The sequence below is a fragment of the Streptomyces sp. NPDC046925 genome (assembly GCF_040644915.1).
GTDB lineage: Bacteria > Actinomycetota > Actinomycetes > Streptomycetales > Streptomycetaceae > Streptomyces.
Genome location: NZ_JBEYWZ010000008.1, coordinates 1 through 230,686 on the forward strand (window position 1 = coordinate 1; position 230,686 = coordinate 230,686).

The following is a 230,686-nucleotide window of genomic DNA, read 5'->3' on the forward strand; positions in this document are numbered from 1 at the left end:
GGTTACATTCCGAACCCGGAAGCTAAGCCTCACAGCGCCGATGGTACTGCAGGGGGGACCCTGTGGGAGAGTAGGACGCCGCCGAACTATTATTACGGGAGACCCCCGCACCTTATGGTGTGGGGGTTTTCTGCGTTCTAGATCTTTGTGGTTTTTGTTGTATTCAGGCCCCTCTACGGGGCCTTTTTTATTTCCGTCAGAGGCGGCCGGCTGCCTTTAGGGACAAGTAGGCGTCTGCCAGGGTCGGGGCCAGGTCCGTGGGGGTTGCGTCTACGACTGTGACGCCATGGCGCATGAGTTGTTCCGCCGTGCGGTGGCGTTCCGTGTGGGCCTGGGCCGCGGCTGCGGCGTCGTACACGGCCTCTGCTGTGCCGCGCGACTTGGCCATCTGCTCTATGTGAGGGTCGGCCACCGATGCGAGGAGGACTGTGTGGCGCTGGGTGAGCCGGGAGAGTACGGGGAGCAGGCCTTCTTCGATGGGTGCTGCGTCGAGGCTGGTCAGCAGGACGATCAATGAGCTGCGGGTCGCGGTGCGAAGGGCCGTTGACGTCAGACCTCGGGCGTCCGTTTCGACGAGTTCCGGTTCGAGCGTGGCCAGGGCGTTGACGACAGAGGGGAGAACATCGCCCGCTGCTTTGCCCTGGATCAGGGCGCGTACGCGGCGGTCGTATGCCAGGAGGTCTACGCGGTCTCCCGCTCGGGAGGCCAGGGCCGCCAGGAGCAGGGCCGCGTCCATGGAGGCGTCGAGGCGCGGGGCGTCGCCGACGCGGCCGGCCGAGGTGCGGCCGGTGTCGAGGACGAGCAGGATGTGGCGGTCGCGTTCGGGGCGCCAGGTGCGGATCGCGACATTGGACTGGCGGGCGGTGGCGCGCCAGTCGATGGAGCGGGTGTCGTCGCCGGGGACGTAGTCGCGGAGGCTGTCGAATTCCGTGCCCTGACCTCGGGTCAGGACGCTGGTGCGGCCGTCGAGTTCGCGCAGGCGGGCCAGCTTGGAGGGGAGGTGCTTGCGGCTGGTGAAGGGCGGCAGGACCCGGAGTGTCCACGGGACCTTGTGGCTGCCCTGGCGGGTGAGGAGGCCCAGGGGGCCGTACGAGCGGATGGTGACGCGGTCCGCCCGGTGGTCGCCGCGGCGGGTCGGGCGCAGACGGGTCGTGAGGCGGCGGCGCTCGCCCGGAGGGATCGTCAGGCGGTGGCGGGATGCCTCGATCTCGGTGCCGGGCTGCCAGCTGCTCGGGGGCCAGGCGTCGCGGATCTGGGCGCGCAGGGGGCGGCCGGAGGGGTTGGTGACGGTCAGTTCGACGTCGGCGGTTTCGCCGAGGCGTACGGAGGTGGCGCCCGCGCGGGTCAGGCCGAGGCGGCGTACGGGAGCGGCGAGGGCGAAGTCGCAGGCGCAGGCCAGGGCCAGCGGGGCGTTCACGGCGAGGATGCCTGTCCAGCTGGGGTCCCAGATGCCTACGGGGAGGCTGCCGAGGGCCGCCAGGAGGGCTGCGCGGCCGGTGAGGGCCATCAGCGGGGGACCTGGACGTGGGCGAGGATCGCGTTGATGACGGAGTCGGCCGTCACGCCCTCCATCTCGGCCTCCGGGCGGAGTTGGACGCGGTGGCGGAGGGTGGGCAGGGCGAGGGCCTTCACGTCGTCGGGGATGACGTAGTCGCGGCCCGTCAGCCAGGCCCAGGCGCGGGCCGTGGAGAGCAGGGCGGTCGCGCCGCGGGGGGAGGCGCCCAGGGTGAGGGACGGGGACTCGCGTGTGGCGCGGCAGATGTCCACCACGTAGGCGGTGATCTCGGGGGAGACGGAGGTCTTGGCGACCGCGGCGCGGGCCGCTTCCAGGTCGGCGGGGCCTGCCACGGGGCGGATGCCGGCGGCGTGGAGGTCGCGGGGGTTGAAGCCTTCCGCGTGGCGGGTGAGGACGTTGATCTCGTCCTCGCGGGAGGGGAGGGGGACGGTCAGCTTGAGGAGGAAACGATCCAGCTGGGCTTCGGGGAGCGGGTACGTGCCTTCGTACTCGACCGGGTTCTGGGTGGCCGCGACGAGGAAGGGCTCCGGGAGCGGGCGCGGGGTGCCGTCGACCGTGACCTGGCGTTCCTCCATCGCTTCGAGGAGGGAGGACTGGGTCTTGGGCGGGGTGCGGTTGATCTCGTCGGCGAGCAGGAGGTTGGTGAAGACCGGGCCCGGCTGGAACGAGAACTCGGTGGTGCGGGCGTCGTAGATGAGGGAGCCGGTGACGTCGCTCGGCATCAGGTCCGGGGTGAACTGGACGCGTTTGGTGTCGAGTTCGAGCGATGCGGCCAGGGCGCGGACCAGCAGGGTCTTCGCCACTCCGGGGACGCCTTCGAGGAGGACGTGGCCGCGGCAGAGGAGGGCCACGACGAGGCCCGTCACCGCGGGGTCCTGGCCGACCACGGCCTTGGAGATCTCGGTGCGCAGGGACTCCAGGGAGGAGCGGGCGCTGCCGGAGCTCGCGGAGTTCTCGGCGTTGTCAGTGGTCGGGTCCATCATGAAGTACGTACCTCTTTTTCGAGGGCGTCGAGTTGGTCGGCGAGGGTGATGAGGGCTGCGTCGTTGCCCGGGGGCGGGCCGAAGAGGAGGGGGTGCAGGTCCTGGCCGGGGGCGTGGAGCCTGGCGGACAGGGCGGGGAGCAGGGTCTCGGGGGCGTGGGCCTGGCCGGGGGATACGCCGATGAGGGGGGCGATGCGGGTGCGGGTGGCCGAGCGGAGGGCGGCCGATGCGCGGTCGCGGGCGTTGGCCTTGCGGTAGAGGCGGGCTCGGCCTTCGACGGTTTCGGAGGCGCGGATGGCCACGGGGAGGCGTTCGGGGACCAGCGGGCCGAGGCGGCGGGCGCGCCACAGGGCGGCGAGTGCGGCGGCGATGGTGAGTTGCAGGGTGCCCCAGAGCCAGCCGTCGGGGATCAGGTCGAAGAAGTCGCGGTCGGCTTCGTCGGTGGCGGCGTCGTCGGAGAGGGAGGGGAGGTACCAGACCAGGTGCGGACGGGAGCCGAGGAGTTGCAGGGCCAGTGAGGCGTTGCCCTGCTTGTCCAGGCGGTCGTTGAAGAGGATGTCGGGGGCGCCCAGTACGACGGTGTCGCCGCCTCCCCTGGCTGCCGGGAGGTGCAGGAGGCTGGGCAGGCCGTCGCTGAGGTAGCAGGCTTCGGCGTCCGGGGCGATGGTGTCGTAGCGGAGGCCGCCCACGTCGGCTGAGCCCGCGCGCTCGGCGGCGGGGAGGGAGCAGCGGGGGGAGAGCGTCGAGTCGAGGCTGGGGGTGGCGTCCGCGGTGACCCCGGGGGCGAGGGTGCTGACCGAGGGGGTGCCGGGGGCAAGGAGGACGGTGCGGCCACGGGAGTCCGCGGTGGCCGTGCGCAGGCGCTTCTGCTGGCGCTCCGTGAGGCGGTCGGGGGCGGTCACGAGGAGCGTCGTGTCCGGGCCTGCCGCGGCTCGGGCCTCTTCGGAGGTGGTGACCACGCGGGTGGATACGCCACGGTCGGCGAGGAGTTCGGCGACGGCGCGACTGCCGTGGGGGTCGGCGGAACGCGGGTCGAGCCGCCCGTGCTGGCCACCGGAACGGACGGCCGCGATGGCGATCGCGGCTGCCAGGAGGACGACGAGGGCGAGGAGGATGCCGCGGGTTCGGGTCCAGAGGTGGCGAGGGGTGGGGGCGGAGGACGTCGAGGGAGCGGGGGTGGTTGCTTCGGGGAGGGTGGCGGTGGACGTGGCCGCGCTGGTTCCGGGGAGGGTGGCGGTGGTTGTGGTCCCGTCGGCTCCGGGGAGGGCGGTGCTGGGCGTGCTGGCTCCGGGGGCGGTGGCGCTCGGCGTGCTGGCTCCGGGGGCGGTGGCGCTCGGTGTGCTGGACGTGCTGTCCGCTGCGGGGGCAAGCGAGGGGGCGGATTCTGTGCCGGTGCCGGTGCTGGACTTGGGTCCGGCCTTGGGCTCTGCCTCTGCCTCGGATTGGGGGGCTGCTTCGGTTGCTGGGGTGGCCTTGTGGGGCGGCTCGTTTTCGCCTCTGTCCTGGGGGGCCGTCAATTGGGGGCTCCCTGGGGGGTGGTGCTCAGTGTTGGTTTGGTCTGGGTCAGGGCGTCGTCCAGGGTGGCCAGCTGGTGGTAGGTCTGGGAGGTGGCCGTGCGGCCGCCGTAGGTGATGGCGTCGAATGACCTTGCTGCCGTGTGGAGTTCGGCGGTGTGGGCCGGGAGGGTGCGGGAGGCTTCCGCCGCTGCTTCGTCCGCCGTGCGGCCGGGGCGGGGGTCCAGGAGGGCGCGTTCCTCCAGGGAGCGGACCACGGCGCGCATGCGCTCCTGGACGGCCTGGTTCCAGTGGCCCGCGGCGGCGTGGGCCTCGGCGGCGGCACGGTGTTCCGCGGCCGTGCGCGGGCGGTCGTCGAAGAGGGCCGGGGCCGACGCGGGGGCGCGGTGCGGGGTGCCGAGGCGCCACCACAGCAGCGCGACGAGGGCCAGCACGGCGACGACGATGACCAGGAGGCCGAGGCCGCCGCCCGGGGTTGCCCCCGAGGCGGCGGTGAACAGGTCGTCGACCCAGTCCCAGAAGCGGTTCAGGGCGCGCTGCAGGAGGCTGGGGTCGTTCTCGTGGTACGGCGGCTTGGACAGTTCGCGTTCGGCGGCCTCTCGTGCGGGGTCGCGCGGGATCGTCACCGGTGGGGTGTCGTCGCCGGTGCGTCGTACGAGTGGTGCGATTGCTCTTGAACCGTGCAGGACTGCCCCCGTCACCGCATCAGCTCCCGGGAGTTCCGGGGGCGCTTCCGGGGGCGTTGGAGCCGCCGGTGCCCTGGAGGCCCGCCGCGCGCGCCAGTTCGAGGTCGAGGGCTTCGCGCCGGATCCGCTGGTCGACGTACAGGAGCACGGTGACACCTGCGGTGATCGGGAACGTGAGCATCGAGCCGATGACCGAGCCGACGCCGCTGACGATCAGGAAGGTCCAGCCGAGGTCGCCGGTGCCGCTGTCGAGGAAGCCTGAGACGCCGTCGCCGCTCAGGGCGCCCGCGATGAGGGTGAAGGGGATGACGATGATCGACGCCACTACGTTGGCGATGACCGCGGCGAGCAGCTGGATGCCGAACACGCGCCACCAGGAGCCGCGGACCAGCTTCGCGGAGCGGGTCATCGACTTCTTCACGCCCTGCTTCTCCAGCATCAGGGCGGGCGAGGCGAGCGAGAAGCGGACGAGCAGCCAGATGGCGACGACCCCGGCGGCGAATCCGCCGAGCACGGCGAGGCTGATGCCCGCCTCGGACGACCCGGCCACCGCGACGAGTACGCCGGGCAGGGTGCCGGCGGCGACGATCGCGGCGCCGATGAGCGGGAGCAGCAGCGTCAGGCCGAACAGTCTCGGCAGCTGCGGCTTGGCGTCCTGCCAGGCCTCGGCCGTGGTGACCGGCTTGCCGAGCACCGCGCGGCTGGTGACCGTGGTGAGCAGGGCGGTGGCGACGATCGTGCCGAGCAGGGTGATCACCAGAATCACGCCGGAGCTCAGCAGGGTGTCGCCGAGGGCGCGGGTCAGTTCGCCGACGGTCGCGCTCGGATCGTCGAGGGCTTCCGTGCTCGCGCTGTCGTCGAGGACGAGCCCTTGGAGCAGGATGACGACGATCTCCGTGAACACGGCGACGGCCAGGGAGATGCCGAGCACCGTGCGCCAGTACGTACGCATCGTGGAGACCGCGCCGTCCAGGATCTCGCCGACGCCGAGCGGCCGCAGCGGGATGACGCCGGGCTTGGCGGCGGGCGGCGGGCCCTGCCACGCGCCCCAGCCGGGGTAGCCGCCGGGGCCGCCTGAGCCGGGACCTGAGCCGGGACCGGGGCCGCCGGGGCGTCCGCCCCAGCCGCCCCCCTGCGGAGGCGGCGGAGGCGGGGTCTGGCCGGCCGGTGGCGGGCTCGGGGCGGACCACTGGGCGGGCGGCGGCTGCTCCTTGGACCACTTCGAGGGCGGGCCTTCGGGCTTGGCCGCGGGCTCGGCGGGTTCGCCCTTGCCCGAGTCCTGTCCGTCGGAGGGGGCAGATCCGGGCGAAGCCCAGCCCGGAGTGTCGTTCATCGTCGCTCCTTCACGGTGCCCGTCCGCGGTCGCGGCGGCCGGTTGGCAGCCATCGTGCCACGGCACACCCTTGCGGTGACCGGGCAGCGTATGGGCTGGACACCTTCAATTGTCCGACAGGTACGGGGCAGACTGGGCGGATGGCTGATCAGTTTGCGCAATCAGGCGAGGACGTACGGCCCACCGAAACCCCGATGAGTTCAGCGCACGCGATGAAAGAGGCGACCTCGGCGATCCCCGCGATCCGCTGGGCCGAGCCGCCGGAGGGCCCCGTACTGGTCCTCCTCGACCAGACCAGACTGCCCGGCGAAGAGACGGAGCTGGTCTGCACGGACGCGCCCGCCCTGGTGCAGGCGATCCGCACGCTGGCGGTGCGCGGGGCGCCGCTGCTCGGCATCGCCGGTGCCTACGGAGTGGCGCTGGCCGCCGCCCGCGGCTTCGACGTGGAAGAGGCGGCGGTCGCGATCGCGGGGGCCAGGCCCACCGCGGTCAACCTCGGCCACGGCGTGCGCAGGGCCCTGGCGGCGTACCGCTCGGCGGTCGTGGGCGGGGCCGACCGGGAGGCGGCCGGGGCCGCGGCGCTCGCGGCCGCGCGTGCGCTGCACCGGGAGGACGCCGAGGCCAGCGCGCAGATGGCGGTGCACGGCCTCGCCCTGCTCGACGAGATGCTGCCGGGCGGCGGCCACCGCATCCTGACCCACTGCAACACCGGGGCGCTGGTCTCCGGAGGCGAGGGGACGGCGTTCGCGGTGGCCCTCGCCGCGCACCGGGCGGGGCGTCTTCGCAGGCTGTGGGTGGACGAGACGCGTCCCTTGCTGCAGGGTTCGAGGCTGACCGCGTATGAGGCGGCGCGGGCCGAAATGGCGTACACCTTGCTTACGGACAACGCGGCGGGATCGCTGTTCGCGGCGGGTGAGGTGGATGCCGTGCTGATCGGTGCCGACCGCATCGCGGCCGACGGTTCGGTGGCCAACAAGGTGGGGAGCTATCCGCTCGCGGTGCTCGCCCGCTACCACCACGTTCCGTTCATCGTGGTGGCGCCGGTCACGACCGTGGACCCGGACACCCCGGACGGAGCGTCCATCGAGGTGGAGCAGCGGGCGGGTCAGGAAGTGACGGAGGTCACGGCGCAGTATGTGCCGGTGGCCGGATTCGAAGCGGGAGGCGGGATCGCGGTGGCACCTCTGGGGACCCAGGCGTACAACCCCGCGTTCGATGTGACGCCGCCGGAACTGGTGACGGCCATCGTCACCGAGGAGGGTGTCGTGTCGCCCGTGACAGCAGGGGGCCTTGGCGAGCTGTGTGCCAGGTCACGCCAGGTATCGATGAGCTAATGGGATGATGTCAGGCATGAAGGGACGAGTCCTTGTCGTCGACGACGACACCGCACTGGCCGAGATGCTCGGGATTGTGCTGCGTGGTGAAGGTTTTGAGCCGTCGTTCGTAGCTGATGGCGACAAGGCGCTGGCCGCTTTCCGGGAGGCAAAGCCGGATCTTGTACTGCTTGATTTGATGCTGCCGGGCCGCGACGGCATCGAGGTGTGCCGCCTGATCAGGGCGGAGTCCGGGGTGCCGATCGTCATGCTCACGGCCAAGAGCGACACCGTGGACGTGGTGGTCGGTCTTGAGTCGGGTGCCGACGACTACATCGTGAAGCCCTTCAAGCCGAAGGAGCTCGTGGCCCGCATCAGGGCGCGGCTGCGGAGGTCCGAGGAGCCCGCGCCGGAGCAGCTCGCCATCGGTGACCTGGTCATCGACGTGGCGGGGCACTCCGTGAAGCGGGAGGGCCAGTCGATCGCGCTGACGCCCCTGGAGTTCGATCTCCTGGTGGCGCTGGCCCGCAAGCCATGGCAGGTGTTCACGCGTGAGGTGCTGCTCGAGCAGGTCTGGGGCTATCGCCACGCGGCCGACACCCGGCTGGTGAACGTGCATGTCCAGCGGTTGCGCTCGAAGGTCGAGAAGGACCCCGAGCGCCCGGAGATCGTGGTGACCGTCCGTGGTGTCGGCTACAAGGCCGGACCGAGCTGACATGTCCCGGGACAGTTCCCCCGTACCGCCCGGGGCTCCGGGTGGCCGCTCGGGGCGGACTGGCGGACCGGGACGGCGCGGCTCCACGTTCGGGCGGCTGCTCGACGGCGGTCTGCTGTTGCAGGGCGGGGTTCAGGGCAGCCCCGTCCTGCGGCTCTTCGCGCGCTGGGTGCGGCGGCCGCTGCTGCCCGCGCTGCGGCTGTGGCGGCGCAACATCCAGCTGAAGGTCGTCGCCACGACACTGCTCATGTCGCTCGGCGTGGTCCTGATGCTGGGTTTCGCCGTCCTGAGCTCCGTGAACAACGGCCTGCTCAAGGCCAAGGTGAAGGCTTCGCAGAGTCAGGCCGACGGTGGCTTCAGGGCCGCGCAGGACGAGGCGAACTCCGCCCGGCCGCGCTCCGGGCAGGAGAGCGGCAGCGGCACGTCGGACGGCGGGACGACGCCGCCGATCGCCGTATGGATGTCCGATCTGGTGGAGCAGCTCTCCAGCGGCGGGCAGAGCGCGTTCAACGTGGTGACGCTGAGTCCGTCGTCGACGCGCGACGCCAGTGTGCGCGGGCCGCGTGCCTCCGGGGGCGTGGACCCGATCCAGAGCGTGCCCGAGGCGCTGCGCGACAGCGTCGACAAGGGCACCAGGGCCTATCAGAGCAATACCCGCATCGTCTTCAACGACGGCCGTGAAGCCCAGCCCGGCCTCGTCATCGGCAAGCGTCTGAACGACCCGGACGGCAAGCCCTACCAGCTGTACTACCTCTTCCCGCTGACACAGGAGGAGGAGTCGCTCGGCGTCGTCAGGACGACCCTCGCCACCGCGGGCCTGTTCGTCGTGGTGCTGCTCGGCGCCATCGCCTGGCTGGTGGTGCGCCAGGTGGTCACGCCGGTACGGATGGCCGCGGGCATCGCCGAGCGGCTGTCCGCCGGGCGCCTTCAGGAACGTATGAAGGTCACCGGAGAGGACGACATCGCGCGGCTCGGCGAGGCCTTCAACAAGATGGCGCAGAACCTCCAGCTGAAGATCCAGCAGCTGGAGCAGCTCTCGCGGATGCAGCGGCGGTTCGTCTCGGACGTCTCGCACGAGCTGCGTACGCCGCTGACGACCGTACGGATGGCCGCCGATGTCATCCATGACGCGCGCGTGGACTTCGATCCGGTGACGGCGCGGTCCGCCGAGCTGCTCGCCGATCAGCTCGACCGGTTCGAGACGCTGCTCGCGGACCTCCTGGAGATCAGCAGGTTCGACGCGGGCGCGGCGGCTCTGGAGGCCGAGCCGATAGACCTGCGTGAGGTCGTACGACGGGTCGTGGGCGGCGCGGAACCGCTCGCGGAGCGCAAGGGGACGCACGTCCGGATCGTCGGGGACCAGCAGCCCGTGGTCGCCGAGGCCGATGCCCGCAGGGTGGAGCGCGTCCTGCGCAACCTCGTGGTCAACGCCGTGGAGCACGGCGAGGGCCGGGACGTCGTGGTGCGGCTCGCGGCGGCGGGCGGCGCGGTCGCGGTCGCGGTGCGGGACTACGGAGTGGGCCTCAAGCCCGGCGAGGCGACCCGCGTGTTCAGCCGCTTCTGGCGGGCCGACCCGGCACGCGCGCGTACCACCGGTGGTACGGGTCTGGGGCTCTCCATCGCCCTGGAGGACGCACGGCTGCACGGCGGCTGGCTGCAGGCGTGGGGTGAGCCGGGCGGCGGTTCGCAGTTCCGTCTGACGCTGCCGCGCACGGCGGACGAGCCGCTGCGGGGTTCGCCGATACCGCTGGAGCCCGACGATTCGCGGCGCCACCGCGGCCTCAACGACGCCGGTCTGCCGCTGGGCGGCACGAACAAGCTCGCCACGGTGCCCGCGCAGCAGTCGGCGGCGGAGCGGGTGCCGCCGCCGGTGCCCGCGAGGGCGCCGATCGCGCCGCGGCTCGCGCAGGCGTCGGCGACGGCTGACCCGACCGCGTTGCCGGGGAACGGGTCGCGGGTCGTGCCGCGGCGGCCGCTGGACGATGCTCTGCCGCGGGGCGAGGAGGCGGGGGAGTCCGGGTCCGGGCGCCCTCCGTCCGAGGGGCCTGCATCCGAGGCGCCCGCGTCCGAGGGGCCTTCGTCCTCGTCCGAGGTGGCCCTGAGAGCCGGTGAGCCGTCGACGGAAACCGATCCCGTCAGGGAAGCGGAAACGGATCCCGCCAGGGAAGGGGAGGCCTCTCGTGGGCGCTGACCACGATCGCCGCGCTCATGCTCAGGCTTCCGCGTACCGGCGCCACCGGCGTTCGCTGCGGGCCGGGCTGCTGTTCGGCTGCTGCGGGGTGCTGCTCGCGGGCTGCGCCTCGATGCCCGACAGCGGCAACCTCAAGGCCGTAGACGCCTCCCAGCGGCCGGACTCGCAGTCGCAGGTGCGGGTCTACGCGATGCCGCCTGCCGACGACGCGGGCCCCAATGAGATCGTCCAGGGCTTTCTTGAGGCGCTGACCAGCGACGATCCCGAGTTCGCGATGGCGCGCAAGTATCTGACCAAGGAAGCGTCCAAGACCTGGGACCCCAGTGTGCGGACGACGGTGCTCGAAAACGGACCCACTACGGAGTCGGGCAGTGTCGGGGACGACGGCGGCAGCGGCCGTTCGTTCCCGCTGACCGGGCGCAAGGTCGCCACGGTCGACAAGGAGCACGCGTACCAGCTCGACGACTCCTCCTACAACCAGGTCGTTCACCTCGCCCAGCGGGACGGGCCCAACGGCAAGGAGTGGCGGATCGACCGGGTGCCGCCGGGGGTCGTGCTCGGGCAGTCCGACTTCCAGCGGATCTACTGGTCCGTCAACAAGTACTACTTCGCGACGCGTTCGGCCGGCTCCTCCGACGGTGCGACCGGTGGCGGCCAGCAAGGGCTCGTCGCCGACCCCGTCTACATACGGCAGCGAATAGACCCCGTGACGGAGACCGTCAAGGCGCTGCTCGACGGTCCCACGACGTGGCTCAAGCAGGTCGTGGGCACCCGCTTCCCGACGGGCACCAAGCTCAAGGCGGGCACCAAGACGCTGGCGCCCGACGAACAGGGCAAGCTGACGGTGCCGCTGAACGCGAAGGCCGATACGGCGGACCAGGAGCGGTGCACCGAGATGGCCGCGCAGATGCTCTTCACGCTCCAGGACCTGACGTCGTCCGGCGTCGAGGAGGTGGAGTTGCAGCGCCGCAACGGTTCGCAGCTGTGTGTCCTGAGCAAGGAGCGGGCCGAGTCCGTCGCCTCGCGCCGCACCGCGGACCGCCCCGGCTACCAGTACTTCATCGACGACAAGCAGCGCCTGGTGCGGATGCCTGCCAGGCTGGGCGGCAAGCCCAGTACGGATCCCGTGCAGGGGAAACTGGGCAGCGGCGAGCAGCCGCTGCGCTCCGCGGCCGTCTCCCGTGACGAGGAGCGGGCTGCCGGGGTGTCGCTCGACGGGCGCTCGCTCTACATGGGGTCGCTGGTCTCCGAGGCGCCGCTCGGCAAGCCCGAGGTGCGCAGCAAGGCCAAGTCGGAGGAGGACGGTCTCTCCACGCCCAGTTGGGACGGCCGCGGCGACCTCTGGGTGGCCGACCGCGACCCGAAGCGGCCGCGGCTGCTCTGGCTGGACCAGGGTGCGGGAGAGCCGCTGCCGGTGGAGATCGCGAACCTCGACGGACGGATCGAGGCGGTGCGGGTGTCGGCCGACGGCGTGCGGATCGCGCTCCTCGTGAAGAAGGACGGCAAGACGTCCCTGAAGATCGGCCGCGTCGAGCGGACGGGCGCCAAGGGCGAGCAGCCGTCCATCTCGGTGGTCGAACTGCGCCCGGCCGCACCGCAGATGGAGGAGGTCACCGCCATGTCATGGGCGGGCGGCAGCCGCCTCGTGGTGGTCGGACGCGAGTCCGGCGGCGTGCAGCAGATGCGGTACGTCCAGTGCGACGGCTCGATGCCGGTGAGCGCGACGCTGCCCGGCCTCACCGGCGTGAAGGAGATCGCGGCCTCGGAGGACGAGCGGCAGCCGCTGGTGGCGCACTCGGACGACGGGATCGTGCGGCTGCCGACGGGTGCGCAGTGGCAGACGGTGGTCAAGGAGGGGTCGGCGCCGGTCTATCCGGGCTGACGGTTCTCTTCGGTCGTCCGGGCCGGCGCGCTCTCCCTCGGTTGACGCGCTCTCTCCTGGCCGGCGTGTCCTCTCCGGGCCGAGGTGCCCGCGTCAACGTGCTGCCCGCGCGGTGGAGTTGTCCACAGGGGGTTTTCCACAGGGGTGGCAGGGTCGCGCGCGTCTTGGCACAGTGGTGGGCATGCCGGGGTGGTGGCAGGACCTCACCGATCTGGTGCTGCCGGCCGAGTGCGGAGGCTGCGGCAGGCCTCGTACGGCGCTCTGCGCTCAGTGCGGCGACGCCCTGTGCGGTGTGGCGCCGCGCCGGGTGCGGCCCGATCCCCGGCCGGGCGGGCTGCCGGTGGTGCACGCGGCGGCTCCCTACGAGAACGCGGTGCGGGCGATGCTGCTCGCGCACAAGGAGCGGGGCGCTCTGGGGCTCGCGGGGCCGCTGGGCGCGGCGCTGGCCGGGGCGGTGCGTGCGGGGCTGCGGGAGGACGGGACTTCGGCGGGCGCACGCGGTGAAGGCGCGGGAGGTGTGGACGCTGCGGGAGGTGGTGACGCTGAGGTACTGCTCGTGCCCGTGCCGTCGGCGCGGCGGGCCGTGCGGGCGCGTGGGCACGATCCCGTACGGCGGATCGCGCTGGCCGCGGCGGGTGAGCTGCGGCGGGGCGGGACGCGGGCCAGGGTGCTCTGCGTGCTGCGCCAGCGGCGTGCCGTGGCCGATCAGTCGGGGCTCAACTCCCGGCAGCGGCAAGCGAATCTGCGGGGTGCGCTGGAGGTCACCGCGGGTGGCGGGCGGCTGCTTGCCGGTGGTGGCCGGGTCGTGATCGTGGACGACCTGATGACCACGGGCGCGTCCCTTGCCGAGGCGGCCCGCGCAATGCGTGGAGTGCACACGGAAAGCAAAGGGGGAGTCGCGGTGGTAACAGCCCGTGAAATTACGTGCGAGAACACGATCACTGCGGCTGTTGTCTCCTCCTCGCCACATTCTTTCGGAATAAACCGGAACTGACAGGGAACTTGCATCGTTGCAGGTAGTGAGAGGGTCAATACACCTGAATGGAGGTATGCAGCGGTAGAGGGTGACGCCATCCGTCCGAGCGAGATATCTTCAGTTGTGAGGAATGGTGGACGCCGTCCCTCGCATATCGGAATGCCGGTCGCCGGGTTTTTCTGCAAACAACCGGGCCGGTCGGGGTGGAGATCTTGTTCGCGGGGGAGGAGGAGGTGGAAGTCACCGAGTCCGAGGCTTCGGGAGTCACCGGAGCCTGGTGCAAAAGGGAGATGCTCCGCCGCCGAAGCGGGGCGATCCGGGAACGGAGTTCTGCGTGGACATCGTCGTCAAGGGCCGCAAGACCGAGGTGCCCGAGCGGTTCCGCAAGCACGTGGCCGAGAAGCTGAACCTGGAGAAGATCCAGAAGCTCGACGGCAAGGTGATCAGCCTCGACGTCGAGGTGTCCAAGGAAACCAACCCGCGTCAGGCGGACCGCTGCGACCGCGTGGAGATCACGCTCCGCGGGCGTGGACCCGTGATCCGCGCGGAGGCCTCGGCAGCCGATCCGTACGGCGCGCTCGACCTTGCCACGGCCAAGCTCGACGCACGGCTGCGCAAGCAGCACGAGAAGCGCCACAACCGGCGCGGCACCGGCAGGCTCAGCGCCGCCGAAGTTGCCGAGCGGGTGCCGGACGCGGCGACTCTCAACGGCGACGGCACCCTCGCACGTGACGAAGAGCCGGACGGCGTGCCCGTCAAGAGGATCGGCTCACTGGAGATCCAGGGCGAAGGCCCGCTCGTGGTCCGCGAGAAGACCCACGTGGCGGCCCCGATGTCACTGGACCAGGCGCTCTACGAGATGGAACTCGTCGGGCACGACTTCTACTTGTTCGTCGACTCGGAGTCGAAGGAACCGAGTGTCGTCTACCGGCGACACGCTTACGACTACGGCGTCATCCGCCTCAACACCGACCCGATGGTCGCGCGGCCCGAGTCGGGCGGCGGGGGCGGTGCGCTCGGCGGCTGACTCCGGTCGGCCGAGGGATGAGACGGTGCCCCTGGAGCGCGTGTGCGCCCCCAGGGGCACCATCGTGCGACCCCTGCGCGCAACGCGCGGCCGTCCGGGCATGAAATCATGGGCGGAGCCGGCCAACCGGTGTGCTGCTGCCCCGGGTTGGCGGCAGTCGACGCACAACGGGGCCATGGCCTTCAGGGGGAGGAACGATGGCGGACAGCTTCGGACCGATGCGGGATGAGGATGCCCACGACGGCATCGGCATCGGCACGGATGCGGGCGCGTCCCGCAAGGAGCCCATCCGGGTCCTTGTGGTGGACGACCACGCGCTCTTCCGCCGGGGCCTTGAGATCGTCCTCGCCGCCGAGGAGGACATCCAGGTGGTCGGCGAGGCGGGCGACGGCGCCGAGGCGGTGGACAAGGCCGCCGACCTGCTGCCGGACATCATCCTCATGGATGTGCGCATGCCCAAGCGCGGCGGCATCGAGGCGTGCACCTCCATCAAGGAGGTCGCGCCGAGCGCCAAGATCATCATGTTGACGATCAGCGACGAGGAAGCCGACCTCTACGACGCGATCAAGGCGGGCGCCACCGGATATCTCCTCAAGGAGATCTCCACGGACGAGGTGGCCACGGCGATTCGCGCGGTGGCCGACGGGCAGTCGCAGATCAGTCCGTCCATGGCGTCGAAACTGCTCACCGAGTTCAAGTCGATGATCCAGCGCACCGACGAGCGCAGGCTGGTGCCCGCGCCGCGGCTGACCGACCGCGAACTGGAAGTGCTCAAGCTGGTGGCCACGGGAATGAACAACCGCGACATCGCGAAGGAGTTGTTCATCTCCGAGAACACCGTGAAGAACCACGTGCGCAACATCCTGGAGAAGCTTCAGCTGCACTCCAGGATGGAGGCCGTCGTCTACGCGATGCGGGAGAAGATCCTCGAAATCAGGTGAGGCCCGGCCGCGCCCTCGGCCGGCGGGACGTCAGCCGAGGGCGCGGACCAGGTCGGCGGTCAGCTCGGGACGGTCCACCCGCTCCACCCTTACGGAATCGCAGCCGACCCAGGACGCCGCCTCCAGGAGCGCCTGCGCCACGGCGGGCACGGCCTTGGCGCCGTCGAGCGACACCTGCTTGGCGACCAGCGTGCTGCCCTCGCGGGCGGGGTCCACGCGGCCGACCAGGTGGCCCCCGGCGAGGACCGGCATCGCGAAATAGCCGTGGATCCGCTTGGGCTTGGGGACGTACGCCTCCAGGCGGTGGGTGAAGCCGAAGATCCGCTCCGTGCGGGCCCGCTCCCAGATCAGGGAGTCGAAGGGCGAGAGGAGCGTCGTGCGGTGGCGGCCGCGCGGGGCCGTCTCCAGGGCCGCGGGGTCGGCCCAGGCGGGCTTGTCCCAGCCCTGCACCGTCACAGGGACCAGGCCCGATTCCGCGACCACGGCGTCGAACTGCTCGCCCTTGAGGCGGTGATAGTCCGCGATGTCCGCGCGGGTGCCCACCCCGAGGGACTGCCCGGCCAGGCGGACCAGGCGGCGCAGGCACTCCGCGTCGTCCAGGTCGTCATGGAGCAGCGTGTCCGGGATCGCGCGCTCCGCGAGGTCGTACACCCGCTTCCAGCTGCGGCGCTCGGTGCAGACCACCTCGCCGTACATCAGAGCGCGCTCGACGGCGACCTTCGCGTCCGACCAGTCCCACCACTCGCCCTTGTTCTTCGCGCCGCCCAGCTCCGTGGCGGTGAGGGGGCCTTCGGTGGTGAGCTGCTTGATGACCGTGTCGTACGCCCCGTCGGGCAGGTCGTGGTGCCAGTGCGGGCGGGTGCGGTAGGCGCGGCGGCGGAAGGCGAAGTGCGGCCACTCCTCGATGGGCAGGATGCACGCGGCATGCGACCAGTACTCGAAGGCGTGCGGCCGGGCGGGGCCGCTGCCCGCCGACGCGCCGTCCCAGTACGCCGCCTCGACCCTGTCGCGGCCGACGGCGCCGAGACGGGCGTACGGAATGAGCTCGTGGGAGCGGGCGAGGACCGAGATCGTGTCGAGCTGGACCGCGCCGAGATGCCGCAGCACGCCCCGCACACCCGACCTGCGGTCCGGGGCGCCGATGAATCCCTGGGCGCGGAGCGCTATACGGCGGGCCTCGTCGGCGGAGAGGTCGATGGCGGGGCGCGGCAGGCTCGTCATGCCGGAAACCATAAAGGGCGGCACTGACAAAGCTCCCGGCCTGCGCCGATGGGCCCTGCCTCAGCCCTTGGCCGGGTCCATGGCCGATTTCCCGGCCGCTTCCCTTACTGCTTTCCTGGCCGGCAGATACGGCTGGGCCGAGGGCATGCCGAGGTCGCTCGGCAGCAGGGCGCCCACCCAGCAGTCACGGAGCGTGGTCTTGTTCAGGAGCGCGCCGCGCAGGGTGCCCTCGACGACGAAGCCCGTCTTCTCCGCCACCGCGCGCGAGCCCGTGTTGCCGACCTCGGCGCGCCACTCCAGGCGGGTGCAGCCCAGATCGGTGAAGGCCCACCGGGCCAGTTCCAGGACGATCTCCGTCATATAGCCGCTGCCGCGGTACTCCTTCGCGGTCCAGAAGCCGACCTCCCAGGCGCCCGAGCGCGGGTGGTGCAGGCTGGCGGCGGCGACCAGCGGCCCGCCGCCCCGCGGCCGTACGGCGAACGTGTACTCCGTGTCGTGGCGCCAGCCGTCCGGCACCATCCGCGTCACGAAGCCCGCCGCGTCCGAGTGCGCGTAGGGCGAGGGGACCGTGGTCCAGCGCTGGATGTCGGCGTCCTGGCACGCTTCGTACGTCTCGTCGGTGTCGGCGGGAGTGAAGGTGCGCAGGATCAGGCGTTCGGTGGTGAGGGTGACTGGCTCCATCCGGTGATTCTGCGGGGGCCGGGGACCAGGGGCCAGTGCTTTTCGCCGACCTTTGACCCGCATTTCGCCCAGCGCTGATCGGCACAACCCGGCACCTTCCAGGCCCCCCGTCCGTTGACGTATCGGCAGACCTCCCGGCGCGGCCCGCTCCTCGCTTACGATGGCCGTTGCCCTATGAGTAAACCGACCATGCCAGGCCCGACCGGCAAGGAGACCAACCCCCGTGTCCGTCCTCTCGAAGATCATGCGTGCAGGCGAAGGCAAGATCCTGCGCAAGCTGCACCGCATCGCGGACCAGGTCAACTCCATCGAAGAGGACTTCGTCAGCCTCTCCGACGCCGAGCTGCGCGCGCTGACCGAGGAGTACAAGGAGCGTTACGCCGAAGGCGAGACCCTTGACGACCTCCTCCCCGAAGCCTTTGCCACCGTGCGCGAGGCCGCCAAGCGCGTCCTCGGCCAGCGGCACTACGACGTCCAGATGATGGGCGGCGCCGCGCTGCACCTCGGATATGTGGCCGAGATGAAGACCGGTGAGGGCAAGACGCTCGTCGGCACCCTCCCCGCGTACCTCAACGCCCTGTCGGGCAAGGGCGTGCACCTCATCACGGTCAACGACTACCTGGCCGAGCGCGACTCCGAGATGATGGGCCGCGTCCACAAGTTCCTGGGTCTGTCCGTCGGCTGCATCATCGCCAACATGACGCCGGCCCAGCGCCGTGAGCAGTACGCGAGCGACATCACGTACGGCACGAACAACGAATTCGGCTTCGACTACCTCCGCGACAACATGGCGTGGTCGAAGGACGAACTGGTCCAGCGCGGCCACAACTTCGCGATCGTCGACGAGGTCGACTCGATCCTCGTGGACGAGGCCCGTACGCCGCTGATCATCTCCGGCCCCGCCGACCAGGCCACCAAGTGGTACGGCGACTTCGCCAAGTTGGTCACCCGCCTCACCAAGGGCGAGCCCGGCAACCAGCTCAAGGGCATCGAGGAGACCGGCGACTACGAGGTCGACGAGAAGAAGCGCACCGTCGCCATCCACGAGTCCGGCGTCGGCAAGGTCGAGGACTGGCTCGGCATCGACAACCTGTACGAGTCGGTGAACACCCCGCTCGTGGGTTATCTGAACAACGCCATCAAGGCCAAGGAGCTCTTCAAGAACGACAAGGACTACGTCGTCATCGACGGCGAAGTCATGATCGTCGACGAGCACACCGGCCGTATCCTCGCGGGCCGCCGCTACAACGAGGGCATGCACCAGGCGATCGAGGCGAAGGAAGGGGTGGACATCAAGGACGAGAACCAGACCCTGGCCACGATCACCCTTCAGAACTTCTTCCGCCTCTACAAGCGTCACGACCACCAGGGCAAGGAAACCCCCGGCCTCTGCGGCATGACCGGTACGGCCATGACCGAGGCCGCCGAGTTCCACCAGATCTACAAGCTGGGCGTCGTGCCGATCCCGACGAACCGGCCCATGGTCCGCGCCGACCAGTCGGACCTGATCTACCGCACCGAGGTCGCGAAGTTCGCCGCCGTCGTCGACGACATCGCCGAGAAGCACGAGCAGGGCCAGCCGATCCTGGTCGGCACGACCTCCGTGGAGAAGTCGGAGTACCTCTCCCAGCAGCTCTCCAAGCGCGGCGTCCAGCACGAAGTGCTCAACGCCAAGCAGCACGACCGTGAGGCGCCGATCATCGCCCAGGCCGGCCGCAAGGGCGCCGTCACCGTCGCCACGAACATGGCCGGACGAGGCACGGACATCAAGCTCGGCGGCAACCCCGACGACCTCGCCGAGGCGGAGCTGCGCCAGCGCGGCCTCGACCCCGTCGAGCACGTCGAGGAGTGGGCCGCCGCGCTGCCCGCCGCCATGGAGAAGGCCGAGCGTGCCGTGAAGGCGGAGTTCGAGGAGGTCAAGGACCTGGGCGGTCTTTACGTCCTCGGTACCGAGCGCCACGAGTCGCGCCGCATCGACAACCAGCTGCGCGGTCGTTCCGGCCGTCAGGGCGACCCCGGCGAGTCCCGCTTCTACCTCTCGCTCGGCGACGACCTCATGCGTCTCTTCAAGGCGCAGATGGTCGAGCGCGTGATGGCCATGGCGAACGTCCCGGACGACGTGCCGATCGAGAACAAGATGGTGACGCGCGCGATCGCGTCCGCCCAGTCGCAGGTCGAGCAGCAGAACTTCGAGACCCGTAAGAACGTCCTGAAGTACGACGAGGTCCTCAACCGCCAGCGCGAGGTCATCTACGGCGAGCGTCGCCGCGTCCTGGAGGGCGAGAACCTCCAGGAGCAGGTCACGCACTTCATGGACGACACGATCGAGGCGTACATCGCGGCGGAGACCGCCGAGGGCTTCGCCGAGGAGTGGGACCTGGACCGGCTGTGGGGCGCCTTCAAGCAGCTCTACCCGGTGAAGGTCACCGTCGAGGAGCTGGAGGAGGACGCGGGTGACCGCGCGGGTCTGACCGCCGAGTTCATCTCCGACTCCATCAAGGACGACATCCACCAGCAGTACGAGACGCGCGAGGAGCAGCTCGGCTCCGAGATCATGCGTGAGCTGGAGCGGCGCGTCGTCCTCTCGGTCCTCGACCGCAAGTGGCGTGAGCACCTCTACGAGATGGACTATCTCCAGGAGGGCATCGGCCTGCGGGCCATGGCGCAGAAGGACCCGCTGGTCGAGTACCAGCGCGAGGGCTTCGACATGTTCAACGCCATGATGGACGGCATCAAGGAAGAGTCCGTCGGCTACCTGTTCAACCTGGAGGTCCAGGTCGAGCAGCAGGTCGAGGAGGTTCCGGTGTCGGACACGGCTTCGCTGGAGAAGAAGGACGCCGTTCCCGCCGGTGGCGGCCGTCCCGAGATCCGCGCCAAGGGGCTCGACGCCCCGCAGCGGCCCGACCGTCTCCACTTCCAGGCGCCGAACGCCGAGGGCGGGGTCGACGAGGGTGACTTCGAGACCGAGGACGCGGGTGTGCGGTCCGAGTCCGACGGGATGACGCGGGCGGAGCGGCGCAAGGCCCAGAAGGGCGGGCGTCGCCGCAAGAAGTAGTCGCGGGACGTTTCAGCTGATCGCGTGGGGCCGGGCACCTGGAGGTGCCCGGCCCCACGCGTTGCCCTCCGGCGCTGTCAGGGTGCCGGGGTGCCCACCTCCACCGCCGTGCAGCGCCATCTCGCGTCCTCGCCCAAGTGCAGGCGGAAGGCCAGGGCCCTGAGGGACGGGCCGCCCGTGCAGATCCTCGCGAAGACTTCGAAGACCCCGGAGCGGGGTTCGTAGTGGCCGATGCGGTGGACGGTGGGGCGGCGGCCGTGCACGGCCAGAGGGGCGGATTCGGCGAGGCGGGTCAGGTCGTCGAAGGCGGTGTGGGCGATGTGCCGGGCCGCCCAGTGGACCGGCTTCTGGCCGCTGAGTACCAGGAGCAGGCGTTCGGTGAAGAGCTCCGTGGGGTGTGGTGGGGGCTGGGGCGGGGTCCTGAGGGGGCGTGCGGGGGTGCGGGCCGCCGGGGGGCCCGAGGGGCGGCGGGTGTCCGTGCGGGCCGGTGGGCGGGTGTCTGTGCGGCCCGGTGGCCGGGTGGTTGCCGGGCGGGGGCGGGGCCTGGTCATTACCTTGGTCATCGCCTTGTGCATGCCGTGTCGCCTCCGGCTTCGCTGTTCCGGCCCCTGTGGTACCGGCTGGTAACTTCCGTCGGAGATCTTGTACGGGGGCGGAGGCGGGGGTCGCAAGGGGCGCGGGCGATGGGGGCGGGGGCCGCGAGGATCACCTATCCGGGTGGCCGGGGGTGTGCGATTCCTGGGGGCGGCCGGGGTGTGCCGGGTGACGGGCGGGGGTGCGGGGTGACGCGGGGGGCGGGGGTGGGGCGCAGCTCGAAGGGGGACTCCCGCGCGTATTCTGGGGGCTGTTTGCTTGACCTTCTGGCTCTGGCTTTGGTTTCGGCTTCTGCTGTGGCTTCGGCTTCTGCTGTGCCTTCGGCCTTGGCTCCGGCTTCGGTCTCCGGTTCTCTGTCCTCCACCGTGAAAGCGGGTCGTCATGCGCGTCTACGTTCCCCTGACCCTGAGCCGCCTCGCCGAGGTGCACAAGGCGGGCGAGCTGGGTCCTGCGCCGCTGACCGCCTATGCCGTGACGCCCGCTCTGCGGGAGTGGGTGGCGTCTGATGACATCGAGGAGCTGGAGTACGCCGCTCTGGGGCAGGCCGCGGCTGCTTCGCTGCGGTTGATCGCCGGGGAGCCGGGGGCGGCTCCTCGGCGGATCGTGCTGGCCGCGGATGTGCCGGACGGGGCGCTTGAGCAGGGGGCGTCGGAGTCCGGCCTCGGGGAGGTACGGGTCGGTGGTGTGCTGGGGCTGAAGAAGGTGGCCGCCGTGCATGTGGACTCGGGGGATGCCGAGGGGGATGTTGCCTCTGCGGTGGCTGCTGGGGGGCCCGGGGATGGGGACGGGGTCGAGGATCATGAGCTGTTGTGGTTTGCCACGCAGGAGATTTCGGGGTTGATCGGCTGAGGGGGTTGCGGGGCGGTTTGGGTTGGGGCGGGGCTCTCCCTCCCGCCCGCCCGTTTGCCCCGTGTTTGATCCTGGGCGAACAGGCCTTCCCTCCCAGCCGCCCGATACCCCGCGGTGAAAAGGGTGGGGGGATCCGTTTGCGGGGTGGTGGCGGGCTTTCGGGTGCGGCTGCGCAGCGGCCGTAAAACCGGGAGTGGGGCGGCCGGGGGCGCGGGTACCGTCTTGACTATGGGGAAGCTGCTGCGCGGGGCGCATATCGTCTGGGACTGGAACGGGACTCTGCTGCATGACATTCATGCGGTGATCGACTCGACGAACGCGTCGTTCGCGGAGATCGGGCTCGACCCGATCACGCTCGAGCGGTATCGCGATCTGTACTGCGTTCCCGTCCCGCTGTTCTACGAGCGGCTGATGGGGCGGCTGCCCACGGACGCCGAGTGGCAGGTCATGGACGCCGTCTTCCACAAGCACTACTGGGCTCGTGCGGGGGCCTGCGGCCTTACCGACGGCGCCGCCGAACTGCTCGCGGCGCGGCGGGCCGCCGGGCATACGCAGTCGCTGCTCTCGCTCGCACCGCACGAGCACCTCGTGCCGATCGTGCGGCGGCACGGCATCGAGGAGCACTTCGTGCGCATCGACGGGCGTACGGACTCCTCGCACGCGGGCAAGGCCGAGCGGATGGTGCGGCATCTCGCGGCCCTGGAAGGGGTTGCCGCCGCCGAGCGGGTCGTGGTCATCGGTGACGCCGTCGACGATGCCGTGGCGGCGGCGCACGTGGGGGCGCGGGCCGTGCTGTACACCGGCGGCTCGCACAGCCGGGCCAGCCTGGAGGCGGTCGGCACGGAGGTCCCGGTGGTCGACAGCCTCACCGAGGCAGTGGAGGCGGCGGAGCGCCTGGCCGCCGCCTAGGTCACGCACCCCGATCGCTTTTCGGCCCCGCACTGCGGCTGCGCCTCACCCTCCCGGCCGCGCAGCTCGGGCGCCCCGAGGCCGCGTCGCGCAGGCGGCTCGCCCTCCGGGCCTGCGCCGCTGAGGCGACCGGCCCGCGCCGCGGCTGCGCCTCGCTTTTCGGGCTCGCGCTGCTCGGGCGCCTCGACCTCCGGCCCCGCGCTCGGGCGCCTCGACCTCCGACCCCGCGCTCAGGCGCCCCGACCTCCGACCCCGCGCTCAGGCGCCCCGACCTCCGGCCCCGCGCTCGGGCGCCCCTGGGCCCGCCGCTTAGGCGCCCCCAGGGCTCGAAGCTCAGGCGCCCCGCCCCGTCCCACCACCCTGGTGACCGGCGCCCGCCTCACCGCCCGGGTAACCGGCGCCCCGCCCACCGCCCAGGACACCGGCCCCCCACCCCACCCCCTAAGTAACCGGCGCCTTAGCCCGTAGCACCGTGAGGAATTCCCTCATCCAGCCCGAGTGGTCCGGCCAGGCGCGGGCCGAGACCAGTGTGCCGTCGACCACTACCTCCGCGTCCTGGAACGTTGCGCCCGACGTTTGCATGTCCAGTTCGAGGGCGGGATACGCCGTGACCCGGCGGCCGCTCAGGGCGCCGATTGCTGCCGTCAGGAGCGGGCCGTGGCAGATCTGGGCGATCGGCTTGTCCGCGTCGAAGAAGGATTTGAGGATCTTGCGGAGCTCGGGGTCGTTGCGCAGATACTCCGGGGCCCGGCCGCCCGGGATCACCAGAGCGGCGTACTGGCCGGGGTCGACTTCGGAGAAGGCGAGGTCCGCGGGCCAGGTGTAGCCGGGCTTCTCCGTGTACGTGTCGAACCCCTGCACGAAGTCGTGCACCACGAACTGCAGCGTCTTGCGTGCGGGGGCGGCGATGTGGACGTCGTACCCCTCCTCGCGCAGCCGCTGGTAGGGGTAGAGGACTTCGAGTGACTCCGCCGCGTCACCGGTCACTATCAGGATCTTCGCTGCCATCGGTGCTCGCTCCCCAATCGTGGGCGGACCGGTCGTGGCCGGACCGGCTCGGTCCGCCGCGCGCTGTCCGTCCTCCGTCGCGTACCGTCCGTCCTCCGTCGCGTGCTGTCCGTCCTCCCTCCCGCTCAACGTGCATCGGCCCGTCCGGTTTGCCAAGAGGGCCCACCGGTCCGGGGCGGGGGTCCGTCGTCGACAGATGGCGCGAAAGTCTCTGTGCAGAGTGTCAAAGTTCCACCCCTGGTTTTGTACACATACGGCTCATGACGATCCCCGGGTGGAGGGCGATAGCCTTGACCCGTGATCAGCGCGATATCCCGCGGGGGCGTGTACGCCCCCGCCCTGCGCCCGGGGAACACGGAGGACATCCGTGCCCGGGGCGTCGCTGACGCTTCTTCGCGGTGCGGTCGGCCAGACCATCCCGGCCATCGGTCAGCGAAACCGCTGAATATGGCGGATAACCGCCCGCTCATCTCTCACCGCGGCATAACGTCGACTTCGACCGGAGACCCCGCGTCGCGGCGTTACGTCGGATCATTTCCTTCTACGTCACGCAACGGCGCGCGACAGGAGTCAGAGGACAATGCAGAACAAGCTGGACGAAGCCAAAGCCGAGTTGCTCACCAGGGCGGCCCGGGTAGCTGAGAACAGCCCGGCCGGAGGCCGCCTACCGAGTGGCGCACCAGCCGGGTCGAAGGGCAAAAAGGCCACGACCGACCAGGACACGGCCCTTGCGTTCCTCCAGCGCTACTACCTGCACACCGCCCCGGAGGACCTTGCCGACCGCGACCCGGTCGACGTCTTCGGAGCAGCCTTCTCGCACTACCGCCTCGCAGAGAACCGCCCGCAGGGCACGGCCAACGTCCGCGTGCACACCCCGACGGTCGAGGAGAACGGCTGGACGTGCAGCCACTCCGTCGTCGAGGTCGTCACCGACGACATGCCTTTCCTGGTGGATTCGGTCACCAATGAGCTCACGCGGCAGGGCCGCGGCATCCACGTCGTCATCCACCCCCAGGTCGTCGTACGACGGGACGTGACCGGCAAGCTCCTCGAGGTCCTCACGGACCCCGGCACGGAGCGCCCGCACGACGCGGTCACCGAGTCCTGGATCCACGTCGAGATGGACCGCGAGACCGACCGGGCGGACCTGAAGCAGATCAGCGCCGATCTGCTGCGGATCCTCTCCGACGTCCGCGAGACCGTCGAGGACTGGGAGAAGATGCGCGACGCCGCGCTGCGCATCGCCGACGAGCTGCCCACCGAGCCGACCGCCGACGACCTGATCGACCAGGAGGTCGACGAGGCCCGCGAGCTGCTCCGCTGGCTCGCCGACAACCACTTCACCTTCCTGGGCTTCCGTGAGTACGACCTGACGGACGACGACTCGCTCGCCGCCGTGCCCGGCACCGGCCTCGGCATCCTGCGCGCCGACCCGCAGCACGACGGGGAGGAGGACCACCCGGTCAGCCCCTCCTTCAGCCGGCTGCCCGCGGACGCGCGCGCGAAGGCCCGCGAGCACAAGCTCCTTGTGCTGACCAAGGCCAACAGCCGCGCCACCGTGCACCGGCCCAGCTACCTCGACTACGTCGGCGTGAAGAAGTTCGACGCCGAGGGCAACGTCATCGGTGAGCGGCGCTTCCTCGGGCTCTTCTCGTCCGCCGCGTACACCGAATCCGTGCGCCGCGTGCCGGTCATCCGCCGCAAGGTCCAGGAGGTCCTCAAGGGCGCGGGCTTCTCGCCCAACAGCCACGACGGGCGTGATCTCCTCCAGATCCTGGAGACCTACCCGCGCGACGAGCTCTTCCAGACCCCGCCCGACGAGCTGCGCTCCATCGTCACGTCCGTCCTCTACCTCCAGGAGCGCCGCCGGCTGCGGCTCTACCTGCGCAAGGACGAATACGGCCGTTACTACTCCGCCCTCGTCTACCTGCCGCGTGACCGCTACACCACCGGCGTGCGCCTGCGGATCATCGACATCCTCAAGGAGGAGCTCGGCGGCACCAGCGTCGACTTCACCGCCTGGAACACCGAGTCGATCCTCTCCCGGCTGCACTTCGTGGTCCGTGTCGCGCCCGGCGGCGGTCTCGCGGAACTCACCGACGCCGACACCGACCGCATCGAGGCCAGGCTCGTCGAGGCCGCCCGCTCCTGGGCCGACGGCTTCGGCGAGGCGCTGACCGCCGAGTGCGGCGAGGAGCGCGCCGCCGAGCTGCTCCGCCACTACTCCGGCGCCTTCCCCGAGGGCTACAAGGCGGACCACTCGCCGCGCGCCGCCGTCGCCGACCTCCAGCACCTGGAGCAGCTGAAGCAGGGCAAGAAGGACTTCGCCCTCAGCCTGTACGAGCCGGTGGGCGCCGCCCCCGGCGAGCGCCGCTTCAAGATCTACCGCTCCGGCGGCCAGGTCTCCCTCTCCGCCGTCCTGCCGGTCCTCCAGCGCCTGGGCGTCGAGGTCACCGACGAGCGCCCCTACGAGCTGCGCTGCACGGACCGTACGAACGCGTGGATCTACGACTTCGGCCTGCGCCTGCCCAAGTCGCAGAACGGCAACGGCGACTACCTCGGCGACGACGGCCGCGAGCGCTTCCAGGAAGCCTTCGCCGCCGCCTGGACGGGCGAGGCCGAGGTCGACGGCTTCAACGCCCTCGTCCTGGGGGCCGGGCTCAGCTGGCGGCAGGCGATGGTCCTGCGCGCCTACGCCAAGTACCTGCGCCAGGCCGGCTCCACCTTCAGCCAGGACTACATGGAGGACACCCTCCGCAACAACGTCCACACCACCCGGCTTCTCGTCTCGCTCTTCGAGGCGCGGATGTCCCCGGACCGCCAGCGCGCCGGTACCGAGCTGACCGACGGGCTCCTCGAAGAGGTGGACGGCGCGCTCGACCAGGTCGCGTCGCTCGACGAGGACCGCATCCTGCGGGCCTTCCTCACCCTCATCAAGGCGACGCTGCGCACGAACTTCTTCCAGGAGGCCGTGGGCGGCAAGCCGCACAGCTACGTCTCCATGAAGTTCGACCCGCAGGCCATCCCCGACCTCCCCGCGCCGCGTCCGGCGTACGAGATCTGGGTGTACTCGCCGCGCGTCGAGGGCGTGCACCTGCGCTTCGGCAAGGTCGCCCGCGGTGGTCTGCGCTGGTCCGACCGGCGTGAGGACTTCCGTACGGAGATCCTCGGCCTGGTCAAGGCGCAGATGGTCAAGAACACCGTCATCGTGCCCGTGGGCGCCAAGGGCGGCTTCGTCGCCAAGCAGCTGCCCGACCCGTCCGTGGACCGCGACGCGTGGCTGGCCGAAGGCGTGGCCTGCTACAAGACGTTCATCTCGGCGCTGCTCGACATCACCGACAACCTGGTGGCGGGCGAGGTCGTGCCGCCCGCCGACGTCGTCCGGCACGACGAGGACGACACCTACCTCGTGGTCGCCGCCGACAAGGGCACCGCGACGTTCTCCGACATCGCCAACGAAGTCGCGCAGTCCTACAACTTCTGGCTCGGCGACGCCTTCGCCTCGGGCGGCTCCGCCGGTTACGACCACAAGGGCATGGGCATCACCGCCCGCGGCGCCTGGGAGTCCGTCAAGCGGCACTTCCGGGAGCTGGGCACCGACACGCAGTCCGAGGACTTCACGGTCGTCGGCGTCGGCGACATGTCCGGTGACGTGTTCGGCAACGGCATGCTCCTCTCCGAGCACATCCGCCTGGTGGCCGCCTTCGACCACCGGCACATCGTCATCGACCCGAATCCGGACGCCGAGACGTCGTACGCGGAGCGCCGCCGCCTCTTCGAGCTGCCGCGCAGCTCCTGGGCCGACTACAACAAGGACCTGCTCTCCGCGGGCGGCGGGATCTTCCCCCGCAGCGCCAAGGCGATCCAGCTCAACAACCACATCCGCGAGGCGCTCGGCATCGAGCGAAGCGTCGCCAAGATGACCCCGGCCGACCTGATGAAGGCGGTCCTCCAGGCGCCGGTCGACCTGCTGTGGAACGGCGGCATCGGCACGTACGTGAAGTCGTCGGCCGAGTCGAACAGCGACGTCGGCGACAAGGCGAACGATGCGATCCGCGTGAACGGCGCCGACCTGCGGGTCAAGGTCGTCGGCGAGGGCGGCAACCTCGGTCTGACCCAGCTGGGCCGCATCGAGTTCGCGCGCGACGGCGGTCGCATCAACACCGACGCCATCGACAACAGCGCGGGCGTGGACACCTCCGACCACGAGGTGAACATCAAGATCCTGCTCAACGCGGTCGTCGCGAACGGCGACATGACCGTCAAGCAGCGCAACAAGTTCCTCGCCGCGATGACGGACGAGGTCGGGACCCTGGTCCTGCGCAACAACTACGCGCAGAACACCGCCCTGGCGAACGCGGTCTTCCAGTCCCCGTCCCTCCTCCACGCCCACCAGCGCTTCATGCGCCGCCTGGTCCGCGACGGTCACCTGAACAGGGACCTGGAGTTCCTGCCCAGCGACCGGCAGATCCGGGAGCTCCTGAGTGCCGGGCGCGGGCTCAGCCAGCCCGAGCTCGCCGTGCTCCTCGCGTACACGAAGATCACGGCGGCCGACGAGCTGATCCAGACGACGCTGCCGGACGACGACTACCTCCGGCGCCTGCTGCACGCGTACTTCCCAAAGGCGCTGCGCGAGAAGTTCCCCGAGCAGGTCGACGGGCACGCGCTGCGCCGCGAGATCGTCACCACGGTGCTCGTCAACGACACGGTGAACACCGGCGGTTCGACCTTCCTGCACCGGCTGCGCGAAGAGACGGGCGCCTCTCTTGAGGAGATCGTGCGGGCGCAGCTCGCGGCCCGTGAGATCTTCGGCCTCGGCAAGGTCTGGGACGCGGTCGAGGCGCTCGACAACGTGGTGGCGGCCGACGTGCAGACGCGCATCCGGCTGCACTCGCGCCGCCTCGTCGAGCGCGGCACGCGCTGGCTGCTCAACAACCGGCCGCAGCCGCTCCAGCTCGCCGAGACCATCGACTTCTTCAGCGAGGGTGTCGCCGAGGTCTGGACCGAGCTGCCCAAGCTCCTGAGCGGCTCCGACCAGGAGTGGTACCAGGGCATCCGTGACGAGCTGACGGGCGCGGGCGTCCCCGACGAGCTCGCCCAGCGGGTCGCCGGGTTCTCCTCGGCCTTCCCCTCGCTCGACATCGTGGCGATCGCCGACCGCATGGACAAGGAGCCGATGGCCGTCGCCGAGGTCTACTACGACCTCGCCGACCGGCTGCGGATCACCCAGCTCATGGACCGCATCATCGAGCTGCCGCGGGCCGACCGCTGGCAGTCGATGGCGCGCGCGTCGATCCGCGAGGACCTGTACGCGGCGCACGCCGCCCTCACGGCCGACGTCCTTGCCGCCGGCGCCGGCGAGGACACTCCCGAGCAGCGCTTCAAGGCCTGGGAGGAGAAGAACGCGGCGATCCTGAGCCGGTCGCGGACGACCCTGGACGAGATCCAGAGCTCGGACGCGTTCGACCTGGCGAACCTCTCGGTCGCCATGCGGACGATGAGGACGCTGCTGCGGACCCACTCGTAATCCGTCGTACGTCGAAAGGGCGTCCCTGGCCAGCCGGCCCGGGGCGCCCTTTCGTGTCACCGGACTGGGCCAATCACACCCCCCTGAAGGGCGCTAATCGGGCAATAGCGATACTTAGTAGGATGAGCCGGTATGCGACTGGAGGGACACATGGGAGCGATAGGTGAGCGGGTGACGCCGCAGGAACGACCCGATGTGTCCGTAGTGGTGATCGTCTACAACGACGCCGAGCGGCTGCCGACCGCCGTACGGTCGGTGCTCGACCAGACGCTGCACGGCGTCGAGATCGTCATCGTCGACGACTGCAGCACCGACGACTCGTACGCCACGGCGCAGCGCCTGGCCGCCGAGCACCCCGAGCGGGTACGGGCCTACCGGCTGCCGGAGAACAGCGGCGCGGGCGGCGAGCCCCGCAACGTCGGCATCGGGCACACCGTCGGCCGCCATGTGATGTTCCTCGACAGCGACGACGTCCTGGAGCGCAACGCCTGCCGCAACCTCCTCGAAGCCGCCGAGCGCGACGGCTCCGACATCGTCTCCGGGCTCTGCGTACGGCTCTCGATGGACACCCGCAACAAGAAGCGCGACCAGTGGTATCCCTGGCTCTACGCGACGACCCGCACCCTGGAGTCCGTCACCGAGCTGCCCGACCTGTTCGTCTGGGACACCCTCTCCACGAACAAGCTCTACCGCCGCGACTTCCTCGTCGAGAACAACCTCCGCTTCCCCAAGGGGATGTTCTACGAGGACCTGATGTTCATAGCCGAGGCCTACCTCGCCGCCGAGCGGATCACGCTCATACCGAACCAGGTCTACTTCTGGCACGTCCACGAGCGCGCCGCCGCCAAATCGGTCACCAACCGGCGCCACGAGATGACCAACTTCCGCCACCGCCTGGAGATCCACCGCCGCATCGACGCGCTGCTCGCCGAGCGCGGCCTCGACGAACTGCGGCACTTCAAGGACATCAAGTTCCTCAAGCACGACCTCGTGCTCCACCTGCGCGACCTGCCCTTCCGCGACGACTCCTACCGCCAGGAGTTCGCGGGCCTCGCCCGCGACTATCTCGCGGGCCTCGGCCGCGCCGCGTACGACGAGGTGCTGCCCGTCCAGGCCATCTGCGCCTACCTCCTGGAGCAGGGCGACTGGGCGAACCTGCTGCCCGCCGTCGACACCCTCACCAACCGCGACAAGATCTCCTCGCCGCTCGCCGAGCGGGACGGCCGCGTGTACTGGTGCGCCGAGCACCTCGACGACCCGTTCGGCCGCCGCGTCCTCGACGTGACCGAGCTCGGCTATCACAGCAAGCGCTTCGACCAGATGTTCCTGCGCAACGTCCTCACGCGGTACGAGGAGTCGGCGGGGACCGTCCGCATGGCCGGCCGCATCGTCAACCCGCTCGGCATCGTGGGCCCGGACGCCGTGCTCACCGCCGAGCTCGAGTTCACCGCGCGCCGCCGCAGCCTGCAGTCCTTCCGCTTCCCGGTCTCCGCCGTGCGGTACGAGGGTGACGTCGTCACCTGGGAGGCCTCCGTCGACCTCGCGCGGCGGCTGCGTCCGCTCGGTGTCGTCGACGCGGTGTGGGACGTGCGCCTGCTCCTCACCGCCGACGGCGTGCGCACCAGGACGCGGCTCACCGCCTGCGATCCGGGGCTCGCCGAGGGCAGGCTTCCGGTCCGGCCGCGGCTGACCCGCCTGGTCGCCGACCACATGGAGCCCGAGGTCTCGCAGCGCGGGCACCTGGCCTTCCGGCTCGTCACGCGGGACTCGGCGAGCGGCCGCATCCAGGACCTGGTGACGCGCGGCACCCGGGGCGTGCCGGGGCGGCTCGCCAAGTCCGGCTTCCGCAGGGCGAAGAAGCTGCGCAAGGACCTCACCTCCGGGCAGAGCAAACTACGCGTGTACGACGAGGTGTTCAGCCGCCTGCCGGTGAAGAAGGGCACGGTCGTCTTCGAGAGCCACCTCGGCAAGCAGTACAGCGACAGCCCCCGCGCCATCTACGAGGAGATGCGGCGCCAGGGCCTGCACTTCGACGCCGTGTGGTCGTACGCCGGGAGCCCCGAGGGCTTCCCCGCGGACGCGACGCTGGTCCGGCGCTGGTCCCTGCCCTACCTCAGGGCGCTCGCGCAGGCGGAGTTCTGGGTCGACAACCAGAGCTACCCGCTCAAGCTCACCAAGCGGCCGGAGACGACGTACATCCAGACCTGGCACGGCTCGGCGCTCAAGCGCATGGGCTTCGACGAGCCCGCGTGGAAGCTGCGCAGCAAGCCGCGCCAGGACGAGCAGCAGCGGGTGCTCGACCGCTTCGACCGCTTCCTGATCCGCTCCGAGCACGACGTGCGCACCCTCGCGAAGGCCCTGCGCCTGAAGGAGAAGGTGCTGCTGCGGGTCGGTTACCCGCGCAATGACGCACTGGTCCAGTCGAAACAGTTGGAAGACGCGAGCGGTGTACGCGAACGCGGGCCGCTGGCAGCGGAACTCGGCATACCCGAGGACAAGCAGGTGCTCCTCTACGCACCGACCTTCCGGCGGCACGGCGGCCGGCACGGGCGCTTTGAACTGCCCTTCGACGTCGAGCGGTTCGCCGAGGAATTCGGCGACCGGTACGTGCTGCTCGTACGCTCGCACTATCTGAACCACGTGGTGCTCCCGCCGTCCGTGCGGGGGAGCGTCATCGACGTCTCCGCGCACCACGACGTCACCCCGCTCTATCAGCTCGCCGACGCGATGATCACCGACTACTCGTCCGTGATGTTCGACTACGCGCTCCTCGACCGGCCGATGCTGTTCTTCGCGTACGACTACGAGGAGTACGTCCACGAAGGGCGAGGCACCTACTTCGACCTGCGGGAACGGGCCCCCGGTCCGGTGGCCGACACCGAGGACGAGCTGTTCGAGGCGCTGAAGGCGCTGGACGAGCAGGTCCTGGAGTACGCGGAGGCGAGGGCGCGGTTCGTGGCGGAGTTCGGCGAGTACGACCGGGGCGATGCCGCCAAAAGCGTCGTCGAGCAGTTCTTCTCGCACTGGAGCGGCAAGTGAGTCAGACAGCGGATCAGACGGCGGATCAGGCAGCGAGCCGGACGGCACAGCGGACGCGGGACATCTACTTCGTCTCCAACAGCGTCAACGAGCTGGGCGGGATCACCAGTTGGTCCCATCAGATGGCCCGCCTCTTCGTCGAGCGCGGCCACCGCGTGCACGTCATCGGCATCACGGAGCCCGGCGAACCGCAGGACATCGGCACGGACCTGCCGTACCCCACCACGACGCTGTACGACGAGCATCCGCCGCGCGTCGGCCCGGCACGCGGCATCAAGGGGCGGCTCAACGTCGCCGAGCACCGGCTGCGCGCCCGGCGCGAGCAGGGCATGCACGAGCAGGCCGCCAAGCTGACCGCGCTGTTCGCGCAGGCAGGACCCGGAGCCGTCGTCATCGTCACGCAGGTGTGGGCGATGGAGTGGGTCGAACTCGCCGACACCACAGGCCTGTTGGTCATCGGCATGAGCCACGAGTCGTTCGCCTACTCGCGGGCCTCCTCGCGCGGCGCGCGGGTGCGCAAGCACTACAAGGACATCGACCGGATGCTCGCGCTGACCCGCGAGGACGCCGACCTGTGGATCAGGCAGGGCATGGACAACGCGTCCTTCATGCCGAACCCGTTGCCGTTCATGCCCGACGTGCCCTCGCGGCGCACCGAGAAGGTCGTCACCAGCATCGGCAGGCTGCACGACCAGAAGGGCATCGACATGCTCCTCGACACCTGGGCGGAGGTCGCGCCGCTGCACCCGGACTGGAAGCTGCGGATCTACGGCTCCGGCGAGGACGAGGAGCAGCTCAAGAAGCAGTGCACGGCCCTCGGCCTCGACGGCTCCGTGGAGTGGATGGGCCGGACCAGCGACGTGCCGGGAGCCCTGCGGGGCGGGTCGGTGTTCGTGCAGTCGTCACGGGGCGAGGGCTTCCCGCTCGCGCTGATGGAGGCGATGGCCACCGCGGTGCCGTGCGCCGCCTTCGACTGCGCGCCGGGCGTGCACGAGATCGTGCAGGACGGCGTCGACGGGCTGCTCGCGCGGCTCGGGAACACCGGTGAACTGGCGCGCAGGCTGGACACGCTGATGTCCGACAAGGAGCTGCGGGACCGGATGGGGGAGCTGGCCAGGGAGAACATCCGCCGCTACACGACCGAGGCGGTCGTGCGGCGGTGGGAGGAGCTGTTCCTGTTCCTGGAGCGGTGAGCTCGCTCTCCGGGCGGTGAGAGCTACTTCTTGCCGCCCGTGAACTGCTCGTACTCCTTCAGGACGTCCGCCGTCGGGCCGTCCATGCGCAGCTCGCCGTGTTCGAGCCAGAGCACGCGCTCGCAGGTGTCGCGGATCGACTTGTTGTTGTGGCTGACGAGGAAGACCGTGCCCGCGCGCTTGCGCAGCTCGCGGATGCGGGCCTCCGAGCGCTTCTGGAAGGAGCGGTCGCCGGTCGCCAGGGCCTCGTCGATGAGCAGGACGTCGTGGTCCTTGGCGGAGCCGATGGAGAAGCGCAGGCGGGCGGCCATGCCGGAGGAGTACGTACGCATGGGGAGCGTGATGAACTCGCCCTTCTCGTTGATGCCGGAGAAGTCGACGATCTCCTGGTAGCGCTCCTGGACCTGCTGCGGGGACATGCCCATCGCCAGGCCGCCGAGGCGGACGTTGCGCTCGCCGGTCAGGTCGTTCATCAGGGCCGCGTTCACGCCGAGGAGCGAGGGCTGGCCGTCGGTGAAGATGCGGCCGTTCTCGACGGGCAGGAGGCCCGCGATCGCCTTCAGGAGGGTCGACTTGCCCGAGCCGTTCGTGCCGATCAGGCCGATGGCCTCGCCCTTGCGGGCGGTGAAGGAGACCTTCTTGACGGCGTGCACCTTGCGCACGCCGGACTCCTCGCGGCCCTTGCCCCGCTTGAGGATGCGGCCCAGGGCGGCGGTCGCGCTGCCGCGGCCCGCGGGGGACCCCGCGCCGTGCACCCGGTAGACGATGTCGACCTCGTCGACGATGACCGTGGGGGCGGCGGTGGGGAGATCTGTGCCTGCGGGGGTTGCTGTCGTCTCAGCCACGGCCGTACGTCTCCTCTGCTTTCCAGAAGTAGATGAACCCGCCGACTCCGGCGAGCAGTGCCCAGCCGACGGCCCACGCCCATACGTGGTGCGGGAGCTGGTCCGCGTGGAAGCTGTCGATGAGCGCGAAGCGCATCAGGTCGATGTAGATCGCGGCCGGATTGCACTCCAGGAGGACCTGGAGCGCGTGCGGCAGGTGCTGGTCCTTGAGGACCGCGTCGATGCTCCACATCACGCCGGACACGTACATCCACGTGCGCAGCACGAACGGCATCAGCTGGGCGATGTCCGGGGTCCTGCTGCCCAGGCGGGCCATGACGAGGGCCAGGCCCGTGTTGAACGTGAACTGGAGCGCGAGGACCGGCGGCACCAGGAGCCAGGACAGGGTCGGCGGCACGCCGAAGCAGAGCAGGATCACCACGAGCGCGCCCATGGAGAAGAGCAGCTGCTGGAGCTGTTGCAGGGAGTACGAGACCGGCAGCGCGGCCCGAGGGAAGTGCAGGGCGCGCACCAGGCCGAGGCTGCCCGCGATGGCCCGGGTGCCCGCCATCACCGAGCTCTGCGTGAACGTGAAGACGAAGACGCCGGTGACCAGGAACGGGACGTAGTCCGGGACGTCGTGCTTGGTGTCCATCAGGACGCCGAAGATGAAGTAGTAGACCGCCGCGTTCAGGAGCGGGGTCATCACCTGCCAGACCTGGCCGAGCTTCGCCTGGCTGTACTGGGCGGTGAGCTTGGCGGTCGCGAAGGCGGTGATGAAGTGGCGGCGCTGCCACAGCTGCCGGACGTACGCGGGGAGCGTGGGGCGGGCGCCGCTGACGGTCAGGCCGTGCCGGGCGGCGAGCTCGGCGGGGTCGGGCGCGGCGGCCGCGGGGCGGGGCGGGGCCGGTGGGGCGTCGAGGACCTGACTCACGTCCGCTGCTTTCACTCGGGAGCCGTGGGGTGACGACGTCGGGACGGGTCCGTATCGTCGTCACGTCGAGAGTAGGACCAAGCGACGTCGGAACGCAACCGTATCGTCGTCACGTTCTATGCTGTCCGTATGACGACGAGCAGGCCAGGAGATGAACAGTCGCGTGAGCAGCCGCGCCGCAGAGCCCCCGCCGGGGCCGCGGTGCTCCGCGAGGACGTGACCGAGGCGATCAGGGCCGCCGTCTTCGAGGAACTGGCGGCGGTCGGGTACGCGCGCATGTCCATCGAGGGCATCGCGCGCCGCGCGGGCGTCGGCAAGACCGCCGTCTACCGGCGCTGGCGCTCCAAGCTGCATCTCGTGCTCGACCTGGTGTCCGCGATAGCGGTCCAGGGCCTCCCGATGCCGGACAGCGGGTCCCTGGAGGGAGATCTGCGGCTGCTCTACGAAGTGACGTCGCGCGCCCTGCGGCATCCCGTGGCCTCGCAGGTGATCCCGGATCTCCAGGCGGAGGCGGCACGCAACCCGGAGATCGCGCAGGCCATGCAGAAGGCGCTGCGGGAGGGCCAGCACGGGGTGGCGAACGGCATCGTGCGGGCCGCCGTCGCGCGGGGCGAGGTGCGGGACGGGGTCGACGAGGACCTCGCCCTCGATCTGGTGTCGGGGCCGCTCTACTGGCGGTCCGTGGTGGTGCGGGCCGAGCTGCCCAAGGGGTACCTGGGCAGCCTCGCCACGGCTACGGCGGCGGCGCTCCGGGCGTTGTAGTCGCAGGAGACACAGGGGATTCCGTCTCCCGTGCTCAGGAGTGCTTCTCGCGCATCAGGAACAGGGCCGTGCCCGAGCCGAGCGTCGCGACGCCGGTGCAGACGCTGATCAGGACCTGCGTCACGCCGTCGAAGGCGAAGCTGGTGGAGACGTTGGCGACCAGGGCGATCGCGAGGACGAGCCAGAGCAGGGCCTTCATGGCGGGGGCCTTTCCGTGTGGTGTGCGCTTCGGTGTGGTGTGCGCCGTGTGATCAACTCTGCCCGAGCGGGGGCGGCGTGACGATGGTGTGCTCTCCCGGACCGGGGGTGTAGCGCACTACACCATCCACCGGGGAGCGGCCTCGCCCGCGTGTGCGAGCGGGGTCGCATAGCCTCATGACTCATGACCATGCGGGAGACACTGCGGCGTACGGAACGGGCCCTGGAGCAGTTGGGCGCGGCGGCGCTGCTCTCCCTGGCGTCCTACCTCTTCATCGGGGTCGTCCTGCTCACCCTCGTCCTGACGCTCACCGTCGTCGGCGCGGGTGTCCTGCCCGAGACGGTGCTCATGCTGCGCCGGATGGCCGGCTTCAAGCGGCGTCGCGTGGCCATCTGGACGGGCAGCCAGATACCCGAGGCGTACGTGCCGCTGACCGGCACGCTCGGCCGGCGGGTGCGGGCGGGCGTCACCGACCCGGCGACGTACCGCGATCTGCGCTGGCTCGGCCTGCACTTCGTCTACGGGTGGCTGTTGCTGTACGTCGCGCTGCCGGTGTTCATCGTCGGGATGCTGGTCGACGGCGTGTGGTGCGGGCTGCTCGGGCGCCGGGCGGTGGTGCTTCCGCTGGTGGCGCGCATCGCGGATCTGGAGGCGGCCTGGTCGGGGGCGCTGCTGCGGGCATCGCCGGAGGCGGAGCGGGCCGCGCGGCTCTCCGAGCGGGTGGAGGAGCTGACCGTCACGCGGGCCGGGGCCGTCGCCGCGCACGGCGCCGAACTGCGGCGCATCGAGCGGGACCTGCACGACGGTACGCAGGCGCGGCTCGTCGCGATGTCGATGCGGGTGGGGCTCGCGCGGCGGGCCTTCGACAAGGACCCCGATGCGGCCCGCAAACTCCTCGCCGACGCGCAGGACCAGGCCGACGAGGCCCTGACCGAACTGCGGCACGTCGTACGCGGCATCCATCCGCCGATCCTCACGGACCGGGGTCTCGCGGGGGCGGTGCGGGCGCTCGCCGCGAGCAGCGGGCTCGATGTGGCGGTGCGGGCGGAGGGCGTCGAGGATCTGACGGGGGACGCGGTGCGTGCTCCGGCGGCGGTGGAGGCCGCCGCGTACTTCGTGGTGGCGGAGGCGCTGACGAATGCCGCCAAGCACAGTGGGTCCGAGCGGGCCTCGGTGGAACTTTCCCGCGGTGGCGGGGTGTTGAGGATCTCGGTACGTGACGAGGGGCGGGGCGGGGCCGATGACGCGGGCGGCAGTGGTCTGCTGGGGATGCGGCGCCGGGTCGCCGCGCTCGACGGGACCGTGGAAGTGGTGAGTCCCGTCGGGGGGCCGACCGTGATCGAAGTGGAGCTGCCGTGCGTGTGGTGATCGCCGAGGACAACGCGTTGCTGCGGGAGGGGATGGTGCTGTTGCTGACCTCCGCGGGGCATGAGGTGGTGGCGGTGGCCGCGAGCGGGCACGAGGTGCTGCCGGCGCTCGTCGCCCACCGCCCGGATGTCGCCGTGCTCGACGTGCGGATGCCGCCGGGGTTCAGGGACGAGGGGCTGCGGGCCGCGCTCGCGGCCAGGGAGGAGATGCCGGGGCTTCCGGTGCTCGTCCTTTCGCAGTACGTGGAGGAGACGTACGCGGCCGAGCTGCTGGGCGGGGGTGCGAGCGGTGTGGGGTACTTGCTCAAGGACCGGGTGGGGCGGGTCGACGAGTTCCTGGACGCGCTTGAGCGGGTCGCCGGGGGCGGGACGGCCCTTGACCCCGAGGTGGTCACGGAGCTGTTGACCCGGCGGCGGGACGACCCCCTGGACTCGCTGACGCCCCGGGAGCGGGAGGTGCTCCAGCTGATGGCGGAGGGGCGGGACAACGGGACGATCGCGTCGACCCTGGTGGTGTCCGACCGCGCGGTCAGCAAACACATCGGCAACGTCTTCGCGAAGCTGGGGCTGCCGCCGAGCGACAGCGGGCATCGGAGGGTGCTGGCGGTCCTTGCTTATTTGAACCGGGGGTAGGGCTGCTCTTTCCGGGGCCCGTTCGGTCAGGGCTGCTTCGGGGTGATCGGGTGGGAGGGAGACATCCGGCGCGGAGCGGCGGGCCTGTTCGTACCGCTAGCGCCCCTGCGCGGGGTAGCGGCCCCTGAGCGCCCGGCGGGCCGGTGGGAACGTGCCCGCGGCTGCCGTGGCCGCGATCACCAGCGCCACGAGCCCCGCCTGCGACGCCGCAACGTGCGGCACCGTGCGGGCCACCGACGCGCTGAAGGCCAGGAGAGGGATCGAGGCCACCGCGGCGCCGACGGTGAGGCCCGTCAGGGCTGAGGCTGCTGCCTCCAGGCCCAGCATGCGGCGGAGTTGGGACCGCCCGGCTCCCGCGAGGCGCAGGAGGGAGAGTTCGGGGCGGCGGCCGACGGTGATCAGGCAGAGCGTGCTCAGGACGGCGATGACCGTGAAGCCGCCGATCGCGCCGACCGCCGCCACGGTCACCACCTCGCCCAGCGCCTGGTCCTCCGGTTCGAGGCGTTCGGGGGCGGGGTTTCGTTCGACCTGCGCTCCGGGGGCCGCCGCACGCAGAGCGGCGGGGGTGGTGCCGGTCGCCGTGACCAGGATGCGGGTCGGCGATGACGTATGGCCGAGCAGTTGTTCGTGGGAGAAGAGGAAGCCGCCCAGCGCCAGTTCCCTGTCGTACGTCGCCACCACCCTCAGCCGTGCCTCGGTCCCGTCCCCGAAGCGCACCGTCACCGTCGAGCCCGGCCCCGCGTCCAGGGCGCGCGCCTGGTCACGGCCCAGCGCCACCGTGCCGGGACGCAGCTCGTCGATGTCGCCGTCCCTGACACCCGGGTCCAGCGTCCGGGCGAGGCCGCCCGGAGTGACGCCGAGCACCGGCAGGCGGTCCAGACGGGGTGAGCCCGTCTCGCGGCGGGCCAGGACCACCGTGCTCCGGGTGACGGCGGTCGCGGCCTGAACGCCGGGCGCCTTGCGGACCCGCTCCAGCGTGCCCTCGGTCAGGCCGCCCTGCGCGGTCACCGCGAAGTCCGCCCGCGCCGCGTCCCGCGCCTGCGCGCCCGCCGCGTGCGTCATCGTCGTACCGGCGGAGAGCTGGACCAGGACGAACGCCGTCACCAGGACGACCGGGGTGATCGCCGCCCCCAGCCGCTTCGCCGAAGCGGTGCAGTTGGCCGCCGCGAGGTGGCCTCCCGGGCCGCCGAACCTGCGCATCGGCGCCCCGAGCACCCGCATCGCGCCCTCCGCGATCCACGGACCGAGCAGCGCGCAGCCGATGACGAGGACCACCGCCGCCGCACTGGCTGCGGCCGCCGCCGTCTCGCCCCGCTGGAGCGTGGCCGTGCCCGCCGAGCTCACGCCCAGGAACAGCAGCACGAGGCCGGTGACCTTGCGGGCCGTACCGGGCGCCGCCTCGCGCAACGCCTCCGCGGGCCGCACCTTCGCCGTCCTCGCGCACGCGATCAGCGCCGCCAGGCGGGCGGTGAGGACCGTCAGGCCCGCCGTCACCAGCGGGGCGGGCAACAGCCAGAGTGGGAGGGGGAGTTCCATCCCCGGCGGTATCGCGCCGCGGGCCTCCAGGAGCGCGCGCAGACCGAGGAAGGCGGGTATCGCCGCGACCGCGCCCGCCAGCGCCGCCACCACCGCGACCCGCCCCGCCTCCCGGCCCACCGCGCCCCGCAGCTGCCGCGGCGTCGCACCGACCGCCCGCAACAGACCCAGTTCACGGGAGCGTTGCTGGAGCGCCTGCACGATCGTCGACGACACGACGAGCAGCGCGATGAGTACGACGGTGGCGGCCACGGAAGCCAGCAGCGCGAGCATGAGCGCGCGGGCCGGGGCGACCTGGAGGAACTCGGCGCCGCCGCGCCCGTTCCCCGTCAGGACGCGCAGCCCCGCCCCGTCTCCGTCCGCCCGGTGCCCCACGCTCCTCAGATCCGCCGAGTCCAGGGCGCGCCGCACGCGCGCGTGCAGGGCGGACGCGCTGGTGCCGGGGTCCGCCGTGACGCCTATCGCTGCCACCGATCCGGGGTGACCGGCCAGACGCCGCGCCTCGGCAGAGGTGAAGTAGACGGCGGCGCGGGGGCCTTCGGCGACGCCGGTCACCTCGTACGCGGCGTCGGTGCCGGAGGCGCGGACCGTGATCCGGTCGCCGACGCGGGCCGTTCCCTCGCCCACGACGACCTCGCCGGAGCGCTTCGGGCCTGTCCCGTCCCGTAGGACATGGGGAGCCAACCGGGCCGCGCTCCACGGACGCCCGGTGGCCGTACCGCCCCGCGCCTCCGCCCCGCCCCGCACACCCAGCCGGAAGACCTCGTCCGCGACGGCCGAACGGACCCCGGAGACCTCGCGCACCGCCGCGAGGGCCGCACGCGGAACCCGCACCCGTTCGGTCAGGCCCGCCGTCGCCGTCTCGGGCTCGCTGCCCCACGGCTTCGCCGTGAAGCGGGTGCTCTGGTCGCCGGTGACGACGAGGTCGGCGGCGGCGTAGCGCTCCACGCGCGCGTGCCCGAGTCCCGCCGAGGCGAGCGCCAGGCCGAAGGAGCCCAGCAGGAGGGAGGTGAGGGCGAGGGCGGCGAAGACCGCCGCCCAGGCCTTGCGGTGCATGCGGGCGGCGCGCGAGGCGAGGAGCGCGGTGACGTTCCGGTGCTTGTTCATGCCGCCGCCTGCCGTCCCAGGTCGCGCATGACGGCGCCCACCTGGGCGCTGTCCGGCTGGAGGAGCCGGGTGGCCACGTGCCCGGCGGAGAGGAAGAGGGCTTCGTCCGCCCAGGCCGCCGCGGCCGGGTCGTGGGTCACCATCACCACGGTGTGGCCGTCCTGGTCGACGGCCTTGCGCAGCAGCGCGAGCACGCCGTGCGCGGTCACGGGATCGAGGGCGCCGGTCGGCTCGTCGGCGAAGACGACCTCCGGGCGGGTGACCAGGGCGCGGGCGATGGCCACGCGTTGCTGCTGGCCGCCGGAGAGTTCGGCGGGGCGGTCGTCCCCGCGGTCGCCGAGTCCGACCTCGGCGAGGCCGAGCGAGACGCGGCCGTCGTCGGGCGCGCCGCCCAGGAGCAGCGGCAGGGCGACGTTCTCGGCGACGCTGAGCGACGGCACGAGATTGTGCGCCTGGAACACGAACCCGACGCGCTCGCGCCGCAGCCGGGTGAGGGCGGCCTCCTTGAGGGAGCCGATGTCCACACCCCCGATGTGTACGGTTCCGGCGCTCGGCCGGTCGAGCCCGGCCGCGCACTGCAGCAGCGTGGACTTGCCGGACCCGGAGGGCCCCATCACGGCGAGGAACCTGCCGCGCGGCAGGGCGAGTCGCAGGGGCGCGAGCGCGGGGGGCCCGCCGCGCCGGTAGGTCCGGGTCACCCCGTCGAGCCGCAGCGCGTCGACGCCGCCCGACGGATCGCTTTCCGGGGGTCCTGCCAGGGTTCCTGCCGCGGAACCGTGCCGCCTGAACATCGCCGAAAGCTCCCTCTCTCCGACCGCCACTGCCACCGAAAACGCTAGGCAGCAGGGGTCGGAGGGACGAGAGAGCACGGTCCCGGAGCGGGGGTGTAGCCGGCTACACCAACGGCGGGGGTGCGGGCGGCCGGACACGGGCCGCCGCCCGGCCCTCGCGGGATGCGCCGGGGTGCCGGGCGCGACGCCGCACGCCGGGACGAAGTCGGGTGCGGAGCCGCACGCCGGAAGGAATCCGACGGCGTGATCCGGTCCCGGCGGCGCGCTCCGGCGCCAGCTCCGGCGGCGTATTTCCGCGCCGAGCGCCTGCTTTCCGGCCCCGGGGGCTGTGCCCGCGCTGGCCCCGGGCGGCTATGCCTGCGCCGCCTCTGGGCGGCTGCGCCTGCGTCGCCCCCAGGCGACTACGTCCGCGCTGGCCCTGGGTGGCTGTGCCCGCGCCGACCCCCACGGGCGACTACTCCCGCCCCGCCCCCGCCGACTACCCCCGCCCCGCCCCCGGATGCGAGCGGACCCACCCCGCCCACGCCGATGTCACCATCTCGCGTACGTCCCGCTTGGCCGACCAGCCGAGTTCTGTGGCGGCGCGGGTCGCCGATGCCACGACTCGGGCCGGGTCGCCGGGGCGGCGGGGCGTGACGGTGGGTGGGCGGTCGTAGCCGGTGACCTCGTTGATCAGGGTGGCCATCTCCTGGACCGAGACGCCCTCGCCGCGGCCGATGTTGAGCGTCAGGTCGGTGCCGCGCGGCGCCGTGGCCAGCTTGCGGGCCGTCGCCACATGGGCCTCGGCGAGGTCGGCGACGTGGATGTAGTCCCGTACGCACGTACCGTCCGGAGTCGGGTAGTCCGCGCCGAAGACGCGCGGGGACTCGCCGTCCGTGAGCTTCTCGAAGACCATCGGGATCAGGTTGAAGACGCCCGTGTCCGCCAGGTCGGGGCTTGCCGCGCCCGCCACGTTGAAGTACCGCAGGGATGCCGTCGACAGGCCGTGCGCCCGGCCCGTCGCGCGGACCAGCCACTCGCCGGCCAGCTTCGTCTCGCCGTACGGGCTCATCGGGAGGCAGGGGGTCTCCTCCGTCACCAGGTCCACGTCGGGCATGCCGTACACCGCGGCCGACGAGGAGAAGACGAAGGAGGCGACACCGGCCTCCGTCACCGCAGAGAGCAGGACCCGCAGCCCCTCCACGTTCTCGTGGTAGTAGTGCAGCGGGATGTCCACCGACTCGCCCACCTGCTTCTTCCCCGCCAGATGCACGACACCGGTGATCGCGTGCTCCGCCAGCGTGCGGGACAGCAGGTCCTTGTCCAGCGTCGATCCGATCACCAGCGGCACGCCCCGGGGAACGCGCTCGGCGATGCCCGTGGACAGGTCGTCGTAGACCACGGCCCGCTCGCCCGCCTCCGTCATGGCGCGGACCACGTGTGCCCCGATGTAGCCGGCGCCGCCGGTGATCAGCCAGGTCATCGTCAGTGGGCCCTTCCCTGTGGTGTCGTCCCGGAGTCGTTCCGTCCCGGACGGTGCAGTCTCGCAGAGCCCCGTATACGGGCCGCGTCAGCGCCCGCCGCCGCCCGTCCAGCGCGCGAGCCGCCTGCGCACGACCCCCGCCACGCCCCGCACCCCCGGCGCGAGCCGCACCGCCAGGTTCCCGGCCTGCGTGGCGTACGGCTGGGCGAGGAGCAGGCCCCGGCGTGAGGGCAGTGCCGTGCGCCGCAGCAGTCCGGGCCCCGCGACCGCCCGTGCCGTCGTCTCGCGTGCCGTTCCGTCGCGGAAGTGGAGGCGCAGCCGCAGGTCCCATACGCCGCCGCCGAGCGAGCCGAGGTCGAGGACGACCCGGGTCACCCAGCTGTCCGTTTCCTCGGCGTCCCCGGAATCGGCGGGGTTGAGGGCTGTCGTACGGCGCAGCACCGGGCCGTCGCCGCCCCGCGGGACGAGTTCCACGTCGACCGTGGTCGGGCCCGCGTCGGCCACCCTCCCGTACAGCTCGTGCAGCCGCAGCGTCAGGTGGCTGCCGCGGGCGCGGGGGCGCAGTTCGGCGTCGACCGCGAGGGGGAGCAGGCGGATGGGGCGTACGAGGAGGTGTTCCAGGGTGACCTGGGGCAGGTCGGGGGACCAGGCGGGCGTGGTGCCGTCGGGCGAGCGGGCGTAGGGCGGCGAGAGGCGTGCGGGGCGGGCGGCCACCTCCTGGAGGCGGGTCAGGTCGCGCGGTTCGGGGGAGGCGAGGATCACGCGGGCGATGACCCTGCCGGGCGCGGGGGCCGCGTCCAGGTCGGCGGTGTCGAAGGTCGCGAGGTAGGCGCGGGTGACCGTCCACCACTCCGCGCGGTACTCGGCGCTGCGTGTGGTGAGTTCGCGCGCGTACATCCGCAGGCTGTGGTCGACGAACTTCGCGCGCGATGCCTGCGCGAGCCGTTTGCCCGCCGTGCCCGACGGGCTCCGCGCATCGCGGAGGATGTCGACCGACATGCGGTGGGCCTCCATACGGGCCTTCCAGTTGCCGATGCCCGCGCGGTCCAGGGAGATCGACAGCTTGGCGGCAGTGCGGCGCACGTTCCACACGTAGACGGGGGCGGTGATCAGCGCGATGCGCGGGCCCGCCGCGAGGACGCGGGCCGTGAAGACGAAGTCCTCGTACGTGAAGCGGCCCTCGGGGAAGCGGACCGCGTGCTTGCGCAGGAAGTCGGTGCGGTAGAGCTTGTTGACGCAGAGGGTGTCGTGGACCAGGCGGGTGCGCAGTTCGGGACGGGCGATGAGCCGGTCCTTCGTGTAGAGCATCGGCTGCCAGGGGCTCTCGCGTCCTGAGGGCAGTTCGCGGCGCACGCAGAGGCCGGTGACCACCTCGGCGTCGTGCCGCGCGGCGGCCTTGAGGAGGGCGTCCACCGCGCCCGCGGGCAGCACGTCGTCGCTGTCGAGGAACATCACGTACGCGGATGTCGTGGCCTCGATCCCGTCGTTGCGGGGCGTGCCGCAGCCGCCGCTGTTGGTGGCGCGGCGCACGGGCTTGACGCGCGGGTCCTCCCGCGCGAGGGCCGCGAGCACCTCGCCGCTGCCGTCGGTGGAGCAGTCGTCGACGGCGATCACCTCGCGGACGGCGGGGCCCTGGGCGAGGGCCGAGCGCACGGCGTCCGCGACGTGCGCGGCGTCGTTGTAGCCGATCACGACGACGCAGACCTGAGGCGACGGGGGCGGGAGAGACAGAGAGAGGTCCACGGGGGAAATTTTAGAGGTTGCTGGTAATTATCCGATTAGGGGGGTTAGGGGGATTTCGGCGGGGTCTGCTGGCGGGGCTCGTGAGCGGTCCCCTGCCGGTCCGTGCTTCCCGGGTTTCCCGTGGTCCCCGGGTTCCCCGGGTTCGCGCCGTTCACACGCGCAAGCACCTCTCCCGTCCGCGGCCCCCACGCCACCACCACCGCCTCCTCCGGCACCTTCTGGTCGGGCGAGAGGAGCAGCCAGCGGACGTCGTAGCGGCGGACGATCCGGGTGCGTTCGGCGCGGTCCGAGTCGGGGGAGAGGTAGTCGCGCACTTCCTGGAGGCGGTGGTTGCGCGTGTCCTCGTCCAGGGAGCTGTCCGGCCAGGCGGGCGCGACGAGGTTGGCGCCGTACGCAGGCACGGAGCGCGTGGGGTAGTAGCCGTCGGTCAGGACGACGTCCCCCCGGTGCATCTGGCTCACCGCCCAGCCGTAGCCGGGCCAGCGCGGCGGCTGGTCGAAGCCCACCGGGTCAAGGGCGCGCGGCACGACCGCTCCCGCCTGGGTCGTGAGGAAGCCGACGGCCGCCCCGGTGGCCGCGACGCCCGCCAGCGCCGTCCGCCACCGGCGCCAGGGCCGTGGCGCCGCGAGCTCGATCGCGAGCGCGAACTGGAGCGGGACGAGGGTCAGGCCCAGGATGCGGCCGTAGGTGTAGTGGCCGCTGAACCAGCCGTACGCCACGACCGCGCAGTCCAGGGCGAACATCAGGACCAGCGGATCGCGGCGGTTCTCGCGGAACCGCAGCACGAGCGCGGGCAGGCCGAGCAGGGCGAGCCAGAACCTCTGCGGCATCTCGGTGTAGAGCTGCCGGTGGATCCAGTCGACGCTCTCGTCCCCGACCAGGGAGAACACGGAGTAGTACGGCCAGCTCGCCGCGATCACCGCCGCCGTCACGGCCGTCAGCGCCCATGTCCACAGCCCGGGGAAAGGGCGCCGGGCCGAGGCCGCGAACGCCACGACGCCGATCACCGCGGCCACGGACGAGATCGGGTGGACCAGCAGGATGACCCCGCAGAGCGCGCCGAGACCCGCGTACGCCCACGGGCCCCGCGGGGATTTCGCGAGCGACCCCGCCCACCCCCACGCCCAGAACGCCAGGCCGATCGCGAACGTCGACGGATACGCGAGGTTCCCCGTCAACGACATCAGACCGAGGTAGCCGCTCCACCACGCCATCCGGGTGCCCCACAGCACCACCATGGCGAACAGCGCCAGGACGGGCGCCCACTGACGTGACGTCAGAATCCGTACGAACCGGCCGAGGCCCGTCAGGAGCACCAGCAGGTTCAGCGGCCCGGCGAGCTTCACGACCTCCCAGCCCGCGAGTCCCGTCACCTTCGCGAAGAGGCCCTGCGCCACCGCGTACGGCGAGTAGTACGGGCTGCCCGCGCCCGGCAGGTCCGCCATCGGGTGGCGCGGGTGCAGCAGGTCGTCCTTGAGGCGCTCGACGACCGCCGCGTGCTGTCCGAAGTCGCAGCACATCGGCACCCGCCAGAAGGCGAGGGACATGACGATCCAGAAGAGCCCGCCGAAGACGACGTACGGGCTCGGCCGCCACCGCCTGCGTCCGTGCAGGGCCGTCGCGCCGTGGGCCTCGCGGCGCGTGCGGAGTCCGGCTCCCCGCGTGGTCGTGCTCATCGCATGAGCCTCTCCGCGACCCGGGCCGCGGCCTGTCCGTCGTCCAGGTCGCAGTAGGCGTCGCGGAACGCCGCGTACGCGTCCGCGTGCCGGGACGTGAGCGAGTCCAGGTCGCGCAGCGCCTCGACGACCTCGCCGGTGGAGGCGAGCAGCGGTCCCGGCGCGCTGGTCTCGAAGTCGAGGTAGAAGCCGCGGACCGTGTCGCGGTAGTGCTCCAGGTCGTAGGCGTGGAAGAGCATCGGACGTCCCGTGTGCGCGAAGTCGAACATCAGGGAGGAGTAGTCCGTCACCAGGACGTCGGCGATCAGGAGGAGTTCGGCCGTGCGGGGGTGGGACGACACGTCGCGTACGAAGGGCGCGCGGGCTCCGGGCAGGCGGCCCGCCGTCAGCGGGTGCTTGCGTACGAGCAGGACGTGGTCGTCGCCGAGGACCTTCTCGGCCGCGGCGAAGTCGAGGGCGGGTTCGTAGCGGAAGCGGCCGGGGGAGTAGGCGAGGTGGTCGCGGTAGGTCGGCGCGTACAGGACGATTTTCTTGTCCGGGGCGATGCCGAGTTCGTGGCGCACGCGTTCGGCGACCTTGCCGCGGTCCTCGGAGAAGAGGACGTCGTTGCGGGGCGATCCCGCCTCCATGACCTCGCCCTCGTAGGCGAGCGCGCGCCCCAGGTGGGGGGTGGAGAAACGGTTCGGGGAGACGAGCACGTCCCACTGCCGGGAGAGCTTCGGCAGGGCGTCGAGGTGGCCGTGGTCGGCGTAGAGGGTGTCGGTGAGGTCGGTGCCGATGCGCTTGAGGGGCGCGCCGTTCCAGGTCTGTACGACGGTCTGCCCCTCCCGCCGCTCGAAGAAGTCGGGCAGATGGCCCGCGGTGACGATGCGACGGCAGCGGGCCAACGCCTCGTACCAGGCGGCGCTGTGCTCCTCCACGCCCGTCGCCCCGGCGGGCACCCGCGTCTGCTGGTCCCGCGTCACCCACAGGTGCTCGACGTCGGCGCCGCGCCGCGCCAGTTCCTCGTGGACCGCGCGCGGGGAGTCCCCGTCGAAGTACAGCACCGCGTCCCGCAGGGGCTCGGCGCGCTGCCGCGGATAGTGCGCGGTACGCAGCCGGTGCCGCCGGTAGGCCCCCCGCTCCCCGCGCGCGAGCACGGACCCCGCCTCGACGAGCAGCCGGTCCCCGAACCGCCGGTCGGCGCTGAACTCCCGCCCGTCCACTTCCTGGTGGAGCGGCAGAGCGGCGGAGACGGAGGCGAGCAACCGCACGGGCATGCCGTCCTGCGAGACGCCGGGCGGGGCGACGTCACCCCCGGCCTCCCGCAGAGACGATGCCTCCCGCAGAGACGATCCCTCCCGCAGAGACGCGGCCTCCCGCACAAACGCGTACCACCGCCCCTCCCGCAGGACCCCGCCCCCCGGCGCCACCACCGCCCGGAAGCGGCCCGCCGTGCGTTCGACGGGGACGGTCACCTCCTCGTCCCTGCCGCTGTGGCGCAGGACCAGTTCGGCCGTGGGCCAGCTCGTGTCGCAGAGCGTGCCCTCGATCGTGAGGGTGCCGTCCGTGCTCCACACCACGCGGTCGGCGATCGGCTGGCGGGTCAGTTCGACGACCAGTTGGCCCTGGTCGTTCGCCGACGCGCAGAGTTCGCGGGCGTCGCCCTCGCGGGAGGCGTAGCGGCCGGGCGGCAGATCGAGGGTTGCCGCGAGGGACTTCAGCTTGCCGTCCGGCAGGACCAGGTTGGCCTGCCAGCGGTCGCCGTGCGGGGGCTCGACCTCCTTGGGGGCCAGGTGCGGGGTCGGCGCGACGCCCGCCAGGTCCGCGAGCCGCACCCGGACGTCGAAGCGGTCGTCGCCGTGGAGCGTCACGGGGTAGTCGAACTCCGCCGAGGAGTGCTTGTGCGTCAGGCGCAGGGCGCTCGGGCGCAGATGGCTCGGCAGATGGCCGCCGAGCACCATGTCGTCGCCGTCCCGGTGATGGGCGTCGACCCGCGCCACGTACTCCTGGATCCGCAGCACCAGGCGGCCCTTGCTGAAGCCGAGGACAAGGCGGAGCCCGTCGCCCAGTTCGCGCACGACCGACTGCGCGGACGATCCGTCCAGCGGGCGGACCGCGGCCCGCCGCACCGCGCCGTGCCCCGCGACGAGGACCCCGAGCAGCCAGTTGCCGGGCCGCCACCGGCCGCCCGTCTTCAGCTGCTCGGGGTCGATGGTGAGCTCGAACCCGGAGAGGTCGTAGCAGTGCAGCTGCTGCCGGGAGTTCTCGGTGGCCTGCGGGGCGGCGACGGTGCGGGTGGCCACCTTCCTCAACTGGGCCCTGCTGTGCGCCGACTTGAGCACGGCGGCCTTGACGGAGTGGCCGGGCCGCGTCGCCTCCAGATTGCGCACATACGCGTAACCGCTGATCCGCAGCAGCCCGTCCGTGCCCCAGCCGGCCTCCCGGACCCGCGCGATGACCGGCAGTTCGCCCCGGCCCAGGCGCGCCAGCTCCTGCGGCACCTTGATGTGACCGCCCGTGCTGCGCGGATACGCGGCGCTGCGCCGCACGAGCCCCCGGATCCTGAACGCGCTTCCGTTGCGCTGTTCGAAGGTGAGGAGGTCGATCAGATCGTCGGTGCGGCCTTCCCGTACGAGATGCCACTTCACGCGCAGCGACACCGGAAGCCCCGCGATCACCCCCGGATCCGCGCGGCGCAGAAACGCCGACGCGCCCTTCATGAACGCGGCGCGGTACTCGGGCCCGCCCATCGGAAGACCCTGGAGGAAGTACACGAAGTCGTCGCGCAGGCAGGACGTGTCGTACGTCTTGCGCATGTCCGGCGCGTGCTCGGCGAGGAACGCGCTGACGTGCGCGCATGCCGCGATCCGGTCGCGCACGCCCTTGACGTCCGTGCGCCGCCGGGTGATCGAGCCCTCGCGCACCCGCCAGTAGTAGACGTGGTCGCTGAGCACGTCCACGGAGCCCGCGAGGAAGTGCGCGGGGATCATGACGGGCGTGTCCTCGTAGAGCTTGCCCTCGGGGAAGGTGAAGCCGTGCCGGTCCCAGAAGGCGCGCCGGAAGACCTTGTTCCAGGCGACGCGGTCGGCGAGCAGATCGAGGTCGCGGCTGATGTGCGTGCGCGAGCGCGGCTCGGTGAGCCACTTGTACTGCCAGGCCTGCTGGCGCCCGCGCTCGTTCAGCCGCCAGACGTTGCCGCTGGCGAAGTCGGAGCCCGTCGAGTCGAGGCTCGCGGTCATCCGGGCGTACGCGTCGTGCGGCACGACGTCGTCGCTGTCGACGAACGTCAGGTACTCGGCGGTCGGCGTCGCGTGCCGCACCCCGGTGTTGCGGGCGGCGCTCAGCCCCGCGTTCGGCTGGCGCACGTAGACGAACCGGGGATCCTTCGCCGCGAACTCACGTGCGATCAGCGGGCTGCCGTCCGTCGAGCCGTCGTCGACGAGCACGGCCTCCAGATCGGCCATGGTCTGCCCGGCGATCGACTCCAGGCATTCCTCCAGGAACTCCTCGACGTTGTAGATGGGCACGACGACGCTGAGACGGGGCTGCACGAGGACCGGCCTTTCGTACGCTCCCAGTCACGGGAGGAATCATGGGAGTACGGGCGTATTCATCCCCTTTGCCCGTTCTCGTCAATTTTTTTGCCTCACTTCACCCCAATGAGTGAGGAGTGGTCTTCGACAGGCCGTGTCCGTGTGACTACCTTCGGTGTTCATGTCGCGCTTCTCGGTTGTCGTCCCCGCCCATCGCGTCCAGGGCTACCTGAGGGAATGCCTGGACTCCGTGCTCGGCCAGAGCCACGCCGATCTGGAGCTGATCGTCGTGGACGACGCGTCGCCGGACGCCTCCGCCGCGATCGCCGCGGAGTGTGCGGAGCGCGACGGCCGCGCGCAACTCGTCCGCGTCCCGGCGCACGCGGGAGCGGGCCCCGCCCGCAACATCGGCGCGGACCGCGCCACCGGCGACTACCTCCTCTTCCTCGACGGCGACGACCTGCTCCTGCCGGGCGCCCTGGAGGCGGTCGCCGAGGCCCTGGACGCGGCCGAAGACCCGGACGTCCTGCTCTTCGGGCACGACCGCGTCGACTGGTGGGAGAACGTGCGCGCGGGCGGCGACGACCTGACGGGCGACCCCCTGGCCGTCACCGTCGCCGCCTGGAACCGCGTCTTCAGGCGCGGCTTCTGGCAGGAGCACCGGCTCGCGTTCGGCGACGGGGCGTACGAGGACGTGGTGCCGGTGCGGCGCGCGGCCCTGGCAGCCGACGGCCGCACCGCCGTCCTGGACAAGGCCTGCGTCCGCTGGCGCGAGCGGCGCGGCGGCAGCTTCGCCAAGACGCCGGGCCGGGAACACTTCGCGGTCATCGGGCGCTACGAAGAACTCCTTGCCGCCGCCGACTCGGCCGACCGCGCCCGGCTCGTCCCGCACGCGGCGGCGCATCTGCTCGCCGTGCTCGACGACCCCGGACGCGTCACGCCGCGCGACCGGCGTGACTTCTTCCGCGGCGCGGCCCGCCTCTACCGCACGTACGGCCCCGCGGAACCCGCGGCCACCCCCGGCGAGAAGGCCCTCGCCACCGCCTCGTACGCGGCCTACGAAGCGCAGCGCAAGAGCCGCTCCCGCAGGAACGGCGTCACCCGCAGGCTCAAGGCGCAGAAGAAGAAGCTCCGCGCCCGCGCCATGCGCCTTACCTACCGCACCGACCTGCGCCGCCCCCTCGACCCCCACCTCGCGGTCTACGGCGCCTACTGGAACCGCGGGATCTCCTGCAACCCGGCCGCCATCCACGCCAAGGCCCGCGAACTGGCCCCGCACATCAGGGGCGTGTGGGTGGTCTCGTCCCGGCACAAGCACCGCGTACCGGCCGGGGTCGAGTACGTCGTCGAGGGCTCACGGCGCTACTGGCAGGCGATGGCGAGAGCGACGTACCTGATCAACAACTCCAGCTTCCCCGGCGGCTTCACCAAGCGCCCCGGCCAGGTCTACCTCCAGACCCACCACGGGACCCCGCTCAAGAAGATGGGCCTCGACCAGCGCCGCTACCCCGCGGGCACGCACGGCATCAGCTTCCAGAAGATCCTCGATCACACCGACCAGTGGGACTTCAGCCTCTCCGCGAACCCGCACTCCACGGAGGTCTGGGAGCGGGTCTACCCCTCGACGGCGTACCAGGCCCTTGAGGCGGGCTACCCGCGCAACGACGTCTACTTCACGGCCGGGCAGGAAGAAATCGCCCGCGTCCGCGCGGAGTTGGGAATCGCGGACGGCCGCACGGTGCTGCTCTACGCGCCCACCCACCGCGACTACCAGAAGGGCTTCCTGCCCGGCCTCGACCTGGAGCGCTTCGTGCGCTCGCTCGGCCCGGCGTACGTCGTGCTCGTGCGCGCCCACTACTTCTACGGCGCCGACGCGGGCCTGCGCGGCCACCCGCAACTCGTCGACGTCACCGGGCACGCGCGCGTGGAGGACCTCTGCCTCGCCGCCGACGCCCTCGTCACGGACTACTCGTCACTGATGTTCGACTACGCCTGCCTGGACCGCCCGATCGTGACGTACGCCCCCGACTGGCAGGCCTACCGCGCGGCCCGCGGCACCTACTTCGACCTCCTGTCGGGGCGCGCGGGCGAGACGCCGGGAGCTGTCGCCACCACCGAGGAGGAGCTCGCGGACCTCTTCAGGAGCGATGCGTGGGACACGGTGCGCACGACGAAGCTGCGGGCGGCGTTCCGGGCGCGGTTCTGCCCGTACGACGACGGGAGCGCCGCCGAACGCGTGGTCCGGCGGCTGTTCCTCGAAGCTCCAGAAGGTCAGGCGCCCCGCTCGTAGGGGGAGCGGACCGGGAAGTACGCCGCGAGGAACGAGCGCATGGCGAGCGCCATCTCCTCGTCCGCGAGCTCGCTGTCCGGGGACTCGCCGATGCAGAAGGCCGTCTTGTTGCGGCCCTGGAGCAGCTGGCCCAGGCGCGCGTGATCGGCGCGCCTCCCGATGTCCACGAAGTCGTACGAGATGCCCGCCGGCACCGCGCGCCCCGTGAGGTAGGCGTAGTGGTGGTGCAGGGACGACACCAGGGCGATGTCGCCGTTCGAGCGGAAGCGGCTGCGCGCGGTGGCTTCGAGCTCGTCGGCGAACCGCTCGGTGAGCTCCGCGAGGACACCGCGGTGCAGGGCGTAGGGCGCGTGGAAGAAGCTGTGCGTCGTCGTTCTGCCGAAGGCCTTCTCCAGCAGCGCGCGGTTGTTCTTCGCGGCGGCCAGATAGCCCTCGTCGTCGGGCGATACGGGCAGCGCGGGCACGGACGCCGACGACCAGAAGAAGCGGGCCGTGCCCGAGCTGTGGAAGAAGGTCTGCGGGGTGGTGGGGCGGCCCAGGAACATGTCGTCGTTGAGGTAGAGGAAGTGCTCCGACAGGCCCTCGATGCGGTGCAGCTGGCTCTCGATGGAGTGGGAGTTGAAGGTGGGCAGCGCGGCGTCGGGGTCGGCGAACAGGTCGCGGTGGTCGACGACCGTGACGCCCGGGTGGTCCGTGTTGAGCCAGGCCGGGGTCTGGCCCGCCGTGACGAGGTAGATGTGCCGGATCCAGGGGGCGTTCGCCGCCAGGGAGCGCAGTGAGTAGCGCAGCTCGTCGCGGTTGCGGAAGCGGACGGCGCCGCGGTCCGGCGACGTCCCGTCACCGGAACCGCCGAGAGCCGCGTCACGGCGGGCGCGCCATTCGGGGTCGGAGTCGTCGACCCAGGTGTAGACGGCGTCGACGGGGAAGTCGACGTCGCCGATGAGGAGTCGGGCGAAGACGTCGAGGGTGGGGTAGGTGCGGTCGGCGACGCGGAGGGTGGCCGTGGGGGCGAGGGAGGGCAGCTCCGATCCGGCGAGGGTGGTGCCGAAGGGGGCGCGCCGGGTGTCGGGGCCGCCGGGCCCGGCGGCTGCGTCCTCCGCGACGCGCGGCCAGAACGCCACCGTGCAGGACTGCCCGACGCCGTGCCGCAGGGAGAGCGTCGTCGTGGTCACCGGCTTGAAGAGCTTGATGCCCGCGACCTCGCCGATGCCGTCGAGGCGCTCGGCGAGCACGACTCCGGGCGCCGCGTCGCGCGGATGGACCAGCTCGGCGTAGACGGGCTGGCCGTGCAGGGACTCGGCGATCGCCTTGAGCGCGCCGTCGCGCTCGTCGTCGGCCACGGCGAGGGTGTGTGTGGTGCCCGAGGTGCGGACGAGGACGTAGGGAATGTCCTCGGACTCAAGTGCCGTGGCGGCCAGTTCGAGGTTCCAGTCGGTCATGTCGGGCGCGAGGACGTCGTCGCGCCGCTCGGCGAGACGGCCCACCGAGCGGATGAGGAGGCCGCTGTCGTCGGCGGCCATGATCTCGTCCTCGCGGGCCCGCTCCCCGGCGTCGGGCGCGGCGTCCAGGGTGTACGGCGTGGTCGGGCGGAAGCCGCTCCCGCCGGACGCGACGCCGAGCGCCACCCGGTCCGCGCGCTCCGCAAGGCGCTCGGGTGCGTCGCGCCGGGCCACGAGCCGGGAGTACAGCTCCTGCCAGCGCGCGGTGACGTCGGCGCTGGAGAAGCGGGCGTACACGCCTTCGCGGGCGGCGTTGGCGTAGCTGCGGCGGGTCTCCGGGTCGCCCATCAACTCGCTCATGGCGGCGGCGAGTTCATGGATCTCTCCGGGCGGTACGAGCAGTCCGTCGACGCGGTGCCTGACGATCTCGGCGGGCCCGGTCAGGACGTCGTACGCGACGACGGGCACGCCCGCGGCGAGTGCTTCGAGCAGCACGAGCGGGAAGGCCTCGTTGTGCCCCGCGGTCATCAGGGTGAGCCCCGCCTTGGCCCACTCGGCGGCCATGTCCTGGCAGGGGCCGAGGAGTTCGACGCGGTCCTGGAGGCCGAAGCCGTCGATCAGGCGGCGCAGTTGCTGCTCGCGGTGGCCGCCGCCGAAGACGCGCAGGGTCCAGTCCGGGTAGGCGTCGGCGAGCTCGGCGAAGGCCCGCACCGCGTGGTCGACGCGCTTCTCGCCGGTCAGGCGCGCGGCCATGACGATGACCTTGCTCTCGCCGTCGGCGCGCGGCCGGAAGCCGTCGGGCACGGCGTTCGGGATGACTTCGAGCTCGGGGGCGGTGGCGCCGAGGGACTCCGCGATCCAGTCGCGGGTGCGCTCGGTGAGGGTGACCAGGGCGTCGAGGCGCGGCGCGTGCAGGAGCAGGGGTTCGCCGGAGGGGCCGCGGCGCTGGGTCGGGCGGTGCTCCTGGTGCACGGTGACGACCCCGGCCGGGACGAGCGCGACGGCGGCGGCCATCAGGGCGGGCGTCGTGGTCACCAGGACGTCGGTGTCCAGGGTGGTCAGGGCGGCGGTCATCTCGACGTCGGAGAGCCGGTCGAAGGCGGACTCCCAGGAGGGCTTGATCAGTTCGCTGGGCAGCGCGGCGAGGGTGCGGCAGGCGGACTCGTCCAGGCGCGACGCGCGCACGGGACGCTCGGGGGATGCCGTGCGGTCGACGAGATAGCGGACGGGCAGGCTGCGGGCCTCGGGGAAGAAGGGCTCGGGGCGGGTCCGGAAGACGGAGACGATCTCGACGTCGTGCCGGTCGGCCAGGTGCTGCGCCTGGGTGTAGGTGGCCAGCTCGGTGCCGCCCATCTCGTCGCCCCAGCCGAGCAGATACGTGATCTTCATGAGGTCTCCTTCGAGATGTCCCAGCACGTCAGGGCGAAGGCGCCGGACTTGGTGAAGTGGGCGTGGGCGCGGACCAGGGCGCCGCCCGGCAGCGCGAAGACCCGGAAGGGGGTGGGGCAGGCGGCCGCCGGGTCGCGTACGTCGGAGAGCCACCGGCCGAGGGGGAGCGAGGTGCCGCGGGTCTCCGACTCCACGTGGAAGTCCCACACCCACTGGCCGGGGCTCGCCCCCGCCATCTCCGCGAGGGGCAGCGCGAAGCTGAACTCGGCGCCCTCCCACATCGCCCCGACGCGCACGGTGACCTTGTCCCGCCGCCGCACGGCCTGCGCGCGCCACCGCCGTCCCGGGCCCGCCTTGACGAGCCGTCCGTGCACGGTGATGCCGTCGCTGCCGGGCACGAACCGCAGCAACTCGGCGCGGGGCCTCGACCGGGTCACCTGGAGCACCGCGCGCCCGCTGCGGCAGCGCACGACGCGGATGAGCGTGCCGGTGCGGGGGTCGGGGGCGTGCAGCAGGGTGGGCGTGGGCGGCAGTTCGGTGTCCCCGTCGAGACCGATGCCGCGCCGCTTCACGCGTCCGCGGGCATCGGTGGTGACGACCGTGAGCCGCCAGACGCCCTCGCTCAGGCAGGGGCGGGCGGGGGCGTCCGCTTTCCCGGGGACGTCCTGCGTGTCGCGCAGGGTGGCCGTACCGGCGAGGAGCAGGCCGCCGCGGGCGTGCTGCTCGAAGGCGAGCGGGACACGGAACCGGCGGTGGCCGCGCGAGACGAGCAGATGGGCCCGCTCGATCCGCTCGTCGGGGAGGACGGCGACAGCGAGGTTGAGCGTCCGGCTGTCCCGGATCGACAGATGCACGGGCGCCAGCAGGCCCTGCGGCCCCCGCCCCGCGGCGGCGCGTTCGGCGCGGAAGCGGGTGGTCCGTGCGGTGGTGGCGAGCCGCCGGACGAAGGGCGGCAGAGCCGGGGTCATGACGTGAACCCAATGTGGTGCATTGCCCCACTTTGCCCGTTGTTCGCTCAGATGCGGGGTGTGGCCGCGTACGGGTCACCCGGCTGGCCCACGAAAGTGTGTCCCGGAGTGCGCTACGGGGTTAGACCCCTTAATGATCCATTCCCTCGCGCAGTTCCACCGCCGTAAGGAAGCCCCCGCACCACCGCCGCCGCCCGCACCACCAGCGCCCGCACCACAGCCCCCCGCACCACGCGCCTCCGTGCCCGCGCCGTTCGCGCCCGCCCCGGGCCGCCCGTCGCGCGCCCTCGCCCGGTGCCGCCGCTGGGCCGACCCCGCGGCCGTGGCGTTCGCGACCCTCCTGATCATTTGGCGGGCCGGCGCACTCGGCCAGTGGATCGTCGACGACGCGGCGATCACGTTCGCCTATGCCCGCAGCATCGACGAGGGCCTTGGCCCCGTGCAGCAACCGGGCGCCGACCCCGTCGAGGGGTACTCCAACTCCTCCTGGCTCGCCCTGCTCGTCATCGGCCGCAGACTCGGCCTCTTCGACCGCGGCGCGCTCCTCGGCGTCAGCGACCTGGTGCTCTACCCCAAGGTCCTCGCGCTGCTCTGCACCGCGGGCGTCCTCGCCTGCGTGGCCCTGGCGGCGCGGGCCCTGCTGCCGGGCCGGGCCTGGGCGGTGACGCTCCTGACCGGCGGCATCCTCGCCGCGAACCTGTCGTACGTGGCCTGGTCCTTCTCGGGGCTCGAAAACCCGCTGTACGCGCTGACCGCCGCCGCGACCGGGGCGCTGCTCGTGCGCGGCGCCGTGCGCGGCACCCTGCTGCGGCCCGCCGTCGCCGCGAGCGCGGGAGCCGTCGCCCTGCTCGCCGCGCTGACCCGCCCCGACGGAGCGGTGCTCGCCGCGGCCTACCCGGTGGCCGCCCTGCTGTTCCTGCGCCGGGACCGCCTGGCGCGGGCCGTGCGGGCGGTGGCGCTGAGCTGCGGCACCTTCGCGCTGCCGTACGCGGTGTTCCTGCTGTGGCGCCGCTCCACGTTCGGGCTCTGGGTCCCGAACACGGCGGTGGCCAAGGCCCAGAAGCCGCCGGGGCTCGCCCAACTGGCCTCCGCGGGCGAGCTGTTGACGTACGGAGGCTGGGCGCTCGCCCTGATCGGCGCCGCCTGCGCCGGCATCGCGCTCGCCCGGCCCGGCCCGGCGCGCAGAGCCCTGGCGGCGCTGCTCGTCCCGCTGGCCCTGACCCTCCTCGCGTACGGCGTGCTCGGCCGTGACTGGATGGCGCTCTACCGCTTCGCGACCCCGGTGTGGGTGCTCGCCGCGACGGCGCTCGCCCTCGCCGCCGCCACGGTGTGGCGAGCGGAGAGCCGCCGCGCGCGTGCCGTCCTGGGCTGCGCGCTCGCGGGCGCCCTGCTCCTCTCGGTCACCGGACAGGCCGCGCAGAACGGCAAGTTCGTCAACCGCCCGACTCTGTCCATGTGTTACGTCGCCGAGCGCTACGGCCACACCTTCGACGCGTACGCCGCCCGCCTCGGCCTGCGTGACGCCACCGTCGCCCTGCCCGACCTCGGCGGCACGCTCCTCACCTCGCGACTGCGCGTCGTGGACCTCGCGGGCCTCACCGACCGCCGGGTGGCCACCGCGTACGCCGCCGCCGATCCGGCCGCCCTGCGCGACTACGTACTGAACGACGTGCGCCCCGAACTGCTCCACGTGCACGCCGCCTGGACCCGCAGAACGGGCCTGACCCCGCCCCTCCTCGCGGCGGCCGGTTACGTCCCCCTCTATGCCGAGGGCAACGGCGGCGACTTCGTCAGGGCGGACGCCGTACGGGACCCGGCCAAGATCGCCGCGGAGCGCGAGCGCGTGCGCCCGGGCCTGGACGCCATGGTCCGCGCGATGCGCCCGGCGGGCTGCGGCCCGACGCTGCGTGCCGGAGAGGGGTCCCCCGCATGACGACGGCCCTCCCGCGCCAGACCCGCCCCCGCCCGGGGCTCCCCACCGCCGCCGACGACGCGCCCCGCGTGGACTCCCTGACCGGCATGCGCTTCCTCGCCGCCCTCGCGGTGTTCGTGCACCACTTCACCGGCCTCAGCGCGCACGGCGGCGTCGCCCACGCGCCGCTGCTCTTCCCGTACTCGACGCTCGGCGCGAACGGCGTCGGCTTCTTCTTCGTGCTCTCCGGATTCCTGCTCACCTGGGGACACCGGCCCGGCACCCTCGCCCGCCTCTTCTACTGGCGCAGGGCGGGGCGCATCCTGCCCGCCCACCTGGTCGCGACCATCCCCGTCATCTGGGTCTTCTACGTCTGGGGCGGCGTTCCGACGGACGACTTCAGCTTCGTCGCCTCGCTCTTCCTCGTACAGACCTGGTTCCCCGGCGTCGTGCCGACCCTCCCCGGCAACGGCGTCGCCTGGACGCTCAGCGTCGAGGCCTTCTTCTACCTCCTCTTCCCGTTCGCGATCCGCGGCGCCCTGCGCCTGCGCACCCGCACCCTGGGGCTGCTCGCGGGGGGCGGACTGATCGCCATGTGGCTGGTCAAGTGGTGGACGGTCGTCCATCTCTCGCCCTTCGCCAGCGAATGGGTCATGCGCAACCCGGTGAGCAGACTGCCCGAGTTCGGCGTCGGCATGGCCTGCGCGCTCGCCCTGCGCCGGGGACACCGCTTCCGGCTCAACCCGCCCGTGCTGCTCGCCTGCCTCGCCGGGTACGCCGTCGTCTACTGCCATCGCGCGACCTGGTTCGGCCCTGACCTGGCCGGGCATCTCGCCTGGACCCTGCGGCCGTTCGCGGCCGTCTTCTCCGTCCTCTTCGTGGTCGCCTGCGTGCAGCGCGAACTGGCGGGGCACCGGGGCTGGCTCTGCTCGCGTCCGATGGTCCTTTTCGGGCTCTGGTCGTACGCCTTCTATCTGCTGCACCAGACCGTCAACCGGCTGATCCTCGACACCTGGGGCCGCCCGCAGCCGGACAACTCCGCGATCTTCACTCTCCTCGGTGTCGCGCTCACCGTCGTCGCGCTGTCCTGGGCGATGTTCACGTACATCGAGGAACCGGCCCGGAAATGGTGCGCGCGGCGCACTCCGCCCCGGTGGCGGCACTGTGTCGGTACGCCCGAAAAGTGAGCGATGCGGAGAAGATTTCCACCTAGCCCCTGCCCAGGAGGAGACGTGCACCAGTCCGCGTACGAACAGATGGAACTCTGTGTGGAGCAGTACATGCCCAGAGGGAAGCGTCACCGGGTGGTCGATCTCGGCGCCCGGGTCTCCGACGGGCAGACCCGCACCCACAAGACCCTGCTCGAAGGGCGCGACACGGAGTACGTGGGCGTCGACGTGCTCGACGGCCGCAATGTCGACGCCGTGATGACGAAGCCGTACCGCATCCCCGTGAAGTCCCGCAGCGCCGACTTCGTCATCTCCGGGCAGGCGTTCGAGCACATCCCCTTCTTCTGGGCGACGATGCTGGAGATCGCCCGCGTCCTGAAGCCGGAGGGCATCGCCTTCGTGACGGCGCCCTCGCGCGGCCATGTGCACGACGCGCAGGACTGCTGGCGCTATTACCCCGACGGGTTCCGCGCCATGGCCGCGTACAGCCGGCTCGAACTCCGCGAGGCCTACACGGACTTCCCGCCCATGAAGGGCATCCGGCACGCCTACGCGAGCATCGACGCCAAGCACGCCTACTGGGGCGACTCCGTGGGCGTCTTCCAGCGGCCCAAGCGCTATCCGAGCCTGACCATGGCCTTCGTGCGCGCCGGCACCACCTGGTGGGCGAACAAGGTCGGCGGAGTGGACGGAATCCCGCTGCCCGAACCGATCGAGGGCCGCGCGCTCTGCGGCAGGCCAAAGACCGTGGTGGCCCCTCGTTCCGTGGAAGAGCAGCCTATTTCATCACCAAGTGACGCGCCCTGAACATAGATTGACGAAACGTGACATCACGGATGAGTTGCGCGTACTGTCCGCTCCCATGGCATGGCGACGCGCCGTGAATGGCGCACTGAAGCAACTGACCGGATATCAGCTGACACGCACCCCGGTGCCGGGCCAGCGCGCGGTGGCGGCCCCGGTGCCGAAGCCCGCCCCGGCATCGAAGCCCAAGCCCAAGCCGAAGCCCCTGAATCTGCCCGCCGACTACGACGACGAGGCGAAGGACATCATCCGTGCGGTGAAGCCGTACACGATGACCTCTCCCGAGCGCCTCAACGCCTTCATCCTGGCGACCCGGCACGTCGTCAGGCACAACATCCCCGGCGACATCGTCGAATGCGGCGTGTGGCGCGGCGGTTCGATGCAGGCCTGCGCGAAGGCCCTGCTCGGCGCCGGTGTGACCGACCGCGACCTGTACCTCTTCGACACCTTCGAGGGCATGACCCCGCCCACGGAGGAGGACCTGCGCCTGGACGGCAAGTCCGCCGAGGAACTGCTCAAGCTCCAGGGCAAGGACCGTCCGATCTGGGCGGTCGCCTCCCTCGACGACGTCAAGTCGGGCTTCGAGAAGGTGCCGTATCCCGGGGAGCGCGTGCACTACGTCAAGGGCATGGTCGAGGAGACCGTCCCGCGCAAGGCGCCCGAGCAGATCTCCGTCCTGCGCCTGGACACCGACTGGTACGCCTCGACCAAGCACGAACTGGAAGAGCTGTACCCGCGGTTGGTCAGCGGCGGCGTCCTGCTCATCGACGACTACGGCTACTGGCAGGGATCGCGCAAGGCGGTCGACGAGTTCATGGACAAGACCGGCGAACGCCTGCTGCTCCTGCGCATGGACGAGGGACGCATCGCGGTGAAGCCCTGACCCCGTCCGACGTCAAGGCAGTACGTGAGCGGGCCCTGTGTCCGGCAGCCCCGAGCAGCCGGACACAGGGCCCGCTCACGTGATCACCCGAATGGCTCTGCGCGGGTGACCCATAAGGGCGGTCGTTGTTAACCGGGTGACCCCCAGCAGGACGCGCAGCCGTGCCCGTCAGTACTCCGGAAGGAATGTGCGCAGCGCATGACACCCCGACTTGCCGTCGTCGTCCCCGTCTACAACGTCGAGGAGTTTCTCGGTCCCTGCCTCCGGTCACTGGCCGAGCAGACCATGCCGGACATCGAAGTCGTCATGGTCAACGACGGTTCCACCGACGGGAGTGCGCGCATCGCCCGCGAGTTCGCGGCCGGGGACGGCAGATTCCGGCTCGTCGAGCAGGAGAACGCGGGGCTCGGGGCGGCCCGCAACGCGGGAGTGCGCGAGGCACGGGGAACGTACCTGGCGTTCGTCGACAGCGACGACGTCGTACCGCTGGACGCGTACGAGCGGATGCTGGCGGCACTGGAGGACTCCGGCTCCGACTTCGTCACCGGCAACGTCCACCGGCTGCGCCCGTCGGACAGGACCGAACAGTCGCCGATGTTCCGCAAGATGATGGAGAGCGACCGCAGCGGCACGCACGTCACCCGCGACTGGGACCTGCTCGGCGACCGCATCGTCTGCAACAAGGTGTTCCGCAGGGACTTCTGGGACCGGCACGCCCTCGCCTTCCCCGAAGGCGTGCTCTTCGAGGACACCCCCGTCACGATCCCCGCCCACTTCCTCGCCGGGTCCGTCGACGTACTGAAAGAGCCCGTCTACCTCTGGCGCGACCGCGACGGCTCCATCACCAGCGGCCGCGCCAGGCCCCGCGCGGTCCGCGACCGCACGGCCGCCGTCCTCGCGGCCGGCGCGTTCCTCGCGGCGCAGGCCGCGGAGGCCGCGGGCACCCCGAGGGCCGCGGTCTACGCCGACGCCAAGCGGCGCTACGACACGACGGTCCTCTCCGGTGACCTGTGGCTGTTCATGGAGGCCCTGCCGCACGGCGACGCCACGTACCACGACGCCTTCCTGGAGCACGCCAACGCCTTCGCCGACACCGTCGACCCCGCGGTCATCGCCGCCCTGCCGCTGCCCCTGCGCGTGCGCTGGCAGCTCATCCGCAAGTGCCGCATCACCGAACTGCTCGCCTTCATGGCGTTCGAGAAGGCCAACCCCGGCGCCTTCCGGGTCCGCGGCCTGCGCCGGCGCCGGGCCGACTTCCCCGGCATCGACGGCCTGCCGCGCGAGACCGTCGCCCTGGAACGTTCCGACCTGCCGCTCACCGCGCAGCTGACCCAAGCAGCCTGGGACGAGCAGGGCAGGCTGCGGCTCAAGGGCTACGCCTACATCCCCAACCTGCCCGCGGGGCGGATCGGGGCGCGGGCCAGGGTCGCCTGGCTGCGGGCCGGGCGGCGCCGGGTCCTTCCGCTGAGGCTGCGCACCGTGCGGGCACGCGAGGCGACGTACCGCTCCAAGCAGGGGCTGCACGACTACGACCGCTCGGGATTCGAGACGGTCATCGACCCCCGCAGGACCGTCGGCAAGCGCCGCAGCACCACCTGGAAGGTGGAGATGGGCGCGGTCAGCGGGCTCCTGCCGCGCACGGGCCCGGTGCGCACGAGCGGCGCGCCCCGGCTTCCCGTGCGGTACCTGGAGGAGTTCCTGCGGGTCGCCGTCACCCTCAGCAAGGGACGGCTGAGGCTGCGCACCGAGCGGGTGGCGGCGCGGCTCGTGGCGCACGAGGGATGCGGCGGCGTCATCCGGCTGCACGGCAGGATGGCGCCGGGGGAGTCGCAGGCCCTCGACGCCCTGCGCATCGAGAACTGGCACACCAAGGAGGCGCACTACGTCCCCGCCGTGGTGAACGGCCGCGACTTCAGCGCCGATGTGCCGCTCGCCTTCTTCCACGCCGGTCAGGACGCGACCGGCAGGCCCCGCAAGGCCGACCCGTGGGGCGTCACCCTCGTCCGCGAGGGCGGCGACCGCACCCCGCTGGCCGCCTGCCCCGAGGTGCCGCCGGGACGGTACGGCCTGCTGCCAGGGCGTGAACTCCTAGTCCTGGCCAACCTGTCGGGGAACCTGGAACTGCGCGACCAGACCGTACGGCCGCTTGTCTCCACCGTCACCTGGGACGACGAACTGCTCATTGAGGGCAGCCACCCCGACGCGGCGGCCCGCACCGCCGAGCTTGTCCTCGTGCACGGCGGCCACGGCGACGAGGCCGTGGCGCCGGTCCGCATCGAGGGCGGCCGGTTCACCGCGGCGCTGCGGCCCGAGGCCATGCCGGGCCCCGGAGGCACCCTGCCGCTCGCCGAAGGCCGCTGGAACCTCTTCCTGCGCGAGCCGGGCGAGAGCGACCCCGAGCAGTACGTCCCGGTGTGCGTGGCACCCGGCGGGGACCGCGGTCTGCCGCTCGTACGCACCAGGTCAGGACGTGACCTCACCCTGAAGCGCCACGCCCACGACGGCCTCCACCTGCGCTCCGGCTCCGCCCTGCCCATCGCCGACCGGGGCGGCCCGCGCCAGCGCCGGCTGCGCGAGGAGTACGCGGCGCGGCGCGGCGGACCGCTGCGGGACGCCGTCCTGTACTGCAGCTTCGACGGACGCCAGTACTCGGACTCGCCGCGCGCCGTGCACGAGGAACTGGTCTCCAGAGGAACGGAGTTGGAGCATCTGTGGGTGGTGCGCGACCAGCAGGTGCAGCTGCCGGGCAGCGCGACGCCGGTCGCCCTGTGGAGCGCCGAGTGGCACGAGGCCCTCGCCCGCTGCCGCTACATCGTCACCAACACCCAGCTGCCCGAATGGTTCGAACGGGCCGACGGTCAGTACGTCGTCCAGACCTGGCACGGCACCCCGCTCAAGCGCATCGGCCTCGACCTCGCCGGCCGCTCCTCGGGAGACCGCGCCTACATGGCGACCCTGCCCGGCCGCGCGGCCCAGTGGAGCGTGCTCGTATCGCCGAACCGCTTCTCGACGCCCGTCCTGCGCGGCGCCTTCGGCTACACCGGAGACGTCCTCGAACGCGGCTATCCGCGCAACGACCTGCTGCACGCCGCCGACCGCGCGAAGGTCGCCGCCTCCGTGCGCGAACGGCTCGGCATCCCCGAGGGCAGGCGCGTCGTCCTGTACGCGCCCACCTGGCGCGAGAACCAGCCCAAGCAGAGCGGCCGTTACGCCCTCGACCTGCGGCTCGACCTCGAAGCCGCCCGGCGCGCCATCGGCGACGACCACGTGCTCCTGGTCCGCAGGCACTACCTCGTCGGCGGCACCGTCCCCGGCTCGGACTTCGTGCGCGACGTCACGCGCCACCCCGACGTCAGCGAACTCCTCCTGATCAGCGACGTCCTGGTCACGGACTACTCGTCCCTGATGTTCGACTTCGCGCAGACCGGGCGCCCGATGCTCTTCCACACCTACGACATCGACCACTACCGCGACACCCTGCGCGGCTTCTGCTTCGACTTCGAGGCGCAGGCTCCGGGACCGCTGCTCACGACGAGCGACGAGGTGATCGCCGCGCTGCGCGACCCGCGGGCGGCCACCGCCGCCCACACCGAGGCGTACGACAGATTCCGCGAGGTCTTCTGCGATCTGGACGACGGCAGCGCCGCCGCCGGTGTCGCGGACGCCATGCTCGAAGGAGGCCGCGCATGAGCTCCTCGGAACTGCACGACGTCAGCTGTGTCGTCGTCGCGGGCACGGACGCCGACGCGCTGCGCCAGTCGGTGGACTCCGTGCTCGGCCAGAGCATGGGCAACGTCGAGGCGGTCCTCGTCGACCCCGGCGCGGACGGCGCCGCCCGCGCCGCGGCACAGGCACTCGCCGCCGACCATCCGCACCGGGTGCGCCTGGTCCGTGCCGAAGGCCCGATGTCCGTGGCCGCGTCGCGCAACCTCGGGCTCGACGCGGCACGCGGCCGGTACGTCATCGTGCTCGGCGACGGCGAACTCCTGGAGCGGCACGCCTGCCGCAACCTCTTCGACGCCGCGCGCACCACCGGGGCCGACCTGGTGGCGGGGCGCTGGACGCGGCGCACGGGCTCCGGCAAGAAGGAGGCCCACCCCGGCTGGCAGAACCAGCAGCACGCGAGGACGAGGAGCGTCGAGAACCTCTCCGACGTCCCCGAACTCGTCGCAAGAGACTCCCTGGTCACCGGGTTCTGCGTCCGCAGGGACCACCTCCACCACGCGCGTCTGCGGTACGCCGAAGACCTCTCCCACAGCGAGATCCTCTTCGGCGTCGAGGCGGCACTCACGGCCCGCGGCATCACCCTCGTGCCGAACCTCGTCACCACCCGCCGCGCGGCCCCCGACCCCGCCCGCGAGACCCCCGGCCTCGCCCGGGCCAACGACCGCGTCGCCGGTCTCCTGGTGAGCCTGGGCCGCCTCGACCTGTGCGACCGGCGCGAGCGGGCCTTCCTCGTCGACCACGTGCTGCCCTGCGCCCGTACGTTCCCGCAGCTCACCGCGGACGAGCGGCGCCGCGCCACGGCCGGCATCGCCCCGCACCTCGAAGACCGCGTCGACGCCCGCGCCCTGAGCGACCTCGGCCCCGTCGAGCGGGTGTGCGTACGGCTGCTCGCGGACGGCGACACCGAGGGCGTGCTCGCCGCCGCGTACGCCCTCGCACGGCCGGGGACCGTCGTCTCGGAGCTGACCGAGCGGGAGGGGAAGGTCTACTGGCGCGCGGACGGACTCGACGACCCCCGCGTACGGGAAGTGCTCGACGTCACCGAACTCGGCCACCAGCACCGGCCGTCGGACACGGTACGGCTCCTGAACCGCCTCACCAGGTGCAGCGTCGACGGCACCAGGGCGGTCCTCGAAGGCCGGGTCGTGCTGCCCGGCAGCGTGCTGCCCGACCGGCCGCCGCTCACCGCCTGGCTCGACGTCCGCGCCCGCGGCACGGCACGGCGCGCCTTCCGCGTACCCGTGCAGGAGGCGCACTACGACGGCGGCGCGGTCCTCTGGCGCGCCACGCTCGACCTCACCGCGGGACTGCGGGACCTCGGCATCCGCGACCGCGTCTGGGAGCCCCGGCTGCGACTCGCCGCGGGCGGCCACGACATGACCACCGAACTCGTCGCCGAGCAGGAGACCGTGGGCACGGCCCGCGGCCTCACCGTCACCGGCGCGAACAGGCTGGAGCTGCGCCCGGCACCCCGCCACCGCGCCGCCCGCACCCTGCGCGCCGCCCTGCACTACGTCACGCACTTCCGCCCCGCGCGCAAACTGCGGCTCGGGCTGCGTGCCCTGCGCACGAGGTACGACAGGCTGAGCGGCAGGCCGGTCAAGCTGCGCGTCTACCGGCGGATGCTGCGGCGGCTGCCCGTCAGCAAGGGCTCGGTCGTCTTCGAGAGCCACATGGGAGCCTGCTACGGCGACAGCCCGCGCGCCGTCCACCAAGAGATCACCGACCGCGGCCTCAGGCTCCGCTGCACCTGGTCGTACGCCGCGTCGACCGACGGATTCCCCGGCTCGGCCCGCCTCGTGCGCCGATGGTCCTGGCGCTACCTGTGGGCGCTCGGCCGCGCCGAGTTCTGGATCGACAACCAGGGCTTCCCGCACGCCCTCGCCAAGCCGCGCCACACCACGTACCTCCAGACCTGGCACGGTTCCGCGTACAAGCGCATGGGCTTCGACGAGGCGCGGATCAAGACGCAGAACGCCCCGCAGCGCCAGTGGCTCGGGGAGGCCGTCGACCGCTTCGACCACTTCCTGGTCCGCTCCGAACACGACGTGAACACCCTGGCCCGCGCCTACGGCATCCCCGACGAGCGGCTGCTGCGCTGCGGCTACCCGCGCAACGACCGCCTGATCGCCGCGCGCGCCAGGGACGAGACATCGGGCCGCTTCCCCCGCCCGCCCGTGGCCGCGGAGCTCGGCATCCCCGACCACAAGACGGTGGTCCTGTACGCGCCGACGTTCCGCGGCGGCCCGCCCAAGAAGAACAAGGCGGTCCGACTGCCGCTCGACGTACGCAAGTTCGCGGACCGCTTCGGCGACACCCACGTACTCCTGGTGCGCGCCCACTACATGGAGGCGGCCGCCCTGCCGGTGTGCCCGCCCGGCACCGTCGTCGACGTCTCGGCCCACCACGACGTGAGCGAGCTGCTCTGCCTCGCCGACGTCATGGTCACCGACTACTCGTCGATCATGTTCGACTTCGCCCTCCTCGACCGGCCGCTGGTGCACTTCGCGCCCGACCTCGACGCGTACGAGGCCGAGCGGGGCAGTTACTTCGCGCTGCGGGACGACGCGGGCGGGCCCGTCGTCGAGACGCAGGAGGAACTGCTGCGCGTGCTCGGCACGCTGAAACAGACCGACGGCGCGTGGGCGGAGGCCAGAGGGGCGTTCGCCGCGCGGTTCGGCGCTTACGACCAGGGGCGGGCCGCGGCCGACGTGGTGGACGCGCTCTTCGGCGAGCGGTACCGGAACACGCGGAAGCGGCCCCGGAACACGCGGCAGCAGTCCCGGAACACGCAGCAGCAGGGGGAGGGCGCATGACCACCACGATCGCCACCACGAAGACCGGCACCGCGACGAAGAGCCGCGACCTCTTCCTCGTCGCCAACACCGTCGACGAACTCGGCGGCGTCACCGCCTGGGCCCACCAGATGGCCCGGCTCTTCCAGAGCAACGGCCACCGGGTGCACGTCATCGGCGTCCACGAGGCCGAGCTGAAACTGGCGCTCCCCGAGGACCGCGGCTACCCCGTGACCAGCCTCTACGAAGAGCATCCGCAGTCCCCGCGCCCACCGCGCGGCCTCGGCCGCCTCAACGTCGTGGCGCGACGCCGCGAGTCGGCACGGATCACCGCCAAGCGCCGCGTCGTGGACCGGCTCTCGGAGACCTTCCGCGCCGCACGCCCCGGCGCGGTCGCCATCGTCACGCAGGTCTGGCCGATGGAGTGGATCAGGGAGGCGGACACCGCCGGCCTGCGCATCATCGGCATGAGCCACGAGTCGTACGCCTACACCCGCGCCTGCCACCGCTACCGCGCGGTCAAGCGCAGCTACCCCTCCGTGGACCGGTGGCTCGCGCTGACCCAGGAGGACGCCGACGACTGGATCATCGACGGCATGCACAACGTCGGCGCGATGCCCAACGCCCTCGCGCACCTGCCCGCCGTGCCCTCGCGGCGCGAGGCGAACGTGGTCTGCAGCATCGGCAGGCTCGCCGACCAGAAGGGCGTCGACATGCTCGTCGACACCTGGGCCCTCGTGGCCCCGCAGCGCCCCGACTGGACGCTGCGGATCTACGGCGCGGGCGCGGACGAGGACGCCCTCAAGCGGCAGTGCACGCGGCTCGGGCTCGACGGTTCCGTGGAGTGGCGAGGGCGCACCAGCGATGTGCCGGGCGTCCTCGCCGAGAGCTCCCTCTTCGTGCAGTCGTCACGCGGCGAGGGCTTTCCGCTGGCCCTGATGGAGGCGATGGCCAGCGCGGTGCCGTGCGCTGCGTTCGACTGCGCGCCGGGCGTACGGGAAATCGTGCGGCACGGCGAGGACGGCCTGCTTGCCCCCGCCGGTGACGTGGGGGCTCTCGCCGACCGGCTGCTGCGGCTCACCGGTAATCCGCGGCTGCGGAACGCCATGGGGGAGCGGGCCCGGCTGAATGTGCAGAGGTTCTCCGAGGCGCGGGTGCTTGAGCGCTGGGAGGCGTTGTTCGAGCTTTTGGAGCGGTGAGATTCCCCGCGCCCCTGACGGGCGCCCCCGCGTCAAGAGCGTCCCGAGCGTGCCAGTAGTGATGACAGCAGGCCCCTTGCCCGGCTTCCCGCACCGGGGGCGGGCCTGTCCGGCAGTTGTGGGACGGGCTCGTTCGCGTGGCGCGAGGCCGGCTGTTCCGGTGCCTTCGCCTTCTTGCCGCTGATGCGGATCATCGGGTGGCCCGCGACCTCCTCGGCGCCGTGCCACATGTCGTCCCGCTCCTTCAGGAACGCGGCGAGATCGGCGTGGATCTCGTCGTAGGCGCCCCACGTGCCGTAGAACTTCGTGGCCGTGATGCACAGCGGTTTGAGCCCGGTGCTCGCCACGGCGCCCCAGGTCGCCGCGGCCACGCCCGGACAGTGCTCGGCCCGGAAGTCGTCGAGCACCACGATCCCGTCCGTTCCCAGGAGCTCGCGGGCGGCGGCGATGTCCGCGTGGACGTGCTCGTACAGATGCGAGGCGTCGATGTGCACGAAGCGGCAGCTGTCCGCCGTCACGTGCGCGGTGATCCCGGACGACGGCTCCTGGACGATCCGCGGCAGCCCCTCGTGGAAGGAGCGGTAGTTGGCCTCGAACGCGCGACGCGTGAGGGTGGCGTACGAGCGGCCCATCTCGGCGGAGTTGGCCTTGTCGGGGGCGGGGGAGTCGAAGAGGTCGCAGACCGTGAACGTCTCGTCCGCGCGCAGGTACGTCCCCATGAAGATGGCGCTCTTGCCGAGGTACGCGCCGAGCTCCACGAGGTCACCGCGCTGCGCCCGGTCGAGCTGACGGCCCAGGATCCAGTCGAAGAGCACCTGGTCGACGGGGTGGAACCAGCCCTTCACGTCGGAGAGGCCGCGCGGCCGGGGCAGCTGGTCGGTCGCGGACGTGGTGGCTGAAGCGTTCTGCATATCTGGTCCCGGGGATGGGGGGAGAAGGACAGTGCGGCTAGAAGCGCGGAGTGGGCCGGGAGGTGTCGGCCCGCGGCAGCGGCTCGTCGGCCACCCCCGCGGCCGGTGCCGGGTGCCGGTCCGCAAGTGGCGCAACCGACGGTAGGCCCCCGGCTTCACCGAGCACCACATGCCTCACAACCCGTTCAGCCGCCCGACCGTCGTCGTACACGCAGAAGCGGTCTCGGAACGCCGCGCGCAGCTGCGCCGAGCGCGAGCCGCGCCAGTGCCCGGTGACGAAGATGTCGGTGAGTTCGTCCTGGTCGCGGGCGACGGCGCCGGGCGGGAACTCGCGGACGTCGAAGTAGGTGCCGCGGGCCGCCTCGTAGGCCTGTTGGTCCTCGGCGTGCAGGACGACGGGGCGGTCGAGGTTGGCGTAGTCGAACATCAGCGAGGAGTAGTCGGTGACCAGGGCGTCGGAGGCCAGGCAGAGGGATTCGACGCTGGGGTGGTCGGACACGTCGATCAGGCGGCCGGAGGAGGGGGCGAGGGGTGCCCCGTAGGAGTGGTGGGCGCGGGTGAGGACGACGAAGCGGGGTCCGAGGTGGTGCAGCATCCGTTCCAGGTCGAGGGAGCGCAGCTGGGTGTGGCGGTAGTCGCGGTGGGTGGGCGCGTAGAGGATGGCGACGGCGCCGCGGGGGATGCCGAGGGTTTCGCGGATGCGGGCCACGTCGGCGGTGGTCGCCCGCTGGTAGATGTCGTTGCGCGGGTAGCCGTACTCCAGGGTGGTGAAGGAGGCGGGGAAGACGCGTTCCCAGATGAGGGTGGAGTGCCGGTTGGCGGACAGGACGTAGTCCCATTTGTCGGCGTTGCGCAGGAGGGCGGCGAAGTCCATGCCGCGGGCGGCGGCGGGGCGGTCCTGGAGGTCGAGGCCCATCAGTTTCAGGGGGGTGCCGTGCTGGGTCTGGATCATGATCTGGCCGCGGCGTTTGACGAGTCTTCGGTCGAAGTTCACGTTGTTGACCAGGTACTTGGAGCGGGCGAGTGCGCTCCAGTAGGCGGCGGTGCCGGGGCGGAGCCTGCGGGTGGCGGTGGGCAGGGTGTGGTGGTGGGCCGGGTCGGCGATCCAGGCGGTGCGGATGTGGGGGGCGTGTTCGCGCAGGGCGGCTTCCAGGGCGCCGGGGTTGCAGCCGTAGCCGCGGCCCCAGTACGAGGAGAAGACGGCGCGGTCGGCGCGCAGGGGCAGGCAGAGCTGGATGCGGTAGTGCAGCTGGAGGGCGGCGCCCTTGGTGCGGCGCCGTGCGGTGGCCGCGTACCTTGCGGCCCTGGTGCGCAGGCGCAGGGCGGTCCACAGGGTGCGGTAGGTGCGGTGGGTGCCCAGGCGTACCAGGCCGTGGCGCAGGCGGGTGCGGGGGCGCAGGCGGGTGCCGGGGGCGCGGTAGCGGCGGTAGTGGGTGCGGGCCTTGCGCAGGAAGGCGGGGCGGCTGCCGGGCGGGAGGCGGTCGCGTTTGGTGAAGACGGTGGTGAGGTGGTCGACCATCCGCCGGAAGAGGAGCGGGCGCCAGGCGGCGGAGAGTTCGGGGTGCTGGTCGAGGAAGGCGAAGACCCGTTCGTACTGGTCGAAGATGTCGAAGTGGCGGCGGGTGGTGGTGCGCAGGATGCTGCCGCGGCGGCGCTGGAGGTAGTGCACACAGACCCGGTCGAGGGTGGCGATGGTGTCCGCCTTCATCAGGACCGGGTAGGTCCAGGGGGTGTCCTCGTAGAGGCCGGGCGGGAAGGTGAAGGCCTCGCGTTCGATGAAGTCGCGGCGGTACGCCTTGTTCCAGGCGACCATCAGGAGCCGCAGCAGGCCGGGCCGGTCGCTCAGTTTGAAGGCGGTGCGGCCGTCTTCCTTCAGGAGGCCCGCGAACTGGTTGCGGACCTCCTGGCCCGTCCAGAAGGTGCGCGCGTAGTCGTAGATCAGGACGTCCGGCTCGTCGGTCTCCTTGATGCGGTCGGAGATCGCGTGCAGGGAGTCGGGGGTGAGGGTGTCGTCGCTGTCCAGGAAGATCAGGTAGTCGCCGGTGGCGCGTTCCATGCCCGCGTTGCGTGCCCGGCCCAGGCCGACGTTCTCGGTGAGGTGGATCGCCGTCACGCGGGTGTCGCGGGCCGCGCATTCGTCGATGAGGGCGCCGCAGGCGTCGGGCGAGCAGTCGTCGACCACGATCAGTTCGAGGTCCGTGAACGACTGACGAAGAACCGATTCGAGGCATGCGTGCAGATATGCCTGCACCCTGTATACGGGCACGATCACACTGAACCGGGGCAAGGCACATCCATGGGTCGACGCGGGCATACTGCCCGAAAACGCCCCGGCCGCCGGTCGGGTTACGTCGAACGAGGCATACGGGGGATGCGGGGGAGCGGACGCGAGTGAGGCGGTCTCCGGTCGGAGGCCGCCTCACCCGTCGAACGTATTTGCCCGTACGGCGGATGCCGTCGGGGCTTGTCTCCCGGCCGCGCTACTTGACGCGTTACTTGACCGCGCCCGCCATCACGCCGGACACGAACTGCCGCTGGAACGCGAAGAACACGGCCAGCGGGATCACCATCGAGATGAACGCGCCGGGCGCCAGGATCTGCACGTTGTCGCCGAAGGACCGCACCTGCTGCTGGAGCGCGACCGTGATCGGCGGGCTCTCGGAGTCGGCGAAGATCAGCGCGATCAGCATGTCGTTCCAGACCCAGAGGAACTGGAAGATGCCGAGCGAGGCGATCGCGGGCGCGCCGAGCGGCATCACGACCCGGAAGAAGAGCCGCAGTTCACCGGCTCCGTCCAGGCGTGCGGCCTCCAGGAGTTCACGGGGTATCTCCGCGAAGAAGTTCCGCAGGAGGAAGATCGCGAACGGCAGGCCGAAGGCCACGTGGAAGACGACCACGCCGATCGTCGTCTCGAAGATCCCGATCGCGCCGAAGATCTTCGAGACGGGGAGCAGCGCCACCTGCACGGGGACCACGAGCAGCCCGACGACCCCCAGGAACCACCAGTCGCGGCCAGGGAACTCCATCCACGCGAAGGCGTATCCGGCGAGGGACCCGATGATCACCACGAGCAGTGTCGCCGGGACGGTGATCATGATGCTGGACAGGATCGAGTCGGTGATCGTCTCGTCCTTGAGGAGGTTCGTGTAGTTGTCCAGGGTCATCTGGGACGGCGCGCTGAAGACCTTCCACCAGCCGCTCTCGGCCATGTCGGACGAGGTGCGCAGCGAGCCGAGCAGCAGACCCACCGTCGGCACCAGCCAGAACAGCGCCACGACGACGAGGAAGACGCGTACGGCCGTGCCGCTCAGGACGGACGCGATCCGCCCGCCGAGCGACCGCTCGGCCTTCACCGCTTCGACTTGGGTGGTCATCGTCGAGCCTCCCGCCTGAGCCGCCGGACGTTAAAGAGCATCACCGGGATCACGAGGAGGAAGAGCAGTACGGCGATCGCGCTCGCCACGCCTGAATCCTTGTCGAGGAACGCGGAGTTGTAGAGCTGGAGTGCCAGGACGTTCGCGTCGTCCTTCGAGGAGTTCGGCGGGATGATGAAGATCAGGTCGAAGATCTTCAGTACGTTGATCATCAGCGTGACCGCCACCACCGCGAGCACGGGCGCGAGGATCGGCACGGTGATCCGGCGGAACACCTGCCACTCGTTGGCGCCGTCCACGCGGGCCGCCTCCAGGAGTTCACGCGGCACGCTCGCGAGACCGGCCGCGATCAGGACCATCGCGAAGCCCACCCAGATCCACAGGTACGAACCGATGACCGCGGGCGTGATGAGGGAGGGGCCGAGCCAGTCGACGCCGTTGTACGGCTCGCGGAAGTTCGACGCGGGGAAGCGGAGCTGGGCCCCGTCGGCTTCCTTGGGCAGCGCGAACGTGCCGTCGTCCGCCGCCTCGGTCGAGGCCACCACCTTGCCGTCCTTGACGGCCTCCACCTTGATCCCGGCATAGCCGAACTCGGTCTTGTCCGGGGCGTTCACCTCGCCGCGTCCCTTGCCGCGCGTGAAGTCCTGCCAGGCCGTCCCGGTGACCTTGTCGGGGTCCGGCTTCGCGGCGGCGGCGGACTTGGCGCTGTCCGGCATGTTGTCCGGCGCGACACCGGTCAGCGGCAACACCACCGGAGTTCCGGCGCTGACCGGCTTACGAGTGATGAAGGCGCCGCCGGCCGCCGATTTGAGCGGAGACTCCGTACTGGGATGGGCCTGCGGGAAGGCGGACGACTCGGCGAACGTGTCGTGCACCCCCACCATGACGGCGTTGGCGACACCCCGGTCGGGATCCGACTCGTACACGAGCCGGAAGATGATGCCGGCCGCGAGCATGGAGATCGCCATCGGCATGAAGATGACCAGCTTGAACGCCGTTCCCCAACGGATCCGTTCGGTGAGCACGGCGAAGATCAGGCCGAGCCCGGTCGCCAGGGTCGGGGCGACGACCACCCAGATCGCGTTGTTCTTGACCGCGGTGAGGATGGTGTCGTCGGTGAACAGCGTCTTGTAGTTGCCGAACGCCGTGAAGTCGCCCGACTTGTCGAAGAAGCTGCGGAAGACGGAGTACCCGATGGGGTACAGGACCAGAGCGCCGAGCAGCACCAGGGCGGGCAGCAGGAAAAGCACCGCCATGCCCTTGCGCGTGCCGGTCACGCTCTTGCGGCGGGGGACCGGGGGCAGCGCCGCATCGGGCGTGCCCCCGGCATTCGCGGACGCCACCGCGTCAGTCCTTGTAGGCCTTGGCGGCGGCGTTCTCCAGGGCCTTCTGCGTGCCCTCGACGTCCTTCGGGTTCGTCAGGAAGTCCTGCAACGCCTTCCACTCGCCCTTGCCGGGCGTGCCGCCGAAGGCCTGCGGGGCCTGGTCGGACATGTCGAAGCGGATGTCGTCGCCCGCCGCGATCAGCGCCTTGGCGATGCTCCGCTGCACGTCGTTCGGGTACGCCGCCAGGTCGAGGCTCTTGTTCGGCGAGACGAAGCCGCCCGCCTCCGCCCAGATCTTGGCCGAGTCCGGCGACGCGAGGTAGGTGAGCAGCGCCTGGGCGCCCTTGCTGTCCTTCAGCGCCACCGCCGCGTCACCGCCGACCACCGCGGGGGAGTCGTCGCCGACCGCGGGGAACGGGAACACCTTGGCGTCGGTGCCTATCTCGGCCTTCGTCTCCGAGATCGGCAGCGAGACCATGTCGCCCTCGAAGACCATGCCCGCCTTGGGCTGGTCGCCGCCGGTGAAGGTCTGCTTGACCGATGCGGGGAACTCGGTCTGCAGCGCGCCCTTGGCGCCGCCCGCCACGAAGCCCTTCGTGCCGAAGACCTCGCCGAGCGTGGTCAGCGCCTCCTTCACGGAGGGGTCCGTCCACTTGATCTCGTGCTTGGCGAGCTGGTCGTACTTCTCCGGGCCCGCCTGCGAGAGGTAGATGTTCTCGAACCAGTCGGTGAGGGTCCAGCCGTCGGCGCCCGCCACCGAGATCGGCGGTACACCGGAGTCGTACACCGTCTGGGCCGTCTTCATGAAGGCGTCCCAGGTCTTGGCCGGCTTGGCACCCGCGTTGTCGAAGACCTGGGTGTTGTACCAGACAAGGGACTTGTTGGCGGCCTTGAAGTACACGCCGTACTGCTTGCCGTCGACGGCGCCGAGGTCCTGCCAGCCCTTCGCGTAGTTCTTGTCGAGCTGCTTCTGCGCCTCGGGCCCGACGGGCTTGGCCCACTTGTTCTGCACGGCCTGCTCGATCGCGCCGACCTGCGGAAGCATCGCGACGTCCGGCGGCGCGCCGCCCGCGACCTTCGACTCCAGGAAGCTGATGATCGGGTCCTGGGCGGGCACGAAGGTGACCTTGGCCCCGGTCCGCTTCTCGAACTCGTCGAGAACCTTGAGGAAGACCTTCCGTTCCGAGCCGCCCCATACGGCCGCGACGGACACGGTCTGCCCGTCCAGCTTGGGCAGTTTGACCGCGGCGGCGCTCTCCTTGCCGCCGCTCTTGTCCCCGCCGTTCCCGTCGTCGTCTCCGTCGCCGCCGCATGCGGTGACGGAGAGCGCGAGCGCGCTCGCGACGAAGGCCGCGGCGAATCTGGCGGTGGTACGCCGGTGGTGCGGTGCCCTGCGTGTACGAAGAGTGCTGCCCATCACTGCCCCGTTCTCATCCCTGGCGAGTCCGTGCGGTCTGTTTACGCCCGCCCGGGGAGACGCGGCAAGAGCGCCAACCATGACAACTGGGTGATCGTGATGGCGTTGTGACGTGCCGTCATGAGCTGCGGGGTCGCCCTTGCTGTTGCTTCTGTTGGGAGCAGGCGGACGGCGCCGCTCCCGTTGTGGACGAGCGGGCCGGGCCGCCCCGTCGTGGCCCGGGGCTACAGAAGGGACGGCACCTGATCCGCGGCCACGGAGCGGGCGGCCCGCTCCAGCGCACTGGCGAGCAACGCCAGGTCGGTGGGGCCGTTGCCCAGTTCCCGCACGGGCCGGCGGGCGGGAGGGTCCCCCATCCGCTCCCACTCCAGCGGAACGACGGTGGGCCGCAGCGTGGACGTACGAGGAATGCGCCCGGTGACCCGCCCCGCCTGAAAGGGGCTCACCCGCCCCTCGGCGGTACGCAACTCCCCGCGCCCCGGGGCAGGCTCCTCCGGTCCCGGGGAAACCGCGTCCAGCGCGACCCGCAACGCGGCCCGCCGCCCCAACTCGGTATCGGGAGTCCGGTCGCTGCACGCGGTGGTGGCCACCAGATGCACCCCGAGCCGCTCCCCGTCCCTGGCCACGGCCTCCAGCGCGCGCACGACGGACCCCGCGGCGGGCCGCCCCGGCGATCCCAGTGCGGGCGAAAGCAGGGCGTCGAAGTCGTCGACGAGCACGACGAGCCGAGGCAGCGGAGGTCCCGGCTCGACTCCCTTGCGCGCGGCAGCCGCGGGCCGCAGTCGCATCGTGGAACTCGGCGGCGCATCGAGGTCACCCCCGCCGCCACCGATCCCGCCGACCCCGCCGATCATGGCGCCCCCGGCGGCGGCCGCCTGCGCATGCCACTCCGCGAACCCGAGCCGCCCCAGCAGCTCGGCCCGCCGCTTCAGCTCGGCGGTCAGGGACTGGGCGAACTCCCGCATGCGCACGGGGTCGTTGGCGGCGAGATGCGTGGTGACATGCGGCAGGTCCATACAGACCGCGAGGCCTTCGACCAGCCGTATGTTCGCTCCGTTCGTCCCGCTGCCCCCGCTCCCCGTGCTGTCCCGCCCGTCGATCAGGACCATGCCGAGCCGGTCGGGCCGCTCCGCGGCGGCCAGCGAGGCGGCGATGGAGCGCAGCAGTTCCGTACGACCGCTCCCCGAAGGGCCCTCGGCGAGGACATGCGGGCCCTCGGCGGCGAGGTCCATGACCACGGGCCCGCGCGGCCCCGCCCCGAGCACGGCCCAGGCCCGCCCGCCCAGCGCCTCCGCGTCGTCGGCGGCAGCGGCCCACCGGGCCATCAGGGACGCGGGGGTGGCCCGCGCGAGACCCAACTCATCGAGCAGCCGAGCCATTTGGGGCAACGGAGCGGACACGCGCGCGTGTCCGTCGCCGGGCGCCCCGTCCGTGCGGAAAGGCGCCAGGGCGCGGGCGAACCGCTCGGCCCAGGCCTGCGACACCGCGTCCACCGCGGCGACCGTGCCGTGCCCAGCGGGCTGCCCGTCCACGGTGCGCAGCAGCCGCAGCGCGGTCGCCACGTCGCCGCTGAGGAGCGCGACGGCACCGCAGGCGCGGAAGGCCGGAGAGACGGAGCAGGCGGCTTCATACGTGGCGGAGACCGGCGACGCGGGTGACGCGGCGGGTGTCTCCGCCAGGCAGACGACATGGATCCCGGCGGCGGCCCCTTCCCGCGCGAGCCGCACCACGGCTTCCCGCAGCCCGGCGGACCCGGGATCGCCGTCCACCACGACCACGGCGCGGGGCCCGGCATCAGGGAGGCCGTCGGCTGCGCTGCCGGCAGTGTCGGCGGCGGACGCCTGGTCCGCCGCGTAGTCGTCGAGGCGGCGCAGCAGCTCTCCGGTGCGGGCGGCGGCCTGCTCGCGGTCGTAGGCGAGGAGGAGGCGGCAGTCCTGGCCGTGCGTGGGCCGCAGGTGCGGGAGCCAGCCGAGCCAGGACCACTCGGCGGTGCGCTCCTGCACGGTCCGTGCGCGGTCCGTGCTGAGCAGCACGATCTCCAGGGCGTCGGGGGAGTGCATGGCCGCGAGCTGGGCGACGACGGCACGGGCGAGCCCCGTGAGCCGCCCGCGCGGGCCCGCGAGGCCGAGCGCCCCCGCCTCGCGCAGGCTGACCGTCACGGGCACGGCGGGCAGCAGGCCCCGCTCGTCGGGGGCCGTGCGGTCGACCGTGCCGAGCCGGACCGCGAGGGCCTCGGGGTGGCCGGGGCCGCGCTCCCAGAGCCGGGGGCCGGGGCCGAGCGCGGTGAGCAGCAGGGCCGCGGGATCGGGCCAGGACTCCGGGGTGCGCGCGGCGGCGGCCACCGCGAGATCCTCCGGGGTGGGCCCGGCCGGTTGCGGGGACACGGCGTGGCTCCCCGTCCCGTACGGATCGTCTTCGGGGCCGTCCGGCCCGTACTCCTCGTCGCGGGCGCCCGTGAGCCGCCGGGCCCAGGCCGAGAGGCCGCCGCGCTTGCGGAGATTGCGGGGCACGGTCGTCCCGCGCGCGGGGGTGCCGGTGCGGGCGCTCTCGGCGTCCGGGGCGCCGCCCTGCTGGGGCACGACCGGGGCATCGGCGAGGGAGGTCTGGCCATACGCCCCCTCCGGTGCGTACGCAGGGCCGCGGCCGTCCTCACCCACGCCCGGGAAGGCGGCGGAGCCGTACGCGTGGTGGGTGCCTTCGGAGGGCGCGCGGCCGTCTTCGGGGGGAGTGTCCCGGGGGTGGTCGCCGCTCGCGGTGATCCGCACGCGCACGTGCCCCTCGCCGTCCGGGGCCGTGGCAAGCGCGCCGCCCGTCCCGTCCCCGGCGGTCAGCCGCAGCGCGGACTCGCCGAGCCGCAGCAGCGAGCCGGGGGTCAGGCGCACCGGGCGGTCGGTGATGTCGCGGCCGTCCACCGTCGTGCCGTTCGTGGACCCGAGGTCCGTGACGGTGACCTGGCCGTCCGGGGCGAGCGTCACCGCGCAGTGCAGCCGCGAGACGTCCGGGTCGTCCAGCGGGACGTCCGCGTCCGCGGAGCGGCCCACGCGGATCTGGCCGCCGTGCAGGAGATGCACTCCGCCCGCGTCGGGGCCCGCGACCACATGCAACTGGACGGCGGCCGAGGCGAGTTCGGGACCGGGCTCGGCGGGGGAGCCGAGCGAGAGCACCGCTCCGTCGATCAGCGGGGGTTCCCCGACGGTGCAGCGCTGGGCGTCGAGGCGCTCCGACTCCGCGTACAGGACGACGGGTCCCTCGCCGCCCGCGACGGCGGCCGCGAGGCCCGATGCGACGGTGGCGAGCGCGGTTCCGGCAGGGGCCGTGACAAGGACGTCGCAGGCGCCGCGCGGCACGGCAGAGCGGCCTTCGGACTCGGCGGTCTGGCCGCTGCGCGGCCCGAGGACGGTCAGCCGGATCTGCATCGCCGTCAGCGGTCCCTTCTGCCCTTGCCGCCGGGCACGGGGACGCGCGTTGTGCTCGCGCTGTGATTCCCCCCACCGCACACGGCCACGTCGGCCAGTAACAAGAAGGCATCTTCGCACCTGCCACTGACAACACGCCCGGCGGCCACCGTTAAGTGATCTTGATTGGTCGGCTCTGCTCGGAAAAGTGCCTGCTTGAACCGTTGCGATCGCCCGTCACCCCATCGTGACGAAGGTCAATTCGACGCCCATCGGCAACCAACGACCACACTGGAGCGTCTTTCCACCGAACAGCTATCCGGTCACCCGGCGACCGGGTCGGAATGAGACCGGCCGGTGCCCCGTTCGGCGGCACTAGAGTGGGTCGGAACATCTTCCGGCGGGTAGCCGGGTCCCGACAGACCAGCCAGATCAGCAGATCAGCAGGGAGCATGACGTGCGGCCGGTAGGCAGCAAGTACCTGCTCGAGGAGCCGCTCGGGCGCGGCGCCACGGGCACCGTCTGGCGAGCCCGCCAGCGCGAGACCGCAGGTGCGGAGGCAGCGGTTCCCGGCCAGCCCGGCGAGACCGTCGCGATCAAGGTTCTCAAGGAGGAGCTCGCCAACGACGCGGACATCGTGATGCGCTTCCTGCGCGAGCGATCAGTCCTGCTCAGGCTCACGCACCCGAACATCGTGCGGACCCGCGACCTGGTCGTCGAGGGAGAGCTCCTCGCCCTGGTCATGGACCTGGTCGAAGGCCCCGACCTGCACCGCTACCTCCGCGAGAACGGCCCGTTCTCGCCGGTCGGCGCGGCCCTGATGACCGCCCAGATCGCCGACGCCCTCGCCGCGAGTCACGCGGACGGCGTCGTGCACCGGGACCTGAAGCCCGCGAACGTCCTGCTCAAGCAGGACGCCGACGGCTCGATGCACCCGATGCTCACCGACTTCGGCATCGCGCGCCTCGCCGACTCCCCGGGCCTGACCCGCACCCACGAATTCGTCGGCACGCCCGCGTACGTGGCGCCCGAGTCCGCCGAGGGCCGCCCGCAGACCAGCGCCGTCGACATCTACGGCGCGGGCATCCTCCTGTACGAGCTCGTCACCGGCAGCCCGCCCTTCGGCGGCGGCTCGGCCCTCGAAGTGCTTCACCAGCATTTGAGCGCCGAACCGCGCCGCCCCTCGACGGTCCCGGACCCGCTGTGGACGGTCATAGAACGCTGCCTCAGCAAGAACCCCGACCACCGCCCCAGCGCCGAGAACCTCGCGCGCGGCCTGCGGGCCGTCGCGGAGGGCGTGGGCGTGCACGCGTCCAGCGCGCAGATCGCCGCGGCGGAGGGCGTGGGCGCCCTCCTCATGCCCGACCCGGATCCGGCCATGGTGCCGGGCACACCCGGAGCCGCCGATCCCACCCAGGTGCTCCCGAACAACGCGGGGTCGTACGACCCGAACGCCGCGACCAGCGTCATGCAGAACACCGGCTCCGGTCACGGCGACGCCGACCCGACCTCGGTGCTCCCCAGCGGCTCCCGCGGCGCCGCCGACCCGACGGCCGTCATGCCGCCGGTCCCGCCGAACCAGCCCGGCGGCGACCCGAACGACCCGCATCCCTGGCAGAACCAGATGCGGGCGGCCCGCGACCGCAACGAACAGACGCAGGTCCAGTCGTACGTCGACCCGAACCAGGACCCGCTGCGCCGCCGCCCCCAGCGCCAGGTGGCCCGCCCCCAGCAGCAGCAGCCGCGCCCCCAGCAGTACGCGCCGCAGCAGCAGCGTCCCGCCCAGCGCCAGCAGTACGCGCCGCAGCAGCAGCCCCAGCAGTACGCGCCGCCGCAGCAGGCGCCGCCCCAGCAGCCGCCCGCCGGACGGCCGCCGCGCGAGCCCAGGCAGCGCGGCTCGAACCCGAACCGGATGAAGATCCCCGGTCTGGGCTGCCTCAAGGGGTGCCTCTTCACGCTCATCATCCTCTTCGTGGCGAGCTGGCTCGTCTGGGAGCTGAGCCCGCTCCAGGAGTGGATCGGCACGACGAAGGGCTACTGGGAGCAGCTGACGGACTGGTACGACACGGTCGCCGGCTGGATGGGCAAGCTGAACGGCAATTAGCGACTCCGCGGTCAGTGGTGGGCGAATCTCCCCCCGACTCTGGGGATTTGTCGACACCTGCGGGGTGATTTCTGCTCCTGGAGTGAAGGTTGGCGTCAAGGCCGCGTAGCTTTGTCGCCAACACGCATCCGTAGGAGCAGTCTTGGCACGCAAGATCGGCAGCCGGTACACCGCCCACCAGATCCTTGGTCGGGGCAGCGCCGGCACGGTGTGGCTGGGCGAGGGACCCGAGGGGCCCGTCGCGATCAAGCTGCTGCGCGAGGACCTGGCGTCCGACCAGGAACTCGTCGGCCGCTTCGTCCAGGAGCGCACGGCTCTGCTCAGCCTCGACCACGCGCGCGTGGTGGGCGTCCACGACCTGGTGGTCGACGGCAACGACCTCGCCCTGGTCATGGACCTGGTCCGGGGCACGGACCTGCGCACTCGCCTCGACCGTGAGCGGCGCCTGGCTCCGGAGGCGGCGGTGGCGATCGTCGCCGACGTCGCGGACGGACTCGCGGCGGCGCACGCGGCGCAGATCGTGCACCGTGACGTGAAGCCGGAGAACGTCCTGCTCGACATGCAGGGACCGCTGGGCCCCGGCGGCTCGCACCCCGCGCTCCTCACGGACTTCGGCGTCGCCAAACTGATCGACTCCCCGCGCCGCACCCGCGCGACGAAGATCATCGGTACGCCGGACTACCTCGCCCCGGAGATCATCGAGGGGCTGCCGCCGCGGGCCGCCGTCGACATCTACGCCCTCGCCACCGTCCTGTACGAGCTCCTGGCGGGCTTCACGCCCTTCGGCGGCGGGCACCCCGGAGCGGTCCTGCGCCGCCACGTCACGGAAACGGTTGTGCCGCTGCCCGGCATCCCGGACGAGCTCTGGCAGCTGATGGTCCAGTGCCTGGCCAAGGCCCCGGCGTCCCGGCTGCGCGCCTCCGAGCTCGCGGCGCGGCTTCGGGAGCTCCAGCCGCTGGTGGCGGGGATGCCGCCGCTCGACGTGGACGAGCCGGAGACGGAGGCGCCCGCGGAGGAGGCGGAGGAGGAGCCCGCGCCGGAGCCGACGCCGGGTGCCCCGCGCCGCGGGGCCGTCCCCCTCGTCCCCGGTTCGTCCCCCGACTCGAACCGCGACACCCACACCTCCATGCGGGTCCCCGGCCCCGACGAGCTCGCCGGGGGCGCCCGTGGCACGGCGCGCGCCCCCCGCGCGTCCGGCGCGGCCCGACCTGGGTCGGCCCGCCACCGCGCCTCCGCCCGTCGCCGCAGGATCACGCTCGGCGTGGCGGGGGCGGTTCTGGTGGCCGCGGCGGGCATCGGCACCTGGGCCGCCACAAGCGGCGACGACCCCGACACGGGCCCCCAGGACACAAACAACTCCTCCCCTTCAACGCCGTAGCCCCCTGGGCAGCGGGCCTGAGGCGTGCGTGCGCCCCTTACCTGCGGCCGTCCTGCCCAGCGGCTCCGGGGCGTGCGCCCTTAGCTGCGGCCGTCCTGCCCAGCGAGCCCCGGGGCTTGCGCCCCTTGCCCGCGGTCCTCTCGCTCGGCGAGCCCGCTCTGTCCCGGCGCTTAGCGCTGGTCCGGGGTCTCCTCCTGTCCCGGCGCTTCGCGCCGGAGTTTTCCCCGCCCACCCACCCGATTGCTCCGGGTAATCGGGTGGGTGGGCGGGAGAGATCCGGCGCGAAGCGCCGGGACAGGACAAGCCAAAGCCGACCGCCAGCCGTACAGGACGGCACCGCCCCGAGCCACGGTCCGCAGCCGCAAAAGGCAGCACCGCCCCGAGCTGCGGTCCGCAGCCACGAAAGACAGCCCAGACCCGAGCCGCCGACCGCCAGCCGCATGAGACAGCCCAGCCCCGAGCCACGGCCCGCAGCCGCAAGAGACAGCACCGCCCCGAGCAGCGGCCCGCAGTCGGACGGGACAGCACGCCCCGAGCCGCGCTCGGCGGTGGCGCGTGCGAAGGCGGGGCACGGTGACCCGTGGGGCGCGGGATGTGCCGGCAGGCCCGCAGGGCCAGCCCCCCGGGGCACCGGAGGTATCCGTCCCCCGGGCCGGGAGGCCGGACCGCTTGCGTCCAGCCGTTAGGCTGGTCCCGTGGCAGTCGTCGATGTATCCGAAGAGCTCAAGTCCCTCTCCTCGACCATGGAGTCGATCGAGGCCGTCCTGGACCTCGACAAGCTGAGGGCAGACATCGCTGCGCTCGAGGAGCAGGCGGCCGCGCCGTCCCTCTGGGACGACCCGGAAGCGGCCCAGAAGATCACCAGCAAGCTGAGCCACCTCCAGGCGGAGGTGCGCAAGGCCGAAGCGCTCCGCGGTCGCATCGACGACCTCAGCGTTCTCTTCGAGATGGCCGAGGAGGAGGACGACCCGGACACCCGCGCCGAGGCCGAGACCGAGCTCACCGCCGTCAAGAAGGCGCTGGACGAGATGGAAGTCCGCACGCTGCTCTCCGGGGAGTACGACGCCCGTGAGGCGCTCGTCACCATCCGCGCGGAGGCCGGCGGCGTCGACGCCTCCGACTTCGCCGAGAAGCTCCAGCGCATGTACCTCCGCTGGGCCGAGCGCCACGGCTACAAGACGGAGCTCTACGAAACCTCGTACGCGGAAGAGGCCGGCATCAAGTCGACCACCTTCGCCGTCCAGGTCCCGTACGCCTACGGAACCCTCTCCGTCGAGCAGGGCACCCACCGCCTGGTCCGCATCTCGCCCTTCGACAACCAGGGCCGCCGCCAGACCTCCTTCGCCGGAGTCGAGATCCTCCCGGTCGTCGAGCAGACCGACCACATCGAGATCGACGAGTCCGAGCTGCGCATCGACGTCTACCGCTCGTCGGGCCCCGGCGGCCAGGGCGTGAACACGACCGACTCCGCGGTCCGCCTGACGCACATCCCGACCGGCATCGTCGTCTCCTGTCAGAACGAGCGCTCGCAGATCCAGAACAAGGCGAGCGCGATGAACGTCCTCCAGGCCAAGCTCCTCGAGCGCCGCCGCCAGGAGGAGCAGGCGAAGATGAACGCCCTCAAGGGAGACGGCGGCAATTCCTGGGGCAACCAGATGCGGTCGTACGTCCTGCACCCGTACCAAATGGTCAAGGACCTGCGCACGGAGTTCGAAGTGGGCAACCCCGAGTCCGTGTTCAACGGCGAGATCGACGGTTTCCTCGAAGCCGGAATTCGCTGGCGCAAGCAGCAGGAGAAGTAAGCACCGCTTTATCGACAAGGCAACTGCCGCCCAAGAGGCGGCAGTTGCCTTTTACGTCACAGTCACATCTCCGTACGCCGGTCAACTGCTGTTATTTCAGACATCGCAGGCGCAACGACCTTGACGACGCTCCGGAAACTGGAAAGGCTAGCGAGCGGCATGCGTATCTCTGGGGCGCGTGTGATCTGTGGGGGCGGATAGCGCGCTCCCGACGAGCGCAGTCCCGGACGCTGCCTCACTGACGATTCAGCTACTGGGGGTAGCAGCCAGATGACCAAGAAGACGCGTATCCGCGTAGCGCGCATAGCAGCCGGTGCGGTGATCGCCGCCGGTGCTTCGCTGACCGCTGCGGGTGCCGCCTCGGCCCTTGACGTCGGCGTGGACCTCGGCGGCGGCACGGGCGTCAACGCCAGCGCCGACGAGAACGGCATCGGTGTCGACGTCGGTATCGGCGAGGACGAGCCGACCGAGGACCCCACGGAGATCCCGACGGAGCCCACCGAGGGCCCGACGGAGCCGACCGAGGAGCCCACGGAGCCCACCGAGGAGCCGACCGAGCCCACCGAGGAGCCCACGGAGCCCACCGAGGACCCGACGGACCCCGGCACGCCCACCGAGGACCCGACCGACCCCGGCACGCCCACCGAGGACCCCAGCGACCCCGGTAACGGCAACGGCACCGGCGGTAGCGGCAACGGCGGCAACGACAACGACCCCGACGGCGGAGCCAACAACCCCGTCGAGCAGGGCAAGGGCAAGGACAGCCTGAACGACACGGGCACCGCCCCGGTCGAGCAGGGTGACAAGGCCGACAAGGGCGAGCTCGCCGAGACGGGCGCCGCCGAGACCACGTTCCTGCTCATCGGTGCCGCGACGATGATCGCCGGCGGCATCGGCTTCCGCGTTCTGCCGCGCTTCGTCGGCAACCGCGGCGCCGCTGCCTGATAGCAGGCACCGGCACGGCACGGCACGGCACGACATGAAGGAAGGGCCCGGAGCATCCAGCTCCGGGCCCTTCCCGCGTCCTTGCGCGCGCCTCAGGGGCGCGCTAAGCGGTCTGGTGCGCCAGCAGGGCCACCGCCGCTATCAGCACGACGAGCACCCCTATCAGGGCCGCCGGGCTGAGGCCGCCGAACGGCCCCTCTTGCTGCATGCGCTCGCGATTGGCCCGGCACACGGGGCAGCGGCCTTCGCTCACGGGCGCCGCGCAGTTCGCGCACACCAACCTGTCGTAGGTCATGCGCTCCTCCTCCCGCACAGTCACAGCCTGCCCAACGCTAGGGGGAACTCAACCGTTCCCCCTACCACTGTGCCAGCTTCCACGAGTTTCGGCGCGGCCCGCCCGTCCTCGTCGGTTTCCGGCTGTTACGTTCCGTGGTATATCCGCGACAATTAGCGCAACTCAGGACGCTGACTGCGCTCTCGTACCGGCTTCGCGTATGGTCACGCTCACCTACCCCCGGCGACCCGTGGTGCATCCGTGATCCGATTCGACAACGTCTCCAAGGCCTACCCCAAGCAGACCCGGCCCGCCCTCCGGGATGTCTCTCTGGAGATCGAGAAGGGCGAGTTCGTCTTCCTGGTGGGCTCTTCCGGTTCCGGAAAGTCCACCTTCCTGCGGTTGGTCCTGCGTGAGGAGCGCACCAGCCACGGCCAGGTGCACGTCCTCGGCAAGGACCTCGCGCGCCTCTCCAACTTCAAGGTGCCGCACATGCGGCGCCAGTTGGGCACCGTCTTCCAGGACTTCCGCCTCCTTCCGAACAAGACCGTCGGCGAGAACGTCGCCTTCGCGCAGGAAGTCATCGGCAAGTCCCGCGGCGAGATCCGCAAGTCCGTGCCCCAGGTCCTCGACCTCGTCGGCCTCGGCGGCAAGGAGGACCGGATGCCCGGCGAGCTCTCCGGTGGTGAGCAGCAGCGGGTGGCGATCGCGCGAGCCTTCGTCAACCGCCCCAAGCTCCTGATCGCCGACGAGCCGACCGGCAACCTCGACCCGCAGACGTCGGTCGGCATCATGAAGCTGCTCGACCGGATCAACCGGACCGGCACGACCGTCGTCATGGCGACCCACGACCAGCAGATCGTGGACCAGATGCGCAAGCGGGTCATCGAGCTGGAGAAGGGCCGTCTCGTCCGCGACCAGTCGCGCGGCGTTTACGGCTACCAGCACTGACGACCCGTACTGATCCACTGAAAGGACGCCATGCGCGCCCAGTTCGTCCTGTCGGAGATCGGCGTCGGTCTCCGCCGTAATCTCACGATGACCTTCGCGGTCGTCGTCTCCGTGGCCCTCTCGCTCGCCCTGTTCGGCGGCTCGCTGCTCATGCGTGACCAGGTGAGCACGATGAAGGGCTTCTGGTACGACAAGGTCAACGTCTCGATCTTCCTCTGCAACAAGGCCGACGCGGAGCAGGACCCCAAGTGCGCCAAGGGCGCCGTCACGAACGAGCAGAAGGAACAGGTCAAGACCGACCTGGACAAGATGCCCGTCGTGGACAAGGTCCAGTACGAATCGGCCGACGAGGCGTACAAGCACTACAAGGAGCAGTTCGGCGACTCCCCGCTGTCCAGCTCGCTCACGCCGGACCAGATGCAGGAGTCGTACCGCATCAAGCTGAAGGACCCGGAGAAGTACCAGGTGGTCGCGACCGCCTTCTCGGGGCGTGACGGCGTGCAGTCGGTGCAGGACCAGAAGGGCATCCTGGAGAACCTCTTCGGGCTGCTCAACGGCATGAACTGGGCGGCGCTGGCGGTGATGGCGCTGATGCTCGTGGTGGCACTGATGCTGATCGTCAACACGGTGCGTGTCTCCGCGTTCAGCCGGAGACGTGAAACCGGCATCATGCGGCTCGTCGGCGCCTCCAGCTTCTACATCCAGGCGCCGTTCATCATGGAGGCCGCCGTCGCCGGTCTCATCGGTGGCGGACTTGCCTGCGGAATGCTCCTCGTGGGCCGGTACTTCATCATCGACCACGGCCTCGCGCTCTCCGAGAAGCTGAACCTGATCCAGTTCATCGGGTGGGACGCGGTCCTCGCCAAGCTGCCGCTGGTGCTCGCCATCAGCCTGCTGATGCCCGCGCTCGCCGCGTTCTTCGCGTTGCGCAAGTACCTGAAGGTGTGACAAAACCCGCCTGTGCATCGGGGCGTCGTGCGGTTCAACCGACCGTACGGCGCCCTTCGTTGTCCTAGACTCACCGGCATGTCAGGCCCCGACCGGTTCTGCGACCGGCTCTCCCGGCCCCGCCGTATCCGCCGCGGGGCAACCCTGACGTTGGTGTTCGCGAGCGTGCTCGCCACCGGTGCGGCCACCGGGTCCTGGGACGAAGTGGCCGACGAAGGCCGGAAGTCGTCTGCTCCGGCCACCCGTTCCGTCGCGTCGTCCGGTGTCTCGTCCGGTGACGCCGCCACCGAGGCTGCCGATGCGGCGGCCGAGGCGATGGCCGACGGGAAGTCCGGCAAGAAGGCAGCCGAGGACGTCGTCAGCCGCAGCGGCGACCGCTGGGGGTCGGTGTACTCCCCGGGGGAGTACCAGGAGTTCGAGCAGGCCCTCGACGGCGCGTACACCGGCGTAGGGCTCTGGGCCAGGCGCGCGGCCGACGGGCGCATCGAGGTGTCCAGGGTCCAGCGCGGCGGCCCCGCCGGAGAGGCGGGCATCCGCGAGGGCGACCAGCTCAGGAGCATCGACGGCAAGCGCGTCGCGGGGCTGCCGGTGACCGAGGTCGTGTCGCTGCTGCGGGGCACCCGCGCGGGCAGCCCGGTCGAGCTCGGCCTGAAGCGGGGCACGCGCGCGTGGAGCGAGACACTGCACCGGGCCCGCCTCTCCACGGACGACGTCACGGTCACGCAGCTCGCGGGCGGCGCCGTCATGATCAGGGTCGAGGCGTTCACCAAGGGCTCGGGCGAGCGCGTACGGAACGCGGTGCGGGACGCCCCCAAGGGCGCCGGGATCCTGCTCGACCTGCGGGGCAACTCCGGTGGCTTGGTGTCGGAGGCGGTGACCGCCGCTTCCGGGCTCGTCGACGGCGGCCTGGTCGCCACGTACGACGTACGCGGCCGGCAGAAGGCCCTGCACGCCGAGCGGGGCGGCGACACCACCAGACCCGTGGTCGCCCTGGTCGACGGCGGCACGATGAGCGCCGCCGAGCTGCTCACGGGCGCCCTTCAGGACCGTGGCCGCGCGGTCGTGGTGGGCTCCAAGACCTTCGGCAAGGGCTCGGTCCAGATGCCGAGCCGACTGCCCGACGGCTCGGTCGCCGAGCTGACGGTCGGGCACTACCGCACTCCTTCGGGGAAGGCGGTCGACGGCCGTGGCATCACCCCGGACCTTGAGGTCCGGGACGGCGCCGAGAGGCGGGCCGAGACAGTATTGACTGGCCTCGGACCCCCCTCGTAGTGCGAAAATAGCCGCACTATGGCGAAGGAAAAGGTAAAGCGCAAGGCCGCGAAGGCCGCTGAGAAGGCCCCTGCCCGGAAGATCGTCGCGCAGAACAAGAAGGCGCGGCACGACTACCACATCCTGGACACGTACGAGTGCGGCCTCGTCCTGATGGGCACCGAGGTCAAGTCGCTGCGGATGGGCCGGGCATCCCTGGTGGACGGCTTCGTGCACATCGACCACGGCGAGGCGTGGCTGCACAACATCCACGTCCCGGAGTACGTGCAGGGCACCTGGACGAACCACTCGGCCACGCGGAAGCGCAAGCTCCTGCTGCACCGTGCGGAGATCGACAAGCTGGAGTCCAAGTCGCAGGAGACGGGCCACACGATCGTGCCCCTGACGCTGTACTTCAAGGACAGCCGGGTGAAGGTCGAGATCGCCCTTGCCAAGGGCAAGAAGGAGTACGACAAGCGACAGACGCTCAAGGAGAAGCAGGACCTGCGCGAGACGAACCGCGCGATCGCGGACGTCAAGAAGCGCCAGCGCAGCGCCTAGGCCCGCAGGTCCCGTGGGTCCCGGCGGGCCGCGCGGGAATTGGCTGGCATCGTCGTGCGTTGGTCACGTACGATGGCTACTGCACCCCACAGCGGGTGCGTGGATTGATAAAACAACATGGGGATGATCGGTTTCGACAGCGGATGTCGAAGCAGGGGAAGCGAGCCGAGGAAGCGACAATGATCTCGTAAACCATATGTCGCAACCAATAATCGCCAATTCCAAGAGCGATTCCCAGTCCTTCGCCCTCGCTGCTTAATTAGCAGTGAGTGAAGGACCCTTAATGGGTGTCAGCCCGGGGGTGTTCCCGACCCGGACCCTGGCATAATCTAGGGAACTAAACCATCGAGCCCGGTCACGGGGTTCGATGGGAAATCAAACAGTGACTGGGCCCGTCGGAGACTTGTTCGCGAGATCACCGGGGCCGAGAAAATCGAAGCGAACTGCGCTCGGAGAAGCCCTCCTTTTGCACCGTTGGACGCGGGTTCGATTCCCGCCATCTCCACAATTCCCATGTGAGGTTAAAGCCTCCTGGCCACCGGCCAGGGGGCTTTTTCCGTGTGCGGGGCACGGAACCGGCGGGCACATCCTCTCGGCATGTGACTCGTTACTGCAGCAGAGTGCAGGTTTCTAACGGCTGGGCGGAACAGGAGTCCGGCCGAGTACGCAAGTGCAGGAGGCAGTCGCTTGGATGCCACCGTCACTCTTTTCGGCTCCCTTCTCGCCAGTCTCGGAGTTCTGGGCGCGGCAGTGGTGGCCTATCTCGGCAAGCGCGGCGAGAACGCGCTCACCGGCTACTCCAGCCTCACGGAGAAGCTCCAGACCGAACGGGACAGACTGGAGCGGCAGGTCGCCGAACGCGACGAGAAATTAGCCGAGTTAAACGCTCTGCACGCGCATGACCAGAGTGAGATCGCCCGGCTGCTCATCGACAATCAACGGCTCGGAGGCACTCCGTGACCCAGTTCGAGCGAATCCTCGCCCACCGCTGGCGCAGCGTGTTCCTCGTCTGTGTGCTGGTCGCGCTCTGCGGGGTCGCGGCGATCCTCTGGGCGCGCATCGACGCCGGCGACCAGCGTGCCGACCGGTTCGCCACCGAGGCTGACCGGCGCGGCGAGGCCGTGTCCACGCTCGCCAGGGACGTACGGACCTTGCGCGCGCAGGTCCGCTCGCACGGCGACACCCCGGCCGCGCCCGATCCCTCCGACGCCGTCGACGACCTTGGGTCACGGGCGAGGGTGCCGGCGTCGGCACCTGGTTCGCCCGGCGAGGACGGCGCGGACGGCCAGGACGGCGCGGACGGGAAGCCGGGCGACAAGGGCGAGCGGGGGACGGGCGGCCGGAACGGAGACCGCGGCGCCACGGGGGAGCCCGGTGAGCCGGGCCCGACCGGCCCCGCGGGTACGGACGGCTCGGACGGCGCGAACGGCGAGCGGGGCCCGGAAGGCCCGGCCGGAGCGGCGGGCCCGCCGGGCGCGGACGGCGCCAGAGGCTCGGACGGCGCCAGGGGCTCGGACGGCGCGGGCGGCGCCGCGGGTCCCGAAGGCCCTTCGGGCCCGGCAGGCCCCACGGGCCCGCGCGGCGAGCGCGGCCCCAAGGGAGATACGGGCGAGGCGGGTTCCCCCTGCCCCGACGGCTACAGCCTTCAGCAGCCCTCGGGCGACCCCGACGCCTTGGTCTGCCGCCGGACCGGCGCAACCCCCACGGACCCGGCTCCCGCGATCCTGCTGCTGGCGGCCATGCTGCCCCGCCACCGGTCCCGTCCGTCGGTGTAGCGGAGGCAGGTGTTCCGGCAGGGCTCGTATGTGTCCGGAGTGGGGGCTGTCGCCCGGCGGCGGAGTCGGGGATGCTGCTGGGTCATGAGTAGACCCGTGAGACGCGTCAACGCCCGTATGCGCCACTGGATCTGGCCCGCCGTGCTCGGCGTCGCGGCGGCCACCCTCTCCGTCAGTTCGCCCGCCGGGGCGGACTCCGACCGCAGCGGCCTGCCCGAAGCCATCGACACCATCCTCGGCGATCCCCGGATGGAGGGCGGCGCGGCGAGCGTGGTCGTCGCCGACGCCGCGTCCGGTGACGTGCTCTACCAGCATCTGCCCAGCGGCCGCCTGATGCCCGCGTCCAACACCAAGCTCCTGACGTCGACGGCGGCCATGGAGCGGCTCGGCCCGGACCACCGCTTCACCACCGATGTCCTCGCCGACGGCAAGCGGAAGGGTTCCGTCCTCTCCGGCGACCTGTATCTGCGCGGTACCGGCGACCCGACGACGCTGGCGAAGGACTACGACCGACTCGCCGCGAAGATCGCCGATTCGGGCGTCCGGCGGGTCTCGGGGCGCCTGGTCGCGGACGACACCCGGTTCGACGACAAGCGCATCGGCGACACCTGGGCGGGCGACGACGAGTTCGCGTACTACGCCGCCCAGATCTCCGCGCTGAGCGTCGCCCCGGACACCGATTACGACACCGGGACGGTCATCGTCGAGGCCGCGCCCGGCGCGAAGGCCGGGGACAAACCCAAGGTGACGATCACCCCGAAGACCGACTACGTAGACGTCGAGAACACCGCCAAGACCGTCCCCGCGGGCGGCGACGACACGCTCACCATCGAGCGCGAGCACGGAACGAACACCATCACGGTCACCGGCACCGTCCCCGTAGGAGGTGATGCCACCAAGGAGTGGATCACCGTATGGGAGCCGACCGGATACGCCGCCGCTATCTTCCGGGACGCCCTGAAGGCGCACGGAGTGCGGGTGAGCGGGCCGACCAAGGCCGGGATCGCCACTCCGAAGGGCGCACGGCAACTCGCCTCGCACGAGTCCATGCCGCTGAAGGAGCTGATGATCCCCTTCATGAAGCTCTCCAACAACATGCACGCGGAGAACCTCACGAAGACGATGGGGTACGAGGCCACGGGGCGGCCCGGAAGCTGGCCCGACGGGCTCGCGGCGATCAGCGCCTATCTGAAGACCGCCGGTGTCGACCCCGGCAAGCTCCGCCAGGTCGACGGCTCCGGGCTCTCGCGCAAGGACAACGTCCCCGCCGATCAGCTGATCAAGCTGCTTCTCTCGGCGAAGGGCGAGCCCTGGTACGCCGACTGGTACAAGTCGCTCCCGGTGGCCTGCGACCCGGACAAGTTCGTCGGCGGGACCCTGCGCACGCGGATGTGCGGAACTCCGGCGGCCCTCAACGTACGGGCGAAGACGGGGTCGTTGACCGGGGCGTCCGCCCTTTCGGGGTACGTGAAGGACGCGGGCGGGCGTGAGCTGGTGTTCAGCATCATCCTGAACAACTACCTGCCCTCCTCGGTGAAGGCCCTGGAGGACGCGATCGTCGTGACGCTCGCCAAGTCGACCGAGGAGAAGGCCGAGTTGGTCAGGCCGCGCTCCCAGCGCGGGGCCGAGCCGAGCGGGGACCTGGAGTGCTCGTGGCGCAAGCCTGCGCGATGCTGAGCAGCAGCGCGCAGCACGCGGCGGTGACAGGGACTCCGTAGCCCTCGGTGGCGCCGAGGTGCTCCACCGTCCAGCCGCCTGCCGCCGCGCCGCACGCGATGCCCCCGAGGAGACCGGTGACGGCGAGGGTCATGCCTTCGTTCAACCGGCCCTCGGGGGTGCGCCGCTGGACCAGGGTCATGCCGGTGACCATCGTCGGGGCCGTCGCCATCCCGGCGACAAGGAGGGCCCCGGCGAGCACGAGGAGCGAGCCGGTGAGCGTGGCGGCCAGGAGCGGCAGGGTCATCAGGGCCGCCATCGCGGTGACGCACAGGATGTGGCGGCGGCGTAGCGGGCCGCTCGGCTTGAGCGTTCCGTAGAGGAGCCCCGCCGCGCAGGAGCCCGCGGCCTGGAGCGCGAGGATCGCGCCCGCGGCCGCCTTGTGACCCTGCGCGTCGGCGTAGGCGATCGTCACGACCTCCATCGAGCCGAAGACGGCGCCGGTCGCGAGGAAGGCGGCCAGCAGGGTGGGCATCCCGCGCGCGCGGAGGGGCGATTTCTCCTTCGCCGTCGTACGTCCGCGGGGCGGGGGTTCCGTCGTGCGCTGGGCGGCGAACAGCAGGACCCCGGACAGGAGCAGCACGACGCCGATGAGGGTCCCCGCCTCCGGGAAGAACGTCCCGCACAGGAAGGCCGCGAGGACGGGCCCGAGCATGAAGCACAGCTCGTCCGCGGCCTGTTCGAAGGAGTTGGCGGTGTGCACGGCCCGCTCGTCGCCCTTGAGGAGATGGGCCCAGCGGGCGCGGGACATGCCCCCGGTGTTGGGGGTCGTGGCCGTCGCGGCGTACGAGGCGAACAGGGTCCAGTCGGGCGCCCCGTAGTGCACGCAGAGCAACAGCGAGAGCGAGCCGAGGGCGGCGAACGCGGTGGCGGGGACGGCGATCCGCGCCTGGCCGTAGCGGTCGACGAGGCGGGCGGTCCAGGGCGCCACCACGGCGGTGGCGGCGAGTCCCGTAGCGGTGACGGCACCGGCGAGCGCGTACGAGCCGCGGGCCCCGGCGATCATGATGACGGCACTCACGCTGAACATGCCCATGGGGAGTCGGGCGATGAGGTTGCCGATGGTGAAGGCGGCGGCTCCGGGGATGCGGAAGAGGGGGGCGTAGGGGTTGCGGGGGCGGGGCTTGGGGGGTGGTTGGGGCGCTTGCGGTTCGAGTGGCTGGATAGGCGTGTGGGGCACTTGAGGCTCGGTGGGATGAATGGGCGTGTGGAGTGTTCCGGGTTCAGTGGGGACGCTGGGGGCTACGGGCTCGGCGGGCGGCATGGGATTACCCTCACCGGGGCTTCGGTGTGGCGTCCAACACCTTCTGGGGGCCGATTCACGCACTCCTGTTGTGAGTCTCCGGGAGCGTTGTAGGTTCCCCGCGTGACAGCAGGGTCCCGCATACCCCGCGACCTGGAGCCCCGTCTCCTCCGCGCCTTCGTCGCCGTCTCCGAAGAGCTGCACTTCACGCGGGCCGCCGCCGCCCTGTACGTCGCCCAGCAGGCGCTGAGCCGTGATGTGCGGCGCTTGGAGCGGGAGTTGGGCGCCGAGCTGTTCGTGCGCACGACACGGCAGGTCACGCTGACGGCCGAGGGCGAGCGGCTGCTGCCGTACGCGCGCCGGGTCCTCGAAGCGCAGGACGACCTGGCCGCCGCCTTCGCGCGGGCGGGCGGCCGGGGCAGTGCTGCCCGACCGCTGCTGGTGGACCTGAACAGCCAGGGGCTCATCAGCGGGCGCATCCTGGAGCGGGCCCGCGAACTCGCCCCGGAGTGCGAGCTGATGGCCCGCTACGAGAGCGGCCTCACCGGAGCCGCGGCCGAGATGCTCGCCGGGCGGCTCGACGTCTCCTTCGGGCGGTACGCCGGGCTCGAACCGGCCCTGCGATCACGGCTCGCCCAGCAGCCCGTCCGGTACGAGCCGATGGCGGTGCTCCTGCCCCTCGGTCACCCGCTGGCCGAGCTCGACGCGGTGCCGCTGGGGGCGCTCGCCGGGGAGAGCGTGTACGCGGGGGCGGGCAATCCGCGGACCCTGGAGTGGACCGACCTGGCGCACCGCCTCTTCGAGGGGCGCGGCATCGAGGTGGCGGCGCCCGCCCCGCTCGCGGTGGGCCCCGAGGAGTTCGGGCGGATCATGGCCAAGCACCGGAACCCCGTACTCGCCGCCGTGGACTTTCCGGCCATGCCCGAGTCGGTCCTGCGGCCCCTGATCGACCCCGTACCGCTGTCGCCGGTTTCCCTGGTGTGGAGGAAGGGGCTCGTGCATCCAGGTCTCGACGCCCTGCGCGCCGCCGCGGCCGGGCTCGCCGCCGCCGAGGGGTGGCTGCGCAGGCCTCAGGACGGCTGGGTTCCGGCCATGGACGCGCTCATCATGACGTGAGTCACGACTGGCGGATGAGTACGACTGTCACTGGGGTGCGCTACATTCTTGGTCCGGGCGCGGTGTGATAGGGGGGCGCTCGGGTCGGGTGGGGGCCCGGTCCGACGGCAAGTTGCCCGGAGTCGTGCGCGCCCGAGTCAGGTTATGTGGGGGGTTGTGCGTACGCATGGAGAATTGGCGAGAAGATGCCCTACCGGAACACACCCATGATCCGAATGAAGTCACCATTCAGATCGACGGCGTGGGACGGCAGCTGGCGGACCTGGTGCCCGACGGCGGCCAGGAAGCGCCCGACGGGCCGGTTTTCGTCGACGAGTCGGGCCGTCGCAGCCGGAGATACCGCCGAATAGGCGTGCTCGTCGGCATAGCCTGCGCCGTGTACGCGGTGATCATCGTCGGCACCCTGCTCTCGGGCAATTCCAGCGCGCCCTGGCTGCCGATCGACCCCAAGGACGACAAGCCGGCCAGCAAGGTGGACACCCCGAACCGCCCCGCCGACCCCCTCGACCCCTCGGCATCCCCCGGCACGACACCGTCCCCCGGCGCGTCGGAGAGCGGCAGCACCGCTCCCACCACCGGCGGCAAGGACCCGGCCGACCCCGACAAGACGGACGACGGCAAGACCGAGCCCGGCGACGGCAAGACGGACCCCGACCCCACGGGCGACGACAAGCCCGACCCCGACCCGACGGGCGGCAGCGGCGGCGGCAAGCCCGACCCGTCCGACGACCCCTCGAAGCCGGACCCCGACCCGGAGCCGTCCGACGACCCCGTCACGCCGGACCCCGACCCGTCGACCTCGTCCCCCGGTGGCACGGCCGGAGCAGGCGGCGAGGTCCCCGTGGCACGGTCCGCCGCCGATCAACAGTCCCCGCTGCGCGTACAGGCGGCCGTTTATCAGTCCCCGCAGAGCGCAGGCCAGCAGCCCTCGGAGGGCGCACAGCGATGAACACCCGCTCAAAGAGGGGCCGGTCAGCCGGCTCCCGTCACAGTCACGCCCAACCCCGGGGCGGCGGCAGGAACGGTCATGCCCCGTCACGCGGTGGCGGCGGCGGCAGGCGCCGCGCGCAGCCGGTCCGCGGCGCCAAGCGGCGCAGAATCCCCCTGCGCTATCTCCTGCCCCTGCTGCTCCTGGTCGCCCTGATGGCGATGCTCATGCTGCGCGGCTACACGCACAGCGAGATCCTCGCCGACCACCGCGTGCGCCCGCCCGCGGCCACCGACAAGGTCCCGAAGAAGATCCTCGAGGACGGTGGCCCGGTCATCGACACCCGCGGCGGCCACGAGGGCACGCTGAGCGTCCCCGACCACCGCCTCGTGCTGACCTTCGACGACGGCCCGGACCCGGAGTGGACCCCCAAGGTCCTCGACGTCCTCAAGAAGCACCACGCGCACGGCGTCTTCTTCGTCACCGGCACGATGGCCTCGCGCTACCCCGACCTCGTCGAGCGCATGGTCGACGAGGGCCACGAGGTCGGCCTGCACACGTTCAACCACCCCGACCTGTCGTACCAGTCCAAGAGCCGCATCGACTGGGAGCTCTCGCAGAACCAGCTCGCTCTCGCGGGCGCCGCCGGCGTGCGCACCTCGCTCTTCCGCCCGCCGTACTCCTCGTTCTCCGACGCCATGGACAACAAGTCCTGGCCGGTGACGCAGTACATCGGCAGCCGCGGCTATCTCACCGTCGTCAACAACACCGACAGCGAGGACTGGAAGCGCCCCGGCGTCGCCGAGATCATCCGCCGTGCCACGCCCAAGAACGGCAACGGCGCGATCGTCCTGATGCACGACTCCGGAGGCAACCGCTCGCAGACGGTCGCCGCGCTCGACACCTTCCTGCCCGGACTGCAGGACAAGGGCTACAAGTTCACGAACCTCACCGAGGCCCTGGGCGCCCCCAGCGCGCACGCGCCGGTCAGCGGCATCGAGCTCTGGAAGGGCAAGGCCTGGGTCTTCCTGGTCGGCGCCTCGGAGAACATCACCGGCGTCCTGGTCGTGGCCCTCGCCATCATCGGCTCGCTCGTCATGCTCCGCTTCGGCATGATGCTGCTGCTCTCCGCGGTGCACGCGCGCAAGGTGCGCAAGAAGGGCTTCCGCTGGGGCCCCGACGTCACCGAACCGGTGTCGGTCCTCGTGCCCGCGTACAACGAGGCCAAGTGCATCGAGGCCACCGTCCGCTCGCTCATGACGAGCGACCACCCCATCGAGATCATTGTCATCGACGACGGCTCGTCGGACGGCACCGCGCTGATCGTCGAGGGCCTGCGCCTGCCGAACGTACGCGTCGTACGCCAGCAGAACGCGGGCAAGCCCGCGGCCCTCAACCGCGGCATAGCCAACGCCCGGTACGACCTCATCGTGATGATGGACGGCGACACCGTCTTCGAGCAGTCCACGGTGCGCGAGCTGGTGCAGCCGTTCGGCGACCCGCGCGTGGGCGCCGTCGCGGGCAACGCGAAGGTCGGCAACCGGGACTCGCTGATCGGCGCCTGGCAGCACATCGAGTACGTGATGGGCTTCAACCTCGACCGCCGTATGTACGACATGCTCGGCTGCATGCCGACCATCCCCGGCGCCGTGGGAGCCTTCCGGCGGTCGGCGCTCGAACGGGTCGGCGGCATGAGCGACGACACGCTCGCCGAGGACACCGACATCACGATGGCGATGCACCGGGACGGCTGGCGCGTTGTGTACGCCGAGAAGGCGCGCGCGTGGACCGAGGCGCCGGAGACGGTGCAGCAGCTGTGGTCGCAGCGCTACCGCTGGTCGTACGGCACCATGCAGGCGATCTGGAAGCACCGCCGCTCGGTGATCGAGTCGGGTCCCTCGGGCCGCTTCGGCCGGGTGGGGATGCCGCTGGTGTCGCTGTTCATGGTCCTGGCGCCGCTCCTGGCCCCGCTGATCGACGTGTTCCTTCTGTACGGCCTGGTCTTCGGGCCCACCCAGAAGACGATCGTCGCGTGGCTTGGCGTGCTCGCCGTCCAGGCGGTGTGCGCGGCGTACGCCTTCCGGCTCGACCGCGAGCGCATGACCCATCTGATCTCGCTGCCCCTCCAGCAGATCCTCTACCGGCAGCTGATGTACGTCGTGCTGCTCCAGTCCTGGATCACCGCCCTGACCGGAGGCCGCCTGCGCTGGCAGAAGCTCCGTCGCACGGGAGTCCTGGGAAATCAGCCCTCTATTCCGCAGCAGCGGACGGGCAGCCCTGATCGGAGGCCCGTCGCATGACCTATCCCCAGCAGCCCACGCGCCCGACGCAGCCGGGGTACTCCTCGCAGCCCGGGTACCCCGCGCAGCCCGCGCAGCCCGCGTATCCCACGCAGCCGCTGCCGCAGGTGCCGCCGCCTCCGGGGCTCGCGGTGACGCCGGTGGGGCCGGGCCCCGGTACGGCTTCCTTCGGGGCGCCTCCCGTCGAGGCCCCTCCGGCCGCGCCCAAGAAGCCGGGCCGGGACCGCTACTTCGACGTACTGCGCTCCCTCGCCCTGGTGCGCGTCGTCGTCTACCACCTGTTCGGCTGGGCCTGGCTGACGATCCTGTTCCCGTCCATGGGCGTGATGTTCGCGCTCGCGGGCGCGCTCATGGCACGTTCGCTGAAGCGCCCCGCGTGGGGTGTGATCAGGGGGCGCATCCGTCGCCTGCTGCCGCCCATGTGGGCGTTCAGCGCGGTGGCGCTGTTCCTGCTCTTCTACGGCGGCTGGAACGTCAGCAAGGACCCGGACCACGGGGGCACGTGGGGCCTGGTCAGCATGATCAACTACGTCTTCCCGGTCGGTGCCCCGCCCTTCCCCTGGCACATCGGGGACAAGGCGGGCCTCCTGGAGGACACCTGGCCGGCCCAGGCGGCGGGCCCCCTCTGGTACATCCGCGCGTACCTCTGGTTCGTCATCGCCTCGCCCCTCCTGCTGTGGGCGTTCCGCCGGGTCCCGTGGGCGACGCTGTTCGCGCCGCTCGCCCTGACGGCGGTGCTGGCCACGGAGATCGTCAAGATCCCCGGCGAGACGGGCAACGCGGTCTCGGACTTCGCGGTGTACGGCAGCTGCTGGGTGCTCGGCATGGCCCACCAGGAAGGTGTCCTCGCCCGCGTCCCGCGCTATGTGGCGGTATCGGTCTCGGCGCTGATCATGGCCTTCGGCCTGTGGTGGGCCTCGGGCCATCTGGGCCCGGACGGCTGGGACCTGAACGACATTCCGCTGGCCCAGGCGGCGTGGTCCTTCGGGTTCGTGGTCATCCTCTTCCAGTACTCACCGTCCTGGCAGGAGCTGCCGGGCCGCCTGAAGCGCTGGGACAAGCTGATCACCCTCTCCAACAACCGAGCGGTGACGATCTACCTCTGGCACAACCTGCTGATCATGGCGACGGTGCCGATCATCGACCTGGCGTACGACCTGCCGTTCATGGAGGACGAGCAGTGGAGCTCGGCCCTGGACACCACGTACATGCTGTGGATGACCGTCCTGGTCTGGCCGTTGATCGGCCTGATGGTGATGGCCGTGGGCTGGATCGAGGACTTCGCGGCGAAGCGGAGTCCGAGGCTGTGGCCGGACGGTTCGAGGCCGTCGAAGCCGTCGAAGCCCCAGGCGTCCGCGGGGAGGTCCTCCAAGGGCAGGCGGGCGGCTTCGAAGGGCGGCGGCTCGCACCGGGGCTGAGGCGTTGCTCGATGACCTTTCAGTACCCGGCGGTGAAGCGGGTGCGGTGGTGCTTGGGGCGTTCGGCCTCGTCCAGGAGCGCCACCGCGAGGTCCTCCATGGAGATGGCGGAGTTGCCGTCGGCGTCGACGATCAGCTCGTCGGCGCCGAGCCGGTAGCTGCCGGTGCGGACGCCGGGTTCGAGCAGGGCGGACGGACTCAGGTACGCCCAGTCGACGTCGGTGTCGGCGGTGCGGACGGCGTCGTACTGGGCGTTGGAGGCCAGGGCGATGTGCCGCCAGGCGGTGGGGACGAAGGCGGGATCATCGACGGCGAGGACGCCACCGCTGCCGGGCACGGTCAGGCTCCCGGCCCCACCGACGATCAGCAGCCGTACGCCGGTCCTGTCCAGCCCCGCGAGCAAGGCCCTGCTGACGGCGGCGTGTTCGACCTCGCGGCCGGGGGCGGGTCTGGTGGCGTTCACCACGAGATCCTGGCCCGCGCTCAACTCCGCCACCTGCTCGGGGGCTCCGGCGTCACCGGCGCGGTGCGCGGCGCCCGGGTGGAGCTCGCCGAAGCGGGCGGGGTCGCGGACGACCGCGGTGACGTCGTGGCCGCGGGTGAGGGCTTCGGCGACGACGCGGCTGCCGACGTTTCCGGCGGCTCCGAAGACGGTGATGCGCATGGGTCTGCTCCTTGGTTCGTGGTTACGGGGTCCAGCGGCGAGGGCGTGACTACGAGGGCTTCCGTGCCGTACGGCGCCCTTGTCCGACCAGCACACTGGCGACGACGAGCAGGAGCCCGCCCACCTGCCAGGGGGTGAGGGTCTGCCCCAGGAGGAGCAGCCCGGCGAGGGTGGCGACGACGGGGTTGGTCAGGCCGAGGAACGCCACGGAGGAGGCGGGGAGCCGCTCGATGCCGCGGAACCAGAGGGCGTACGCGACGGCGGTGCCGATGATGCCGAGGTAGGCGTATCCGGCGAGGTTGGCTCCGGTGAAGTGACCGGGAAGCCCTTCGACGCTGAGGGCGATCGGCGCAAGGACAACACCCCCCGCGGTGAGTTGCCACCCGGTGAGGGCGAGCAGCGAGACGCCTTCGGGCCGACCCCAGCGCTTGCTGAGGACGACGGCGAGGGCCATCAGAGTCGTGGCGACCAGCATGGCGGCGATCCCCGCGAGGTCGAAGGAGGCGCTGCCGCGCAGGACGAGCAGCGCCACACCGACAACGCCGACGAGCCCGGCGGTCAACGTACGACGGGTGGGCCGCACCTTGAGCAAGCCCACCCCGAAGGCGGCGACGAGCAGGGGCATGACGGCGCTGATGGTCGAGGCGACGCCGCCGGGAAGGTGATAGGCCCCGAAGAACAGGAGCGGGAAGAAGGCCCCGAAATTGAGCAGCCCGAGCACCCCTGCCTTCCACCACCAGTCACCGCTGGGCAGCCGCCGGGTGAGGGCGAGCAGGATGAGCCCGGCGGGCAGCGCGCGCAGGGCCGCGGCGAGCAGGGGGCGGTCCGGGGGCAGGAGTTCGGTGGTGGTGACGTAGGTGGTGCCCCAGGTGGCGGGGCCGATGGCGGCGAGGGCTGCGGCGGTGAAGGCGGCTGTGCGGGGCGCAGGGCGGGTGGCGGGGGCCGGGTGCGCTGTACCTGCGGTACTTGCGGTGTCTGCGGTGCCCGCGGTGCTTGCGGTGTCTGCGCTGCTTGTCTGCTGACGGCTACGAACGGACATGGTGGCTCCCCCTAGGCTGAACTCTGCTCAACGCTGTTATTCTCAACGTTGAGATAAATATGGGCCGCAGATCCGCGAACGTCAAGTATCTCAACATTGAGAGATTCTTGCGGGGGTTGCGATTCGGGCCGGAGCGGGAGAGGGGATCGACATGGCTGACCCGGAGGCGCCGTCTGCGGACGGGGACGCGATCGACGAGCTGCGCGCGCAGTGGCACCGGGAGCGCCCGGACATCGACGCGGCGAGTCTGGACGCGATGGCCCTGGTGGGCCGCATCACACGGGCGAACCACCTGCTGGGCAAGGGGATGAAGCCGGTCTTCGCGGAACACGGCCTGGAGTTCCCGGAGTTCGACGTACTCGCCACCCTGCGCCGGGTCGGCGCCCCGCACGAACTGACGGCGGGCGGCCTCCTGAAGACGGCCATGGTGACGTCGGGCGCCATCACCAACCGCCTCGACAAGCTGGAACGCAAGGGCTTCATCGAACGCCACCCGGACCCGTCCGACCGCCGGGCAATCCGGGTCCGCCTGACGGATACGGGCCGCGACCTGGTCGACCGCGCGGTAGTGGACCACGTGGCAAACGAGGAACGCATGCTGGCGGCGCTATCGGAGGAGGAGCGGGCAGCGCTGGACGGGGCGTTGCGGAGGCTGCTGGTGTCACTGGGGGATACGCATCTGGGCTGAGCGCCAGAGGGTCAGTTCGACGCCGCCGCCACTCCGGAGTCAGTGAGGGCAACAGCGATGTCCTTGGCAAAGGGAGAGCTGAGTTCGATTCCCTCGCCTGTGCGCAGAAGCAGGTCGATGCCGGGGTGAAGCCAGGCGGTGCTCGCCGGTAGGAAGGCGACACCGGCCAGGTCGGTGAGGGAGATCGCAAGGACGCTGCCGTCCGTGCCACGCAGACACAAGGCTTCCGGTTGGATCGCCAGTACTCCGGTGCGTGGCGGCCCCCCATCCCAAGTGGACGGCGATACCACGTCGCTCCGCTCGGGCGCCTCGTTCAGGCCGTAGCGGACAGGGTGGATGACTGTTCCGGCGGTGAACGACGACCGGAGCGTATCCGCGGTCTCTGCGAGCAGAGTGCTCTCGCGGCGTCGCTTGAGCTGAGCCAGTGGCGCTCCGAGGGCCAGGAAGGTCAGCGCGAGAAGCCCCAGTCCGATGAGGACGGCGGCGTTCTTGGGGCGGGCTACGGCGTAGATGATCCCGACGATGACCGTCGGGCTGAGCGTTGCGAGATAGAGCAGTGCCGGATGGATGCCGGAACGTTGGATCGGCTTCGCTGTCGTCAATTCATCGCGGTGCCGCTGACGCATGCGCGCGCGTCCGCGTACAGCCTGTTCCCGGCCGGCCCAGCTGTAGCGGGTGGCGTATTTCTTGATTGGAGCCCAGGTGAACAGCCCGGCGATGACTACGCCGGGGAGGGCCGCGACGGCCTGCGGGTCGGTCGAGGACGTGATCAGGGCCGCCGCGAGAGTGATCAGCAGAAGGAAGACCAGCCCCGCGTTGATGCATCGAACGTGGGGGGTCTGTGTGCCGTACGTGGTGGGAAACTGCGCGTCGTGTCCCCGGTACATTGCCGCCCACTCGCGAAGCAGGTGCCAGCGTTGCCCGGCTCGGACACGCAAGGTACGCAGGACCAGTAGCGCCGGCACGGTGACGACCGCGAGCAGGAGGCCGGAGATCACTGTGGAAACCGCCACGTCGGCGGCGTCGCGCGTGTCGGAGGTCAGGGTGTCGGTGAGCACGGCCGGAACGATCACTGCCGTGAAGGAGACCGCTGCGGCGCACAGGAAGTAGGCGAACGCCCGCACTCTTGAAAGGTCCTCGCGGACCAGAGCGCCGAGTGCCTGTGCCTGGGCACGCAGGAGCGCGGGGTGGTCCGCCCGGGACCCGGGCGGACCGGGCGGATCAGGGAGCGGTGCGGCACGCAGGGATGAGCGTCTCGTTGAGGCGTGGTCGCTTGCGGTGTTGCTCATCTGGTCCCTCTGTCGCCCTGTTGGTCAGCTGCCCGGTGTCACGAAGACTGAGTGTCCGGCTATGACGGCTACAAGGCCGGCTAGGTCCTGTACCTGGTCGGGGTTGAGGCACGTGCCCATGACCAAAAGTCCCAGACCCCCTTCTGGAGGGCAGCTCAGTACCCCGGCCAGTCCTGTCCTCAGATCCGGCGGAGCATCGGCTACCCAACTCGCCGGGACGTCGTAGGGGAGTTGCGTCATGAACCCGATGCCGAGGCCCATGTCCGTGGTGAATTGCTCGATGTAAGACATGCTCTCCGCGAACGCATCGTCGAACACACGGGACAGCAGCGCACCGAGGTCGAGTTCGGGTGGCCCTGGTGGGACGGCGACGATACCTGCGTAGATCTCCCAGATCGCCTGTGCGTTGGTATCGGGCAGGGGAGCGGTGACCACCCCGTTCATCAGCACGCCGCTGGCGAAGAGGTGGTCGTAGCGGAACATCAGGACATCAGTGAACTCTTCCCGGCGGTCGGCCGGAGTGTGCGGGTACGTAAGGCGGATGAGTTCTGCGCAGCGCGCTCGGGTAGCTTCCCTGTCGTCCCCCTCGGTCATGAGATCGAACCAGCCGGACGGGACGCAGAGCTTGATCAAGCCGGGCTCGATGGTGGGGGCAGTCGTGGCGCGGCTGCTCATTCGGTCACCTTCGGCTTCTGGGTCGTCGGTCCGAACTCCCAGCGGGCGATCTTTCCCACCGTCTCACTGACGTCGCCGCCGCCCTCGGCAGTCATCGCGTTTCCCGTCCAGGTCATAAAGAATCCCGCAGTGCGTGAGGTCATCTCTTTCTGGCCCATGGCGTAGCCTGCCGTTCCGGCAGCACTCGATCCTCCCATCGCAAGATGGAAGAATCCGAGGGGAACTTCCTTGTCCGGCCCTACAAATTGCCGGACCATGCGTGTCGGTGCTCCAGAAAGTTTCGCGGCGTCAAGAACACCGTCACCGACCCTGCCGCCGAGCTTGGCAAGACCGAACCCGGCAGCATCAATGATGACGTCCTTGGTCAACAGGGCCTTCCCGAAGCTCCCCGTTACGCCAACCGCGGACACATAGTGTGCGGCGAGTGCTGTTCCCGCGAGAAACAGAGAGGCGGCTGCAAGGAACTGAAGGCCTGGGATGAAGGCGAGAAGTCCGGTGATGGCGCTGAGTACGCCAGCGATGTCCCCGATCAGGTCCAGCAACGGAGCGACTTTGCCTAGATACTCGATTGCGTAGTCGTGTAATTTGGCTAGGAAGTCACCGGCCTCATCCAGCAAGTCGCCGATTTTCTCTCCCAGTTCCTCCCAGAAACCAGGTTCGTCCGGAGCAGCGTCGATGACTCTTTTCAGGCGGCTGGCTGCTGCTTCCCCTTCGGCCTCATAGATGCTACGGAGGGTTCGTGCCCGCTTGCGTACTTCTTCGACAGGGTCGGGCCCATCGGGTGTGGCGTCGCGCGAGCCCCTCTTAGAGATCGACTCGGGTTCGCCCTTATCCCCCTCGGTGGCGGCTCGTTGTACCTCGGCGTCGGCGGCCTCTCTCTCGAGTCGGCGTGCCACCTTCTGCTTGTCGCGCATGTAGTCGGCCCAGCTCCGGGCTACGTTTTTGGCGCTGTCGAAAGAGTCGAAGGCTTCATCGATTTTCGGCCGAAAATCGTCATCGAGTAGTTCCCTGAAGGCTACGGCGGCCTTACCTCGCCACGCGCCATCATCGGATGCCCGGAGAACTCTCTTGATCTCGCCGAGCGCGCCAGTCGTCTCGCGGAGAGCGTCTGCCACTCTTTCTACCGAATCGTGATCTCCAGGGCACGGAATGAATCCGAGGGCCGGAAAGGATTCGAGCGATGGAGCACTCACTTCTTCTTTGTTGCCTTCGAAAGTTCGGTGGCCAGATCAACGTCGAGCTTGTCGAACTGCTTCTCGATAGTCTCCAGCGTCTTCGCTGCCCCCTTGGCGAACCTTCTCATCTGGCTGATGCCGTATTCCCACTCGCCGCCGAACTCACCCATGCGGCGCTCGAGTTCAGTCGCCCCCGTCGCTTTGGCGTCGATTTCGGCCATGGCGCGAATCGGCTTTCCGAGGAGATCTGCAATGTTGCGTAGATTGTGGCGTACTCGGTCCAGCATGTCGCTGTCGATGTAGAGGTCGCTCACGTTCAACTTTCCGTTGGAATGCCCCGCCTGCGGAGCGTGCGGCTCGGCGTCAGTTGCGTGACTGGCCGGTACAGCAATGCTGGGCATCGGTCAGCGGTTGACGGACTGGATTTCCTGGACGTTCAAGTCCTGCGTGCTCTCGAAAGTTCCGTTGGGCAGGCCGCCCTTTGCCCCGCCTGTGCCGTACCAGGAGATCTCCCAGGTGACGGAGGCCTTCAGTTGATACGGCTCGCCGCTCGCGGATCGGAGATAGGTGACACCGCAGGGCGGATCCTGCTCGGAGGCTCCCCTGGTGTACGGGGTCCCGATGCTGCCGTCCTCGGTGATCTCGCAGCTACCGGAGGAGGGGTGCGTCCTCGCGTCCGCTGTGCCCGGTTCCAGGCGGAGGGCGACCGGCTTGGCGGTGGTCACCGCGTACAGGCCGGTGCCGGGGAGGTCGGCGCGGACCGAGACGTCGTTGTACCTACCCTTGTCCAGCCATACCCAGGTCGGCAGGTTGACCGTCGACTTCCCCCTGGGCTTCAGCTCGATCTCGGTGTCCGGCACCTTGATCCTGTTGTAGGCGTAAGCGGCGAGGGTCTCGGGTGTGGGTGCGTTCTTGTCGTGGGGGATCGTGCCGGCGTCCTGCCAGAACATGATGCGGCCGCAGTCCCAAGCCTCGGCGTCCTGATACATGTCCTTGCGGACTGTGCTGCGCCAGAACATGCCCTTCTTGCCGATGTTGTAGTTCTTGTAGCCGCCGGTAGTGGAGTCTTCGGGAAGCGTCAGCCCGGAGTTGATGCTCCCCTCGCCCTTCTCGTAGTGGTCCACCCAGAGACCGTTGCTCCACCAGACGTGAGCGTTGACCAAACCGCCCTCGCCGGTCGCGACGGCTTCCTTGAGCGCCTTCGGGGAGAAGACGGGCTCATACCAGCAGGCAGGGGGACGCCAGTTGGGGTCTACGGACGTGAGTGCCCCCGTCGAGGCCTTGGTTGTCCGGCCACCGGAGAACGTGAGCTCGATCTTTGAGTTGGACACCGATGCCATCAGGTCCTTGCCCGAGGAGCCTCCCCGCACGGAGCTGTGCGTCCCCTCACCGCCCGTCGACTCCTCTCCGCCTTCACCGACGGCGAGCGTCGGGCAGGGGAACATGACGGCTGCGGCTGCGAGTAGCGCCAGGGCACCGCCGGTTGTGTGCCGGGTGCGTGTCACGGGCCGCACTCTCCCCTGGACGTCTGCACGGTCGAGGTCTGCCACACGCCCTTGGAGTTCTTCTCCAGCCGTGTGCGGTACTGGACCTCCGGGTCGTCGCCCTTCGGAGTGCCTGCGACCTTGCCCGTCTTGAGGTTCCTCGTATACCCCTCGGCCTCGTCCACGCAGTAGAAGAGGACACCGAACCCCTCGTTGCTCACATGTACCCGGGGATCGAAGACCCGGACACTGCCTTTGAGGGTGAGGCCCTTGTACGTCTTGACCCAGCTGGGGGCGGATTTGAGGGCTGCGCCCGAGCTGTAGAAACGCAGCGCGTCGTCTTGCGGATCGCCCGCGATGATGGCGGCATATCCGGCGCGCAGCCGGTCCTTTCCGTCATCCAGGATGGTCTTCAGCTCCGGGTCGCTGTTCGTCCAGCCTGCGAAGTCGACTCGGAACGACTCAGGCAACTTGATTTCCGGCCGTGCGGCGTCGTCTGGCCTCGCTGTTGAGCCGGCGGACGCGTCCTCGCCTCCGCCCCCGGAGCCCTTGATCTTGTCGGACTCGTCATCGTCGTTGCCGCCCGAGGAGCAGCCGGTCAGCAGGAGCGCGATGCATGCGGTGATCGTGACCGCAACGGGCAGGGTACGGCGGTTCACTTCTGACTCCAGATGGGGCGACGGGGTCTCAGGGGGGACTGACCGTACTCATGGGGCACATGCCTCTTCGCGGATGGACCTGTCCAGGTGCGAGGCGCCGGGTTGACTGATCCCGCACGCAACCGGCCGCGGGTCTCGTCGATCGGGCCGCGAACTGAACTTGTCGTGCGGGGAGACAGGTCACCCCATGGTGTGGTTCACGAGGTGGACGGCATCCCTCACGCGAGCTGGGTCAGATGCGCCGGTTGCAGGAAAGTTCCGGTGGCGCACCGTATTTGCGGAGTGATGATGGGAATTTCGTGCAATCGAGCACTTTGCAGTGGCCTGGTGCCGCGCTTGAGGGGCCCCGCCATCGCAGGCAACGTTGTTGCGTTGCGCGTCCCGGACCGACACCGGCAGGGCTTGTGTGTCGGAGGGGCTGTGGTGGATGTTGGGGAGTTGGCGGGGGCAGGGGGTCTTCGCTGGGCTCTGTGAGGAGTCGGACGTCCGACAGCGAGGGGATCCCGACCACATGACCCAGCCTCCCGGCCAGCCGCCGCAGGGAGGGTTCGGGCCCCCGCAGGAGCCTCGGCCGCCCGCCGGTCCCTATGGAGCACCGCCGCCTCCGCCCCAGCAGCCCGACGCGCAGAACCCGTACGCCGGGGCGCCTCAGCAGCCTTACGGTCAGCCGCCGTCGCCCTATGGTCAGCCCCCGCAAGGCCCATACGCCCCGTACGGGCAAACCCAGCCCGACCCCCAGTACGCCGGATACCCGCCGCCCCCGCCCCCGCCGCCCGGTGGGAAGAGCAAGGTCGCTCTCGTCATCGGCTCCGCCGTCGTCGTCGCCGCTCTCGTCGGTGGTGGGATCTTCCTCGCCACCAGTGGCGACGGCAGTGACGATCAGAAGCCCCGCGCCGACAAGAGTGTGTCGGCCGCTCCCTCCGCCTCCGAGTCGGAGGCGGAAACGCCCTCCGACGACCCCACTACCGAGGACCCCCTCGACGAGGGCGACGAGGGTGAGTCATGGCCCGCCGGTGACACCGGCTATCAAGGGCAGTGGCAGAACGACGAGGCCAAGACCCTCACCATCGGCGCCAAGCTGGCCTCCGGCCAGGGCAAGGGCAAGCACTCCGTCTCGTATATCGACGCCGGCGGTGACGGGCTCTGCATGGGGCTCGGGCAGGAGCGGGGCAGCGACTTCCGTGTCGCCCTCAAGTGCGGCACCGGCGACGACGAGAAGTACATCTCCGCCGATGTCACCCGGGCCGACGACGAAGTGACCCTGAAGTGGGACAAGGGCGGCGGCACCGATGTCCTGCCGCGGGTCAGCGGGACCTGACCCCCCGCCGACCTGCCACCCCTCTCCCTGCGCAGGCCCCCTCACCGCCCGCCCCACCCCCGCGTGAGAGCAACGTTCCCCGGTGGTCATCGCGTGGCACAGGGTTGAAACCCGGTCTCCCTACCTTCGGGGCATCAGTCGCCAGCCGTGGAGATGAGGCCTGTCATGTGGATCCAGCGGTGGGACCCGGAGGACGAGAGGTTCTGGAAGGAGGAGGGCGGTGAGCGCGTCGCCCGGCGGAACCTGGTGTTCTCGATCCTCTCCGAGCACATCGGGTTCTCGATCTGGACCCTGTGGTCCGTGATGGTCCTGTTCATGGGGCCCGAGTACGGGATCGACCCCGCCGGGAAGTTCTTCCTCGTGTCGATGGCCACCCTGGTGGGGGCCGTTGCCCGTGTCCCCTATACCTTCGCCGTCGCCCGCTTCGGCGGACGGAACTGGACGATCATCGCGGCCGGCGCGCTCCTCGTGCCGACCGTCGCCGCCTTCGTCGTCATGGAGCCGGGGACCTCGTACACCACCTTCATGGTGTGTGCGCTGCTCACCGGCGTCGGCGGCGGTAACTTCGCCTCCAGCATGACCAATATCAATTCCTTCTTCCCGCTGAAGAAGAAGGGGTGGGCGCTCGGGCTCAACGCGGGCGGCGGCAACATCGGCGTGCCCGTCGTCCAGCTCGCGGGGCTCGCGGTCATCGGGGCCGGGGGAGGGCCGCGGGTGCTGCTCGGGATCTACATCCCTCTCATCTTCGTCTCCGCCCTCTGCGCCGCCCTCTTCATGGACAACCTCGCCACCGTGAAGAACGACACCGGCGCCGCGAAGGAAGCCGTACGGGACCCGCACACCTGGATCATGGCCCTTCTGTACGTGGGGACCTTCGGGTCCTTCATCGGGTACAGCTTCGCCTTCGGTCTCGTCCTGCAGACCCAGTTCGGGCGCACCCCGCTCCAGGCCGCCGCCGTCACCTTCATCGGTCCGCTGCTCGGCTCCCTGATCCGGCCCGTCGGCGGGCGGCTCGCCGACCGGTTCGGCGGGGCCCGCATCACGTTGTGGAACTTCGTCGGGATGGGCGCGGCCACCGGCGTCGTCGTCATCGCCTCCATGCGCGAGTCGCTCGCCCTCTTCGTCGCCGCCTTCGTCGTGCTCTTCGTGCTGACGGGCCTCGGCAATGGGTCGACGTACAAGATGATCCCCGGCATCTTCCAGGCCAAGGCCCTCCAGAAGGGGCTGCACGGGGAAGCCGCCGCGGCCTACGGGCGGCGGCTCTCCGGGGCGTCCATGGGGCTCATCGGCGCCGTCGGCGCGCTCGGCGGGCTCGGGATCAACCTCGCCTTCCGGCAGTCCTTCCAGACGGTGGGGTCGGGGACCGGCGCGTTCCTCGCCTTCCTCGCCTTCTACGCGGTGTGCTTCTGCGTCACGTGGGCCGTATACCTTCGCCGCCCCGCGCCGGCGCCGGACTCCGGGCAGACCCCGGACGAGGAGACAAAGCCCCAGCTCACGTACGCGCAGGTCTGACGGACGGGTGGTCGTAGCCTGGTGTAACACGCACGACATCGTGATGATCCGGGGTTGTCACGGGCCGTTGGCAGGCTCGTGAGACCCCGGACCACCCATCACGCAGTACTAGCGGGACGAGAGCAGCTGCCATGCACGGGACCCCTCCGACCGGTCGACAGGCCGATCGCCAGAACGCACCGCTCGCCGGATTCACCGTCGGCGTCACCGCCGCCCGGCGCGCCGACGAGCTCGGCGCGCTGCTCCAGCGGCGCGGCGCCACCGTCCTGCACGCGCCCGCACTGCGGATCGTCCCGCTCGCCGACGACAGCGAACTGCTCTCCGCCACCAAGGAGTTGATCGACCACGCGCCCGACGTGGTGATCGCCACCACCGCGATCGGATTCCGCGGCTGGGTCGAGGCCGCCGACGGATGGGGCTTCGGCGAGGCGCTTCTGGAGTGTCTGCGGGGCGTCGAGCTGCTCGCCCGCGGGCCCAAGGTCAAGGGCGCCATCCGCGCCGCCGGGCTCACGGAGGAGTGGTCGCCCTCGTCGGAGTCCATGGCGGAGGTGCTCGACCGGCTCCTCGCGGAGGGCGTCGAAGGGCGCCGCATCGCGCTTCAGCTGCACGGCGAACCGCTGCCCGGCTTCGTCGAGTCGCTGCGCGCCGGGGGAGCGGAGGTCGTCGGCGTGCCCGTCTACCGGTGGATGCCGCCCGAGGACCTCGGCCCCGTCGACCGGCTCCTCGACGCCACCGTCGCGGGCGCCGTCGACGCGCTGACCTTCACCAGCGCGCCCGCCGCGGCGTCCCTCCTGGCCCGCGCCGAGGAGCGCGGCATGTCCGACGAGCTCCTCGCCGCGCTCCGGCACGACGTGCTCTCGGCCTGCGTGGGCCCGGTCACCGCGCTGCCGCTCCAGGACCGCGGCATCGAGACCGTACAGCCCGAACGCTTCCGGCTCGGCCCCCTCGTACAGGTCCTGTGCCACGAACTGCCCGCCCGCTCCCGTACGTTGCCCCTCGCGGGGCATCGCGTCGAGATCCGCGGCCACGCGGTCCTGGTCGACGACGAGCTGCGGCCTGTGCCGCCCGCCGGGATGTCGCTGCTGCGGGCGCTCGCGCGGCGCCCCGGCTGGGTGGTGTCCCGCGCCGAACTCCTGCGCGCGCTGCCCGGCGCCGGGCGGGACGAGCACGCGGTGGAGACCGCGATGGCCAGGCTGCGTACGGCATTGGGCTCGCCGAAGCTCGTCCAGACGGTGGTCAAGCGGGGCTACCGACTGGCCCTCGACCCGGCCGCGGGGTCCGCAGCGGGGTCCAAGTACGCGGAGTGACGGGCCTTGCCGTCCCGGCCCCGCAGTACCAGGGCCCGCGCGAGCAGTCCGATCGCCACGGTGGAGAGCACGGCCCGTACGGCGTTCCAGGCCAGCCACACGTCCTCGAACTTCTCGCGCACGGCGGCCGGATCGGAGATCTTCGCCGGGTCGCCCGCGTCCGCGAGCTCGTCGTTCAGGGGCACGTTCGCGACCGACGTGATCGCGAAGGCCAGGAGATAGACGACGAGCGCCGCAAGGACCCACCGGAACGAGCTCGTTCCCCGCAGCTGCCACGCGGAGAGCGCCGTGAAGAGCAGCGCGCCGAAGAAACTCGCGAAGAACAGCGGGTTGTTGAAGGCGTCGTTCATGTTCTGCATGACCTCGATGAAGACGCGGTCGTCGCTGCGCGCGAGGCCGGGCATCACGCCGCAGGAGAAGATGTAGAAGGTCCCCGCGATCAGGCCCATGGTCACCACGGCCGCCCCCAGAACGGCTCCCGCGCTGCCCTGCCCCCGCCGGTTCGTCTCTCGGTTGTCTCTCATACGACCGAGTCAACCGGCCGGCCGGACGCCCGCCCATGGCTCCGAAGCGCATCCCCATAAGCGGTCGTCTCAGGCCGGGTCGCGGTGGCAGGGGTTCCGCGCCCGCCCGAGGCGAGGCACTGTAAGGGGGAGCACTCACCGGTAACCCCACAAGGCGGTGACACGCGCATGGCACTGGGCATGGACCCGGCCACGTACGAGCTGCGATTCGACTCCGGGCGGAGCTGTCTGGACCTCGTGGCGACGAACCATCCGGCGGAACGGCTCGACACCGTGGACCGGCTGCGTGCCTGGCTCGCGGGTGCCGGGCTCATCCCGGATCGCACGGCCCTGCCGGGAGCGGGGGCGCTCTGGCTGGTGGCCTTCCGCGAACTGCGCTCCAACATCAGCCAGTTGGTGCTAGCGGAACTCGAAGGGCGGTACGCGGAGGCCGCGTTGGCCAGGATCAACACCCTCGCCGCCACCGCGCCGCCGGTCCCGCTCGCGGTACGGCATCCCGACGGCAGCCTGGTCCGCGCCCTGGACGGCGACCCCGGCTGCGCGGCCCTGCTCGCCGCCGTCGCGCGCGACGCCGTGGACCTGCTCACCGACCCCGCCGCCCGGGCCCTGCTCCGCCAGTGCGAGGGCGACAACTGCCCCATCGTGTACCTGGACACCTCACGCGGGCGCCGCCGCCGCTGGTGCTCCAGCGAGGTCTGCGGCAACCGCGAGCGCGTGGCCAGACACCGGCGCCGGGCGGCACTCGCCAGAGCCTGACGCGCCAGCACGAGCCGGCAAGCGCCAGCACGCGCCAGAGCCTGACGCGCCATCAAGAACGCGCCGCGGAAAACTCCTGCGATCTCCGTTGAACGCAACTCCGGCCGCCTACGTAAGTCCAGGGTGAACAGCCGACAAGGCGAAGCCCGAAGCCGACAGGGCGAAGCCCGAAGAAGAGCGGACACCGGAGGCAAGCGTGCGCAAGGATTCCGCCGTGGCCGATGAGCGCCCGCAGGAACGCCCGCACCGACATCGCCTGGTCCCCCGACGCAACGGGCCCGACGAGGAGTTGATGCGCGCCCTCTACCGCGAGCACGCGGGTCCGCTTCTGGCCTATGTGCTCCGCCTGGTGGCGGGGGACCGGCAGCGCGCCGAAGATGTCGTACAGGAAACGCTCATCCGTGCCTGGAAGAACGCCGGTCAGCTCAATCGTGCGACCGGTTCGGTACGCCCCTGGCTGGTGACGGTCGCCCGGCGCATCGTCATCGACGGCCACCGCAGCCGGCAGGCCCGGCCGCAGGAGGTCGACCCGTCGCCGCTGGAGGTCATCCCCGCGGAGGACGAGATCGATAAGGCGCTGTGGCTGATGACACTCTCGGACGCGCTCGAGGACCTGACTCCCGCGCACCGGGAGGTACTTGTCGAGACCTACTTCAAAGGGCGTACGGTCAATGAGGCGGCCGAGACGCTGGGTATACCCAGCGGGACGGTGCGTTCGCGGGTCTTCTACGCGCTTCGCTCGATGAAGCTGGCGCTCGAGGAGCGGGGGGTGACGGCATGAACGAGTCCTACGGACATGACGCGCGGGGCCATGCGGAGGCGGGCGACGTGCACGAGACCGTCGGCGCCTACGCCCTCGGCATCCTGGACGACGCGGAGGCGACGGCCTTCGAGGCACATCTGGCGGGCTGCGAGTTCTGCGCGCACCAGCTGGAGGAGTTCTCGGGCATGGAGCCGATGCTGGCCGCGCTCGCCGACTTCCCCGGACCACGCGGCGTACCGGCGATCGGCGAACAGCTGGCCGCCCGGCCGAGCCCGCGTCTCGCGGACCGCCTGGTGGACGAGGTGTCCGTCAAGCGGCAGCAGAAGCGCAGGCGCGGCATGTATCTGGTGGCCGCGGCGGCGGCGCTTATCATCGGCGGGCCGCTCACGGTCCTCGCGGTGAGCGACGACGGCGGTACGACTGACGTGGCGGGCGAGCCGCACCCCACGAGCCCCGCCGAGGACGCCTTCTTCAACCACATGACCGACAAGACCAAGGCCACGGACCCGAAGACCAAGGTGAGCGCCACGGTCGGCACGGAGGACAAGCCCTGGGGCACGCACGCGGTCCTGGAGCTGAAGAACGTGAAGGGCCCGCTCAAGTGCTCCCTGGTCGCGGTCGGCAAGAACGGCGAGAAGGAGACGGTCACCACCTGGTCGGTCCCGAAGTGGGGGTACGGCATCAAGGACAGCCCGAACAAGTGGTCGCGCAGCCCGCTGTACGTCCACGGGGGCGCCGCGATGGACCGGAAAGAGATCGACCACTTCGAGGTGACCACCTTCGACGGTGATCGACTTGTGGAGGTCGACGCGTAGGAGAAGTGCACACGGGGGTCCCCTTTCGCGTACGGTAGACGGCTGCTCGACAGAGCAGCTGCACGTCCGGAAAGGGGCCTCGGTGGCCGACGTACGCGACCGCGAGATCAGCGTCGAACAAGAACATCTCGACCAGGTCTACCGGCGTCTCGAGGAGAAGATCCACGAGGCCGAGTTCCTGATGACCGACGCGGCCAAGCGCTCCCAGGTCGGCACGCCGGGCGCGCTCGCAGAGCGCGACGCCCAGGTGTTCCGCGCGGGGGTGCACCTCAACCGGCTCAACAACGAGTTCGAGGACTTCCTCTTCGGGCGGATCGACCTGCTGCTCGGCAAGGACGGCAAGAAGGGCCCGGACGGGGCCTACACGTCGGTCGAGCCGGCCGAGGACGCGGTGAGCGAGCAGAACACCGCGGAGATCGCCGAGACCCTGCACATCGGCCGCATCGGTGTCCTGGACGCGGACTACTCCCCGCTCGTCATCGACTGGCGCGCCCCGGCCGCGGCGCCCTTCTACCGCTCGACGCCGGTCGACCCCGGCCGTGTCGTACGCCGCCGGGTCATCCGCTCCAAGGGCCGCAAGGTCCTCGGCGTCGAGGACGACCTGATGCGTCCCGAGCTGACGGCCACCCTGAACGGCGATGCGCTGCCCGTCATCGGCGACGGCGCCCTGATGGCGGCGCTCGGCCAGGCCCGCAGTCACACCATGCGCGACATCGTTGCCTCGATCCAGGCCGAGCAGGACATGGTGATCCGGGCGCCCGCCGCCTCGGTGACGTACGTGGAGGGCGGCCCCGGCACCGGCAAAACCGCCGTGGCCCTGCACCGCGCGGCGTACCTCCTCTACCAGGACCGCCGCCGGTACGCGGGCGGCATCCTCATCGTCTCGCCGACCCCGCTGCTCGTGGCGTACACCGAGGGCGTGCTGCCCTCGCTCGGCGAGGAGGGGCAGGTCGCGATCCGCGCGGTCGGCTCGCTCTCCGACGAGGCCGCGGGGGAGGGGGCCACGGTCTACGACTCGCCCGCGGTGGCGCGGGTCAAGGGCTCGTCGCGGATGCTGCACGTGCTGCGGAAGGCGGCGCGGGGGGCGCTTGAGGCGGGCACGGGCGGCGCGCCCGCCAAGGCCGCCCCTCGGGACGGCCAGCTCGCTTTCGGCGAGGACGACGATGACGACGCGGCCGAGGGACCCAAGACCCCCGTCGAGACCCCCACCCGGCTGCGGGTGGTCGCGTTCGGCCGCCGCCTGGAGTTGGAGTCCGACGCCCTGGGCCGCATCCGGCGCAACGCGCTCAGCGGCACGGCGCCCGTCAACCTGCTGCGTCCGCGCGCCCGCAAGCTCATCCTGGACGCCCTGTGGTCGCAGTCCGGCGCCGCGGGCCGGCACAGCGACCCGGAGCTGGCCGCCGAGCTGCGCTCCTCCTTCGACGAGGACATCACCTCCGAGGACGACTTCATCCGCTTCCTCGACGCCTGGTGGCCCGAACTCACCCCGCGCGCCGTGCTCTCCGCGATGGGCGACGAGCGACGCCTTGGCCGCTGGTCGCGGCGCGTCCTGAACCCGGGAGAGGTGCGCAAGGTCGCCCGCTCCCTCAAGCGCGACGCCCTGTCCGTGCACGACGTGGCGCTCCTCGACGAGCTCCAGTCGATCCTCGGCACGCCGCCCAGACCCCGCAAGAAGAAGGACCTCGACCCCCTCGACCTGCTCACCGGGCTCGACGAACTGATGCCGCAGCGCGAGGAGTCCCAGCGCGAACGCGCCGAACGCCTCGCCGCCGAGCGCACCGAGTACGCCCACGTCATCGTCGACGAGGCCCAGGATCTGACCCCCATGCAGTGGCGCATGGTCGGCCGCAGGGGCCGGCACGCCACGTGGACGATCGTCGGCGACCCGGCCCAGTCCTCCTGGTCCGACCCGGACGAGGCAGCCGCCGCCCGCGACGAGGCCCTGGGCAGCCGCCCCCGCCGCCGCTTCACCCTCACCGTCAACTACCGCAACCCCGCCGAGATCGCGGACCTCGCGGCCAAGGTGCTCGCGCTCGCGATGCCGGGCGCCGAGTCGCCGTCGGCGGTCAGGTCCACCGGGGTGAAGCCGCGGTTCGCCGTCGTACGGGACGGGGACCTCGGCGCGTCGGTGCGCGCGGAGGCGGCGCGGCTGCTCGACCAGGTGGACGGCACGATCGGCGTGGTCGTGGCGATGAACCGCCGCGAGCAGGCGGCCCGCTGGCTCGACGGGCTCGGGGAGCGGGTCGTGGCGCTCGGCTCCCTGGAGGCCAAGGGCCTGGAGTACGACGCCACGGTCGTCGTCTCCCCGGCGGAGATCGCGGACGAGTCCCCGGCCGGCCTGCGCGTCCTGTACGTGGCCCTGACCAGGGCGACACAGCAGCTGACGGTGCTTTCGGGCGAGCGCGACGAGCCGGACGCGGACGGGGTGCCGGACCTGCTCCGCGAATGACTTCGGGGACTTGTCGTGACGGGAATTGCCTTACGGGGATCGTTTGTTACCGTTGATGTGGCACCGGCCCGATCCAAGCCCCCGGGCCCAACCTTCGTCGCTACGAGCGACCACTTGCCGCGAGGCGAGCATGGCGGGTCGGTGTCATAAGCACAGGGAGAGGCCCTCGTCACCACGTGACGGGGGCCTCTTTCGGGTTTCAACCACCGGTTTCCGTTTGCCTCTACCGGCATCCCACAACTTCTCGTATGGTGGAAACTAGTTTCCGAAAAGCTGGTGAACGAAAAGTTCGCAATCCGAGGCGGCTACCACGTACTCAGTGGTAGGTGCGACGATCGGACGGCAAGAGCAACACGGTGAAAGCAGAGGAAGTCGGCCATGGCAACGGCGCCCAGCGTCTCCTACTCGAACACGGTCCGGTTGGAGGTGCCCGCTAGCGGCACCGCGGTCTCCCAGATCACCACGGCCGTCGAGTCCCACGGAGGCTCGGTGACCGGCCTCGACGTCACGGCCTCCGGCCATGAGGCACTCCGGATCGACGTCACGATCGCGGCGACCTCCACGACGCACGGCGACGAGATCGTCGCGCAGCTGCGCACCATCGAGGGCGTCACCGTCGGCAAGGTCTCCGACCGTACGTTCCTGATGCACCTCGGCGGCAAGATCGAGATGGCGTCCAAGCACCCCATCCGCAACCGTGACGACCTCTCCATGGTCTACACCCCGGGCGTGGCCCGCGTGTGCATGGCGATCGCCGAGAACCCCGAGGACGCGCGCCGCCTCACCATCAAGCGCAACACGGTTGCGGTCGTAACGGACGGCTCCGCCGTGCTCGGCCTCGGCAACATCGGCCCGAAGGCCGCCATGCCGGTCATGGAGGGCAAGGCGGCCCTCTTCAAGCGCTTCGCCGACATCGACGCCTGGCCGCTGTGCCTGGACACCCAGGACACCGACGCGATCGTCGAGATCGTCAAGGCCATCGCCCCCGGCTTCGCGGGCATCAACCTCGAGGACATCTCGGCGCCGCGCTGCTTCGAGATCGAGGCACGCCTGCGCGAGGCCCTCGACATCCCCGTCTTCCACGACGACCAGCACGGCACCGCGATCGTCGTGCTCGCCGCGCTGACCAACGCACTTCGCGTGGTGGGCAAGGGAATCGGCGACGTACGGGTCGTCATGTCCGGCGCGGGCGCGGCCGGTACGGCCATCCTCAAGCTGCTCCTCGCGGCCGGTGTGAAGAACGCCGTCGTGGCCGACATCCACGGCGTCGTGCACGCGGACCGCGAGGACCTCGTGGACGCCGCGCCGGACTCGCCGCTGCGCTGGATCGCCGACAACACCAACCCCGAGGGCGCCCGCGGCACCCTCAAGGAAGCGGTCGTCGGCGCCGACGTCTTCATCGGCGTCTCGGCTCCGAACGTCCTGGGCGCCGACGACGTCGCGGCCATGGCGGAGGGCGCCATCGTGTTCGCGCTCGCGAACCCGGACCCCGAGGTCGAGCCCACGATCGCCCGCCAGACGGCGGCCGTCGTGGCCACCGGACGCTCGGACTTCCCGAACCAGATCAACAACGTCCTGGTCTTCCCCGGCGTCTTCCGCGGCCTGCTCGACGCCCAGTCGCGCACCGTCAACACGGAGATGATGCTGGCGGCGGCCGGCGCCCTCGCGGACGTCGTCGCCGAGGACGAGCTCAACCCGAACTACATCATCCCCAGCGTCTTCAACGACAAGGTCGCGGGCGCGGTCGCCGATGCGGTGCGCAACGCGGCGAAGGCCGCCGGGGTGACTGTGACAGCCGCCACGGCCCAGTAGTACGGCGCGTCGCGGAACGCAGGGCCCGCAAAGGCCCTCTAGGGTGGCGTGGAAGCGCGCCCCCGACTGCCACCTTCCAGGGGGCGGTGAAGCCTTTCGTGGGATCTCCCAAGGGTCCCGCGGGACCTCCAAGGGGTCCCGGATTGGCTTTCCCGCCGCAGGTGGGGGCAGGATGCCTTTCTGGGCGCGAGGGTCCGGACGACGGACCCGGGTCCGGGGCCTGACCGAGGACCCTGGCAGCATCGGCTTCGCTGTGCCCATCATGCGGCTCCGCCGCGTGGCACGCCTCAACGGCAAGAAGAACACGGGAGTACAAACATGAACCGCAGTGAGCTGGTGGCCGCGCTGGCCGACCGCGCCGAGGTGACCCGCAAGGACGCCGACGCCGTGCTGGCCGCGTTCGCCGAGACCGTCGGCGAGATCGTTGCCAAGGGCGACGAGAAGGTCACCATCCCCGGCTTCCTGACCTTCGAGCGCACCCACCGTGCCGCTCGCACCGCCCGGAACCCGCAGACCGGCGAGCCGATCAACATCCCGGCCGGCTACAGCGTCAAGGTTTCGGCGGGCTCCAAGCTCAAGGAAGCCGCCAAGGGCAAGTAGCCTCAAGCAGCAAGCAGAAGGGGCGGTCACCCAGTGGGTGACCGCCCCTTCTATGTGCCTGGTGCTACGTGGTGCCGCGTCAGCCGAGCGTGGCCCGGCCCGGCAGCTCCACCTTCGCGCCGAGCTCCACGAGCTTGTCCATGAAGTTCTCGTAGCCGCGGTTGATCAGGTCGATGCCGTGCACGCGGGACGTGCCCTGCGCCGCCAGAGCCGCGATCAGGTACGAGAAGCCGCCGCGCAGGTCGGGGATGACCAGATCGGCGCCCTGGAGCTTCGTGGGGCCGCTGACGACCGCCGAGTGGAGGAAGTTGCGCTGGCCGAAGCGGCAGTCCGAGCCGCCCAGGCACTCCCGGTAGAGCTGGATGTGTGCGCCCATCTGGTTGAGCGCGGAGGTGAAGCCGAGCCGCGACTCGTACACCGTCTCGTGCACGATCGACAGACCCGCGGCCTGCGTCAAGGCGACGACGAGCGGCTGCTGCCAGTCCGTCTGGAAGCCGGGGTGCACGTCCGTCTCCAGGGCGATCGCGTTGAGCGAGCCGCCCGGGTGCCAGAAGCGGATGCCCTCGTCGTCGATCTCGAAGGCACCGCCCACCTTCCGGTAGGTGTTCAGGAACGTCATCATCGAGCGCTGCTGGGCGCCGCGGACGTAGATGTTGCCTTCGGTCGCCAGGGCCGCGGAAGCCCACGAGGCGGCCTCCAGGCGGTCCGAGAGGGCGTGGTGGTTGTAGCCGCCCAGGCTGTCGACGCCGGTGACCCTTATGGTCCGGTCGGTGTCCATCGCGATGATCGCGCCCATTTTCTGCAGGACGCAGATGAGGTCTTCGATCTCGGGCTCGACGGCGGCGTTCGAGAGCTCGGTGACGCCCTCCGCGAGAACGGCGGTCAGCAGGACCTGCTCGGTCGCGCCGACGGACGGGTAGGGAAGCTTGATCTTCGTGCCGCGGAGCCGCTGCGGGGCCTCCAGGTACTGGCCGCCCTCACGCTTCTCGATGGTGGCGCCGAACTGGCGGAGCACCTCGAAGTGGAAGTCGATGGGCCGGCCGCCGATGTCGCAGCCGCCGAGGCCGGGGATGAAGGCGTGACCCAGGCGGTGCAGGAGCGGTCCGCAGAAGAGGATCGGGATCCGCGAGGAGCCGGCGTGCGCGTCGATGTCCGCGACGTTGGCGCTCTCCACGTGCGAGGGATCCATGACCAGCTCGCCCGGCTCCTCACCGGGGCGGACCGTCACGCCATGCAGCTGCAGGAGTCCGCGTACGACGCGCACGTCGCGGATGTCGGGGACATTGCGCAGCCTGCTCGGAGCGCTGCCGAGCAGCGCGGCGACCATGGCCTTGGGCACGAGGTTCTTCGCGCCGCGGACACGGATCTCGCCCTCCAGCGGGGTTCCGCCGTGGACAAGCAGTACATCGTCGGTGACGGTCATGAATCTCGCGTTCCGATTGGATGGACGGGTGGACCAAAGGGCAAGCGTAATGGGCGTGTACCCCCTTCCCGTAAGGCCAAGGGCGTGCGGAACACGTCATGAGTTCGTGACAACACGAACCGTTCGGAACCGGACACTCCGGGTCACCGGCGAAACTGTGCGCTCCGGACGCGCCAGTGCGCCCCTGAGCTGCATTCACTCCTGTACGGGCATTGCCTCCCCCCGCGGGGCAAAGATGCGGGATCATGTCGTTCATGACCGAGGTGTCCTCGCTCACAGGGCGGCTGCTCGTGGCCACGCCTGCCCTGGCGGACCCGAATTTCGACCGCGCGGTGGTGCTGCTCCTCGACCACGACGAGGAGGGCTCACTCGGCGTGGTCCTCAACCGACCCACGCCGGTTGACGTCGCGGACATCCTGGAGGGCTGGGGCGATCTGGCCGGCGCGCCGGGAGTCGTCTTCCAGGGCGGCCCCGTCTCGCTCGACTCCGCGCTGGGGGTCGCGGTGATCCCCGGCGACGAGGGCTCGGCCCCCGGTTCCCGGCCCCGGCCCGTCAGAGGAGAGCCGATCGGCTGGCGCCGCGTGCACGGCGCGATCGGCCTGGTCGACCTGGACACCCCGCCCGAACTCCTCGCCCCCGCACTCGGCTCCCTCCGTATCTTCGCCGGGTACGCGGGCTGGGGCCCGGGCCAACTGGAGGAAGAACTCACGGACGGCGCCTGGTACGTCGTCGAATCAGAACCCGGCGACGTCTCGTCCCCGTCTCCGGAACGCCTGTGGCGAGCGGTGCTGCGCCGCCAGCGCAGCGAACTGGCCATGGTCGCCACGTACCCGGACGACCCGTCGCTCAACTGACGCGTCAGCGCACAAGATCGGTCCGGCGGCTCCACGGAGTCCTTGCGAGGGCCGCGCGTCGGAGCGATGCCCGGACGCCGTCGGCGTAGGTACCCTTGGATGCCATGAGCACTCTTGAGCCCGAGCCCGAGCGCGGGGCAGGTACGGGGACCCTCGTTGAGCCGACGCCGCAGGTGTCGAGCGGTGACGGTGACCACGAGCGCTTCGCGCACTATGTCCAGAAGGACAAGATCATGGCGAGCGCGCTCGACGGTACGCCCGTCGTCGCGCTCTGCGGCAAGGTGTGGGTGCCGGGTCGTGACCCGAAGAAGTACCCCGTCTGTCCCATGTGCAAGGAGATCTACGAGTCCATGAGCGCCGGTGGCGACAAGGACAAGGGCGGCAAGGACGGCGGCAAGAAGTAGCAGCCTCCGGACCGGTCCCCGGCCCTCCTCGCTCAGGGGCGTTGCATGTACCGCAACGCCCCTTTTGCGTTGCGCAACGCCGTGGCAGATTCGCCGCATGACCTTTGAGCAACTCATCCCGGCGCCCGCACGCGCCGAGGGACCGCATTCCGAAGGCTTCATCCTCGACTCCTCGACCGCGCTGCGGGCCGGCCCCGGCACCGAGTCCACCGAACGCTGGCTGCGCGCCACCCTCGGCGCCGCGCTCGGTCTGCCCCTCGCGCCGGGGGAGGGCCAGGGCGTGTCGCTGGAGATCGATGACTCCCTCGCCCCCGAGGCGTACCGGCTCAGCGTGACACCGAGTGGTGTCGAAATCGCCGGCGGTGCCGCCCCCGGCGTCTTCTGGGGGGCGCAGACCCTGCGGCAGCTCATCGGCCCCGAGGCGTTCCGGCGGGCCCCGCTGCGGGCCGCCGGGCGGTACGCCGTTCCGGGGTGCCTCGTCGAGGACAGCCCGCGCTTCGGGTGGCGCGGCATGATGCTCGACGTGGCCCGGCACTTCATGCCCAAGGAAGGTGTCCTGCGGTATCTCGATCTTCTCGCCGCCCACAAGCTGAACGTCTTCCACTTCCACCTCTCCGACGACCAGGGCTGGCGCGTCGAGATCAAGCGCTACCCGAAGCTGACCGAGGAGTCGTCGTGGCGGCCGCGCTCGAAGTGGGGGCACCGCGCGTCCGAACTGTGGAACGACACCCCGCACGGCGGCTACTACACCCAGGACGACATCCGCGAGATCGTCGCGTACGCCCATGAGCGGCACATCGCCGTCGTACCCGAGATCGACATCCCCGGGCACTCGCAGGCCGCCATCCACGCCTATCCGGAACTCGGCAACACCGACGTCGTCGACACCGCGTCGCTCGGCGTCTGGGACAGCTGGGGCGTCAATCCGAACGTCCTCGCGCCGACCGAGAACACCCTCCGTTTCTACGAGGGGGTGTTCGAGGAACTCCTCGAACTCTTCCCCTCCACCTTCATTCATGTCGGCGGCGACGAATGCCCCAAGGACCAGTGGAAGGCCTCGCCCACCGCGCAGGCCCGCATCAAGGAGCTCGGGGTCGGTGACGAGGACGGGCTCCAGAGCTGGTTCATCCGGCACTTCGACTCCTGGCTGACCGCGCGCGGCCGCCGTCTCATCGGCTGGGACGAGATCCTGGAGGGCGGCCTCGCGGAGGGCGCCACCGTGTCCTCCTGGCGCGGATACGGGGGCGGCATCGCGGCGGCCAAGGCAGGTCACGACGTCGTCATGTGCCCCGAGCAGCAGGTGTACTTGGATCACCGTCAGCACGGCGGCCCCGACGAGCCCGTGCCCATCGGCTTCGTCCGCACCCTGGAGGACGTGTACCGCTTCGAGCCGGTGCCGCCGCAGCTCACCGAGGAAGAGGCCAGGCACGTGCTCGGCACGCAGGCCAACGTCTGGACCGAGGTGATGGAGTACCACGCACGCGTGGACTACCAGGTGTTCCCGCGTCTCGCCGCCTTCGCCGAGGTTGCCTGGAGCACGCTGCCCGAGCCCGCCGAGCGTGACTACGCGGACTTCGAGCGGCGAATGACCGGGCATTACGCGCGACTTGACGCACTCGGCGTCGACTACCGCCCGCCGGGCGGCCCGTTGCCGTGGCAGAAGCGTCCGGGGGTGCTCGGACGCCCGATCGAGGGGGCGCCCCCGAACAGGTGAGGCATACCCCGTAGTCCGTGTGTCGGGCCGCCCGCGCTGGGAGCGTGGGCGGCCGGACCAAAGGCGGACAAGGGTCACCGAAGAGTGGCAATTCCCGCTGACCGGCGAGGGAGTGCGAAAACGGTTCATCTCCCAGGACTGCGGACGAATGACTCCTAGCGGACCCCCGCGCCGGGGGCCGGGGAAGATGTGCCAGAGTTGCCACGTCCGGGCTGTGAGCACGTACCGTACGGCGGAACAGGCGTAACGGTGGGAACGGCGAGAACGCCGCCGGGCATCGGGAAGGGGCAGCCGGTTTGACCACGCACGCACCGCAGGCGGCGCAGCACGCGCAGACGGCGAAGCTGCCTGGGACATTGGACGAGGCCGTCGAGGCGCTCGCCGCGATGCCCGCCGCCGTGCCCGTGGCCGGCGGCACCGACCTCATGGCCTCGGTCAACGCGGGCCTCCTGCGCCCCGCGGCGCTCGTGGGCCTCGGCCGTATCAGCGAGATCCGCGGCTGGCAGTACCAGGACGGCCACGCGCTGCTCGGCGCGGGCCTGACCCACGCGCGCGTCGGGCGGCCCGATTTCGCGGCCCTGATCCCGGCCCTCGCCGCGGCCGCGCGCGCGGCGGGACCCCCGCAGATCCGCAACGCGGGCACCCTCGGCGGCAACATCGCCACGGCGGGGCCCACCGGCGACACGCTGCCCGTCCTGGCCGCCCTGGAAGCCGTGCTCATCATCGCGGGACCCGGCGGCGCACGCCGCGAGGTTCCCGTCTCACATCTGCTCGCGGGGATGGACATGCTCCGCCCCGGCGAGCTCATCGGCTTCGTACGGCTGCCGCTCCTGCACGCCCCGCAGGTCTTCCTGAAGGCGACGGGACGGACCGGACCCGGCCGCGCCACCGCGTCCGTCGCGCTGGTTCTTGACCCCGCGCGGCGCGGGGTGCGCTGCGCGGTCGGCGCCGTCGCGCCGATGCCGCTGCGGCCTCTGGAGGCCGAGCAGTGGGTCGCGTCGCTGATCGACTGGGACGGCGGGCGGACGATCGTGCCGGAGGCGCTCACCGCCTTCGGCGAGTACGTCGCCGCCGCCTGTATCCCCGATCAGCCACCGGCGGAGGACGGCTCCCCGCAGCCGCTGCCGCCCGCCGTACTGCACCTGCGGCGCACCGTCGCCGCGCTGGCCCGACGAGCACTGGGGAGGGCGCTGTCGTGAGCGACGAGCAGAACAACAACGGCGGCTGGCAGCCGCATCCGCAGGGCGAGTACGACTCGGACGCCACGGCCTTCGTGCAGTTGCCGGAAGGCGCGCTCGACTCCTTCGACCACTCGCCGCTCGCCGCGCCCGGACACGGCTACGTGCCGCCGCAGATAACGGTCACCCCGACGACCGCCGACGCGACGGACCCGGCCGCCACCGGCGTCTGGGCCATGCCGCCCGAGGTGACCGGCGTCCAGAACGTGCAGTGGCCGGCCGCGGGCGAGGTGCCCGAGCCCGCCGGTCACGACGGCCGTGACGTACAGGAGCACGCGTACGACCCGCGGGCCACCGGGCAGTGGAGCTTCCACGAGGCGGAGGAGCACGCGCCCGCCGCCCCTGCCCCGGCCGATGTCACGGGCCAGTGGTCGATTCCCGTCGCCAATGGTGATCTTCCGGATGAATCGGGCGAGTTCACCGCGTCCTCGCTCGCCGCGCAGTGGGGCGGTACGCCGCCCGCGACGCTGCCGGGCGGCGCCGCGGCGCCGTGGGCGACCGGAGGTGCGGGCGCGGGCGCGCCGTGGTCGGAGCCGGCGCAGCAGCCGCACGTCGAGCCGCAGCCGCACGCGGAGCCGCAGCAGTACGTCGAGCACGAGCAGTACGCCGAGCCCGATCCGTACGGCCATCCGCAGCACCAGCACCACCAGCAGCACGTCGAGCCGCAGCACCACGAGCCCGTGGTGCCCCCCGAGCCGTTCGTCCCCGAGGCGCCGGTCGCGCCCGAGATGCACGTGACGGTGCCTGAGGCGCCCGTGGTGCCGGAGCCGGACCCGGAGCCCGAACCGGAGCCCGAACCGGAGCTCGAAGCCGAGCCCGAAGCCGAAGTAGAAGCCGAGGCCGCCCCCGAAGCCGAAGCGGAGGCCGCCCCCGAGGAAGCTCCGGAAGCCGCCCCCGAAGCCGCTCCCGAGGAAGCCCCGGAAACCGCTCCCGAGGAGCCCGCCGCCACCGTTCTCGGCGACGAACACCCCCTCTGCTCGTACGTCCTGCGCGTGAACGGCGCCGACCGCCCCGTCACCGACGCCTGGATCGGCGAGTCCCTGCTCTACGTCCTGCGCGAGCGCCTCGGCCTCGCGGGCGCCAAGGACGGCTGCTCGCAGGGCGAGTGCGGTGCCTGCAACGTCCAGGTGGACGGCCGTCTCGTCGCCTCCTGCCTGGTGCCCGCGGCCACCGCCGCCGGAAGCGAGGTCCGCACCGTCGAGGGCCTCGCCGTCGACGGCAGACCCTCCGACGTGCAGCGGGCGCTCGCCGCCTGCGGTGCCGTCCAGTGCGGCTTCTGCGTGCCGGGCATGGCGATGACCGTGCACGACCTGCTCGAAGGCAACCCCGCCCCGTCCGACCTGGAGACCCGCCGCGCCCTGTGCGGCAACCTGTGCCGCTGCTCCGGCTACCGCGGCGTGCTCGACGCCGTGCAGGAGGTGGTCGCCGAGCGTGAGGCGTCCGCGTCCGCCGCCGAACCGTCGGACCAGGGCGACCCGGCGGGCGAGGCGCGCATCCCGCACCAGGCGGGCCCCGGCGCCGGAGGGGTCAACCCGGCGGCGCAGGACGGAACGTACGAAGGACCTTACGGCCAGGACGGAGGCCAGGCGTGAGCAACGAAGCCGCGGCGCACACCGCGACCGCCGTGGAGACGCAGCCCGGCCCCGAGCCGCTGCCGCACGGCATCGGCGCCTCGCTGCCGTCCGCCGAGTCCCGCGCCAAGACGGAGGGGACCTTCCCCTACGCGGCCGACCTGTGGGCGGAGGGGCTGCTGTGGGCGGCCGTCCTGCGCTCGCCGCACGCGCACGCGCGCATCGTCTCCATCGACACGTCCCAGGCGCGCGAGATGCCGGGCGTGCGCTCCGTCGTCACGCACGAGGACGTGCCCGGCGAGGGGCTGCACGGCCGCAAGACCGCGGACCGTCCCGTCTTCGCCTCCGACGTCGTACGCCACCACGGCGAGCCCATCGCCGCCGTGGCCGCCGATCACCCCGACACGGCGCGGATGGCCGCCGCCGCCATCTTCGTCGAGTACGAGGTGATGGAGCCGGTCACCGACCCCGAGAAGGCGTTCGCGGCCGAACCCCTGCACCCCGACGGCAACCTGATCCGGCACATCCCGCTGCGGCACGGCGACCCGGAGGCGGCGGGCGAGCTCGTCGTCGAGGGCCTCTACCGCATCGGCCGCCAGGACCCGGCGCCGATCGGCGCCGAGGCGGGGCTCGCGGTGCCGCGTCCGGACGGCGGCGTGGAGCTGTACATCGCCTCCACCGACCCGCACGCCGACCGCGACATGGCCGCGTCCTGCTACGGCATCGACCCGGACATCGTGAAGGTCGTCGTGACCGGAGTCCCCGGCGCGACCGCCGACCGCGAGGACGCCAGCTTCCACCTCCCGCTCGGCCTGCTCGCGCTGACCACCGGCTGCCCCGTGAAGCTCACCGCGACCCGCGAGGAGTCCTTCCTGGGCCACGCCCACCGCCATCCGACGCTACTTCGCTACCGCCATCACGCGGACGCGGAGGGCAAGTTGGTGAAGGTGGAGGCGCAGGTCCTGCTCGACGCCGGGGCGTACGCGGACACCTCATCGGACGCGCTCGCCGCGGCCGTCTCCTTCGCCTGCGGTCCGTACGTGGTGCCGAACGCCTTCATCGAGGGCTGGGCGGTGCGCACGAACAACCCGCCCTCCGGACACGTCCGGGGCGAGGGTGCCATGCAGGTGTGCACGGCGTACGAAGCCCAAATGGACAAGATCGCAAAGAAGTTGGGCATCGACCCGGCGGAGCTGCGGCTGCGCAACGCGATGGCCACCGGCGACATCCTGCCCACGGGCCAGACGGTGACCTGCCCGGCCCCGGTGGCCGAACTCCTCGGCGCCGTACGGGACTTCCCGCTGCCCGAGCTGCCCAAGGACACCCCCGAGGACGAGTGGCTGCTGCCCGGAGGGCCCGAGGGCGCGGGCGAACCGGCGGCGGTGCGCCGCGGCGTCGGCTACGGCCTCGGCATGGTCCAGCTCCTGGGCGCCGAAGGCACGGACGAGGTCTCCACGGCCACGGTGAAGGTCCACGACGGCGTCGCCACGGTCATCTGCGCGGCGGTCGAGACGGGCCAGGGCTTCTCGACGCTCGCCCGGCAGATCGTCCAGGAGACGCTCGGCATCGACGACGTCCGCGTGGCCCCCGTCGACACGGACCAGCCCCCGGCGGGACCGAGCTGCCACGGCCGTCACACGTGGGTGTCGGGCGGTGCGGTGGAGCGCGCGGCGAAGATGGTCCGCACGCAGCTCCTCCAGCCCCTGGCCCACAAGTTCGGGATGTCCACGGAGCTGCTCCAGATCACCGACGGCAAGATCACTTCGTACGACGGGGTGCTCAGCACGACGGTGACGGAGGCGATGGACGGCAAGGAACTGTGGGCCACCGCCCAGTGCCGCCCGCACCCCACCGAGCCCTTGGACGAGGCCGGGCAGGGTGATGCCTTCGTGGGCATGGCGTTCTGCGCGATCCGCGCGGTCGTGGACGTCGACATCGAGATCGGTTCCGTACGGGTCGTGGAGCTCGCGGTCGCCCAGGACGTGGGCCGCATCCTGAACCCGACCCAGCTGAAGGTGCGTATCGAGGCGGGCGTCACGCAGGGCGTCGGCGCGGCGCTCACGGAGAACCTGCGCACGCCGCGCGGTCTGGTCCGCCACCCCGACCTGACGGGATACGCCCTGCCGACGGCCCTGGACACCCCCGACATCCGCATCGTGAAGCTGGTGGAGGAGCGGGACGTGGTGGCTCCCTTCGGCGCGAAGGCGGCGAGCGCGGTGCCGGTCGTGACGACTCCGGCGGCGGTGGCGTCGGCGGTGCGCGCGGCCACCGGGCGCCCGGTGAACCGCCTCCCGATCCGCCCGCAGGCGGCGGTGGCGACGTGACGGCGCCGCTGAGCGGCGTCGTCGTCATCACCGGGATCATGGCCTCGGGCAAGTCCACGGTGGCGCAGGCGCTCGCCGAGCGGCTGCCGCGCGCGGCGCACGTACGGGGTGACGTCTTCCGCCGAATGATCGTGTCGGGCGGCCAGGAGTACGAGCCTGGCGCGTCGGACGAGGCGGCGGCCCAACTGCGCCTGCGGTACGGCCTGTCGGCCGCGACTGCCGACGCGTACGCCGCCGCGGGCTTCGTCGCCGTGGTCCAGGACGTCATCCTGGGCGAGGAGCTGAAGACGTACGTGGACCTGCTGCACACCCGCCCCCTGCACGTCGTCGTCCTGGCCCCGCGCCCGGACGCGGTCGAGTCCCGGGAGGCCGGGCGCGGGAAGACCGGTTACGGGGCGTGGACCGTGGCGGATCTGGACGCGGGGATGCGGTCCACGACCCCGAGGCTCGGGCTCTGGCTGGACAGCTCCGACCTGACGGTCGAGGAGACGGTGGATGCGATTCTCGCGCGGCTGGACGAGGCGCGGGTCTAGCGGGACGCGTGCGGGCCCGTCGTGGCCGGTCGCGCAGTTCCCCGCGCCCCTTTGGGGCGCTTCTTGAGGCCGTGGCGGGAAGTGCGGGCCCGTCGTGGCCGGTCGCGCAGTTCCCCGCGCCCCTTCGGGGCGCTCTTTGAGGCCGTGGCGGGAATCGAACCCACGTAACTCGCTTTGCAGGCGAGCCCCTAAACCACTCGGGCACACGGCCGAGTTGAACTCGACTCCTTGAACCTAGCCGTGGCCGGCGGGCACGCTCAAGGGATCTCCGCCTGCCGCAACGGAACTGCCACACCCCGTTCATGATTCATGGCGCGCTCCGGCGCCGAGGAAGAGCGTGGGCTGCCCCGTGCAGCGCGCGATCGTCTCGAAGTCGTAGTCCCGGTGGAGCAGCGTGCGCTCGGTCAGTTCGGCGGTCGCCGCGGTGAGCAGATCCACGACCCCTGGTGCGCGGTGCTCGCCGCGGTTGGTCAGCATGTGCTGGACCTCGCGTGCGCGTGAGTAGACGCTGTCGGGGACGGGGACCCACGCGTAGGCGAGGTTCAGGGCGCGCAGAATCGTGGCGCGGTCGGCTGCCGAGCGGGCGGTGTACAGGAACTCCAGCTCGGTCACGTCGCAGATCCCGACCAGTCCGGCATCAATCGTCTGATTCATGCCGTGGCGGTCGTCCAGGTCGGGCAGGAGGAGCGTGAGGGCCGAACTGTCGGCCAGAAAGCGCACGGTCATGCGGCGGTCGTCTGATCCTTGCCGGTCGGCTTGTGCAGGTCCTCGTAGGAGTCGTAGCCGTGCTTCTCGTTGAGGGCGTCGAGGTCGATCGCGCCGGAGGCGACGAGCTGAGCCAGCTCACGACGGGCCTCCGCACGTACGGAGCGCCGCTTTATGTCGGCGAGGGCCTGGTTCACGGTGTCCTTCTTGGTCGCCGTGCCCAGGATTTTCTGGGCCTCGGCGAGCGCTTCGTCGTCGATGTCGATGAGCATCTTCGTCATGGCCACTCCCTTGCGTATATACGGAAGGCTAGCACGTATATACTACGCCGCTACCGTAGCGCTTGGCGCGGTGCAGTCGCGGCAGTGGCCCGGTACCGGGGCCCGGAAGGCGCGGTCGCAGTGGTCGCAGTTCTGGAGGGGGTCCGGGCGTGGTGGGGGCGCCGGGGCGGCGGCCGGGAGCGGTGGTGGGAGGAACTCCGTGAGGCGGTGGGCCAGCAAGGCCGCCGGGCGGTGGATCGGGGTGGTGGGGAGCCCTGCCGTGAGCGTGCGGCGCACTGCCTCCGGGGCGATGCCCCGGTCCAGCCAGGCCGTGGCCGCCGGTGCGAGGCGGTGTACGTCGCGTTCGGCGAGCAGGAGGCGGGGGTCGTGGCGCCGCAGGTCCGTGAGGAGAGTGGTCGCGGGGGTGTCGTGCGCTACTGGGGGATGGGCTGATGGGGCGGGCGTCGGCGGTGGCTTGGCTGCCGTCATCGCGGGCGGGTTGTTGTACGACACCGTTCGCGTGATCACCTGCCCCGACGGCAGACGTTCCCGGGTGCGCGTGAGGTAGCCGTGGGCCTCCAGCTCACGCAGGGCGGCGGCGATGCGGACCTCCCCCTCGGGGAAGCGCTCCGCCAGGCGCTTGATGCTGACCTTGGCGCCGGCGGGCAGCGACTGGATGTGGGCGGCCAGGCCGATCGCCGTGAGGGAGAGATTCCGGTGCTGGGTGAGGTGGTTGCCGACCACGGTGAAGCGCTCCGGGTGGCGGCGGTTGATGTGCCTGATGCCGGAGGCGGGAACGGGGGATAGCGCGCGCGAGGGCGCGTTAGGGTGCTGATTAGTCAGCGGGAAGCGGCTTTCTTCCTCGGTGGTCAGGCCCTCGCCTTGGGATGCCAGTCCCGGCGGGGGCCGTTCTATGTCTGGAGTTGTCGAGGCCGAGCTTGCACCGCGAACTGGCATATGCGCCAGTTGCGTTGGGGGAGATCACCCGTGTGAGTGAGGGCGGCGGGGTTTGGGGTGGGTGGGGAGGTTTCTCTCCCTCGGTTCTTACGTACTTGACGTCGCGCCCCACCGATCGCGGGGCCACCGGGGTGTGGAAACCTCGATCGGATCAAATGGGGGCGGAGACGTCGATTTCCGCCCAAACAGTTTTGCAGAGGGGCGAGCTGCGCTCCGTACCCCAGCGGTCGGCCAGCGCGGCGACCAGGAACAGGCCTCGGCCCGACTCGGCGCAGGCGGGCGGCAGCTGGACATCTGCCGGTGGGCTGCGGTCCGCCCTCGCGTCCGTCACCTCAATACGGAGCGTGGCCGCCGCCTCGTTGAGCTTCAGCGTCAGTCGGAAGCTCCTGCCGGGTACGTGCCCGTGCAGCGCGGCGTTGCTCGCCAGCTCGGCGACGATCTGCTCCGCAGCCTCGAACGGAAGCCCCTGGGCGCGGAGTTGCTCGCCCGTGAGGAGCCGAGCCAGGCGGGCGCCTCTGCGGGTGGCGGAGAGCAGGATCGTGAACTGGTGCACGGGGATGCGTGGACAGTGGTGGCGGAGGGCGTAACGGCGGCGCGGATGAACCTGGTTGGGACGTCGACCCTGAGGACGAGATCAGCGCGGTGGTCGAGGTGGTCGGTCACCAGCTCAAGCTGCGGAGGGAGGCGGCGGGCCTGCGCGTGGCCGAGTTCGGGGAGGCCATCGGGTACGGGGAGGACCTCATCCGGAAGATCGAGCGCGGGGCGCGGATTCCTCGTCCCGAGTATCTGGACAAGGTCGATGAGGTCCTTGGTGCGGGTGGGCTCGTCTCCGCGATGAAGAAGGAGATGCGGGAGGCCAGGTATCCGAAGAAGGTGCGGGAGCTGGCGAAGCTGGAGGAGCGGGCGGTTGAGCTGGGGTTGTACAGCAACCACAGCATCCATGGCTTGTTGCAGACGGACGGGTACGCGAGGGCACTGTTCAAGATGCGGCGGCCCGCGTACTCGCAGGCCGAAGTGGAACGGGTGGTGGCTGCCCGCATGGCAAGACGGTCCATCTTCGAGCGCATGCCAGCTCCAGAACTGAGCTTCATCCAGGAAGAGGTGACGCTGCGGCGCCCGCTTGGAGGGAGGATGGTGTTGCGTGAGCAGCTTGAACGTCTGCTTGAGGTGGGGCAGTTGCGAAACGTCGAGATTCAGGTGATGTCGATCGACCGCGAGGAGCATGCCGGGGTGGATGGTGGGATCGAGGTGCTGAAGTTCGAGGACGGCACGGCGGTCGGGCGCTCCGAAGGGGCGTTTAATGGGCGCCCTGTCTCCGATCCGAGGCAGCTCCGTATCCTCGAACTGAGGTATGGCATCATCCGGGCCCAGGCTCTTGCACCACCGGAGTCGCTGGCCTTCATCGAGGAAGTGCTTGGAGAGACATGATCCGTATGGCCTCTGCCGGGGACACTGTCGAGCTGAGCTGGTTCAAGAGCAGTTACAGCAGCGGCAGCGAAGGTGACAGCTGCGTCGAGATCGCCCTGGAGTGGCACAAGAGCAGCTACAGCAGCAGCAACGAGTCCGGCGACTGCGTCGAGGTCGCGGCGGACTGGCGAAAGAGCAGCCACAGCAGCAGCAGTAACGGCGAGGACTGCGTAGAAGTAGCCACCACCCCCGCCACCATCCACATCCGCGACTCCAAGAACACCCAGGGCCCCCGCCTGGCCGTCACCCCCGCCGCATGGGGTGACTTCGTCACGTACGCCTCCGAGAGCTGACGCGCAGGCGGCCGGAGACGTACGACCAAGGGACCAGAAGGTCACCGACCCCGGACAGGGGTCATAGACCGCCACGCCCCTTACGCTGGCGAACATGAGCGCCCTGGAACCACGTGACGCCGAAGTCGCAGCCGCCCCGATAGTCCCGCCGTCCGAACTCCAGGGCGGAATCCTCCGCGCCCCCTACCGCGCGCTCAGCCTCGGCATCGTCTCCGTGGTGCTGCTCATCGCCTTCGAGGCGACCGCCGTCGGGACCGCGATGCCGGTCGCCGCCCGTGAGCTGGACGGTGTCTCCCTCTACGCCTTCGCCTTCTCCGCGTACTTCACGACCAGCCTCTTCGGCATGGTGCTCGCCGGGCAGTGGGCCGACCGGCGCGGGCCGCTCGGGCCGCTCGCCACCGGGATCGCGGGGTTCGCGGCGGGGCTGCTGCTCTCCGGGACCGCCGGGGCCATGTGGATGTTCATCCTCGGGCGGGCTGTCCAGGGGCTCGGCGGCGGGCTCGTCATCGTCGCCCTGTACGTCGTCGTCAGCCGGGCCTATCCGGAGCATCTGCGCCCGTCCATCCTCGCCGCGTTCGCGGCCAGCTGGGTCGTGCCGTCCGTCGTGGGCCCGCTGGTCGCCGGGACGGTCACCGAGCACCTGGGATGGCGCTGGGTCTTCGTCGGGATCCCGGTGCTCGTCGTGGCGCCGCTCGTGCTCGCCCTGCCGCAGATCCGGCGCAGGGCCGCCGGTCCCGTCTCCGATGCGGCCCCCGGACCCTTCGACCGGCGCCGCATCCGGCTCGCGCTCGGGATCTCGCTGGGCGCGGGGCTCCTCCAGTACGCCGGGCAAGACCTGCGATGGCTCTCGCTGCTCCCGGCGGCCGTCGGCGCGGCCGTCCTCGTGCCCGCCGTCCTCGGCCTGATGCCGCGCGGCACCTACCGGGCCTCTCACGGCCTGCCCTCCGTGGTGCTGCTGCGCGGCATCGCCGCCGGATCGTTCATCGCCGCGGAGTCCTTCGTGCCGCTGATGCTCGTCACCCAGCGCGGGCTCTCGCCGACCATGGCGGGGCTCTCGCTCGCCGTGGGAGGCGCGACCTGGGCGTTCGGGTCGTTCGTACAGTCGCGCCCGGCCATGGAACCGCACCGGACCCGGCTCATGGTCGTCGGCATGATCCTGGTCGCCGCCGCCATCGCCACCGCGCCCACGGTCCTGATCGACGCCGTCCCGGTGTGGATCGTCGCGGTGGCCTGGGCCTTCGGCTGCCTCGGCATGGGCACGGTCATCGGGTCCACCAGCGTCCTGCTCCTTCGCCTCTCGCCCCCGAAGGACGCGGGCGCGAACTCCGCCGCCCTCCAGATCTCCGACGGCCTCTCCAACGCCCTGCTCCTGGCCGCCGGAGGCGCGGCCTTCGCCGCGCTCGGCGGCGGGGCGGTGGGTGCCGGGCACGGTGCGGGCGGGGTGGCCGGCTCGCATCCGGGGGCGTTCGTCGCCGTGTTCCTGCCGATGGCCGCGGTCGCGCTGGTCGGAGCGTGGGTGGGGACGCGGCTGAAGGCGAAGACCGCCTGAGCGGCGGGTGTGACACCGGTCGCACCCGTCTGCGCCCCCGTGCCGTTCGCCTCGGCGCGTCAACCGGCACCGGTAGGGTGGCCCGGTTGTCGTACGTACTCGTACGCGTCTGTCGTCCGTACCCGAGCGCCAAAACCGGAGACCGTGACTACCACCGCCGCCAACTCCGCATCGCACCACCTCTCTCCCGCCTTCCCCGGCCGCGCCCCCTGGGGCACCGCCAACAAGCTGCGTGCCTGGCAGCAGGGCGCGATGGAGCGGTACCTCCAGGAGCAGCCGCGTGACTTCCTGGCCGTCGCGACCCCCGGCGCAGGCAAGACGACGTTCGCGCTGACGCTCGCGTCCTGGCTGCTGCACCACCATGTCGTGCAGCAGGTGACGGTGGTCGCGCCGACCGAGCACCTGAAGAAGCAGTGGGCGGAGGCCGCGGCCCGCATAGGGATCAAGCTGGACCCCGAGTACAGCGCGGGCCCGCTCAGCAAGGAGTACCAGGGCGTCGCCATCACGTACGCGGGTGTGGGCGTGCGGCCCATGCTGCACCGCAACCGCGTGGAGCAGCGCAAGACCCTCGTGATCCTCGACGAGATCCACCACGCCGGTGACTCGAAGTCCTGGGGCGAGGCCTGCCTGGAGGCCTTCGAGCCCGCGACCCGGCGCCTCGCGCTCACCGGTACGCCCTTCCGCTCCGACACCAACCCGATCCCCTTCGTCGCGTACGAGGAGGGGAACGACGGCATCCGGCGGTCGGCCGCCGACTACACCTACGGATACGGCAGCGCGCTCGGCGACGGCGTCGTGCGTCCCGTCATCTTCCTCTCCTACTCCGGCAACATGCGCTGGCGCACCAAGGCCGGTGACGAGATCGCGGCGCGGCTCGGCGAGCCGATGACCAAGGACGCCATCTCGCAGGCCTGGCGCACGGCCCTGGACGCGCGCGGCGAGTGGATGCCGAACGTGCTGAAGGCCGCCGACCAGCGGCTCACCGAGGTGCGGAAGGCCATCCCGGACGCCGGTGGTCTCGTCATCGCCTCCGACCAGGACTCCGCCCGCTCGTACGCCAAGCTGATCCGCGAGCTCACCGGCGAGAAGGCCACCGTCGTGCTCTCCGACGACGTGGGCGCGTCCAAGAGGATCGACGACTTCACCGCGAGCAACGACCGCTGGATGGTCGCGGTCCGCATGGTGTCCGAGGGCGTCGACGTGCCGCGCCTGGCGGTGGGTGTGTACGCGACCACGATCTCCACGCCGCTCTTCTTCGCGCAGGCCGTGGGCCGTTTCGTACGGTCCCGGCGGCGCGGCGAGACCGCGTCCGTCTTTCTGCCCACGGTCCCCGACCTGCTCGGCCACGCCAACGAGATGGAGGTCGAGCGCGACCACGTGCTCGACAAGCCGAAGAAGGAGGGCGAGGAGGACCCCTACGCCGAGTCCGAGAAGGAGATGGACGAGGCGAACAAGGCGGAGGACGAGGACACCGGCGAGCAGGAGCAGTTCTCCTTCGAGGCCCTTGAGTCCGACGCCGTCTTCGACAGGGTCCTCTTCGACGGCGCCGAATTCGGCATGCAGGCCCACCCCGGCAGCGAGGAGGAGCAGGACTACCTGGGCATCCCGGGGCTCCTCGAACCCGACCAGGTGCAGATGCTGCTCCAGAAGCGGCAGGCCCGGCAGATCGCGCACAGCAAGAAGCGGCCCGACGAGGAGGCGGACCTTCTCGAACTCCCCGCCGAGCGGCGGCCCGTGGTCTCCCACAAGGAGATGCTCGAACTGCGCAAGCAGCTCAACACGATGGTCGGCGCGTACTCCCACCAGAGCGGGAAGCCGCACGGCGTGATCCACACCGAGCTGCGGCGCACCTGCGGCGGTCCGCCGAGCGCGGAGGCGACGGCCGGGCAGCTGCGGCAGCGCATCGCGAAGGTCGGGGAGTGGGCCACCCGCATGAAGTAGGGCCCTCTTTCCCGGCGACGGGGGAGGAGGGGTGTGTTCCGAGTGTGGGGGAGTCGTGCGTACTCCTGGCCGCGTGCCCCGCGTATGGGGCATTGCGCCCCTAACAGTCGGTCTCGTGCCCGGATTCTGGACGGAGTCTTCCGCTGAGCGGGACGGTCTCGCTACTGTCCCCGAAACGTACACGCCCCGTGGCAGCGCCGCCGCGGAGCGCAGCCGGAGTTCCGACCGGCGGCCTCTGACGCGCGTCGCCCACGGGACCGGCGACGCAACCGCCGCGTAAAGGGGCCGTCGACCCTCACCTAAGGAGTGGGCGTCGTGACCGCGGAGACTTCCCAGACCCTCGACAGAGGGCTGCGTGTCCTCAAGTTGTTGGCCGACACCGATCACGGGCTCACCGTCACCGAGCTCTCGAACAAGCTCGGCGTGAACCGCACCGTGGTGTACCGCCTCCTGGCCACCCTTGAGCAGCATGCCCTGGTCCGCCGTGACCTGGGCGGCCGCGCACGGGTCGGCCTCGGGGTGCTGCGCCTGGGCCGTCAGGTGCATCCGCTGGTGCGGGAGGCCGCGCTGCCGGCGCTGCGCTCCCTCGCCGAGGACATAGGGGCGACCGCGCATCTGACGCTGGTCGACGGGACCGAGGCGCTCGCCGTGGCCGTGGTCGAACCGACCTGGACGGATTACCACGTGGCCTACCGCACCGGCTTCCGGCACCCCCTGGACCGGGGCGCCGCGGGCCGGGCGATCCTCGCCGCCCGGCAGGGCCTCGCCACCGACCCCGGCTACGCGCTCACGCACGGCGAGCTTGAGGCGGGCGCGAGCGGGGCCGCGGCGCCGCTGGTGGGCGTCACCGGCATAGAGGGCAGCGTGGGCGTCGTGATGCTGTCGGACTCGGTGCCGGAGCGGGTGGGGCCGCGGGTGGTGGATGCGGCGCGCGAGGTTGCCGATGCGTTGCGCTGAGGCCGCGCGGGCGAACCGGCTTTTCCTGGCGCCGTAGATCACCGGCTCCGCCGGGTTCGTCCTCAAGCGCCGGACAGGCTTGATACCGCTCGTCCGTCGTCGCCTGACAGGGTGGATGCAAAACCGCGTCCGTTAGATTGATCCCGTGTTCTCCCTCTCCAGCCTCACGCGCCCCAAGGCCCTCGCCGTCTGTGCCGTACCCGTGGTCGCCCTGCTCGCCGTCACCGCACTGGCCCCGCTGCCGTTCGCGGTGGCCCAGCCGGGGTCGACGGCGAACGTGCTCGGCGCGAGCGAGGGCAAGCCGGTCATCACGATCAGCGGTGCGCCCACGCGTGAGACGAGCGGGCAGCTGCGCATGACGACGATCGTGGCGACGGGGCCCGAGATGGACGTGAGCCTGGGCGACGTGGTGGACGGCTGGTTCCGTACGGACCGGTCCGTGATGCCCAAGGACTCGGTGTACCCCACCGGCGACAACGAAGAGGAAGTCGAGAAGCACAACCTCGGCGACATGAAGAAGTCGCAGGACACGGCCACGCGGGCCGCGCTCTCCTATCTGAAGGAGAACGGCGTGGACGGCACGGACAAGGTGAAGGCGAAGGTCGACCTCGGCAAGGTCGGCGGGCCCAGCGCGGGCCTCTTCCTCTCGCTCGGCATCATCGACATGATCGACGGGAACGGCAGCGGCGGGGACCTGACGGGCGGCCGGAACATCGCGGGCACCGGCACGATCACCGACGACGGCAAGGTCGGCCCGGTCGGCGGCGTCTCGATGAAGACGCAGGCCGCCAAGCGGGACGGGGCGAGCGTCTTCCTGGTTCCTCAGGCGGAGTGCTCGGACGCGCAGGCGGAGCTGCCGAAGGGCCTGCGGCTGATTCCCGTCAAGACGTTGCAGGGTACGGTCGAGTCGCTGCGGGCGCTGGACAAGGGCGGAAAGGTTCCGAGCTGCTGACCAGCCTTAACCCCAACTCGACCAGGGTCCAGCCGAGTTGCGTACGCAGCCGGGGTGCCCGGGGGCAGTGCGGGGGAGCCGTCTCGAGCAGTTCGGCGGCCCGGGTGTGGTGCAGCAGCAGGTGTACGTCGGAGTGCATGGCTGGGCCCTCTCACTCGGTGTAGTGCGTCGGGAAGATGTGCGTGTGCAGGCGCACCCTGGCGGAGTCCGGATGTGACGCGTCGACCGCCAACGCGCGGTAGCTCTCGATGAGTTCGTCGATCTTGCCGCTCAGTTCGGTGGTGAGCTCGGGCGTCAGGCGCAGTGTGTAGTCGCTGACGTCGGAGCTCTCGATCCACTCCGCGGACCATTCGTGCTGGGTGCCGATCCAGGTGGATATTTCCGTGGCGTGGAACGTCGCGACCTCGTGGAGGTAGACGGCGACCGCGCCGCGCACCGCCGGGTCCGGGTCGCGCATGAGGGAATCGTCCAGGCGCGTCCCCTGGTGCGCCGACTGCCACCAGCGCTCGCGGCCCTTGCCGCGCTCCGGGGCGTCCTCGACGAAGCCGTGGGCCGCGAGCTGGCGCAGGTGATAGCTGGTCGCCCCGCTGGACTCGCCCAGGCGGTCGGCCAGTTGGGAGGCGGTGGCGGGTCCGTCCTTCCGCAGGGAGACGAGCAACTGCATGCGCAGCGGATGGGCGAGCCCCCGCAGCGAGCGGGGGGTGAGGTCGTGGATCTTCCGGGCCTCGGGCTCCGGCGTGCCGTCCGTCATGCCTAGAAGGTAAGCATGCAAAGACTCCGTTGCAACCCTTTCTTTGCAACGGAGTCTTTGTAACTTCCGGAGGTCGTGATTCCGCCGGGCGCCCACGCCAGGGCCCCGCCAGGGCCCCCGCCAGGACTACTCCTTGATGAAGCCCTCCTGGATCAGCCACTTCTTCGCCACGTCGTGCGGATCCTCGCCGTCCACGTCCACCTTGGAGTTCAGCTCCTGGGCCATCGTGTTGTCCAGCTTCTTCGTGATGGGGGCCAGGACCTCGGCGATCTCCGGGTGTTCCTTCAGGGACTTGCTGTTGATCTCCGGGGCGACGTTGTAGTTGGGGAAGAAGTGCTTGTCGTCCTCCATCGTCGTCAGGTTCATCGCCTTGATGCGCCCGTCGGTGGTGAAGACCTCGCCGTACACGCACGAACCCTTGGCGGCCTGGGTGTAGATGATCCCGGTGTCCATCTTGGTGATGTTGGAGTTGGGGACCTTCATCCCGTACTCCTTCTGCATGCCCGGCAGCCCGTCCTCGCGCGAGGAGAACTCGCTCTCCACGCACAGCGTGACCGCCTTGGGATCCGACTTGGAGAGGGCCGCCACGTCGGAGAGCGTCTTCGTCTTGTACTTGGCCTTGTTCTTCTGGTTGAAGGCCAGGGCGTAGGTGTTGTTGAGCTCGGCGGGCGGCAGCCAGGTGACGCCGTTCTCCGCGTCCGCCTTGCGCACCGCTTCCCACTGCTTGTGCGGGTCGTCGATGGGATCGGAGTTGCCGAGGTACGTGATCCAGGCGGTGCCCGTGTACTCGTACATGGCGTCCGCGTCACCGTTCTTGACGGCCTCGCGGGCGCCGATCGAGCCCTGGATGCCCGTACGGTCCAGGACGTCCGCGCCGGCCGCCTTGAAGGCGATGCCCATGATCGCGCCGAGGACCCGCTGTTCGGTGAACTCCTTGGACGCCACGGTGAGGTCGGCGCCCTTCAGGGGGAGGCCCTTGCCGACCGTGCCCGGCTTGACGTCGTCCACCATCGGGCTGCCGCTGGTGAGGCCGCAGCTCACGAGCAGGGCCCCGCCCACGACACCGGCGGCCGCCGTACGCAATGTCAGTGTCATCCTCATGACCCGGCCTCCAACCCGCGCGGACGAAGGACCAGTTCGGCCAGGGAAGCCAGCCAGTCCACGAGCAGCGCGAGCGCGATCGTCAGGATCGAGCCGAGCATGAGCACCGGCATCCGCTGGTTGGTGATCCCGGTGGTGATGAGGTCGCCGAGCCCGCCGCCACCGCCGAAGGTGGCGAGCGTGGCCGTACCGACGTTCAGGACGAGCGCGGTACGCACGCCCGCGAGGATCAGCGGTACGGCCAGCGGGAGTTCGACCTTGCCGAGGACGCCGAGCGGCGACATCCCGATGCCGCGCGCGGCCTCCAGGAGGGTCGGGTCATTGGCGTTCAGGCCCGCGATGGTGTTGGAGAGGACCGGCAGGACGGCGTAGATGATGATGCCGATCAGGGCCGCCTTCTCGCCGATGCCGATCCAGATCACCAGGAGGGCGAGGAGACCGATCGCCGGGGTCGCCTGGCCGATGTTGGCCAGGGCCATCGCGACGGGCGCGCCTTTGCGGAGCTTCCTGCGGGTCAGCAGGATGCCGAGCGGGATCGCGATGATCAGCACGAAGAAGGTGGAGATCACCGTCAGCTCGATGTGCTGGCGCAGCCTGAGCCACACATTGCCGTCCGCCAGGGCGTTCTTCGAGATCGAGTCCAGGTCGGCCTGCTGGAACCACAGCCAGGTGAGCAGCAGGACGACGACGAGGAACGCGGGCAGGACGACGAGCTTGGGCCAGCCGATCCGCCGTGCCCGGCCCGCGGCCCCCGCTCCCGGGGGCGGGGGCTCCGGTTCGCCCTCGCCCGTGTCGCGGAAGAGATGGCCCTTGACCTCGTGCTCCCCGTCGGGGCGCGGTTCGGGGGCGTCCAGAGGCGATGGCTTGTGCTCGGGGATCCGGGGGTTGTTCCCGGGGATGCCGCTCACGCCTTCGCCGCCCCTCCGTCGCCCTCCTGCTCGTGGTGGGTCAGCAGAGAACGCTGCTCCTGCAGTTCGTGCTGGTGCTCCACGGCGTCGAGGCGGTCCGCCTCCAGCATTTCGTGGACGGAGTTCATCAGGGTCTGCATGTCCACGACGCCGGTGAACTCGCCGCGCCGCCCGGTGACCGCGACCCGCCCCGCGTTGTCCGTGAGGACCGCTTCGAGCGCGTCGCGCAGGGTGGCGTCGCGGGTGACCGTGTCGTGGACCAGGGTGCCCGCGCGGGCCAGGGAACCCTCGGCGCGCATCAGGTCGCCGCGCCGCAGCCACTTGTAGGGGCGGCGGCGTTTGTCGAGGAGCAGCAGTTCGTTCGTACCGCTGGAGCGCAGCTTGTCGAAGATGTCCTGGAGCGGATCGTCGACGGTCACCGTCGCGAAGTCGGCGATCTCCACGTCCCGTACGCGGGTGAGGTTGAGCCGCTTCAGGGCCGCGCCCGCGCCCACGAAACCGGAGACGAAGTCGTCGGCGGGGTTGGTCAGGATGGCTTCCGGGGTGTCGAACTGCGCGATGTGCGAGCGCTCCCGGAGCACCGCGATGCGGTCGCCGAGCTTGATCGCCTCGTCGAAGTCGTGCGTGACGAAGACGATCGTCTTGTGCAGCTCGTGCTGGAGCCGGATCAGCTCGTCCTGGAGGTGGTCGCGGGTGATCGGGTCGACCGCGCCGAACGGCTCGTCCATCAGGAGGACGGGCGGGTCGGCGGCGAGGGCCCGGGCCACGCCCACGCGCTGCTGCTGGCCGCCGGAGAGCTGGCGCGGGTAGCGGTCGTGGAACTCGGCGGGGTCGAGCCCGACGAGGTCGAGCATCTCCTCGACCCTGGACTTGATCTTCGTCTTGCCCCAGCCGCTCATCTTCGGCACGAGGGCGATGTTCTGGGCGACGGTCATGTGCGGGAAGAGCCCGGACGACTGGATCGCGTACCCGATCTTGCGGCGCAGCTTCACCGGGTCCATGTCGGTGACGTCCTCGCCGCCGATGCGGATACGGCCGCTCGTCGGCTCGATGAGCCGGTTGATCATCTTCAGTGTGGTCGACTTACCGCAGCCCGAGGGGCCGACGAGGATGACGATCTCGCCCGCCTTGATCTCCATGCTGACGCTGTCCACCGCGGGGTCGCCGCTGCCCGCGTACCGCTTGGTGAGGTTCTCCAGCTCGATCGTCGCGCCCGTGGTGTCCGGGGCCGCCGCGCCCTCGGCCGTCGCCCCGTCGGTGGAAGTCGCGGTGGTCTCAGACACGGATCCCCCTCGGGATGGTCAGCCGGCCGATCAGGATGTACGCGGCGTCGAAGAGCAGGGCCAGGACGATGATCCCGAGCGTGCCCGCGAGTACCTGGTTGAGCGCGTTCTTGCTGCCGAGCGAGCCGATGCCGCGGAAGATCTCGTTGCCGAGGCCGGGCCCCGACGCGTAGGCGGCGATGGCGGCGATGCCCATCAGCATCTGCGTGGAGACGCGGATGCCGGTCAGGATCGGCGGCCAGGCCAGCGGCAGCTCCACCCGCAGGAGTCGGGCGCCCCGCGACATCCCGATGCCCTTGGCCGCGTCGACCAGGGAGGGATCGACGCCGCGCAGGCCGACGATGGCGTTGCGCACGATGGGGAGCAGGCCGTAGAGGGTCAGGGCGATGACCGTCGGGGCGACACCGAGGCCGACGACGGGGATCAGCAGACCGATCATGGCGAGCGAGGGGACCGTCAGGATGGTGGAGGTCGCGGTCGTGGCCAGGCTGCCCGCCCACTCGCTGCGGTACGTGATGATGCCGATCAGCACTCCGATGACGGTCGCCACGACCATGCACTGGAAGACGGCGCTTGCGTGCTGATAGGCGTCCGTCAGCAACTGCTGGTGGCGGTTGCCGAGGTAGTCCCAGAAGTTCACTGAACTGCTCACCTCGCCGGGGCGCGGTTCAGACGGCGCCGGGAGTCTCCCGCCGCCCGCGTGCTGCGTACGTCATGGGGCCGTACCGCTCCGTGCCCGTCCGGCCGTCCGTTCTCCTACTTACCCGCATCAGGTGCCCTCTGACGCCTGTTCGACCAACGGGATGATCCGCAGCGGAACAGGGTTCTCCATGACGATCGCCGTGGAGGCCCGGACGATGCCATCAAAACCCAGGACCCGGTCGATCACACGTTGGAGATCCGCGTTCGAACGGGCGACGAGGCGGCAGAGCATGTCCCCGTGGCCGGTGATGGTGTGCAGTTCGAGGACCTCGGCGACGGTCGCCAAATGCGCCCGTACATCGGCTCCCTGGCCCTGTTTGATCTCCAGCGTGGCGAAGGCGGTGACGGGGTAGCCGAGGGCGGCGGGGTCGACTTCCGGGCCGAAGCCGCGGATGACTCCGTTCGACTGAAGACGGTCCATCCGGGCCTGCACGGTCCCGCGCGCGACGCCGAGCCGGCGCGACGCCTCCAGGACACCGATGCGGGGCTCGCGGGCGAGCAGCACGATGAGCCTGCCGTCCAGATGATCGATCGTCATGGGGCGTTCTTCTCCGCTTCAAAGGTGGTCATCGTGTACAGATGGTCCGCTCACTCTGCCCTGTGGCTGGGCAGATTGCCCACTGAGTACGCAAACTATTGCGCACCTTGCGATACGGCGGGAGCCTGCGGTCATGGCAGCTACCGCGAACACCCAGCACACGGACACCACCCCCCACACCGCGCGCGAGGCCGATCCCTTCCCGGTCAAGGGAATGGACGCCGTCGTTTTCGCCGTGGGCAACGCCAAGCAGGCGGCGCACTACTACTCCACGGCGTTCGGCATGAAACTCGTGGCGTACGCCGGACCGGAGACGGGCAGCCGCGAGACCGCGTCGTACGTCCTCACGAACGGCGGCGCCCGCTTCGTCTTCACCTCCGTCATCAAGGCCTCTACGGACTGGGGCCACTTCATCGAAGGCCATGTCGCCGAGCACGGTGACGGCGTCGTCGACCTCGCCATCGAGGTGCCGGACGCCCGCGCCGCCTACGCGTACGCCGTCGAGCAGGGCGCCCGCGGCCTCACCGAGCCCTACGAGGTCAAGGACGAGCACGGCACGGTCGTCCTCGCCGCCATCGCCACGTACGGCAAGACCCGCCACACGCTGGTCGACCGCTCCGGTTACGACGGCCCCTACCTGCCCGGATACTCCGCCGCCTCGCCCATGGTCGAGCCGCCCGCCAAGCGGACCTTCCAGGCGATCGACCACTGCGTCGGCAACGTCGAACTCGGCAAGATGAACGAGTGGGTCGCCTTCTACAACAAGGTCATGGGCTTCACGAACATGAAGGAGTTCGTGGGCGACGACATCGCCACCGAGTACAGCGCGCTGATGTCCAAGGTGGTCGCGGACGGCACCCTCAAGGTGAAGTTCCCCATCAACGAACCCGCCATCGCCAAGAAGAAGTCCCAGATCGACGAGTACCTGGAGTTCTACGGCGGCGCGGGCGTCCAGCACATCGCGCTCGCCACGAACGACATCGTGGAGTCCGTACGCACCATGCGCGCGGCCGGCGTCCAGTTCCTCGACACCCCCGACTCGTACTACGACACCCTGGGCGAGTGGGCCGGTGAGACCCGCGTCCCCGTCGAGACCCTGCGCGAGCTGAAGATCCTGGTCGACCGCGACGAGGACGGCTACCTGCTCCAGATCTTCACCAAGCCGGTCCAGGACCGCCCGACGGTCTTCTTCGAGATGATCGAGCGGCACGGCTCGATGGGCTTCGGCAAGGGCAACTTCAAGGCCCTGTTCGAGGCGATCGAGCGCGAGCAGGAGAAGCGGGGCAACCTCTAGGACGCCCCGGGGATCGCTGGCTAGAGTGCGCGCATGGCCAGGATCAACGACGTCGGAGGGATGACGGGCTTCGGGCCCGTCGACACCACCGACGACACGGAGCCCTTCCACGCGGACTGGGAGGCGCGGGTCTTCGCGCTCAACAGTGCGCTGGTGCGCGAAGGCGTCTACAACCTGGACGAGTTCAGGGACGCCGTGGAGACGATGCCGCCGGGGGAGTACCTGGCGGCGTCGTACTACGAGCGGTGGTTCCACGCGATCCGCGTGCTGCTGGAACGCAAGGGCGTGGTCGCGGCGGGTGAGTTGGATGACTGACCGCTTCACCGCGGGCGCCCGCGTCCGCACCGTCCACCACGACCCGACGCACCACACCCGCCTGCCCCGGTACGCCAGGGGCAAGCGGGGTGTGGTGGTCGAACCCGAAGGCAGGCACCCGCTGGCCGACGTCAGCTCGCAGGGGCGGGGCGACGCACCTCTGGAGCAGGTGTACGCGGTGCGGTTCGCCGCCCGTGAGCTGTGGGGCGAGGGCGACCACGGGGTGGTGCTCGACCTGTGGGAGAGCTACCTGGAGCCGGAAAGCCGCTCGGAGCCGGAAAGCCGCTCGGAGCCGGAAAGCCGCTCGGAGCCGGAAGCGGAGGGCCGCCACTGATGTCCGGTACGCACTCGGATGCGGCGATCTCCCGCCAAGTACGCAAGCTGGAAGCCCTGTTGGAGGAGCGTGGGATCGTCGCCGGGGCGGTTCTCGACGAGGCCCTCGACGCGTTCCTCGCCGGATCGTCCCCGCTGAACGGGGCACGGATCGTGGCGCGGGCGTGGACGGACCCCGCGTTCAAGGAGCGCCTGCTCGCGGACGGCACGTCGGCGGTGGCCGAGCTCGGTTACGCGGCGGGCGGGGTCCAGCCGCAGCGCCTGCGGGTCGTGGAGAACACGGCCCGTACCCACAACGTCGTCGTCTGCACCCTCTGCTCCTGCTATCCGGTACGGCTGCTCGGGCCTTCCCCCAGCTGGTACAAGAGCGAGGCCTACCGCTCCCGCGTGGTGCGCGAGCCGCGCGCGGTCCTCGCGGAGTTCGGCTGCGTCCTGCCCGCCGACACGGAAATCACGGTCTGGGACTCCAGCGCGGAGACCCGCTACCTGGTCCTGCCGCGCCGCCCCGCGGGCACGGAGGGCCTGACCGAGCAGGCCCTCACCGATCTGATCACCCGCAACGCCCTGATCGGCACGGCGACGCTATAGCCGCGGGTGAGCGGGATCGGCTCTACTGCGTGGGCGTGGGCGTGGGCGTGGGCTTCGGTTTCGGCTTGGGCTTCGGCTTCGGCGTCGGAATGGGGTCGGGGGTCGACCCCGGAGGCGCGTACATCTGCTCCGGGCCGCCGTCCGGGGGATCGCCCAGGGCCTCCATCGCCTGCTTGGCGGCCGGGACGAGCAGCGGGGAGAAGTACGGGTTGATCCGCAGCGCCTCGCCGATGTGCCGCCGCGCGGCCCCGTACTTGCCGATCTCCCGCTCGATCTCACCCCGGTGGTAGGAGAGCAGCGCGCTGATCGGCCCCTTCTCCGTCGCCCGCGTCGCGAACTTCAGGCCCTCCTTGCTCTCGCCGGCCCGGTGCAGCGCCCAGCCGAGCGCGTCCGCCGCTTCCGGGCTGGGGTGGCGCTTGAACTCCGCCCGCAACCGGTCAACCGCCGCTTCCGGGTCTCCGTGGTCCGCCTCGTACAGGCCGAGGATCCGTTCGTCGTTGACGCCGTTGACCCCTTCCTGCTTCACGCGGGCCCGCAGCATGTCGTACTGCGCCCGGGACGCGGGGGCGAGCCGCAGCGACTCGTACAGCTCGCCGAGGGCCAGGGCGTACTCCGGATTGGGCTGCCTTCTCAGCGCGTTCTGATAGGAACGCAGCGCGTCCGCCGTACGGCCCAGAGCGGCGAGCGCCCGGCCCTTCGCGGCGAGGGAAGGGTGGTGGTCGGGGTCCGAGAGCAGCGCCGCGTCGTAGTAGCGCAGCGCCTCCGCGGGCTCACCCCGCTCCCACGACAGCTCGCCCACCCGGTACAGGCAGGCCGCCTTCTGCGCGGGGCCCTCCGCCAGCACCGCCGCGTCCATCAGCACCGTCGCCGCGTCCTCGCGCCACCCGCGGTCGCGGTAGACCTGCCCGGACCTGGCCTTCACCGCCGCGCCCGAGTGCAGCTCCTTGAGCGTCTCCAGGGCCTTCTCCACGCCCTTCGCGTCGCCGAGGCCGCTGTACGCCTCGATCAGGACGGGATACGCCGTCCACCGCTTCGGCGCGAGGGCGAGGGCGGCCTCGCCCCACTTCTTCGCCCCGCGGAAGTCGTGCCGCGCGTTCGCGAGTACCGCCATGCCCGTCAGGGCCTGCGTGTTCCGCTGCGGCCTGGTCTTCAGGGACGTGCGCAGCGCCTGCTCGGCCCTGGGGTAGTACGCGGAGTCCGCGGTCCGCAGGCCACGCTCGACGTAGGCGGCCCCGAGCACCGCCCACGACTCGTCGTCACCGGGATGCTTGCGCAAGTGCGCCTCCCGCTCCCCGATCAGCACCGTGAGATCGGGCAGCGCCGCCGGAGCCCCGGCACCCGCCGCCGCCATCGCCCGCCCCGCGGGCCCGGGAGCGGGCCGCGCCGCCTTCTCCTCCGAGGGCAGCAGGACCAGAACACCGCCGAGCACCACACACCCGGCGACCCCGGCGACCAGGACGCGCCGCAGGAGAGCGGACCGGCGCGGACGTCGTGACGGCTCGCTCCAGAGGCAGGGCGCGGTGACGTCCTCCGTGGACACGTCCTTCTCGGTCTTCGGCCCGGACCGGCTCTCGATCTCCATGGCCTTCACTGTGCGTCAATACGAAGAGCACATCCCGGCATGCGGACCGGCGTCGCACACGGGTTCACACCGATGGCCCCGGGTGCGAGGCTGTGATCATGAGCCGCACACTCATCGAACTCCTTCACGAGGCGCTCCCCGCCGACGCCGTCCTCACGGACCCCGACGTCACGTCCTCGTACGCGAACGACATGGCGAGCTTCTGCGACGCGGGCACCCCGGCCGTCGTCGTCCTGCCGCGCACGGTCGAACAGGTCCAGCACGTCATGCGCACGGCCACCGAGCTACGGCTTCCGGTGGTCCCGCAGGGCGCCCGCACGGGACTCTCGGGCGGCGCGAACGCCAGCGAGGGCTGCATCGTGCTCTCCCTGGTCAAGATGGACCGCATCCTGGAGATCAACCCCATCGACCGGATCGCGGTCGTCGAACCCGGCGTCGTCAACGCCGCGCTCTCCCGCGCCGTGAACGAACACGGTCTCTACTACCCGCCGGATCCCTCCAGTTGGGAGACCTGCACCATCGGCGGGAACATCGGCACGGCCTCGGGCGGCCTGTGCTGCGTGAAGTACGGCGTGACGGCGGAGTACGTACTCGGGCTGGACGTCGTCCTCGCCGACGGACGGCTCATGAGCACCGGACGCCGCACGGCCAAGGGCGTCGCGGGCTATGACCTCACCCGCCTCTTCGTCGGCTCCGAGGGCAGCCTCGGCATCGTCGTCCGCGCGACCCTCGCCCTCAAGCCGCAGCCGCCGCAACAGCTCGTCCTGGCGGCGGAGTTCGGCTCGGCACAGGCGGCCTGCGACGCCGTATGCAAGATCATGGAAGGGGGGCACGTCCCCTCACTCCTTGAACTGATGGACCGTACGACCATCAGGGCCGTCAACGCCATGGCCCACATGGGCCTCCCGGAGACCACCGAAGCGCTGCTCCTCGCCGCCTTCGACACCTCGGACCCCGCCGCGGACCTCGCGGCGGTCGGCGCGCTCTGCGAGGCCGCGGGCGCCACCCAGGTGGTCCCGGCCGAGGACGCGGCGGAGTCCGAACTGCTGCTCCAGGCGCGGCGGTTGTCGCTCACCGCGCTCGAAGCCGTCAAGGGCACGACGATGATCGACGACGTGTGCGTGCCGCGCTCCAAGCTCGCCGACATGCTCGAAGGCGTCGAGCGCATCGCCGAGAAGTACGGCCTCACGATCGGCGTCTGCGCCCACGCGGGCGACGGCAACACCCACCCCACCGTCTGCTTCGACGCCGCGGACGCCGACGAGGGCCGCCGCGCCCGCGAGTCCTTCGACGAGATCATGGCCCTCGGCCTGGAACTCGGCGGCACGATCACCGGCGAGCACGGCGTGGGCGTCCTCAAGAAGGAGTGGCTCGCACGCGAGATCGGCCCGGTGGGCGTGGAGATGCAGCGCGCCATCAAGACCGCCTTCGACCCGCTCTCCCTCCTCAACCCCGGCAAACTGTTCTGACCCTGCGCGTGCCCCCGTGGCGGCGCGGTTCACTCACCGTCCTTGGACTCGTCCGAAGGCCACGGGTCGCGCAGCCAGAGCTCGTCGATGCGGCCCGTGGACGCCATGAGCAGCTCGGCGAGGCCGTCGTCGATGCCGAGCCGCTCAGCCTCGGAACCCGGAGGGACCACCCGCAGCGTGCGCTCGAGCCAGGCGGACACGGCGGGCGCCGGCGCCTCCAGAAGGGCATCCCCGTCGGGCGAGGTCAGCGCCATCAGCACGACGCTGCGCCCGTCGACCTTCGTGGGCCAGACCCGCACGTCGCCGTGCCCGCAGGGCCTGAACACCCCCTCGACCAGGAGCTCGCGGGCGAACGTCCAGTCCACGGGATGGTCGGAGCCGATGTGGAAGGAGATGTGGACGGCATAGGGGTCGTCGGTGCGGTAGGAGAGGCGGGCCGGGACGGGGACGGCGCGTTCCGGCGAGAGGACGAGTTTGAGCTCAAGCTCGCGTTCCACCACGGTGTGCATGTCGGTGCTGTTCCTTCCTCGTTCGGATCCCTGGAGCGGGTCCGTGCAAGGAGAGAGCGCGGTGATGGCCGAGCGTTACGCGGGTTTCAAAAACTTTCTCCGTACGAGTTCAGTACGTGGTTGAACTGTGCCCGGAAAGTGGTCTGTGAGGCAGGACCCGCACTGTGAGGCGCGGAGGTCTGATAGATGTGGAGCCTCAAAAAGACCCCCGAGCAGATACGGGACGACGGACATGAGCGCCCCAACTCCGGCCCCAGGCGACGACAGGCCCCGCGAAGGCTACTACCCCGATCCGTCCATTCCCGGATATGTCCGGTACTGGAACGGCGCGGCCTGGGTGCCCGGAACCAGCCGTCCCGCACCGACCGACGGGGAATCCCTGCCCGCGCCTCCCGGGTCCGGGCCGGCACCTGTGTCCACTCCTGTGGCCGAGGAGACGGGACCGCACTTCTTCGACGAGGATCCGACGCCGGCGCAGGCGCCCGGGGCCGCGGCGGGCGGTGCCGTCGATGCCGATGCCGCGCAGCACGGGACCCGGCCCGAACCCGCCTCCGCGTGGCAAGCGGACGCTGCCCGGCAGGCCGGGCTCGGCGGCGAACAAGACCAGCGAATTTCTTGGGGCGGGCCCGAGCAGCGGGGGGCCGCGAGGTCGGCGGACCCGCGGGTGCCGAGTGGACCGGCCTCCGGGGACGCCGCTCCTTCCGCTTCACCGTCCCCTTCCGCGTCTCCTTCCTCTTCCTCCACTCCCGCCCCCGAGGCGAACGGGCCCGGCACGGTGCAGATCCGTGCGGTCAAGCCGGGTGGGTCGGGCGGCGCCGGCGGCACGAGTACGCCGGCTCAGCAGCAGCCCTCGACGGACGGCACGGTGACGTTCCGCAGGCCCTCGGGACCGGTACGGCCCGCCGCGGCTTCGCCCGGCACCGAGGGCACCATGGCGATCCGGGCGCTCCGTCCGAAATCCTCCGGTGCCGGTGCGGCCGGTGCCGGTGCGTCCGGTGCGGGTGCCCCCGGTGCGGGTGCCTCTGGTGCGGGGGCGCAGACCCCGGCGCCTCCGCAGGCCGCCGTCCCGCCTCAGGCCACCGCGCCCGCCCCTGCTCCGGCACCTGCGCCCGCGCCCGCGCCTGCGCCCGCCCCCACCCCCGTACAGCCGTCCGTTCCGCAGCAGGGCGGTGCGACGTCGCCCGTGACCTCGGGGCCCGGCGGCGGCTCGCCCTCCTGGGCGCAGCAGGTGCACCAGCTCGCCGAGGGGGACGGGCAGCAGCAGCCCGTCACGCCGTGGAAGCCGGTGGCCAACGACCCGTTCCTCGCCATGGCGCAGAGCCAGGCGTCGGGGCGGCCCGCGGGGCTCGGCAAGCGGTTCGCGGCGCGGCTCATCGACACGCTCGTCCTGGTGGCCGTGACCGGCGCCGCCGCGCTGCCGCTCGGCACGAAGGCCGCCGATCACATCGACAGCAAGATCGACGCGGCGAAGCTGTCCGGCGAGAAGGTCACGGTGTGGCTGCTCGACGGCACCACGGCGGGCTATCTGGGCATGGTCCTGGCCGTGCTGCTCCTCTTCGGCGTCCTCTACGAGGTCCTTCCCACGGCCAAGTGGGGGCGGACGCTGGGCAAGAGGGTGCTCGGGCTCCAGGTGCGGGACATGGAGGAGCATGACGCCCCGACGTTCGGAGCGGCGTTGAAGCGGTGGCTCGTCTATGTGGTGCCGGGGGTCCTGGTCATCGGGATCGTCGGCGTCGTGTGGTGCGTGTTCGACCGCCCGTGGCGCCAGTGCTGGCACGACAAGGCGGCGGGAACGTTCGTAGCGGGTTGATTCTGGCCCCCGGGCCCCGGGCGCCGTCCATCACCGGCTCCGCCGAGTTCGTCCTCAAACGCCGGACGGGCTGAAAGTCCCCGGCCGGGCTGGGAGTCTCCGGCCGGGTCGGGAGTCTCCGGCCGGGCGGAAAGTCTCCGGGTGGGTCGGACAGAGCCAGCCCCGCCCGCGTTCGAGGCCGTCCTTAACCCGTACAGCCCCTCCGCGGATGCGCCCCCGGCGCCCCCGCGGTCGACTCGGCCCATGAGTACCGAACCGCCGCAATATCCGCCGCCCCCGGACGACAACGACCCCTTCAGGAAGCAGCCCCCGCAGGACAGCGGCGGCGGCTCCCCTTACGGCACGCCCCCGCCGCCCCCGCCGTACGGCGGAGGCGGTGATCCCTACGGCGGAGCCGGGGATCCGCTGGCCGGCATGCCCCCGCTGGCGGAGAGCGGCAAGCGCGTACTCGCCCGCATCATCGACATGATCCTCGTCGGTGTGGTCGTCTGGCTGCTCTCGTGGGGCTTCGGCACGAGCGAGTTCGACGTCGACCCGGACAAGGTCCAGTACGGCAAGAGCTTCGGGCAGTCCCTGCTCGCCGCCGTGCTCTACATCGCGTACGACAGCTTCATGATCTCCAGGACGGGCCAGACCCTGGGCAAGAAGTGGCTTGGGCTGCGGGTCGCGAACCTCAACGACGGCGCGACGCCCACCCTGCAGACCGCGCTCGTCCGCGCGGCCGTCCTCTGGCTGCCGTTCGCCTTCTGCTGCGCCTGCATCTGGACGGCGATCTGCGGCGGCTGGAGCTTCTTCGACAAGCCCTACAAGCAGGGCCTGCACGACAAGGCTGCCAAGACGGTGGTGGTCAGCACCGGCTGACGGCAGGGGACACAGCCACCGCGGCGGCAGCAGGTGCGGCGGCAGAAGCGGCAGACCAGGCGGGCCCGTGAATCCTTACGGGCCCGCCGGCTCGCGTACGGACTCGGCAAGGACGGGCGCGGCGGCCCGCTGGGCCGGAACGCGCTCCTCGGCGTTCCTGGCGGCGGGGGCGACCCGTGCGGCAGGCGAGGCCGCGGGTTCGGACTCGCGTTGGGGAACCGTCATGGCCACGAGTAATCCGAGACCGAGCGCGGCGACTGCTATCACCGCGACACCGATCCCCGAACTCGTCTGGGAGAGCAGCAGCATGGCGAGCGTCGAGAAGACGACCGTCAGAGTGCCGTAGGTGATCTGGGCGGGGGTGGGACGAGGCAGCGGCATGGGACGAGGCATGGCGTAATCCGTCCTCGGGACAGCGGATGCGGGGGTGGTCGTGCCCAATGTGAAGCTGTGTATACGAATCAAAGGGTGCCCGGCTGCGACGACTTGAGATTGTCGCCACGCGCCAGGACGCACCGACGAATGACTCTAATCCGCTGCATGCCCGACGGGAACAGGCAGTAAGCGTGACCTAACCCACGGTGCGGCAGCACAGGGGGCGCACTGGTTCATGATGTCCAGCAAGTGGACGGCGGGACGCGCCTGTTGACCATGCCGGCGGGCGGGCGCATATGTCCGAATAGCGGATCTCCAGATCTACATAGTGCACTTGGCCTGTTCAAGTCAAGGTCTGTCTTTTCTCCCGTATCTCCGGTCGAATGTCGTCACTTGTGACGCGTATCGCGCGCGGACCTCCTCCGACCGGGACCTCGGCCCGCCTTCGCGCGGACGCGGGGGAGGACAACATCAAGTGACAGTCAGAAGACGGACGTTCAGAGCCACCGCGGCTGCCGTGGCGATGGCCGCGGCCGCCGCCACGTTCTCGGCAGCCACCGCATCGGCCGATGACAGTGGGTCCACCGGAGCTCCCGCCATCGATCGGCAGGACCCGAGCAGGGCCAAGGCGCAGGTCGACCACGACCTCGACGGGCCCTTCAGCAAGCAGCAGGCGCAGCAGCGCAAGGCGGCGCTCCAGCAGGTCGTCGCGGGCGACGCCAAGGTGCAAAAGCGCGGCGGCTCCCAGGTCGTGAAGCTCGACGACAAGAAGTACGTCGAGCTCGGCCGGGAGAAGACCGACAAGATCTTCACGATCCTGGTGGAGTTCGGGGACAAGGTGGACGACACCACCATGTACGACCCCGACGGCGCGGACGGCCCCGAGCCGCCCGTCAAGAAGTACGGCGGCAAGCCCGGCCCGGCGCACAACAAGATAGCCAAGCCGGACCGTGCGAAGGACAACAGCACGGCCTGGCAGAAGGACTACAACCAGAAGCACTTCCAGGACCTGTACTTCGGTGAGGGCAAGGACTCCAAGGGCAAGAAGAAGGAGTCCCTGAAGACCTACTACGAGAAGACCTCCTCCGGCCGTTACTCGGTCGACGGCGAGGTCTCCGACTGGGTCAAGGTCGACTACAACGAGGCGCGGTACGGCTCCAACTACTGCGGCGACACCAACTGCCCCAACGTCTGGGACGCGGTCAAGGACGGCGTGACCGCCTGGACCAAGGACCAGAAGGCGCAGGGCCGCACGGACGCCCAGATCAAGGCGGACCTCGCCAAGTACGACCTCTGGGACCGTTACGACTTCGACGGCGACGGCAACTTCAACGAGCCGGACGGCTACATCGACCACTTCCAGCTCGTGCACGCGGGCGAGGACGAGTCGGCCGGCGGCGGCGCCGAGGGCACCAACGCCCTGTGGGCGCACCGCTGGTACGCGTACGGCAACGACGCGGGCAACACCGGCCCGGCGGACAACAAGGCCGGTGGCACCCAGATCGGCGACTCGGGCATCTGGGTCGGCGACTACACGATGCAGCCGGAGAACGGCGGCCTCGGCGTCTTCGCCCACGAGTACGGCCACGACCTGGGTCTGCCCGACCTGTACGACACCTCGGGCAAGGGCGAGAACTCGGTCGGCTTCTGGTCGCTGATGTCGGCCGGTTCCTGGCTCGGCACCGGCAAGGACGCCATCGGCGACCTGCCCGGCGACATGACCGCCTGGGACAAGTTCCAGCTGGGCTGGCTCGACTACGCCAAGGCGAAGGCCGCGACGACGTCCGAGCACAAGCTGGGCGTCTCGGAGTACAACACCCGCCACCGCCAGGCGCTCGTCGTCGACCTGCCCAAGAAGGCCGTCACCACCACGGTCACCAAGCCCACCGAGGGCTCCAAGCAGTGGTGGAGCGACCAGGGCGACGACCTCAAGAACACCCTGACGCGTTCGGTCGACCTGACCGGCAAGTCCAAGGCCGCGCTCACGCTCGACGGCTGGTGGGACATCGAGGCCAACTACGACTACCTCTACACCGAGGTGTCGACGGACGGCGGCGCCAACTGGACGCCGGTGGACGGCACCGCGGACGGCAAGGCCATCCCGCGCGACGCCGGTGACAAGCCCGCGTTGACCGGTGCCTCGGGCGCGTACAAGAAGCTCGCGTTCCCGCTCGACGACTACGCCGGCAAGAAGATCGACCTCCGCTTCCGTTACTCGACGGACGGCGGCGCGGGCGGCAAGGGCTTCACGGCCGACGCGCTCGCGGTCACCGCGGACGGCGCCAAGGTCTTCGAGGACGGCGCCGAGGGCGACGACAACGGCTGGACGGCGAAGGGCTTTTCGCGCATCGGCGAGTCCTTCACCAAGAAGTACGACCAGTACTACCTCGCCGAGAACCGCCAGTACGTGTCGTACGACAAGACCCTCGAGGTCGGCCCGTACAACTTCGGCTTCTCCAAGTCCCGTCCGGACTGGGTGGAGCACTACGCGTACCAGACCGGCCTGATGGTCTGGCAGTGGGACACCTCGCAGAAGGACAACAACACCAGCGCCCACCCGGGCGAGGGTCTGATCCTTCCGGTGGACGCGCACGCCAAGCCGCTCAAGTGGGCGGACGGCACCCTGCTGCGGAACAAGATCCAGCCGTTCGACGCGCCCTTCAGCAAGTACGCGACCGACAAGTTCACGCTCCACAACGCGGACGTCGCGCTGAAGATCAAGTCCCAGAAGGGTGTCCCGGTCTTCGACGACCACAAGGGCACCTACTGGTACAAGGAGAACGGCACGGGAAGTGTCAAGGTCACTGACACCAACACCCAGATCAAGATCATCAAGCAGCCGAAGGATGGCTCGACGATCACGGTCCAGGTCGGTCCCTCCAAGAAGTAATTAGCGTTTTCGCAGGTCAAGCCATGATCGGCCGTCGCCCTCTAGCGGGCGGCGGCCGATCGTGTTTAGGTGCGTCCTGTGGATTCCTTATTGACACGGAGCCCGGCCAGGGGCTTCGTGCGACGTCTCACGGGGGTGTGACCAGCCATGTCCGCAGGAGGTTTCAGCAAGCTGCCGAACGGCAGCGTGGTGGTGGCCCTGACCCTGCCCAGCCCGTACGCGGGCGGCGGCAACGTCCGCATGATCGTCCTCGCGATGAACCGGGCGAGGGCGCTGACGCGGCTGCGGAACCTCGGCATGCGGGCCGTCTATCTCCGGGGCAACGCGGAGCCGCCCACGCCGGACGAGATCACGGCGGTGCTGCATCACCCTGACGGGTTGATATGGCGTGCGGCGCCGGACGCGGCTGCTGAGCTTTGGCATCCGATACGGGCTTTGAAGCGGCAGGCCTTGCAGGGGCAGGCCCCTCAGCGGCAGAGACCCGGTAGCTCCGGGTTCAGCGCCAGACCCACGGGGGTCTGACTGATCGCCGTGCTGGACCTGCGGGTTCGGTGGGGGCTGATCGCGCAGTTCCCCGCGCCCCTGAAGGGCCCCTGACGGGCCCCTCCGGGGGCCCTAGACCACCGGCTTGCCCGTCAGCTCTACCCCCGCCGCGCGCAGCTCCTCCAGGGCTCGTTCCGTTGTTTCCTTGGAGACGCCGGCCGTGAGGTCGAGCAGGACCGTGGTGGCGAAGCCCTCCCGAGCCGCGTCGAGCGCGGTGGCGCGGATGCAGTGGTCCGTGGCGATGCCCACCACGTCCACCTCGGTGATCTTCCGGTCCCGCAGCCAGTCCGCGAGCAGGACGCCGTTCTCGTCGGCGCCCTCGAAGCCGCTGTAGGCCGCCGAGTGGGCCCCCTTGTCGAAGACCGCGTCGATCGCCCCGGAAGCGACGACCGGCGCGAAGTTCGGGTGGAAGCCCACGCCCTCCGTCCCCGCCACGCAGTGCGGCGGCCAGGAGTCGACGTAGTCCGGCTGGTCCGAGAAGTGGTCACCGGGGTCGATGTGGTGATCGCGGGTGGCCACGACATGGCGGTAGCCCGCGGGAGCCTGGCCGATCAGGTCGGTGATCGCGGCGGCGACGTCGGCTCCTCCCGTGACCGCGAGGCTGCCGCCCTCGCAGAAGTCGTTCTGCACATCGACGACGATCAGAGCGCGGCGCATCGGGTGTCCTTCGGTCGGGCAGGGCTCGCACCCGGCGGGGGCTCGGCCGGATGAACCGAGCGTAGAGACTTCGAACGCTTTGCGGGAGAGGGCGTTCGAACGCCCCCCTCTCCGCTCCGGCGCACAATCCGACGCATTCGTCAGATGTATTCCGTCGGAATGACGGCTTCGCCCTTCGAGAGCTGCGTCGCCGAAAGGGGCAGCCGCTCCCGGGCCGCCGCGTGCCGGTCGCGCACGGTGTCGAGGGGTTCGCGCGCAAGCACCTCGCCGCCCTTGATCAGCTCGACGAGCAGCTGGTGGTCGGCGAGCTCCGCGGGCACCGCTCCCGTGCCGATCACCTCGGCCTCGGCGATCCCGTGCTCGTCCGGCCGCCGGGCGGACCACTTGCGGCCGCCCACCGACGACTTGGCGCCCAGCGACTTCTTGGCCACCGGTTCGAGCGGAGCCTTCGGGTCCGCCGAGTGGGCGCGGGCCACGAGCTTGTAGACCATCGAGCACGTCGGGTGCCCGGACCCGGTGACGAGCTGCGTGCCCACGCCGTACGCGTCCACGGGCGCCGCGGCGAGCGAGGCGATGGCGTACTCGTCCAGGTCGGAGGTGACGACGATCTTCGTCTTCGTGGCGCCGAGCTCGTCCAGCTGCTGACGCACCCGGTGCGCGACCAGGAGCAGGTCGCCGGAGTCGATGCGCACGGCACCGAGCTCGGGCCCGGCGACCTCGACGGCGGTGCGCACGGCGGCGGTCACGTCGTACGTGTCGACGAGCAGGGTCGTGCCGGGGCCGAGCGAGTCGACCTGCGCGCGGAAGGCGTCGCGTTCGTTGTCGTGCAGAAGAGTGAAGGCGTGGGCCGACGTGCCGACGGTGGGGATGTCGTAGCGGAAGCCGGCCGCCAGGTCGGACGTGGTGGTGAAGCCGCCGACGTACGCGGCGCGGGACGCGGCGACGGCCGCTAGCTCGTGCGTGCGCCGGGCGCCCATCTCGATCAGCGGGCGGTCTCCGGCGGCCGAGGCCATCCGGGACGCGGCGGCCGCGATCGCCGAGTCGTGGTTGAGGATGGAGAGGATCACCGTCTCCAGGAGCACGCACTCCGCGAAGGAGCCCTCGACGCGCAGGACGGGCGAGCCGGGGAAGTAGACCTCGCCCTCGGGGTAGCCCCAGATGTCGCCGCTGAAGCGGTACGAGGCCAGCCACTCCAGGGTCGCCTCGTCGACGACACGCCGCTCGCGGAGGAATCCGATGACGTCGGCGTCGAAGCGGAAGTTCTCCACGGCGTCCAGGACCCGGCCCGTTCCGGCCACCACTCCATAGCGGCGCCCCTCGGGCAGTCTGCGCGTGAAGACCTCGAAGACGGAGCGCCGGTCGGCGGTGCCGGCCTTCAGCGCGGCCTGCAGCATCGTGAGCTCGTAATGGTCCGTGAAGAGCGCTGTCGACGGAACATCCACCGGCAGCCCAAGGTCCGCTGTGTTCATACGAAGGATGCTACCCCGCATCTCGTCACTCTGACGATTTCCTGAGCCCATTTGTGCGAGGCCCCCCTGCGGGTGGCAGCATGGGACAAGTGAGTACGGCTCCCGCAGAGATCACCCGCCCCGAATCCGACGAAGAAACCTTCGCCGTTCCGGAGCCGGATGTCCCATGGATCACGCTCGTCCACAACGACCCGGTCAATTTGATGAGTTACGTGGCTTATGTGTTCCAGTCCTACTTCGGGTACTCGAAGGAGAAGGCCACCAAGCTGATGATGGACGTGCATCACAAGGGCCGTGCGGTCGTCTCCACCGGCTCCCGCGAGGAGATGGAGCGCGACGTACAGGCCATGCACGGATACGGCCTTTGGGCCACCCTCCAGCAGGACCGGAAGTAGCGACGCATCTGATGCCAGGACAATTCGAAGCCATCCCCGGCGGCGGTGCCGCCGTCGCGCTCGACGAGGTCGAGATCTCGATCATCCGCTCCCTCGCCGTGCAGCTCCTGGAGCTGATCGGCCCCGGCCCGGCCGAGGACGCCTCCGACGATCCCCTCGCGGAGCTGTTCGCGGAGGGCCCGAGCGAGCCGCCCGCCGACCCGGTTCTCAAGCGGCTGCTCCCGGACGCGTACGGCGGTCCCGGCAGCGAGAAGGCCGATGAGGACGAACTGCGCGCGTACTCCGCCGAGTTCAGGCGCTTCACCGAGAACGACCTGCGGGCCAAGAAGCGTGACGACGCCCTGGTGGTGATCCGCTGCCTCGACGCCACGGCGTCCAAGGGCGAGGGCGGCGCCGTCCTGAAGCTGTCCGCCGAGGAGTCGCAGCACTGGCTCGGCGCGCTCAACGACCTGCGCCTCGCGATCGGCGCCCGCCTCGAAGTGACCGACGAGGACGACACCGACCTGCTCTTCCAGCTGCCCGACGCCGATCCGCGCAAGCCGATGGTGATGGCTTATCTCTGGCTCGGCGGCCTCCAGGAGACGCTGGTCGGCACCCTCATGGAGTAGAAGTCACACCGGGGCCCCGGCAAAGTCGTTGTATGGGGCAGCTGTTACCCCTCGTTCGCTCAGCGGACGCTCAAATCCGGATAACGATCGTGTCACCCCGCCGCCCCCGTTTGGTCCGGCGGGGGACTTTTGTCCGGTTCTTCTCGTGTCATGGGCCACACGCGCCCCGGCCGATCACTATGGCGACCGTGATAAATCTTCACGACCACTCGGTGACGCCACCCATGTCACCGGTGGTGCTCGGGCCGGCAGACCGCCGGTAGCACTCCATCCATATCCGGGGGGATCAGGACCTGATCCGTGGCCATACGCAGACGCGGGCACGGATCTAGCGTGGAGAAAGGCGTCACCATGACCTCAGTGCAGGTCGAAGAGCATCACGACGGCAATGAGGCCGACGGAGCGGGCGGCTCGTCCGGTTCGTCAGGCGAGGGCTATCAGCGCGGGCTCGGGGCCCGGCAGATCCAGATGATCGCGATCGGCGGTGCCATCGGCACCGGCCTGTTCCTCGGCGCGGGCAAGGCCATTCACAAGGCCGGTCCGAGCCTCATCCTGGCGTACGCCATCGCCGGCCTCGTCATCTTCTTCATCATGCGGGCCCTGGGCGAGCTGCTCATGTACCGCGCCGTGTCGGGCTCCTTCTCGGAGTACGCGCGCGAATTCATCGGCCCCTTCTTCGGGTACGTGACCGGCTGGACGTACTGGCTCTTCTGGGTCGTCACCGGCATCACGGAAGTCACGGCAGCGGCCCAGTACATGCAGTACTGGACCCATGACGCCATCCCCCAATGGGGTTACGCGCTGATCTTCACGGTCATCCTGTACGGCGCCAACCTGATCTCCGTGAAGCTCTTCGGCGAGCTCGAGTTCTGGTTCTCGATGGTCAAGGTCACCGCGATCATCGGCATGATCCTGATCTGCGCCGGCATCCTCACCATCGGCTTCTCCGACGCCGGTGACACCGCCTCCGTGACCCACCTGTGGGACCAGGGCGGCTTCTTCCCGAACGGCATCGGCTCCACGCTGATGACGCTCCAGATCGTGATGTTCGCCTTCCTCGCCGTCGAGCTGGTCGGCGTCACCGCGGGCGAGTCCAAGGACCCCAAGACCGTCCTGCCCAAGGCCATCAACACCGTGCCGTGGCGCATCGCCGTCTTCTACGTCGGCGCGCTCATCATGATCCTCTCGGTCGTGCCGTGGACGGAGTTCGTGCCGGGCGTCTCGCCGTTCGTCGCCGCCTTCGACAAGATGGGCCTCGGCGTCGGCGCCGCGATCGTCAACTTCGTCGTCCTGACGGCCGCGCTCTCCTCCTGCAACTCCGGCATGTACTCCACCGGCCGCATGCTGCGTGACCTGGCGCTCAACGGCCAGGGACCGGCGTTCTTCACCAAGCTCACGAAGAACGGCCTGCCGCTCGTGGGCACCACCTTCTCCGCCGCGCTGATGCTGGTCGGCGTCTGGATCAACTACCAGTGGCCGGGCGAGGCGTTCAACTACGTCGTCTCCTTCGCGACCATCTCCGGCATGTGGGCCTGGATCATGATCCTGGTCTGCCAGATCAAGTACCGCCGCAAGGCCGACCGCGGCGAGCTCCCGCAGTCCACCTTCCGGGCGCCGGGCGCTCCGTACACGAGCTGGTTCGCGCTCGCCTTCATCGCGATGGTCATCGTGATGATGGGCATCGACAAGGACGCGCGGATCTCGCTCTACGCGGCTCCGGTGTGGGCGCTGATCCTCGGCATCGGCTACCTGGCCATGCAGCGCAAGAACAAGGCGTCGGCGGGCGGCGGCCAGTCGGGCCCGAAGGACGCGGTCAAGTCCTGACCGACGGGTTCTGACCGACGGGGCCCGCCCGACGGGTCCCGATCACCGTCTGATCACCGCTGATCCCAGCATGTGGGCCGGTTCGTACCACTCTTCGGTACGGGCCGGCCCTTCTGCTTATCCTGGCTGCCATGCTGACCCTCACCCAGGCCCTCCACGACCAGATCGTCGCGCACGCGCGCCAGGACCACCCCGACGAGGCCTGCGGTGTGGTCGCGGGCCCCGAGGGCACCGGCCGCCCGGAACGCTTCATCCCGATGCTGAACGCGGCCCGCTCGCCCACGTTCTACGAGTTCGACTCGACCGACCTGCTCAAGCTCTACCGCGAGATGGACGACCGCGACGAGGAGCCGGTGATCGTCTACCACTCGCACACGGCGACCGAGGCATACCCCTCGCGCACGGACATCTCGTACGCGAACGAGCCCGCCGCCCACTACGTCCTGGTCTCCACGGCCGACACCGACGACGCGGGCGAGTTCCAGTTCCGCTCCTTCCGGATCGTCGAGGGCGAGGTCACCGAAGAAGAGGTGAAGGTCGTCCAGGCATACTGAGCTCACCTTTCGGGCGGCAGGACCCAGGAAGCCGGTGCGAATCCGGCACGGTCCCGCCACTGTGACCCCTCCCCTCGCGGGCGGGGCAGTCAGGAACTGACCTGCCGCCTCTTTCTCCCACGACGCAGGGGACGCGGAAATCCCCTGGAGGAGGCAGCTCAGCCATGTCCCGCCCCATACGCGCGACCCTGCGCGTGCTCATAGCCGCGGCCCTGCTCACCCCGCTCGCCGCGTGCTCGTCCACCTCCGACGGCAGCACGTCCAAGCCGGAGTCCAAAGCCCCCGGCTTCCCGTACACGGTCACGAACTGCGGCGTGAAGACGACGTACGACGCCCCGCCGAAGCGTGCCGTGACGATGAACCAGCACGCGACGGAAGTCATGCTCGAACTGGGCCTGGAGGACCGCCTGGCCGGGACGGCGTACCTCGACGACAAGGTCCTGCCGAAGTACGCGAAGGCGTACGCGGACACCCCCGTCCTCGCCAAGGAGTACCCCTCGTACGAGAAGCTCCTGGCCGCGAACCCCGACTTCGTCTACGGCGGCTACGCGAGCGCCTTCCTCGCGGGCGAGGGCCGCAGCCGCGCGGCCCTGGCCAAGTCCGGCATCGAGAGCCGCCTGAACGTCGAGGGCTGCGCGAAGAAGGCCGTGACCATGGACGACGTCTACCGCGAGGTGCGGCAGGTCGGCTCCACCTTCGGGGTACGGGCGCGCGCCGACCAGTGGGTCAGTGGCGCCGAACGCGAACTGGCGGACGCGGCGAAGAAGACGCAGGACCGCGAGCCCGTCCCCGTCTTCGTCTACGACAGCGGCGACAAGAGCGCGTTCACGGCGGGCGGCCGGGGCATCGGCAACGACATCATCGAACGGGCCGGCGGCCGCAACGTCTTCGCCGACCTGGACAAGTCCTTCGGCGACGCGTCCTGGGAATCGGTCGTCGACCGCAACCCCGAGGTGATCGTCATCCTCGACTACGGCGGCACGACGGTGGCCCAGAAGAAGAAGCGCCTCCTCGACGACCCGGTCCTGGCAGACGTCCCCGCCATCAAACACAAGCGCTTCGCGACCCTGCCGCTGTCGGACGCGGTCACGGGGGTGAGAGCACCGACGGCGGTGAACAAGCTGGCGGACCAGCTGTGAACATCCAGCCCGTCCGGCGTTTGAGGACGAACTCGGCGAAGCCGGTGATGTACGGCAACCGGGACGGGGTCAACAGAAAGCTCCGTTACGGCGCGGTTGTCACAGGGCTGCTCGCGGCCCTCGCGGCAGCGGTCGTCGCGGGGCTTGCGCTGGGCTCCGTCCGCATCCCGGCGCCCCAGGTACTGGAGATCCTCACGGGGAGGGCGGAGCTCTCCCCGTTCCGCACCATCGTCCTGGACGTAAGACTCCCCAGGGTCCTGCTCGGCGCAGCCGTAGGCGCCGGGCTCGCAGTCATCGGCACGGTCCTCCAGGCCCTGGTGAGGAACCCCCTGGCCGACCCGTTCCTGCTCGGCGTCTCCTCCGGCGCCTCGGCCGGAGCCGTCGCCGTCATCGTCCTCGGCAGCGTCTTCGGCCTCGGCGCGGGACTCGCCACCACCGTCACCATCCCGGCCGCCGCCTTCGCGGGAGCCCTGCTCTCCCTGCTCGTCGTCTACACCCTGGCCAGATCGGGAGGCGGCGGCTTCGCCACCGGCCGACTGATCCTCGCCGGAGTGGCCGTCTCGTACATCCTCTCCGCCCTGACCAGCCTCATCCTGATCATGGCCGACAGCGCGGACCACCTGAAGGAAGTCCTGTACTGGACGCTGGGCGGCCTCGGCAGCGCCCGCTGGGACATGCTCGCCCTGCCCGGCACCGCCCTCATCGCGGGCACGGCGCTGCTCATCGCCCTGGCCCGCCCCCTCGACCTGCTCCTGGTCGGCGAGGAGGGCGCCACCGTCCTCGGCCTGGACACGGCCCGCTTCCGCGCCGCCGTCTTCGTCCTCGCCTCGCTCCTGACCGGCGTACTCGTCGCGTACAGCGGAGCCATCGGCTTCGTCGGCCTGATGGTCCCGCACGCCGCCCGGATGCTGGTCGGCGCCGCCCACCGGGCGCTCCTGCCGGTGGTGGCCCTGATGGGCGCGGTGTTCCTGGTGGCCGCCGACCTCGCCGCGCGCACGGTCGCGGCGCCGCAGGACATCCCGGTGGGTGTCCTGACCGCGCTGACGGGCGGCCCGTTCTTCCTGTGGATGCTGCGAAGGAACCGTACGGAGGCAACCGCATGAGCAACCCGGCGGCGATCCTGACCACCGAGTCCCTCACCTACCGCACGAGTGGGAAAACCCTCGTCGACGACGTCACCCTGCACGCCGCCAGGGGCGAGACCGTCGGCCTCGTCGGCCCCAACGGCAGCGGCAAGACCACCCTCCTGCGCTGCGTCTACGGCACCCTCACGCCCACCGGCGGCCGCGTACTCCTGGACGGCGACGATCTCGCGACCCGCTCGGCCAAGGACCGCGCCCGCCGTATCGCCACCGTCCCGCAGGACGGACACACCGGCTTCGAGCTCACCGTCCGGCAGATCGTCGCCATGGGCCGCTCCCCGCACAAACGCTTCTGGGAGGCGGACACCGCGCAGGACGCCGCCCTGGTCGACGGGGCGCTGGCACGCGTCCGCGCCGCGGACCTCGCACACCGGACCTTCGCCGGGCTCTCCGGCGGCGAGCGCCAGCGCGCCCTGGTGGCGAGGGCGCTGGTGCAGGAGCCCGCGGTCCTCGTGCTCGACGAACCCACCAACCATCTGGACATCCGCTACCAGCTGGAGATCCTGACCCTGGTCCGCGATCTCGGCACGACGAATCTCCTGGCCCTGCACGACCTCAATCTGGCGGCCTACTACTGCGACCGCCTGTACGTGCTCGACGCCGGACGTCTCGTCGCGTCAGGAGCACCGAAGGAGGTCCTGACCAGCAAGCTCCTCGCCGAGGTCTACGGAGTGACGGCGGAGGTCGCGGTGCATCCGGCGACCGGCGCACCGACGGTCACCTACCTCCCGTCAGCCGCGCCCCGACTGCCCTCATCCACGTGATGGACGCCAAGCGTCCACCATGCGAGATCACATTCCAGAACCCGGACCGGGAATCGATACGATGACCGCATGGTTCCCCACGACGTGAGCGACAAGATGCCGGGCATGCTGCTCGTTGCGCGTCTGCACGTCGATTTGTGCAGGCTCTCGAGCGCGATCTGTTCGCGCTGACAGCCGCCGCCGTACGGCCGTGAGCCGCGGCGCCACATCCGCGTAGAGCCTCGCGCAGCGAAGCATCACGCACCCGCACTTGCGCACCCGCACCACCGGGCCGCCGCGCGCCCACCCACGTGACTTCTTCCGACAGGAGCCCCCAGCCATGGCCATCGAGGTCCGCATCCCGACCATCCTCCGCACCTACACCGACGGCGCCAAGGCCGTCGAGGGCAGCGGCGACACCCTCTCCGAGCTCTTCGCCGACCTCGACTCGCGGCACGCGGGCATCGCCGAGCGCATCGTGGACGACGGCAAGCTGCGCCGCTTCGTGAACGTGTACCTGAACGACGAGGACGTCCGCTTCCTGGACGGCATCTCCACCAAGCTCACGGACGGCGACAACGTCACGATCCTCCCGGCCGTGGCCGGCGGCATGGTCTGATCGCGGATGCCTCGCTACGACTCCCCGCTGGCGGCCGTGGGCAACACGCCCCTGGTCCGCCTGCCGCGCCTTTCCCCCTCCGACGACGTCCGCATCTGGGCGAAGCTGGAGGACCGGAACCCGACCGGATCCATCAAGGACCGCCCGGCGCTGCACATGGTCGAACAGGCGGAGAAGGACGGGCGGTTGACGCCCGGCTGCACGATCCTGGAGCCGACGTCCGGCAATACGGGCATCTCGCTCGCGATGGCCGCCAAGCTCAAGGGCTACCGCATCGTCTGCGTCATGCCGGAGAACACCTCGCAAGAGCGGCGTGACCTCCTCGCCATGTGGGGCGCGGAGATCATCTCGTCCCCGGCGGCGGGCGGCTCCAACACGGCGGTACGCGTCGCCAAGGAGCTGGCGGCCGAGCACCCCGACTGGGTGATGCTCTACCAGTACGGGAACCCGGACAACGCGGGCGCGCACTACGCGACCACCGGCCCCGAGATCCTGGCCGACCTGCCGTCCATCACCCACTTCGTGGCGGGCCTGGGCACCACCGGCACGCTGATGGGCGTGGGCCGCTTCCTGCGCGAGCAGAAGCCGGACATCAAGATCGTCGCCGCGGAGCCCCGCTACGACGACCTCGTGTACGGCCTGCGCAACCTCGACGAGGGCTTCGTCCCCGAGCTGTACGACGAGTCGGTCCTCACGACCCGCTTCTCGGTCGGCTCGGCGGACGCGGTGACGCGGACCCGCGAGCTTCTCCAGCAGGAGGGGATCTTCGCCGGAGTCTCCACCGGCGCCGCGCTGCACGCGGCGATCGGCATGGGCAAGAAGGCGGTGGCAGCGGGGGAGTCCGCCGACATCGCCTTCGTGGTGGCCGACGGCGGCTGGAAGTACCTGTCGACCGGCGTCTACACGGCGGAGACGACCGAGGCAGCGATCGAGACGCTGCAGGGCCAGCTCTGGGCCTAGGGCTTTTGCGCCCGGCAGAGCGGTTCATCACCGGCTCCGCCGAGTTCGTCCTCAAACGCCGGACGGGCTGGATACCTCCAGCCGGTCCGGCGTTTTCGGTGTCCCCCCGGTGTGCACAGCCCGCTCGGTGTCTGAGCATGAGCTCGGCGCAGCCGGCGATTTCCCGAGCCGAGAGCAGACCCCGCCCGCCTAACCGGCCAGGTACCGCACCTGATCCCACAACGCCGGGTCGACGATCCCCGCCCGCCTGCGGAACTCCCACACCGGGACATCCCGCAACTCGTCCGTCTCCAGAAAGCTGGGCCGCCCCCGCGCATCCCCGACCGACCCCGGCGGCAGCGGAATCACCCCGGGCCGCTCGTCGTGGTACTTACTGGTGATCTTCGCGACGACCGCGCTCTCACCCCGCACGGACAGCACCAGACAGGGCCGGTCCTTCTCGCCGGGCCCGTCCTCGTACGGCACCCGCGCCCACCAGATCTCCGCAGGTTTCGGCGCGGGCAGCTGACGCCGCGGACCGCGTGGCCGGCGCGACGGCCGACGCGGCGGACGGCCCGGCGGACGGGTGGTCCGACCGCGGGGTCCGCGGTTGCTGCGACCCCAGCCGTCCACCACGGTGGCGACCACGGCGAGCACCACCACAGCGGCCAGAGCGAGCCACCACGACGTATCCATACCGCAGACGGTACCGGCGCGCACCCCGCCCCGCGCGCCCCCCGAACCGGTGACAGCGCAGGTGAGTTCTCCCACAACGGCCCTCGGCGGAGGAGCGACCGGCCCTTTTGCGCCTTACGCTCGACGGATTGAAGCACTCCGCGAAGAGCCTCTCGCAAGGCTCGTCGCGAGCCCCGCAAGGCCCCCGCACAACCCCCGTTTCGCCTCCGGAGGTCTCCGCTCCATGAAGCTCACCGTCGTCGGCTGCTCGGGGTCGTTTCCGTCCGCGGACTCGGCCTGTTCGAGCTACCTCGTAGAGGCCGACGGCTTCCGGCTGCTGCTCGACATGGGCAATGGTGCCCTCGGCGAGCTGCAGCGCCATGTCGGTCTTTACGACCTGGACGCGATTTTTCTCAGCCATCTGCACGCCGACCACTGCATCGATATGTGCGCCTATTTCGTGGCGCGCTACTACCGCCACGAAGGCGGCCGCTGCGCCCCCATCCCGGTCTACGGACCCGAGGGCACCGAACAGCGCCTGACCACGGCCTACGCGGACACCCCGTCGGCCTCCTCGATGAGCGAGGTCTTCGACTTCCACACCGTCAAGCCGGCCTCGTTCGACATCGGCCCCTTCTCCGTCCGTACGGAGAAGGTGTTCCACCCCGTCGAGGCGTACGGCATCCGCGTCGAGCACGGGGGCAAGTCCCTCACGTACTCGGGAGACACGGGTGTGTGCGGCGCGCTCGACGAACTGGCCGCCGACACCGACCTGTTCCTGTGCGAGGCCGCCTTCACGCACGGCAAGGAGAACATCCCCGACCTGCACCTCAACGGCCGTGAGGCGGGCGAGTCCGCCCAGCGCGCGCGAGCCGCGCGTCTCCTCCTCACGCACATCCCGCCGTGGACGGACCCGCAGGTGAACCTGGCGGACGCGCGAGCGGCGTACGACGGCCCCGCCGAACTCGCGAAGGCCGGCCGGGTCTACGAGATCTAGCGCCGCCTCCCGCGGCCCTAGCGCCGGGTCCCGCGGCCGCCGAGCGCCATCCTGTTCCAGGTGTGGCGGCGGCCGCGGACCGCGACCGAGTAGGCGTACATGACCTCCGGATCGCACATGCCCGGCAGGTAGGAGTCACCGAAGTGGTGGGCGTCGACGCCCACTTCCTTCGCGGTCAGGGCCAGCTGCGGCACGACGTTCGCGTGGCTGCCCTCCTGGCTGGTGCCGATCGCCCCCATCACGACGGCCCCCGCGTCCTGCACCGCGGCCACGGCCTCGGCCGCCAGCTCCTTGGTGACACCCGGCAGCGTCCCCGGCAGCGGCATCACGACGCCGTCCGCGCCCGCGTCCACGAGCGAGGTGAGCCGGGCGGCCGTGACGCGCTCCGGGTGACCGGCGTGGTGCATCTTGCCGCTCCAGAGCGCGACGTCGTCGCCGAGGCCCTGCCGCAGCTCCTCGGTGACCCGCGTGAGCCCCTCGTACGAACCGCCCGTCCCCGGATTCGCCGTCAGGCACAGCATCGCCGCACCCATGTCGATGAGCCGCTTGGCGTACTCGGGCTTGGCGCGGCGGATCTCGGGGACGTCACCGGGCTCCAGGTTGATGCCGACGGGCCGGCCGATGAAGGCGGCGAGCTCGGCGATGGAGTCGAACGTGCCCAGGCCCGGCAGATCGAGCCGCTCGCCGTCCCAGGCCCGCTCGATCAGGTTCAGTACGACGATGTCGGCGCCGAAGGCCGCGACGAGCTCGGCGTTGTGGACGCCGGGCATGCCGGGCATCGGCACGAGGGCGGCCCGGTCGGCGAACACCTCGCCGACCATGGTGCGGCCCTCGGCGGCGGCGACCGAAGCGGTCAGGGCGCGACCGCGGAGGGCGGAGAGCTGGTCGCGGTCGAGGTCGAGGATGCGCGGTGTGTTCATGCTCCGACCGTAAGCCGCCGGACACGACGAAGCCCCGCACCGTTGGTCGCAACGGTGCGGGGCTTACGTCCTGAAGTGTGACGTCCCGAAGTGTGACGTCCCGAGGTGAGGCGGGAGGCTACTTCGCCTCGGCCTTGAGGAGCTCGGCGAGCTCCTCGTCGGACTCGCGGCCCGGCGTCGGGAGGTTCCACTTGGTGATCGCGAAGCGGAAGATCACGTAGTAGACCGCGGCGAAGCACAGGCCCACCAGGGCCAGGCCCCACGGGTTGCTCGCGATGCCGAGGTTGAGGAAGAAGTCGACCGCTCCCGCCGAGAAGCCGAAGCCGTCCTTCATGCCGAGCGCCCAGGTCAGCGCCATGGAGACACCGGTGAGCACCGCGTGGATCGCGTACAGGACCGGGGCGATGAACATGAACGTGAACTCGATCGGCTCGGTCACACCGGTCACGAAGGCGGTGAGCGCGAGGGAGAACATCATGCCGCCGACGACCTTGCGGCGCTCGGGACGGGCGCAGTGGACGATCGCGAGGCAGGCCGCGGGAAGGGCGAACATCATGATCGGGAAGAAGCCGGTCATGAACTGTCCGGCGGTCGGGTCACCGGCGAGGAAGCGGTTGATGTCGCCGCTCTTGCCCTCGTACGAGCCCGCCTGGAACCACGGGAAGGAGTTCAGGAGGTGGTGCATGCCGACCGGGATCAGCGCACGGTTGGCGACACCGAAGATGCCCGCGCCCACGGCGCCCGAACCGACCAGCCACTCACCGAAGTTGTGCAGGCCCGTGCCGAGGATCGGCCAGATGTAGCCGAAGACGATGCCGAGGATCAGACCCGCGAAGGCGGAGAGGATCGGCACGAGACGGCGGCCGCCGAAGAAGCCCGCCCAGTCCGGCAGCTTGGTGCGGTAGAAGCGCTGGTAGAGCAGGGCGACGACGATGCCCATCACGACACCGCCGAGGACCTTGGCGTCCACCGGCGCTTCCGTCATGACTATCTTGCCGTCGACGACCGTGGCGACCTTGTCCAGGTTCGGGTCGGTGAACGTGGCGAGGACGTTCTTGAAGACGAGGTAGCCGGTGACGGCCGCGAGGGCCGTCGAGCCGTCGGACTTCTTGGCGAAGCCGATCGCGATGCCGACGGCGAACAGCAGCGCCATGTTGTCGAGGATCGCGTTGCCGCCCGCGGCCATGAAGGAGGCGATCTTGGTGACGAAGGCAGGGAAGGAGTCCCGGCCGAGCATGTCGGGGTTGCCGAGGCGGACGAGCAGGGCGCCTGCCGGCAGCACGGCGACCGGCAGCATGAGGCTGCGGCCGATGCGCTGCATGACAGCCATCACGCCGGCGCCCTTCTTCTTCTCGGCCGCGGGAGCGGAACTGGCCGTGGACACAACTTCCTCCAGTGGGCAAGGCGCCGCCAGGGGACATGGAAGAGGGGGACGGCGGCGTCTCCGAAGCCGCGGCGGGACGGCCGCGTGGTCTACACCAATTAGTGGTGTAGACCTGTTGTAGCACGGTGAAGGTGACGTAAGGAACCCACGAGTTTTGTGGGGTCCGCCATAACGCGAAATAAACGCGGAAAGCCCCCCGGACGATTTCGTCCAAGGGGCTTCCGGTTGGCTGCGGACCGGTCGGCGACGACGGCCCTGACGGCGGCTATGCCTTCGTCTGCTCCGCGTCCTGTGCTTCCGCTTCTTCCTCTGGCTCGCGTCCCGGCGTATGCAGGTCGAACTTGCGGATCACGAAGCTGAACAGCACGTAGTACACGACGGCGAAGACCAGTCCGATCGGGATGATCAGCCAGGGTTTGGTCGCCAGACTCCAGTTGATGACGTAGTCGATCAGGCCCGCCGAGAAGCTGAAGCCGTCCTTGACCCCCAGGGCCCAGGTCACCGCCATCGAGACGCCGGTGAGGACCGCGTGGATCGCGTACAGGGCCGGCGCGATGAAGAGGAACGAGTACTCGATCGGTTCGGTGATGCCGGTGACGAACGACGTCAGACCCACCGACAGCATCAGGCCGCCGACCACCTTGCGGCGCTCCGGACGGGCCGCGTGCGTGATCGCGAGGGCGGCGGCGGGGAGCGCGAACATCATGATCGGGAAGAAGCCCGACGTGAACTGGCCCGCCGTCGGGTCGCCCGCGAGGAACCGGTTGATGTCACCGTGCACCATCGTGCCGTCCGGCTTCTCGAAGTCGCCGAACTGGAACCAGACGAACGTGTTCAGGAACTGGTGCAGGCCGATCGTGAGCAGCGCGCGGTTGGCCACGCCGAAGATCCCGGAGCCCAGCCAGCCGAGGTCCACCAGCCACTTGGAGAAGCTGGTCAGGGCGTCACCGACGGGCGGCCAGACCCACACGCACAGACCGGCGAAGACCAGACCGACGAAGGCCATGATGATCGGCACCAGACGGCGCCCGTTGAAGAAGCCGAGCCAGTCGACCAGCTTCACGCGGTGGTAGCGCTGCCAGAACCACGCGGCGAGCAGGCCCATCACGATGCCGCCGAAGACCCCCGGATTCTGGTACGCGGCCTGCGCGACCGTCCCGTCCTCCGCCACGCAGACGCCGCTCCACATTCCCGCGGCGCCGAAGGTGGTGTCGGCGGGGCAGTCGTCGGGGAAGGCGCGGAGCACGGCGTAGTAGACGAGGAAGCCCGTGACCGCGGCGAGCGCCGTGGAGCCGTCCGCCTTCTTGGCCATGCCGATCGCGACACCGATGCAGAACAGCAGGGGCAGGCCGAGCGCGGAGTCCAGGAGCGAACCGCCCGCCGCCGCGAAGACCTTGGCGACGTTGTCCCAGCCGAGACCGTCCGCACCGAAGACGTCCGGCTGGCCGAGGCGGTTGAGAATGCCGGCGGCGGGCAGGACGGCGATGGGGAGCTGAAGGCTGCGGCCCATCTTCTGCAGGCCCTGGAACAGCCCGTTCCACCACTTCTTCTGCGGCACCGCCGCGGCGTCGGTACTCATCGGCGTCCCCTCCGGAACAAGCCAGGTTTGGCGGTCGTTGGAAACTGGTGTAGACCAGTTGCGGAACGGGTGCGATGCCGTCCCCCGAGGGACCCTTGAGGGGCGGCATGAGGGATGGCACCTTGATCGTCATCATTGGGTACGAGTGCCATAACCGCCCGCGAAGATGCTCCAACCGTGCGTTACCGTGGCAAAGCGGACCTACGGTGTGGTGAGGCCGCGTCCTTTAAGAACAGGGAGAACACCATGGCCAGCAAGGCTGAGAAGATCGTCGCCGGGCTCGGCGGCATCGACAACATCGAAGAGGTCGAGGGCTGCATCACCCGCCTCCGCACCGAGGTCAAGGACCCGGCACTCGTCGACGACGCCGCGCTGAAGGCCGCGGGCGCGCACGGCGTCGTCAAGATGGGCACCGCGATCCAGGTCGTCATCGGCACCGACGCCGACCCCATCGCCGCCGACATCGAAGACATGATGTGAGCCGGTCATAACGTGAGCCAGTCATGACGTGAGCCATTGAGCCCACCCGCCGAGGGCCCCTGCCGATCACCGGTAAGGGCCCTCAGCCATGTGCCGATAGGGTCACCCGCATGTCCTCCACGCCCCGCATCGACGGCCGCACCCCCGAACAGCTCCGCCCGATCACCATCGAGCGCGGCTGGAGCAAGCACGCCGAGGGCTCCGTCCTCATCTCCTTCGGCGACACCAAGGTCTTCTGCACCGCCTCCTTCACCGAAGGCGTCCCGCGCTGGCGCAAGGGCAGCGGCGAAGGCTGGGTCACCGCCGAGTACTCGATGCTGCCCCGCTCCACCAACACCCGCGGCGACCGCGAAGCCGTACGCGGCAAGATCGGCGGCCGCACCCACGAGATCTCCCGCCTCATCGGCCGCTCCCTGCGCGCCGTCATCGACTACAAGGCGCTCGGCGAGAACACCATCGTCCTCGACTGCGACGTCCTCCAGGCCGACGGCGGCACCCGCACCGCGGCGATCACCGGCGCGTACGTGGCGCTCGCCGACGCCGTCGCCTGGGCCCAGGGCAAGAAGCTGATCAAGGCCGGCCGCAAGCCCCTGACCGACACCGTCTCCGCCGTCTCCGTCGGCATCGTCGGCGGCGTACCGCTCCTCGACCTGCGCTACGAGGAAGACGTCAAGGCCGACACCGACATGAACGTCGTCTGCACCGGCGACGGCCGCTTCGTCGAGGTCCAGGGCACCGCCGAGGCGGAGCCGTTCGACCGCAAGGAGCTCAACGCCCTGCTCGACCTCGCCGTCGGCGGCTGCGAGGACCTCGCCGCGTTCCAGCGCGAGGCACTCGAAGCGACGAAGTAGCCGGTCGACCGGTCGGCCGATGGTTGCCTGCCCCGCCGCCAACTCGACGGCCCGACAGGCAACCACCGGCCCTCCCCGGGCGTTCTTACGAGTACGAGCGCACGCGCACAGCCGCGCGCCCGTACCAGCACCCGGGGAGGGATCCACGCATGGCCGCGCGCCACCGCCGTATTGCCATCGCCATCACGTCAGTTCTGATCGCCGTACCGGCGGGCATCGGCCTCGTCGGCTGCGACGCCGTCAACAAGGCGCTCGACTGCGTACAGACCGCGGACGCCATCGCCGACAGCGTCACCGACCTCCAGCAGGCCGTCGAGAAGGCGGGCGACGACCCCACGCAGGCGGACGAGGCACTCGACAAGATCGACAAGAACATCGACGAGATCGGCGACAAGACCGACGACACCGACGTGAACAAGGCCGTCGACGACCTCGACAAGGCAGTCGGCAACGTCCGCGACGCCGTCGACAAGGGGGACGCGACCCCCGACCTCAAGCCGATCGTGGACGCGACGAGCGAGCTCACCAAGGTCTGCACGCCGTAAGGGTCCGGCGGCTTGGATACTGATGGGCATGACCCGCCTCATCCTCGCCACCCGTAACGCCGGCAAGATCACGGAACTCAAGGCGATCCTCGCCGACGCAGGCCTCACCCACGACCTCGTCGGCGCGGACGCCTACCCCGAGATTCCCGACGTCAGGGAAACCGGCGTCACTTTCGCCGAGAACGCCCTCCTCAAGGCCCACGCCCTCGCCAAGGCCACCGGCCTTCCCGCCGTCGCCGACGACTCCGGCCTCTGCGTCGACGTCCTCGGCGGAGCCCCCGGCATCTTCTCCGCCCGCTGGGCCGGCCGCCACGGCGACGACGCCGCGAACCTCGCACTCCTCCTGGCCCAACTCGGCGACATCGACGCCGACACCCATCGCGGCGCCCACTTCGCCTGCGCGGCAGCCCTCGCCCTCCCGGACGGCACGGAACGCGTGGTGGAAGGCCAACTCCGCGGCACCCTGCGCCACACCCCCGCGGGCTCGGGCGGCTTCGGCTACGACCCGATCCTCCAGCCGGAGGGGGAGTCGCGCACGTGCGCGGAACTCTCGGCGGCGGAAAAGAACGCGATCAGCCACCGCGGCAAGGCGTTCCGGGCGCTGGTGCCGGTGGTGCGGGAGCTGTTGGGCTGAGGGGCACATAGGAATGACCTGCGATCGATCCTCTGATTCGCAGGTCATTTATCGTGCGGCGGAAGGGATTCGAACCCTCAAGCCCGATCAAGGGCCACAGATCCTAAGTCTGCTGCGTCGCCACTGCGCCACCGCCGCTAGCCGCCCGTCGTCAGCTGTGACGGGCGGCTGTAAGTGTACGAGGGTCGGCTGCTATCCGGCGAGCCGCGTCCTCCCCTTCTGCCTGCACCACGTATCCGTCAGCGCGTGGCAGTTGGGGCACAGGTACCGAAGGTTCTCCGTTCCCCTCCCCGTCCGGCCGCGCGTTCGCAGCCTCGTACGGGCTGACGAACCGTTTATCGGACAGTCGCCACCGGGATGCGGAACGGCCCGCCCCGCTTGCGTGCGGGGCGGGCCGTTCCGGGGCGGGGCGGGGTCAGAAGCGCGGGGTCGGGGCCGCTGATTCGACCATTTCTGCTGCTTCCTCCTTTGTGCCTACCGATGGGGGCGAACCCTCCAGCGGCTGCTGGGCCGTTTCCTTCATGCAGGCCACCGCGATGACACCCACCAGCGCCGCCGCCATCGAGTAGTACGCCGGGATCATGTCCGTGCCCGTGATGCTGATCAGGGACGTGATGACCAGGGGAGCCGTGCCGCCGAAGAGGGAGGCGGAGAGGTTGTAGCCGACGGACAGGGAGCCGTAGCGGACCGACGTCGGGAACAGGGCCGGAAGCGTGGCCGACATGGTGCCGAGGAGGCAGACCAGGGAGAGCCCCAGGAGGAGCATGCCGGCGGAGACGGCGACCAGACTGCCCTGCTTGATCAGGAGGAACGCCGGGATCGAGATGACCAGGAAGCTGACCATGCCCGTCATCAGGAGCGGCTTGCGGCCGAAGCGGTCGGAGAGCTTGCCCACCTGCGTGATGATCAGCATCAGGATCACCATCGTGCCGATGAGCAGCAGCAGCCCGTGCGAGTCGTCGTAGCCGAGCTCGTCGGAGAGGTACGTCGGCATGTACGACAGGAGCATGTAGTCGGTGATGTTGTACGCGCCGACCAGGGCGATGCAGAGGATCAGCTTGGGCCAGTGGTCGCGGAAGATCTTCGCGAGGTCGCCCTTAGCGGTCGTCTCGACCGTGGACGCGCCTTCGGACGCCGCGTGGAAGGTGGCGTCCTCCATCTTCTGGAACGCCGGTGTCTCGTCGAGCTTCAGACGGAGGTAGAGGCCGACGAGGCCGAGCGGGCCCGCGACGAGGAACGGCAGGCGCCAGCCCCACGATTCCATGGCGTCCGAGCCGAGGGCGCTGTTGAGGATGAGGACGAGGCCCGCCGCGCCCGTGTACCCGGCGAGGGTTCCCATCTCCAGGAAGCTGCCGAAGTAGCCGCGGCGCTTGTCGGGGGCGTACTCGGCGATGAAGGTCGACGCGCCGCCGTACTCGCCGCCCGTGGAGAAGCCCTGGACCAGGCGGAAGAAGATCAGCAGGACGGGTGCCCAGAAGCCGATCGTGGAGTAGGACGGGATGAGTCCGATGGCGAGGGTGCCGATCGCCATCATGATCATCGTCAGGGCGAGGACCTTCTTGCGGCCGATCTTGTCACCCATGGGGCCGAAGACCATGCCGCCGATGGGGCGTACCAGGAAGGAGACCGCGAAGGTGGCGAAGGACGAGATCAGCTGGACCGTGTCGTTCCCGGACGGGAAGAAGACGTGGCCGATGGTGACGGCCAGGTAGCTGTAGATGCCGAAGTCGAACCATTCCATGGCGTTGCCGAGCGAGGCCGCTTTGACGGCTCTTTTGACCGCGGCATCGTCTGTGACCGTGATGTCCGTGCGTCGCAGGGGCGGATCCTTGCGGCGTTTGACGGCGCGGAAGAGGGTGCGGTGGCGCTTCACAGCCTCAAGATCGGCCGCTGCCTCGTCGTGGGCCGCCATGGGTAGTCCTTCCGTTCTGCGAATAATCCTCCTGGCATCACTTGCTCGATCCGCGCCGACGCAAACGAAAGCCCCCTTCAAAGGGGGCTTTCGTCACACTCGGAGAGGGCTTGGGGGCCGGGTCAGATGCCCAGGTCCTTGATGATCTTGGCGACGTGGCCGGTCGCCTTGACGTTGTAGAAGGCGTGCTCGACCTTGCCGGTCTCGTCGACGACGACCGTGGAGCGGATGACGCCGGTGACGGTCTTGCCGTACAGCTTCTTCTCGCCGAAGGCGCCGTATGCCTCCAGGGTCTCCTTGGAGGGGTCGCCGACCAGCGTGACCTTGAGGTTCTCCTGCTCGCGGAACTTGGCCAGCTTCTCCGGCTTGTCGGGGGACACGCCGATGACGTCGTACCCCGCCGAGGCGAGTACGTCGAGGTTGTCCGTGAAGTCGCAGGCCTGCTTGGTGCAGCCGGGGGTAAGCGCTGCCGGGTAGAAGTAGACGATGACCTTGCGGCCCTTGTGATCGGCCAGGGAGACCTCGTTGCCGTCCGCGTCCGGCAGGGTGAACGCCGGGGCCGTGTCGCCGGGGGTGAGTCGCTCGCTCATCTTTCGGTCTCCTCGCACAGGATGCTGCGTAAGCAGGATGCTCGTAAAACATGTGGTGACGGAGTCGAGCGTAATAGGGGTGCCGTGGGGTGCGGCGGGCGTGGAGCTGACAGACTGTCGGCGATACGTACAGAAGGCCCGGGTAGAACAGACAGCCGGACACGATCACGGAGGCAGCGCGGTGGCGGACACGTCGGACACCAGGACCCCGGCGCAGATCGAGGCGGACATCAAGCGCCGTCGCGTGACGCTCGCCGAGACGCTCGACGAGATCGGGGTGCGGGTGCACCCGAAGACGATCGTCGGGGACGCGAAGGCCAAGGTCGTCGCGAGTGTGGACAACTCCCTCGGTCGGGCGTACGTCGGTGCCAACCGCGTCGTCTCCGATGTGCGGGCCCAGCTGGTGACCGAGGACGGTGCGCCGCGTCTGGAGCGCGTCGTGCCCGTGGCGCTGGTGGTCGTGGGGCTCGTGGGGCTGCTCGCGGTGAGTTCGCGGCGCCGCAAGGACTGACCCGGGAGCGTCCGGGCGCGCCGTGGGCAGGTAGGTTCGGGGCGTGAGCGCCAAAAGCCAGGGACAAAGCCCCCACGACGACAAGCTGCCCATCCGGATGCTGCACGACCGCGTGCTCGTGCGGCAGGACACCGCCGAGGGCGAGCGCAAGTCGGGCGGCGGCATCCTGATCCCCGCGACCGCCGCCGTCGGCAGGCGGCTCGCGTGGGCCGAGGTGGTCGCCGTGGGGCAGAACGTGCGGGCGGTGGAGCCGGGTGACCGTGTCCTCTACGACCCGGAGGACCGGGCCGAGGTGGAGGTGCGGGGTGTGTCGTACGTGCTGATGCGCGAGCGGGATCTGCACGCCGTGGCCGCCGATCGCTTCGAGGGCTCCGAGGATTCGACCGGGCTGTATCTGTAGCGGTCAGTGAACATGCGCGAGGGGCTGGTGATCATCGTCACCAGCCCCTTCCGCGCGTCATTTGCTACCTTTTAAGGACCCGACGAGACGCGCCGTACCGGGTTTCCGCAAAGACGACGCACCCCCATTCAAGTGACGCGAGATCGCGTCTCTACGTGTCGGAGGTGCCGTCGTGGCCTGGGTTCTGTTGATCGTCGCCGGTCTGCTCGAAGTGGGCTGGTCGATCGGGATGAAGTACACCGAGGGGTTCACCCGGCTGTGGCCGAGCGTGTTCACGGGCCTCGGAATCGTCGCGAGCATGATGCTGCTCTCCCACGCCGCCAAGACGCTGCCCATCGGCACGGCGTACGGCGTCTGGGTCGGCATCGGCGCCGCCGGTGCGGCGGTGCTCGGCATGGTGATCCTGGGCGAGCCCGTCACCGCCGCCCGGATCTTCTTCGTCGTGCTGCTGCTCGTCGCCGTGGTGGGCCTGAAGGCGACGTCGGGTCACTAGCAGATGACCTCCCGGCGGCGCCGGGCTGCCGCCAGGACGCCGCCGGGACCGCCGTCAGTACCCCGGACCCCCGTCGCCCTTCCTTCTGTAGGTCGCCGCGTTGTCCGGGAAGCCGCCCACGGCACCCTCGGCGACGCCCGTACCGCCGTCGGCGGCGCCGCCGTCCGTCTGGCCGCCCTGTGTGGCGCCCGGGTCGGTGGGGGTGCCTCCGTCGGTCGCTCCGCCGTCGGCGGTGGCACCGCCGTCCGTCGTCGGGCCCTGCGTCTGCCCCTGGTCCTGGCCCTGCGTCTGGCCCTGGTCCTGGCCTTGGGTCTGCCCCTGGTCCTGGCCCTGCGTCTGGCCCTGGTCCTGACCCTGGGTCTGGCCCTCGTCCAGGCCCGGCGTCTCGCCGCCGGTGGCCGCCCCGCCGGTCGCCGGGTCCTCCTCGGTGGCCGAGGGGTCCGGGATCTCCGGTACGTCGGCGCCTTCCTCCACGTCCAGTTCGAAGTCCTGGATCGGCTCGTCCTGGAGGGCCTCCCTGGTGAACTGCGCCCAGATCTGCGCGGGGAAGGCGCCGCCGTTGATGCGGGGCTGGCCGAGGGCCCCGTACAGCGGGGTGTGGGCGCCGGTGTCGGGGTTCTGGCCCATCACGGAGACGACGGTGGCCAGTTCGGGGGTGTAGCCCGCGAACCAGGCCGCCTTGTCCTCCTCGGCGGTGCCGGTCTTGCCCGCCGCCGGGCGGCCCGCGGCCTGCGCGGCCGTGCCGGTGCCGCCGTCGACGACGCTCTGCAGGATGGACGTGGTGGTGTCGGCGGCCTCGCGGCTGACGGCCTGCGCGGTCTTCGGCTCCGGGAGTTCGATCTCCTGGCCGTCCTTGGTGACCTTGGCGACCATCGTGTACGTGGGGTGCTTGCCGTGGTTGGCGAGCGTCGCGTACGCCTCGGTCATGTCCAGGACGGATGCCGTGGACGGGCCGAGCGCGATGGACGGGGACGCGGTCAGGTCGGGCGTGCCCGAGGGGACGCCGAGGGCGACCGCGGTGTCCTTGACCTTGTCCGAGCCGACGTCGACGGCCATCTGCGCGTAGACCGAGTTGACGGACTTGTCGGTGGCGGTGCTGACGGTGATGTCGCCGTAGTTGACGTCGTCCTCGTTCTCGGGGGCGTACGCGCCGCCGTCCCAGCCCTGCACGGGTCGCTTGTTGGTGCCGTCGTAGATCGTGTTCGGGGTGATCGTGCGGCCGTCCTGGGTGACCGAGCCGTTCTCCACGGCCGAGGTGAAGACGAACGGCTTGAAGGTGGAGCCCACTTGGTAGTCACGGCGCGTGGCGTTGTTGACGTACTGCTTGGTGTAGTCGATGCCGCCGTACATCGCGACGACCTCGCCGGTCTTCGGGTCGATCGACGCGCCGCCCGCGCGGACGTTGCGGTCGACCTTGCGGGCATCCTTGTCGACCTTGGACATCACCTGGTCGTCGACGGCCTTCTTGAAGGCGTCCTGGCGGTCCTTCTGGAGGGTGGTGGTGATGCGGTAGCCGCCCTTGGCCAGAGTGTCCTCGTCGACGATCTTGTTGGACGTCAGATAGTCCTCGACGGCCTGCACGAGATAGCCGCGCTGCCCGGAGAGGCCGGACGCGCCCTTGGCCTCCTTCGGTGCGGGGAAGTCGGCCTTCGCCCGTGCGGAGGCGCTGAGCCACCCTTCCTTGACCATGCCGTCCAGGACGTAGTTCCAGCGGGCCACGGCACGCGGCTTGTTCTCCGGGTGGGTCGCCACGTCGTACGCGTTGGGGGAGTTGAGGAGTGTCGCCAGATAGGCGCCCTGGGAGGTGTTGAGGTCCTTCACGTTCTTGCCGAAGTACGCCTGGGCGGCGGCCTGCACGCCGTACGCGTTGCGCCCGAAGTAGCTGGTGTTCAGATACCCGGCGAGGATGTCGTCCTTGCTCACCTCGCGGTCCAGCTTGATGGAGATGAAGAACTCCTTGGCCTTGCGGGTGACCGTCTGCTCCTGGCCGAGGTAGTAGTTCTTCACGAACTGCTGGGTGATCGTCGAACCGGACTGCTTTCCCTTGCCGGTGACGGTGTTGTAGGCGGCGCGGATCATCGCCTTGGGGTCGACGGCGGACTCGCTGTAGAAGTCCCGGTCCTCGGCGGCGAGCGCGGCGTGCTGGACCTCCTTGGGGATCTGGCTCAGCGGTACGTTCTCGCGGTTGACCTCGCCGTCGCGGGCCAGCTGGCTGCCGTCGGCGTAGAGATAGACGTTGCTCTGCGCGGTAGCCGCTGTGTTGGCCGGGGGGATCTCGACGATCATGTAGCCCGCGGCGAAGCCGCCGACGCAGAGCAGGATCAGCAGGATGAATCCGCCGAGCACCATGCGCCAGGTGGGGAAGATCCGCCGCCAGCCCTTGCGTTTGGGGCGCTTCTTCTTGCCCTTCTTGCCGGTGCCGTCGGTGCCGGTCGCGCCTTCCGGGCCGCCTTCCGGGGATGCGGCGGTGTTCGCCGGGGTGCCGGCCGGGGGAGTGGCCGGGGGGTCCACGGGTTCGCGGGGTGCCCAGCCCTCGGGCTCTTTGCCACCCGGCTGCTGCGGCTCGTCGCTGCTGCTCATGTCTCGTGGAACTCCCGGTTCGCGTCGTACGTCACGTACGCCTCGTACGACCCATTGCACACTGTCGCTTCACGCGTTCCCTGCCAGGCACGCGCCGAGCGCCGAAAATGCCTGGCACGAGCGGTGACGACCGCACTAGGCTCCGTCTCTTTGGTCCGGATCGGGCACGGCGTTCGGCGTAGCTCGTCGAAGGTCTCGTCAAAGCTCTGCTCTCGTCAAAGCTCTCGTTAAAGGGGATGCGTGTGCGTACAGGACGGTTCCGCTTGTACGCGGCCGTCGCCCGAAGCGGCTTCAGGCGGTACGCGACCTACCGGACGGCCACCCTGGCGGGGGTTTTCACCAACACCGTCTTCGGTCTCATTCTCGCCTACACCTATATCGCCCTGTGGGACGAGCGGCCAGGGCTCGGCGGATACGACCAGGCGCAGGCGCTGACGTTCGTCTGGCTGGGGCAGGCGCTGCTCACGGTGATGGCGCTGATGGGCGGCGGCTTCGAGGGCGAGCTGATCGAACGGATCCGCACCGGGGACATCGCCGTGGACCTGTACCGGCCCGCCGACCTGCAGCTCTGGTGGCTCGCGACCGACCTGGGCCGGGCCCTGTTCCAGCTGCTCGGGCGCGGTGTCGTGCCGATGGTCGTCGGTGCCCTCGTCTTCGACCTGGCCCTGCCCGCCGAACCGGAACGCTGGCTCGCGTTCCTGATCGCCGTGTTCCTCGGGGTGCTCGTGAGCTTCGCGATCCGCTTCCTGGTGGCGCTCTCCGCGTTCTGGCTGATGGACGGCGCGGGCACCGCCCAGGTGGCGATGCTCGCGGGCACCTTCTTCTCCGGGATGCTGCTTCCCCTGAACGTCTTTCCGGGGGCGCTCGGCGAGGTCGCCCGGGCGCTGCCCTGGTCGGCGCTGCTCCAGGTGCCCGCCGACGTGTTCCTCGGCAAGCACACGGGCGTGGACCTCCTGGAGACATACGCCTTCCAGATCGGCTGGGCCGCGGTGCTGCTGACGGCCGGGCGGCTGTTGCAGGCCGTGGCCACGCGACGGGTGGTGGTCCAGGGTGGATGACCTCACACAGGCGCGGAACGGCCCCGCACGGGCACGCCACGGCCTCACGCAGGTGCGGGACGGGCTGCGGGCCTACCGGCTGATCTCCGGCATGTGGATCCGCTCCCTGATGGCCTACCGCCTCTCGTTCGCGATGACCGCGTTCGGCAACTTCGCGGTGACCGCGTTCGACTTCGCGGCGATCCTGCTGATGTTCTCGCAGGTGGACCGGCTCGGCGGCTACTCGCTCTCCGAGATCGCCTTCCTGTACGGCGCCTCGTGCACGTCGTTCGGGGTCGCGGACCTCGCTCTGGGGTCCATGGACCGGCTCGGCAAGCGGGTGCGCGACGGCACGCTCGACACGCTCCTGGTGCGGCCCGCCCCGGTGATCGCGCAGGTCGCCGCCGACCGCTTCGGCCTGCACCGCCTCGGGCGCGTGACGCAGGGCGCGCTCGTCCTCGCGTACTCGCTCGTGGTCCTGGACATCTCCTGGACCCCGCTGAAGGTCCTGATGGTCCCGCTGATGCTGCTGTGCGGCGCGGGCATCTTCGCGGCGGTGTTCGTGGCGGGCGCGGCCTTCCAGTTCGCGGCGCAGGACGCGGCCGAGGTGCAGAACGCCTTCACGTACGGCGGCACCACGCTGCTCCAGTTCCCGCCGACGGTCTTCGCCAGGGACCTGGTGCGCGGCGTCACCTTCATCCTGCCGCTGGCCTTCGTGAACTGGATTCCGGCGCTGTACGTCCTCGGGCGGCCCTATCCGCTGGACCTGCCGGCGTGGACCGCCTTCACGCCGCCGCTGGTGGCCGCCGTCCTGCTCGCCCTCGCGGGCCTCGCCTGGCGCACCGGCCTTCGTTCGTACCGCAGTACAGGGAGCTGAACTTCCGTGTCCACAGATCTCATTGAGCTCGACGGCGTCGAGAAGGTCTTCGACGTACGCAAGAAGACCGGCTTCCTGCGGCGCGAGAAGCACGAGGTGCGTGCCGTCGACGGCATCTCCTTCACCGTGCCGCGCGGCGAGATGGTCGGCTACATCGGCCCGAACGGCGCGGGCAAGTCGACGACGATCAAGATGCTGACCGGCATCCTGACCCCGAGCGGCGGCCGGCTGCGAGTCGCGGGCATCGACCCGTCCCGCGAGCGCACCCGCCTGGCGCGGCGGATCGGCGTGGTCTTCGGCCAGCGCACCACCCTGTGGTGGGACCTGCCGCTGATCGACTCGTACCGCCTGATGCACCGCATGTACCGCATCCCGGACGCCCGCTTCAGGGAGAACCTCGACCGGTGCGTCGAACTCCTTGAGCTGGCCGAGCTGTTGGACGTGCCGGTGCGTCAGCTCTCGCTGGGCCAGCGGATGCGCGGGGACATCGCGGCGGCGCTGCTGCACGACCCCGAGGTGCTCTATCTCGACGAGCCGACGATCGGTCTCGACGTGATCAGCAAGGCCAAAGTGCGCGGATTCCTGCGGGACTTGAACGCGGAGTCGGGCACGACGGTCCTGCTCACCACGCACGACCTGACCGACATCGAGCAGCTGTGCAAGCGGGTGATGGTCATCGACCACGGCCGCCTGATGTACGACGGCCCGCTCGGCGGTCTGCACGAGGCGGGGGAGAGCGAGCGGACCCTGGTCGTGGACCTGGAGCGCGAACTTCCGCCCATCGAGGTCGAGTCGGCGCGGGTGGTCAAAGTGGAGGGCCCGCGGCAGTGGCTCGCCTTCCCCGCGGCGGAGTCGGCAGCTCCGCTTGTCGCCCGGGTCGCCGAGCGGTATCCGATGGTCGACCTCTCGGTCAGGGAACCGGACATCGAGGCGGTCATCGCCAAGATGTACGCGGACAAGGCGACCTCGTAGGCTGCTCGTATGACCGACGAGCAGCCGCATCTCCCCGACCTCCGGGCCGCCGACGCCGACCGCGAGCGTGTCGCCGAACGACTCCGTGACGCGGTGGCCGAGGGCCGTCTCGACATGGAGGAGTTCGAGGAGCGCCTGGAGGCGACGTACAAGGCCCGTACGTACGGCGAGCTTGAGCCGATCACGCGGGATCTGCCCGCGGTGAACGCCAAGGTGTCCATGGTGAAGGGCCCGGTGAGCGACGATCCCGCCGCCATCGACTGGTCCGAGCGGATGGTGGGCGGCGAACCGACGTCGAAGCTCGGCTTCGCCTTCTGGGGCGGGTTCGGCCGCAAGGGCGGCTGGGTGGTCGGCCGGCAGTTCGACGGGATCGCCATCTGGGGCGGCGGCGAGATCGACCTGCGCGAGGCGCGGTTCACGGAGCGCGACGTGGAGATCCGCTGCTGGACCCTCATGGGCGGCATGCAGGTCATCGTGCCGCCGGAGATGACCGTCGTCGTCAAGGGCTTCGGCTTCATGGGCGGCTTCGACGACAAGGCGACCGGCGAGGGCACTCCCGGCTCGCCCCGCGTGGTCGTCAAGGGCTTCGCCCTGATGGGCGGCGTCGGCGTGGACCGCAAGATCCGCCGGGTGGAGAAGCTGCGCCTGAAGGAGGAGCGGCGCCGCGAGCGTCTGGACAGACGCGAGGAGCGGCGCGAGCTCCAGATGCGCAAGCGCGAGGAGCGGGGCTGAGGGACGGGGCTGAGGGACGGGGCTCAGTCGTTGGACCGAGCCCCTGGCGGCAGCCCCGGTACGGCTACAGCTCGGCGGCCGCGGAACCGCGCAGCTGCGTCAGGTTGAACGTCTGCGCCATCCGCCGGTAGCCCTCGTCGCTCGGGTGCAGGTGGTCACCGGAGTCGTACTGGGTGCGCAGCTTGCGGGGGTCGTACGGGTCCCGCAGCGCCCGGTCGAAGTCGACGAACTCGTCGAAGACCTTGCCGTCGCGGATCTGCTCGTTCACCGCCTGGCGGACGTTCTCGAGCGCCGGCTCGTAGCCCCGGTGGCCGCCGAACGGCATCAGGGTCGCCCCGACGACCCGCAGTCCGCGGGTGTGCGCCTGCCGGGTCAGCTCCCGCAGGCCCTCCACGATGCGGTCGGGGTTGTTCTGGTGCGGGTTGCGCAGGATGTCGTTGACGCCGAGCGCCACGACGACGGCCTTGACGCCCGACCGGTCGAGCACGTCGCGGTCGAAGCGCGAGAGGCCGCTCGGGTTGTCCGCGGGCGTGCCGTTCCCGTCCGAGAGGACGCGGTTGCCGCTGATGCCCGCGTTCACCACGCCGTAGCGCGGGCCGCCCGACTCGTCGCGCAGGCGGGTGGCGAGGCCGTCGGTCCAGCGGGCGTTGGCGCCCATGGTGGAGGAGATGCCGTCGGTGAGCGAGTCACCGAAGACGACGACGGTGCCGTCCGCCTCGTTGCTCAGGACGTCCACGGCCGAGAGGTAGCGCCAGGAGGTGCTCTGCTGGTTGTACGCGGCGCTGTTCGGGTCTTCCGTACGGTCCCCGTCGGCGACGTAGCTGACCTGGCGGGCGTGCGGGTGGAAGGTCACCGGCCCGGAGGGGGTCGGCGAGTACGTCGTGACCAGGAGGTCGCTGGCGTGCGGCACGCGCATCCGGACCGCGTCGCTCATCACCTGCTGGCCCGCGGGGATCACCACGGACGTGTTGCCGTTGAAGTTCAGGCGGCGCAGGGTGCCGGGCGCGGCGGCCGGGTTGTTCGAACCGACGGCGACGGCTATGGAGGCGTGGGTGATGCTCAGCGGCTGCTGCCCGTACAGGTTCGACAGGGTGATGCGGGCGCTGTTGCCGCCCACGCTGGTGTGCACGACGTTGCGGATGGACTTGCCCGCGAAGCCGTTGCGCTGCGTGTTTGGTTCGGCCGCCGCGGGGGATGCGGCCCAAGAGCCGACCCACGTGCCCGCGGAAGCGGGCGCGGCGGAGTTGCGCGGGCCTCGGGGCCCTGCGCTGATGGTGTCCTGAGATCCGTCGTCGGTCGATACACCGAGATATATGGCGGCGGAAATCACCACTATTACCGCGAGGACCGCGGCAAGCAGGGCATAACCGTGACGCTTGGTCATGCGGGCTGTGTCTCCTCGAGCAGGGGGAGCCTGATCGAGGCTCCGATGTGATCACCCCATGATGCGTCATGGGCCGTGAGGCGGCCGACACTGCCCCCCTCCGACCATTCAGACGCCGGGAACTTGTGGTCCGTTCCAGGAGTCGGTCAGGAAGGGGTGCAGAGAGACGGGGACAATACGGATGACGACGCCGCGAACCACGCAAACGGGCCAGGTGGAGTGAGTGGAACGTACGAATCGATCATTTCCGGATGATGCGGCTAAAGCGGGGCCTGCCGGACAGCCTTCCCGTGAGTCCCGCCCGGCAATCGGCGGCCCCACGGACTCCGGCGCGGGCGTCAGCTCAGGCTCCGGTCCCGGTCCCGGTCCCGGCTCCGGCATGGGAGCCGGCGGATTCACGTACAGCCCCGCTGACGAGGAGAAACGGCGCGGCGTCCGCCGGATGAAGATCACCGCGACGGGCCTGTTGGTCTTCGTCGCGCTCGTCTACGTACTCGCCAAATGGGCGCAGAACTCGGGCGCGGGCGCCTGGGCGGGCTATGTCGCGGCGGCGGCCGAGGCGGGCATGGTCGGCGCGCTCGCCGACTGGTTCGCGGTGACGGCGCTCTTCCGCCATCCCCTCGGACTGCCCATCCCGCACACGGCGATCATCCCGAACAAAAAGGACCAACTGGGCGTATCCCTGGGCGAGTTCGTGGGTGAGAACTTTCTCTCATCCGATGTCGTACGGGGACGGCTGCGCGCCGTGGGCATCGGAAACCGGCTCGGCACCTGGCTGGCGGACCCCGAACACGCCGACCGGGTGACGGCCGAACTGGCCACGGCGCTGCGCGGCGCCCTGACGGTCCTGCGCGACTCCGACGTCCAGGCGGTCGTCGGCGAGGCCATCACGCGGCGCGCCGATGCCCAGGAGATCGCGCCGGGCATCGGCAAGATGCTGGAGAAGGTCGTCGCCGACGGCGGCCACAAGCGGGTCGTCGACCTGGTCTGCGCCCGCGCCCACGACTGGCTCGTGCTGCACGACGAGTCGGTCATGCAGGCGGTGCAGGGCGGCGCGCCCGGCTGGACCCCGCGATTCGTCGACAAGAAGGTCGGCGAGCGGGTCTACAAGGAACTGCTCCGCTTCCTCGCCGAGATGCGGGACATGCCCGAGCACCCCGCGCGCGGCGCCGTCGACCGCTTCCTGGCCGACTTCGCCGCCGACCTCCAGTCCGACTCGGACACCCGGGAGCGCGTGGAGCGCCTCAAGCGGGAGGTCCTGGGCCGGGGCGAGGTGCAGGACCTGATCGCCTCCGCCTGGTCGGCCGTACGCCAGATGATCGTGGCCGCCGCCGAGGACGAGCAGAGCGAGCTACGCCTGCGGGTGCGGGCCGCGCTGCTCTCGCTGGGCGCGCGGATGGCGACGGACGGGCGGCTCCAGCAGAAGGTCGACGGCTGGGTCGAGGGCGCCGCGGTGTACGTGGTCACGACGTACCGGGACGAGATCACCTCCCTGATCACCGACACCGTCGCGGGCTGGGACGCGGAGCACACGTCGAAGAAGATCGAGGCGCACATCGGGCGTGACCTGCAGTTCATCCGGATCAACGGCACGGTCGTGGGGGCGTTGGCGGGGCTCCTCATCTATTCGGTCTCGCGGCTGCTGGGGGCGTAGGGGGCCTCTCCGGGTGGCTCCAGCGCGCGTGAGGGGGGTTCTGCTGGGCACTCTGGAGTAGCTCTCCCGACGCCGGGAGGGCCGTCGCCCGGACACGGCAGATGCGGCCGGCGACGTGGGACAGCGGAAGGAGCCGCCCGCCATGACCGCGTCGTCGTCCACGCCCGCCCCGCCGCCCGACCGAGAGCGCCCGGGCAACGAGACCGGAACCGTCACCACCGCCGTCCCCGCCCGGCTCGACCGGCTGCCCTGGTCCCGCTGGCACTGGATGATCGTCATCGGCCTCGGCACGGTCTGGATCCTGGACGGCCTGGAAGTCACCACCGTCGGCAACATCGCGAGCCGCCTCTCCGAGGAAGGCAGCGGCCTCGCGATCAGCTCCGCCCAGGTCACCGGCACCGCGGCGGCCCTGTACGTGGCGGGAGCCTGCGCCGGTGCCCTCTTCTTCGGCCGCCTCACGGACAAGTTCGGCCGAAAAAAGCTCTTCATGGTCACTCTCGCGGTGTACCTCGGCGCCACCGCGCTCACCGCACTGTCGTTCGACGCCTGGTGGTTCTTCCTCTTCCGTTTCCTCACCGGCTTCGGCATCGGCGGCGAGTACGCGGCCATCAACTCGGCCATCGACGAACTCATCCCGTCCAAGTACCGCGGCCGGGTCGACCTGATCATCAACGGCAGCTACTGGCTCGGTGCGATCGGCGGCTCGCTGCTCTCCGTCGTCATGCTGAACACGAGCATCTTCCCCAAGGACCTCGGCTGGCGGCTCACGTTCGCCCTCGGGGTCGTCCTCGGCCTGGTCATCCTGCTGGTGCGCAGGCACGTGCCGGAGAGCCCGCGCTGGCAGTTCATCCACGGCCGGGGCGAGGAGGCGGATGCGCTCGTCACGTCGGTGGAGCGGGAGATCGAGGAGGAGAAGGGCGAACGACTGCCGCCGCCCGCGAGCGAGATCACGATCCATCAGCGCAAGAGCATCGGCTTCGGCCTCATCGCGAAGACCGTCTTCCGCGACTACCCCAAGCGGGCGACGCTCGGTCTCTCCCTCTTCGTCGGCCAGGCGTTCCTCTACAACGCGATCACCTTCGGCTTCGGCGCGATCCTCACCAAGTTCTTCGACGTCCCCTCGGGCAGCACGGGCTACTACTTCGCCGTCATCGCGGCGGGCAACTTCCTGGGCCCGCTCTTCCTCGGCAAGCTCTTCGACACGGTCGGCCGCCGGATCATGATCTCGTCGACGTACATCGTCTCGGGTGTCCTGCTCTTCGTCACGGCCTGGCTGTTCGACCGGGGCTCGCTGAGCGCGACGACGCTGACGGCCTGCTGGTGCGTGGTCCTGTTCTTCGCGTCGGCGGGCGCGAGCAGCGCCTACCTCACGGTCTCCGAGATCTTCCCCATGGAGACCAGGGCCATGGCGATCGCCTTCTTCTACGCCATCGGTACGGCCGCCGGCGGCATCAGTGGCCCGCTGATCTTCGCCAAGCTCACGGAGTCGGGCGTGGTCGGCGACACGGTGCTCGCCTTCCAGATCGGCGCGGGCCTGATGTGCGCGGCGGGCCTGGTCGCGGCGGCGTTCGCGGTGAAGGCCGAGCAGCAGTCGCTCGAGGACATCGCGAGGCCGCTCTCGGAGGCGAAGGCTTCGGGGTGAGGGCTTCCGGGTGAGGGCGGCCGGGTGAGGGCTTGCGGGTGAAGGCTTCCGGGCGAGGCGGGTGGGAAGATCCGGGGATGAGCGGAGAGGGAGCGGCGGGGGAGAGGGCGGGGGAGAAGGCGGGGGAAAGCGCGAGGGAGAGGGCGGGGGTTCCGCACAGAGTCGCGGTTCTCGTACGGGACGGCGTGCTGCCCATGGAACTGGGCCTGGTCCACCAGCTGTTCGGCAACGCGCGCTCGCCGCAGGGCACGCGCCTCTACGAACTGACGACCTGCGCCCTGACCCCCGGCAGGATCCGTACGGACGCCGACTTCCCCGTCTACGCCGAGCACGGCCCCGAGGCGTTGGCGGCCGCCGACACGGTGATCGTCCCCGCCTCGCACGAGGAGGACGAGTCGCTGGGGCCCGGCAGGCTCCCGCCCGCCCTCGCCGCGGTGCTCGACTCCGCCTCCGGCGCCCGTATCGCCTCCATCTGCACCGGCGCCTTCGTCCTGGCGGCAGCCGGGCTGCTCGACGGCCGCAGGGCGACGACGCACTGGCTGTCGGCTGACCTTTTCGCCCGTACGTTCCCTGCCGTGACGGTCGACCCGGACGTCCTGTACGTGGACGAGGGGCCCGTCCTCACCTCGGCGGGCGAGGCGGCAGGCATCGACCTCTGCCTGCACATGATCCGCGGCGACCACGGAGCGGCCGTCGCTGCGGAGGTGGCCCGCCGCAACGTCGTACCCCCGCACCGCGAGGGCGGCCAGGCCCAGTACATCCGCCGCCCGCTGGCGGAGCCGCGGCTGACCTCGACGGGCCGGGCCAGACAGTGGGCGCAGGAGCGGCTCGCGGAGCCCCTGACGCTGGCCGAACTCGCCGGGCAGGAGTCCATGAGCATCCGCACCTTCAGCCGCCGCTTCCGCGAGGAGACGGGCCTGACGCCGATGCAGTGGCTGACCCAGCGCCGCGTGGACCGGGCCCGCGAACTCCTGGAGGAGACGGACCGCACGGTCGACCGCATCGCCGCGGAGGCGGGCTTCGGCACGGGCGCGTCGCTGAGGCAGCACTTCCAGGCGGGGCTCGGGGTGTCGCCGGGGGCGTACCGGATGACGTTCCGGGGGACGAGGGGTGCGGGCTGAGGGCAGCCGGGGTGCAGGGTGTTGCGCGGCGTCGCGCGGCGTCGCGCGGCGTCGCGCGGGGTCGGGCCGCGTTGCACGGCGTTGCGCGGGAGCCGATCCGAGTATCCGACTATCTGAGTACGCGTACTCTGTCGCGCCGTCCGGCCGGGTCGGCAGGCTCTGTACGCATGACGGCAAAGTCGATGAACATGAGCGAGCGCGTGAGCCCGCGGGCCATAGGCCTGCGCATGAGCCCGCGCCACGAACTGAGCCCCATAAACCCGCGGAACCTGCTGACGTCCCTGCCCGCCAGCCCGCCCCTGCGGCGCTGGGTGACGCGCGCCCTGGGAGCGGGCCTAGCGGCAGCGGCGTACCTCCTCTGCCTCCCCTGGGACCTGCGCAACCGCCCCGAGACGCCGGGCGCGCTCGACGAGACGTCACCGGTGACGGCGCTGGGCATCACCGGCCTCGCGGTCACGATGCTGGTCCTGGCGGCCTACTTCGGCTTCCGCGACCGCCTCGTACTGGCGCTGCTGCTGGTGGCGGGCCCGCCGGCGACGCTGCTGTACCTCTCCGTCGACAGCCACCCCGAGCCGGACGCGGCGATCCTGCCGCTGCCGCTGGTGTGGGGGCTCTGCGCGCTGGTGATGGGGGCGGGGGTGCTGGCCGTCGCGGGGTTCGCACGGTTGTTCAGGGACAGTGAGGTCTGAACGGTCCGTGCCGTGGGGCCTGAACGGTCCGTGCCGTGGGGCCTGAACGGTCCGGGGGGCAGCGGTGAGGGTTAGACCGAGGCCGTCCGACGGCGATCGGCGAAGGCCCAAGAGGCGAGCCCCACGCCGCCCGCGACCCCGAAGACCGCGGGCCAGGCCCCGACCTTCTTGGCGAGCGGATGCGACCCGGCGAACGCGGCGACGTACGCGGTGCTGAGCGCGGCAGCCGTCCTCGGCCCCGCCTTCTCCCGCCACTGCTGGGCCGCCGCGGCTCCCGCGGCGGCGAGTACGACGCCGCCCAGCGGCCGCTTCTTGGTCCACCGGGCGACGGCGAACCCTCCGACGAGCCCACTGGCGGCCACTGCTGCTGCCGGTACCTTCGCCACGCCTGCCTCGCTTCCACGGCTCCGCCGCCGGCTATCGCCACGGCTTCCACCGATACGCCCTCATGCGCCCTCAATGCGCCTTCGGCCCGAGGCTAACGCGCCAGGAAAGCCTTGCGGCGAGGGGGTCTGCGCCACGTAGGTTGGTGAGGGTGTGCGCTGCGTCCGCGCGGCGCGTGCGACAGCGCCGCCGACGAGAGACCGATAGTAGAGATGACCGCGCGAACCACTGCCCGTACCCGAACAGCCCTGGTCATCGGGGGTGGAATCGCCGGCCCGGTGGCGGCGATGGCCCTGCACAAGGCGGGCATAGAGGCAACGGTCTACGAGGCGTACGGCGCGACGGGCAACCCGGCGGGCACCTCGACCGGCACGTCGGGCACGTCGGGCACGTCGGGCACGTCGGGAAAGTCGGCCCCGGGCGGCGGTATGACGATCGCCCCGAACGGCCAGCAGGCGCTGGAGACGATCGACGCGGCGGAGGTGGTGCGGGCCATCGGCACCCCGGTGACCGCCCTTGGCCTGCGCAGCTGGACGGGCAGGCACCTGGCCCAACTCGCCCCGCCGGAGCACCTCCCCACCACGCGCTTCGTCTGGCGCACGGAGTTGCACGAGGCGCTGGCGGCGGAGGCGACGAGCCGCGGAATCCCTTTTCAGCGGGGCAAGCGCCTCCTTGACGCGACGGACACGGGCGCGGGAGTGACGGCCCGCTTCTCGGACGGTTCACTCGCGAAGGCGGACGTGCTGATCGGCGCGGACGGCTTGCGCTCGACGGTGCGAACCCTGATCGACCCTTCCACCCCGAAGCCGCACTACGCGGGAATGCTCACGTTCACGGCACGCGTACAGAAGACGGAAATCCCTTCAACGGAGGGGGTGTTGTACATGTGCTACGGAAAGAGGGCGTACTTCTCCTACCAGATCATGGAGGACGCGTCGGCGGTCTGGTCGGTGAACCTGCCGCACCGGGAGCCGATGACGTCGACGGAGGCGCACGCGGTGGGCGCGGGGGAGTGGCTGAAGCGCCTGAGGGAGGCGTTCACGGACGACCGCACCGCGGCACCGGACCTCGTGGCGGCCACGGCCCCGGAGGATCTGCTGATCACGGGCCCCACAGAAACGATGCTTCCCCTCACCACCTGGAGCCGGGGCAGGATGGCCCTGATCGGAGACGCGGCACACGCCACGCCCCCCACATCGGGCCAGGGCGCGTCCCTGGCCGCCGAGAGCGCGGTACAACTGGCCCGCTGCCTACGCGACTTGCCCCCTTCCAGGGCCTTCAAGGCGTACGAGTCCCTGCGCCGCCCCCGCGTGGACCGCATCCTGAAACTAACGACAGCCACCCCCACGGCCACCTCCGCAGCCGCCAGAACGGCCACCCCCAAGCCGGCGGGCCCCCTCAGCCGCGTACTGAGGGACGCCCTGCTGCCGGTGGCGACGAAGGTGGGCGGGGCCGGGGGAGCGGTATGGGGGGCATGGCAGTTCGACCACCGGATCGACTGGGACGAGCGGGTGGAGTAAGGGGAGACGGAATGCAGAAAAATCCCACGTGCCCCCCTGTCGAACCGGCCTGTCGTGGGACTTAATTGCAACCGCGCGGCGGTGGGGCATCGGTCGGGTCGGGTCAGGGGCGAGGCATATCCCGTACGGATGCGAGGAACCCGACCCAGGCCCGCGCCTCAACCCCGAAGCGCTTGCCGGCGGGCAGCTTCGAGTCACGCACGAACACCTGATCGCTCACGATGGCGACTTCCACGCATTCGGTCTCGTTGCCCCCGCTGTAGGAGGACTTGAACCACACCAACTCATCGGTGCTGATACTGCTACTGGTCATTGAATCTCGCTCTTGCTCCCCGTTCCCTTCCCGGTGGCGGGGCGCGGGTTGAGTCAGGGGCGCGGTATGTCCCCTATGGACGCGACGAACCCGGACCAGGTGCGTGGCGCGACGGCCAGCTGATCGCGGGCGGAGCCTTTGGAGTCGCGGACAAGAACCTTGTGCTCGGTCACCGCCACCTCGACGCATTCGGTACCGGATCCCCCGCTGTACGAGGACTTGAACCAGCGTGGAGGGCGTCGGGCGTCCATCACAACTCCGTGAGGGTTCGGCGGATGCTTTCGCTGGATGATGGCAGATCGAGGGCCTGCGCACGAAGGTAATCGAACGCCAACTTGTAGCGTTCCAGCTCCTTCGGCTTCTCCATGAAGAGTCCACCGCCGAGAAGATCGACGTAGACGACGTCCAGGTCCGGGCTCTGGCCGCGCAGGAGAGCGAAGCTTCCCACCGCTGCGGCGTGGGCCCCGGTCGAGAACGGCAGTATCTGCACCGTCACGTGCGGAGACTCGGCCAGCTCCAAGAGGTGTTCGATCTGCTCACGCATGACGCTGGGCCCGCCGACGACGCGGTGGATGGCGGCTTCGTCGATGATGGCCCAGATGTGCGGGGGCTCGGAGCGCTGGAGGAGCTCCTGCCGCTTCATGCGAATGTCGACCATGTGCTGCACCTCGCGTTCCGAGCAGCCCATCTCCGACGCCCGGTGCACGGCTTCGGCATACGCCCTGGTCTGGAAGAGGCCGGGGATGTACATGCACGCGTAGTGGTCCTCCCTCACCACCTCGTCCTCAAGGGTCAGCATGAGGTTCATGGACTCGGGCACGGGGTCTGCCAGGGACCGCCACCACCCTTGGATCCGCGCACCCTTGGCGAGTTCGACCAGGGCTGTACGTACGTCCTCGTCGGCGTCGTACTCCCGGCAAAGGGCGTCCACGGTCGGCCACTTGACCGTGCCCTCCTTGGTCTCGTAGCGGCTGAGGGTGGCCTTGGAGATACCCACGCGAGCGCCGGCGTCCTCCAGCGTGAGCCCCTTGCGTTCGCGCAGACGGCGAAGGTCGGCGCCGAGCTGGCGACGACGGGTGGTCGGCCCAACTGCCATGTTTCCGGCCTCTCTTGTTGATCGCTCCGAGAGTGCCCCGGCTTCGGTGACGGAGCAAGGGCGCACGACCAGGGGCGCGCGAGGAAGCTCCGTGCTCCCGGAACTCTGTTGTGAGAGTTCCATTTTGAGAGTTCCACTGCAACTCTGGGTGCACAGACAGGCACAGTAAGCGATGCCTGTGCGGCATGGAGAGGCTGGTCGACATGTCTGACTGTCGGTGCGGAGTACTGAGGAAGGCATGGGAGCTGCCCTTCCTGGCCGAGCCGGAGGAGGTGGCAGCCCTGCGGCGTATGGTGCGGCTACACCTGACCCAGTGGGGTCTGCCCGAAGTCGTCGAAGCGGCGCAACTGTGCGTGAGCGAGCTCGTCACTAATGTCATCGACCACGTGGGTGTCGGTACACCGACGGTTCTTGGCTTCTCGATGCGTGGGTCGTATGTACGCATTGAGGTCCGGGACCCGGATGCGCGGGCACTGCCGACTCTTCTCGTGGTGGAGCGCGATTCGGAAGTCGGGCGCGGGGTGGCCCTTGTGAACGAGGTGGCTGAGCGGTGGGGGGTCGTCTTGGCGGCGGACTCGAAGGTCACGTGGTGTGAACTGTCCACCGGGATTCGTGGTCTGCCAGGTTGCATGACCACTCCCCATGTCGGCAGGGCCGAGGAAGTGATCAAGGGATATGGAGGCCCGGCGGGCTCACGGCTCGGAGTGCGCTCAAGGCTGAGTGCCGCGGTTGCGGAAGAGGCTGCGATCGATGTGATCGCAGACCTCCTCCACTGGCTTCGAGCCCACGGCTGCGACCCGGAGGATGCCCTCGGCCAAGCTCAGGACCACTTCGAGGCCGAGGTTGAAGAGGCAAGATGCGCCATCGGTCAGTGATCCGCGCCCTGGAAAAACCCTATGGAGGGATCCTCGGGAGTTCCCACGAGCAGGGCCCGATCAAGCAAGCCGTTGTTCAGCTCACAGCTTGTCTCCGGCAGCAGGACACAGGCGTGGCAGGCGGCGAGATTCACACTGCCCGCCCCGCTCGCCTCCGACTCGATACAGAGAGGGTCGGCCGAGCACCACTCCGCCCGGTGGAGGGCGGACCGGAGGGCAACGGCCAGGCGATCGGGTTCCCCCTGCGCAACGACGCCGCCGAGGCTGCCCGCCGAGTCGCTGGTTGCTGTGTAGATGAGCAGGCCCGCCATGGTGCCGTCCGAGTAGAGACGCTCCCGGAGCGCCGCAGCCGGATATCCGCCATCCAGGCTCCATTCGTTGATCAGCGTGTGCGCCAGAGTGTGCAGCAGGACCATGCGGGGGGTCGCTGGGGATTCGGGCGCGGTCGCCGGGTCCGACGCCCGTTCGCGGAGCAGTCGCTGGTGGTTGTTCCGCATGCGTTCCACTCGCGCGGCGATGGCCGCGCTCCGGGCCCAGGAGTCGATTCTCTCCTCGTCGAGGTGGAGGAACACCCCCTCACCCTGGACCTCCATGGCAGGCAGCCAATCCAGTCGCTTGAGGGACAGCTGGGCCTCATGAATATCGGCATTGGCCTCCTGAGACTCCACACGGGAGAACGCCTTTAGGGCCCGGACTTCGCGCAACCGCTTGACTAGCATTGGCCGGGCCAGGCCGAGTCGAGTCAGGTCCTCCGAATCGGTCGCTGGGGGCTCGCAGACGAATTGCTCTTCCCGGTTTCCATCACGCTCGGCGTTTCCGCTTCGCAGGTGGATGTACTCCTGGTTGCGCAGAGCACGATAGGCACTGTCTCTGCCGGGTTCCTGGTCAACCCCTGAGTCCTCGTGCAACTCGGCGTCGAGGAGAGCGTGGACGGCCTCCGGGGAGATGTCGCCGCCCTCTCGCACAGTGAGGATCTTCAGAAACAGGGGGATCTCGGAACGTTCGAGGTTGCGTAGATCATCCCAGTGGGGCGCGAGACGGTCGGCCAGGCCGTCGCTCCATGGCGGAATGGAAAGCGCAGACTTGACGATCGGTTGCCATGCCGCAGACGAACCGCGCTGAAGCGTGCGGGGTGGCTCGGAGCAGGATTCCGCGGGAGCGTCCTTCAGCCACGGCCGCTTGCCTTCGCATCGCACTTTTAGTTTGGGCAGCGCACTGCGCCGGAACGCACCTTCCATCGACACTTCTGGAATTCCACAGGTGCACGAGACGAGGATGGAGCGCAGGGAGGCGGTCCGGCCGCTGGTCCGCAGACGCATCTCACCTCCGCAGTGTCCTGACGAGCCCTCCGCGCGATTGTCGCGATGCGCCCATTTCCAGTATGGGAAGTCGTCGATATGACCGTGGGTGCAGGCCACGACGAATCGAGAGGGGACCAAGGCCTCCTGGCAGTCACCGCACTCGTTCTTGCCAGGTGGTGAGTTGAATCCCCGCACGTGCTGAAGGGAGCTGCAGGTCGGGCAAGAATGCCAGAGCGGGAAGCGGCGTACTCGTACGCCATCCTTACTGGTGTCGGTCGAAGCGGGAGGCAGACGGAAGGACCGCACGCCGAGAATGCGCTGGAGCCGGTGCTCGTGGATCGTCGGAGCCTCGCCGATGTTCCAGGAGTCCGTGCCAGCCACTATGAACGACTCGTCCTCGACGGCGATCATCGACCCGACACCGTACGTCGTGATCATCTGTGCGCGGCGGACCGATCCGCGGCGGGGGTAGCTGCGTGCAGGGGCGCCTGTGCCCCTGCGGCGGGCGGGGGGCGGGGTCATCGAGATGCCTCCATGAACAGGGCGGTTTCCGCGTCCACGTCGCGCAGACTCCACAGGGTTGGCCAGGCTTTGTCGTTCAGCTCTTCGTCGAAACTGCGGAGCAGGGAGGGGGTCCTCTTGCCGCGCACAGGTTCGTAGTAAAGGCCGCCTTGAGCCTCTGCAGAATCTGCCCACCAGTCGACGAACTCGTCGAAGGCGTGGGCGGTCGCCTCGTACTCGTCCTTGTCGATGTCGCGTACGCGACCGAGCAGGATGGGCCTGATCACGTCCTGGAGTTCGTCGCGGAACTCGTCGATACGCCCGGCGCCGTCGTTGGGGCGGGCGGCAGGGATGAGGATGCGGGCGAGCGCGACAACCACGGCATGGAGGCCACGATCGCGGGAGCGGGCGGAGAAGGGGGTCACCGACGTCGATTCGACCTCGCGGTACAGCGCCGAATGGAAGTGGAGAAAGTTTTCGTAGTGCGAACGATCCCTGGAGCGAGCTGAGTTGAGCATGACGGTGACGAGGCCCGGATGACTTCGTCCGACCCGGCTGGTGGCCTGGATGTACTCGGCAGTTGTCTGCGGCTGCCCCATGACGGCCATCAGGCCGAGGCGGTCGATGTCGACCCCGACCGAGATCATGTTCGTGGCGAGCAACACGTCGACCGCCTCGTCGTCGGGGTACTGTCGCTCGATCTGCTTGAGCCGTGCGGGGATCTCGCTGGAGGTTGCACGGCTGGTCAGCTCGGTCATCTCCCTGATGGACCGTTTGTCGGTGCCATCGCGCTCGGCCAGATACTCCAGATAGGCCTCGACGTCGTCCCGAACCTGCAGGTCGGCGGCGGCCAGCAGCCGCAGGCTGTTGAAGTATCCGACCAGGGTCCAGTAGGCGTCACGCACCTCTTGAGAGATTTCGGTGCGATTCGCCTGATGCAGCAGTGTGGCGTAGGTGCGGATCAGCAGAGACGATTGGCTGGTGCTCGGGGTGAGCAGGCCCACGTACTGTCGACTGGCTTTATATTCGCGCGGCGTCTCGACGGCGAACCATGAATCCCTGGAGTCCAGTCCGGCCGGGGGGAACTGGGAGACCTCGCGGGCGAACAACGCCTTGCCCTGGTCGCCCGCTCGCCGAATGGTCGCGGTTGAGGCGATTACCTTCGGCTGGTCGGCGAGGACGTCTACCGCCGTTTCGTACAGACCGGTGAGGGTGCCGAGCGGCCCGGAGATGAGGTGGAGCTCATCCTGGACGATCAACTCCGGAGGGGGCGTGCCGTCCGCACGATCCCGATTGAAGAGTGCTGCTGTTTTCTCGCGCCACGGCATGGAGGCGAACTTGTCCACCGTGGCAATGACCAGGGTGGGGCGGGCGTCGTAGACAGCCTCGTCGACGAGGTGGACGGGTAGCCCCTCACGGAAGTCGCAGGAAGGATCGGGGCAGCGTACGTGCATGCGCACCGCGTCCTCGTCCACCTCGTACTGATGGGCGTCGATGCGGGTGCCGCACCAGGGGCAGGCGTGGAGCTGGACCGGGTTCTTCTCCTGAAGGGACCTACCTTTGCGGAGCTCTACCAGGCTGTCCGCGGCAATGTCCAGCTTGTTCGGTGTGGCGGACTGGCCCACCCACATTCCGATGGAGATCGGCACGTCGCCGAGCAGGTCCTCGTCGGCCAGCCGCATCTGCTCCATCGCGCAGATGAGAATGGTGGCCCTCTCGAACTGCTGCAGGGTTAGCAGCCGCAGCGTGTAACGCATCAGCACGGTCACTCCGGCGCCACGCTCCTTCAGGCGCATGCGACGCAGGAAGGTAGTGAAGGCGATCAGACCCAGGTACGCCTCGGTCTTGCCGCCGCCGGTCGGGAACCAGAGCAGATCAGCGACCTTCCGATCGTCGTGGGTGGAGTCGACGATTCCTTCGAGACAGAGCAGTACGAAGGAGATCTGGAATGGGCGCCAGCGTCCCGATGTCGTGTCGAGTGGGCCTGTGCGACCGTTTTTTACCCAGGAACTCCGGGCCCTCTGCTGCGCCATGGCCTCGTTGGCGAGTTTGAAAGCCTGCATGACCTCCGGCCGATCCCGGTCCGCGAGCAGGCGAATCCCCCGCCGCATCCGGTCGAGCGCCACGCGACACGATTCGATCTGCTCCAGTGCGGCTGTGCTGTACGGCGTGCCTGCCAAGGCGCTTGCCTCGGACTGTTTGCGGCCGATCCACTCCTCATATCCGGCCAGCAGCCCCTCGAGTGCTGACAGGACTTCCGAATCCGATCGAGTCGCGAACCCGTGCATGGTGAGGGCAGAGGCGTCGATCTCAGGATTGGAGTCGGTCAGCAGGACTTCATGAGTGGGCACGAACTCGGTCCGGATCTCGGAGATCGCGGCACGTTTGAGGAGCGGGGTATCGATGGGTGGAGGCGTCCAATCCCAATCGGCCGCGCACCCATGACCCATTGCGAAGGTCGGCGCGTGTCGATGTAGGAGCCTGCTGGTGGCCTGCTCCATATCAGCAGCTCCTGACGGGGGCTGCCTGTCCACGAAAGCGCACTCCCCAGCGGGGGTTCTGACCGTGAGACGGGGCTGGAACAGGCTGAAGGCGTCTTGCAGTTCGTGTTCGCCGATTCGCTTCTCGTTGATCAAGGAGACAGTGACGGTGACCGTCCCGTCGGGTGATGCCTTCCGTACGAGGGCACGGATGCTCACCTCGTCGGACAAGGGCTCTCCGGGCTGCACACCGGGCTTGGTGACATCCACAGTGACGGGTGGAAAGCTCAGCGGTCTACGACGCCAATGCTCGTTCCGCTCGGACGTGCTGCGAGCCTCCGAGCGCTTTGCTGTGATCGGCCGCCCTGCCGCGTCGACCGGGTCGTAGGCAGCTGCTTCCGTCGCGATGATGACCGTACGAGCCATGTCGGGATCGACTGCGAAGGTGAGCCCCATGGAGGACGGCCTACGGTCGTTGGCTAGCGCTATACCGACGTCCGGGGTGGGCTCATCGATGTCCCTCCGCCTCAGCATGGGGGTCTCGTCCAGGCCCGCGTTCTCGGCGATGTCGGCGGCGAGCTCCTGCTCGGCAGGGCTATCTGCCGCACGTGGGAACAGCACGCCGATTGGATAGGCAGTGATCGGTGGGTCCTGGGACAGGACCTCGTCGTCGGACCCCGGGCCGAGCAGGTCTCGGCGCAGCTGGGCGACCAAACCGTCGCGGACTGTGTAGTGGGCCGCGTGGTCGCTCAAATCGTTCATCATCGGGTATCGCCGCCTTCCTGGGCGTCCTTGCCCCACTTGTAGCGCCCCAGCCCAGACATGCGCGGCACCAGCCAGACCCCGTGCTCGCCGAGCCCGGCGCGCGCGCCGGAGGCCGTGCTGCCGGCCACGGACTCGATGGCGTCCACCCGGAATCCGAAGACCTCCGCGGGCCAGTTGACTTTCCAGGTACGGCTGACTTTCAAGGACGAGTACAGATCCTGTCGGAACTTCTTGGAGACCAGGCCGACCGGGATTCCACCGTGGTAGACAACGTAGGGGGGACTCTGGTCGGCGTCCGATTGCAGCTCGTGGAGGCGACGCAGGACGAGCGGGTCACCGGCGTGTGTCGAGTGGGCGAGGTGCTCCTGCACCGCCACCGGGTCGAAGTCGAAGCCGTCCGTCCCTGGTGGGTGTTCACGGCAGACGTCGTGCCCAGCGGCCTCGATGCCGTAACGCGCGTAGGACTTCCAGCCGGCCACGTACCACCGGTTGATGACGCGATCGCGGCGGACCAACGCGGTGCGCGGTGCGGCAAACCGGTAGAGATCCTCTCGCGGTCGCGTCATGGCAACGAACAAGGCCCGTGCTTCGGCTGCTGGATCGGTGTGGGTGTGCTGCTTGCTCAACTCGGTCATGGTGGCCGGCTCGATGAGGATCACTCGGTCGAACTCCAGTCCCTTGGCGCGGTGGACCGTGGAGACCACGAGACGGGCGGGTTCTGCTGCGGTCAGGTCGTCGGGGAAGCGCCCTTCGGCGATGAGCCTGCGCACCTCGGCGACGTCGAGCAGACCGCGGGAGGCTCGGGCAGCCCCGCGAAGGGATCGCCACAGAGGAGCAAGATCGACGTCACGCAACATGCCCACTTCGGCGAGGATCTGCCGAAAGCGCTCCTCGCCGAGCGTTGCAGAGCCGGTACTGCTCACTAGTGCGGCAACCCATGCCGGGACTGGGCGGTCCTGGAGTGAGCGCTGGAGCTGATGAGGTACACCGTGCCCGAACAGGGTCTCGGATAGGACGAGCGCCTGCCTGTTGTCCCGGCACAGCATCGCGCACGTACCCGGGTAGTCGCGGAGCGAGCCGACGACGAAGGAACTGGAGAGCTCGCCGAAGTGAGGACGGGCAAGAACACGCCCCCGAAGTTCCCGGTACGCGGATTCGCCGGCAGCTGCGGCTTCGGCGGTGTCGGAGGGCAGCTGCTGAAGAGTCGGCCCCATGGCCAGAGCTGCGCGTGCTTCCTCGGTGTGGGCGCGAAAGTTGGCCGACAGATGCAGCTCGACCAAGTCGTCGGCAAACGAGGCTCGTAGCCAGTCGAAGAAGTAGTTGGTTTCGGCGGCACGGGCATCCGGGTCGGACACCTGGAATCCGTACACAGCCTGTGCGCTGTCACCCACCACGGTGAAGCCGCAACTGTTTTGGAACCAGTCCAGCAGCGTCTCCACCATGTTTCGACGGTCGCCGACCAGGTCCTGGACCTCATCGATGATCACATGAGCCGGTGCGCCGGACTCCCCGGCCTCCACCGCCCCCTTGGCAATCGCCTTCTCAGCCTCGCGAATGCGCTCATCGAAGGTGTACCGACTCCACTCATGATCCGGATACGCGCTGGTCAACAAGGCATACGCCCAGGAGTCGAAGGTCTGGGCGCGGACTCGCCGGGCTTGCTGGCCGTGGGCGGAGATCCGCTCACGCAATTCGCGAACCGCAGCACGCGAGAAGGTGAGTACTAGGATCTCGCCAGCTTCCAATGCCTCCTCCTCGTGGCTCACCAGGGCGTCGAGTCGACGCACAAGGGTGTGGGTCTTGCCCGCGCCCGGCCCAGCAGTCACCAGGACCCTTGCGTCCCAGGGCTGGTCGACGACTGCCTGTTGCTCTGCCGTGAGAGTGGGACTGTCCGCGTACATGCTGGTCACTTGGCACCCCACAGATGCTCGAACCGGGTGAAGGCCAGGGCCTTGTCATAATTCTTGATGTTGTCGCGGACGTTGAGGATCAGGCAGGTGTCCTCGCCGCCGTTACGCGGTCCGCGGAGGCCGCGGCCGATCATCTGCTGGTACATGTTCGGGCTGTACGTGGGGCGTGCCACGACGACGGCGCGGGTGGCGGGGGCGTCGAATCCCTGTGTGAGAACTCCGTAGTTGGTGAGAACGCGGGTCTGTCGTCGTCGGAACGAGTCGATGCGTCGCCGGCGCTCGGTGGGAGAGGTCGTGGCGTCGACGGCTGCGGCGGTGATGGCTTTGTCATTGAGTTTTGCCGCGAGGAACTTGGCGTGGCCGACGGATGTGGCGAAGACTAGGACCGGCCAGTCCTCGGGCATGGCGAGGATTTCGTCGATGATGCGCCGGTTGCGATCGTTGTCGTCGGCCAGACGTTGTTCCGCGGCCTTGGAGAGCACGCTCAGTTGCGTAGCGCGTTCTTGTTCGTCCCAGGTCAACTCAATGGAACCACCGGCAAGTTCCCTGTGGGCCACCCTAGCTAGCATGCCTAGTTCCTGCAGTTCGGCATAAGGATCGCCCGAGATAAAGATGCCGTCGTCCAACCGACGGCCACCGAAGCGCTGGATCAGTCGCTGCGTCTCTTCGACATTGGTATTACGGAAGGGGGTCGCGGTCAGACCCAGCAGGTGGCGATCGGTGCGGGAATGAGTCAGACCGAGCAGGGCGAGGATTTCCGTGTACTGCGGGGCGATGGCCATGTGGGCCTCGTCCACGATGACCAGGGACGCCTTGCGGAGCCACGCGTACGCACGAGTGTCGAGGGACACGCGCAACTTGGCGTCCGTCGCCACGACGAGGTGCGGGCGATCGGCGACGGGCCCCGCCTCGTTCGACGACCAGAGCCTGCTGATGGCCAAAGGGCTCTCGGCACCCACCTTTGACCACACGAACTGCCAGCTCTGCACCGCCTGTTCACACAACTCTTCGGTCTGGGCGATCCACAGGATCGGACCGCCGAGCTGCCCCTCCTGCTTGATCCAGCGGATGACCGCTTCGGAGGCCACTCGCGTCTTGCCCGCGCCGGTGGGCAAGGACAGCATGCCTCGCTGAGGGGAGAGCCGATCCAACATGGTGAAGACGTTGGTTGCCAGGCGCTCCTGGTAGTCGTGGAGGCGGGGGAACTCCGTGGGGCCGTCGACATCGAGCCGGGGGGCCAGCGGAGGAGTGCGAACGCCGGCGAAGGAGTCGGGGAAGCCGAGATCGGAGACGAACTTCACCGCAGGGGTCGCGCCGGTGAACGAAGAGGGGGCGTGGCTGGGGTATGCGGCTGCTAGGTCCTTCACATGTACTTGGAGCACCCCGTCGCCGTGCGCGTTGTACGCCATCTGTGCGACTCGATGCGCGGTCGGCTCCGCGCCACCCAGGTCAGCCTGCTCGCTGGCGAGCAGGCCGGCGGGGAGGCCTCCCTGCAAAGAGTCGGCACCGATCAGCAACTCCAGCTTCTCCACCACGGATGCTGCCTCGCGTACGGCACGAAGCGATTCCTGGAGCTGTTGGTCCTGCTCCTGTCGTTGCTGTGCTTCGAGCAACTCACGGCACCCGGAATCCCCCAAGCCCCAGCGGAGCTCCCGATCGGCCGCCTTGAGAGTGGTGATCCGGTCTGCGGACGCGAGGACGAGCACAGTGGTGCCCTGCAGCGCACTCTTGAGGGGGGTGGCCCGTATTCCGTTTGGAGTACGCACGACCTCTTCCAACTCCGAACAGTGCTGCAGGTCGTAGTTGTTGACTGAATTCCCCAGCCTCTGCCGAAGAGTGGGAAATGCGTCCCGCAAGGGAATGGGTTCTCCGGAAGCCGCGTGTTGTGTTTCCTTGCTGATGACGTCGGAGTAGCGCAACATGCCCCACTGGCCGATCATCAGCTCGGCATCTTCCGGCGTGCCGGCGAGGAGGGCCGGGAGCTGCTCGGCCCGAAGGGCCTTGTACTCCTCGGCCGTGGCGGCCACCGCGATCTCGCCGTCCTCACGGGTGCTCCACTCTGCACCGATGCGACACCGGGTCAGAGAGTCCTCGGGGAAGGCGACCTGGAGACGGGTCAGCATCACGTAGGTGTGGCCGACGAACGCGTCGTCCTCGCTTTGGAGGAGATCCTCCATCAGTGCTTCCCACTGAGTTTCCGGTACCTCGTCCACCACCACAGGAAGGTGTAGCTTGCGTGCCTTCTCCGGGCTGATATCGGCGACTGCCAACACGTCGCTGTACGCCCTGAGCTGGGGGCCCACCGCGCCATCGAGGCTCACGATGCCCTTCGACGTCGCGACAAGGCCATGACGGCGCACCATCCAGCGCAAGGGGGAGGTGACGGCCTTGCGGGTGGCGGCCTGCGCACCCAACTGCCTGGTCCAGACATCAATGACGGATTCATCTGGGAGAGCCTTGACGAAGGCAGCCTTCCCCTCGTTCGAGAGCATTGGCAGCAAGTGCAATGGACCACCGACAGCGGCGCCTTCGAGCTTGAGGCGAGCGATCGTTGGTCGACTCGCTCTACTGTCGAGAGTTCGGCAATAACTGTCGAATACCGCCGTGCGGTAGTCGTCGAACCAGGGCTCGTCCTCCGGTCGGCACCCGGCGGTTGGGCGGTCCCGTAGTCCGAATTCGCGGAAGACCGCCATGTCGTCGGAGTGGAAACTCATGTCCACTGCCACCGAGGCGTCTCGCGAGCCGTCGGCCGGTACCACCGGGCCGGGGATCATGCAGTCCCGCATCGGGCGGTAGTGGCCGTCCTTGGTACGGACGAACAAGGTCGCCAGCGGAACCGGTACCCGAGTCCGTACCTCGGCGGTTACGTGGCTGCCGCCCGCGCTGTGGAAGAGCTCCCAGAACCGGGTCCAATCCCGGGCTGAGTAGTGATCGAATCCTTGGTCGAGTACGCCGACAAACCGCCCGCGGGCATCCGCCTCACGGATGCCGATCAGATTGAGGGCCGAGTAGAGGGACATGTCCTCTGACAGCTTCGGATCGACGTAGACGAGGTCGTCCTTCAGCCCGTCCTGGACAGTTCGACGGAAGACCTTGCCCGCGACTGGAGGCACCATGCCGTGCTCCTCGGTCAGCACGATGCGCGCTGTTCGAGCCTCGTCGGCGAAGGGGGAGGAGTCTTTGATCATCTCCGAGAGGATTCGTATCGCCACGGCCGAAGCATCGGCCGAACCATCGGCCACAAGTGCCTCAAGCCACTCGCGGACCGTGGCGCGTTCCCGCTTGGCCGCCGAGATGATGTGCTCAACCTTGCCCGATCGGATCTCCGCAGCCTCCACGGAGGGATGGATCCAGTCCGAGGGGCGCCCTGGGTAGGCGTTCCACATTTCCAACCAATGCAGTTGAAGCTTCCCGCGCTTTCCCATGTCCGGATGGAGATGGAGCTCCCGTGGGATGCGCAGGGTCCCGTCCTGGTCAGGGAGGGAGGGGCGCTGTGCCGCCATCTCCCAGATCTTCTCCGTCAGTTGCTGGTCGGCCCAGTTGAGGGTCTCGGACTCTTTGGTTCGACCAGGGAGCAGCGGTAGGTAGGCACCCGGGTCCTGTGCAGGTGCCAGGTGGGGCAGTGAGTCCACGACCAGGCGGGACGCGACCTGAATGATCTCTTCGTTGAAAGGACTGGCATCCAGAAGGTTCTGCCTGTCCTCATTCGTCTTCCAGGCGCCGTTGAGCGCGCCGCTCAGCGTCATGGGGTATTTGGTCGGGAAGAACGACCAGAACTCGCCCCGCCCGCGCGGGGCGGTCAGCAACTTGTCGCCTGTGTACTCTGGCACGGCCCAGGCGATATCGATGGTCCCCCGGTCATGCATCTCGCCGGCACTGCGGCGGGCGGCCTCGGTGGGACGATGTGCGTGGGTAAACACCTTCCAGTCGGTACGTGACGCCTGCTGACCAGTGCGCTGTTCGTGGATCGTGTGCCGGAACCCCTCATGTCCGACCTTGATGGTGCGCCGGACGGCAGGCATCGCACGGCGGTCTTCGAGGACCACGGTTCCGACGTGGTGGGAGAAGAGTTGGAACCGGGCCGGGAATTCCTTCTGAGTGTCTTCCTTGCGAACCTGATGCATGTCACCGGCAAGCCGTCCGGCGGCTCCGCTGAGCAGGGGGAGGCGCACCACCGTAGTGGCCCAGCTCAAGAGTTCGTCGAGTACGGGGTCGTTTCTTCGCTCTGTGGCCACATCGAGAGGGCGGGCCATACGGAGAACCGGAGCTTCGAATTCCTCGCCGGTCGTATCTCCACATACCCCACTGATCTGTGAGAAGGCCCAGTCGCGATCGAACCCGAATCCGAACTCGCAGCTCCTTGACTTGCTGAAGAACTGAGGCGTGTCAGTGATCGCGAGAACAGATTTAACCCCCACACCGAATCGTCCGATCTGGCCACCACGCTTTTTCGAGACGCTCATTCGAAGGATGGTCTCAGCGCCCTCTGGAGTGACCGGCGTCCCTTCGTTCGCGCAGTAGAGGTGAGTTCCAGTGAGAACGGAATGAACGGTACCGCCGGGTTCGTTCGCGATTTCATCCGCTGCGTTCTGAATCAGCTCGAATAGCTGCCGATCCCCGTATCCGCCTTGAGTGATCCGTCGTTCGCCGTTCGCGTGTTCCTGAATCAGCCCCGGGTCGACCCGGTACGTTTCCAGCACGCGCTCGGATTGCTCGATGACCTTCCTGATCACGGGTGAGGACTCCGCAGTGTCCGCCGAGTTGAGGTGGCTCACGGTATTTCCGTTTCTGTGACTGAGGGCGGAACGAGGAGGTGCGGGAAGCCGGCCGCGCCGCAAGACGACGCGACCGGCACTCTCGATGACGATAGACCCAGGGGCCGACAACTCGTTGCGGATTACGGCAGATCGAAGTCAATGATGATGACGGTGACGCGGGTGTGGGCGCGACGGTTCCCGGAGGAGCGGCTAGTGGCGCCAGGATGCCCAGGAGGGCCGGTGCGAATGCGCCGGTCGCGGCTACGGGAGCGGCGGTGGCGGCGGCTCCCGAAACCGGTCGGAGGGGAAACCTTCCTGCTGTCGATGATTTCGAGCAGTCTGCGATATGCCCGAACGATTCCGGGCGTGATGCGGCACTCGGCCAGGAATTCAGCCTGGCTGTCCGTACCCTCGCAGGCGTCATACTCGGCGACAATCCGACGCATGAGCTTCAGGGAGGGCTCGGTCTCGAAACTTTCGGGCACGGGAATCCTCGATCCGTTGAAACGTGTTGGCGGGCAGTTGAGGTGGCGCGCAGTTCAGAGTTCCAACGGGGAAGGGCATGGGAAATAAGCCCCCTCGACAGGCGATTCCCGTAAGGCGGTTAATTTGAAACGGACTCTAGGGTGAACTTGCCTTATTTTCAAGGCTGTTGAGGTTGTGTGAAGCGGAACGGGTGAGGCCGGTTATTACTCCGACGCCCCTGGAGGAATGCGGCAGAGGCGCCCAGTCGAAGCATTCGGACATCTGGGATTTGTCGCTCGAAGCTCACATTGAAGCTGTGGCAACACCTTCAGTCTTCGCTCGCAACCTGTCAACTAGTGTTGTACAAAAGCTCGCCATGTCAAATGTTGCTGGTAGGGTGGGCTCCGTAACACTGGCAGCAGCTGAGGAGTGGTGGCCGTGGACGGTGGAGAAGACTTCGGGCCATGGCTGTCCCGACAGTTGAAGAGGGCCAGGAAGACACAGACGGAGCTGGCGGAGTCGGTGGGGGTGACTCGTGCTGCTGTCTCGGCCTGGATCACCGGGCGCGCTACGCCTCGCGACGAGACCATCCGGAAGATCGCGGATGCTCTCGGTACGGATCTGGGGACGATTCACAGCCGCACCACGGACACTCTGGTAGGTCGACCCGTCACTTGGTGTCACCGTCCGGCCTATGCTGATGGCGGCCGCGACTTCGGCAACGCTGCGGCCTTTGCCTTCGAGGCTGACGTCGGAGTTCTTGCTCGCGAAGCGACCCAGAACAGCCTCGACGAGCGCCTCACGGAGAACGGCCAACCGGTCCGTGTCCGATACACGCTGGAGGAACTGACCGGCGAGAACCTCGCTCGATTCCGCGAGGCGATTCAATGGGACGAGCTCTTCCCACACTACGAGGCGGCGGCGGCCCAGGACCAAAAGGTGGGGAGGGTCATTGCTGCTGGCCTGCACGAGATGTACACGCGGGACAGGCTGGTGCTGCTGCGGGTCGATGACTACAACGCGTCCGGTCTGACCGGGGACGACTATGACACGGGTCGGTTCGCCGCTGTCGTTCGGCGGCAACTCGACAGCCATAAGTCTGCCAGTAGCGCTGGCGGTTCGTACGGCCTTGGCAAGGCGACACTCTGGGCGACCAGCCGACTCGGCCTGGTGATCATCAACTCCACCTTGTCCGAACCGCACGAGGGTCGAACCGAGCGACGACTCATCGGGCGGCTCGATCTGCCATGGCGCAAGGTTGATGGAAAGCCCTGGGCCGGGCCCGCCTGGTTCGGTCAGCCGGACCCTGATGTGGGCGATGAGGATGTCGCCCGCTCTTGGTGGGCCGGCGAGGAGACTGTCGAGCGCCTGCACCTCACACGGGAGAGCAACGAACCCGGCACCTCCTTTCTGATCGTGGGCGCTCATGACGTGGCGAGCCTCGCCGATCCCGCCTCGGCTGAGGGAGACGGGAGTGAGGACGACGACAGCGTGCATCGCATGCACAAGCGTCTCGTTCAGGCCCTTGAGCGAAATTTCTGGGCTGCCATGACTACGGGTGGGAACCGTCAGCCGCTTCTCGAGGCCTCGGTTCGGACGCTGCGCAATGGCATGGAGATCGTTGAGGAAGAGCGGGTCGATCCCCGTGCCACCCAGCCTTCGCGTACCCGCGCGCTTCAAGCCTTCCTGGAAGGTGCGACGGTGGAGCGCCTGACCGAGTCGGGCCAGGTTGCCATGACGACGGTTCCGCTGAATGTACCCGGGCGAGAAGGCCGGAGGAGCGGCGGTGAGCATCGAGCGGTCCTCTTGGTGACCAAGGCCGACGATGAGGACGCCCTGCCCCACAACACCGTGGCCATGATGCGTGGCAACCGCATGACGGTCAGGGCGAAGTTGGTTCCGAACCTGGGGTTGGGCACTGACCCTTTCCAAGCGGTGCTTCTCGCCGGGCGTGCCGCGGGGGATGATGCCCCCTTCGCCGATGAGGCGGAGGCGTTTTTGCGGGCCTCCGAGCCCCCCGAGCATGACAAGTGGGGGCAGACGGAAGAGCTGCGAATGCAGTACTCGCCTTCCGCGTACCGACGGATCGGCCACCTGGCACGCGAAGCGAACAATGCTGTCCGTGAACTCGTGGCGGTGCCCAAAGAGAAGCAGCGCGGGGGCACGGAGCGACTGCGCAAGCGTCTAGCAGTGGGTGGAAATCGACCGGCTCGGCCCTCAGCCACTGCCGGTCTTCCCGTACTGGACGAACTGGATGCCCAAGTCGGAGCTGATGGTGCGTGGCGTGTCACGGCAGAGGTGAAGGTGCCGCGTGGGGGCGAGGCCTGGCATCTCGTGCCGGTCGCCAAGCTGGACGTGAGATCGGGCCCCCGCCCCGTGGTGGCTTGGTTGGAACTCGCAGCCATCCACAACTGTGAACTGGTCGATGGTGTACTGCACTTCACTCCCGGTGCAAGAACCGCAGTCTTCAGTGGCGTCACCGACGTATCCAGTCATCCAGTGAGAGCCGCGCTCACTGGTCTTGTCGTCGAACTCCGCACGAATAAAGGGGACAAGGCGTGAAGGCATACCCGTACAGGCGCCTCAGCGGTGCTGTGTCGTTGCGCGTGACAGCCGTGGAAGTGAAAGTCCCGGGTGCGAGCCGCGAGCCACTCGACACCAAGGCGTTCTCAGTCGTGGAGCAGGTAGTTGCGCTGGGCCGGGCAGAGAGAGACGACTGGGAGAGCGCTCGTCTGAAGCTGTCGGCCACCATCCCGGCCAGTGCCACCGAATCCAACGGGTACTGGGGCAGTGTGTCGGTCGTCGCGGTGCTGACTGAGAAAGCCACCAACGCTCGGACCACTGTGGCTCTGGAGTCCCGGACGGAGGGTGGAAGGGAATGGACAGGATCGTTGGACTTGTGGCGCTCCGACCATCTCGACCGCGCTGTCCTGGCCGTCCATGTGATTGCCACGGTTGATGGTGTGCTGGGACGTGTGATCGCTACATCGGAGAAGGAGTGGATCGTAGACCTCGCGTCCAAGGAGCCCACGAGGCAGCGTGAACTGGACGTTATCGAGGTCGGTTTCCGTGAAGGTCCGGAGTGGCTACGCCCCTTCAAGGAAGTGCCTTGGATTGTGGACACGTCCGGAGAGTTGCCCGCCGTGCACGTAAACACCGACTTCGAAGGAATCACGGAACTTGTAGGTGGTAGCGGATCTTCGCCGGAGGGCTTGGTCCGGGATTTGTTGCTCGCCCAGATGTGCACGGACGTGTGGACTGCTGTGTTCCACACGGCCATCGGGGACCTGGAAATGGAGGATGACGGTACGCCGCTTTTCCCGCACGATTGGCGGGGTGAAGTGCTCCGCGAGATGCTCCCGGACGTCGTTCCTAAACGACCTCTCGAAGAAGCGCTGAGTGAGGTCCATCGGCGGCGCACCGGTACATCGGGTTGGATCGATCTCCAGCCTCGTATCCACTTCGCAGCCACGCGCAGAGCCGATGTGCCCAAGGCCCTATCCACCACCATCCGTGGTCTGGACCGACTTCACCAGGGGAGCGATGCATGACTCACAAGCCGTCTCACCTGCCCGAGCGTCTGGCGCTGCTGTCCGACCTCAATGCTGCCCAGTACCTCACGGAGGGGCTACTCGCTGGCAAGGAGGATGTCCCTGCTATTGCGCTCAATAAGGTTGCCGAGCCATTGCGTGGGGAGGACACCCGGGCAGCTCTCCATCCATTGCGTGACCTTATTGATGACGCCCTGTACGAGTACCGCGAGGCCAAGGTGACCCAGGCCGACGCGTGGCTGGCTCCTCGGCTTCATGCTGCTCTGAGACTTACCCGTAGGGAGGCAGCGGACAGGAGGTTGTGGAACTACCTGGCGCTTGGTGTCGCTCCGGATTATGTCGTCTGGCGTCATATGCCGGAACCCAGGGAGGATATGACACAGAGAGTCGCGGCCACCCGCTTCCGTGGCGCTCACTACACCCAAGCCTTCGCTCGGCTGTGGTGGGCGGCCGAGTTGTTCAGGAACGGCTCCGACTACAGCCCTGTGGTGGCTGCCTGCGCCAATCAGGACATGCTCAACACAACGCTGCGCCTTGATGCCATCGACCACCGACCCACAGCCCAGGCGATGGTGCGTTTGATCGAGCGGGGCACTGTCAGTACAGGCCGTGATGTCAACGCACTGGCTCGCGCTGTCAACACGTCGGCGGCCACATTGATGTACGACGTCATTGCCCCGGATGTCGTGCGTGACGCGGGGCCGCTGCGAGAATGGATCGAGGCTGGCGAATCGGCGCTTGCGGTGCCCCGCAGAATGCTCCCAGAGGGGCCTGACGAGGAGCAGGCTCCAGAAGCGTCGGTGGAGGCATTGGCTGACTACTTTGCGGAACTCTTTGCCGAGGCACTCGTACGCGGGAAGAGCAGCACTGTCGAATAATCAGGCGCCTTCGGCCTCGTCATCGACGGTTGGGGGCCGCCACTCTTCGAGTTGCTTGAGGAGTTCTTCTGCTGGTGCCCCGTATCCGAGGGCGCAGCTCAGGATGTGCAAAGACAGGCGCGGCGGAATGGCGTTGCCGATCTGTTGGGCCACATCGGTGGAGCGCCACGGGTATGCCGCAGGGAACGATTGGAGAAGCCCCGCTTCTTTCGGGGTCAGCCGCTCTAGCTCCTCGCCGATCTCCTTCGTGCCCGACTTCGTCTCCTTCAGAAGGAAGACACGGTTGCGTCGGATTTTTCCGGTGACTGTCGCCGACGGTTCCTCGGAGGTACGGCGGCCACGCTTCTTGGGATCGCCGCCAGAGCCGTAGTTGGAGACCACCTCAAAATCCCGAGGTCGCTCGTGAAGCACGTCCTGCATCGCTGTCCACCGGACGATCGGCGTGGTGATATCCGGGTCGGCGAACAGTGTCTCCTGCTGCGGAAGCTCATCGATGTTCGCCTGCTCAGGAAGTCTTTCCACTCCAGGGCGGTATCGCTGATGGGTCGGTCGAGGAAAGTCGACGTGCATGTCTTCGTTCCCCGGAGCGTATTTAGCGATCAACACGGCACGTCGGCGGGTCTGAGGGACGCCATAAGCCTCGGCGTGCAGAACGTGGGCGGCTGCGGCGTAACCGATCGTGTTGAGAAGTTTGGCGTAGTGCTTCCACACCGGTAGGACGGTCGGCACCTGCTCGAGCACAACGACCTTGTAGGGGTCCTTGCGCTTGAGTTTGGCCTCCATGATCCAGCGCAGCGGTTGGAGTACGAGTCCGGTTCTGTTGTCCGACATGGCGTCGGTCTCGACCTTGACCTGCTTCCAAACGGATTCAAAGGTCACCAAGTCCGTGGGGCTGACCAAGCGCGTGGCCAGTCGTTGCACGTCCTTCAGTGCCTTATGCCCCTCGCGATTCCCCGCGACCGAGAATGTCTGGCAGGGCGGGCCCCCGGTGAGCACGTTGGCGTCCTTGACCTGGCTGTCGCAGGGGCCCAATGCTGCGACGTCCTTCTCGTCCGTCGTCAGCAGGCGTGCCGCTGTGCGTGTTGCGCGTGTGGCGTCGTCCCACTCGACCCCGACACTGTCCACTCCCATGATCACGGCTGCGATGTCGAGACCGCCAGGTCCCGCGAACAGATCCACAATGCGGAAATCTGCAGGCTGGTGTGGATTCGGATGTGCGGGGGTCATGGGATCGAAGTGTAGCCGGCGGCAGGTGATGCTCGTGCCTGTGTACCGAGTCGATCGAGACCTGCCGGTGGATGATCAGGGATGCAGGGCCTCGGCCACTGCCTTGCCCAGTGCCTTGCCGACGGGGGGCGGAGAGGCATGGCCGATCTGCCGGTAGCGCGCCGTCTTCTTGCCCGCGAAGACCCAGTCGGAGGGAAAGGACTGGAGGACTGCTGTCTGCTCCACCGTGAGCTTCTTCAGTGGGGAGCCAGAACTGTCCGATTCCTGGAGGCCCTGCGGTCCGGGGACCTCGTCGGCGAGAGCGTTCCCATTGATCCCCATTCGGGCCCAAGCCTTCTTGGTTCCGGTTAGACCGAGGTCGGGACCTCCCCGTTTGTCTGAGCCACCCACCAGGGTCGGCGCGACTTGATCAGCCTGGGCCGCCCACGACGACGCATCTGTCCAGCCGCGCGCAGACATCGAGGCGTGGAGCGCCTGACCGACCGCTATGTGCCGGTCCACGGTCGGTATGGGCTGTTGGAAGCCGTCGAAGAACTGCTCCTTCAATGCGATGAGCACTCCCTGCTTTCGGTCTTGAGGGACTCCGAAATCAGCGGCATTAAGGATGAACCAGTGAAATCTATAGCCCAGGTGCTCAAGTTCATCCTGGATGAAAGACCGCACCTCCTCAAATTCCTCTGCATCGACGAGTCCTGGGACGTTCTCGAGCAGTAGGGCGCGCGGCTGCACCGCGTGCGCGAGGAGGACGGAAGCTTTGAGCAGCTCCAGTTCGATCCCGGTTTCCACGCGCTTCGCGGTCGCTGAGGATTTGACCCGAGGAAGTCCGGCGGACAGCAGGTCCACGTCGTAGGTCTCTTGATGGTCGACCGGATCGAAGTCCAGGAGATCGCTCTGTAGTACGTTCCACGTCGGCCTGTTGGACCTGAGTGTCTCTAGAGCGACCGGCTTGTTGTCCAGCAGCAGAACCGGTTCGAAGCCAGCTTGCTCAAGGCCAAGCGCCAGACCCCCGCCACCCGAGCATACGTCCACGAATCTTAAGCCTCTCACTGCTCTCCCTTGTTTTCCCGTGGGCGCTTTGCGCGGCGCTGTCGCTCGACGCTCGCTGCCACGCGTTCGGCAACCTTTTCAGGTGCTTCGTGCTCCCAGAAACGGAGCACGGTCCAGCCAGCCGACTGGAGTTGCTTGTCCGTGTCGCGGTCGCGGGCCATGTTCGTGGCGACCTTGTCTGACCAGTAGCCGGCATTGGTCTTCGGCGAGGTGTAATGCTCGGGGCAGCCGTGCCAATAGCAGCCGTCGATAAAGACAGCCAGCTTCGCCGGACGGAAGAGAATGTCAGCCGTGCGGCGAAGGCCAGGGAGGGGCTTGGCCGCTACGCGGTAGCGCAGGCCCTGGGCGTGGAGCAGGCTTCGGACTAGCCGCTCCGGCTTGGTGTCGCGGCTGCGAATGGCCTGCATGTTGCGACGCTTGGCCGCAGAGGAAGCCCAGGATCCTGCCGGAGGAACCCAGGCTTCGCCGTCTGCTTCTGAATTCTCTTCTTGCATTGCCTCTTCTTGCCGGACAGAGATGTAAGTCGGTGTTACGACGGTCAGGCTTGGTCCGAGCCGTGGCACCCGGCGTACGTATTGCCCGACCCGCACCAGCAAGCCGCCCCCGCCTCCGGCGGCCACCCCACAGCCCTGCCCCGCGCCGCCAGTGTCGTCGCGTATTGGGGGAGGAGCGAGACGTCCGTCGGCTGGGCGCCCTCCGATGCTGCGAAAGCCTCGTACGACGGGACCGTGCCCGTGACGATTCCCAGGTTGGGGGTGCCTGAGGCGGAGAGTTCCCTCAGGGACGCCTCTATCGTCGACAAGTGCGCCTCGTGCGAGGGGTATTCGGATTCCAGGGACGGGTACGCCGTCAGGAGTTCCGTCAGTTCCGTCGTCGGCCAGTGCAGGACCGCTACCGGGAACGGGCGGGACAGGGCCTCCCGGTACGAGCCCAGTTCCGCCTGGATGCGGGAGATTTCCGCGCGGAGTTCCGCCGGGTTGTCCGAGCCCAGGGACCAGATTCGTTTCGGGTCGTGCAGTTCGTCCAGGGGGACCGGGGAGGACGAGATCTCGTCCGCCAGGGCGTCCCACGCGTCGTGCTCCGCACCCAGCAAGCGGCGCACCCTGTGGCGGCCGAACAGCAGCGGGCGTTGTTCGTAGGACGGGGCGGGCGGGGTGCCCTCTCCCGCCGGTTGCGGGAGCAGGAGTTCCAGCGCCTCCGTGAACGTCTCCTGCGCTTGTGCAAGCTCGTCGTGGGACTCCAGGGACTCCGCCGCGATCACCCAGGGGGCCGGGTCGCGCGGGGCCGCCGCGCGGACTCCGTCGATGATCGCCCTGGCCTCCGCCTCGTGGCCGTACTCCCAGAGGTTCGACGCCTTCAGGGCGCGGATCAGGGTCGGGGCCGACGCCCGCTGGGGGGCGTCCGGGGCCAGGAGGCGGTCGTAGAGGGTGGTCGCGCGGTCGCGTTCGCCCGCCAGTTCCAGGTGGGCCGCGGCTTGCAGCAGCAGGTGCTCGGTGTCCTCGGGGTACAAGCCGGCAGTCCGCTCCAGGCGCTCGGCTTCGGCGATGTGGTCGGCAGGCGTGTCGGGGCGCATACGGGACACCGTACTGCCGAGTGGGGGCGTAGCAGGAGGGTTGCCGTGCAGATCAGGGCGGACGCCTCTGCGTCGTTCGGTGGTGTGATCGCCATGGCTAGTTCGTCGGCTTGGGCTTAACCTGCCGCCCTCTTGGGAGGGACGGTGCCGTCGTGCGGGAGCGGGTGGAGCGGGTTCCTGTCGTGGTGCAGGGGCGTCGTGGTCGGCGGGGGCGTGCCGCACGTCTGGTGTGGGGCGGGGCGGAGGCCGCCGTGACCTGCGGGCTCGTACTGCTCCTTCTCGTCGTCCATCAGCTCTGGTGGACCAATCGCCAGGCCCGCGAAGGCGCCGAGCGCAAGGTCCAGGCCCTTGAGCGGGAGTGGGGGAGGAGCGATCAGTCGGACGGCGCTTCCCCTGGCGATAACGCCCAGCCGGAGAGCGAAGAGCCCGACCCCGCCGGTCGTGACGCCGGCAGCGGTGAATCCTCCGGCCGTCAGCGGCCCGACCCCCAACAGCAACCCGTCACCGCCCCCGCCCCCCGCTGGGATCAGGCCTACGCCGTCCTCCGCATTCCCCGCATCGGGATACGGGTGCCCGTCGCCGAGGGGGTGAGCAAGAGCGCCGTGCTCAACAAGGGGTACGTCGGGCACTATCCCCGCACCGCTCAGCCCGGGCAGGGCGGCAACTTCGCTCTTGCCGGGCATCGCAATACCCATGGCGAGCCCTTTCGCCGCATCAATCGGCTCGCGGGCGGTGATGAGGTGGTCGTCGAGACCAAGAAGGCCGTCTATACGTACGTCGTCGACAAAGTCCTCGCCCAGACTTCCGCGCGCGACAGCGGCGTCATCCGAGCCGTCCCCCGCAGCCTCGTGAAGGCCGGGCACGGCTACAGCTCTCCCGGCTACTACATCACCCTCACCACCTGCACCCCCGAGTACACCTCCAAGTACCGGCTCATCGTGTGGGGGAAGCTGCGGTCCATGCGGCCGCGGTAGGGCGAACGGCTGGTAGCCCCGGCAGGCTGTCCTTACGGGCGCCCGCGCCGATCCTGTATAACGGCAGTAGGTCGTAGTAGCGAGTAGCGAGCAATCTGAGGAGAGGGGGGACGGAAAGCCATGCAGGATCTGATTCGTAGCTGGAAGACCGCCCTCCGTCCCACCGGGCTTCTCCTCTTCATCCTCGTCGAGGTCGTCCTCCTCGACGCGAGCAGCCTCACCGCCGCCGTCGCGCTCGCCGCGACCGCCGCCGCGGGTTCCGCGCTCGCCGTCTGCTCCCTGATCGCCGCGCGTTGCGCCCCAGCCGTGCCCCGCACCCGGGTACGTACGGCCATCCGCGACCGCGAGAAGCGCACGGCGTTCCTGCCACAGCGCGATCCCGACGCCTCCGGGCGCAGGCGCCCCCGAGCACCGGGCCGTCTCGTCATGACGGCCGCGTAGGGGACCAAGGGAAGTACCGACTGACCTGGACCCGCCGCGGGCCGTCACGCCGAAAAGAGCATCCGCCCCTTTTCCTCGGCACGACGAGACCCTCCGGAGGGCTTCTCCATGTCCGGTTTCATGTCCCTTTTCGCCGATCTGGTCGGCTCCATCGCCGATCTGCTCGAACCCGTCTTCCACGCTTCCGCGATGGCCGCCGCCATCGTGCTGTTCACCGCGTGCGTACGGCTCCTCGTCCACCCCCTGTCGCGGGCGTCGGCCCGCGGTCAGAAGGCGCGCGCCAGGCTGAACCCGCAGATCGCCGAATTGCGCAAGAAGCACTCCAAGAACCCCGAGAAGCTCCAGAAGGCGGTTCTCGAACTGCACCGCGCGGAGAAGGTCTCGCCGCTCTCCGGGTGCCTGCCCAGCCTGTTCCAGCTTCCGGCGTTCTTCCTGCTCTACCACCTGTTCTCGAACTCCAGCATCGGCGGCGAGGCCAACGCGCTGCTCGGCCACAAGCTCCTGGCCGCGCCCCTCGGCGGGCGCTGGGCCGACGCGCTCGGCGACGGCGGCCCCTTCGGGGCGCAGGGGCTCGTCTACCTCGCGCTCTTCGCGATCGTGGCCGCCGTCGCGACCTTCAACTTCCGGCGTACGAAGACGCAGATGGCCGCGACGGCCGCCGCCACGCCCGCGGGGGGCGCGGGAGACGCGGGGCAGCAGGTGCCCGGCATGGGGGCGATCACCAAGGTGATGCCGTTCATGTCGTTCATGACGCTGTTCACCGTCGCCTTCGTACCGCTGGCCGCCGCGCTGTACGTGGTCACCAGCACCACCTGGAGCGCGGTCGAGCGGGCCGTCCTCTACCGCGACGTGCCGATCGGCACCGGGGCGCTGGCCACCGCAGGGTGACCCAACCCGTGGGGTGGCCTACCGCCGGGTAACGGTCCGGTCCGTGAACAGGGTCTTGCGGGATGGACGGTGACCTTGGAGGATCTTCCAAACCTCCGATGGCCGCAACCCATCGGCCGGGCCACGCGGACGGTCACAGCGGACCGGTCGCGCTCGACCAAGGGAGATTGACCATGAAGCTGCTGCGAGTCGGTACGGCGGGATCCGAGCGCCCGGCGCTGCTCGACGCCGAAGGCACGCTGCGGGATCTGTCCGGGATCGTCACGGACGTCGACGGGGCCCTGCTCGCCGACCCGGCCGCCCTTGACCGGGTACGGACCGCCGCCGAGTCGGGCGACCTGCCCGCGCTCGCCGCGGAGGGGCTGCGGATCGGGCCGCCGGTGGGGCGGATCGGCAAGGTCGTCTGCATCGGGCTCAACTACCACGACCACGCGGCCGAGACCGGGGCCGCGACGCCCGCCGAGCCCGTCATCTTCTTCAAGGCCGCGGACACGGTGGTGGGCCCCGAGGACACCGTCCTGGTGCCGCGCAAGTCGGTGAAGACCGACTGGGAGGTGGAGCTCGCGATCGTCATCGGGCGCACCGCGCGCTACCTGGAGTCGGACGCCGAGGCGCTCGCGCACGTGGCCGGGTACGCGGTGTCGCACGACGTCTCGGAGCGGGAGTTCCAGATCGAGCGCGGCGGCACGTGGGACAAGGGCAAGAACTGCGAGACGTTCAACCCGCTGGGCCCGTGGCTGGTGACGACGGACGAGGTCCCCGACCCGCAGGCGCTGTCCCTCAAGCTCTGGGTCAACGGCGAGCTGAAGCAGGACGGGACCACCGCCCAGCAGATCTTCCCGGTGGCGGAAGTGGTGCGCTACGTCAGCCAGTTCATGACCCTGTACCCGGGGGACGTCATCAACACCGGTACGCCGGCGGGGGTTGCCATGGGGCAGCCGGAGCCGAAGCCGTATCTGCGGGCCGGTGACGTGGTGGAGCTGGAGATCGCCGGGCTCGGCAGGCAGCGCCAGGAGTTGAAGGACGCGTAGCCCTTCGGGGCGGGGGCGCGGCGGAATCCTGGACCCCCGGGGCCCCCGGGGCCCCCGGGCCCCGGGGGTCCGTGGCCCCGTGAACGCACACGGACGCACCCGCGGACGCCGACGTCGTCTGCGGGTGCGTCGTGGCTTGTCGCGCAGTTCCCCGCGCCCCTGACGGGGCGCCTCCGCTCTGCGTTACGCCGAACTCTCCAGGAACCGCTCAAGCGCCTCCACCACCAGTGCGTGGTCCGCAGCCTGCGGGAGGCCCGAGACCACCACCGTGCCGATCACGCCCGCGCCCCGTACCGCGATCGGGAACGCGCCGCCGTGCGCCGCGTACACGTCCGGGTCCAGGCGCGAGGAGTCCTCGAACGTCGTCCCCTTGGCGCGGAAACGCGTGCCGACCAGGAACGACGAGCAGCCGTAACGCTCGACGACGCGGCGCTTGCGGGCGATCCAGGCGTCGTTGTCCGGGGTCGATCCCGGCAGGGCGGCGTGGAAGAGCTGCTGGCCGCCGCGGGTGATGTCGACGGCGACGGGGGCCTGGCGCATGCGGGCCATTTCGACCAGCAGGCTGCCGAGTGCCCAGGCGTCCTCGTACGTGAAGTGGGGCATGACCAGGCGGAGTTCCTGGGTCTCCAGCTCCTCCACCGTCGGGGCGGCAGCGGCGGGCGTCGTCATACGACCACCGTCACACCGTCGCGGGCCGAGCGGCGTGCCGCCTCCAGGACGTCGAGCGCCGATGCGGCCTCGTACGCCGAGACGGGGTTGTCGCCGGTGCCGCGGAGTGCGGCGGCCACGGCCGCGTAGTACGCGGGGTAGTCGCCCGGCAGTGTCTTGACCGGGTTGCCGCCGCCGGTCAGCGGGGACTCGCCGGAGCCGACGCGGCCCCACATGCATTCGAGTTCCTCGCCCCAACTGTCGTCGGTCGCGGGCCGCTTGCCGTCGCGGAGTGCGGCTTCCTGCGGGTCGAGGCCGTACTTCACGTAGCCCGCCGCGGAGCCGAGCGCGCGGAAGCGCGGGCCGAGCTGTGCGGTGGTGGCGCTGACGTACAGGTGGGAGCGGACGCCGCCCGTGTGCGTGATGGCGATGAACGTGTCGTCGTCGGCCTCGGCGCCGGGGCGGCGGACGTCGGACTCGGCGTACACGGTCTGGGCGGGGCCGAAGAGCACGAGCGCCTGGTCGACGACGTGGGACCCGAGGTCGTAGAGCAGACCTCCGATCTCTTCGGGGTCTCCGGACTCGCGCCAGCCGCCCTTGGGCTGCGGACGCCACCGCTCGAAGCGGGACTCGAAGCGCCATACGTCGCCGAGTTCGCCGTCGGCGACGAGCTTCTGGAGCGTACGGAAGTCGTTGTCCCAGCGGCGGTTCTGGAAGACGGAGAGCAGCAGTCCGCGCTCGTCGGCGAGCGCGGCGAGCTCGCGGGCCTCGGCGGCCGTGCCCGCGATCGGCTTGTCCACGACGACCGGGAGGCCCGCCTTGAGGGCGGCGGTCGCGAGCGCGACGTGCGTCTTGTTCGGGGAGGCGATCACCACGAGGTCGAGCTCGTCCGCGCGGGCCCAGAGGTCGTCGGCCGACGCGGCGAAGCGCAGGTCGTCACCGAACTCGGCGCGGGCCTGCGCCTGCCGCTCGGGGTTCGACGTGACGACCGTGTCGAGGACGAGGCCCTCGGTGGCGGCGATCAGCGGGGCGTGGAAGACGGAGCCCGCGAGGCCGTATCCGACGAGGGCTACGCGTAGAGGGGAGCCAGTGGAGCCGATACCAGTCATGCCAGTCATGCGTTCCACTTAAGCAACGCTGTTGCCAAAGCGCAAGCGCGCGCGACAATGGGGGTGTGAACAGGACTGATGCGGGGGTCGAGGGCGGCAGTGGCCGGGGGAATGACGGCTGGGTGGGTGCTGGGGGCGCCGGGGGCGCTGGGGGTGCTGGGGGTGCCGGGGGTTCAGGGGGTTCAGGGGTGAACCTCCTCGCGTTGCGCGGGCACAACGCCGCCCTGGTGCTCGATCTGCTGCGTACGGCGGGCGAGGCCGGCATCAGCCGACTCGAACTGGCCGAGCGGACCGGGCTCACGCCGCAGGCCGTCAGCAAGATCACCGCGCGGCTCCGTGCGGAGGGGCTCGCGGCGGAGGCGGGCCGCCGCGCGTCCACGGGCGGCAAGCCGCGGACGCTGCTGCGGCTCGTTCCCGATGCGGGCCACGCGGTCGGGCTGCATCTGGACCGCGACGAACTGACGGCGGTCCTGGCCGATCTGACGGGGCGCGTGGTCGCGGAACGGCGGGCGCCGCTGGAGTTCGCCGCCGGCGCGGAGGCGATGGTGGACGTGGCGGTGGGGGTGGTGCAGGAGCTGATCCGGCCCCGGGTGCCGTCGTCCGGGGGTGGCCTGCTCGGCGTCGGGGTCGCGCTGCCCGGGCCTCTCGACCACTCCGGGGGAGTCCTGCACCGCGTCACCGGATACCCCGCGTGGGACGGCTTTCCGCTGCGGGAGGCGTTCGCGGGGCGGCTCGGGCTGCCAGTGGTCGTGGACAAGGACACGAACGCCGCCGCGCTCGGGCTCGCGCTGGGCGGGGTGGCGGAGTCCTTCGCGTATCTGCACCTCGGTACGGGGCTTGGCGCGGGCCTCGTCCTGGGCGGAGGGCTCTACCGCGGGGCGCGGACCGGGGCGGGCGAGTTCGGCCACCAGGTGATCCAGCTGGACGGCCCGGAGTGCGGGTGCGGTGACCGAGGCTGCATCGAGGCGCTGTGCCTGGCGGCGGTCGCGCGGGGAGATCTGGACGAGGCGGCGCGGGTGCTCGGGGCGGGGGCGGGAAACCTGGTCAGCCTCCTCGACATCGACCGCGTACTGCTCGGCGGCCGTGCGGTCCTGGCGGACGAGGAGCGCTTCGTACGAGGAGTGGCAGCGGTCGTCACGGCACGCGCCCGGCGGGGCGGCGGAGGCAGGGAAATCCCGGTGACGGTCGCGCCCGGGGGCGAGAGGGGCGTGGCGGAGGGCGCTGCACAGCTGGTGCTGGCACCGGTGTTCGGCCGGGCGGATGTGGGGTTCGGGGCGGGGCGGGGGTAGGGGCCGCGGGCCCATCGGGAGCGGAGGCGTCGCCGGCCGGCGGGGGTTGGCTCGGCTCCTGTTCGCCGGTGCGGGCGGTCTGCCGGCGGCTTGCGCCTGCCGTCTTAACGGTGGCCGGTTGTGGGGCTCGGGTGGCCCCCGGTGGCTGGGGCGGCGGCTTCTCCTGGCGGCCGTTGGTGGCGGCCTCCGGGTTGCCTGTTCCGGCTGTCTCCCCGGCGGGTTGCGCCTGCCGTCTTGCCTGAGCCCGGTGTGGTGGCCCGTCCGGCGGCCCCGGCGGCTGGGACGGAGGCTTCTCCGGCGGTCGGGCCCAGTGTGGCCTCCCCGGCTGTCTCAGTCGGCGGCGCTTCCGGCGGCCGGAGCAAGGGGCCTCTCTGGTGCCCGGGGTACGCGGCGGCTCCGTCGGACAGAAGCAGTCGCCACCCCATCAGCCGTATTTAACGGAAAGTCAGCTGATAGGAGGGACTTGCGCGGGCCAGTCGGGTGTACGGGGTTGTGGCGGGGGTCGTGGGGGCGTGCGGGGTGGCAGGGTCGCGGGCCATGACCCGTGTCATACGGCCCCCGCTCCCGCCCTGCCCGCCCGCTCCGCGCTCAGCAAAGGCCCCCACATGCGACTCCGCCGCTCCCTCGCCTCCGGCATCACCGTCGCCGCCCTCGCGTCCGGAGCGGCACCAGTCGCCGCCGCGCAAGGGCTGCCGGTGAGCGACGCGGTGACTCTGCGGCAGCCACGGGCAGCCCAGCCGCCCTCGTGCTCCGCGCCCACCGGCGAGGACTTCCCCATCGGTACGCGCATCCGGGGCGGACCCCCGACCTACGAGGCCGGCGGCGGCTACCGGAGCTGGTCCGTCGAGTTGGCCAACACCACCCGCGGCACCTGCGGCGACATCCACCCGGTCGTCGTCATCGTCGACAAGGAGCGCGAGCTGCGGCCCCGGCAGGTCCAGTTGGAGTTCCACGACGGCAAGCGGTGGCGGAACGTGGACTTCGAGCGGACGGACCGGGACGAGAACGTCGGCGTCTTCGACGACGGATTCCCCGGCTTCACGGTCAAGGCGGGCAAGACCCGCACCGTCAAGGTGCGGCTCTCCTTCACCTCCCAGGCCCAGTCCGAGCACGCCGTGATCTCCGCCGCCGTCGTCCAGCGCCGTGACGACGACGGCGACTGGGTCGGGGAGTCCGACGACTATCCGTTCGACATCGAGGGCAACGGCGGCACCGGCGACGACACGGGCGGCGTGGGCTCCGAGGAGGAACCCGAGGGGAGCGTGGACGCGGGCCGGAACGGAGGAGGAGGCGGCAGCGGCGGCGGAGGCGACGAACGCCTCGACGGCGACGGCTCCTCGTACGCCGACGAACTCGCCGCCACCGGCCCCCGCGCCCTGCTCGGCGTCACCGCCATCGCCGCCGCCCTCTTCGCCGCGGGCTGGACCCTCATCACGGCCACCAGACGACTGCGGGCCGCACGACGACGCTGAGCAGACCCCCGGTGCAGAGCAGACCCCCGGTGCAGAGCAGACCCCCGGTGCAGAGCAGACCCCCGGTGCAGAGCAGCCCCCGGCGCAGAGCCATCGCCCCGCACCCTGTGTTCACCCGCCCGTTCACATACGTCTGGGAACATCCCCGGGTGGACAACCCGAACTCCCCGCAGCATCCTCCGCGCCCGCCCGCCCACCTGCTCGGGCAGCTGCCCGGTGCTCCTATTCGCTCCGGGATTCCCGAGCACGGCCGTATCCCGAAGTACTACGCGGTGAAGGCCAGGATCGCCGAGTTGATAGGGGAGTTGGGGGACGGGCAGACGCTGCCTACCGAGCGGGATCTCGCCGAGCGGTACGAAGTCGCCAGGGAGACCGTGCGGCAGGCGTTGCGTGAGCTGTTGCTCGAAGGGCGGCTGCGCAGGCAGGGGCGCGGCACCGTCGTCGCGGGGCCCAAGCTGGAGCAGCCGCTGTCCCTCGCGAGCTACACGGAAGGGGTGCGCAGGCAGGGGCGTACCCCCGGCCGAAATCTCATCTCCCTCGACCGCTTCCCCGCCCCCGCGGCCCTCGCCGCCGAAATCGGCGTCGAGCAGGGCGAGCCCGTCTGGCACATGGAGCGCGTGCTGCTCGCCGACGACGAGCGGGTCGGCCTGGAGAGCACCTATGTCCCCGTGGCCCGCGTTCCCGCCCTCGACCGCGACTTCGAGCCCGACTCCTCCTTCTACTCCTACCTCAGCGACCGGCTCGGCATCTCCTTCGGCGACGCCGACGAACGCATCGAGACGGTGCTCGCCACCCCCCGCGAAGCCCTCCTGATCGGCACCCCTCCCGCCCTGCCCATGCTGCTGATCCACCGCGTCTCGCGCGACACCTCCGGCCACCCCCTGGAGCGCGTCCGCACCCTCTACCGGGGCGACCGGTTCTCCTTCACCACCCATCTGGGCGGAAGCGGCAGCGACAGCGGAAGCGGTATCGGAAGCGGCAGCGGCTCCTGAACTTCCGGCCCCAGTACGGGCCCTGCAAATAACGGAAACGTAACGGGTCTGGGCCAAGCTTGGGTGGCCGTTCACCGTCCCGTTGCCGACTCGACCGCGGCGGGTCACCCGTCCCCAGCAGCGTTGCCGCCGTGAGAGTCATCGTCGTAGGAGCCGGCGTGGTGGGAACCATGCACGCCTGGCGCGCAGTGGAACGCGGCCACGAGGTCGTACAGATCGAGCGCGAGAGCGAGGCCCGAGGAGCCTCCCTGCGCAACTTCGGGCAGATATGGGTGAGCGGCCGCGCCGGGGGCGAGGAGCTGGACACCGCCCTGCGCGCCCGCGAGCTCTGGGAGGAGATAGGCGCGCGGGTGGAGGGCATCGGCTTCCGGGCCAACGGCTCCCTCACCCTCGTACGCAACGAACGCGAGCGCGCGGTCGCCGAAGCCGCCCTCGCCCGCCCCGACGCGGCGGCCCGCGGCTACAAGCTGCTCGACGCCGAAGAGGCCCGCGCCCTCAACCCCGCGCTGCGGGGCGAGTTCACCGCAGGGCTGTGGTGCGAGCGGGACGCCGCCGTGGAGCCGCGCACCGCCCAGCTCCGGCTGCGGGAAGCCTTGCTGCGATCCCCCCGCTACACCTTCCTGCCCGGCCGCGAGGTCCGCGAAGTCGTCGGCGAGAGCGCGGTGCGGGACGACCACGGCGACGTACACACCGCCGATGTCGTCGTGCTCGCCACCGGTGCCTGGCTCGGCGGCCTCGTCCGCGAGCTGGCCGGACCCGACCTGCCCGTGCGCCGCGTACGCCTGCAGATGATGCAGACCGAGCCCCTCGGCGAGGCGCTCACCACCTCCGTCGCCGACGCCGACAGCTTCCGCTACTACCCGGCGTACGCGTCGGACGCCCTGGACGCGCTCAACGCCGGACAGGCCCAGACGCCGACCGCCGCCGCGCACAAGATGCAGCTCCTGATGGTGCAGCGCAGGGACGGCGGCCTGACCATCGGCGACACCCACGAGTACGAGCACCCCTTCGCCTTCGACACCCTCGAAGACCCCTACGACCACCTCACCGAGGTCGTCGAGGGCTTCCTGGGCCGCCCGCTGCCGAAGATCAGGCGGCGCTGGGCCGGGGTGTACGCGCAGTGCGTCGACACGACCCGCGTCGTGCACCGCCAGCAGGTGCGCGAGGGCGTGTGGCTGGTCACCGGGCCCGGCGGGCGCGGCATGACGTGCTCGCCCGCGATCGCCGAGAAGACCGCCGACGAGTTGGGATGGTGAGGGAATTGCGAGACAACACGGTGAACGAGCGCCGCGGGCTCGTCGTGCTCGACATGGCCGGTACGACCGTCGCGGACGGCGGGCTCGTCGAGGAGGCCTTCTCCGCCGCCGCGCGGGAACTCGGCGTCGATCCCGACTCCGCCGATCACACGGAGAAGCTGGACTACGTACGCGCCACCATGGGCGAGTCCAAGATCTCCGTCTTCCGGCATCTGTTCGGGGACGAGGACCTTGCCCAGCGGGGCAACGCGGCCTTCGAGAAGGCGTACGGAGAGCTCGTCGACGGCGGCCGGATCGCGCCGATCGCCGGGGCGAGGGAGGCCATCGAGGACCTGCGGGGCGAGGGGCGGACGGTGGTGCTGACCACCGGGTTCGCCCGTGTCACGCAGGACGCCATCCTCGCCGCGCTCGGGTGGCGCGACCTGGTCGGCCTGACGCTGTGCCCCGCCGACGCGGGGGGCCGGGGGCGGCCGTACCCGGACATGGTGCTCAGCGCCTTCCTGCGGACCGGGGCGGTGGACGGCGTCCGGCAGATCGCCGTCGCGGGCGACACGGCGTACGACATGCTCAGCGGCGTACGAGCCGGGGCCTCGGTCGTCGCCGGGGTCCTGACGGGGGCGCACGACGACGCGGCGCTGCGGGCCGCGGGCGCCACGCACGTCCTCGGCAGCGTCGCCGAACTGCCCTCGCTTCTCCGGGGTGTCGAGGAATGAGCAGCGGCATCCGCACGAGTGGCGGCACCCGCACGGGCGGCACCCGCATGAGCAGCGGTATCCGCTTTGATCGTGTCTCGGTCGCCTACGGCAAGAACACCGTCCTCGACTCGCTCGATCTGACCGTCGAGCCCGGCGAGGTCATGGCCCTGCTCGGCCCGTCGGGCTCGGGGAAGACGACCGCGCTGCGGGCCGTCGCCGGGTTCGTGCGACCGGCCTCCGGGCGGGTGTTCATCGGGGAGCGCGATGTCACCGGACTTCCGCCGCATCAGCGGGGCATCGGGATGGTCGTCCAGCAGTACGCGCTCTTTCCGCACATGCGGGTCGCCGAGAACGTCGCCTTCGGAATGAAGGCGCAGAAGGTGCCCAAGTCCGAGATTCCGGGGCGGGTCGCCGAGGCGCTCGAAATGACGGGGATGGATGCGTACGCGCGGCGGTTTCCCCGGGAGCTTTCCGGTGGGCAGCAGCAACGGGTCGCCATCGCTCGGGCGTTGGCCATCCGGCCGGGGGTGCTGTTGCTCGACGAGCCGCTTTCCGCGCTGGACGCGCAGTTGCGGTCGGGGATGCTGGGGGAGCTTGCGCGATTGCACCGGGAGTTGCCTGACGTCTCTATTTTGTACGTCACTCATGACCAGGTCGAGGCGCTTACTCTCGCGGATCGCATTGCCGTCATGGATCGGGCGCGGTTGCGGGACTGCGGTACTCCGCAGGAGCTTTACCGGGCTCCTCGTACTGAGTTCACGGCGTCCTTTGTGGGGAACGCGAATCTGCTCTCGGTGCGGGTGGGGTCCGGTGTCGTTTCGTTCGGTGAGACTGACCTGAAGGTCGATACGGGGGACGCTGCCCGGGGAGCCACTGCCACGCTGTGCGTGCGGCCGCATCTGGTCGGGCTCGGGGATGGGCCCAACGCCCTTTCCGGGCGGGTCGCCGAGGTGCAGTGGCGGGGGGCCACTCATCGGCTTTACGTCGATGTCGCCGGGCAGCGGGTGAAGGCGGATCTGCGGGAGTTGCGGTCTCCGCCGGGGATTGGTGACGAGGTCACGTTGCATTTCGCCCCGGAGGATGCGGTGTTGCTGGGGGGTGGGGTGACCGATGGCTAGTTCTGGTGGACGCCTTGTTGACAGTGACCCGGCGCTGAAGGCTGTGCCCACCCTTCCCCAAGCTCTCGACTCCGCTCGAGCAGGGGAGACCCCAATCGCCCTGCGGGACGCCTGCCCACAGCCAGGGCAGCCAGAGCGTGCGCGTGAGCAGAAGAAGAGGCTCCCCGCGTTCCTCTGGGCCCTGCCCCCCGTCGCCGCCCTCGCTCTCTTCTTTCTCTACCCCCTCGCCCTCGTGGTCCAGCAATCAGTGCAACCCGATACCGGTGGGACTTCCCTCCAGCCCTACTCCGACGTCTTCGCCTCCGAAGCGTTCCGGGAGGCGCTCGGGACCACCGTGTGGCTGGCCGTCGGGGCGACGGTCGGGTGTCTCGTGCTGGGATTCGCGCTCGCGCTGATCATCGCCTTTGTGCCGTTCCCCGGCGGAAAAGCCGTCGCCCGGTTCATCGACGTGTTTCTGTCCTTCCCGTCCTTCCTCATCACCCTCGCCCTGCTCTTCATCTACGGCACCAAGGGCATGGCGAACGGAATGTGGACGGACGCGACCGGGGCCGCCGAAGGGCCCTTCCAGTTCCTCACCACACCGTGGGGCGTTCTCCTCGCCGAGATCACCTACTTCACGCCCTTCGTGATGCGCCCCCTGCTCGCCGCGTTCTCGCAGATCGACACCGCGCAACTCGAAGTGGCGTCGAGCCTCGGCGCGAAGCCCGGCCGTATCGTCCGGCGGGTCATCCTGCCCGAGGCGCTGCCCGCCCTCGCCGCCGGCGGCAGCCTCGTACTCGTCATGTGTCTGAACGAGTTCGGGATTGTTCTCTTCACCGGGGCGAAAGGGGTCACCACCCTCCCCATGCTCGTCTACAGCAAAGCCATTCTCGAGTCCGACTATCCGGCGGCCTGTGTCGTCGCCGTGGTCAACATCGCGATCTCCGTGGGTCTTTACGGCATCTACCGGGTGGTGAGCCGTCGTGTTGGTGCATAGCCGCAAAGGGAAGCTGGCCACCCGGGTTCTCTTCCTCGTCCTCTTCCTGCCCCTCTTCGCGCTGCCTCTTCTCGTGATCCTGGCCGCGTCGTTCTCCTCGCACTGGTCCGGCGCCTTTCCGTCCGGATTCACCACGGGGCACTACGAGTCCGCCACCCGTGGGGAATCGCTCACGGCGCTCACCACCAGCCTCGTCACCGCCGTCAGCGCGAGCCTGCTCGCCCTTGCCGTCGGGTCGTGGGCGGCGCTCGCCGCGGCCTCGCTGAAGAATTGGGGAAAACGGATTCTCGACACCCTCTTCGTGCTGCCGGTGGCCGTGCCCTCCGTCGTCGTCGGGCTCGCGGTCCTCGTCGCGTTCAGCAAGCCGCCGATGATCCTCAACGGCACGCGCTGGATCGTGATCCTCGCGCACACCCTTCTTGTCACGGCGTTCGCCTACCAGTCGGTGTCGGCTGCCATCGTCCGACTCGACCCGGCGTACGAACAGGCCGCCGCCTCGCTCGGCGCCCGGCCCTCGTACGTCCTGTGGAAGGTGAAGCTGCCGCTCCTGCTGCCGTCGCTCACCGCGGCCGCGGGCCTGTGCTTCGCGCTGTCCATGGGCGAACTGAGCGCCACGATGATGCTCTACCCGCCGGACTGGATGCCGCTGCCCGTGCGGATCTACGCGGCCACCGACCGCGGCTCCCTGTTCACCGGCGCCGCCGTCGCGGTGGTCCTGATGGCGGCGACGCTGCTCGTCCTCTTCGGCGTCTCCCGCATCCGCACCCGCGCCTCCTACCGCTGACCACCCCTGCCCCGCCCTTCGTAAGGAGCACCCCTCGTCATGTCCCGCGCCACACACATCCGCACGCTCGCCGCCGCCTGTGGCAGCCTCGTCCTCGCCGGCTCCCTCACCGCGTGCGGTGGTGAATCCTCCGCGTCCGACGCCAAGGAGGTCACCGTCTACAGCGCCGACGGCCTCAAGGGAGAGAACGGCGACGGCTGGTACGACCAGGTCTTCAAGGACTTCGAGAAGAAGACCGGCATCAAGGTGAACTACGTCGAGGGCGGCTCCGGCGAGACGGTGCAGCGCGCCGTCCGCGAGAAGTCCAACACCCAGGCCGACGTCATCATCACCCTGCCCCCGTTCATCCAGCAGGCCGACGAGAAGGGCCTCCTCCAGGCCTACAAGCCCGCGGGCTCCGACCAGGTCGACGGCGCCGACAAGGCCCCCGACGGCAAGTGGACCTCCGTCGTGAAGAACTACTTCGGCTTCATCTACAACAAGAAGGAACTCGGCGGCGGCAAGGCCCCCAAGACGTGGGAAGACCTCACCGAAGCCACGTACAAGGACAAGGTCCAGTACTCCACGCCCGGTGTCGCGGGCGACGGGACCGCCGTGCTCATCAAGGCGATGCACGACTTCGGCGGCAAGAAGCCCGCCATGGACTACCTGAAGAAGCTCCAGAAGAACAACGTCGGGCCCTCCGCCTCCACCGGCAAGCTCGCGCCCAAGGTCGACAAGGGCGAACTCCTCGCCGCCAACGGCGACGTCCAGATGAACTACGCCCAGTCCAAGGACATGCCCAACCTCGGGATCTGGTTCCCGGCGACCTCGACGGACCCGGCGGGCAAGCCCACCACCTTCGCGCTGCCCTACGCCGCCGGACTGGTCAACAAGGCCCCGCACTCCGCCAACGCCAAGAAGTTCCTCGACTACCTGCTCGGCCAGAAGGCCCAGCAGCAGGTCAGCGAGATCGGCGGCGGCTTCGCGGCACGCAAGGACATCAAGGCCACCGACGCCGACGCGGTCGCCCTCGACAAGATCGTCGACGGGGTCGAGGTCTTCGAGCCGGACTGGTCCGACATCGCGAAGAACCTCCAGACGTACGTCGAGGACTGGAAGTCGGCGACGGGCAGCTGACGAGTGATCGAGGTGATCGGGATGATCGGGGGGTTCACGATCAACGCATCCTGATTAGGCTGAGGGGCGTCGGCACAGAGCCGTCCCGGCGCCCCACAGCTCACCCGTTTATCGAAGACGCAGGAGTGCACCCCATGGCAGAGCGCAAGCCCATCGAATCGTGGCTCACCGACATGGACGGCGTGCTCATCCACGAAGGCGTTCCGATCCCCGGTGCCGACTCCTTCATCAAGAAGCTCCGCGAGTCCGGCAAGCCCTTCCTGGTCCTGACGAACAACTCCATCTACACCGCGCGCGACCTCCAGGCCCGCCTGACCCGCATGGGCCTCGAAGTGCCCGTCGAGAACATCTGGACCTCGGCGCTCGCCACCGCGAAGTTCCTCGACGACCAGCGGCCGGGCGGCACGGCGTACGTCATCGGCGAGGCGGGGCTCACCACCGCCCTGCACGACATCGGGTACGTCCTGACCGACCACGACCCGGACTACGTGGTGCTGGGCGAGACCCGTACGTACTCCTTCGAGGCCATGACCAAGGCCGTACGGCTCATCAACGGCGGGGCCCGCTTCATC

Annotated in this window: 190 protein-coding genes, 2 tRNA genes, 1 rRNA gene, 1 other RNA gene, 2 pseudogenes and 2 riboswitches (1 of these 198 cut by a window edge); of the genes and pseudogenes, 119 read left to right on the plus strand and 77 right to left on the minus strand. The window is 70.0% G+C overall.

Features of this window, described 5'->3' with window-relative positions:
* A 5S ribosomal RNA gene (gene rrf / locus ABZ906_RS28690) occupies positions 1-87 on the plus strand; the annotation flags it as partial.
* 109 nt (positions 88-196) lie between these two features.
* Here rrf and ABZ906_RS28695 read toward each other — a convergent pair.
* From ABZ906_RS28695 to ABZ906_RS28715, 5 genes and pseudogenes are all read right to left on the minus strand, one after another.
* Positions 197-1,507 (minus strand): DUF58 domain-containing protein, encoded by a 1,311-nt coding sequence (locus ABZ906_RS28695; RefSeq protein WP_361387475.1) that lies wholly within the window; start codon positions 1,505-1,507, stop codon positions 197-199.
* On the minus strand, positions 1,507-2,499 hold the full coding sequence (locus tag ABZ906_RS28700; RefSeq protein WP_361186920.1) for a MoxR family ATPase: 993 nt from the start codon (positions 2,497-2,499) through the stop codon (positions 1,507-1,509). The genes ABZ906_RS28695 and ABZ906_RS28700 overlap by 1 nt, the downstream gene beginning before the upstream one ends.
* Positions 2,496-3,680, minus strand: a pseudogene (locus tag ABZ906_RS28705) (DUF4350 domain-containing protein); the annotation flags it as partial. The gene ABZ906_RS28700 and the pseudogene ABZ906_RS28705, both read right to left, overlap by 4 nt.
* A 332-nt stretch (positions 3,681-4,012) precedes the next feature.
* A complete protein-coding gene (locus ABZ906_RS28710; RefSeq protein WP_361388004.1) occupies positions 4,013-4,699 on the minus strand; it encodes a DUF4129 domain-containing protein in 687 nt (228 codons plus the stop codon).
* Between the two features lie 19 nt (positions 4,700-4,718).
* Positions 4,719-6,032, minus strand: a complete 1,314-nt coding sequence (locus ABZ906_RS28715) for a glycerophosphoryl diester phosphodiesterase membrane domain-containing protein (protein WP_361387478.1) — start codon at positions 6,030-6,032, stop codon at positions 4,719-4,721.
* 140 nt (positions 6,033-6,172) lie between these two features.
* Here ABZ906_RS28715 and mtnA point away from each other — a divergent pair, with 140 nt between their 5' ends.
* From mtnA to ABZ906_RS28750, 7 genes are all read left to right on the plus strand, one after another.
* Positions 6,173-7,366, plus strand: a complete 1,194-nt coding sequence (gene mtnA, locus ABZ906_RS28720; RefSeq protein WP_361186912.1) for an S-methyl-5-thioribose-1-phosphate isomerase — start codon at positions 6,173-6,175, stop codon at positions 7,364-7,366.
* 4 nt (positions 7,367-7,370) lie between these two features.
* Positions 7,371-8,060, plus strand: a complete 690-nt coding sequence (mtrA, locus tag ABZ906_RS28725) for a two-component system response regulator MtrA (RefSeq protein WP_190080121.1) — start codon at positions 7,371-7,373, stop codon at positions 8,058-8,060.
* 1 nt (position 8,061) lies between these two features.
* Positions 8,062-10,251 (plus strand): MtrAB system histidine kinase MtrB, encoded by a 2,190-nt coding sequence (gene mtrB / locus ABZ906_RS28730; protein WP_361387481.1) that lies wholly within the window; start codon positions 8,062-8,064, stop codon positions 10,249-10,251.
* A gap of 112 nt (positions 10,252-10,363) precedes the next feature.
* Complete coding sequence (locus tag ABZ906_RS28735; RefSeq protein ID WP_361186997.1) at positions 10,364-12,133, plus strand: LpqB family beta-propeller domain-containing protein; 1,770 nt, start codon at positions 10,364-10,366, stop codon at positions 12,131-12,133.
* 181 nt (positions 12,134-12,314) lie between these two features.
* On the plus strand, positions 12,315-13,127 hold the full coding sequence (locus ABZ906_RS28740) for a ComF family protein (protein WP_361387484.1): 813 nt from the start codon (positions 12,315-12,317) through the stop codon (positions 13,125-13,127).
* 259 nt (positions 13,128-13,386) lie between these two features.
* Positions 13,387-14,136: a ribosome-associated translation inhibitor RaiA gene (gene raiA / locus ABZ906_RS28745; RefSeq protein ID WP_361186904.1), complete on the plus strand. Its 750-nt coding sequence runs from the start codon at positions 13,387-13,389 to the stop codon at positions 14,134-14,136.
* Positions 14,137-14,333: 197 nt separating this feature from the next.
* Positions 14,334-15,077, plus strand: coding sequence for a response regulator transcription factor (locus ABZ906_RS28750; protein ID WP_361186902.1), 744 nt, complete (start codon positions 14,334-14,336; stop codon positions 15,075-15,077).
* Between the two features lie 30 nt (positions 15,078-15,107).
* Here ABZ906_RS28750 and ABZ906_RS28755 read toward each other — a convergent pair whose 3' ends face one another.
* Both ABZ906_RS28755 and ABZ906_RS28760 read right to left on the minus strand, forming a co-directional pair.
* Positions 15,108-16,298, minus strand: coding sequence for a crosslink repair DNA glycosylase YcaQ family protein (locus ABZ906_RS28755; RefSeq protein ID WP_361387487.1), 1,191 nt, complete (start codon positions 16,296-16,298; stop codon positions 15,108-15,110).
* Positions 16,299-16,358: 60 nt separating this feature from the next.
* Positions 16,359-16,979 carry a GNAT family N-acetyltransferase gene (locus tag ABZ906_RS28760; protein ID WP_361387490.1) on the minus strand — a complete coding sequence of 207 codons (621 nt, stop codon included), beginning with the start codon at positions 16,977-16,979 and terminating at the stop codon, positions 16,359-16,361.
* Positions 16,980-17,202: 223 nt separating this feature from the next.
* Here ABZ906_RS28760 and secA point away from each other — a divergent pair, with 223 nt between their 5' ends.
* Positions 17,203-20,034, plus strand: a complete 2,832-nt coding sequence (secA, locus tag ABZ906_RS28765) for a preprotein translocase subunit SecA (RefSeq protein ID WP_361186893.1) — start codon at positions 17,203-17,205, stop codon at positions 20,032-20,034.
* A 77-nt stretch (positions 20,035-20,111) separates the two neighbouring features.
* Here secA and ABZ906_RS28770 read toward each other — a convergent pair whose 3' ends face one another.
* Entirely contained in the window at positions 20,112-20,597 is a 486-nt protein-coding gene (locus tag ABZ906_RS28770) for an Rv3235 family protein (protein WP_361387493.1), read from the minus strand.
* A 412-nt stretch (positions 20,598-21,009) separates the two neighbouring features.
* On the opposite strand from ABZ906_RS28770, the gene ABZ906_RS28775 reads away from it, so the two are divergent.
* Together ABZ906_RS28775 and ABZ906_RS28780 are read left to right on the plus strand one after the other, a co-directional pair.
* Positions 21,010-21,477, plus strand: a complete 468-nt coding sequence (locus tag ABZ906_RS28775; RefSeq protein ID WP_361387496.1) for a hypothetical protein — start codon at positions 21,010-21,012, stop codon at positions 21,475-21,477.
* 228 nt (positions 21,478-21,705) lie between these two features.
* A complete protein-coding gene (locus tag ABZ906_RS28780) occupies positions 21,706-22,386 on the plus strand; it encodes an HAD family hydrolase (protein WP_361186888.1) in 681 nt (226 codons plus the stop codon).
* A gap of 441 nt (positions 22,387-22,827) precedes the next feature.
* On the opposite strand, the gene ABZ906_RS28785 is transcribed toward ABZ906_RS28780, so the two are convergent.
* Positions 22,828-23,394: a DJ-1/PfpI family protein gene (locus ABZ906_RS28785; protein ID WP_361186885.1), complete on the minus strand. Its 567-nt coding sequence runs from the start codon at positions 23,392-23,394 to the stop codon at positions 22,828-22,830.
* A 580-nt stretch (positions 23,395-23,974) separates the two neighbouring features.
* Between ABZ906_RS28785 and ABZ906_RS28790 the strand changes: the two genes are divergently transcribed.
* The 3 genes from ABZ906_RS28790 to ABZ906_RS28800 all read left to right on the plus strand — a co-directional run bounded on the left by ABZ906_RS28790 (position 23,975) and on the right by ABZ906_RS28800 (position 33,153).
* Positions 23,975-28,921, plus strand: coding sequence for an NAD-glutamate dehydrogenase (locus ABZ906_RS28790; RefSeq protein ID WP_361387499.1), 4,947 nt, complete (start codon positions 23,975-23,977; stop codon positions 28,919-28,921).
* A gap of 150 nt (positions 28,922-29,071) precedes the next feature.
* Positions 29,072-31,960, plus strand: coding sequence for a bifunctional glycosyltransferase family 2 protein/CDP-glycerol:glycerophosphate glycerophosphotransferase (locus tag ABZ906_RS28795; RefSeq protein WP_361387502.1), 2,889 nt, complete (start codon positions 29,072-29,074; stop codon positions 31,958-31,960).
* Positions 31,957-33,153, plus strand: coding sequence for a glycosyltransferase (locus ABZ906_RS28800; protein ID WP_361387505.1), 1,197 nt, complete (start codon positions 31,957-31,959; stop codon positions 33,151-33,153). The genes ABZ906_RS28795 and ABZ906_RS28800 overlap by 4 nt, the downstream gene beginning before the upstream one ends.
* A gap of 23 nt (positions 33,154-33,176) precedes the next feature.
* On the opposite strand, the gene ABZ906_RS28805 is transcribed toward ABZ906_RS28800, so the two are convergent.
* Positions 33,177-33,998, minus strand: coding sequence for an ABC transporter ATP-binding protein (locus ABZ906_RS28805; protein ID WP_361387508.1), 822 nt, complete (start codon positions 33,996-33,998; stop codon positions 33,177-33,179).
* A complete protein-coding gene (locus tag ABZ906_RS28810; RefSeq protein WP_361387511.1) occupies positions 33,991-34,911 on the minus strand; it encodes an ABC transporter permease in 921 nt (306 codons plus the stop codon). Before ABZ906_RS28810 ends, ABZ906_RS28805 begins: the two co-directional genes overlap by 8 nt.
* Positions 34,912-35,040: 129 nt before the next feature.
* On the opposite strand from ABZ906_RS28810, the gene ABZ906_RS28815 reads away from it, so the two are divergent.
* Entirely contained in the window at positions 35,041-35,673 is a 633-nt protein-coding gene (locus tag ABZ906_RS28815) for a TetR/AcrR family transcriptional regulator (protein WP_361186869.1), read from the plus strand.
* A 34-nt stretch (positions 35,674-35,707) separates the two neighbouring features.
* Here ABZ906_RS28815 and ABZ906_RS28820 read toward each other — a convergent pair whose 3' ends face one another.
* Positions 35,708-35,872 carry a hypothetical protein gene (locus tag ABZ906_RS28820; RefSeq protein WP_361186866.1) on the minus strand — a complete coding sequence of 55 codons (165 nt, stop codon included), beginning with the start codon at positions 35,870-35,872 and terminating at the stop codon, positions 35,708-35,710.
* A gap of 189 nt (positions 35,873-36,061) precedes the next feature.
* Between ABZ906_RS28820 and ABZ906_RS28825 the strand changes: the two genes are divergently transcribed.
* Positions 36,062-37,240, plus strand: a complete 1,179-nt coding sequence (locus tag ABZ906_RS28825; RefSeq protein WP_361388007.1) for a histidine kinase — start codon at positions 36,062-36,064, stop codon at positions 37,238-37,240.
* Complete coding sequence (locus ABZ906_RS28830) at positions 37,228-37,872, plus strand: response regulator transcription factor (protein ID WP_361387514.1); 645 nt, start codon at positions 37,228-37,230, stop codon at positions 37,870-37,872. The genes ABZ906_RS28825 and ABZ906_RS28830 overlap by 13 nt, the downstream gene beginning before the upstream one ends.
* A 96-nt stretch (positions 37,873-37,968) precedes the next feature.
* Here the strand turns inward: ABZ906_RS28830 and ABZ906_RS28835 are convergent, their stop codons facing one another.
* The 6 genes from ABZ906_RS28835 to ABZ906_RS28860 all read right to left on the minus strand — a co-directional run bounded on the left by ABZ906_RS28835 (position 37,969) and on the right by ABZ906_RS28860 (position 49,720).
* Complete coding sequence (locus tag ABZ906_RS28835; RefSeq protein WP_361387517.1) at positions 37,969-40,515, minus strand: ABC transporter permease; 2,547 nt, start codon at positions 40,513-40,515, stop codon at positions 37,969-37,971.
* Positions 40,512-41,306 (minus strand): ABC transporter ATP-binding protein, encoded by a 795-nt coding sequence (locus ABZ906_RS28840; RefSeq protein WP_361387520.1) that lies wholly within the window; start codon positions 41,304-41,306, stop codon positions 40,512-40,514. The genes ABZ906_RS28835 and ABZ906_RS28840 overlap by 4 nt, the downstream gene beginning before the upstream one ends.
* Positions 41,307-41,784: 478 nt before the next feature.
* On the minus strand, positions 41,785-42,768 hold the full coding sequence (galE, locus tag ABZ906_RS28845; protein ID WP_361387523.1) for a UDP-glucose 4-epimerase GalE: 984 nt from the start codon (positions 42,766-42,768) through the stop codon (positions 41,785-41,787).
* A gap of 87 nt (positions 42,769-42,855) precedes the next feature.
* A complete protein-coding gene (locus tag ABZ906_RS28850) occupies positions 42,856-44,511 on the minus strand; it encodes a glycosyltransferase family 2 protein (protein ID WP_361186855.1) in 1,656 nt (551 codons plus the stop codon).
* Positions 44,512-44,555: 44 nt separating this feature from the next.
* Positions 44,556-46,187, minus strand: coding sequence for a hypothetical protein (locus tag ABZ906_RS28855; RefSeq protein ID WP_361387526.1), 1,632 nt, complete (start codon positions 46,185-46,187; stop codon positions 44,556-44,558).
* Positions 46,184-49,720, minus strand: a complete 3,537-nt coding sequence (locus ABZ906_RS28860; protein ID WP_361387529.1) for a CDP-glycerol glycerophosphotransferase family protein — start codon at positions 49,718-49,720, stop codon at positions 46,184-46,186. Before ABZ906_RS28860 ends, ABZ906_RS28855 begins: the two co-directional genes overlap by 4 nt.
* Before the next feature lie 163 nt (positions 49,721-49,883).
* On the opposite strand from ABZ906_RS28860, the gene ABZ906_RS28865 reads away from it, so the two are divergent.
* Positions 49,884-51,992: a bifunctional glycosyltransferase family 2 protein/CDP-glycerol:glycerophosphate glycerophosphotransferase gene (locus ABZ906_RS28865; RefSeq protein ID WP_361387532.1), complete on the plus strand. Its 2,109-nt coding sequence runs from the start codon at positions 49,884-49,886 to the stop codon at positions 51,990-51,992.
* Here the strand turns inward: ABZ906_RS28865 and ABZ906_RS28870 are convergent.
* Positions 51,974-54,820 carry a stealth conserved region 3 domain-containing protein gene (locus ABZ906_RS28870; RefSeq protein ID WP_361387535.1) on the minus strand — a complete coding sequence of 949 codons (2,847 nt, stop codon included), beginning with the start codon at positions 54,818-54,820 and terminating at the stop codon, positions 51,974-51,976. The two genes, ABZ906_RS28865 and ABZ906_RS28870, sit on opposite strands and share 19 nt — an antisense overlap.
* The gene (locus tag ABZ906_RS28875) at positions 54,817-55,788 is read right to left on the minus strand and encodes a hypothetical protein (RefSeq protein ID WP_361387537.1); all 972 of its coding nucleotides are present in this window, start codon (positions 55,786-55,788) and stop codon (positions 54,817-54,819) included. The genes ABZ906_RS28870 and ABZ906_RS28875 overlap by 4 nt, the downstream gene beginning before the upstream one ends.
* A 241-nt stretch (positions 55,789-56,029) precedes the next feature.
* Between ABZ906_RS28875 and ABZ906_RS28880 the strand changes: the two genes are divergently transcribed.
* The 7 genes from ABZ906_RS28880 (at position 56,030) to ABZ906_RS28910 (ending at position 68,276) form a co-directional block, all read left to right on the plus strand.
* A complete protein-coding gene (locus tag ABZ906_RS28880; protein WP_361387539.1) occupies positions 56,030-57,721 on the plus strand; it encodes a hypothetical protein in 1,692 nt (563 codons plus the stop codon).
* Positions 57,718-58,887 (plus strand): acyltransferase, encoded by a 1,170-nt coding sequence (locus ABZ906_RS28885; RefSeq protein ID WP_361387542.1) that lies wholly within the window; start codon positions 57,718-57,720, stop codon positions 58,885-58,887. The genes ABZ906_RS28880 and ABZ906_RS28885 overlap by 4 nt, the downstream gene beginning before the upstream one ends.
* A gap of 45 nt (positions 58,888-58,932) precedes the next feature.
* Positions 58,933-59,676: a methyltransferase domain-containing protein gene (locus ABZ906_RS28890; protein ID WP_361186836.1), complete on the plus strand. Its 744-nt coding sequence runs from the start codon at positions 58,933-58,935 to the stop codon at positions 59,674-59,676.
* Positions 59,677-59,731: 55 nt separating this feature from the next.
* Positions 59,732-60,556: a TylF/MycF/NovP-related O-methyltransferase gene (locus tag ABZ906_RS28895; RefSeq protein WP_361387545.1), complete on the plus strand. Its 825-nt coding sequence runs from the start codon at positions 59,732-59,734 to the stop codon at positions 60,554-60,556.
* 198 nt (positions 60,557-60,754) lie between these two features.
* Positions 60,755-64,246, plus strand: a complete 3,492-nt coding sequence (locus ABZ906_RS28900; RefSeq protein WP_361387548.1) for a CDP-glycerol glycerophosphotransferase family protein — start codon at positions 60,755-60,757, stop codon at positions 64,244-64,246.
* Positions 64,243-67,098 (plus strand): CDP-glycerol glycerophosphotransferase family protein, encoded by a 2,856-nt coding sequence (locus ABZ906_RS28905; RefSeq protein WP_361387551.1) that lies wholly within the window; start codon positions 64,243-64,245, stop codon positions 67,096-67,098. The genes ABZ906_RS28900 and ABZ906_RS28905 overlap by 4 nt, the downstream gene beginning before the upstream one ends.
* Complete coding sequence (locus ABZ906_RS28910; protein WP_361387554.1) at positions 67,095-68,276, plus strand: glycosyltransferase; 1,182 nt, start codon at positions 67,095-67,097, stop codon at positions 68,274-68,276. Before ABZ906_RS28905 ends, ABZ906_RS28910 begins: the two co-directional genes overlap by 4 nt.
* A gap of 32 nt (positions 68,277-68,308) precedes the next feature.
* On the opposite strand, the gene ABZ906_RS28915 is transcribed toward ABZ906_RS28910, so the two are convergent.
* The 6 genes from ABZ906_RS28915 to ABZ906_RS28940 all read right to left on the minus strand — a co-directional run bounded on the left by ABZ906_RS28915 (position 68,309) and on the right by ABZ906_RS28940 (position 78,719).
* Complete coding sequence (locus tag ABZ906_RS28915) at positions 68,309-69,187, minus strand: class I SAM-dependent methyltransferase (protein WP_361387557.1); 879 nt, start codon at positions 69,185-69,187, stop codon at positions 68,309-68,311.
* A 37-nt stretch (positions 69,188-69,224) separates the two neighbouring features.
* Complete coding sequence (locus tag ABZ906_RS28920) at positions 69,225-71,474, minus strand: bifunctional glycosyltransferase family 2 protein/CDP-glycerol:glycerophosphate glycerophosphotransferase (RefSeq protein WP_361387560.1); 2,250 nt, start codon at positions 71,472-71,474, stop codon at positions 69,225-69,227.
* 205 nt (positions 71,475-71,679) lie between these two features.
* On the minus strand, positions 71,680-72,561 hold the full coding sequence (locus ABZ906_RS28925; RefSeq protein WP_361186820.1) for a carbohydrate ABC transporter permease: 882 nt from the start codon (positions 72,559-72,561) through the stop codon (positions 71,680-71,682).
* Positions 72,558-73,838, minus strand: a complete 1,281-nt coding sequence (locus ABZ906_RS28930) for a sugar ABC transporter permease (RefSeq protein ID WP_361388010.1) — start codon at positions 73,836-73,838, stop codon at positions 72,558-72,560. The genes ABZ906_RS28925 and ABZ906_RS28930 overlap by 4 nt, the downstream gene beginning before the upstream one ends.
* Positions 73,839-73,908: 70 nt before the next feature.
* Entirely contained in the window at positions 73,909-75,303 is a 1,395-nt protein-coding gene (locus tag ABZ906_RS28935; RefSeq protein WP_361387563.1) for an ABC transporter substrate-binding protein, read from the minus strand.
* Positions 75,304-75,527: 224 nt separating this feature from the next.
* On the minus strand, positions 75,528-78,719 hold the full coding sequence (locus tag ABZ906_RS28940) for an FHA domain-containing protein (protein ID WP_361387566.1): 3,192 nt from the start codon (positions 78,717-78,719) through the stop codon (positions 75,528-75,530).
* A gap of 436 nt (positions 78,720-79,155) precedes the next feature.
* Here ABZ906_RS28940 and ABZ906_RS28945 point away from each other — a divergent pair, with 436 nt between their 5' ends.
* The 4 genes from ABZ906_RS28945 (at position 79,156) to ABZ906_RS28960 (ending at position 84,927) form a co-directional block, all read left to right on the plus strand.
* Positions 79,156-80,802, plus strand: a complete 1,647-nt coding sequence (locus ABZ906_RS28945; RefSeq protein ID WP_361387569.1) for a serine/threonine-protein kinase — start codon at positions 79,156-79,158, stop codon at positions 80,800-80,802.
* 142 nt (positions 80,803-80,944) lie between these two features.
* On the plus strand, positions 80,945-82,180 hold the full coding sequence (locus ABZ906_RS28950) for a serine/threonine-protein kinase (protein ID WP_361186809.1): 1,236 nt from the start codon (positions 80,945-80,947) through the stop codon (positions 82,178-82,180).
* A 695-nt stretch (positions 82,181-82,875) separates the two neighbouring features.
* Complete coding sequence (gene prfB, locus ABZ906_RS28955; RefSeq protein ID WP_361186807.1) at positions 82,876-83,982, plus strand: peptide chain release factor 2; 1,107 nt, start codon at positions 82,876-82,878, stop codon at positions 83,980-83,982.
* 270 nt (positions 83,983-84,252) lie between these two features.
* Entirely contained in the window at positions 84,253-84,927 is a 675-nt protein-coding gene (locus ABZ906_RS28960; RefSeq protein WP_361387572.1) for an LPXTG cell wall anchor domain-containing protein, read from the plus strand.
* A gap of 103 nt (positions 84,928-85,030) precedes the next feature.
* Here the strand turns inward: ABZ906_RS28960 and ABZ906_RS28965 are convergent, their stop codons facing one another.
* Positions 85,031-85,222, minus strand: coding sequence for a hypothetical protein (locus tag ABZ906_RS28965; protein WP_361186803.1), 192 nt, complete (start codon positions 85,220-85,222; stop codon positions 85,031-85,033).
* Between the two features lie 240 nt (positions 85,223-85,462).
* Here ABZ906_RS28965 and ftsE point away from each other — a divergent pair, with 240 nt between their 5' ends.
* From ftsE to dacB, 8 genes are all read left to right on the plus strand, one after another.
* Complete coding sequence (gene ftsE, locus ABZ906_RS28970) at positions 85,463-86,152, plus strand: cell division ATP-binding protein FtsE (protein WP_030788113.1); 690 nt, start codon at positions 85,463-85,465, stop codon at positions 86,150-86,152.
* Positions 86,153-86,182: 30 nt separating this feature from the next.
* Positions 86,183-87,100 (plus strand): permease-like cell division protein FtsX, encoded by a 918-nt coding sequence (gene ftsX, locus ABZ906_RS28975; protein ID WP_361387575.1) that lies wholly within the window; start codon positions 86,183-86,185, stop codon positions 87,098-87,100.
* Positions 87,101-87,178: 78 nt separating this feature from the next.
* The gene (locus ABZ906_RS28980; protein ID WP_361387578.1) at positions 87,179-88,372 is read left to right on the plus strand and encodes a S41 family peptidase; all 1,194 of its coding nucleotides are present in this window, start codon (positions 87,179-87,181) and stop codon (positions 88,370-88,372) included.
* Between the two features lie 18 nt (positions 88,373-88,390).
* The gene (gene smpB / locus ABZ906_RS28985) at positions 88,391-88,912 is read left to right on the plus strand and encodes an SsrA-binding protein SmpB (protein WP_361186796.1); all 522 of its coding nucleotides are present in this window, start codon (positions 88,391-88,393) and stop codon (positions 88,910-88,912) included.
* A 119-nt stretch (positions 88,913-89,031) separates the two neighbouring features.
* Positions 89,032-89,420: a transfer-messenger RNA gene (gene ssrA, locus ABZ906_RS28990) on the plus strand.
* A 179-nt stretch (positions 89,421-89,599) separates the two neighbouring features.
* A complete protein-coding gene (locus ABZ906_RS28995; protein ID WP_361387581.1) occupies positions 89,600-89,872 on the plus strand; it encodes a hypothetical protein in 273 nt (90 codons plus the stop codon).
* Positions 89,869-90,687 carry a collagen-like protein gene (locus tag ABZ906_RS29000; protein WP_361387584.1) on the plus strand — a complete coding sequence of 273 codons (819 nt, stop codon included), beginning with the start codon at positions 89,869-89,871 and terminating at the stop codon, positions 90,685-90,687. Before ABZ906_RS28995 ends, ABZ906_RS29000 begins: the two co-directional genes overlap by 4 nt.
* Before the next feature lie 84 nt (positions 90,688-90,771).
* On the plus strand, positions 90,772-92,364 hold the full coding sequence (gene dacB, locus ABZ906_RS29005; protein ID WP_361387588.1) for a D-alanyl-D-alanine carboxypeptidase/D-alanyl-D-alanine-endopeptidase: 1,593 nt from the start codon (positions 90,772-90,774) through the stop codon (positions 92,362-92,364).
* Here dacB and ABZ906_RS29010 read toward each other — a convergent pair.
* A complete protein-coding gene (locus tag ABZ906_RS29010; RefSeq protein WP_361387591.1) occupies positions 92,288-93,667 on the minus strand; it encodes an MFS transporter in 1,380 nt (459 codons plus the stop codon). The two genes, dacB and ABZ906_RS29010, sit on opposite strands and share 77 nt — an antisense overlap.
* Before the next feature lie 102 nt (positions 93,668-93,769).
* On the opposite strand from ABZ906_RS29010, the gene ABZ906_RS29015 reads away from it, so the two are divergent.
* From ABZ906_RS29015 to ABZ906_RS29030, 4 genes are all read left to right on the plus strand, one after another.
* Entirely contained in the window at positions 93,770-94,762 is a 993-nt protein-coding gene (locus tag ABZ906_RS29015) for a LysR family transcriptional regulator (RefSeq protein WP_361387594.1), read from the plus strand.
* A gap of 241 nt (positions 94,763-95,003) precedes the next feature.
* The gene (locus ABZ906_RS29020) at positions 95,004-95,711 is read left to right on the plus strand and encodes a hypothetical protein (RefSeq protein ID WP_361387596.1); all 708 of its coding nucleotides are present in this window, start codon (positions 95,004-95,006) and stop codon (positions 95,709-95,711) included.
* A 194-nt stretch (positions 95,712-95,905) separates the two neighbouring features.
* Complete coding sequence (locus tag ABZ906_RS29025) at positions 95,906-97,990, plus strand: glycosyltransferase (RefSeq protein ID WP_361388013.1); 2,085 nt, start codon at positions 95,906-95,908, stop codon at positions 97,988-97,990.
* Entirely contained in the window at positions 97,987-99,408 is a 1,422-nt protein-coding gene (locus ABZ906_RS29030; RefSeq protein WP_361387599.1) for an acyltransferase, read from the plus strand. Before ABZ906_RS29025 ends, ABZ906_RS29030 begins: the two co-directional genes overlap by 4 nt.
* 19 nt (positions 99,409-99,427) lie before the next feature.
* Here ABZ906_RS29030 and ABZ906_RS29035 read toward each other — a convergent pair whose 3' ends face one another.
* Together ABZ906_RS29035 and ABZ906_RS29040 are read right to left on the minus strand one after the other, a co-directional pair.
* Complete coding sequence (locus tag ABZ906_RS29035; RefSeq protein WP_361387602.1) at positions 99,428-100,072, minus strand: NAD(P)H-binding protein; 645 nt, start codon at positions 100,070-100,072, stop codon at positions 99,428-99,430.
* A 49-nt stretch (positions 100,073-100,121) separates the two neighbouring features.
* Positions 100,122-101,111 (minus strand): EamA family transporter, encoded by a 990-nt coding sequence (locus tag ABZ906_RS29040; RefSeq protein WP_361387605.1) that lies wholly within the window; start codon positions 101,109-101,111, stop codon positions 100,122-100,124.
* Positions 101,112-101,262: 151 nt separating this feature from the next.
* On the opposite strand from ABZ906_RS29040, the gene ABZ906_RS29045 reads away from it, so the two are divergent.
* Entirely contained in the window at positions 101,263-101,799 is a 537-nt protein-coding gene (locus ABZ906_RS29045) for a MarR family transcriptional regulator (RefSeq protein WP_361387608.1), read from the plus strand.
* 11 nt (positions 101,800-101,810) lie between these two features.
* Here the strand turns inward: ABZ906_RS29045 and ABZ906_RS29050 are convergent, their stop codons facing one another.
* The 6 genes from ABZ906_RS29050 to ABZ906_RS29075 all read right to left on the minus strand — a co-directional run bounded on the left by ABZ906_RS29050 (position 101,811) and on the right by ABZ906_RS29075 (position 107,081).
* Positions 101,811-102,923, minus strand: a complete 1,113-nt coding sequence (locus tag ABZ906_RS29050; protein WP_361387611.1) for a hypothetical protein — start codon at positions 102,921-102,923, stop codon at positions 101,811-101,813.
* A gap of 189 nt (positions 102,924-103,112) precedes the next feature.
* The gene (locus tag ABZ906_RS29055; RefSeq protein ID WP_361387614.1) at positions 103,113-103,763 is read right to left on the minus strand and encodes a hypothetical protein; all 651 of its coding nucleotides are present in this window, start codon (positions 103,761-103,763) and stop codon (positions 103,113-103,115) included.
* The gene (locus ABZ906_RS29060) at positions 103,760-104,956 is read right to left on the minus strand and encodes a putative T7SS-secreted protein (protein ID WP_361387617.1); all 1,197 of its coding nucleotides are present in this window, start codon (positions 104,954-104,956) and stop codon (positions 103,760-103,762) included. The genes ABZ906_RS29055 and ABZ906_RS29060 overlap by 4 nt, the downstream gene beginning before the upstream one ends.
* On the minus strand, positions 104,953-105,252 hold the full coding sequence (locus ABZ906_RS29065) for a hypothetical protein (protein ID WP_361387620.1): 300 nt from the start codon (positions 105,250-105,252) through the stop codon (positions 104,953-104,955). Before ABZ906_RS29065 ends, ABZ906_RS29060 begins: the two co-directional genes overlap by 4 nt.
* Before the next feature lie 90 nt (positions 105,253-105,342).
* A complete protein-coding gene (locus ABZ906_RS29070) occupies positions 105,343-106,443 on the minus strand; it encodes a hypothetical protein (protein WP_361387623.1) in 1,101 nt (366 codons plus the stop codon).
* Positions 106,440-107,081, minus strand: a complete 642-nt coding sequence (locus ABZ906_RS29075; protein WP_361387626.1) for a hypothetical protein — start codon at positions 107,079-107,081, stop codon at positions 106,440-106,442. Before ABZ906_RS29075 ends, ABZ906_RS29070 begins: the two co-directional genes overlap by 4 nt.
* A gap of 511 nt (positions 107,082-107,592) precedes the next feature.
* On the opposite strand from ABZ906_RS29075, the gene ABZ906_RS29080 reads away from it, so the two are divergent.
* The 3 genes from ABZ906_RS29080 to ABZ906_RS29090 all read left to right on the plus strand — a co-directional run bounded on the left by ABZ906_RS29080 (position 107,593) and on the right by ABZ906_RS29090 (position 111,218).
* Positions 107,593-108,399, plus strand: coding sequence for a hypothetical protein (locus ABZ906_RS29080; protein WP_361387629.1), 807 nt, complete (start codon positions 107,593-107,595; stop codon positions 108,397-108,399).
* A gap of 165 nt (positions 108,400-108,564) precedes the next feature.
* Positions 108,565-109,911, plus strand: a complete 1,347-nt coding sequence (locus ABZ906_RS29085; protein ID WP_361387632.1) for a nitrate/nitrite transporter — start codon at positions 108,565-108,567, stop codon at positions 109,909-109,911.
* A 131-nt stretch (positions 109,912-110,042) separates the two neighbouring features.
* A complete protein-coding gene (locus ABZ906_RS29090) occupies positions 110,043-111,218 on the plus strand; it encodes a uroporphyrinogen-III synthase (RefSeq protein ID WP_361186763.1) in 1,176 nt (391 codons plus the stop codon).
* On the opposite strand, the gene ABZ906_RS29095 is transcribed toward ABZ906_RS29090, so the two are convergent.
* Positions 111,158-111,742, minus strand: coding sequence for an anthrone oxygenase family protein (locus ABZ906_RS29095; protein ID WP_361186761.1), 585 nt, complete (start codon positions 111,740-111,742; stop codon positions 111,158-111,160). The genes ABZ906_RS29090 and ABZ906_RS29095 overlap by 61 nt on opposite strands.
* 168 nt (positions 111,743-111,910) lie before the next feature.
* Here ABZ906_RS29095 and ABZ906_RS29100 point away from each other — a divergent pair, with 168 nt between their 5' ends.
* From ABZ906_RS29100 to ABZ906_RS29125, 6 genes are all read left to right on the plus strand, one after another.
* Entirely contained in the window at positions 111,911-112,498 is a 588-nt protein-coding gene (locus ABZ906_RS29100) for a CGNR zinc finger domain-containing protein (RefSeq protein ID WP_361387635.1), read from the plus strand.
* A 196-nt stretch (positions 112,499-112,694) separates the two neighbouring features.
* Positions 112,695-113,279: a sigma-70 family RNA polymerase sigma factor gene (locus tag ABZ906_RS29105; RefSeq protein WP_190080178.1), complete on the plus strand. Its 585-nt coding sequence runs from the start codon at positions 112,695-112,697 to the stop codon at positions 113,277-113,279.
* On the plus strand, positions 113,276-114,076 hold the full coding sequence (locus ABZ906_RS29110; RefSeq protein WP_361186756.1) for a zf-HC2 domain-containing protein: 801 nt from the start codon (positions 113,276-113,278) through the stop codon (positions 114,074-114,076). The genes ABZ906_RS29105 and ABZ906_RS29110 overlap by 4 nt, the downstream gene beginning before the upstream one ends.
* Positions 114,077-114,158: 82 nt before the next feature.
* Positions 114,159-116,525, plus strand: a complete 2,367-nt coding sequence (locus ABZ906_RS29115; protein WP_361387638.1) for a UvrD-helicase domain-containing protein — start codon at positions 114,159-114,161, stop codon at positions 116,523-116,525.
* Positions 116,526-116,903: 378 nt separating this feature from the next.
* Positions 116,904-118,337 carry an NAD-dependent malic enzyme gene (locus ABZ906_RS29120; protein ID WP_361186752.1) on the plus strand — a complete coding sequence of 478 codons (1,434 nt, stop codon included), beginning with the start codon at positions 116,904-116,906 and terminating at the stop codon, positions 118,335-118,337.
* Positions 118,338-118,655: 318 nt separating this feature from the next.
* Positions 118,656-118,937 carry an HU family DNA-binding protein gene (locus tag ABZ906_RS29125; RefSeq protein WP_016645140.1) on the plus strand — a complete coding sequence of 94 codons (282 nt, stop codon included), beginning with the start codon at positions 118,656-118,658 and terminating at the stop codon, positions 118,935-118,937.
* Positions 118,938-119,016: 79 nt separating this feature from the next.
* Here ABZ906_RS29125 and murA read toward each other — a convergent pair whose 3' ends face one another.
* The gene (gene murA / locus ABZ906_RS29130) at positions 119,017-120,360 is read right to left on the minus strand and encodes a UDP-N-acetylglucosamine 1-carboxyvinyltransferase (RefSeq protein WP_361186749.1); all 1,344 of its coding nucleotides are present in this window, start codon (positions 120,358-120,360) and stop codon (positions 119,017-119,019) included.
* A 245-nt stretch (positions 120,361-120,605) separates the two neighbouring features.
* Here murA and ABZ906_RS29135 point away from each other — a divergent pair, with 245 nt between their 5' ends.
* From ABZ906_RS29135 to ABZ906_RS29165, 7 genes are all read left to right on the plus strand, one after another.
* Positions 120,606-121,214 carry a YqgE/AlgH family protein gene (locus tag ABZ906_RS29135; protein WP_361186747.1) on the plus strand — a complete coding sequence of 203 codons (609 nt, stop codon included), beginning with the start codon at positions 120,606-120,608 and terminating at the stop codon, positions 121,212-121,214.
* A gap of 104 nt (positions 121,215-121,318) precedes the next feature.
* The gene (locus ABZ906_RS29140) at positions 121,319-121,618 is read left to right on the plus strand and encodes a DUF3039 domain-containing protein (protein WP_361186746.1); all 300 of its coding nucleotides are present in this window, start codon (positions 121,319-121,321) and stop codon (positions 121,616-121,618) included.
* Between the two features lie 97 nt (positions 121,619-121,715).
* Entirely contained in the window at positions 121,716-123,332 is a 1,617-nt protein-coding gene (locus tag ABZ906_RS29145) for a beta-N-acetylhexosaminidase (protein ID WP_361387641.1), read from the plus strand.
* Positions 123,333-123,628: 296 nt separating this feature from the next.
* Positions 123,629-124,531 (plus strand): FAD binding domain-containing protein, encoded by a 903-nt coding sequence (locus ABZ906_RS29150; RefSeq protein WP_361186740.1) that lies wholly within the window; start codon positions 123,629-123,631, stop codon positions 124,529-124,531.
* The gene (locus tag ABZ906_RS29155) at positions 124,528-126,162 is read left to right on the plus strand and encodes a (2Fe-2S)-binding protein (protein WP_361387644.1); all 1,635 of its coding nucleotides are present in this window, start codon (positions 124,528-124,530) and stop codon (positions 126,160-126,162) included. The genes ABZ906_RS29150 and ABZ906_RS29155 overlap by 4 nt, the downstream gene beginning before the upstream one ends.
* Positions 126,159-128,465, plus strand: coding sequence for a molybdopterin cofactor-binding domain-containing protein (locus tag ABZ906_RS29160; RefSeq protein ID WP_361387647.1), 2,307 nt, complete (start codon positions 126,159-126,161; stop codon positions 128,463-128,465). Before ABZ906_RS29155 ends, ABZ906_RS29160 begins: the two co-directional genes overlap by 4 nt.
* A gap of 8 nt (positions 128,466-128,473) precedes the next feature.
* Positions 128,474-128,998, plus strand: coding sequence for an AAA family ATPase (locus ABZ906_RS29165; RefSeq protein WP_361186981.1), 525 nt, complete (start codon positions 128,474-128,476; stop codon positions 128,996-128,998).
* Positions 128,999-129,137: 139 nt separating this feature from the next.
* On the opposite strand, the gene ABZ906_RS29170 is transcribed toward ABZ906_RS29165, so the two are convergent.
* From ABZ906_RS29170 to ABZ906_RS29190, 5 genes are all read right to left on the minus strand, one after another.
* A tRNA-Cys gene (locus ABZ906_RS29170) sits at positions 129,138-129,209 on the minus strand.
* Positions 129,210-129,298: 89 nt separating this feature from the next.
* Positions 129,299-129,724, minus strand: a complete 426-nt coding sequence (locus ABZ906_RS29175) for a PIN domain nuclease (RefSeq protein WP_361186731.1) — start codon at positions 129,722-129,724, stop codon at positions 129,299-129,301.
* Complete coding sequence (locus ABZ906_RS29180) at positions 129,721-129,984, minus strand: type II toxin-antitoxin system VapB family antitoxin (protein ID WP_361186728.1); 264 nt, start codon at positions 129,982-129,984, stop codon at positions 129,721-129,723. Before ABZ906_RS29180 ends, ABZ906_RS29175 begins: the two co-directional genes overlap by 4 nt.
* Positions 129,985-130,026: 42 nt before the next feature.
* Positions 130,027-130,707, minus strand: coding sequence for a helix-turn-helix domain-containing protein (locus ABZ906_RS29185; RefSeq protein ID WP_361387650.1), 681 nt, complete (start codon positions 130,705-130,707; stop codon positions 130,027-130,029).
* Positions 130,708-131,071: 364 nt separating this feature from the next.
* Entirely contained in the window at positions 131,072-131,473 is a 402-nt protein-coding gene (locus ABZ906_RS29190; RefSeq protein WP_361387653.1) for an ATP-binding protein, read from the minus strand.
* A gap of 8 nt (positions 131,474-131,481) precedes the next feature.
* On the opposite strand from ABZ906_RS29190, the gene ABZ906_RS29195 reads away from it, so the two are divergent.
* The 6 genes from ABZ906_RS29195 to ABZ906_RS29220 all read left to right on the plus strand — a co-directional run bounded on the left by ABZ906_RS29195 (position 131,482) and on the right by ABZ906_RS29220 (position 138,079).
* Positions 131,482-132,348 carry a helix-turn-helix transcriptional regulator gene (locus ABZ906_RS29195; protein ID WP_361387656.1) on the plus strand — a complete coding sequence of 289 codons (867 nt, stop codon included), beginning with the start codon at positions 131,482-131,484 and terminating at the stop codon, positions 132,346-132,348.
* Positions 132,345-132,680 carry a DUF397 domain-containing protein gene (locus tag ABZ906_RS29200; protein ID WP_361387659.1) on the plus strand — a complete coding sequence of 112 codons (336 nt, stop codon included), beginning with the start codon at positions 132,345-132,347 and terminating at the stop codon, positions 132,678-132,680. Before ABZ906_RS29195 ends, ABZ906_RS29200 begins: the two co-directional genes overlap by 4 nt.
* A 94-nt stretch (positions 132,681-132,774) precedes the next feature.
* The gene (locus ABZ906_RS29205; protein ID WP_361387662.1) at positions 132,775-134,229 is read left to right on the plus strand and encodes an MFS transporter; all 1,455 of its coding nucleotides are present in this window, start codon (positions 132,775-132,777) and stop codon (positions 134,227-134,229) included.
* 144 nt (positions 134,230-134,373) lie between these two features.
* The gene (locus tag ABZ906_RS29210) at positions 134,374-136,170 is read left to right on the plus strand and encodes a DEAD/DEAH box helicase (RefSeq protein WP_361186714.1); all 1,797 of its coding nucleotides are present in this window, start codon (positions 134,374-134,376) and stop codon (positions 136,168-136,170) included.
* Between the two features lie 315 nt (positions 136,171-136,485).
* Positions 136,486-137,127 (plus strand): helix-turn-helix domain-containing protein, encoded by a 642-nt coding sequence (locus ABZ906_RS29215; RefSeq protein ID WP_190080202.1) that lies wholly within the window; start codon positions 136,486-136,488, stop codon positions 137,125-137,127.
* 145 nt (positions 137,128-137,272) lie between these two features.
* On the plus strand, positions 137,273-138,079 hold the full coding sequence (locus ABZ906_RS29220; protein WP_361387665.1) for a S16 family serine protease: 807 nt from the start codon (positions 137,273-137,275) through the stop codon (positions 138,077-138,079).
* A gap of 151 nt (positions 138,080-138,230) precedes the next feature.
* Here ABZ906_RS29220 and ABZ906_RS29225 read toward each other — a convergent pair whose 3' ends face one another.
* From ABZ906_RS29225 to ABZ906_RS29250, 6 genes are all read right to left on the minus strand, one after another.
* The gene (locus ABZ906_RS29225; protein WP_361387668.1) at positions 138,231-138,830 is read right to left on the minus strand and encodes a helix-turn-helix domain-containing protein; all 600 of its coding nucleotides are present in this window, start codon (positions 138,828-138,830) and stop codon (positions 138,231-138,233) included.
* Between the two features lie 126 nt (positions 138,831-138,956).
* Positions 138,957-139,925 carry a glycine betaine ABC transporter substrate-binding protein gene (locus ABZ906_RS29230; protein ID WP_361186978.1) on the minus strand — a complete coding sequence of 323 codons (969 nt, stop codon included), beginning with the start codon at positions 139,923-139,925 and terminating at the stop codon, positions 138,957-138,959.
* 2 nt (positions 139,926-139,927) lie between these two features.
* Positions 139,928-140,785 carry an ABC transporter permease gene (locus ABZ906_RS29235; protein ID WP_361388016.1) on the minus strand — a complete coding sequence of 286 codons (858 nt, stop codon included), beginning with the start codon at positions 140,783-140,785 and terminating at the stop codon, positions 139,928-139,930.
* A gap of 50 nt (positions 140,786-140,835) precedes the next feature.
* Entirely contained in the window at positions 140,836-142,122 is a 1,287-nt protein-coding gene (locus ABZ906_RS29240) for a betaine/proline/choline family ABC transporter ATP-binding protein (RefSeq protein WP_361387671.1), read from the minus strand.
* Positions 142,115-142,762 (minus strand): ABC transporter permease, encoded by a 648-nt coding sequence (locus tag ABZ906_RS29245; RefSeq protein WP_361186701.1) that lies wholly within the window; start codon positions 142,760-142,762, stop codon positions 142,115-142,117. The genes ABZ906_RS29240 and ABZ906_RS29245 overlap by 8 nt, the downstream gene beginning before the upstream one ends.
* 129 nt (positions 142,763-142,891) lie before the next feature.
* A complete protein-coding gene (locus tag ABZ906_RS29250) occupies positions 142,892-143,362 on the minus strand; it encodes an Lrp/AsnC family transcriptional regulator (protein ID WP_361186698.1) in 471 nt (156 codons plus the stop codon).
* Positions 143,363-143,495: 133 nt separating this feature from the next.
* On the opposite strand from ABZ906_RS29250, the gene hppD reads away from it, so the two are divergent.
* The 4 genes from hppD to nthA are packed head-to-tail and all read left to right on the plus strand — an operon-like array spanning position 143,496 to position 145,892.
* Positions 143,496-144,656, plus strand: coding sequence for a 4-hydroxyphenylpyruvate dioxygenase (gene hppD / locus ABZ906_RS29255; protein ID WP_361186695.1), 1,161 nt, complete (start codon positions 143,496-143,498; stop codon positions 144,654-144,656).
* A gap of 33 nt (positions 144,657-144,689) precedes the next feature.
* A complete protein-coding gene (locus tag ABZ906_RS29260; RefSeq protein WP_361186692.1) occupies positions 144,690-144,971 on the plus strand; it encodes a hypothetical protein in 282 nt (93 codons plus the stop codon).
* Positions 144,964-145,305, plus strand: a complete 342-nt coding sequence (locus tag ABZ906_RS29265; protein WP_361387674.1) for an SH3-like domain-containing protein — start codon at positions 144,964-144,966, stop codon at positions 145,303-145,305. The genes ABZ906_RS29260 and ABZ906_RS29265 overlap by 8 nt, the downstream gene beginning before the upstream one ends.
* Entirely contained in the window at positions 145,305-145,892 is a 588-nt protein-coding gene (gene nthA, locus ABZ906_RS29270) for a nitrile hydratase subunit alpha (protein ID WP_361387677.1), read from the plus strand. Before ABZ906_RS29265 ends, nthA begins: the two co-directional genes overlap by 1 nt.
* A gap of 22 nt (positions 145,893-145,914) precedes the next feature.
* On the opposite strand, the gene ABZ906_RS29275 is transcribed toward nthA, so the two are convergent.
* Positions 145,915-147,474, minus strand: coding sequence for a tetratricopeptide repeat protein (locus tag ABZ906_RS29275; protein WP_361387680.1), 1,560 nt, complete (start codon positions 147,472-147,474; stop codon positions 145,915-145,917).
* Between the two features lie 98 nt (positions 147,475-147,572).
* On the opposite strand from ABZ906_RS29275, the gene ABZ906_RS29280 reads away from it, so the two are divergent.
* The gene (locus ABZ906_RS29280) at positions 147,573-148,943 is read left to right on the plus strand and encodes an FAD-linked oxidase C-terminal domain-containing protein (RefSeq protein WP_361387683.1); all 1,371 of its coding nucleotides are present in this window, start codon (positions 147,573-147,575) and stop codon (positions 148,941-148,943) included.
* 29 nt (positions 148,944-148,972) lie between these two features.
* Here the strand turns inward: ABZ906_RS29280 and ABZ906_RS29285 are convergent, their stop codons facing one another.
* Positions 148,973-149,452: an SsgA family sporulation/cell division regulator gene (locus tag ABZ906_RS29285; protein WP_361186680.1), complete on the minus strand. Its 480-nt coding sequence runs from the start codon at positions 149,450-149,452 to the stop codon at positions 148,973-148,975.
* 232 nt (positions 149,453-149,684) lie between these two features.
* Between ABZ906_RS29285 and ABZ906_RS29290 the strand changes: the two are divergent.
* From ABZ906_RS29290 to ABZ906_RS29300, 3 genes and pseudogenes are all read left to right on the plus strand, one after another.
* Positions 149,685-149,807 (plus strand): annotated as a pseudogene (locus ABZ906_RS29290) (DUF2510 domain-containing protein); the annotation flags it as partial.
* A gap of 420 nt (positions 149,808-150,227) precedes the next feature.
* Positions 150,228-151,262 carry an RDD family protein gene (locus ABZ906_RS29295; RefSeq protein ID WP_361388019.1) on the plus strand — a complete coding sequence of 345 codons (1,035 nt, stop codon included), beginning with the start codon at positions 150,228-150,230 and terminating at the stop codon, positions 151,260-151,262.
* 243 nt (positions 151,263-151,505) lie between these two features.
* Positions 151,506-152,123 carry an RDD family protein gene (locus ABZ906_RS29300; protein WP_361387686.1) on the plus strand — a complete coding sequence of 206 codons (618 nt, stop codon included), beginning with the start codon at positions 151,506-151,508 and terminating at the stop codon, positions 152,121-152,123.
* A 75-nt stretch (positions 152,124-152,198) separates the two neighbouring features.
* On the opposite strand, the gene ABZ906_RS29305 is transcribed toward ABZ906_RS29300, so the two are convergent.
* Positions 152,199-152,498 (minus strand): hypothetical protein, encoded by a 300-nt coding sequence (locus ABZ906_RS29305; RefSeq protein ID WP_361388022.1) that lies wholly within the window; start codon positions 152,496-152,498, stop codon positions 152,199-152,201.
* A gap of 475 nt (positions 152,499-152,973) precedes the next feature.
* On the opposite strand from ABZ906_RS29305, the gene ABZ906_RS29310 reads away from it, so the two are divergent.
* Positions 152,974-155,388, plus strand: coding sequence for an immune inhibitor A domain-containing protein (locus ABZ906_RS29310; protein WP_361387689.1), 2,415 nt, complete (start codon positions 152,974-152,976; stop codon positions 155,386-155,388).
* 147 nt (positions 155,389-155,535) lie between these two features.
* Positions 155,536-155,910 carry a hypothetical protein gene (locus ABZ906_RS29315; protein WP_361186674.1) on the plus strand — a complete coding sequence of 125 codons (375 nt, stop codon included), beginning with the start codon at positions 155,536-155,538 and terminating at the stop codon, positions 155,908-155,910.
* Between the two features lie 93 nt (positions 155,911-156,003).
* Here ABZ906_RS29315 and ABZ906_RS29320 read toward each other — a convergent pair whose 3' ends face one another.
* Together ABZ906_RS29320 and ABZ906_RS29325 are read right to left on the minus strand one after the other, a co-directional pair.
* Entirely contained in the window at positions 156,004-156,588 is a 585-nt protein-coding gene (locus tag ABZ906_RS29320) for a nicotinamidase (RefSeq protein ID WP_361186672.1), read from the minus strand.
* A gap of 140 nt (positions 156,589-156,728) precedes the next feature.
* Positions 156,729-158,057, minus strand: coding sequence for a nicotinate phosphoribosyltransferase (locus tag ABZ906_RS29325; RefSeq protein ID WP_361186670.1), 1,329 nt, complete (start codon positions 158,055-158,057; stop codon positions 156,729-156,731).
* A gap of 80 nt (positions 158,058-158,137) precedes the next feature.
* Between ABZ906_RS29325 and clpS the strand changes: the two genes are divergently transcribed.
* The 10 genes from clpS to ABZ906_RS29375 all read left to right on the plus strand — a co-directional run bounded on the left by clpS (position 158,138) and on the right by ABZ906_RS29375 (position 166,041).
* The gene (clpS, locus tag ABZ906_RS29330; protein WP_361186668.1) at positions 158,138-158,452 is read left to right on the plus strand and encodes an ATP-dependent Clp protease adapter ClpS; all 315 of its coding nucleotides are present in this window, start codon (positions 158,138-158,140) and stop codon (positions 158,450-158,452) included.
* A gap of 11 nt (positions 158,453-158,463) precedes the next feature.
* Entirely contained in the window at positions 158,464-159,060 is a 597-nt protein-coding gene (locus ABZ906_RS29335; RefSeq protein WP_361387692.1) for a DUF2017 domain-containing protein, read from the plus strand.
* A gap of 351 nt (positions 159,061-159,411) precedes the next feature.
* The gene (locus tag ABZ906_RS29340) at positions 159,412-160,884 is read left to right on the plus strand and encodes an amino acid permease (protein WP_361186663.1); all 1,473 of its coding nucleotides are present in this window, start codon (positions 159,412-159,414) and stop codon (positions 160,882-160,884) included.
* A gap of 131 nt (positions 160,885-161,015) precedes the next feature.
* Positions 161,016-161,438 (plus strand): M67 family metallopeptidase, encoded by a 423-nt coding sequence (locus ABZ906_RS29345; RefSeq protein WP_361186660.1) that lies wholly within the window; start codon positions 161,016-161,018, stop codon positions 161,436-161,438.
* Positions 161,402-161,558: riboswitch (cobalamin riboswitch) on the plus strand. (Overlaps the previous gene by 37 nt.)
* A 44-nt stretch (positions 161,559-161,602) precedes the next feature.
* A complete protein-coding gene (locus ABZ906_RS29350) occupies positions 161,603-162,577 on the plus strand; it encodes an ABC transporter substrate-binding protein (RefSeq protein WP_361387695.1) in 975 nt (324 codons plus the stop codon).
* 47 nt (positions 162,578-162,624) lie between these two features.
* Positions 162,625-163,680, plus strand: coding sequence for an iron ABC transporter permease (locus tag ABZ906_RS29355; RefSeq protein ID WP_361388025.1), 1,056 nt, complete (start codon positions 162,625-162,627; stop codon positions 163,678-163,680).
* Positions 163,677-164,483, plus strand: coding sequence for an ABC transporter ATP-binding protein (locus tag ABZ906_RS29360; RefSeq protein WP_361387698.1), 807 nt, complete (start codon positions 163,677-163,679; stop codon positions 164,481-164,483). Before ABZ906_RS29355 ends, ABZ906_RS29360 begins: the two co-directional genes overlap by 4 nt.
* Before the next feature lie 69 nt (positions 164,484-164,552).
* Entirely contained in the window at positions 164,553-164,654 is a 102-nt protein-coding gene (locus ABZ906_RS29365; protein WP_336605789.1) for a putative leader peptide, read from the plus strand.
* Between the two features lie 148 nt (positions 164,655-164,802).
* Positions 164,803-165,081 carry a MoaD/ThiS family protein gene (locus ABZ906_RS29370; protein WP_361186652.1) on the plus strand — a complete coding sequence of 93 codons (279 nt, stop codon included), beginning with the start codon at positions 164,803-164,805 and terminating at the stop codon, positions 165,079-165,081.
* Positions 165,082-165,087: 6 nt separating this feature from the next.
* Positions 165,088-166,041, plus strand: a complete 954-nt coding sequence (locus ABZ906_RS29375) for a cysteine synthase (protein ID WP_361186649.1) — start codon at positions 165,088-165,090, stop codon at positions 166,039-166,041.
* Between the two features lie 189 nt (positions 166,042-166,230).
* Here the strand turns inward: ABZ906_RS29375 and ABZ906_RS29380 are convergent, their stop codons facing one another.
* On the minus strand, positions 166,231-166,716 hold the full coding sequence (locus ABZ906_RS29380) for a type II toxin-antitoxin system PemK/MazF family toxin (RefSeq protein WP_361186647.1): 486 nt from the start codon (positions 166,714-166,716) through the stop codon (positions 166,231-166,233).
* Positions 166,717-166,939: 223 nt separating this feature from the next.
* Between ABZ906_RS29380 and ABZ906_RS29385 the strand changes: the two genes are divergently transcribed.
* Positions 166,940-167,692 (plus strand): MBL fold metallo-hydrolase, encoded by a 753-nt coding sequence (locus ABZ906_RS29385; RefSeq protein WP_361186644.1) that lies wholly within the window; start codon positions 166,940-166,942, stop codon positions 167,690-167,692.
* Between the two features lie 17 nt (positions 167,693-167,709).
* On the opposite strand, the gene ABZ906_RS29390 is transcribed toward ABZ906_RS29385, so the two are convergent.
* The 3 genes from ABZ906_RS29390 to ABZ906_RS29400 form a co-directional block, all read right to left on the minus strand.
* A complete protein-coding gene (locus tag ABZ906_RS29390) occupies positions 167,710-168,612 on the minus strand; it encodes a hypothetical protein (protein ID WP_361387701.1) in 903 nt (300 codons plus the stop codon).
* A 118-nt stretch (positions 168,613-168,730) separates the two neighbouring features.
* Positions 168,731-169,996 (minus strand): PTS transporter subunit EIIC, encoded by a 1,266-nt coding sequence (locus ABZ906_RS29395; RefSeq protein WP_361186639.1) that lies wholly within the window; start codon positions 169,994-169,996, stop codon positions 168,731-168,733.
* A 265-nt stretch (positions 169,997-170,261) separates the two neighbouring features.
* Positions 170,262-171,575, minus strand: coding sequence for a PTS transporter subunit EIIC (locus ABZ906_RS29400; RefSeq protein WP_361387704.1), 1,314 nt, complete (start codon positions 171,573-171,575; stop codon positions 170,262-170,264).
* Between the two features lie 246 nt (positions 171,576-171,821).
* On the opposite strand from ABZ906_RS29400, the gene ABZ906_RS29405 reads away from it, so the two are divergent.
* The 4 genes from ABZ906_RS29405 (at position 171,822) to rdgB (ending at position 174,085) form a co-directional block, all read left to right on the plus strand.
* A complete protein-coding gene (locus tag ABZ906_RS29405) occupies positions 171,822-172,055 on the plus strand; it encodes a PTS glucose/sucrose transporter subunit IIB (RefSeq protein WP_055568676.1) in 234 nt (77 codons plus the stop codon).
* Between the two features lie 110 nt (positions 172,056-172,165).
* Positions 172,166-172,906: a ribonuclease PH gene (gene rph / locus ABZ906_RS29410; RefSeq protein WP_361186634.1), complete on the plus strand. Its 741-nt coding sequence runs from the start codon at positions 172,166-172,168 to the stop codon at positions 172,904-172,906.
* A gap of 149 nt (positions 172,907-173,055) precedes the next feature.
* Positions 173,056-173,451, plus strand: coding sequence for a hypothetical protein (locus ABZ906_RS29415; protein WP_361186632.1), 396 nt, complete (start codon positions 173,056-173,058; stop codon positions 173,449-173,451).
* 28 nt (positions 173,452-173,479) lie between these two features.
* Positions 173,480-174,085, plus strand: a complete 606-nt coding sequence (rdgB, locus tag ABZ906_RS29420) for an RdgB/HAM1 family non-canonical purine NTP pyrophosphatase (protein ID WP_361387707.1) — start codon at positions 173,480-173,482, stop codon at positions 174,083-174,085.
* A 54-nt stretch (positions 174,086-174,139) separates the two neighbouring features.
* On the opposite strand, the gene ABZ906_RS29425 is transcribed toward rdgB, so the two are convergent.
* The 3 genes from ABZ906_RS29425 to bcp all read right to left on the minus strand — a co-directional run bounded on the left by ABZ906_RS29425 (position 174,140) and on the right by bcp (position 176,587).
* Positions 174,140-174,223 (minus strand) — tRNA-Leu (locus ABZ906_RS29425).
* Between the two features lie 277 nt (positions 174,224-174,500).
* Complete coding sequence (gene proP, locus ABZ906_RS29430; RefSeq protein ID WP_361186627.1) at positions 174,501-175,997, minus strand: glycine betaine/L-proline transporter ProP; 1,497 nt, start codon at positions 175,995-175,997, stop codon at positions 174,501-174,503.
* Positions 175,998-176,119: 122 nt separating this feature from the next.
* Positions 176,120-176,587 (minus strand): thioredoxin-dependent thiol peroxidase, encoded by a 468-nt coding sequence (bcp, locus tag ABZ906_RS29435; protein ID WP_361387710.1) that lies wholly within the window; start codon positions 176,585-176,587, stop codon positions 176,120-176,122.
* A gap of 181 nt (positions 176,588-176,768) precedes the next feature.
* Here bcp and ABZ906_RS29440 point away from each other — a divergent pair, with 181 nt between their 5' ends.
* From ABZ906_RS29440 to ABZ906_RS29450, 3 genes are all read left to right on the plus strand, one after another.
* A complete protein-coding gene (locus tag ABZ906_RS29440) occupies positions 176,769-177,098 on the plus strand; it encodes a DUF3618 domain-containing protein (RefSeq protein WP_361387713.1) in 330 nt (109 codons plus the stop codon).
* Between the two features lie 97 nt (positions 177,099-177,195).
* Positions 177,196-177,498 carry a co-chaperone GroES gene (locus tag ABZ906_RS29445; protein WP_361186964.1) on the plus strand — a complete coding sequence of 101 codons (303 nt, stop codon included), beginning with the start codon at positions 177,196-177,198 and terminating at the stop codon, positions 177,496-177,498.
* A gap of 62 nt (positions 177,499-177,560) precedes the next feature.
* A riboswitch (guanidine-III (ykkC-III) riboswitch) is annotated at positions 177,561-177,621 on the plus strand.
* 49 nt (positions 177,622-177,670) lie between these two features.
* Complete coding sequence (locus ABZ906_RS29450) at positions 177,671-177,991, plus strand: multidrug efflux SMR transporter (RefSeq protein WP_361186622.1); 321 nt, start codon at positions 177,671-177,673, stop codon at positions 177,989-177,991.
* A gap of 54 nt (positions 177,992-178,045) precedes the next feature.
* Here ABZ906_RS29450 and ABZ906_RS29455 read toward each other — a convergent pair whose 3' ends face one another.
* Positions 178,046-180,571, minus strand: coding sequence for a transglycosylase domain-containing protein (locus ABZ906_RS29455; protein WP_361387716.1), 2,526 nt, complete (start codon positions 180,569-180,571; stop codon positions 178,046-178,048).
* 236 nt (positions 180,572-180,807) lie between these two features.
* Between ABZ906_RS29455 and ABZ906_RS29460 the strand changes: the two genes are divergently transcribed.
* Genes ABZ906_RS29460 through ABZ906_RS29475 form a run of 4 tightly spaced genes read left to right on the plus strand, consistent with a single transcriptional unit; the run spans position 180,808 to position 184,189 of the window.
* Positions 180,808-181,629 carry an ABC-2 family transporter protein gene (locus ABZ906_RS29460; protein ID WP_361186616.1) on the plus strand — a complete coding sequence of 274 codons (822 nt, stop codon included), beginning with the start codon at positions 180,808-180,810 and terminating at the stop codon, positions 181,627-181,629.
* Entirely contained in the window at positions 181,622-182,485 is an 864-nt protein-coding gene (locus ABZ906_RS29465; RefSeq protein ID WP_361387719.1) for an ABC transporter permease, read from the plus strand. The genes ABZ906_RS29460 and ABZ906_RS29465 overlap by 8 nt, the downstream gene beginning before the upstream one ends.
* A gap of 6 nt (positions 182,486-182,491) precedes the next feature.
* Complete coding sequence (locus ABZ906_RS29470) at positions 182,492-183,457, plus strand: ATP-binding cassette domain-containing protein (protein WP_361186612.1); 966 nt, start codon at positions 182,492-182,494, stop codon at positions 183,455-183,457.
* 9 nt (positions 183,458-183,466) lie between these two features.
* The gene (locus ABZ906_RS29475) at positions 183,467-184,189 is read left to right on the plus strand and encodes a DUF1707 domain-containing protein (RefSeq protein WP_361186610.1); all 723 of its coding nucleotides are present in this window, start codon (positions 183,467-183,469) and stop codon (positions 184,187-184,189) included.
* Between the two features lie 64 nt (positions 184,190-184,253).
* On the opposite strand, the gene ABZ906_RS29480 is transcribed toward ABZ906_RS29475, so the two are convergent.
* Entirely contained in the window at positions 184,254-185,573 is a 1,320-nt protein-coding gene (locus ABZ906_RS29480; RefSeq protein ID WP_361387722.1) for an SGNH/GDSL hydrolase family protein, read from the minus strand.
* A 379-nt stretch (positions 185,574-185,952) separates the two neighbouring features.
* Between ABZ906_RS29480 and ABZ906_RS29485 the strand changes: the two genes are divergently transcribed.
* From ABZ906_RS29485 to ABZ906_RS29500, 4 genes are all read left to right on the plus strand, one after another.
* The gene (locus ABZ906_RS29485) at positions 185,953-187,227 is read left to right on the plus strand and encodes a DUF445 domain-containing protein (RefSeq protein ID WP_361186605.1); all 1,275 of its coding nucleotides are present in this window, start codon (positions 185,953-185,955) and stop codon (positions 187,225-187,227) included.
* A 142-nt stretch (positions 187,228-187,369) separates the two neighbouring features.
* Positions 187,370-188,869, plus strand: a complete 1,500-nt coding sequence (locus ABZ906_RS29490) for an MFS transporter (protein WP_361387725.1) — start codon at positions 187,370-187,372, stop codon at positions 188,867-188,869.
* A gap of 77 nt (positions 188,870-188,946) precedes the next feature.
* Positions 188,947-189,990 (plus strand): helix-turn-helix domain-containing protein, encoded by a 1,044-nt coding sequence (locus ABZ906_RS29495; RefSeq protein WP_361387728.1) that lies wholly within the window; start codon positions 188,947-188,949, stop codon positions 189,988-189,990.
* Positions 189,991-190,157: 167 nt separating this feature from the next.
* Positions 190,158-190,679, plus strand: a complete 522-nt coding sequence (locus ABZ906_RS29500; RefSeq protein ID WP_361387731.1) for a hypothetical protein — start codon at positions 190,158-190,160, stop codon at positions 190,677-190,679.
* A gap of 71 nt (positions 190,680-190,750) precedes the next feature.
* Here ABZ906_RS29500 and ABZ906_RS29505 read toward each other — a convergent pair whose 3' ends face one another.
* Positions 190,751-191,065 (minus strand): hypothetical protein, encoded by a 315-nt coding sequence (locus ABZ906_RS29505; protein ID WP_361186597.1) that lies wholly within the window; start codon positions 191,063-191,065, stop codon positions 190,751-190,753.
* 210 nt (positions 191,066-191,275) lie between these two features.
* On the opposite strand from ABZ906_RS29505, the gene ABZ906_RS29510 reads away from it, so the two are divergent.
* The gene (locus tag ABZ906_RS29510; RefSeq protein WP_361387734.1) at positions 191,276-192,583 is read left to right on the plus strand and encodes an NAD(P)/FAD-dependent oxidoreductase; all 1,308 of its coding nucleotides are present in this window, start codon (positions 191,276-191,278) and stop codon (positions 192,581-192,583) included.
* 103 nt (positions 192,584-192,686) lie between these two features.
* On the opposite strand, the gene ABZ906_RS29515 is transcribed toward ABZ906_RS29510, so the two are convergent.
* The 3 genes from ABZ906_RS29515 to ABZ906_RS29525 are packed head-to-tail and all read right to left on the minus strand — an operon-like array spanning position 192,687 to position 193,992.
* Positions 192,687-192,896: a DUF397 domain-containing protein gene (locus ABZ906_RS29515; protein ID WP_361387737.1), complete on the minus strand. Its 210-nt coding sequence runs from the start codon at positions 192,894-192,896 to the stop codon at positions 192,687-192,689.
* Positions 192,897-192,949: 53 nt separating this feature from the next.
* Positions 192,950-193,147: a DUF397 domain-containing protein gene (locus tag ABZ906_RS29520; protein ID WP_361186590.1), complete on the minus strand. Its 198-nt coding sequence runs from the start codon at positions 193,145-193,147 to the stop codon at positions 192,950-192,952.
* Positions 193,147-193,992, minus strand: coding sequence for a helix-turn-helix transcriptional regulator (locus ABZ906_RS29525; protein WP_361186587.1), 846 nt, complete (start codon positions 193,990-193,992; stop codon positions 193,147-193,149). Before ABZ906_RS29525 ends, ABZ906_RS29520 begins: the two co-directional genes overlap by 1 nt.
* A 185-nt stretch (positions 193,993-194,177) precedes the next feature.
* Between ABZ906_RS29525 and ABZ906_RS29530 the strand changes: the two genes are divergently transcribed.
* Complete coding sequence (locus ABZ906_RS29530; RefSeq protein WP_361387740.1) at positions 194,178-194,867, plus strand: ATP-binding protein; 690 nt, start codon at positions 194,178-194,180, stop codon at positions 194,865-194,867.
* On the opposite strand, the gene ABZ906_RS29535 is transcribed toward ABZ906_RS29530, so the two are convergent.
* From ABZ906_RS29535 to ABZ906_RS29550, 4 genes are read right to left on the minus strand one after another with little or no spacing between them, the layout of a single operon-like run.
* The gene (locus tag ABZ906_RS29535) at positions 194,861-196,690 is read right to left on the minus strand and encodes a DUF1998 domain-containing protein (protein ID WP_361387743.1); all 1,830 of its coding nucleotides are present in this window, start codon (positions 196,688-196,690) and stop codon (positions 194,861-194,863) included. The genes ABZ906_RS29530 and ABZ906_RS29535 overlap by 7 nt on opposite strands.
* On the minus strand, positions 196,687-199,911 hold the full coding sequence (locus tag ABZ906_RS29540; protein ID WP_361388028.1) for a helicase-related protein: 3,225 nt from the start codon (positions 199,909-199,911) through the stop codon (positions 196,687-196,689). Before ABZ906_RS29540 ends, ABZ906_RS29535 begins: the two co-directional genes overlap by 4 nt.
* The gene (locus ABZ906_RS29545; protein WP_361388031.1) at positions 199,911-201,815 is read right to left on the minus strand and encodes a UvrD-helicase domain-containing protein; all 1,905 of its coding nucleotides are present in this window, start codon (positions 201,813-201,815) and stop codon (positions 199,911-199,913) included. The genes ABZ906_RS29540 and ABZ906_RS29545 overlap by 1 nt, the downstream gene beginning before the upstream one ends.
* 5 nt (positions 201,816-201,820) lie before the next feature.
* On the minus strand, positions 201,821-206,599 hold the full coding sequence (locus ABZ906_RS29550; protein ID WP_361387746.1) for a DEAD/DEAH box helicase family protein: 4,779 nt from the start codon (positions 206,597-206,599) through the stop codon (positions 201,821-201,823).
* A gap of 885 nt (positions 206,600-207,484) precedes the next feature.
* Between ABZ906_RS29550 and ABZ906_RS29555 the strand changes: the two genes are divergently transcribed.
* From ABZ906_RS29555 to ABZ906_RS29565, 3 genes are read left to right on the plus strand one after another with little or no spacing between them, the layout of a single operon-like run.
* On the plus strand, positions 207,485-209,608 hold the full coding sequence (locus ABZ906_RS29555) for a helix-turn-helix transcriptional regulator (protein WP_361387749.1): 2,124 nt from the start codon (positions 207,485-207,487) through the stop codon (positions 209,606-209,608).
* On the plus strand, positions 209,605-210,597 hold the full coding sequence (locus ABZ906_RS29560) for a hypothetical protein (RefSeq protein WP_361387752.1): 993 nt from the start codon (positions 209,605-209,607) through the stop codon (positions 210,595-210,597). Before ABZ906_RS29555 ends, ABZ906_RS29560 begins: the two co-directional genes overlap by 4 nt.
* A complete protein-coding gene (locus ABZ906_RS29565; protein ID WP_361387755.1) occupies positions 210,594-211,475 on the plus strand; it encodes a DUF6339 family protein in 882 nt (293 codons plus the stop codon). The genes ABZ906_RS29560 and ABZ906_RS29565 overlap by 4 nt, the downstream gene beginning before the upstream one ends.
* On the opposite strand, the gene ABZ906_RS29570 is transcribed toward ABZ906_RS29565, so the two are convergent.
* From ABZ906_RS29570 to ABZ906_RS29585, 4 genes are all read right to left on the minus strand, one after another.
* Complete coding sequence (locus ABZ906_RS29570; RefSeq protein WP_361387758.1) at positions 211,476-212,702, minus strand: DNA cytosine methyltransferase; 1,227 nt, start codon at positions 212,700-212,702, stop codon at positions 211,476-211,478.
* Between the two features lie 75 nt (positions 212,703-212,777).
* Positions 212,778-213,731 (minus strand): DNA (cytosine-5-)-methyltransferase, encoded by a 954-nt coding sequence (dcm, locus tag ABZ906_RS29575; protein WP_361387761.1) that lies wholly within the window; start codon positions 213,729-213,731, stop codon positions 212,778-212,780.
* Between the two features lie 14 nt (positions 213,732-213,745).
* Positions 213,746-214,243, minus strand: coding sequence for a very short patch repair endonuclease (locus tag ABZ906_RS29580; RefSeq protein WP_361387764.1), 498 nt, complete (start codon positions 214,241-214,243; stop codon positions 213,746-213,748).
* A gap of 44 nt (positions 214,244-214,287) precedes the next feature.
* The gene (locus ABZ906_RS29585) at positions 214,288-215,322 is read right to left on the minus strand and encodes an SEC-C domain-containing protein (protein WP_361387767.1); all 1,035 of its coding nucleotides are present in this window, start codon (positions 215,320-215,322) and stop codon (positions 214,288-214,290) included.
* Positions 215,323-215,474: 152 nt separating this feature from the next.
* On the opposite strand from ABZ906_RS29585, the gene ABZ906_RS29590 reads away from it, so the two are divergent.
* The 4 genes from ABZ906_RS29590 (at position 215,475) to ABZ906_RS29605 (ending at position 218,656) form a co-directional block, all read left to right on the plus strand.
* Positions 215,475-216,296 carry a class E sortase gene (locus ABZ906_RS29590; protein ID WP_361387770.1) on the plus strand — a complete coding sequence of 274 codons (822 nt, stop codon included), beginning with the start codon at positions 215,475-215,477 and terminating at the stop codon, positions 216,294-216,296.
* Positions 216,297-216,416: 120 nt separating this feature from the next.
* Complete coding sequence (locus tag ABZ906_RS29595; RefSeq protein ID WP_361186559.1) at positions 216,417-216,737, plus strand: DUF6412 domain-containing protein; 321 nt, start codon at positions 216,417-216,419, stop codon at positions 216,735-216,737.
* 108 nt (positions 216,738-216,845) lie between these two features.
* The gene (locus ABZ906_RS29600; protein WP_361387773.1) at positions 216,846-217,625 is read left to right on the plus strand and encodes a YidC/Oxa1 family membrane protein insertase; all 780 of its coding nucleotides are present in this window, start codon (positions 216,846-216,848) and stop codon (positions 217,623-217,625) included.
* 173 nt (positions 217,626-217,798) lie between these two features.
* Positions 217,799-218,656 (plus strand): fumarylacetoacetate hydrolase family protein, encoded by an 858-nt coding sequence (locus ABZ906_RS29605; protein ID WP_361387776.1) that lies wholly within the window; start codon positions 217,799-217,801, stop codon positions 218,654-218,656.
* Positions 218,657-218,839: 183 nt separating this feature from the next.
* Here the strand turns inward: ABZ906_RS29605 and ABZ906_RS29610 are convergent, their stop codons facing one another.
* On the minus strand, positions 218,840-219,325 hold the full coding sequence (locus tag ABZ906_RS29610) for a heme-degrading domain-containing protein (RefSeq protein WP_361186552.1): 486 nt from the start codon (positions 219,323-219,325) through the stop codon (positions 218,840-218,842).
* Complete coding sequence (locus ABZ906_RS29615; RefSeq protein WP_361387779.1) at positions 219,322-220,422, minus strand: Gfo/Idh/MocA family oxidoreductase; 1,101 nt, start codon at positions 220,420-220,422, stop codon at positions 219,322-219,324. Before ABZ906_RS29615 ends, ABZ906_RS29610 begins: the two co-directional genes overlap by 4 nt.
* 179 nt (positions 220,423-220,601) lie before the next feature.
* On the opposite strand from ABZ906_RS29615, the gene ABZ906_RS29620 reads away from it, so the two are divergent.
* From ABZ906_RS29620 to ABZ906_RS29665, 10 genes are all read left to right on the plus strand, one after another.
* Positions 220,602-221,702 (plus strand): ROK family transcriptional regulator, encoded by a 1,101-nt coding sequence (locus ABZ906_RS29620; protein ID WP_361387782.1) that lies wholly within the window; start codon positions 220,602-220,604, stop codon positions 221,700-221,702.
* Between the two features lie 605 nt (positions 221,703-222,307).
* Positions 222,308-223,174: a hypothetical protein gene (locus ABZ906_RS29625; protein WP_361387785.1), complete on the plus strand. Its 867-nt coding sequence runs from the start codon at positions 222,308-222,310 to the stop codon at positions 223,172-223,174.
* Positions 223,175-223,371: 197 nt separating this feature from the next.
* Complete coding sequence (locus ABZ906_RS29630) at positions 223,372-224,166, plus strand: GntR family transcriptional regulator (RefSeq protein WP_361388034.1); 795 nt, start codon at positions 223,372-223,374, stop codon at positions 224,164-224,166.
* A 131-nt stretch (positions 224,167-224,297) separates the two neighbouring features.
* Entirely contained in the window at positions 224,298-225,422 is a 1,125-nt protein-coding gene (locus ABZ906_RS29635) for a TIGR03364 family FAD-dependent oxidoreductase (protein ID WP_361387788.1), read from the plus strand.
* A 5-nt stretch (positions 225,423-225,427) separates the two neighbouring features.
* Positions 225,428-226,135 (plus strand): phosphonatase-like hydrolase, encoded by a 708-nt coding sequence (locus ABZ906_RS29640; protein ID WP_361387791.1) that lies wholly within the window; start codon positions 225,428-225,430, stop codon positions 226,133-226,135.
* Positions 226,136-226,182: 47 nt separating this feature from the next.
* Entirely contained in the window at positions 226,183-227,235 is a 1,053-nt protein-coding gene (locus ABZ906_RS29645; RefSeq protein ID WP_361388037.1) for an ABC transporter ATP-binding protein, read from the plus strand.
* Positions 227,236-227,335: 100 nt separating this feature from the next.
* Positions 227,336-228,211 carry a 2-aminoethylphosphonate ABC transporter permease subunit gene (locus ABZ906_RS29650; RefSeq protein ID WP_361388040.1) on the plus strand — a complete coding sequence of 292 codons (876 nt, stop codon included), beginning with the start codon at positions 227,336-227,338 and terminating at the stop codon, positions 228,209-228,211.
* Entirely contained in the window at positions 228,198-228,995 is a 798-nt protein-coding gene (locus ABZ906_RS29655; protein WP_361387794.1) for an ABC transporter permease subunit, read from the plus strand. The genes ABZ906_RS29650 and ABZ906_RS29655 overlap by 14 nt, the downstream gene beginning before the upstream one ends.
* Before the next feature lie 39 nt (positions 228,996-229,034).
* Complete coding sequence (locus tag ABZ906_RS29660) at positions 229,035-230,114, plus strand: 2-aminoethylphosphonate ABC transporter substrate-binding protein (RefSeq protein WP_361387797.1); 1,080 nt, start codon at positions 229,035-229,037, stop codon at positions 230,112-230,114.
* A gap of 134 nt (positions 230,115-230,248) precedes the next feature.
* Positions 230,249-230,686 carry the 5' portion of an HAD-IIA family hydrolase gene (locus ABZ906_RS29665; RefSeq protein WP_361186531.1) on the plus strand. The gene runs 342 nt beyond the window's last position, so only the first 438 of its 780 coding nucleotides appear in the window; the start codon lies at positions 230,249-230,251; the stop codon falls past the right edge of the window.

Excerpts from the sequence above, each read along its gene's own strand:
- ABZ906_RS28695 (WP_361387475.1), bottom strand. The coding sequence starts at position 1,507 with ATGGCCCTCACCGGCCGCGCAGCCCTCCTGGCGGCCCTCGGCAGCCTC.
- ABZ906_RS28700 (WP_361186920.1), bottom strand. The coding sequence starts at position 2,499 with ATGATGGACCCGACCACTGACAACGCCGAGAACTCCGCGAGCTCCGGC.
- ABZ906_RS28715 (WP_361387478.1), bottom strand. The coding sequence starts at position 6,032 with ATGAACGACACTCCGGGCTGGGCTTCGCCCGGATCTGCCCCCTCCGAC.
- mtnA (WP_361186912.1), top strand. The coding sequence starts at position 6,173 with ATGGCTGATCAGTTTGCGCAATCAGGCGAGGACGTACGGCCCACCGAA.
- mtrA (WP_190080121.1), top strand. The coding sequence starts at position 7,371 with ATGATGTCAGGCATGAAGGGACGAGTCCTTGTCGTCGACGACGACACC.
- mtrB (WP_361387481.1), top strand. The coding sequence starts at position 8,062 with ATGTCCCGGGACAGTTCCCCCGTACCGCCCGGGGCTCCGGGTGGCCGC.
- ABZ906_RS28735 (WP_361186997.1), top strand. The coding sequence starts at position 10,364 with ATGCCCGACAGCGGCAACCTCAAGGCCGTAGACGCCTCCCAGCGGCCG.
- ABZ906_RS28740 (WP_361387484.1), top strand. The coding sequence starts at position 12,315 with ATGCCGGGGTGGTGGCAGGACCTCACCGATCTGGTGCTGCCGGCCGAG.
- ABZ906_RS28750 (WP_361186902.1), top strand. The coding sequence starts at position 14,334 with ATGGCGGACAGCTTCGGACCGATGCGGGATGAGGATGCCCACGACGGC.
- ABZ906_RS28755 (WP_361387487.1), bottom strand. The coding sequence starts at position 16,298 with ATGACGAGCCTGCCGCGCCCCGCCATCGACCTCTCCGCCGACGAGGCC.
- ABZ906_RS28760 (WP_361387490.1), bottom strand. The coding sequence starts at position 16,979 with ATGGAGCCAGTCACCCTCACCACCGAACGCCTGATCCTGCGCACCTTC.
- ABZ906_RS28770 (WP_361387493.1), bottom strand. The coding sequence starts at position 20,597 with ATGACCAAGGTAATGACCAGGCCCCGCCCCCGCCCGGCAACCACCCGG.
- ABZ906_RS28775 (WP_361387496.1), top strand. The coding sequence starts at position 21,010 with ATGCGCGTCTACGTTCCCCTGACCCTGAGCCGCCTCGCCGAGGTGCAC.
- ABZ906_RS28780 (WP_361186888.1), top strand. The coding sequence starts at position 21,706 with ATGGGGAAGCTGCTGCGCGGGGCGCATATCGTCTGGGACTGGAACGGG.
- ABZ906_RS28785 (WP_361186885.1), bottom strand. The coding sequence starts at position 23,394 with ATGGCAGCGAAGATCCTGATAGTGACCGGTGACGCGGCGGAGTCACTC.
- ABZ906_RS28790 (WP_361387499.1), top strand. The coding sequence starts at position 23,975 with ATGCAGAACAAGCTGGACGAAGCCAAAGCCGAGTTGCTCACCAGGGCG.
- ABZ906_RS28795 (WP_361387502.1), top strand. The coding sequence starts at position 29,072 with ATGGGAGCGATAGGTGAGCGGGTGACGCCGCAGGAACGACCCGATGTG.
- ABZ906_RS28815 (WP_361186869.1), top strand. The coding sequence starts at position 35,041 with ATGACGACGAGCAGGCCAGGAGATGAACAGTCGCGTGAGCAGCCGCGC.
- ABZ906_RS28820 (WP_361186866.1), bottom strand. The coding sequence starts at position 35,872 with ATGAAGGCCCTGCTCTGGCTCGTCCTCGCGATCGCCCTGGTCGCCAAC.
- ABZ906_RS28825 (WP_361388007.1), top strand. The coding sequence starts at position 36,062 with ATGCGGGAGACACTGCGGCGTACGGAACGGGCCCTGGAGCAGTTGGGC.
- ABZ906_RS28835 (WP_361387517.1), bottom strand. The coding sequence starts at position 40,515 with ATGAACAAGCACCGGAACGTCACCGCGCTCCTCGCCTCGCGCGCCGCC.
- ABZ906_RS28840 (WP_361387520.1), bottom strand. The coding sequence starts at position 41,306 with ATGTTCAGGCGGCACGGTTCCGCGGCAGGAACCCTGGCAGGACCCCCG.
- galE (WP_361387523.1), bottom strand. The coding sequence starts at position 42,768 with ATGACCTGGCTGATCACCGGCGGCGCCGGCTACATCGGGGCACACGTG.
- ABZ906_RS28855 (WP_361387526.1), bottom strand. The coding sequence starts at position 46,187 with ATGAGCACGACCACGCGGGGAGCCGGACTCCGCACGCGCCGCGAGGCC.
- ABZ906_RS28865 (WP_361387532.1), top strand. The coding sequence starts at position 49,884 with ATGTCGCGCTTCTCGGTTGTCGTCCCCGCCCATCGCGTCCAGGGCTAC.
- ABZ906_RS28870 (WP_361387535.1), bottom strand. The coding sequence starts at position 54,820 with ATGAAGATCACGTATCTGCTCGGCTGGGGCGACGAGATGGGCGGCACC.
- ABZ906_RS28875 (WP_361387537.1), bottom strand. The coding sequence starts at position 55,788 with ATGACCCCGGCTCTGCCGCCCTTCGTCCGGCGGCTCGCCACCACCGCA.
- ABZ906_RS28885 (WP_361387542.1), top strand. The coding sequence starts at position 57,718 with ATGACGACGGCCCTCCCGCGCCAGACCCGCCCCCGCCCGGGGCTCCCC.
- ABZ906_RS28895 (WP_361387545.1), top strand. The coding sequence starts at position 59,732 with ATGGCATGGCGACGCGCCGTGAATGGCGCACTGAAGCAACTGACCGGA.
- ABZ906_RS28900 (WP_361387548.1), top strand. The coding sequence starts at position 60,755 with ATGACACCCCGACTTGCCGTCGTCGTCCCCGTCTACAACGTCGAGGAG.
- ABZ906_RS28905 (WP_361387551.1), top strand. The coding sequence starts at position 64,243 with ATGAGCTCCTCGGAACTGCACGACGTCAGCTGTGTCGTCGTCGCGGGC.
- ABZ906_RS28910 (WP_361387554.1), top strand. The coding sequence starts at position 67,095 with ATGACCACCACGATCGCCACCACGAAGACCGGCACCGCGACGAAGAGC.
- ABZ906_RS28915 (WP_361387557.1), bottom strand. The coding sequence starts at position 69,187 with ATGCAGAACGCTTCAGCCACCACGTCCGCGACCGACCAGCTGCCCCGG.
- ABZ906_RS28925 (WP_361186820.1), bottom strand. The coding sequence starts at position 72,561 with ATGACCACCCAAGTCGAAGCGGTGAAGGCCGAGCGGTCGCTCGGCGGG.
- ABZ906_RS28935 (WP_361387563.1), bottom strand. The coding sequence starts at position 75,303 with ATGGGCAGCACTCTTCGTACACGCAGGGCACCGCACCACCGGCGTACC.
- ABZ906_RS28940 (WP_361387566.1), bottom strand. The coding sequence starts at position 78,719 with ATGCAGATCCGGCTGACCGTCCTCGGGCCGCGCAGCGGCCAGACCGCC.
- ABZ906_RS28960 (WP_361387572.1), top strand. The coding sequence starts at position 84,253 with ATGACCAAGAAGACGCGTATCCGCGTAGCGCGCATAGCAGCCGGTGCG.
- ABZ906_RS28965 (WP_361186803.1), bottom strand. The coding sequence starts at position 85,222 with ATGACCTACGACAGGTTGGTGTGCGCGAACTGCGCGGCGCCCGTGAGC.
- ftsX (WP_361387575.1), top strand. The coding sequence starts at position 86,183 with ATGCGCGCCCAGTTCGTCCTGTCGGAGATCGGCGTCGGTCTCCGCCGT.
- ABZ906_RS28980 (WP_361387578.1), top strand. The coding sequence starts at position 87,179 with ATGTCAGGCCCCGACCGGTTCTGCGACCGGCTCTCCCGGCCCCGCCGT.
- smpB (WP_361186796.1), top strand. The coding sequence starts at position 88,391 with ATGGCGAAGGAAAAGGTAAAGCGCAAGGCCGCGAAGGCCGCTGAGAAG.
- dacB (WP_361387588.1), top strand. The coding sequence starts at position 90,772 with ATGAGTAGACCCGTGAGACGCGTCAACGCCCGTATGCGCCACTGGATC.
- ABZ906_RS29010 (WP_361387591.1), bottom strand. The coding sequence starts at position 93,667 with ATGCCGCCCGCCGAGCCCGTAGCCCCCAGCGTCCCCACTGAACCCGGA.
- ABZ906_RS29025 (WP_361388013.1), top strand. The coding sequence starts at position 95,906 with ATGGCGATGCTCATGCTGCGCGGCTACACGCACAGCGAGATCCTCGCC.
- ABZ906_RS29030 (WP_361387599.1), top strand. The coding sequence starts at position 97,987 with ATGACCTATCCCCAGCAGCCCACGCGCCCGACGCAGCCGGGGTACTCC.
- ABZ906_RS29035 (WP_361387602.1), bottom strand. The coding sequence starts at position 100,072 with ATGCGCATCACCGTCTTCGGAGCCGCCGGAAACGTCGGCAGCCGCGTC.
- ABZ906_RS29040 (WP_361387605.1), bottom strand. The coding sequence starts at position 101,111 with ATGTCCGTTCGTAGCCGTCAGCAGACAAGCAGCGCAGACACCGCAAGC.
- ABZ906_RS29045 (WP_361387608.1), top strand. The coding sequence starts at position 101,263 with ATGGCTGACCCGGAGGCGCCGTCTGCGGACGGGGACGCGATCGACGAG.
- ABZ906_RS29055 (WP_361387614.1), bottom strand. The coding sequence starts at position 103,763 with ATGAGCAGCCGCGCCACGACTGCCCCCACCATCGAGCCCGGCTTGATC.
- ABZ906_RS29080 (WP_361387629.1), top strand. The coding sequence starts at position 107,593 with ATGACCCAGCCTCCCGGCCAGCCGCCGCAGGGAGGGTTCGGGCCCCCG.
- ABZ906_RS29085 (WP_361387632.1), top strand. The coding sequence starts at position 108,565 with ATGTGGATCCAGCGGTGGGACCCGGAGGACGAGAGGTTCTGGAAGGAG.
- ABZ906_RS29090 (WP_361186763.1), top strand. The coding sequence starts at position 110,043 with ATGCACGGGACCCCTCCGACCGGTCGACAGGCCGATCGCCAGAACGCA.
- ABZ906_RS29095 (WP_361186761.1), bottom strand. The coding sequence starts at position 111,742 with ATGAGAGACAACCGAGAGACGAACCGGCGGGGGCAGGGCAGCGCGGGA.
- ABZ906_RS29100 (WP_361387635.1), top strand. The coding sequence starts at position 111,911 with ATGGCACTGGGCATGGACCCGGCCACGTACGAGCTGCGATTCGACTCC.
- ABZ906_RS29110 (WP_361186756.1), top strand. The coding sequence starts at position 113,276 with ATGAACGAGTCCTACGGACATGACGCGCGGGGCCATGCGGAGGCGGGC.
- ABZ906_RS29120 (WP_361186752.1), top strand. The coding sequence starts at position 116,904 with ATGGCAACGGCGCCCAGCGTCTCCTACTCGAACACGGTCCGGTTGGAG.
- ABZ906_RS29125 (WP_016645140.1), top strand. The coding sequence starts at position 118,656 with ATGAACCGCAGTGAGCTGGTGGCCGCGCTGGCCGACCGCGCCGAGGTG.
- murA (WP_361186749.1), bottom strand. The coding sequence starts at position 120,360 with ATGACCGTCACCGACGATGTACTGCTTGTCCACGGCGGAACCCCGCTG.
- ABZ906_RS29135 (WP_361186747.1), top strand. The coding sequence starts at position 120,606 with ATGTCGTTCATGACCGAGGTGTCCTCGCTCACAGGGCGGCTGCTCGTG.
- ABZ906_RS29140 (WP_361186746.1), top strand. The coding sequence starts at position 121,319 with ATGAGCACTCTTGAGCCCGAGCCCGAGCGCGGGGCAGGTACGGGGACC.
- ABZ906_RS29145 (WP_361387641.1), top strand. The coding sequence starts at position 121,716 with ATGACCTTTGAGCAACTCATCCCGGCGCCCGCACGCGCCGAGGGACCG.
- ABZ906_RS29175 (WP_361186731.1), bottom strand. The coding sequence starts at position 129,724 with ATGACCGTGCGCTTTCTGGCCGACAGTTCGGCCCTCACGCTCCTCCTG.
- ABZ906_RS29180 (WP_361186728.1), bottom strand. The coding sequence starts at position 129,984 with ATGACGAAGATGCTCATCGACATCGACGACGAAGCGCTCGCCGAGGCC.
- ABZ906_RS29200 (WP_361387659.1), top strand. The coding sequence starts at position 132,345 with ATGATCCGTATGGCCTCTGCCGGGGACACTGTCGAGCTGAGCTGGTTC.
- ABZ906_RS29205 (WP_361387662.1), top strand. The coding sequence starts at position 132,775 with ATGAGCGCCCTGGAACCACGTGACGCCGAAGTCGCAGCCGCCCCGATA.
- ABZ906_RS29225 (WP_361387668.1), bottom strand. The coding sequence starts at position 138,830 with ATGACGGACGGCACGCCGGAGCCCGAGGCCCGGAAGATCCACGACCTC.
- ABZ906_RS29230 (WP_361186978.1), bottom strand. The coding sequence starts at position 139,925 with ATGACACTGACATTGCGTACGGCGGCCGCCGGTGTCGTGGGCGGGGCC.
- ABZ906_RS29250 (WP_361186698.1), bottom strand. The coding sequence starts at position 143,362 with ATGACGATCGATCATCTGGACGGCAGGCTCATCGTGCTGCTCGCCCGC.
- hppD (WP_361186695.1), top strand. The coding sequence starts at position 143,496 with ATGGCAGCTACCGCGAACACCCAGCACACGGACACCACCCCCCACACC.
- ABZ906_RS29260 (WP_361186692.1), top strand. The coding sequence starts at position 144,690 with ATGGCCAGGATCAACGACGTCGGAGGGATGACGGGCTTCGGGCCCGTC.
- ABZ906_RS29265 (WP_361387674.1), top strand. The coding sequence starts at position 144,964 with ATGACTGACCGCTTCACCGCGGGCGCCCGCGTCCGCACCGTCCACCAC.
- nthA (WP_361387677.1), top strand. The coding sequence starts at position 145,305 with ATGTCCGGTACGCACTCGGATGCGGCGATCTCCCGCCAAGTACGCAAG.
- ABZ906_RS29275 (WP_361387680.1), bottom strand. The coding sequence starts at position 147,474 with ATGGAGATCGAGAGCCGGTCCGGGCCGAAGACCGAGAAGGACGTGTCC.
- ABZ906_RS29280 (WP_361387683.1), top strand. The coding sequence starts at position 147,573 with ATGAGCCGCACACTCATCGAACTCCTTCACGAGGCGCTCCCCGCCGAC.
- ABZ906_RS29285 (WP_361186680.1), bottom strand. The coding sequence starts at position 149,452 with ATGCACACCGTGGTGGAACGCGAGCTTGAGCTCAAACTCGTCCTCTCG.
- ABZ906_RS29300 (WP_361387686.1), top strand. The coding sequence starts at position 151,506 with ATGAGTACCGAACCGCCGCAATATCCGCCGCCCCCGGACGACAACGAC.
- ABZ906_RS29315 (WP_361186674.1), top strand. The coding sequence starts at position 155,536 with ATGTCCGCAGGAGGTTTCAGCAAGCTGCCGAACGGCAGCGTGGTGGTG.
- ABZ906_RS29320 (WP_361186672.1), bottom strand. The coding sequence starts at position 156,588 with ATGCGCCGCGCTCTGATCGTCGTCGATGTGCAGAACGACTTCTGCGAG.
- ABZ906_RS29325 (WP_361186670.1), bottom strand. The coding sequence starts at position 158,057 with ATGAACACAGCGGACCTTGGGCTGCCGGTGGATGTTCCGTCGACAGCG.
- clpS (WP_361186668.1), top strand. The coding sequence starts at position 158,138 with ATGGGACAAGTGAGTACGGCTCCCGCAGAGATCACCCGCCCCGAATCC.
- ABZ906_RS29335 (WP_361387692.1), top strand. The coding sequence starts at position 158,464 with ATGCCAGGACAATTCGAAGCCATCCCCGGCGGCGGTGCCGCCGTCGCG.
- ABZ906_RS29340 (WP_361186663.1), top strand. The coding sequence starts at position 159,412 with ATGACCTCAGTGCAGGTCGAAGAGCATCACGACGGCAATGAGGCCGAC.
- ABZ906_RS29345 (WP_361186660.1), top strand. The coding sequence starts at position 161,016 with ATGCTGACCCTCACCCAGGCCCTCCACGACCAGATCGTCGCGCACGCG.
- ABZ906_RS29350 (WP_361387695.1), top strand. The coding sequence starts at position 161,603 with ATGTCCCGCCCCATACGCGCGACCCTGCGCGTGCTCATAGCCGCGGCC.
- ABZ906_RS29355 (WP_361388025.1), top strand. The coding sequence starts at position 162,625 with ATGTACGGCAACCGGGACGGGGTCAACAGAAAGCTCCGTTACGGCGCG.
- ABZ906_RS29360 (WP_361387698.1), top strand. The coding sequence starts at position 163,677 with ATGAGCAACCCGGCGGCGATCCTGACCACCGAGTCCCTCACCTACCGC.
- ABZ906_RS29365 (WP_336605789.1), top strand. The coding sequence starts at position 164,553 with ATGGTTCCCCACGACGTGAGCGACAAGATGCCGGGCATGCTGCTCGTT.
- ABZ906_RS29370 (WP_361186652.1), top strand. The coding sequence starts at position 164,803 with ATGGCCATCGAGGTCCGCATCCCGACCATCCTCCGCACCTACACCGAC.
- ABZ906_RS29375 (WP_361186649.1), top strand. The coding sequence starts at position 165,088 with ATGCCTCGCTACGACTCCCCGCTGGCGGCCGTGGGCAACACGCCCCTG.
- ABZ906_RS29380 (WP_361186647.1), bottom strand. The coding sequence starts at position 166,716 with ATGGATACGTCGTGGTGGCTCGCTCTGGCCGCTGTGGTGGTGCTCGCC.
- ABZ906_RS29385 (WP_361186644.1), top strand. The coding sequence starts at position 166,940 with ATGAAGCTCACCGTCGTCGGCTGCTCGGGGTCGTTTCCGTCCGCGGAC.
- ABZ906_RS29390 (WP_361387701.1), bottom strand. The coding sequence starts at position 168,612 with ATGAACACACCGCGCATCCTCGACCTCGACCGCGACCAGCTCTCCGCC.
- ABZ906_RS29400 (WP_361387704.1), bottom strand. The coding sequence starts at position 171,575 with ATGAGTACCGACGCCGCGGCGGTGCCGCAGAAGAAGTGGTGGAACGGG.
- ABZ906_RS29405 (WP_055568676.1), top strand. The coding sequence starts at position 171,822 with ATGGCCAGCAAGGCTGAGAAGATCGTCGCCGGGCTCGGCGGCATCGAC.
- rph (WP_361186634.1), top strand. The coding sequence starts at position 172,166 with ATGTCCTCCACGCCCCGCATCGACGGCCGCACCCCCGAACAGCTCCGC.
- ABZ906_RS29415 (WP_361186632.1), top strand. The coding sequence starts at position 173,056 with ATGGCCGCGCGCCACCGCCGTATTGCCATCGCCATCACGTCAGTTCTG.
- rdgB (WP_361387707.1), top strand. The coding sequence starts at position 173,480 with ATGACCCGCCTCATCCTCGCCACCCGTAACGCCGGCAAGATCACGGAA.
- proP (WP_361186627.1), bottom strand. The coding sequence starts at position 175,997 with ATGGCGGCCCACGACGAGGCAGCGGCCGATCTTGAGGCTGTGAAGCGC.
- bcp (WP_361387710.1), bottom strand. The coding sequence starts at position 176,587 with ATGAGCGAGCGACTCACCCCCGGCGACACGGCCCCGGCGTTCACCCTG.
- ABZ906_RS29445 (WP_361186964.1), top strand. The coding sequence starts at position 177,196 with ATGCTGCACGACCGCGTGCTCGTGCGGCAGGACACCGCCGAGGGCGAG.
- ABZ906_RS29455 (WP_361387716.1), bottom strand. The coding sequence starts at position 180,571 with ATGAGCAGCAGCGACGAGCCGCAGCAGCCGGGTGGCAAAGAGCCCGAG.
- ABZ906_RS29460 (WP_361186616.1), top strand. The coding sequence starts at position 180,808 with ATGCGTGTGCGTACAGGACGGTTCCGCTTGTACGCGGCCGTCGCCCGA.
- ABZ906_RS29475 (WP_361186610.1), top strand. The coding sequence starts at position 183,467 with ATGACCGACGAGCAGCCGCATCTCCCCGACCTCCGGGCCGCCGACGCC.
- ABZ906_RS29480 (WP_361387722.1), bottom strand. The coding sequence starts at position 185,573 with ATGACCAAGCGTCACGGTTATGCCCTGCTTGCCGCGGTCCTCGCGGTA.
- ABZ906_RS29485 (WP_361186605.1), top strand. The coding sequence starts at position 185,953 with ATGGGAGCCGGCGGATTCACGTACAGCCCCGCTGACGAGGAGAAACGG.
- ABZ906_RS29490 (WP_361387725.1), top strand. The coding sequence starts at position 187,370 with ATGACCGCGTCGTCGTCCACGCCCGCCCCGCCGCCCGACCGAGAGCGC.
- ABZ906_RS29495 (WP_361387728.1), top strand. The coding sequence starts at position 188,947 with ATGAGCGGAGAGGGAGCGGCGGGGGAGAGGGCGGGGGAGAAGGCGGGG.
- ABZ906_RS29500 (WP_361387731.1), top strand. The coding sequence starts at position 190,158 with ATGACGGCAAAGTCGATGAACATGAGCGAGCGCGTGAGCCCGCGGGCC.
- ABZ906_RS29510 (WP_361387734.1), top strand. The coding sequence starts at position 191,276 with ATGACCGCGCGAACCACTGCCCGTACCCGAACAGCCCTGGTCATCGGG.
- ABZ906_RS29515 (WP_361387737.1), bottom strand. The coding sequence starts at position 192,896 with ATGACCAGTAGCAGTATCAGCACCGATGAGTTGGTGTGGTTCAAGTCC.
- ABZ906_RS29520 (WP_361186590.1), bottom strand. The coding sequence starts at position 193,147 with ATGGACGCCCGACGCCCTCCACGCTGGTTCAAGTCCTCGTACAGCGGG.
- ABZ906_RS29525 (WP_361186587.1), bottom strand. The coding sequence starts at position 193,992 with ATGGCAGTTGGGCCGACCACCCGTCGTCGCCAGCTCGGCGCCGACCTT.
- ABZ906_RS29530 (WP_361387740.1), top strand. The coding sequence starts at position 194,178 with ATGGAGAGGCTGGTCGACATGTCTGACTGTCGGTGCGGAGTACTGAGG.
- ABZ906_RS29535 (WP_361387743.1), bottom strand. The coding sequence starts at position 196,690 with ATGACCCCGCCCCCCGCCCGCCGCAGGGGCACAGGCGCCCCTGCACGC.
- ABZ906_RS29540 (WP_361388028.1), bottom strand. The coding sequence starts at position 199,911 with ATGAACGATTTGAGCGACCACGCGGCCCACTACACAGTCCGCGACGGT.
- ABZ906_RS29545 (WP_361388031.1), bottom strand. The coding sequence starts at position 201,815 with ATGTACGCGGACAGTCCCACTCTCACGGCAGAGCAACAGGCAGTCGTC.
- ABZ906_RS29565 (WP_361387755.1), top strand. The coding sequence starts at position 210,594 with ATGACTCACAAGCCGTCTCACCTGCCCGAGCGTCTGGCGCTGCTGTCC.
- ABZ906_RS29570 (WP_361387758.1), bottom strand. The coding sequence starts at position 212,702 with ATGACCCCCGCACATCCGAATCCACACCAGCCTGCAGATTTCCGCATT.
- ABZ906_RS29580 (WP_361387764.1), bottom strand. The coding sequence starts at position 214,243 with ATGCAAGAAGAGAATTCAGAAGCAGACGGCGAAGCCTGGGTTCCTCCG.
- ABZ906_RS29585 (WP_361387767.1), bottom strand. The coding sequence starts at position 215,322 with ATGCGCCCCGACACGCCTGCCGACCACATCGCCGAAGCCGAGCGCCTG.
- ABZ906_RS29595 (WP_361186559.1), top strand. The coding sequence starts at position 216,417 with ATGCAGGATCTGATTCGTAGCTGGAAGACCGCCCTCCGTCCCACCGGG.
- ABZ906_RS29600 (WP_361387773.1), top strand. The coding sequence starts at position 216,846 with ATGTCCGGTTTCATGTCCCTTTTCGCCGATCTGGTCGGCTCCATCGCC.
- ABZ906_RS29605 (WP_361387776.1), top strand. The coding sequence starts at position 217,799 with ATGAAGCTGCTGCGAGTCGGTACGGCGGGATCCGAGCGCCCGGCGCTG.
- ABZ906_RS29610 (WP_361186552.1), bottom strand. The coding sequence starts at position 219,325 with ATGACGACGCCCGCCGCTGCCGCCCCGACGGTGGAGGAGCTGGAGACC.
- ABZ906_RS29615 (WP_361387779.1), bottom strand. The coding sequence starts at position 220,422 with ATGACTGGCATGACTGGTATCGGCTCCACTGGCTCCCCTCTACGCGTA.
- ABZ906_RS29625 (WP_361387785.1), top strand. The coding sequence starts at position 222,308 with ATGCGACTCCGCCGCTCCCTCGCCTCCGGCATCACCGTCGCCGCCCTC.
- ABZ906_RS29645 (WP_361388037.1), top strand. The coding sequence starts at position 226,183 with ATGAGCAGCGGTATCCGCTTTGATCGTGTCTCGGTCGCCTACGGCAAG.
- ABZ906_RS29660 (WP_361387797.1), top strand. The coding sequence starts at position 229,035 with ATGTCCCGCGCCACACACATCCGCACGCTCGCCGCCGCCTGTGGCAGC.